We start from the raw sequence: 230,686 nt of genomic DNA, 5'->3' as shown, positions 1-230,686 counted from the left end.
TCAACTACCTGCTCACCAAGGCCGACCTGGTCGACGCCGCCCGCGCCACCCTGTGGATCACCGGGTCGCTCGGCGGGCGGGACTGGACCCACGTGTGGCCGCTGGTCGCGGTCTGCGCGGTGCTCGTGCCGCTGGTGCTGGCCTGCGGCCGGCCGCTGCGGATGATGGAGATGGGCGACGACACCGCGTACGCGCTGGGCGTCCCCGTCGAGCGGGTACGGCTCGTGGCGCTGCTGGCCGCCGTGCTGCTGACGGCCGCCGCCACCGCCGCCGCGGGGCCCGTCGCCTTCGTCGCCCTCACCGCGCCCCAGCTCGCCCGCCGGCTCACCCGGGCACCGGGTCCCAACCTGGCGCCCGCCGCGCTCATGGGGGCCACGCTGCTGATCGTCGCCGACTGGGCGGCGCAGCGCGCCTTCGGCGCCGACCAGGTGCCCGTCGGCGTCGTCACCGGCGTGCTCGGCGGCGTCTACCTCCTCTGGCTGCTCGCCGCGGAACGACGGGCGGGCCGGATATGACCGACCGTACGCCGGACAGGAGTCCCGAAGTGAGCCGTCTCGCCGCCGAGAACGTCACCCTCGCCTACGACAGCCGGGTCGTCGCGGAGCACCTGTCGGTGGCCGTGCCGGACGCCTCGTTCACCGTCGTCGTCGGGCCCAACGCCTGCGGCAAGTCGACGCTGCTGCGGGCGCTCGCGCGGATGCTGAAGCCGCGCACCGGCGCGGTGCTGCTGGACGGCGAGGCGATCGGCACGCTCCCGGCGCGCAAGGTGGCGCGGACACTCGGCCTGCTGCCCCAGTCGTCCGTGGCACCCGACGGCATCACGGTCGGCGACCTCGTCGCCCGCGGGCGCTACCCGCACCAGGGGCTGCTGCGGCAGTGGTCGCGGGAGGACGAGCGGGTCGTCCAGGAGTCGATGGCCGCCACCGGGGTCGGGGAGCTGGCGGATCGCTATGTCGACGAACTGTCCGGCGGGCAGCGGCAGCGCGTGTGGATCGCGATGGCGCTCGCGCAGCAGACGCCGCTGCTGCTGCTCGACGAGCCGACGACGTACCTCGACATCCAGCACCAGATCGACGTCCTGGACCTGTGCGCCGAACTCCACGAGACGCAGGGGCGCACGCTGGTCGCCGTGCTCCACGACCTCAACCACGCCGCACGCTACGCCACGCACCTGATCGCCATGCGCGACGGACGGATCGTCGCGGAGGGGGCGCCGAACGACATCGTGGACGCGGAACTCGTCGAGCGCGTCTTCGGGCTCAAGTGCCAGGTGATCGCTGACCCGGAGACCGGCACGCCGCTGGTCGTCCCGGCGGCGCGCAAGACGCGGGCGGGCGCGGACGGCAGGGTCTGACCGGGGTCCTGACAGTGGTTCGGGGTACGGTCTGTGGCATGAGCGAGCCGACGCCGATGCCCGCAGCGCAGCCCGAGACCACGACCGCGCCGCCGTACGTGCGGCAGCCGGCGGCGCGGTGGCCGGAGCCGGGCGGCGGGGACGTGGCGGAGGCCGCGGAATCGGCCGGCCCGCCCGCGCGGACCGCAACTGAACCGGAGGGGGAGAGACGGCCGGAAGCGGAACCGGAACCGGAACCCGATGCGGTCGAGGCTGAGCCCGTCGAGCCTGAGCCCGCCGAGGCCGGGCCCGTGCCGCTCGGTATCGCGCGCACCCCCACCGGCAACCCCGACGTCGACGCCGCGCTCGACCGCCTCGCGGACGCCGACGAGCTGCCGACCGGCAGCCACCTGGAGGTGTACGAGGACGCCCACGGCCGGATGCGCGAGGCGCTGGAGGAGCTGGACCGCGCCCAGGGCCCGCCCCCGCCGCCCGTGCAGGCACCCGCCGGCCCCGCGCCGTACGCCCAGCAGCATCGCCCCGGCCCGCCGCAGCCCGCGCCGCACGGCCCCCCACCGCCCCGCCCCGGCGTGCACCCGTACCGGCCGGGGAACCCGTGAGCGGTGCCCGGCGGCGCCGGCTCGACGCCGAGCTGGTGAGCCGCGAGCTGGCCCGCTCGCGCGAGCACGCCGGGCGGCTCATCGCCGCGGGCCGGGTCACGGTCGGCGGCCTGGTCGCCAGCAAGCCCGCCACCCAGGTCGAGACGTCCGCCGCCGTCGTCGTCGTCCCCGACGACGCCGACCCCGACTACGTCTCCCGCGGCGGCCACAAGCTCGCCGGCGCACTCGCGGCGTTCGAGCCCCGGGGGCTGCGCGTCGCCGGCCGCCGCGCCCTGGACGCCGGCGCCTCCACCGGCGGCTTCACCGACGTGCTGCTGCGCGCCGGCGCCGCGCACGTCGTCGCTGTGGACGTCGGCTACGGGCAGCTCGCGTGGAAGCTGCAGAGCGATGAGCGGGTCACCGTCCGGGACCGTACGAACGTCCGCGAGCTCACCCTCGACCAGCTCGGCGGCGAGCCCGCCGAACTCGTCGTCGGCGACCTGTCGTTCATCCCGCTCGGGCTCGTACTGCCCGCGCTGGTGCGCTGCGCCACGTCCGACGCGGACCTCGTGCTGATGGTCAAGCCGCAGTTCGAGGTCGGCAAGGAGCGCCTGGGCAGCGGCGGCGTGGTGCGCAGCGCGGAACTGCGCGCCCAGGCCGTGCGCGGGGTCGCGGAGCGGGGGGCGGCGCTCGGGCTGGGGGTGCTCGGTGTGACGGCCAGCCCGTTGCCCGGGCCGAAGGGAAACGTCGAGTATTTTCTGTGGCTGCGCGCCGGGGCGCCCGCGCTGGACCCCGAGGACGTGGCACGTGCCGTGGCGGAGGGGCCCCGATGACAGACCGCACCGTGTTCCTGCTCGCCCATACCGGCCGGCCGGCGGCGATCCGCAGCGCCGAGCTGGTCGTGCGCGGCCTGCTGCGCTGCGGCGTCGGCGTGCGCGTCCTTGCCGGCGAGGCGGCCGACCTGCCGCTGCCGCCGGAGGCGGAGCTGGTGGAGGCGGGCCCCGGGGTGATGGACGACTGCGAGCTGCTGATCGTGCTCGGCGGCGACGGCACGCTGCTGCGCGGCGCCGCCTTCGCCCGCAAGTCCGGCGTGCCGATGCTCGGCGTCAACCTCGGCCGGGTCGGCTTCCTCGCCGAGGCCGAGCGGGACGACCTCGACAAGGTCGTGGACCGCGTGGTGACCAGGGAGTACGAGGTCGAGGAGCGGATGACGCTCGACGTCCTCGTACGGAACGAGGGCAGGACCGTGCACGCCGACTGGGCGCTCAACGAGGCGTCCGTCGAGAAGGCCGCCCGCGAGCGGATGCTCGAGGTCGTCACCGAGGTCGACGGCCGGCCCGTCTCCCGCTTCGGCTGCGACGGCGTCGTCTGCGCGACGCCGACGGGATCGACCGCGTACGCCTTCTCGGCCGGCGGACCCGTCGTCTGGCCCGAGGTGGAGGCGCTGCTGATGGTCCCGATCAGCGCGCACGCGCTCTTCGCCAAGCCGCTCGTGACGTCGCCGGACTCCATCCTGGCGGTGGAGGTGCAGCCGAACAACCAGCACGGCGTGCTGTGGTGCGACGGCCGCCGCACGGTCGACCTGCCCTCCGGGGCGCGCGTCGAGGTGCGCCGCGGCGCGGTTCCGGTGCGGCTGGCGCGGCTGCACCACGCGTCGTTCACGGACCGGCTGGTGGCCAAGTTCGCGCTGCCGGTGGCGGGCTGGCGCGGGGCGCCGAACTGACGCGCGGCCCGTCCCACGCGCGGTCGTTCCGCCCGCCGCCGCGGCCCGGCGGCACGGCCCGGTCGCGCCGCCGGCCCGGACCCTGATCACGACGCCCCTCGCGACCCGGTGCCGGAACCTCGTATGGTCGTACCGTGTTGGAGGAGATGCGGATCCAGTCCCTGGGCGTCATCGACGACGCGGTCGTCGAGCTGTCGCCCGGCTTCACGGCCGTGACGGGCGAGACCGGCGCCGGCAAGACCATGGTCGTCACCAGCCTCGGGCTGCTGCTCGGCGGGCGCGCGGACGCCGCGCTCGTACGCATCGGCGCCAAGTCCGCCGTCGTGGAGGGCCGGGTCGCCGTGGCCGAAGGCTCGCCCGCGGCGGTACGGGCCGAGGACGCCGGCGCCGAGCTGGACGACGGCGCCCTGCTCATCAGCCGTACGGTCTCGGCCGAAGGCCGCTCCCGGGCGCACCTGGGCGGCCGCGGCGTCCCCGTGGGGCTCCTCGGCGAGCTGGCCGAGGACCTCGTCGCCGTGCACGGCCAGACCGACCAGCAGGGGCTGCTGAAGCCCGCGCGGCAGCGGCAGGCCCTCGACAGGTACGCGGGTGACGCGGTCGCCGCGCCGCTGGCCAAGTACTCGGCGGCGTACCGCAGGCTGCGCGCCGTCAGCGCCGAGCTGGACGAGATCACCACCCGCGCGCGTGAGCGGTTGCAGGAGGCGGATCTGCTGCGCTTCGGGCTCGACGAGGTCGCCGCCGCGGAGCCGCGGGCCGGCGAGGACGTCGAGCTGGCCGCCGAGGCCGAACGGCTGGGCCACGCGGAGGCGCTGGCCGCCGCCTCCGCCGCCGCACACGCCGCGCTCGCGGGCGACCCGGCGGACCCCGAGGCCGTCGACGCCGGCACGCTCGTCGCGGGCGCACAGCGCGCCCTGGCGGCCGTACGGGCCCACGACCCGGCGCTCGCCGGGCTCGCCGACCGGCTCACCGAGGTCGGCATCCTCCTCGGCGACGTCGCGCAGGAGCTGGCCGCGTACGGCGACGGCATCGACGCCGACCCGCTGCGGCTGGCCGCGGTGGAGGAGCGCCGCTCGGTCCTCACCCACCTCACCCGCAAGTACGGCCACGAGCCCGCCGCCGCCGGGGGAGAGGCCGGCGACGGCAGCGTCTCCGCGGTCCTCGCCTGGGCCGAGGCGGGCGCCGCCCGGCTCGCCGAGCTCGACGGCGACGACGAGCGCATCGGGGAGCTGACCGCCGAGCGCGACGCCCTGCGCGGCGAGCTGGCGCTGCTGGCGGAGGCGCTGACCGAGGCGCGCGGCGACGCGGCGGAACGCTTCGGCGCCGCCGTCACCGCGGAGCTGACCGAGCTGGCGATGCCGCACGCCCGGGTGACGGTCGACCTGCGCCGCACCGAGGTCGCCGCCGACGCCGACGGGCTGGAGATCGGCGGCAGGAACGTCGCGTACGGCCCCACGGGCGTCGACGAGGCCGAGCTGCTGCTCGCCCCGCACCCCGGCGCACCGCCGCGGCCGATCGCCAAGGGCGCCTCGGGCGGCGAGCTGTCGCGCGTGATGCTGGCGGTCGAGGTGGTCTTCGCGGGCTCCGACCCCGTGCCCACGTACCTCTTCGACGAGGTCGACGCGGGCGTCGGCGGCAAGGCGGCCGTCGAGGTGGGCCGCCGCCTCGCGCGGCTGGCCCGCGGCGCGCAGGTCGTCGTGGTGACGCACCTGCCGCAGGTCGCGGCCTTCGCCGACCGGCAGTTGCTGGTGGAGAAGACCAGCGACGGCTCGGTCACGCGCAGCGGCGTGACCGTCCTGGACGGCGAGGCGCGGGTGCGGGAGCTGTCGCGCATGCTGGCGGGCCAGGAGGACTCCGAGACGGCGCGCGCGCACGCGGAAGAGCTGCTTGCCGCCGCCCGCGCGGGGGCGGAGTAGCGCGCGGCCGTCCGAAGGCGCCGATGTGACCCGGGTTGCGCACGGGTCGGCAGGCCACGTGTGGGCCGAACGGGTGCCGTGGGGCAACCCGGCGCGTACGGGATGCGTCTATCGGGGTGGTTGGGCGGAATGCACCCTGCCGTCCGCCCCCTTCGCGGGTCGTACCGGCGCACGACGGACGTGCGGGGCATCGCCCGGAAGGGTGGTGCATGTCTGACCTGTACGCCCGTACAGAGCGGTTGACGGCGCCGAGCCGGGTCCGGCCCCTCCTCGGGAGTGGCATCCTGGGCAGGCCCTGCGACGCCACGGACAGGAGTTCCGGCCCAGTGAGCAGCACCCCCACACCGCCCCACGGCCCGACCGCGCTGCATGCCGTGCAGCTCGTCGGCCGCGGCGAGGGCGGCAGCGGGGTCCATGTGCGCTCGCTGGCGGCCGGGCTGGTGGCCCGCGGCATCCGGGTCACGGTGGTCGCGACGCCCGCCGCCGCCGAGCGCTACGGCTTCGCCGCCGCCGGCGCCCTCGTCGCGCGGCTCCCCGAGCGCGGCGGGCTGGCCACCGCGCCGCTCTGCACGGCCACCACCCTGCGCGCGGCCTGCGCCGGTGCGGACCTCGTCCACGCGCACGGCCTGCAGTGCGGGCTGATGGCGTGCTCGACGATCCTGGGCCAGCGCAGGCCGCTGGTCGTCACCTGGCACACCCGGAGCGACCCGGACGGGGTACGGGGCCGGATGATGCCGCTCCTCGAACGACGGGTGTCCCGCACCGCCCGCGTCGTCCTCGGCGCCACCACCGACCTCGTCGACGGCGCCCGCCGCCGCGGCGCCCGCGACGCGCGGCTCGCGCCCATCGCCGTCCCCGCGCCCCGCCACCCGCACCCGGGCGGCGACGGCGCCGCGCTCCGCAAGCAGCAGGTGCGCGCGGAACTCGGCGCCCAGGACCGGCCCCTGGTGCTCACCGCCGCCCCGCTCGACGCGTCCGCCACCCACGAACCGCTGCTGGAGGCCGCCCGCATGTGGCGGGCGCTGCCGGAGCAGCCGCTGCTCGCCGTCGCCGGCGAGGGCCCCGCCCGCGGCAGGCTCCAGCGCCGTATCGACGCCGAGAAGCTGCCCGTACGGCTCCTGGGCCGCCGCGACGACCTGCCCCGGCTGCTGGCCGCCGCGGACGTCGCGGTGCTCTCCAGCCCGTGGGAGGCGCGCCCGGTGCTGGCGCAGGAGGCGCTGCACGCGGGCGCCCCGCTGGTGGCCACGGCGGTCGGCGGCGTCCCCGAACTCGTCGGCGACGCGGCGGAGCTGGTGCCGTACGGGGACGCCCGCGCGCTCGCCGACGCGGTGGCGGCCCTGCTCCACGACCCGGCCCGCCGCGCGGCCCTGTCCGCCGCGGGCCGCGCCCAGGCCGGCACCTGGCCGACGGAGGACGACACCGTCACCCAGGTCCTGTCGATCTACGACGAGTTGATGACGTACGGCGAGGTCTGATGGGCGCGGACCGGGCGGTCATGCGAACGACGGGAGCGGCGACCACGCTCCCGCGCAAAGCGCTACCCGTACGCCCCCGACGCGCTCAGCCGCAGCGCCGTGTCGATGAGCGGCACGTGGCTGAACGCCTGCGGGAAGTTGCCCACTTGGCGCTGCAACCGCGGGTCCCACTCCTCCGCGAGCAGCCCCAGGTCGTTCCGGAGCGCCAGCAGCTTCTCGAACAACTGCCGCGCCTCCTGCACCCGGCCGATCATCGCCAGGTCGTCCGCCATCCAGAACGAGCAGGCGAGGAACGCCCCCTCGTCGCCCGGCAGCCCGTCGCTGCCGGTCTCGTCGCCCGCGGTCGGGTAGCGGCGGATGAAGCCGTCGGGGGTGCCCAGCTCGCGCTGGATCGCCTCGATGGTGCCGATGACGCGCTTGTCGTCCGGCGGCAGGAAGCCGACCTGCGGGATCAGCAGCAGCGATGCGTCCAGCTCCTGCGAGCCGTAGGACTGCGTGAAGGTGTTGCGCTGCCGGTCGTAGCCCTTCTCGCACACGTCCCGGTGGATGTCGTCGCGCAGCCGCTGCCAGCGCTCCAGCGGGCCGTCCGCCTCGCCGGACTCGATGAGCTTGATCGTGCGGTCGACGGCCACCCAGGTCATCACCTTGGAGTGGACGAAGTGCCGCCGCGGGCCGCGGACCTCCCACAGCCCCTCGTCGGGGCGGTCCCAGTTGTCCTCGACCCAGCGGATCATCTTCAGTTGCAGCAGCGAGGCGTAGTCGTTGCGGGTGAGGCCCGTCATGTGGGCGAGGTGCAGCGCCTCGACGACCTCGCCGTAGACGTCGAGCTGCAACTGCCCCGCCGCGCCGTTGCCGGCGCGCACCGGGCGGGACCCCTCGTACCCGGGCAGCCAGTCCAGCTCCGACTCGCCCAGCTCGCGCTCGCCGGCGATGCCGTACATGATCTGCAGGTTCTCCGGGTCGCCCGCGACCGCCCGCAGCAGCCACTCGCGCCAGGCGCGGGCCTCCTCGTGGTACCCGGTGCGCAGCAGGGACGACAGCGTGATGGCCGCGTCGCGGAGCCAGGTGAAGCGGTAGTCCCAGTTGCGCACGCCGCCGATGTCCTCGGGCAGCGAGGTGGTGGGCGCGGCGACGATGCCGCCGGTCGGCTCGTACGTCAGGGCCTTGAGCGTGATCAGCGAGCGGATCACCGCGTGCCGGTAGGGGCCGTGGTACGTACAGTGCTCGGTCCACTCCTGCCAGAAGTCCTCGGTGGCGGTGAGCGACGCCTCGGGGTCGGCGGGCTGCGGCGGCTCGCGGTGCGAGGGCTGCCAACTGATCGTGAACGCAAGACGGTCGCCGGGGCCGACGGTGAAGTCGGAGTACGTCGTGAGGTCGCGGCCGTACGTCGGCACCGGGGCGTCGAGCCACACCGAGTCGGGACCGGCGACGCCGACGGTGCGGCCGTCCTCGGTCTGGTGCACCCACGGCACGATCCGGCCGTAGGAGAAGCGCATCCGCAGCGCGGAGCGCATCGGCACCCGGCCCGTGACGCCCTCCACGATGCGGATGAGCTGCGGCGAGGCGCTGTCGCGCGGGGGCATGAAGTCGATCAGCCGGACCGTGCCGCGCGGGGTGTCCCACTCGGACTCCAGCACCAGCGAGTCGCCCCGGTAGCGCCGCCGGGTGGCGGGCGGCGGGGTGGACTCCGGGGCGTACGCGGGACCGAGGCGCCAGAAGCCGTGCTCCTCGGTCCCCAATAGGGCGGCGAACACCGCATGGGAGTCGAACCGGGGCAGGCAGAGCCAGTCGGCCGTGCCGTCGCGACGGACGAGCGCTGCCGTCTGCATGTCGCCCAGAAGTGCGTAATCCTCGATCCGCCCGGCCACGTGCCTCTCCAGCTAGAAGTGCGTTCCGCAGAGGATAAAGCCTTCGCGTGCGCGCGTGCGCCACGGTCGCGGATTCCGCCTCGCCCGATCGGGTCGGGCACAGGGACGGTGGTCGGCCGCGGGCGGTGACCAGGGGATCACTGATACCCTGGTAGCCCGTGGAGCGGAGGGCCGGCCGGGCATGTGGCGGCGGCGCTCGCCGAGCGACCCACCTCGATCTGGGGCACCCCGCCACGCACCTCATCAGCGACCACGGGAGCCCCTCTTGGCCATGCCATCCACGACGTCAAAGCACATCTTCGTCACGGGAGGCGTCGCCTCCTCGCTCGGCAAGGGGCTCACCGCCTCCAGTCTGGGCGCTCTGCTCAAGGCGCGCGGGCTGCGGGTCACGATGCAGAAGCTCGACCCGTATCTGAACGTCGACCCGGGCACGATGAACCCCTTCCAGCACGGCGAGGTCTTCGTCACCAACGACGGCGCCGAGACCGACCTCGACATCGGGCACTACGAGCGCTTCCTCGACGTCGACCTCGACGGCTCGGCGAACGTCACCACCGGCCAGGTCTACTCCTCGGTGATCGCCAAGGAGCGCCGCGGCGAGTACCTGGGCGACACGGTGCAGGTGATCCCGCACATCACCAACGAGATCAAGTCCCGGATCCGGCGCATGTCCTCCGACGACGTGGACGTGGTGATCACGGAAGTCGGCGGCACCGTCGGCGACATCGAGTCGCTGCCGTTCCTGGAGGCCGTCCGCCAGGTGCGGCACGAGGTCGGCCGGGACAACGTGTTCGTCGTCCACATCTCGCTGCTGCCGTACATCGGCCCGTCCGGCGAGCTGAAGACCAAGCCGACCCAGCACTCGGTCGCCGCGCTGCGCAGCATCGGCATCCAGCCGGACGCGATCGTGCTGCGCGCGGACCGCGAGGTGCCGGCGGCGATCAAGCGGAAGATCTCGCTCATGTGCGACGTCGACGAGGCCGCCGTCGTCGCCGCCATCGACGCCAAGTCGATCTACGACATCCCCAAGGTGCTGCACGCGGAGGGCCTGGACGCGTACGTCGTCCGCAAGCTGGACCTGCCGTTCCGGGACGTGGACTGGACCGAGTGGGACGACCTGTTGCGCCGCGTGCACGAGCCGGCGCACGAGGTGACGATCGCCCTCGTCGGCAAGTACATCGACCTGCCCGACGCCTATCTGTCGGTCACCGAGGCGATCCGCGCGGGCGGCTTCGCCAACAACGCCCGCGCCAAGATCAAATGGGTCACGTCCGACGACTGCCGCACGCCCCAGGGTGCCCGCGAGCAGCTCGCGGACGTGGACGGCATCGTCATCCCCGGCGGCTTCGGCGAGCGCGGCGTGGAGGGCAAGATCGGCGCGATCACCTACGCCAGGGAGAACCGGGTGCCGCTGCTCGGCATCTGTCTCGGCCTGCACTGCATCGTCATCGAGGCGGCGCGGAACCTCGCGGGCATCTCGGGCGCGAACTCCACGGAGTTCGACCAGGCCGCGACCGACCCGGTGATCTCCACCATGGAGGAGCAGCTCGACATCGTCGCCGGCGAGGGCGACATGGGCGGCACGATGCGCCTGGGCCTCTATCCGGCCAAGCTGGCGGAGGGTTCGGTGGTACGGGAGGCGTACGCGGACCAGCCGTACGTCGAGGAGCGCCACCGGCACCGCTACGAGGTCAACAACTCCTACCGCAGCGAGCTGGAGAAGAAGGCGGGTCTCTCGTTCTCCGGCACCTCGCCGGACAACAAGCTGGTGGAGTACGTGGAGTACCCGCGCGAGGTCCACCCGTACCTGGTCTCCACCCAGGCCCACCCCGAGCTGCGCTCGCGGCCCACCCGGCCGCACCCGCTCTTCGCCGGGCTGCTGAAGGCCGCCGTCGCCAGGCACGAGGCGGCGAGGGGAACGGGAGCACAGCAGCAGGGCGGCGTGCGGCAGCAGGCCGGCCCGCACGGCGCGCACGCGGGTGCGCAGAAGCCGGTGGCCGCCGTGCGCGAGGGGGGCAAGTGATGGCGGAGCAGTTGAAGGACGCGGCGGCGGAGTGGAAGATCCTCGCCTCCGAGACGCCGTTCAAGGGCGCCAAGACCTCCGTGCGCACGGACGACGTGGTGATGCCCGACGGCACCGTGGCCCGCCGCGACTACCAGGTCCACCCCGGCTCGGTCGCCATCCTCGCCCTCGACGACGACGACCGGGTGCTGGTGCTCAACCAGTACCGCCACCCCGTACGGCACAAGCTCTGGGAGATCCCCGCGGGGCTTCTCGACGTGCCCGGCGAGAACCCGCTGAGCGCCGCGCAGCGTGAGTTGTACGAGGAGGCGCACCTCAGGGCCGAGGACTGGCGCGTGCTGGTCGACGTGTACACCACGCCCGGCGGCTGCGACGAGGCGGTGCGCGTCTTCCTCGCCCGCGGGGTGACCGAGGCGGACGGGGAGCGCTACGCCGCCCACGGCGAGGAACTGGACCTCATGATCGACCGCGTCCCGGTGGCCGATCTGGTGCGCGGCGCCCTCGCCGGGGACCTGCACAACAACTGCCTGATGCTGGGCGTGCTGGCGCTCCAGGCGGCCCGCGCGGACGGCGGTCTCGACGCGCTGCGCCCCGCGAACGCCCCCTGGCCGGCCCGCCCGTTCACGCCCTGAACAGCGCAGGTGGGGGGTTGCCGGGCGGTTGATCCGATGCGGTGATTTTCGTTCCGGCGTTCGGCCATGTGCCGTCACGTGACACGGCCTTCACGCTGGGTGAATTACGCTCACCGGCGTGACGGAACAGGCCGCCCCCCACCGGTTCGTCGGCAGGACCCGCGAGCTCGACTCCCTGCGCGCCGACATCGCCCGCGCCGGGCTCGACACCCTCGCCGGCCGCCCCGCCCCGCGCGGCCGGGTGCTGCTCATCGCCGGGCGGCCCGGCTCCGGGCGCAGCGCGCTCGCCGCCGAGCTGGCCCGCGGCGTCGCCGGCGACTACCCGGGCGGCGTGCACACCGCGCGGCTCTCGGGGCCGGGCGGTGTGGCGGTCCCGCTGGAGCGGGCCGTACGCGGCCTCCTCGACGCCCTGGGCGTCCCGCCGGTCGCCGGGGCGGGCCCCGACCACCTCGCCGCGGAGCTGCGCGCCGCGCTGGCCGAGCGCTCCGCGGTGCTCGTCCTCGACGACGTCACCGCCCCCGAGCAGTTGCTCGAACTGGTCCCCGAGTCCCGTGACTGCCTCGTCGTGGCCGTCGCCGAGGGCCCGCTGAAGGGCGTGCCCGACGTCCGGCCGTGCACCCTGGGCGGGCTGGAGCCCGCGGCGGCGCTGGCGCTGATCGCCTCGTACGCGGGGGAGACGCGCATCGCCTGCGACCCCGAGGCCACGCACGTGCTGGCCGAGGAGTGCGCGGGCCACCCCGCGGCGCTGGTGCTCGCCGGCGGCTGGCTCGCCGGGCACCCGCAGGCGTGCGTCGCCGACGCCGTACGGGAGCTGCGCCGCAAGGGCGACAGCACCGAGGGGTCCGCCGGGCGGCCGTCCGGGCCGAAGGCGCTGGCGCGGGCGTTCCGGCTCGTATACGAATCGCTGCCGCCGTCCGTCGCGCACCTGCTGCGGCTGCTGCCGCTGGCGCCCGCCGGCGTCGTCGACGCCCACTCCGCCTCGGCGCTCGCCGGGTGCACCGTCGCCGCGGCCCGCACCACGCTCGCCGACTGCGCGGGCCAGGGCCTGCTGCGCGAGGTGCCGGAACCGGACCGGGCGAACCTCACGCAGTACGAGGTGCCCGGCTGTCTGCAGCCACTGCTGCGCGGGGTGCTGGAGGCCGGTGTGGGCCGGGAGGAGCTGCTCTTCGCGCGGGCGCGGATGCTGGAGCGCTATGTACGCCTGCTGCAGTCCTGCCGCGCCACCGCGGAGCCCCCGGGCTCCGCGGTGCACACCCGGCTCGCCGGGCTGCCGCGGGCGCTGCGCTTCCCGTCGCCGGAGGCCGCCGCCGCGTGGCTGGGCAGCCGGCTGCCCTCGCTGCTGGCGGCGGCCCGGATCGCGGTCGCCGACGGGGAGCTGGACACGCTGGCGCGGCGGCTGGTGGCCGCGCTGTCGCGGGCGCTGGCGGCGCACCGGAGCGAGGCGGAGGCGGCGCCCGAGCAGTACCGGCTGCACGAGCTGGTGCTGGGCGTCGCCGAGCGGCGCGGGCTGGTGTGGGAGAAGGCGGCGGCGCTGCTCAACCTGGGCGACCTGGACCTGCGCGCGGAGCGGCCGCACGAGGCGCTGGGCCGGTACCGGGGGGCGCTGGCGGTGGCGCGCGAGGTGCGGGACCCGCAGCCGGTGGGGCGGGCGCTGGAGTCGGTGGGGGCGGCGTACCAGGAGCTGCGGGACTGGGGCCGGGCGGCGGACTGGTTCGGGCGGGCGCTGGCGCTGCGGCAGACGCGGGGCGAGCTGGCCGACGAGGCCCGGCTGCGGGCCCGGCTGGGCGCGGTGCACACGTACGCCGGGGCCTGGGGCTGGGCGCTGCGCGAGTGGCGCGCGGCGGTGGCGGCCCACCGCAGGCTCGGGGACGTCGGCGGGCACGCGCGGGCGCTGGGCGAGGTGGCACGGGTGCAGCAGTACGCGGGGTATCCGCGGGAGGCCATCAGGACGTGCACGCGCGCGGTGGACGTGGCGCGGCTCTCGGGCGACACCGCCCTGCGGGCGGCGGTGCAGTTGCGGCTGGCGGACCTCGTCGACGGCGTGGGCGACCCGGAGGCCGCGGAGCTGCACCGGGCGGCGGCGGGACGGCTGGCGGAGCAGGTGCCGGAGGCGGCCGCGGTGCGGGCCGCCGCCGTGGCCGTAGCGGAGGCGGAAGCGGAATGCACGGACGACCCCGGGCCCGCGTCCGCGGCCGGGTCCGCCGCGGAGCCCGTACCGGAGCCCGCCGCCGGGCCGCCGAGCGCGGACGGCGACGCTCCGGGGGACGGGGAGCGCGGGACGTGCCCCGCGGCCGTTCCGGAGGACCCCGCGGAACCCGTGCCGCAGCCCGTGGAGGCCGCCGCCGGGACCGTCCCGGCGGAGGGGCCCGAGCCCGCTGCCGGGGAGGGCCCGAAGGCGGGGCCGGCGCCCCGACCTGCCGCCGCGGACCTGTGAATCCATCGACACATCGCAGAAATCTGCCTGTTTCAAAGGCTGGACTCGGAGGATTCCTTCATTAAGAATGGCCAAGCCGCGGCGGGCACCCCCACCGGGGCCTGACGAGTTCCCTCACCCCAAGGACCGTGATCCATCGTGAAGGTCGGCATTCCACGCGAGGTCAAGAACAACGAGTTCCGGGTGGCCATCACGCCCGCCGGAGTCCACGAGCTGGTCCGCCACCGCCACGAGGTCGTCGTGGAGCAGGGCGCGGGCGTCGGCTCGTCCATCCCGGACGAGGAGTACGTCGCGGCCGGGGCGGAGATCCTGCCCACGGCCGATGCCGTGTGGGCCGCGGCGGACCTGCTGCTGAAGGTCAAGGAGCCGATCGCGGAGGAGTACCAGCGCCTCCGCAAGGGCCAGGTGCTCTTCACCTACCTCCACCTCGCCGCCTCCCGCCCGTGCACCGACGCACTGCTGGAGTCCGGCACCACCGCCATCGCGTACGAGACGGTGGAGACGGCCGACCGGCAACTGCCGCTGCTCGCCCCGATGTCGGAGGTCGCCGGCCGGCTCGCGCCCCAGGTCGGCGCGTACCACCTGATGCGCTCGCAGGGCGGCCGCGGCGTGCTGCCGGGCGGCGTGCCCGGCGTGGTGCCGGGGCAGGCGGTCGTGATCGGCGGCGGCGTCTCCGGCTGGAACGCCACGCAGATCGCCGTCGGCATGGGCTTCCACGTCACGCTCCTCGACACGGACGTGCGCAAGCTGCGCGAGGCGGACAAGGTCTTCGGCACGAAGGTGCGCACCCTCGCCTCCAACGCCTACGCCCTCGGGCAGGCGGTGGTGGAGGCCGATCTGGTGATCGGCGCGGTGCTCATCCCGGGCGCGAAGGCCCCCAAGCTCGTCGACAACGAGCTGGTGTCGCGGATGAAGCCGGGGAGTGTCCTTGTCGACATCGCGATCGATCAGGGCGGCTGCTTCGCCGATTCGCGTCCGACCACGCACGCGGAACCGACTTTCCGGGTGCACGAATCGGTCTTCTACTGCGTCGCCAACATGCCCGGCGCGGTGCCCAACACGTCGACGTACGCGCTGACCAACGCCACGCTCCCGTACATCGTCAAGCTCGCGAACCTCGGCTGGCGGGGCGCGCTGCGCGCCGATCCGGCGCTCGCGCTCGGCCTCAACACCCACGAAGGCCAGGTCGTTTACGGTCCCGTGGCGGAAGCGCACGGTCTTCCGGCGACCGAACTCGCGCGCGTACTTGGCTGATTTCGCGCAGGTGCCCGGCACGTCGACCACATCGGCGACACTGTCAACTCCGGTTCACCGGCCGAACCTTGTCACCAGCGGTTCGGCCGGCCGCCGTACCGCCGCAAAGGGCGCCCGAAGTGTTGTTCCACACCCGACACATCGTGCTCTGTCTGCGGGATTGTGTTGCTGCGGGACCCCGACACGCCATAGAGTCGCCAATCGTCGGCATGGTGCCACGCTGACCAATCGAGAAGTGCCCTGGTCACCAAGGAGGTAGGACGACTTGTGAATGAGTCGACATTTGCTCCCGGGGGTGGTCGTCCAGGCACGCCTGCGCGGGGCCACGGACCCTCGGGGGTGGAGGCGCCTGTCGGCTCCGTCGCCGTCCACACCTTCTCGGCACACGCACACCAGGGCGGAAACGTATACCAGAGCATGGACGGTCATCACGTGAACGCCATGACCGGCAGCCAGAGCGGCGGCGAGGACAGCACACGTCTCGCCGCATCCGCCACCTCCGACTTCGAGGACCTGTCAGAAGGTCACTTCTACGATCCGGACGCGGACTACGAGCCGGATCCCGAGTACGCCGCGACGCTCGCCCCGGACGCCGCCCGGCAGCGCCGGGAGCGCATCGGTCCCACGGGCCGCCCGCTGCCGTACTTCCCCATCCCGGGCCCGGTCACCGACCACGGCCCGGCGAAGGTCATCGCCATGTGCAACCAGAAGGGCGGCGTCGGCAAGACCACGTCGGCCATCAACCTGGGCGCGGCGCTGGCCGAGTACGGCCGCCGCGTGCTGCTCGTGGACTTCGACCCGCAGGGCGCGCTCTCCGTGGGCCTCGGGGTCAACCCGATGGAGCTGGACCTCACGGTCTACAACCTGCTCATGGAGCGGGGCATGTCCGCCGACGAGGTGCTGCTCAAGACGGCCGTGCCCAACATGGACCTGCTGCCCAGCAACATCGATCTCTCCGCCGCCGAGGTGCAGTTGGTGAGCGAGGTGGCGCGGGAGCAGACGCTGCAGCGCGCGCTGAAGCCGCTGCTGCCCGAGTACGACTACGTCGTCATCGACTGCCAGCCGTCGCTGGGTCTGCTCACGGTCAACGCGCTCACCGCGGCGCACAAGGTGATCGTGCCGCTGGAGTGCGAGTTCTTCGCGCTGCGCGGCGTCGCGCTGCTCACCGAGACGATCGAGAAGGTCCAGGAGCGGCTCAACCCCGAGCTGGAGCTGGACGGCATCCTCGCGACGATGTACGACTCGCGGACGGTGCACAGCCGCGAGGTGCTGGCGCGTGTCGTCGAGGCCTTCGACGACCACGTCTACCACACGGTCATCGGGCGCACCGTCCGGTTCCCCGAGACCACCGTGGCCGGCGAGCCCATCACCTCGTACGCCTCGAACTCCGTGGGCGCGGCCGCCTACCGTCAGCTCGCCAGGGAGGTGCTCGCCCGGTGCCACGCCGAGTGAGCCTGCCCGGGGCCGACGAGCTTTTCCGCACCACCGGGGGGACCGCGCTCCAGTCGTCCACGCCGCAGCCGGACCGGCAGCGGGCCAACGGCGAGGCGCCCGGCGGCAGTCCGCGCGTACCCGCGCCGAGCCGCGAGGGCGACGCGGAGGCGGCGGGCCGGGAGGCCGAGGCCGGCGCCGGCGGCGAGGAGGAGGCGGGCCCGGACGACGCGGGCCACTCCGGCGGTACGGGCGAGGACCCGCGGGCCCGCACGGGCACCGGCGGCAAGGCCGGCCCGGCGGCTCCGGGACCCAAGCGCACCACGGCCCCCGCGGCCCGGCGGGACCCCGAGGCGACCGAGCACGGCGGCCGGGAGGCCGGCACCGAGGCCGCCCCCGGCGGCAGGGCCCGGCAGGGCGAGCGGGAGCCCGCGGCCCAGGCGCGGGCGAAGTCCGCGCGGCAGAGCGGCGGTTCGGCCGCGGCGGCCCAGCCCAGGCGCGGCCGGGGCCGCGGCGCGGCGCGCCGGCCCAGCGGCCGGGAGCGGCACGACGAGAAGATCACGGTCTACGTCTCCGCCGAGGAGCTGATGGACCTGGAGCACGCCAGGCTCGTGCTCCGCGGCGACCACGGCCTCGCGGTGGACCGCGGCCGGATCGTCCGCGAGGCCGTCGCGGTGGTGCTGGCCGACCTGGAGTCGCGCGGCGACGCGAGCATCCTCGTACGCCGCCTGCGCGGCCGCTGACGCCCCCGCCGTACGTTCCGGCCGGAGCAGGTCCCGGCGGCCCGTACCGGACGTCCTGGGCGCCGCCCCGACGTCCACGGCAACCGGGCGGGCACCGCTCCGGGCGATACGCTGCGAGCGATGGACGACAGGCACGACGACCCGCAGCGCCCGGCGCGTACCGCCCGGCGCTCCCTCGGTCGCGGCCCCGGGGTCGCCGCGACGCCCACCAAGCCCGCACCGCGGCCCGTGGAACCGGATCCGGTACGCGAGCCGTACCCCGAGCCGATGCCCCTGCCCCAGCCGGAACCGGCTCCCGTGCCGGGGCCGCCGGTGCCCATCCCGGGCCCCGCCCCGCGGCCCGACGAGCCGGGCCCGGCGCCGGGCCGGCCGGACCCCGAGCCGGAGACCGAGCCCGCACCGGTGGGACCCGGGGGCGCGGACCCGGCGGAGGAGCCGGCCCCCGACCCCGAACCCGACCCCGAGCCCGCACCCGATCGCGAGCCCGCGCCCGGTCCCGTACCGGAACCGGACAGCGCTCCGGAGCCCGCCGCTGAGTCCCGCCCCGCGACCGGCCCCGAGAACGCCCCGGAACCCGGCACCGAACCCGGCACCGAGCCCGGCGGCGACGACCCCGACGACGGTGCCTTCCGGGTCCGGCTCGCCAACTTCGAGGGCCCCTTCGACCTCCTCCTCCAGCTCATCTCCAAGCACAAGCTGGACGTCACCGAGGTCTCCCTGCACCGCGTCACCGACGACTTCATGGCCCACATCCGCGCCATGGGCCCCGACTGGGACCTCGACCAGACCACCGAGTTCCTCGTCGTCGCCGCCACCCTCCTCGACCTCAAGGCCGCCCGCCTGCTGCCGGCCGCCGAGGTCGAGGACGAGGAGGACCTCGCGCTCCTGGAGGCCCGCGACCTGCTCTTCGCACGGCTGCTGCAGTACCGCGCGTACAAGGAGATAGCGGGCATCTTCCACCGTCGGCTGGAGGAGGAGTCGCAGCTCCACCCCCGTACCGTCGGACTGGAGCCGCACCATGCGGAGCTGCTGCCCGAGGTGGTCATCAGCATCGGCCCGGAGGGCTTCGCCCGGCTCGCGGTCAAGGCGATGCAGCCCAAGCCCGTGCCCCAGGTCTACGTCGACCACATCCACGCCCCGCTCGTCAGCGTGCAGGAACAGGCGCAGGTCGTCGTCTCCCGGCTGCGCGAGCACGGCTCGGTCAGCTTCCAGGAGCTGATCGCCGACGCCCCCGACCCGCTGACCGTCGTCGCCCGGTTCCTGGCGCTGCTGGAGCTGTACCGGGAGCGGGCGGTGGCCCTCGACCAGGAGGGCGCGCTGGAGCCGCTGACGGTGCGGTGGACGGGGCGGGAGGATGTGGTGCCGGTGGTCACCGACGAGTTCGACACGGCGCCCGGCGACGCGGACGCGGCCGGCGGGAACCAAGGCGAAGGCGAGGACGAGCGATGAGCGACGCAGTGGCGAACGTGTCCGGCGCGGCCGGCGTGCCGGAGACGGCAGCCGCGGCCGGGCACCCGGAGACGGAGCCGGAGAACGAGCCGGAGGCGGAGAAGGAGGCGGAGGCGAGCCCCACCGCCGGGCTCCCGCTGCGTCCGGCCCTCGAAGCCGTCCTCATGGTCGTCGACGAGCCGGTCACCGCCGAGCACCTGGCCAAGGTCCTCGACCGCCGCCCCCGCGAGATCTCCGACGCCCTGCGCGAGCTGTCCGACGAGTACACCGTCCAGGGCCGCGGCTTCGACCTGCGTCACGTCGCCGGCGGCTGGCGGTTCTACACCCGCGCCGCGTACGCGCCCGCCGTCGAGGGCTTCGTCCTCGACGGCCAGCAGTCCCGCCTCACCCAGGCCGCGCTGGAGACCCTCGCGGTCGTCGCCTACCGCCAGCCGGTCTCCCGCTCCCGCGTCTCCGCCGTCCGCGGCGTCAACTGCGACGGTGTCATGCGCACGCTGCTCCAGCGCGGGCTTATCGCGGAGGCGGGCACGGAAGACGGAACAGGTGCGATCCTGTACAGGACGACGAATTACTTCCTGGAGCGGATGGGCCTGCGCGGTCTGGACGAGCTCCCCGAGCTCGCCCCGTTCCTCCCGGATGCGGACGCGGTGGAGGGCGAGTCCCAGGAGGGCGTCCCATCGTTCGACGTGGACGACGAGACCTGACCAACCAACGGACTGACGGTAGATGCGAAGCAGCGGCGGCAGGAACAGCAGGAAGCCCTCGGGCTCCGACCCCCGGGGGGCGGGCGGCAAGCGCGACGCGCAACAGCGCCGGCAGGGCCGTCCCCGCTCCGAGGAGCGGGGACGGCCCCGCCCGGAGGAGCGGCGGTACGAGAAGTCCGGCGTCCCTCAGGGCGAGCGCCCGGGCGGCCCGGGGAAGGGGGGCCGCGGGCGCGGCGGCGCGCCTGCCAGGCCCGCGCGCTCCCGCGAGTACGACGCGCAGTTGGAGGAGCGGGCCAGGGCCCGGCACACCAAGCCGCAGCGCGCGCTGCCGAAGACGTTCGGCGAGCCCGAGGGCGAGCGGCTGCAGAAGGTGCTGGCGCGGGCCGGCATGGGGTCGCGGCGCGCCTGCGAGGAGCTGATCGACCAAGCGCGGGTCGAGGTCAACGGGCGCATCGTCACCGAGCAGGGGCTGCGTGTCGACCCGGAGAAGGACGAGATCAAGGTCGACGGGCTGACCGTGGCCACGCAGTCGTATCTCTTCTTCGCCCTCAACAAGCCCGTCGGCGTGGTCTCCTCCATGGACGACCCGGAGGGGCGGCAGAACCTCGGCGACTACGTGGACAACCGGGAGACCCGGCTCTTCCATGTCGGCCGCCTGGACACCGAGACCGAGGGCATCATCCTGCTCACCAACCACGGCGAGCTGGCCCACCGCCTCACCCACCCCCGCTACGGCGTGAAGAAGACCTACCTCGCCGCGATCCAGGGCCCGCTCCCGCGCGACCTGGGCAAGCGGCTGAAGAACGGCATCCGGCTCGACGACGGCTACGCCAAGGCGGACGACTTCCGGGTGGTGGAGAACACCGGCAAGAACTACCTCGTCGAGGTGGTGCTGCACGAGGGGCGCAAGCACATCGTGCGGCGGATGCTCGCCGAGTCGGGCTTCCCCGTCGACAAGCTGGTGCGGACCCGCTTCGGCCCGATCGCGCTGGGCGACCAGAAGTCGGGCTGGCTGCGCCGGCTGACCAACACCGAGGTCGGGATGCTGATGAAGGAGGTCGGGCTCTGACGGCCGGGCCCGCCCGGCCCGTACGCCCGTAGCACCGGCCGCCCCCGGTCCCGTACGGCCGTGGCGCTGCGCCCGGGCGGCCTCCCCGCGCCCCGCGGGGCGGCCGCCGCGTATCCTTGCGCCGTGCGTACCGCCCTCGTCATCGGCACCGGCCTCATCGGCACCTCCGCCGCCCTGGCGCTGTCCCGCAGAGGTGTCGCGGTCCATCTCCAGGACGAGGACGCCGACCAGGCCCGTACCGCCGCCTCCCTCGGGGCCGGCACCGACCAGCCGCCCGCCGCGCCCGTGGACCTCGCCGTCGTCGCCGTACCGCCCGCGCTCACCGGCCGCACGCTCGCCGACGCCCAGCGCCGCGGCGCCGCCCGCGGCTACCTCGACGTCGCCAGCGTCAAGGGCGGCCCCCGCCGCACCCTCGAGGAACTGGGCGGCGACCTCACCAGCTACATCGGCAGCCACCCCATGGCCGGCAGCGAGCGCTCGGGGCCGCTGGCCGCCTCCGCGGAGCTCTTCGAGGGCCGCCCCTGGGTGCTCAGCCCGGCGGAGAGCACCGACACCGAGGTGCTGAACCTCGCGCTCGAACTGGTCGCGCTCTGCCGCGCCGTGCCCGTGGTGATGGACGCCGACGCCCACGACCGCGCGGTCGCCCTCGTCTCGCACACCCCGCAGCTCGTCTCCAGCATGGTCGCCGCCCGGCTCCGGGACGCCGAGGAGGCCGCGGTCCGGCTCTGCGGGCAGGGCATCAGGGACGTCACGCGCATCGCGGCCTCGGACCCGGCGATGTGGATCGACATCCTCTCCGCCAACCCGGGCCCGGTCGCCGAGGTGCTGGCCGAGGTTGCCGCCGACCTCGACGAGACGGTACGGGCGCTGCGCGCGCTCCAGGCCGCGGACGACGCCAAGCGCCGCACCGGCGCGGCCGGCATCGAGGACGTGCTGCGCCGCGGCAGCGCGGGCCGCGAGCGGGTGCCGGGCAAGCACGGCGCCGCCCCCGCGGACTACGAGACCGTCACCGTGCTCATCGGCGACCGGCCGGGCGAGCTGGCCCGGATCTTCGCCGACGCGGGCGCCGCCGGGGTCAACATCGAGGACGTCCGCATCGAGCACGCCACCGGCCAGCAGGCCGGGCGGGTGCAGCTCATGGTCGAGCCCCCGGCCGCGCACGCGCTCACCGCCGCGCTGCGGGAGCGCGGGTGGCCCTTGAGGCAGTGACCAAGGCCCGTTCAGGTAGCAGTAACCTAGTGCCGCACAAAGTTCGGCTTCACCTCGTCGTCGACCGCAGGAAGGGTGTCGTACGCCCCGTGGACAGCGCTGCCAGGGCCCAGCGGGCCCCCGTGATCGTCGCCATCGACGGCCCCGCCGGTACGGGCAAGTCGAGCACGTCCCGGGCCGTCGCCGCCCGGCTCGGGCTGCGCTACCTCGACACCGGCGCCCAGTACCGGGCCGCCGCGTGGTGGATGCTGACCAACGGGGTGGACGTGGCCGACGCCGCCGCGATCGCCGCCGCCGCGGAGAAGCCGCAGATCGTCTCCGGTACGGACCCGGGGACGCCCACCATCACCGTCGACGGCGCGGACGCCTCGGGCCCGATCCGTACCCAGGAGGTCACCGCCGCGGTGAGCGCCGTCAGTGCGGTCCCGGAGGTGCGGACGCGGATCACCGCGCTGCAGCGGTCGATCGCCGCCGAGTCCGTGAAGAACGGCGGGATCGTGGTCGAGGGCCGGGACATCGGCACGACGGTGCTGCCGGACGCGGACGTGAAGATCTTCCTCACCGCGTCCGAGGAGGTACGGGCCGCGCGCCGCAGCGGCGAGCTGAAGGGCAAGGAGGCCCGCGACCTGGCCGCCACGCAGGCGTCGCTGGCCCGGCGCGACGCCGCGGACTCCGGCCGCAAGGTCTCGCCGCTCGCCAAGGCCGCGGACGCCACCGAGGTGGACACGACGGAGCTGACCCTGGAGCAGGTCATCCAGTGCGTCGTGACCCTCGTCGAAGAGAAGCAGCAGGGTCGGTGACAGAACCGGCCGGCGCGGTGCCGGAGACACGGGGTGCGCTCGTCGGGCGGCGGATGTCCGCCCCCGTCATGCACGGCTACTTCAAGCCGCGGATACTGGGCGCCTGGCGGATGCCCGCGAGCGGGCCCGTGATCCTGGCCGGGAACCACTCCCACAACGTCGACGGCCCGCTGCTCATGGGCACCTCGCCGCGTCCGGTGCACTTCCTGATCAAGCAGGAGGCGTTCGTCGGGATCGTCGGCTGGTACCTGCGCAACATCGGCCAGGTGGCCATCGACCGCACCACGGTCGACCGGGGCGCGATCACCCGCGCGCTGGGTGTGCTGGACGAGGGCGGGGTGCTCGGGATCTTCCCGGAGGGCAGCAGGGGAGAGGGCGACTTCTCCTCGATCCGCGCGGGCCTCGCGTACTTCGCGGTGCGCTCCGGCGCCCCGGTGGTGCCGGTCGCGGTGCTCGGCACGGCGGAGCGGCGCAGCCGCGTGGTCAAGGCGCTGCCGCCGGTCCGCTCCCACGTGGACATCGTCTTCGGCGAGCCCTTCCAGGCCGGGTCGCCGGACGGGCGGCGTACCCGCAAGGCGATGGACGAGGCGACGCTGCGCATCCAGGACCGGCTGACCGCGCACCTGGCCGCCGCCAGGCGCGACACTGGGCGCTAGGGCCTGTGCCCGAGAAGCAGACTTGACGGCCGCTGCCCGGCCGACCGGGCCGTACGCGGCCGAGAACGCAAGGACGAGGAACGTGATGAGCGAGACCGGCATCTCCCCGGAGGAGGGCCCGGACGGCGCGGCCCACGGCGACGAGCACGGGGAGCTGGGCGACGCCGAGTACGCCGAGTTCATGGAGCTGGCCGCCGAGGAGGGCTTCGACCTCGACGAGGTCGAGGGCGACCTGGCGCGGGCCGGGCACGGCCCGCTGCCCGTGGTGGCCGTCGTGGGCCGGCCGAACGTCGGCAAGTCGACTCTGGTGAACCGCATCATCGGCCGCCGCGAGGCCGTCGTGGAGGACCGTCCCGGCGTCACCCGCGACCGGGTGTCGTACGAGGCCGAGTGGGCGGGCCGGCAGTTCAAGGTGGTCGACACCGGCGGCTGGGAGCAGGACGTCCTCGGCATCCACGCCTCCGTCGCGGCGCAGGCCGAGTACGCGGTGGAGACCGCGGACGCGGTGGTCTTCGTCGTGGACACGCAGACGGGCGCCACGGACACCGACGAGGCCGTCGTGAAGATGCTGCGCCGGGCCGGCAAGCCGGTGGTGCTCTGCGCCAACAAGGTCGACGGGCAGTCGGGCGAGTCGGAGGCGGCGTACCTGTGGTCGCTCGGCCTCGGCGAGCCCCACCCGGTCTCCGCGCTGCACGGCCGCGGCACCGGCGACATGCTCGACGCCGTGCTCGACGTGCTGCCGGACGCGCCCGCGCAGTCGTTCGCCGGCGGGCTCGGCGGCCCGCGCCGGGTGGCGCTCATCGGGCGGCCGAACGTCGGCAAGTCGTCGATGCTCAACAAGCTCGCCAAGGAGGACCGCGTCGTCGTGGACGACGTCGCGGGCACCACTCGGGACCCGGTGGACGAGCTGATCGAGCTGGGCGGGAAGACCTGGCGCTTCGTCGACACCGCGGGCATCCGGCGGCGCGTCCACCTCCAGGAGGGGGCCGACTACTACGCCTCGCTGCGCACCGCCGCCGCGCTGGAGAAGGCGGAGGTCGCGGTCGTCCTCGTGGACGCGGGCGAGACGCTGACCGTGCAGGACACCCGGATCATCTCCATGGCCGTCGAGGCCGGGCGGGCGCTGGTCATCGCGTACAACAAGTGGGACCTGCTGGACGAGGAGCGCCGCTTCTACCTGGAGCGCGAGATCGAGCGCGACCTGGTGCAGGTGCAGTGGGCGCCGCGGGTCAACGTCTCGGCCCGTACCGGACGGCACATGGAGAAGCTCGTGCCGGGGCTGGAGACGGCGCTGGCGGGCTGGGAGACGCGGGTGCCGACGGGCAGGCTCAACGCCTTCCTCGGCGAGCTGGTGGCCGGGCAGCCGCATCCGGTGCGCGGCGGCAAGCAGCCGCGGATCCTCTTCGGCACCCAGGCGGGCACCCGGCCGCCGCGGTTCGTCCTCTTCGCCTCGGGGTTCATCGAGGCGAACTACCGGCGCTTCATCGAGCGGCGGCTGCGCGAGGAGTTCGGCTTCGAGGGCAGCCCGATCCGGATCTCGGTGCGGGTGCGGGAGAAGCGGGGCCGCAAGAAGTAGCGGCCCCGGCTCCCGTGGGCTGCGGGTGCCGCGGACGCGTACGGCGGCGTACGCGGCAGGGGACGGCGGGGCGGCGGCTCGGGCCCGCCGACCGGCCGTGGAGGCTAGTCGTCCGCCGCGCGGTGGCGGTGCACGTGGACGTGCGGTCGCAGGCGCCCCGTGGACGGCAGTGACGGGCGGGAGTTCATGATCGCGTCGAAGCGGAGCTGCTCTTCGCCGGAGCGGTCCCCGGGCAGCGCCCGGAAGAGCCGGCGGTACTCGGCGAAGAGGGCGTCGTAGATCGGCGTCCCCGACGGGCGGGCGGCCGCGTGGGGCTCGTGGGCGGGGCGCATGCCGGGAATCGCGTGGTATCGGTGCACACTTTGTGCAACGAAGGCGCGGTACGGAGGGATGCGGGTACGCGTTGCTCCGATCAGGTACCGGTGCTCCGTTCGGGTTTGGGGATCAGGTCCCGGTGAGGGGCATCGCCGCGCCGACGAGCAGCCCGCGCGCGGCGGCCTGCGCCAGCGCCTCGCCGAGCAGGTCCTCCCGCGGCTGCCGCCCGATCGCCCCGGCGGGCGCGGCGTACACCAGCACTTCCTGCTCCTTCGCCGCGGCGGCCCGCCAGCCGTCCGAGACGTGCAGCGGCTGGTGCGCCTGCCACCAGGCGGTCGGCGGCTGACCCGCGGTGCCGGGCTGCATCACGGCGTGCAGGTGGCCGGCGACGAGCAGCACGGACCACCCGGTCACCGGCGCCGGGGGCTTGACCATGTCCATCACGGGCAGGAAGCCGCTCTCGATGAGCAGCGGCAGGAAGTCGTCCCCCGGGCCCTCGGAGCCGGGCCGGACGACGGGCGCGGTGGGCTCGACGACCAGCGCGGGGCGGGCGTCCTCGCCGCACATCACCAGCCCGCAGGTGACGCCGAGGACGGCCTGCGCCTCGGCGTGGTCGCCGCCGGACGCCGCCGGGGCGGCGGGTGCCTCGGGTGCCGCGGGGGGCGCGACGGCGGCGGGGGAGGCGGCGGCGTCCGCGGGCACGGGGACCGGGGGTGCGGGGGAGACCGCGGGCGCGAGGGCCGCGGGGGCGTGCGCCTCCACGGGCGCGGGCGCGGGGGCGTGCGCCGGCGCCGGGCCCTCGTCCGCGGTGATCGAGCGTACGGCGCCCTGCAGTTGGTCCTCGGAGACCGGGACGACCTGCGAGGGGATGCAGGTGGCGTGGGCGAAGGCGAGCACCGCCGTCTCCTCGCCCACGAAGAGCACGGTGCTCGTCTGCTCCTGCGCGGAGTCGCCGGGGGCGCGGCAGGAGGTGCAGTCGTACGTGCCGGGGGCGGACTCGCCGGCGACGAGCCGGTCCGCCTCCTCGTCGCCGATCTCGGCGCGTACGGCGTCGCTCACTTCGAGCATGCGGGGCACGAGTCGCTCCTCGTCGTCGTGGTGCGTGTTCATCTGGGCACAACGGACGACCTGTGTGCGGAGTCACGCCCCGGGCGGCGATTGCCGAAACGGGGTCTACGGACCGTAGGGAGAAGACCGGAAATTCTCACTGTGAGTCAACTGATGTGCGAATCACGCGCGTTGGTGCCGTGAGGCGAGCCACAGTGCGACCGAAGATTTGCCAGACAAAGCCTGATTTGACCGGCGCGGCGACCTGTCCGGTATTGATCGATACCCGCGGTAACCGGCAACTGGCCTCGAATGACGGGGTCTTGGTTGATTACGCCCGACAAGCGTGCCTAGATTCGGCCGCCGCGTGCACCGAGCACCGCCCGGGCAGGGGACCCGGGTCCACCGAGAGGAACGAATGCCTTTCCCGAAGGGCGACATACGCGCCACCCGCAGTGACCGTACGACCAGTGAGGCAGGCACCACCATCAGCGCCAGCAGGACACGCAGCACGCGCGGCACCCGCCGGAACGCCGCCGTCGTCACCGGAGCCGCCGCGCTCCTCACCCCCCTCGCCCTCCTCGCCGCCGCCGCGCCCGCGGGCGCCGCGGACAGCGGGGTGTGGGACCGTATCGCGCAGTGCGAGAGCGGCGGCGACTGGGCGATCAACACCGGCAACGGGTACTACGGCGGGCTGCAGTTCGCCGCCTCCACCTGGGAGGCGTACGGCGGCACCGCCTACGCGGCCACCGCGGACGGAGCCAGCCGGGAGCAGCAGATCGCCGTCGCCACCAAGGTGCAGGCCGCGCAGGGCTGGGGCGCCTGGCCGCACTGCTCCGTCCAGGCCGGCGCATCGGGCGGGGCACCCGCGGTCGCGCAGCCGGAGCAGCAGGAGCAGCCCCGCACGCAGCCGCGCGCCGAGAAGCGGGCGGACCGCGGCGGGGAGCAGCGGCAGCCGGTGAAGCGCGGCGACGGCAACTACACCGTCAAGTCCGGCGACACGCTCAGCCGCATCGCCGCCGCGCACGGCACGCCGTGGCGCGAGGTCTACGAGGCCAACCGCGACGTCATCGGCGCCGACCCGGACGTCATCCTGCCGGGCCAGCGACTGCACGTCTGACGCATCCCTCAGCGGGCCGCCGTGTGCCACAGCGCCCCGGCTTCGGCGGGCTCGCCGCTGAACACCACGTTGCCGCGACGGAGTTCGTGCACCACCGTCGCCGCGGCCGCAAGGCCGGGCGGCAGGCTCTGCTCCGCGACGACGACGGTGGCGGCGAGCCCGCCGAGCAGTTCGTGCGTACGGGCCGCCACCGCGGCCGACATCCCCTGGCCCGGCTCGTCGAGCAGGACGAGCCGGGCGGGGGAGAGCAGCGCGCGGGCGACGGCCAGCATCCGCTGCTCGCCGCCCGAGAGGGTGCCGGCGCGGCGCGCCAGCAGGCGCGCCAGCTCCGGGTACGCGGCGAGCGCGGGCCCGGTGTCGCCGCCGGGGGCGGCGAGCCGCAGGTTCTCCGCGACGGTCAGCGAGCCGAAGACGGCGCGTACCTCGGGGGTCAGCGACAGGCCGCGACGGGCACGGGCGTACGCGGGCATCCGCGTGACGTCCTCGCCGCGCCACACCACCCGGCCCGCGGCCAGCGGCACCGTACCGGCGAGGGCGCGCAGCGCGGTCGTCCGGCCGGAGCCGTTGCGGCCGAGCAGGACGGTGAGCCGGCCGGCGGGCACGGGGAGGTCGACGCCGTGCAGGGCCTCCAGCGGGCCGTAGCGGACGCGGGCGCGGTGGAGGGCGATCTCGACGGTCACGGGGCCTCCGCGGGTGCGTCCCGGCCGGGGACAGGTCCTGCGCCGGACGCCGCGAGCACGTCGGCGGCGGTGCCGGAGGCGACGATGCGTCCTGCGGCCATCGCGTAGACGGTGTCGGCGAGTTCGCCGACGAGGCCGAGGTCGTGCTCGACGACGAGCAGCGCCATGCCGTCGGCGGCGAGCGCGCGCAGGAGGCGGACGAGCGCGGCGGTCTCGGCGAGGTCGAGTCCCGCGGCGGGCTCGTCGAGGAGCAGCACGTGGGGACCGCCGGCGAGGGCGCGGCCGAGTTCCACCCGGCGCAGGGTGCCGGTGGGCAGATCCGTGGCGGGCATGTCGCGCAGCGGCCCGTCGAGGCCGAGGAGCCGCAGCACGCGGTCTACGGCGGCGGGGTCGCGGACAGGGCCCTGTTCGGCGCCGACGGCGACGTTCTCGGCGACGGTGAGGGAGGAGAAGACGGCGGGCTGCTGAAAGGTCCGCGCAAGACCGAGCCGCGACCGCACGTGCGCGCTGCGCCGCGTCACGTCCCGCCCCCGCAGCACCACCCGCCCGGCCCGCGGCCGCAGCGTCCCGGCCAGGGTGTGGAAGAGGGTGGACTTCCCGGCCCCGTTGGGCCCGACGAGCGCCGTGACCCGCCCGGCCTCGACCCGCAGACCGACCCCGGAGAGCACGGCGAAGTCCCCGTACGAAACGGAGATCCCCCGGGCGGCGAGCACGTCTTCGCCCGCGGCGGGCGCACCGGATACGACGGCGGGGTGCCGGTCGGGCGGGGGAGGGCCGTGCTGCGCGCGCCGGCGCGGGGTGAGGCTCCGGTCCCCCGTGCCGGGCGGCTCGCGGCCGGCAGCGGACCGGCGCAGAGGGTGCGGTGGCTGCGGGGCTTCGCTCGTACGGGGCCCGGGTACGTCCCCACGGCCGGGGGCCGGCGCTGCGCCCGCGGGTGCGTCCGCGGCTCCTGGCGGACGTGACCCGGAGTTCGTGCTGCCGCCCGTACGTGCCCGTGGTGGCCCGGCGGAGACGGTGTCCGCCGGTGCCGTGCCCGCGTATCCCGCCGGAGGCGGTGCCGCGCCGGACAGACTCGTGCGTACGCGCAGCCCCAGCGGGGTCAGCCGCGGGGGCCGTAGCCGGCGGGCCGCCGCCGTGCGGAGGGCCTCGTAGAGGCCGCCGGGGAAGCGGCCCAGGAGGACCGCCAGGATGCCGATCACCGCCGCCGCCATGCCGCCGCGAGTGCCCGCGTCCAGGCCGACCAGGAGGGCCGAGGCCAGGAGCGCGCCCAGCATGCTGTCCGCGCCCAGCACGACCACCGCCGCGAACCACAGCAGGCCCCGCACCGGGTCGAAGGCGTTGGGGTCGAAGGCGCGGGCGCCCATGGCCAGCATGCCGCCGCCCAGGGCGGCCAGGGCCGCGCCCGCCGCGAAGGCGGTGACCTTCAGCGCCGGCACCGCGACGCCCGCCGCCGCGGCGCCGGACTCGTGGTCCCGGATCGCCGCCAGCGCGCGGCCCTGGCGGCCGCGGCGCAGGGCCCCGGCCGCCGCCACCGCGGCGGCGAGCAGCAGGAGTTCGAGCACGTAGTACGCCCGGTCCCCGGTGAAGCCCGCGGGGCGGCCCAGGGTCAGGCCCGACGTCGCGTACGGCTGCGCGAAGACGAAGCGGCTCACCGCCACCCCCACCGCCAGCGTGACCAGCGCCAGCGCCAGGCCCCGCCGCCGGATCGCCGGGTACCCGGTGAGCAGCCCCACCGGCGCCACCAGCAGCACCGCGACGCCGAGCGCCACCAGCTCCGGCAGTGCGGGCAGCCCCGGGAACCGCCCCGCCGCCAGCAGCGCCGTGAACAGCGCCCCCAGCCCCGCGTACGCCGCCTGCCCCAGCGAGACCTGGCCCCCTCGCCCCGTGACGACCACCAGCGACAGCAGCACCACCGCCAGCGCCGGCACCTGGACCGACGTGGTGAGGTCCGGGCCCGCGAAGCCCAGCGGCAGCAGGAACAGCACCCCGGCGACCAGCCACGTCCGCCCGTCGCCCGCCGAGTCCAGGGTGTCGGCCGGCACCCGCAGGAAGCCGTCGCCCGAACCGGCCCGTAGCCGCGGCAGCGCCAGCGCCGCGACCAGCAGCAGCACCGCGAAGAGGTTCGCGCCCAGCGCCTGCACCAACTGCTCGCTCCAGCCCGGCGGATGGAGCCGGGTCAGTTGCGCCTGCGCCACGCCGACCGCCAGCGCCACCCCCACGACCGCCGGCAGGCTCCGCAGCCCGGCCGCCACCGCGACCCCGATCACGGCCATCACCAGCAGCGGCAGCCCGTACGGGTCCAGCCGGTACTCCGGCGCCAGCAGCACGCCCGTGACGCCCGCCGTGAACGTGCCGAACGCCCAGCCGGCGTCCGCGACCCGGTCGGCGTCGATGCCGCTGAGCGCGGCGAGCCGTCGGTTGTCGACCACCGCGCGCAGCTCCCGCCCGAACCGGGTCCACCGGGTGACCGCCGCGACCGCGCCCGCCAGCGCCACCGCCGTGCCGAGCTGCACCCATGGGTCGGACGGCAGCAGTTCGGGCGCGTCGGTGCGCGCACCCGTACCCCACAGCAGCCCCGCCGCGCCCATGAGCAGCACGAACACCCCGAGCGACGCCACCAGCGCCTGCGCGCCGCCCGCGCCCGCCGCGCCCGACTGCAGCACCGACAGCGGCCGGAAGACGAACCGCCCCATGAGCAGCCCGATGCCGGGCGCGACGACGAGCAGGCTGACGGCCGCCGCCGCCCACAGCGGCCAGTTCCAGCCGACGGCGAGCTGGCGCATGACGTACGCGGTGACCATCGCGACCGCGCCGTGTGCCAGGTTGAGCACGCCGGTGGCGCGGTACGTGACGACGACGCCGATGCCCGAGAGCGCCGCGGCGCTGCCCACCGCGAGCCCGGCGAGCGTCAGTTCGTACGTGAGCGACACCTCACGCCTCCGGCGCGGCGGCGCCCCCGGGGCCCGGCTCGCAGACCGGGCACGGCGTCAGCGCCCGTTCCTCACCCCCGGCTTCCGCCGGATCCGCGACCGGTACGGCGCCGGGCTTGCCGTCGACGAGGGGGCAGCCTGGCCGGTGGTAGAGCGTCCCGCCGGGCACCGCCAGATACGGGCCGGCCGCGCCCGGCTCCGCGAGAGCCGGCTCGGGTCCCGCCGAGGCGCCCGCGTCGTCTCCGTCCGCCGCCACCAGCAGCCCGTACAACTCCTCGACCCGCGCCGCCGCGAGCCCCTGGTCGCCGCGCGACAGCAGCACCGCCCCGGCGACGATCAGCGCCGCCCCCGGGATCGTGCACGACGCCAGATACGGGATCTGCCGCTCGGCGAACCGCTCTCCCGACACCCCGTACCAGCCGACGGCGCAGAGCACGGCCCCCGCGGCGAGCGCGGCCCAACTGCCCCACTGCAGGGCCATGGCCTTCAGCGAGTGCCCGCGCGCCGGGCCGGTTTGCCGCATTCTGCCCCCTGTGCATCGCCGCCGCTTGGGATGCACTATGCCGTGTGTGGTTCTACTGCGCAGTAGAGCCGACCGAACGGCGGGACACTCGACGCATGACGACGTTCAGGGGTGAGGACGGATGACCCGAGGAGCACGCACGCGCAGCGCCGCGTGGCTGGCCGCGGCGGTACTGCTCACGGGGCTGGGCGCGGCCGGCTGCGGGGACGACGGCGGTGGCGCCGGCACACCGGACAAGACGCCGAGCGCGCAGGAGCCGGAGAGCAGCCCGGCGGCGGAGGCGAGCGAGGACGCGGACGACGGCGCGGGCGGCGCGGAGCCGGCCGATCCGGCGGCGGCGAAGAAGGAGATCGAGGAGAACTGGACGACGTTCTTCTCCCCGGACTCCGACGCCGACGCGAAGCTGGCGGTGCTGGAGGACGGCGAGGCGATGCGGCCGCTGATGACGGCGTTCTCCGACGACAAGCGGTGGAAGCAGGTCGGCGCCGAGGTCACGGGGGTGGAGTTCGACTCCGCGGAGGAGGCGGAGGTGACGTACGACATCGCGCTCAAGGGCGAGACGGTCGTGCCAGGCGCCACGGGCATCTCGGTGCTCCAGGACGGCTCGTGGAAGGTGTCGAAGCGGGCCATCTGCACCCTGGTCGAGATGAGCGGATCGCCGGGCCCCGGATGCTGAGCTGAGGAGGCCGGGGTGAGGAGGCCGGGGGGCGCCGCCCTGGCGGCGGCCGCGCTGGTGCTGCTGGCCGCGGCGTGCGGCAGCAGGGTGCCCGAGAGCGAGTTCACCGAGCGGCCCGCGGAGCGGGGCGGCGGTGCCGCGCCGTCGGGCGAGGCGCGCGGGGAGCCGGTGAGGGTCGGCGTCATCGCCAGCGAGACGAGCCCGGTGGGCGACGCGTTCAGCGGGCCGCAGGACGGCGCGCTGGCGTACTTCGAGGCGCTGAACGCGCGCGGGGGCGTGGGCGGCCGCCCGATCGAGGCCGTCACGTGCGACGACGGGGGCAGCGGCCTGGGCAACAGCGACTGCGTACGCGAACTGGTGCTGAAGGAGAAGGTGTTCGCGCTCGTCGCCACCACCTCGCTGAACTACGCCGGCGCCCCGCAGGTCAGCGACGCCGGCGTGCCGGACATCGGCGGCCAGCCGATCGGCGCCGCCTACGAGACGTATCCGCACCTGTACGGCATCTACGGCAGCCGCGCCCCGCGCACCGGCGGCAAGCCCGGCTGGGGCGGCGACCTGTACGGCGGCACCGAGGTCTACCGCTACTTCAAGCGGGAGCACGGCGCCCGCACCGCGGCGGTCGTCTCGTACAACCAGGCGGCCTCGGCCTCGTACGCCCGCAGCGTGACCAGCGGTCTGGAGGCCGAGGGCTACGACGTCGTCACCGAGCAGGTCGACTTCTCGCTGCCGAACTTCGACGCGGTCGCCGCCGACCTGCGCGCCCGCGGTGTCGACCTCGTCTTCGATGCCGTCGACACCGGCGGCAACGCCAAGCTGTGCCGGGCGCTCGACGAGGCCGGCGTGGAGCTGACCGCGAAGGTCACCAACGTGCAGAACTGGAACTCAAGCGTCCGGGAGGACTACGCGGACGCCGAGCGCTGCCGCAACTCCCTCTGGGTCACCGGCTCCAGCCGCAACTACGAGGACACGGAAGAACCGGCGGTCAAGGCGTTCCGCGACGGCATGGACCGCTACGCCGACACCGGCACTCGCTCGCAGTGGCAACTGGAGGGCTGGGCCGCCGCGATGTGGTTCGCGGACGCGGCGAAGTCGTGCGGCAAGGATCTGACGCGCGCGTGCGTCGAGGACTTCATGAACCGCGCCGAGCCCTACGACGCCGGCGGGCTGCTGCTGCCCGCCCGCTTCGAGCAGGTGCCGGAGCCGCCGAAGACCCGGCCCACGTGCGTGTCGGCGGCCCGCTGGCAGGACGACGCGGACGGCGGCGACGGCGGGTGGGTCACCCAGGGCGAGATGACGGAGAACTGCTTCACGGTGCCGCAGCTCCCGTACCGGCCATGATCGGCCGTACCACCCGCCCATACCGGCTCTGACCTGCCGTGATGCCGGGCGGCCGCGGCTGTGCGACGCTGATTCAGGGGACTGCCCGCACCCGTCCCGAGGTACACCATGCGGATCTCCTTTCTGATCAGCAACGCGTACGCCGTCGGGGGCACCGTGCGCACCACCTTCACTCTCGCCCGCGCGCTCGCCGAGCAGCACGACGTGGAGATCGTCTCGGTCTTCCGCCACAAGGATGAGCCGGTCTTCGACGCCGGGCCGCACGTGCCCGTACGCGCTCTCGTCGACGAGCGCCCCGACAGCCCCGGCTACGCGGGCGGGCATCCCGACTACGCCCGCCCCGCGCGCCACTACCCGCGCGCGGACGGCCGCTACCACCAGTACAGCGCGCTCACCGACCGGCTGCTGGCCGGGCATCTGCGGCACCTCGACGCCGACGCGGTCATCGGCACCCGCCCCGGGCTCAACGTCGTCGTCGCCCGCCACACCCGCCGCGGGGTGCTCCGCGTCGGCCAGGAGCACCTGACGTTCACCACCCACCCCCGGGAGCTGCGGGTGGCGCTGAGCGCCGCGTACCCGCGGCTGCACGCCGTCGTCACCATGACGGAGGCCGATGCCCGCGCGTACCGCGAGCACCTGCGGCTCCCGGGCGTGGTGGTGACCGCCATCCCCAACGGCGTCCCGGCGCCGGCGGTGGCGCCGTCCGACAACACCGCCCGGTGCGTCATGGCCGCCGGCCGGCTGGCGCCCCTCAAGCACTTCAACCACCTCGTCAAGGCGTTCGCCCGGGTCGTCAAGGCGCGCCCCGACTGGCAGTTGCGCATCTACGGCAACGGCCCCCGCCACGACGCGCTGCGCGCCCAGATCGACCGGCTCGGCCTCTACAACCACGTCCTCCTCATGGGCACCGTGCACCCGCTGGAGCCGGAGTGGCCGAAGGGTTCGATCGCCGCGCACACCTCGACGCTGGAGTCGTTCGGGCTGACCATCGCCGAGGCCATGCGCGGCGGCCTGCCGGTCGTCGCGGCGGACTGCCCGCTCGGCCCGCGGGAGATCATCCAGGACGGCGAGGACGGCCTGCTCGTGCCGCCGGGCGAGCCGGCGGCCGTCGCCCGCGGGCTGCTGCGGCTCATCGGCGACGAGGACCTGCGCCAGGAGATGGGCACCGCGGCGCTGGCGAACGCCGCGCGCTTCGACCCGGCGCGCGCCGCCGAGCGCTACGACCACCTCTTCGCCCGCCTGCACGCCCACCGCCCGACGCTGCCGCTGACCGGCACGGTGCTCGGCGGTCTGTACGCCCACCGCACCCGTGAGGAGGCGGCGGCGGCCTGAGGGCCGCCCGCCGGAGCCCGTCCGCCCTCGCCCGCGCTACGGCTCCCGCGCCCCCCGCTCGTCCCGCCGGTTCCGCTGCTCCGTCTCGTCCCGGCGCTCCGTGGCGAGGGCGTAGGGGTGGTGCAGGTCGAAGGCCGGGGACTCGGAGCGGATCGGCGGCAGGGTCTTGAAGTTGTGCCGCGGGGGCGGGCACGAGGTGGCCCACTCCAGGGAGCGGCCGAAGCCCCACGGGTCGTCCACGTCGACCTTCTCGCCCTCCTTGGCCGTGTGCCACAGGTTGTACAGGAACGGCAGCGTGGAGGCACCGAGCAGGAAGGCGCCGATCGTGGAGATCGTGTTGAGCGTGGTGAAGCCGTCGGCGTCGAGGTAGTCCGCGTACCGCCGCGGCATGCCCTCCACGCCCAGCCAGTGGTGCACGAGGAACGTCGCGTGGAAGCCGACGAACAGGGTCCAGAAGTGGATCCTGCCCAGCCGCTCGTCCAGCATCTTCCCGGTGAACTTCGGCCACCAGAAGTAGAAGCCCGCGAAGGTCGCGAACACCACCGTCCCGAAGACCACGTAGTGGAAGTGGCCGACGACGAAGTACGTGTCCGTCACGTGGAAGTCCAGCGGCGGCGAGGCCAGCAGGACGCCCGTGAGACCGCCGAAGAGGAAGCTGACCAGGAACCCGATCGACCACAGCATCGGGGTCTCGAACGACAGCGAGCCGTTGACCATCGTGCCGATCCAGTTGAAGAACTTCACCCCCGTCGGCACCGCGATCAGGAACGACGCGAGGGAGAAGTACGGCAGCAGCACCGCCCCGGTGGCGAACATGTGGTGTGCCCAGACCATGATCGACAGACCCGTGATCGCGACGGTGGCGGCGACCAGCATCACGTAGCCGAAGATCGGCTTGCGGGAGAAGACCGGGATGATCTCGCTGATGATGCCGAAGAACGGCAGCGCGATGATGTAGACCTCCGGGTGGCCGAAGAACCAGAACAGGTGCTGCCACAGCAGCGCTCCGCCCACGGACCCGTCGAAGACGACCGAGCCGAACCTCCGGTCCGACTCCAGCACCAGCAGCGCCGCGGCCAGCACCGGGAACGCCTGTAGCACGAGGATCGAGGTGAACAGGGTGTTCCAGGTGAAGATCGGCATCCGGAAGATCGTCATGCCGGGCGCGCGCATCGTGATGATGGTGGTGAGGAAGTTGACCGCGCCGAGGATGGTGCCGAAGCCCGCCAGGGCCAGCCCCATGATCCACAGGTCCGCGCCCACGCCGGGGGAGTGCACCGGGCCGTTCAGCGGCGCGTACGCGAACCAGCCGAAGTCCGCGGGCCCGCTGGGCGTCAGATAGCTGCTCAGCACGATCAGGCCGCCGAAGAGGAACAGCCAGTACGACAGCATGTTCAGCCGCGGGAACGCCACGTCGGGCGCGCCGATCTGCAGCGGCATGATCTCGTTGGCGAACCCGGCGAACGTCGGGGTGGCGAAGAGCAGCAGCATGATCGTGCCGTGGATCGTGAACGACTGGTTGAACTGCTCGTGGCTGAGGATCTGCATCCCCGGCCTGGCCAGCTCCGCCCGCATCACCATCGCGAGCAGGCCGGCGAAGAGGAAGAAGGCGAACGAGGTGATGAGGTAGAGGTGCCCGATCTTCTTGTGGTCCGTGGTGGTCAGCCAGTCCACGACCACCGAGCCGTGCCGTCGTGCGCGCGGGGGAGCAGGTGCCGGTGCCGGTGCCGCCTCTGTCGTCCCCATCGTCTCTGTACCTTCCGCTCGTAGGTCACGTCTGACGACGCCGCGTCCACGGCACGACGGTGCCACCGGTGTACGGATCCGGCGTGCTACGCGCGTTCGCCCGGTGTGTCGCGAAGGGGCCATCCGAGGGTTTATGCGGAGCTGACACCGGACGCCGCCATCCGGGGGAAATTCGATGAATTCCAGGGGGTCCGGCTGGTAAACAGCAGGTGCGATTAGCGGCCCTGACAGCAATTCCCGATAGCCCGTCAGGAGGGGCCTCTCGGACGCCTGTACGGGCCTTCTTCCGGGCCTCCCGGCGGGCCGCGGGCGCTGTGACAGAAGTGTGACCCGCGGTGAACAGGGCCGGGACATCCCCGTGGTCCGCCGCCCTACCGCGGCCGTGACCAGGGGCATAGCGTGGGCGCCATGGCGACTCCACCGAACCTGCCGACACCGTCCCCGAACCCCGACGACGACCCCGAGAGCTACGTCGGCCTGGCCGCCGCCGACGCCGAGGAGCGGGCCAGGGACCGTGGCTGGACCACCGTCCGCTCGCTACCCCCGGGGGCCATCATCACCATGGAGTTCATGGGCGGACGGCTCAACTTCACCGTCCAGGACGGCCGGGTCACGCGCTCCTGGGTCGGCTAGGGCGGGTCAGCCGCCCGCGCGTGCCTGCGGCCGGCCGCCGGGGCGGTCCGACTGCGGCGGGCGGCGGTGGCCCGCCGGGGTGACGGGAGGGCGCTCGTGCCGCGTGGTGTGCGGGCGCGGCGCCAGGTGCGGCCAGGTGTCGGGGCGGGCGGCGGTGCCGGAGCCCGAGCTGACCCGGGCCATCTCCCTGGTGCTCGGCGCACCGGTGCCCGTGGGGCGCTGCGAGACGATCGACACCCGCGTGGCCAGCGGCGACAGCGACGCGGGCGCGGGCGGCCCGGCGGCCGGGGAGCCGCGCAGCCGGTCGCGCAGGTGGAGCAGCCACGCCTCCGCGCGGGCCACGCCGGGCTCGAACCACGGCAGGGCCAGCAGCACGAGCAGGCCGGCGACCCAGCCGAGGAGCACGTCGCTCAGCCAGTGCGTACCGAGGTAGACGGTCGTGCCGCCGACGCCCAGCGCCACCATCGCGCAGACCACGGAGGCGGTCCTGCGGGCGCCCGGCGTCGTCGCCAGATAGGCCACGACACCCCAGGTCACGACGGCGTTCGCGGTGTGACCCGAAGGGAATATATCGCCGCCCGCCCACATCTCGTTCGAGCCGATCTGGGTGGCGTAGTGCGGGCCGAGGCGGCCCATGCCGATCTTCGCAGCGCCGACCGTGACGTTCAGCAGGAGCAGCGAGCCGGCCAGCATGAACAGCGGGCGCAGGGTGTGCTGCCGCCAGGCGCGCCAGCCGAGCCAGGCCAGCACGGCGACGGCGGTGGGGGCGCGCTGCCCGAGCACCACGAAGTAGTCCAGGAAGGCGTGGAACTCCGGCCACTGCTTGTACGGCCGGAAGAGCATCAGCTGCCAGTCGAGGTGCACCAGCCACGACGTGGTCACGACGGCCGCGACGATCCCCGCGTAGACGGCCAGCGACGACCAGAACAGCCACAGCCGGGTCCTGGTCATACGCGGCTGCCAGCCGCCGTGTGTGGTCGGACGCTCCGCTCCCTGCGGAGGTCTCTCTTCGGTTCGCACGGAATCGACGCTACATCGCCGACTGCGGTGGATTGACCAATCCCCCGGATTTGTAACGCCTATGTGATGTGGGCTGTGTCGTCAACGGCGGTTACCCCACTGCCATTTCAGGACTCATGTCTTCCGCTTTCTGGGAATATCTGAGTGCGGCCAATCGGTCAATTGTTTTTCGCGCTCCTCCGTTTATCGGAGATTCGCCGTGCCGTTGCGGACCGTTCGCCTGGCGGCCGGCCCGGCCGTGGTGTGACGGGCGTCACGCATCGTGCGCAATGCCCTCAACCAGTGACTTCCCGGACCGGGGGCGCGCAATCATGGCACGTCAGGGGAGCCGCTGCGGCGCGCGGGGGGACCGGACCCGGCGCGCGGGGACCGGAGGGGACAGCGCGGGGCGGGAAGGCGCCGGGCCCGGGGAGGGGCTTCCTCCGCCGCGACCCGGGGCGCCGTCACCTCAACGGGTAGTGCCGCCGCCTGCAACCGGAGGACTCGCGTACGCTGTCGACTCGCGCGAGTCCGGGAGGTGCGTAGATGTCAGGGACGGCCACGGCCACGAGCCCGCCGCGGGACGCTCCCGGCGCCCACGGCGGCGGCGCCGGACGCTGGACCGTGCTGGCCGTCCTCTGCTCCAGCCTGCTGCTCGTCGCCCTCGACGCGACCGTCCTGCACGTCGCCGTCCCCGCGCTCACGGAAGACCTCAAGCCCGGCGCCGTGGACCTGCTGTGGATCGTCGACGCCTACCCCCTCGTCGCCGCCTCCCTGCTGATCCTCTTCGGCACCCTCGGCGACCGCGTCGGCCGCCGCCGCGTGCTCCTCCTCGGCTACGCGATCTTCGGCCTGGCCTCCGCGCTCGCCGCCGCGGCGAGCGACCCGCACGTGCTGATCGCCGCCCGCGCCCTCCTCGGCGTCGGCGGCGCCATGATCATGCCCGCCACGCTCTCGATCCTGCGCCAGGTCTTCCCCGACCGCCGCGAGCGCGCCGCGGCCATCGGGCTGTGGAGCGCCACCGCGGCCGTGGGCGCGGCCATCGGGCCGCTGCTCGGCGGCTTCCTGCTGGAGCACTTCTGGTGGGGCTCGGTCTTCCTGATCAACATCCCGCTGATGGTGATCGCCGTGCCCGTGGGCCGCTGGCTGCTGCCGGAGTCCACCGCCGACCGGACGGGCCCCTGGGACGTCCTCGGCGCGCTGATCGCCGCCGTCGGCCTCTTCGGCGTCGTCCTCGCGCTCAAGCAGGCGGGCGCGGGCGACGGGCCGCTGCACCCGGCCGTCGTCGCGCCGCTGCTCCTCGGCGGCGCCCTGCTCGTCCTCTTCGTCCGCAGGCAGCGCCGCCGCGCCCACCCCCTCGTCGACTTCGACGTCATCTCCTGCCGGTCCTTCGGCACCGCCGTCGGCTGCATCGTGCTCGCGCTCCTGGCCCTCGTGGGACTGCAGCTCGTCGCCGTGCAGTACATGCAGCTCGTCCTCGGCCTCAGCCCGCTGGAGACCGGGCTGCGGCTGATCCCGCTCACCGTCGCCGCCGTGGCCGCGGGCCTCGCCGGCTCCCGGATGGTCGCCAGGCTCGGCCCGCGCGCCATGGTCGCCCTCGGCTTCCTGGTCACCGCCGTCGCCGTCACCGGCCTGATCAGCCTGGGCGAGGAGGACCGGCCGCTGGTGCTCTGCGCGGGCTTCGTGCTGCTGGGGTACGGGCTGGAGACGACCATCTTCGGCGCGTACGAGTCGATGCTCAGCGAGACGCCCGCGGAGCAGGCCGGCGGGGTCGCGGCCATCGGCGAGACCTCGTACCAGCTCGGTGCGGGCATCGGCATAGCGCTCCTCGGCAGCGTCATGAACGCCGTCTACCGGCCCGCGCTCGGCACCGTGCCCGGCGTGCCGTCGAGCGCCACCGACGCGGCCGGCAACTCGCTCGGCGAGGCGTACGAGACCGCGGCCGGGCTGGGCGGCGCGGCGGGGGCCACGCTGCGGGACGCCGCGCGGGACGCGTTCGTGCAGGGCATGCACGTCACGCTGGCCGTCAGCGCCGGGCTGCTGCTGCTCGGCGCGCTCACGGCGCTGCGGCTGCCGCGGTCGATGGAGTGCGGCGAGCCCGGCGAGGCGGGCGGCGGCCCGGCGAAGGACGCAGGCGAGGCGAAGGACGCCGGTTCCGCGGCCCCGGCCGGGGTGCGCCGGGAGCGGGGTGCGGCGGACGGCGTGCGGGACGGCGGCGCCCGCCCGTGGGGGCGGGGTGCGCGGCCACCGCGCGTACGGCGTGTGCAAGAGGTCACGCCGCGTGCGGCGAGGCTGGACGACGCCGAATACGCGCAAGTAGCGTCGGGCCGTGACCCCGAGGGACCGCCGGAGGACGACAGCCATGGGCTCAAGCACTACGCCGCCGTTCAACCCCGCCGATCCGCTGGGAGTTGACGACCTCCTCGGCCCCGAGGACATCGCCGTCCGCGACACCGTGCGCGGCTGGGCCGCCGACCGCGTGCTGCCGCACATCGCCGACTGGTACGAGCGCGGCGAGCTGCCCGGCATCCGCGAACTGGCCCGCGAGCTGGGCGCGATGGGCGCCCTGGGCATGTCGCTCACGGGCTACGGCTGCGCCGGCGCCTCCGCCGTGCAGTACGGGCTGGCCTGCCTGGAGCTGGAGGCCGCCGACTCCGGCATCCGCTCGCTGGTCTCCGTGCAGGGCTCGCTCGCGATGTACGCCATCTGGCGGTTCGGCTCCGAGGAGCAGAAGCAGCGGTGGCTGCCGTGGATGGCCACCGGCGAGGTCATCGGCTGCTTCGGCCTGACCGAGCCGGACCACGGCTCCGACCCGGCCGGGATGCGCACGTACGCGAAGCGCGACGGCTCGGACTGGGTGCTGACCGGACGCAAGATGTGGATCACCAACGGCTCGGTGGCCGGCGTCGCCGTCGTGTGGGCCCGTACCGACGACGGCATCCGCGGCTTCGCCGTGCCGACGGACGCGCCCGGCTTCAGCGCGCCCGAGATCAGGCACAAGTGGTCGCTGCGCGCCTCGGTCACCGCGGAGCTGGTCCTCGACGAGGTGCGGCTGCCCGCCGACGCGGTGCTGCCGGAGGCCACCGGGCTGCGCGGCCCGCTGAGCTGCCTGACGCACGCCCGCTACGGGATCGTCTGGGGCGCCATGGGCGCGGCGCGCGCCTCCTTCGACGCGGCGCTCGACTACGCCCGTACCCGCGAGCAGTTCGGCAAGCCCATCGGCGGCTTCCAGCTCACCCAGGCCAAACTCGCCGACATGGCCGTGGAACTGCACAAGGGCGTGCTGCTCGCGCACCACCTCGGCACGCGGATGGACGCCGGCACGCTGCGGCCGGAACAGGTCAGCTTCGGCAAGCTCAACAACGTCCGCGAGGCGATCGAGATCTGCCGGACGGCCCGCACGATCCTCGGGGCGAACGGCATCTCGCTGGAGTACCCGGTGATGCGGCACGCCACGAACCTGGAGTCGGTGCTGACGTACGAGGGCACGGTGGAGATGCACCAGCTCGTGCTGGGCAAGGCGCTGACGGGGCTGGACGCGTTCCGGGGCTGAGCCGTACGGCCCAGCCCCGGTCTTCCGCCGTCTTCTTCCGCGGCCCTCCGCAACGGCCGTCGCGTCAGCTCTGGTTGAAGAACCCGCCCTGCGTGGAGCGGGGCACCTCGCCCGGGACGATCGCGTACTCCGCGGGGGTGAGCAGGAACACCCGCGTCGCCACCCGCTCGATCGAGCCGCGCAGCCCGAAGGTCAGCCCCGCCGCGAAGTCGACGACCCGCTTGGCGTCGGCGGCCTCCAGCATCGTGAGGTTCACGATGACGGGGACGCCCTCGCGGAAGAGCTCGCCGATTCCGCGCGCGTCGCGGAACCCGTCCGGCGACACGGTGGCGATACGGCGCCCCTTCTCCTGGGCGACCTGGGACGCCACGCGCACGCGCGGGTCCGTCGTCCAGGCGGCGTCTTGCTGGGGGGTGTCCGAGCTGTCGTCTTCGTACCCGTCGTAGTAGCGCTCGTCTTCGTTGTCGTCGACGAGGCCGAGCCAGGCACTAGCCCTGCGTACCGATCCCATGACGCCTCCTCTCTCTCCCGCGGCGTGGGCTGTCCCCGGAGTCCGGGGATGTCTGTCCGCTCACCTATGGTCATCCATGATGCGGATGATGTGCCAATCAGATAGAGGGCACGGGCCGGGTTCGTGACAGTACTGGCACAGAAACGGCTGTCGGTTCGTCAGAGTTCCCCCAGCGCAGGGGGCCTGACGGGGTGACAGGAGATTTCCGCGGGGCCGGACGGGTGTTTCGGCCTCCGCTCGGGTGGTTTCCTCGCTGATCGAGTGGTAGGCGGCCCGGCCTGGCCGGTCGGACGGGGCCGGGGGCGCGTTTACGCAAACATGTGCCAGTGCCTACTTGTGCACACCTGTCATCGTCTGAATACTCTCAGCAGCGCTTGTCAGGGGCACGACGAAAATAAGGGGCCGCACCCCCACGGCCGGCGCACATGCCGGCCGGGCGAGCCCTTCCGTGTTTTCTCCGCCCCGTGGCTGCGCCTCACGGACCTGCCCGCCGGCGGGTCCCCGAGCACACTCGGAGGATTGAGTGAGGATCAAGCGCACACCCCCACTGAGCGGCACCAAGAAGCGACTGCGGCTGGTCGCCGCGCTGACCGCCGCCCTGGCCGGCGCCGCGCTCGCGGTACCGGCGTCGGGCGCCGCCCAGCCCCCGAGGGCTTCAGTGCCGCGACCCTGGCCAGAGCCGACGACGCGGTGCTCGCGGCCGACGTCGGCGGCACCGCCTGGGGCGTCGACAAGAAGACCGGCACCCTCGTCGTCAGCATCGACGAGACCGTGACCAACGCCGAGGTGGCCCGCATCAAGCGGACCGCGGGCGCCGACGCCAGCGCGCTGCGGATCGAGCGCATGAAGGGCAAGCTCCAGCGCTACATCAACGGCGGCCAGGCCATCTACGCCTCCGGCTGGCGCTGCTCGCTCGGCTTCAACGTCCGCAGCGGCAGCACGTACTACTTCGTCACCGCCGGCCACTGCACCGACGGCGCGGGCACCTGGTGGAGCAACTCCGGCCGCACCACCACCATCGGCCCGACCGCCGGGTCGAGCTTCCCGACGAACGACTACGGGCTGGTCAGGTACAGCAACACGGCGCAGACCCACCCCGGCACCGTCGACCTGTACAACGGCACCACGCAGGACATCACCAGCGCGGCCAACGCGACCGTCGGCCAGTCCGTGCGGCGCAGCGGCTCCACCACCGGCGTCCACAGCGGCAGCGTCACGGCGCTGAACCAGACCGTGAACTACGGCGGCGGCGACGTCGTCTACGGCATGGTCCGCACCAACGTGTGCGCCGAGCCCGGCGACTCCGGCGGCCCGCTGTTCTCCGGCACGACGGCCCTCGGCCTCACCTCCGGCGGCAGCGGCAACTGCTCGAGCGGCGGCACGACGTTCTTCCAGCCGGTCGTGGAGGCGCTGAACGCCTACGGGGTGAGCGTCTACTGACCCCCGGGCATCTGCCGAACCCGACGCACGGGGCCTGAGCGCCCCGGCCGCCGCCCCCGCCCGGACCCCCACCGGGCGGGGGCGGTGCCGTCTTCCGGGCCTGACGGGCGCGCCCGGCCGCGGATACCCGGAGGGTGCCTCCGAAAACTGTCTCCGGCGCGGCGGCGGGGCTACCGTTGACGGAGATCGGCCGACTCGCACGCAACGCAGGGAGCCGTGATGATCGAGGCACTGATCGCAGCGGCGGTGACCATCGTCTGCCTCGGGGTTATCTACTTGATGGCGGGATCCCGGGTGGTGAAGCAGTACGAGCGCGGGCTCGTCTTCCGCCTGGGGCGGCTCAGACCCGGGCTGCGCGGCCCGGGCTTCGTGATGATCATCCCGTTCGTCGACCGGATGCGTAAGGTCAGCATGCAGATCGTGACCCTGCCCATCCCCGCCCAGGAGGGCATCACCCGCGACAACGTGACGGTCCGGGTCGACGCGGTCGTCTACTTCAAGGTCGTGGCCCCGGCCGACGCCGTCATCCAGGTCGAGGACTACCGCTTCGCGGTCTCCCAGATGGCGCAGACCTCGCTGCGGTCGATCATCGGCAAGAGCGAGCTGGACGACCTGCTCTCCAACCGCGAGAAGCTCAACCAGGGCCTGGAGCTGATGATCGACAGCCCGGCCGTGGAGTGGGGCGTGACCATCGACCGGGTCGAGATCAAGGACGTGTCGCTGCCCGAGACCATGAAGCGCTCCATGGCCCGGCAGGCGGAGGCGGCGCGCGATCGGCGCGCGCGGGTCATCAACGCCGACGCGGAGCTGCAGGCGTCCCGGAAGCTGGCGCAGGCGGCGGAGCAGATGGCGGACCACCCGTCTGCGCTGCAGCTCCGGCTGCTGCAGACGGTGGGCGCCGTGGCGGCGGAGAAGAACTCGACCCTGGTGCTGCCGTTCCCGGTGGAGCTGCTGCGGTTCCTGGAGCGGGCGCAGTCCGGCCTGGCCGGGCAGGGGACGGCAGGCGCCCCGGCCGCCGGCGGGCCGCCTGCGGCGGCGGACGGCGCGGGGGCCGGGGCGGAGGAAGGCGAGAACGAGGACGTGCCGGCGCCGGTGGACCCGATCGACCCGCTGGGCATGGTCGAGAAGAGGGAGCTGGGGAGCCCCGGGGACGCGGTGACGGCCGAGGAACTGGAGCCGCCACAGCAGGACCGGGAGGACGGGGAGGACCGGGAGGACTGAACGGGCGCGGTCGCGGTTCGTACGGTCCCGGGACCGGGTGTACGGGGCCGGACCCTGCGGGGTGCCGGCCCGACGCGGCCTGCGGGCGGCGTTCGGCGGTCCGCGCTGCGCGGTCAGTCACCGAACGCCGCGAGTGCGTCCTCCGCGGAGTTGCGTGCCCACACGTATGCGTCCGCCCACGCCGCCGCCTCCGCGTAGCCGGACTCCGCCGCGATGCGGGCGCAGGCCGCCCCGTAGTCGTACGCCGTCCGCCGCAGCGCCGCGCCGCCCCGGCCGAGCAGCGCCCAGTGGGCGCCGGGGCGGCCGTACGGCATGCCGACGCTGCCCGGGTTGACCACGAGCCGGCCGTGGGTGAGCCGGGCGAACGGCATGTGCGTGTGCCCGAGCACCACGGTCTCCACCTCGGGCCCGAGGCCGCCCAGCACCTCCGCCCAGCGTCCCGCCGCCGAGTCCACGAGGACACGTTCGTCGTCGGCGCGCGGGGTGGCGTGGCAGAAGTACACCTGCCCGAGGCCGCCGACCGGCAGCGTCGCGCTCGCCGGCAGCGCGGCCAGCAGCTCGACCTGCTCCCCGCGCAACTGCTCCGCCGCCCACGGGGCGATCGGATCGGGGATGCCGGCGCGGGATCCGCGGCGGTACTCGACCAGCTCCCGGTCGGCGTTGCCGCCGACCCACACGGCGCGGTCGCCGAGCGCGGTCAGGGCGTCGAGGGTGCGGTCGGGGAGCGGTCCCGCGGCGAGGTCGCCGGTGAGCACGACGGCGTCCGCGGCGCGTACGTCGGGTTCGGCGAGCACGGCTTCGAGGGCCGGCAGCACGCCGTGGATGTCGGAGAGTACGGCGACGGTCTCGGGCATGCGACCAGGGTGCCGGGCGGCGCGGCGGCGCGCGGGGGGATTCGCTGAGAGCAGGGCGGCGCGGCAGCCGGGGGAGGGGCGCCCGTACGGCAGGTGCCGGCGCGGGGCGCGTCAGCGCTCGACGCGGGCCTCCTGCCAGGCGCGGGCCAGGATCTCGTCCGCCGTCTCCGCAGGCGTCTGGTCCGAGGTGTCCAGCCACAGCCCGAGGCGCGGGGTCTCGTCGCGCAGCACGCCGTCCAGCTCCCGTACGCCCCACGCGGGCCCGTACGCCGTCTTCGCCCGTCCCGCCTCGCGGGCCGCCACCGCCGCCGGGCGCGGTGCCAGGACGACGACGAGCAGCGGGTCCGTACGGAAGAGCGCCGCGGTCCGCGGCAGCTCGGCGCCCAGCACCACGTCCTGGGCCACCGACGTGAACCCCGCCGCCGCGTACGCGTCCGCGGTACGGGCCATCAGCCCGTACCGCAGCCGCAACTGCCGCAGCGCCTCCGGCGCCCCCTCCGGCGTCATCTCGGCGCGTCCGCCGACGACCATCCGGCGGAAGACGTCGCCGCGGACGTGCGCCGAGCGCGGCAGCCGTTCGGCGATCAACTGGGCGACGGTGGACTTGCCGGCGGCCTGGACGCCGGTCAGCAGCAGGACCGCCGGGGTGTCGGGGAAAATGGCGGCTCCTCGGAATGCGGCGGGGATGTCCGGCGTTGACCTTCGCGTCAACGTCGCGACTATCCGTACCACAGCAGGGAGATGGCCCATGGCGGCTGCCGCCGGTGAAAAGCCCAAGGTCGACTTCTACTTCGACCCCGCCTGTCCGTTCGCGTGGATCACCTCGCGCTGGATCATCGAAGTGGAACGGCAGCGGGACATCGACCTGCGCTTCCGGGTGATGAGCCTGTCCGTGCTCAACGAGGGCCGCGACCTGCCGGAGTGGTACCGGGAGCTGCTCGACAAGGCGTGGGGCCCGGTGCGGGTCTGTATCGCCGCCGCCCAGCAGCACGGCGAGGACGTCCTGCGCGACCTCTACACCGCGCTCGGCACCCGCATCCACAACGGGGGCGAGAAGGACTACGAGACCGTCGTCAAGGACGCCCTGGCCGAGGTGGGCCTGCCGGCCGAGCTGGCCGAGGCGGCGGAGAGCGACAAGTACGACGAGGCGCTGCGCAAGAGCCACCACGAGGGCATGGACCCGGTCGGCGAGGACGTCGGCACGCCGACCATCCACATCGACGGCGTGGCGTTCTTCGGGCCCGTGATGACCTCCATCCCGCGGGGCGAGGAAGCGGTGCGGATCTTCGACGGGGCGGTGGCCATGGCGTCGTTCCCGAACTTCTTCGAGCTGAAGCGGACGCGCACCGGCGACCTGAACTTCGACTGAGCAGCCCGCGGCTGGACGGTCGCCGCCGAGCGGTCGGCGATCGAGCGAACGTGCCGGTAAGGACCGGGTGCCAAGGGCACCCGGTCCTTACCCGTGTGCCGACGGACCGGCCCCCGTCGCCGGCCGGCGGCGTCTTGTGTACAGCCAGGCCCCCGCCGTCACCGCCAGCGGCCACAGCAGGTACGGACCCGAGGCCACCAGCAGCGCCCCGACCGCGACCAGCGCGGGCACCGCCGCCTTCCGCCCGGCGCTGCCGCGCGGCAGCAGCCGGAACGCGGCCGCCACCCCCACCGCGTACACCGTGGTGAACGAGCCCGTGGTGAAGAGCACCAGCGGCTTCGTGCCGGTGTCCGTCAGCGTCACCGCCGCCAGCGCCGCGAACGCCGGCGCCGAGATCACCGCCAGGCTGCGCCGCGGCACCTCCCCGGCCTCGCTGCCCCGCGCCAGCTTCGCCGGCAGCGCACCGTCGCGGCCGAGGGCGGCGCCGAGCTTGGCGGCGCCCGCGTAGTAGACGTTCATGACGCCGAGGGTGAGGAGCAGCGCGGCGCCCGCCGCCAGATGACGGGCCGGGCCGCCGAGGCCGCGGGCCATGAGGTCGCCCAGCGGCGCGTCCGAGTCCGCCGCGGCCGGGCCGAGCACCGCCACGACGGCGAAGGCGACGGACAGATACAGCACGCCGACCAGCGCGACCGCCGCACCCGTCGCACGCGGCAGGTCGCGGGCCGGCCGGCGGAACTCGCCCGCCAGGTGCGTGATCGCCTCCCAGCCCGCGAAGCTCCACACCAGCAGCGCCGCGGCCGGCGCGACGGCGGTCCAGCCGTGCGGCGCGAAGGGGCGCAGATTGTCCGTACGGGCATGGGGGAGCGACAGCAGCACCGCGGTCAGCAGCAGGACGACGAGCAGCACCGCGAGCGCCAGTTGCAGCCGTCCCGTCACCTTCAGCCCCGCGGCGTTGGCGGCCGTGACGGCGGCCATCAGCCCGGCCGCGGTGGCGGTGGTCGTCGCCGTGCCGCCGCCCAGGGCGGCGGAGACGTACGCGCCGCCGAAGAGCGCGGCGGCCGCGGCGCCCGGCGGTATCGCGAGGAAGAAGCACCAGCCGACGACCGTCGCGGCGCGCTCGCCGAAGGCGAGCCTGGCGTACGTCGAGACGCCGCCGGAATCCGGGTGGCGGGCGCCGAGGGCGGCGAAGGTGGCGGCCAGCGGCACGGAGACGAGGACGAGCGCGGCCCACGCGACGAGGGAGGCGGGGCCGGCGGTGTCGGCGGCGAGCGCGGGCAGGGTGATGACGCCGGTGCCGAGGACGGCGCCGACGTACATCGCGGTGCCCTGCGCCGCGGTGAGGCCGCCGGGGGAGTGCGCGCGGCCCGGAGAGGCGGGCTCCGGGCCGCGGCCCCCGGGCGTCCCGGGGTACGCCCCGGGCGTACCGGGGCCGCGGCGTGCGGCGGCTCGGCGCCGGCCGCCGGGGCGGCGCCGCTGGTCGTGTCGGCCATGACCGGAGCCTCGCCCGTCCGCACCCCGCGCGGCCATGGGCAGAAATGCCTCCCTGCGCTAAATTCCTGCCATGTCTCCGCCGCCTCCGAAGCCCCCGACGGTGCCCCGCCACGTCGTCGGGGTCGCCGTCACGGACGGCACCCCCGCCTACGAACTCGCCGTCCCCTGCGAGGTCTTCGGCCTCGACCGGAGCGACCTCGCCGATCCCTGGTACGAGCTGCGCCTGTGCGCCGCCCAGCCGGGGCCGCTGGCCACCGCGCCCGGGCTGCTCCTGCAGAGCCCGTACGGCCTCGCCGACCTGGCGGAGGCCGACACCGTGCTCATCCCCGGGCTGACCCGCAGCCTCCAGCTCGACCCGCCGCCCGGCCTCGTCGCCGCGGTGCGGAAGGCGTACGAGGCGGGCAAGCGGATCGTCACTTTGTGCGCGGGCGCGTACGTACCGGCGGCGGCCGGCGTGCTGGACGGGCGCCGCGCGACGACCCACTGGATGAACGCCGCCGACTTCGCCCACCGCTTCCCCGGCGTCCGCGTCGAAGCCGACGCCCTGTACTGCGAGGACGGCCCCGTCTTCACCTCCGCGGGCACCGGCGCCGCCGTCGACCTCTGCCTCCACCTCGTCCGTCGCGACCACGGCGCCGCCGTCGCCAACGAGGTCGCCCGGCGTATGGTCGTACCCCCGCACCGCGAGGGCGGCCAGGCCCAGTACGCCAAGCTGCCGCCGGCCCCGGCCCGCCCCGCGGCGGCCGGCCACGGGCTGGCACCCGTGCTCGACTGGGCCCGCGCCCGGCTCCACGAGCCGCTGACCGTGGCCGCGCTCGCCCGCACCGCGCACCTCGCCGAGCGGACCTTCGCCCGCCGGTTCCGCGACACCCTCGGCGTCACGCCGCTGCAGTGGCTGCTGCAGGAGCGCGTCCGGCTGGCGCAGGAGCTGCTGGAGACCACGGACGTGCCGGTGGAGGCGGTGGCACGGCGCGCGGGGCTGGGGAGCGCGGCGAACCTGCGGCACCAGTTCGCCCGGCGGACGGGGGTGTCGCCGCGCACGTACCGGCACGTGTTCCGGGATCGGGCGCGGTGACGCAAGCGCGGCGCCCGGGAGCGCGGTGACCGGCCCGGCCCGCGGCCCGTCAGGAGGCCCCGGTCACCGCCAGGTGCGTACGGCTGTGGCGGGGCGACTCCGCCTCGTCCAGCAGGGCGACAGCGAAGTCCGGGTACGAGATGCGCTCCCCCGCGTCGCCGTGGGGGTGGACGCGGTAGCCGGCCTCCGTGCGGCCGGCGTCGTGATCGAAGTCGCCGGCGGGACTGACGTAGAGCCAGTCCAGCTCGGGCGGCGCCGTACGGAGGAGGTCCAGACCCGCCGCGTGCGCCTCGCAGAAGGGGCGGAACTCCGCCGGGAACGCCGGGTCGTCCAGCATCCGGCGGCCCGTCGCGTCCGGCAGCAGCGACGCCAGACCGACCAGCACCAGCCGCGGCACCTCCGCCCGGCCGAGACCGGCCACCAGCGCCTTCGCCGAGGCGCGGAAGAAGGCGTCCGGGTCCGTGCCCTCCCCGTAGACCGCCGCCGCGGCGATCGCCGCGGTGCAGCCGGCCGCCGTGGCGGCCACCGCCTCCACGTCCGCCGCGTCGCCGGCCACCAGCCGTATGCCTTCGCCCGCGACGCCCTCGTGCTTCGCCGGGTCCCGCACCACGGCCACCACCTCGTGCCCGCGCCGCCACGCCTCCGCCACCGCCCGGCGACCGGCCCTGCCGCCCGCCCCGTACACCACGATCCTGCCCATCCGCTGCCTCCCGCCGCTCGGCCGTCGTCGTCCGCCGCACGCTAACCGGGCACCCGGTTTCCTCCGGGATACCGGGGGCGCCGCCTACGCTGGCGGGATGAGCGAGCCGCTGCGCCCCGACATGTTCGACGAGCTGTGCCCGTCGTCGGTACTGCCGTTCCGCTTCGGCGACAAGTGGGGCGGCCTGATCCTCGCGTGCCTGGAGGGCGGGCCGCGCCGCTACTCGGAACTCCGTGTCCCGCTGCGGCGGGTGACGCCCAAGATGATGACGCGGTCGCTGCGGTCCCTGGAGCGGGACGGGCTGGTGGCGCGGACGGTGTACGAGGGGCCGCCGCAGCGGGTGGAGTACGCGCTGACGCCGCTGGGGCGGAGCATGCTGGAGCCGCTGCGGGCGGCGTGCGCGTGGGCGGCGGAGCACTGGGACGAACTGCTGGACGCCAGGGAGGCGTACGAGCGGCGTTCGGGGACCGCGGAGGCCGCGGGCGCCGCGGGGGCCTGAGCTCCGGGCGGTCCCGTACGTCCCCGGCGTACGCCCCTATCCGCCGTGCCCCGGCTCCCGGCCGCCCAGCGGGAAGCGCAGCCACTCCCGCCACCGCCGCCCGTCGTACGCCACCAGGTCCACCGCCCGTACCCGCGCCGCCACCGGCAGCCGGGGCGCGAGGTCCGCCTCGATCGCCGCGTGCACCGCGTCGCCGCCGCCGTTGGCGACCGTGAGGTGCGGGTCGAGGTCGCCGAAGAGGCCGCCGTACGGCGGGTGCTCCGGCCACTGCTCGACGACCGCCTTCGTCAGCGCCCGCAGCGGGTCGTCCGGCTCGGGGACGAGGTACAGCACCCCGGGGAAGCGGGCGCAGCGCGCGAACGTCACCTCGAACGGCTCGTGGGCGGCGAACAGCCGCCGCAGCGCGGTGCGTACGGGCGCGTCGACGCGGTCGCGGTGGAGGAACGGGTAGAGGACGGTGACGTGGGCGGTGCCGCCGTGGGCGGCGGCGGTGTCGTAGCGGGCGCGCCAGTTCCGTACGACGGGGTCCACCTCGGGCAGCGACACGCTGAGCGCCGTCGTGCCGGGCGCGGTGGGCCAGCCCTCGGCGTCCGCGTCCGCCTCGGCGTCCGCTGCGGGTTCGGTGCGCGCGCGTGGCATGGGGGGATCGTACGGCGGTGGCGCCCGGGGCTCCCAGGGCGGTTCCCGTGCCCGGCGGCTCGTGGAAAACGTCTCTCCGGCGTCTTCGCGCACCGCGTACCGTACCGATCATGACTACGGACCACGAGCTGCACCGGCGGCGCGCCTCCTCCTTCGGCGGCCAGGCCGCGGCCTACGCCGAGTTCCGCCCCGACTACCCGGCGGCCGCGGTCCGTTGGGCCCTGGCACCGGTGGCGGACCGCGAAGGACCGCACGTCCTGGACCTCGCGGCCGGCACCGGCAAGCTGACCGCCGCGCTGGTCGCGGAGGGCGTGCCGGCCACGGCCGTCGAGCCGGACGCGGCGATGCGGGCGGAGTTGCGGCGCGCGCTGCCGGACGTGCCGGTGCACGAGGGGACGGCGGAGCGGATCCCGCTGCCGGCCGCCTCGGTGGACGCGGTGCTGGTCGGGCAGGCGTTCCACTGGTTCGACCCGGAGCGGGCGCTGCCGGAGATCGCCCGCGTGCTGCGGCCGGGCGGTGTGGTCGCCGGGCTGTGGAACGGGGGCGACCGCGACGTGGACTGGATCATCGGCCTCGACGAGGTCACGCGCGGCGAGGCGTCCTTCGCCGACCTGGCGGACGAGGTGGAGGTGCCGGCCCACGAGCGGTACGAGCCGGTGCAGCGGCAGCGGTTCCCCAACCGGCTGCGGTACACGCGCGATTCGCTGACCGCGATGGTCGCCACCCACTCGCGGCTGCTGCTGCTCCCGGAGGACGAGCGGGCGCAGTTGCTCGCGCGGGTACGGGGCTACCTGGCGGCGCGGCCCGAGACGCAGCGCGCGGAGTTCGAGGTGCCGCTGGTCACGCTGGTCGACCGGGCCGTGCTGCGGGACTGAGCGGGGGCGGCGGCGCGCCGCCCGTACCCGTCATACCTGAGAGCTACCCGCCGGGTGGGCTCTCCGGCGGGACGCCGGCGAGGCCCGCCGGTTCCTAGCTTTCTCACCGGAACACACCCGGTGAGAGGACCCGCTATGGCACGCCCCCGACCCTGCGAACCGGACGTGCGCGGGGGACGGCCGCGGGACGCGGGCGACCGGGGCGCGGAGCGGCCGGAGGTCCGGCCGCGGGCCTGGGAGCGTGCGGGCGCCCGGTTCCGCGGCTCCCGGTTCCGCGGAGGCGGTGCTTCCGACGCCGGGTCCCCGCGCACCGCGGGCCGCACCCGCGGTGCGCGGTTGCGGCGGGGGGTGCTGGCCGCGGTGGTCGCGGCCTCCGTGGCGCTGCCCGTGGCCGCCGCGGCGCGGCCCGCCGCCGTACCGGCGCCGGTGCCCGGCGTGCCGTTCGAGGTGGGGGCCGCGAGCCCCGCCGCCCTCGCGCAGCGGTACGCCGCCAACCGCGACGGCATCCGCGCCGCCGCGCGGATGGCCGCCGCCCACGGCGACCGGCGGCGCGCCGACTCGCTGCGTGCCATGGCGGCGCCCGGGCGGCGGTTCGTCTCGTTCGACGGCCGCGACGGCGGGCGCAGCGCCGAGGTGTTCGGCGATCTGGCCCGCGCCAAGCGGATCGCCGTCCTCGTCCCGGGTTCCGGCACCGGCCTCGATGCGTACGGGCGCTTCCGCGCGGGCGCCGAGGCGCTCCACGGCGAACTGCGCGCGGACCCGGCCGGCGGCGGACCTGACGCCGTCGTCGCCTGGCTCGGCTACGCGACGCCGAGCACGGTCAGCCCCGAGTCGCTCACCGCCGACCGCGCCGAGGCCGCCGCACCCCGGCTCCGCGCCTTCGTCCGCTCGCTGGCCGCCGCCCGTCCGGGCGTCCGGATCTCGCTCCTCTGCCACTCGTACGGCTCGGTGGTCTGCGGCCGCGCGGCCGCCGGGCTGCGGGTCGCGGACATCGTGCTGTACGGCAGCCCGGGGGTCGGCGCGGACACCGCCGCCGGCCTGCGCACGCCCGCCGCGGTGTGGGCGGGGCGGGGCGCGGACGACTGGGTGGGCAAGGTGCCGCACGTACGGATCCCGCTGCTCGTGACGGTCCTCGGCTTCGGCCGGGACCCGGTCTCACCGGCCTTCGGCGCCTGCCCCTTCCCCGCGGGCGCGGGCGGCCACAGCGACTACCTCACCCCCGGCTCGGTACCGCTGCGGAGCATGGCCGGGATCGTGCGGGGGGAGGCAGCCTGCGTACGGCCCGGCGCGCCGGGAGAGGACGCCGGGCCGTACGCGGCGGTGACCGCGGCTCTCCCGTGCCCGTACGCCCACGGACCCGGCCCGGCCGCCCGGCACCATCCCGCGACCGCGCTCCCGCCGACGCCGCGCCCGCCCTCCCCGTACACCCCGGCCCCCGCTCTCCAGACCCGCGGCCGCGCCCATGCGTGACCTCCTCCTCCGTGCCGGCGCCGCCACCCCCGCCACCCGCGACCGCGGGATCGACGCCCTCCGGGCGCTCGCCATCCTCGGCGTCGTGCTCGGGCACTGGCTGGTCACCGCCCTCGTCGTCGACAGCGGCACCGTGCGCGCCGCCAGCCCGCTGCACTACATGCCCGCGCTGGCGCCCGTCTCCTGGGCCCTGCAGACCCTCGCCGTCTTCTTCTTCGTCGGCGGCTACGTCGCCGCCCGCGGCCACGCCTCCGCCCGCGCCGCCGGCATCCCCTACGCCCGCTGGCTCCGCGCCCGGCTCGACCGGCTCTTCCGGCCCGTCGCCGCCGTGCTCGCGGTGTGGGGGGCGGTCCTCGGCGTGCTGCTGGCGTCGGGCGCCGGGTACGCGACCGTACGGGCCCTCGGCAAGCTGGCGCTGTCGCCGCTGTGGTTCCTGCTGGTGTTCGCCGTGCTGACCGCCGCGACCCCGCAGGCCGCACGGCTGCACCCGCTGTGGCCGCTGGCCGTGACCGGCTGTGTCGACCTGTGGCGGCTGGGCTTCGACGGGCCCGCCGCGCTGGGGTGGGTGAACGTCGCCGCGGGGTGGCTCGTCCCGTACGCGCTGGGCGCGCGCGGCGCCCGCCGCGGGCTGCCGGGACGGCGGACGGCGTGCGCCCTGCTCGGCGGCGGCGCCGCGGCGACCGCGGGGCTGGTGCTGGCCGCCGGTTACCCCGCCGCCATGGTCGGCGTGCCCGGCGCCGCGGTCTCCAACCTCGATCCGCCGACCCTCGCCGCCGTGACCTTCGGCCTCGCCCAGTGCGGCGGCGCGCTGCTGCTGCTCGGGCCGCTGCGCCGGGCGCTGCGGCGGCCGGCCGCGTGGGCGGCGGTGGCGCTGCTCAATCTGTCGGCGATGACGGTCTTCCTCTGGCACCAGACGGCGATGATGGCGGTCTCGGCTCTCGGCCTGCTCGCCGGCGGGGCGCTGCCGGGGCTGCACACGCTGCCGGACGGGGGCGGCTGGGTGGCGGCCCGGCTGCCGTGGCTGCCGCTGTTCGCGGCGGTGCTGCTGGTGTGCCGGGCCGCCTTCCACCCGTACGAGAGGGGCGGACCCGGCAGGCGAGGTACCTAGGGTGGGGCGAGTGAAGGAGGGGACGATGGCAGAGCGAGTCGCCGCGTGGCTTCGTACGGCCCTGCGGGTGCTGCGCGCGGACCTGTGGACGACGGCCGTCAGCCCGCCGCCGCGTACGGAACCGGCTGCCGCGGCCGAGCGCTCCCGGCTCCGCGAGTGGCTGCCGGCGCTGGTCGTGCCGGTCGTGCTGGGGCTGGCGGCGCTGCAGATCGCCGCCACCAACCAGTACGCCTTCGGCTACGGCATGGGCATGCGCATCGCCGCCCTGCTCACCGCGCTGCAGACGGCGGCGTTCCTGATCGCGCTGGTCCGGCCGGTGCTCGCATGGTGGATCATGACGGTGGCCATGGTGGTGGTCGCGCGGTACGCGATCGTCTCCTCCGGCTCGGACACGGGCGCGATGTTCCCGTGGACCGGCACCGGACTCGTGCTCCAGGCCACGGTGCTCTTCGCGGTGGCGCTGCGGTGCCGGCCGCGGATCGCCGTCGAGACGCTGGTGATCAGCGTGCTGGTGGGCCTCGGCTACGGCTTCCTCGGCGACACCGAGGGCGTGCCGTTCGCCGTCCTGGTTCTCACCCTCCCCGTCGGTGCCGGCGTCGCGCTGCGCGGGCGCCGGGTGGCCCGTACCGAACTGGCGGCGCAGGAGGAGCTGACCGCGGAGGAACGGGCCCGGCGCGTGCTGCTCCAGGAGCGCACCAGGATCGCGCGCGAACTGCACGACGTCGTCGCGCACCACATGTCGGTGATCTCCATCCAGGCGCAGGTCGCGCCGCACCTCGTGCGGGACCCGCCGGCGGAGCTGAAGGAGAACCTGGCGGGGATCCGCGCCAGCGCCGTCGAGGCACTGACCGAACTGCGCCGGGTGCTGGGCGTGCTCCGCGCCGACGACCCGTCGCCGGGCGCGGCCGCCCTGCACCCCCACGACGTACGCCACGCCCCGCAGCCCACCCTCGACCGCCTCGGCGAACTCGCCGCCGCCGTACGCCGCGCGGGGGTGGACGCCGGCATCCGGACCGCCGGCGAGCCGTACCCGCTGCCGCCGGGCATCGAGCTGTCCGCGTACCGCATCGTGCAGGAAGCGCTCAGCAACGTGGCCCGGCACGCGCCCGGGGCCCGCGCCCTGGTCGAGATCGGCTACCACCCGGCGGGGCTCACGGTCCGCGTCACCAACACCGCGCCCGAGCGCGCCGCGCCGCCCTGGGCGGGGGCGGGGCACGGGCTGCTCGGGATGCGGGAGCGCGCCGCGATGCTGGGCGGCGAACTGGCCACCGGCACCACCCCCGACGGCGGCTACGAGGTCACCGCGATACTGCCCGTGGCGGCGCCCGTACCCGCCGCCCCCGCCAGCCCCGCCATCCCGGACGGTGAGGACACCCCGTGACGAACATCCGCGTGCTGATCGCCGACGACCAGGTCATGGTGCGCCAGGGCTTCACCGTGCTGCTCGACGCCGAGCCCGGCATCGAGGTCGTCGGCCAGGCGGTGGACGGCGCCGACGCCGTCGCGAAGACCGCGGAACTGCGCCCGGACGTCGTCCTGATGGACATCCGGATGCCCGGCCTCGGCGGCATCGAGGCCACCCGCCGCCTCACCGAGCCGCCGTCCGCGGCCGTCCGGGTGCTGATCCTGACCACCTTCGACCTCGACGAGTACGTGTACGAGGCGCTGCGCGCGGGCGCGTCCGGCTTCCTCCTGAAGGACGCCTCGGCCGCGGAACTGGCCCACGCCGTACGGGTCGTCGCCACCGGCGACGCCCTGCTCGCCCCGGCGGTCACCCGCCGCCTCATCACCGAGTTCGCCCGCCTGACCCGTACCCCGCGCACCCCGCTCAAGGACCGCGTCGGCGGTCTGACGGAACGCGAGACGGAGGTCCTGAGCCTGATCGCGCAGGGCCTGTCGAACGCGGAGATCGCCGAGCGGCTGGTGGTGGCGGAGCAGACGGTGAAGACCCACGTGGGCCGCATCCTGACCAAACTGTCCCTGCGCGACCGCACCCAGGCGGCGGTCTTCGCCTACGAAACGGGCCTCATCCGCCCGACGGGCCACTAGGACCGCACCCTGCCGGAAACCCGGGTGGGCCCCGGAGTCGGGGCGGACCCGGATGGAGAGGGTGCTGGTCGCGGCCCGCAACCGGTGGGAGCCGGTGTTCTGCGCGCGGGCCATCGAGCGCCTGGGTGAGGTCGGGGTGGCCCGGCTGCTGGCGCTGCTCAAGCGTGACCCGGGCGCGGTCGGCTCGGACTCCCTGCTGACCGAGGTCAACAAGCTGAACGACGTGCGCAGACTCGGGCTGCCCGAGGAGTTGTTCGCCGCCTGCTCGGAGAAGCTGGTGGCCGCGTGGCGGGCTCGCTGACTAGGGCGATCCGATGGGACCTGATCGCCCGGCAGTACGACCAAATGGTCAAGTACGCGACCGCCCTGCGAGCACGCCGAAACCTCGATGCTCGCCCTGCACCTCCTTCAGTCGAGCCTCGTGCACATCAATACCCTGCTGCTCCAGCAGGTTCTCGCTGAGCCCGCCTGGGCGAAGAAGCTGAGCGACGAGGACCGGCGCGGGCTGACCGCGCTGTTCTGGTTGAACATCAACCCGTACGGCACGTTCCGGCTCGATATGAATAAGCGGCTCGGCACGGGCGGCGCGATCCACCCCGTGAGAATGAGAGGAGTCCGCTACGGGGTCTTTCCGGCGTCGGCCTTCGCGATGCGTTCGGCAAGTATGGCCGACAGACCGAGGATACGGGTGCTCCGCTGCTCGGTCGGATCGTCCAGCTGGTGCGCTACACCGATGAAGGCGCCTTGACGGAGAATCAGCCCTCGATTGACGTACAACGGCGCCGGGTTGCTCTTGGTATCCGTGCCGTCCGCATCGAAGCCCTGACTCTCCTCGCCTCTTTGCTCCAGCACTACCTTTCGGAAGTTGTTGAGCCCGCGGTCGGCCTCTTCAAGGTCCTGCACGATGTCGCTGTATGCCCGGTGGGCGGCAGCAGCGTCCGGGAACGCCAGCACCAAGAACTCAGCCCGGTTCTCCCCCTCGTTCTCGCCCCGGCCGAACTCCACCGCGCCGACCGCGGTGGCATTCCTCTCGCATTCGGGTGCTGCCCGGCAGAGGGCGATACCAGCCGCTGACGTCCTCACCTCTGGTGTCCCAACCCAGGGATACTCCTGGGCATCCATACTGCTTCGACCCGGCAGGATCCGGCGGACCGTATCGGTCGTGGGCGGGAGAGCAGCGGCGCGGCCGGCAGAGGGCATAGTGTCGGGTCCCGACGGCGCGTTGAGTGGTGAGTCGTCGGTGTTGTCGAACAGCCGCACACCTCCGTAGGCGGCAAGCGCGACGATCAGCACCACCAGGAAGACGCCAGCAGCGAGGGAGAGCTGCCCGGCACGGGTGTTGTTGATGGTCAGCGGGCCAAGTGCTATCTGGCTGCGTGTCACCTTGCTGCCTGTCATGACGACGCTGCCGGTGTGCTGTTGTGAGGGTGCATGGAGCAGCACTGCGAGCCGTCCGGCGAACTCGGCATCGCTGCTGATCTCGTCCGCAAGGGTGGCTTGCAAGTTACTGCTCGTCTCGGGATCACTTGGTGCGTTGGCCAACTCGTCCAGGGCGGCCTGCCCGCGAGCGGAACGGCTGAGCCTGTCGCGTACGAGATCCGATACCGCCGTATTCGCGGCGCCTGATGCTGCGGCGGAGAGAGCTTGCGCAGCCATCGCCGCCAGGTCAGGTGCATCCACGTCGGTCCCCCCCCATGCCATCCCCTGTCCCGCCATTATGGGCATGCTCGCGACAGCGCGGGCTCTTTCGGGAGTACGCGTCCTCTGGGAACAGAGGTACCGCCGTGATCGTTCGCGGCGCCCTCCGATCTCCAGCCTTCCGGGCAGGCTGCCGAGCGGGGTCGTCAGACGATCGAATGACGACAGGCGCGGCGGACGTCCAATGAACCCGGACTTCCCAGGGCATCGCGGCGGCCCGGATCCAATCAGATCCGATGACGGATGATGACAGGATTTGCTGACAGCCAGGGTCGAATGCGACCACCGAGAGCGGGGAGCGGGATCGAGGACCCGGTCGTCTTCGAGGAGCAGGCCGGCACCTCCAGCCGCCTCCACCCGCTTGAGCGCCGGAAGTTCGGCGAGCTGCTGTCCACGGTGAAATTCATGGTGCAGACCCTCGCCGCCGCCGGCGAGCTCCAGCGTGATCTCCAGCGCGAGCTGACCTACGACGGGCTGCGGGCCGCCGAGACCAAGGGCAACAAGGGCGGGCGCCGGGCCGGGTGGGGGAGTGACGTCCCCGCTGCGATACTGCTCCGGTGACCAACCTGCCTGCCGCCGTGCTGGATTCGCTGCACGGGCTCGCCTTCGGTGATGCCTTCGGCGACCGCTGGTTCGGCATCCTGCGCCGGGAGGGACCGGCGGCCCTGGAGGCGCGGACGCTGCCCCGGGAAGAGGTGTGGCGGTGGAGCGACGACACCGCCCAGGCACTCGTTCTCGTACGGGAACTCGCCGAGGGCGGCGGTGCCGTCGACCAGGACCGTCTCGCGCTGCGCCTGGCGGCCGCGTACGCCGACGACATGCACCGCGGCTACGGTGCCTCGATGCACGACGTGCTCCGCCGGATCGGCGCGGGCGAGCCCTGGCGGGAAGTGGTCGCCGGGCAGTTCGGCGGCCTGGGTTCCTGGGGGAACGGCGCGGCCATGCGCGCCGCCCCGCTCGGCGCCTGGCACGCCGCCGACCTCGACGCGGCCGCCGGGCAGGCCGCCCGCCAGGGTGCGGTCTCGCACCACCACCCGGAGGCGGTCGCGGGGGCGGTGGCGGTCGCCCTCGCCGCGGCGCTGGCGACCCGCAGCCGGGGCGGGCCGGCCCCGGCCCGGCCGGACTTCCTCTCGGCGGTCGCGGAACGGCTCCCGGACGGCGACGTGCGATCCGGGGTGCGGATCGCGGCCCGGATGCCGGAGCGCACCTCGGTCCGGCATGCCGCGGAGGTCCTGGGCTCCGGCTACCGGATGTCCGGGCCCGACACCGTCCCCTACGCCCTGTGGTGCGCGGCGGGGCACCTCGACGACCTGCACGAGGGCCTGTGGTTCACGGTCGCCGGGCGCGGCGACATCGACACCACCTGCGCCATGGCGGGCGGCGTGATCGCCGCCCGTACGGGCGTCGCCACCCTCCCCTCCGCCTGGCACGCGGCCCGTGAACCGCTGCCCCCGCTCGTGCCGGAGTAGCACCCCTTCCGGGGCGGGGCGAGGGATCTCCACCGCCTCCGCGCCCCGGTCCCGGCGGGCGATCACCGGTCCCGAGTCGTTGGTGGGGCAGGGTGGTCACGGTCCGCCGGCGCCCCGCTGGGCGCCGGCGGGTCCCGGGGGCGGCGTCAGCCGTGGGTGGCGGTGAAGCGGGCGGTCGTCTTGCCGGTCGGGGTGGTGAGGTGGACGGTGCCCCGGTAGGTGCCGCGGCGGGCGTAGCGGTGGCCGGCCTCGATGCGGTAGACGCCGTTGATCTGGCGGTCGCCCGGGGCGTCGCCCGTGACCGTGGCCGGACCCGTGGTGCCGTCGCCCCACTCGACCGTCGCCGTGACCCCGGCCGGCGCCACCCCCGGCAGCGCCAGCCGCGCCACCGCGCCGCTCACGGTGCCGTCCCGGTCGGCGCGCAGATCGGCGCCGACGGCCGCGGGCTCCCAGCGCACCCCCGGGTCCGCCCAGAAGTTCCGGCCGGCGAAGAGCCAGCGCGCGCCCTGCACTCCGGTCCTGGCCACCACGCCCTCGGCGTCCTCGGTGACCTCGGCGGGAGACCACGCCTTCTCCAGGATCGCCGGCAGCCTGGGGAACACCTGGTACTGCACGTCGGGCAGGCCGCGCAGCATCCGCTCGCCCCAGATCGGCGCCTCGATGCCGATGATGTCCTCGTTGTTGAGCCCGAAGTCGCGCTGCACCTTGGCGCCCGTCCAGCCGTCGGTGAGGTCGGACGGGTTCCACGAGTACGCGCGCCGGGTGTCGTACGTCGGGTAGGGGTAGTCCAGGTACGTCTGCTGGGTCGGGGAGAGCAGCACCGGGCGGCGCGGGTCGAACCACTCCCGTGACATCTCCCGGCTCTGGTCCTGCCAGTAGTGGTGGACCGTCTCGGTGTCCAGGCCGACCCCGCAGCTCGGCGACCAGCCGATCATGGTCTTCCCGTGGCCGCGGGCGATGCCCTCGACCCGGCGCAGGAACCGTACGTACTGGTCGTGCGGCATGTCCGACTCGTCGGCGCCCAGGTGGACGTACCGGGAGGGGAAGAGCGCGGCGACCTCGCGGAGCACGTCGTCGACGAACGCGTAGGTGGTCTCCAGGTCCGCCAGGTAGCCGCCGGCGCCGCTCAGTTGCGGGTACGCGGTCCTGGCCGCCGTCGTGTGCGAGGGCATCTCGATCTCGGGGATGACCTGCACGTGCCGCTCCGCGGCGTACCGTACGACGTCCCGGATCTGGTCCTTGGTGTAGAAACCGGTCCGCCCGCCGGGCATGGACATCCCGCCGCCGACCCCGGTGAGCCGGGGCCAGGAGTCGATCTCGACCCGCCAGCCCTGGTCGTCGGTGAGGTGCCAGTGCAGCACGTTCCCCTTGGACTGGACGAGCCCGTCGATGAGTTCCTTGACCTCGCGGACCTCCAGGAAGTTGCGGGCCGGATCGATCATCAGCCCGCGGTGCGCGAACCGGGGGTGGTCACGGATCTCGGTCGCCTCGACGGTCCACGGGCCGGGCCCTGCCGTGTCGCTCTCGATCCACGGGGGCAGCAGTTGCCGGAGCGTCTGCACGCCGTTGAGCAGTCCGTGCGGGGTCGCCGCCGCGATCCGCACCCCGCGCTCGCCGGCGGCCAGGGTGTAGCCCTCGGCGACGGCCAGCCGCGCCCGGGACGGGGCGTGGGCGCGGCCGAGCAGCAGCGTGATGTCGCCGTCCCGGGCCGGGCCGGCGACCACGGGCAGCGGGTAGCCGGTCGCCGGGCGCAGGTAGCCGGCGAGGAGCCCGGCCACGGCCCGTGCCTTCGGGTCGGCGGCGACGATCCGGCTGCGGCGGTCCAGTACGAAGGGGCGGGCGTCCGGCAGCGAGGTCTGCGCGACCGGGACCGGGATCACCCGGCCCGCGGGGAGGCCGACGCCGGGGCGCGGGCCGTTCCAGACCTCCATGGCGAAGATCGAGTAGCCCCAGCCGGTGGCCACGGCGACGCCCTGCATGCGCACGTAGCGGACGGCGGTGGTGAGGCCGAGTTCGAGGACTTCCCGGCCGCCCGGGGCGTCGGGGACGTCGCGGGCGGTACGCCAGGTCTCGCCGTCGTCGGAGACGTGGATCTGGTAGTGCGCGGCGCGCGCGGTCTCCCAGTGGATCACCACGTGGTGCACCGGGCTCGGCTCGGCGAGTTCGATCTGCACCCATTCGCGGCTGGGGTCGGGATAGCCGTTCTCGGGCGAGTTGGAGCCCCACCGGGTGCTCAGGTCGCCGTCGTTGACGTGCGCGGCGGCGAACCTCGCCGGGTCGCGGTCGTAGACGCTGGACGCGGTCGCGGTGCCGTCCCTGGCGACGTCGCGCGCGGGGTCGGGCCAGGCGGCGTCGGCGGCAGGTCCGTCGGCGGCGGCCGGGGCGGCCGCGGATGCCGGTGCGGACAGGGCCGGGGTGGCGGAGGCCGCGACGAGGGCGGCGGACCCGGCGGCGGCGAGGACGGTTCTGCGGCGGACGGTCTGCTCTTCGGACGGTGCGGACATCGTCTACTCCCGGAGATGGGTGGGTGGGCAGCGGTCGGTCCTTGGCATGGCGGTGCACGGCGGCCGGCTGTGGGGTCCGGGGGCGGGGGGATCGACCGGAACGTAGGTGCGCGCGCACTCAAGGGTCAAGAGGTCTACACCAATTAAATCGAAAATGCCTGGTGAGAGGGGGCGAAGGGGAGCTTGAAACGTTCCTATTGGTCTAGTCCAATCCGGATGGCGCCGGATGGAGGCGGGGTGGTGGCCGCGCCGGGCGAGTGACGCATCTCATGTGCGGGCCCGTGTGCGCCCAACTGGCCCGCCCCGCCGCGGAGATGGCGGAAAGCGCGGCGCCGGCGGCCTTCGCGGCGCCTCCGAGCTGGGAGATTGCGCGATCCGGAGCGTTCGCCGGGCGGACTCAGGAGAGCTAGGGTATTCGAACGGACGTACGAGAGAACCGATCGGGATAAAAGTCCGAAATGGGGTGGAGTGATGGAGGTGCGGCATGGTGGGCTTCGCCCACGTGCACGTCGCGTCCGGTTACTCCGCCCGCTACGGCGCCGCCCATCCCGAACACCTCGTCCGGCGCGCCGCCGAGCGCGGCATGGGAGCCCTCGCGCTGACCGACAGGGACACCGTCACCGGTGCCGTCCGGTTCGTACGGGCCTGCGCCGAGGCCGGGGTCAGGCCGGTGCTGGGGGTCGATCTGGCGGTGGCAGGCGCCCCGCACCGGGCCGCACCGCCGCCGCCCGCGCTGCGGCCGCGTACCCCGGCGCGTGGCGGTGGCCACGTGGTCGAGCCGCCGCTGCGGTTCGTGCTGCTCGCGCGGGACGGGGCGGGGTGGGCGCGGCTGTGCCGCATCGTGTCCGCCGCCCACGCGGGCGCGACCGGCGGCAGCCCGCCGGTGGTGCCGTGGCAGGCGCTGCGCGAGCACGGCGGCCCCGGCCTGGTCGCCCTGCTCGGGCCGCTCTCCGAGCCGGTGCGGGCGCTGGCGGTGGGGCGGGAGGACGTCGCGGCGAGGCTGCTGGCGCCGTGGCGGGAGGTCTTCGGGGCCGGGCTCCGGCTGGAGGCCGTCGCCCACAAGCGCGCGGGTCTCGGGCCCGGGTCGCTGCGCCTCGCCGCCCGCACCCTGGCGCTGGGCGACCGCACGGGCACCACCGTCGTGCTCTCCAACGCCGTCCGCTACGCCGACCCCGGCCAGCACCGGCTCGCGGACGTCCTGGACGCCGCGCGGCTGCTGCGGCCGATCGACTGGCGCCGGCTGGACAGCGGGCAGCGCTGGCTCAAGGACGAGCGGGCGATGGCGGCGGTCGCGCGGCTGGTCGCCGAGTGCGCGGGAGAGGATGTACGGCGCGCACGCCGCCTGATGGCGGACACCGCCGCGACGGCCGCCGCGTGCACGATCGACCCCGGGGCGGACCTCGGGCTGGGGCGGCCGCACTTCCCGGAGCCTGCGCTCTTCGGCGCCGGGCCCGGGGCGGACGGCGCCGCGCGGCTGCTGCGCCGGCGGTGCGAGGAAGGCATGGCCCGGCGCGGCCTCGACCGCGACGCCGAGGCCCGTACCCGACTGGACGAGGAGCTGAAAGCGATCTCCACGCTCCGCTACGACTCGTACTTCCTCGCCGTCGGTCAGGTCGTGGCCGACATCCGGGCCAAGGGCATCCGGGTCGCGGCCCGCGGCTCCGGCGCCGGTTCGCTGGTCTGCCACGTCCTGGACATCGCCACGGCCAACCCCCTCGACCACCGGCTGCTGTTCGAGCGCTTCCTGAGCGTGCGGCGCAGGTCGCTGCCCGACATCGACATCGACGTGGAGTCGGCCCGCCGGCTGGAGTGCTACGACGTGATCTTCGACCGGTTCGGCAAGGAAAGGGTGGCGGTCACCGCGATGCCCGAGACCTACCGGGCCCGCAGGGCGCTGCGGGACGCCGGTCTCGCCCTCGGCATCGCGCCCGCCGACGTCGACCGGATCGCCAAGAGCTTCCCGCACCTGCGGGCCGCCGACATCACCGGCGCCCTCGCCGAACTGCCCGAACTGCGGCAACTGGCCGCCGAGGCGCACCGGTACGGCCCGCTGTGGGAACTCGCGGAAGGTCTCGACGCCCTCGTCCACGGCATGGCCATGCACCCCTGCGGCGTGGTCATCAGCGACGCCACCCTCCTGGACCGGCTGCCGGTGCAGCCCACCCCGCAGGGCGACTACCCCATGGCCATGGCCGCGAAGGAGGAGATCGAGGACCTCGGCAACATCAAACTCGACGTCCTGGGCGTACGCATGCAGTCCGCGATGGCCCACGCCGTCGCCGAGATCGCCCGGGCCACGGGCGACCACATCGACCTGGACGACCCCGGGCAGGTGCCGCTCGACGACGTCTTCGCGTTCAAGCTCATCCAGAACAGCGAGACCCTGGGCCTGTTCCAGCTCGAGTCCCCCGGCCAGCAGGACCTGCTCTCCCGGCTCAAGCCCCGCGACCCGCAGGACGTCATCGCGGACATCAGCCTCTTCCGCCCGGGCCCTGTCGCCGGCGGCATGCCCGAGCGCTACGTCGCCGCCCGCCACGGCGGCGCGCCCGAGTACGCCCATCCGGACCTCGAACCGGTGCTCTCCGACACGTACGGCGTGACCATCTGGCACGAGCAGATCATCGAGACCTTCCGGGTGATGACCGGATGCGACCGGGCCCTGGGGGAGATCGCCCGGCGCGCGCTCGGGGACGAGGACCGGCTCCCCCGGATCAGGGACTGGTTCCACCGGCGGGCGCGGGCGCGCGGCTACACCACGGCCGTACGGGACGAGGTCTGGAAGACCGTCGCGGCCTTCGGCGCCTACGGCTTCTGCCGGGCCCACGCGGTCGCCTTCGCCGTCCCCGCGCTGCAGAGCGCCTGGCTCAAGGCGCACTACCCGGCGTTCCTCCTGGCCGGCCTCCTCGAACACGACCCCGGCATGTGGCCCAAGCGCGTCCTCGTCTCCGACGCCCGCCGGCGCGGCGTCCCCCTCCTGCCCGTCGACGTCAACCGCTCCACGGTGAAGCACACCGTGGAGAAGACCGACACGGACCGGTGGGGGGTGCGGCTCGCGCTGGCCGCGGTGCACGGCATCAGCGAGGACGAGGGCGTACGGATCGAGGAGGGGCAGCCCTACGCGTCGCTGTCGGACTTCTGGCAGCGGGCCCGGCCCAGCAGGCCGGTCGCCGAGCGCCTGGCCCGGATCGGCGCCCTCGACGGCCTCGGCGGTCCCGGCGGCCCCGATGACGGCCGCTCCACCCGCCGCGACCTCCTCCTCCAGATCGACGAGCTGCACCGGCAGTCCCGGGCCCGCTTCGCGGCCGACGGCCAACTGCCCCTCGGCCGCGAAGCGGTCGGCGGCACGGAGCCGAGCGGACTGCCGGAGATGACCGGCCGCGAGACCCTGAGCGCCGAACTCGACACCCTCGGCATCGACGTCTCCAAGCACCTGATGGAACACCACCACCGGCTGCTGCGCGAGATCGGCGCGACCGACGCGGCCCACCTCGCCGGCCTGCGCCCCGGGCAGCAGGTGCTCGTCGCCGGCGTGCGGGCCTCCACCCAGACCCCGCCGATCGCCAGCGGCAAGCGCATCATCTTCGTCACGCTGGAGGACGGCTCCGGCCTGGTCGACCTGGCGTTCTTCGAGGACTCCCACCCGGCCTGCGCGCACACCGTCTTCCACAGCGGCCTGCTGCTGGTCCGCGGCACGGTCCAGGTGCGCGGCACCCGCCGCACCGTCGTCGGCACCATGGCCTGGGACCTGGACCGGATCGCCGCCGCCCGCCGCGACGACGGACCCGAGGCCGCGCTCGCCCTCCTGGGCGAGGACCGGCCGCACCCGACGCCCGCCCAGCCCGGCCGCACCCTGACCGACGGCACCGCGGGCGCCCGCCTGCACCCGTACGCCGACCTGCAGCCCGCCGGCAGCCGGTCGGCCGACCTGAAGAAGCTCGGCCACCGCAGCCCGGGGAGCGCGGGATGACCGCCCGCCGACGGCACATCGCGCACCTCCATCTGCACGCCTCGCCGAGCGAGGAGCAGTACGCGGACATCGTCGAGCTGATGGGCGGCGTCACGCCCCACGTCCAGGAGATGCCGCCGGACGCCGTCCAGCTCGATCTGACGTCCGCGCTCCGGTACTTCGACCTGTCGGCCTACGACGCGGTCCAGCTCGTGAAGATGAGACTGAAGGCCCTCTACGGCATCGACAGCAGCGCCGGACTCGCGGGCAACCGCATGCTCGCGGCCATGGCGGCCGACGCGTCCGCGCCCGGGGAGACCACCACCGTGCCCACGGGGCGGGCGGCGGAGTGGCTGTACCCGCGCCCGGTCGCCGCCCTGCCCGGGGTCGGCCGCGCGACCGCGGAGAAGCTCGGCCGGTACGGCCTGCACACCGTCGGGCAGATCGCCGACCTGCCCGCGGTGACCCTGCAGCGGCTCCTCGGCGTCAGCCAGGCCCGCCTGCTCGGCGACCGCGCCCGCGGCTACGACCCGCGCCCGGTCACCCCCGCGGAACCGGCGGCGTCCCTCTCGGCGGAGCTGGTGCTGGACGCCGACTGCCTCGATCCCGTACGGCACCACAGGGCCGTCCTGGGGCTCGCCGAGCGGATCGGCCAGCGGCTGCGCGGGGAGGGGCAGGTCGCCGGCCGCGTCACCCTCGTGGTGAGGTACGCCGACCGCAGCTCCACCACGCGGACCCGGGCCATCGCCGAACCCACCGACCACTCGCCCGTACTCGCCGCCACCGCCCTCGGCCTGCTGGCCGCCCTCGGGCTGCAGCGGGCCCGGGTACGGGCGTACGCGCTCAGCGCCGACCACCTGCTGCCGGCGGCCGGCGCGTACCGCCAGCTCTCGCTGGACCCCGGCGACGTCCGCGCCCGCCGCGCCGAGGCGGCCGCGGACCGCGCCCGCCGGCGCTTCGGCCCCGAGGCCGTCAGGCCCGCGACCCTGGCGGCGGCGGAGCCGCCGGCGGCGGGGTGGAAGGAGCGGGGGCGGGGCGGTTGACGGGCGCGGTCAGCCGCCCAGGGCGCGCTTGAGGACTTTGCCCATGTCGTTGCGGGGGAGGGCGTCGAGGAAGTGGATCTTGCGGGGGCGCTTGTGCGGGGCCAGGTGGTCGGCCACGTACGACGACAGCTCCGCGGCGGGCGGCGCCGCACCGTCCGGGACCACCCAGGCGACGATGCGCTCGCCCAGGTCCGGGTCGGGCTCGGCGGTGACCGCCGCCTCGGCGACGGCCGGGTGTTCGAGCAGTGCGTTCTCGATCTCCCCGGCGCCGATCTTGTAGCCGCCGGACTTGATGAGGTCGGTGGCGCGGCGGCCGACGATGCGGAAGCGGCCGGCCGCGTCCCGTACGGCCATGTCGCCGGTGCGGAACCAGCCGTCGCGGAACGCCGCCGCCGTCGCCTCGGGGCGGTTGAGGTAGCCGGTGAAGAGGTTCGGGCCGCGGACCTCGATCTCGCCGACCGTCTCCCCGTCGTACGCGGTGAGTTCGGCCCCCGCGTCGTCGACGAGCCGGGCGGCGACGGACGGCAGGGGCACGCCGACGCTGCCGGTGGCGTCCGGGTCGCCGGGGCTGACGCTGGTGTTCATCAGCGTCTCCGTCATGCCGTAGCGCTCCACGACCCGGCGGCCGGTCGCGGCGGTCAGCCGGCGGTGGTCGGCGACCGGCAGCGCGGCGGAGCCGGAGACCAGCAGCCGGGCGCCGGCGAGGGCGGCGGCCAGGGACGTACCGGACGGTGCCCCGGGGGCGGCCGCCTGCTCGGCGTCGAGGGCGTCGGCCAGCCGGTGGTACATCGTCGGCACCCCGAAGAGCATCGTGCCGCCCGCGGCCAGCGCCGCCGCGACCGTCTCCGGGGCGAACCGCCCCACGTGGTGCACGGCGCCGCCGCGGCGCAGCGGGCCCAGCACGCCGAGGACCAGCCCGTGCACGTGGAACAGCGGCAGCGCGTGCACGACCGTGTCCCGTCCGGTCCAGCCCCAGACCTCCGCGAGGTCGTCGAGGGTCGCGGCCAGCGCCCGCTGCGGCAGGACGACGCCCTTGGGCGGCCCGGTCGTGCCGGAGGTGTAGACGACGAGTCCGGGGGTGCCGGGGCCGGGCGGCGCGGGGGTGGTCGTGGGCCGCGGGGCCGCGGACCGGGGTTCGGAACCGGGGGCCGGGGTCACGTCCACCCGCGCCACCCCCGCCAGCGCCCCGGGCAGCTCCGCCCCGGGCGCCGCGAGCACCAGCTCCGGTTCGCTGTCGGTCACGATGTGCGCCAGTTCCCGCACCCCGGTACGGGGGTTGAGCGGCACCACCGCGATGCCCGCCACCAGCGCCGCCGTCACCGCCACCGCCGTCGCGGGCTCCGGTGTCGCCCAGACCGCCACCCGCCGGGCACCGCCGAGCCGCCGGGCGACGCCGTCCGCCGCCGCGGCCAGCTCGCCGTACGTCAGGACGGTGCCGCCGAAGCGCAGCGCGACCCGCTCCGGCGCGGTGCGCAGCGCCGGGAACAGCTCCCAGGACGTCTGCGCCCCGGCCACCGGCCGGGCCGCCCCGGACTCCCGCGACTCTTCCGTCTCCCGCATCTCCACGACGCCTTCCTCCCCCTCAGCCCCGCGCCGCACCCTGCTGCCGCGTCCGCGGAGGGCACCGTACCCCGTCGCCGCGGGCGCGACCCGCGGCTCGGGCACGAGCGTATGCCGCGGGGGCGGCCGTGCTCGCCGGGGCGGCGGCCGGCACCTCCGGCCGTCCGCAGGCCACGCGCAAACGCCGCGCCGCCCGTACGGGCCGTATCGGCCCGTCGGGCGGCGCGGCGTCACCGGTCCCCGGTGCGGCGGCTCTCAGCCCAGCGGCCGGAAGCGCCGCAGCCGGAGGCTGTTGGCGACCACCGAGACGGAGGAGAAGGCCATCGCCGCGCCCGCGAGCATCGGGTTGAGCAGGCCCGCGGCGGCCAGGGGGAGGGCGGCGGTGTTGTAGCCGAACGCCCAGCCGAGGTTGGTCTTGATGGTGGACAGGGTGGAGCGGGCGAGCCGGATGGCGTCCGGTGCGGCCCGCAGGTCGCCGGTGACCAGGGTGAGGTCGGCGGCCTCGATCGCGGCGTCGGTGCCGGTGCCGATGGCCAGGCCCAGGTCGGCCTGGGCGAGGGCGGCGGCGTCGTTGACGCCGTCCCCGACCATCGCGACCGTACGGCCCTCGGCCTGCAGCCGCTTGACCGCCTCGACCTTGTCCTCGGGGAGGACCTCCGCGATGACCTCGTCGATGCCGACCTCGGCGGCGACGGTCTTCGCGACGGCCGTGTTGTCGCCGGTGAGCAGGATCGGGGTCAGCCCCAGGTCCCGCAGCCGCTTGATGGCCTGCGCGCTGGTGGGCTTCACCGCGTCGGCGACTTCGAGCAGGGCGCGGGCCTCGCCGTCCCAGGCGACCGCGATCGCGGTGCGCCCGGCCTCCTCGGACCGCTCCTTGGCCGCGGCGAGTCCGGCGGGCAGCGTGATCGCCCACTCCGCGAGGAGCTGCTGCCGCCCGACGAGGACCGCGTGGCCCTCGACGATGCCCTGGACGCCGAGCCCGGGCACGTTGGCGAAGTCCTCGGGCACCGGCAGCGTACCGAGGCGGTCGGTCGCCGCCGCGGCCACCGCCTGGGCGATCGGGTGCTCGGAGGCGTGCTCCAGCGCGCCCGCAAGGCGCAGCACCGTCTCCTCGTCCTCGCCGCCCGCGGTGTGCAGGGCGTGCAGGGTCATGGTGCCGGTGGTCACGGTGCCGGTCTTGTCCAGGACGACGGTGTCGACCTTGCGGGTCGACTCCAGCACCTCGGGGCCCTTGATGAGGATGCCGAGCTGTGCGCCGCGTCCGGTGCCGACCATGAGGGCGGTCGGGGTGGCCAGGCCGAGGGCGCAGGGGCAGGCGATGATCAGCACGGCGACCGCGGCGGTGAACGCGGCGGCGATCCCGTCGCCCGTACCCAGCCAGAAGCCCAGCGTCCCGAGGGACAGGGCGATGACGACGGGCACGAAGATGCCGGAGATCCGGTCCGCGAGCCGCTGCACGGCGGCCTTGCCGTTCTGGGCGTCCTCGACCAGGCGGGCCATCCGCGCCAGTTGGGTGTCCGAGCCGACCCGGGTGGCCTCCACGACCAGCCTGCCGCCGGCGTTGACGGTGGCGCCGGTGACGGCGTCGCCCACGGTGACCTCCACCGGCACGGACTCGCCGGTGAGCATGGAGGCGTCGACGGCGGAGGAGCCCTCGACGACGGTGCCGTCGGTGGCGATCTTCTCGCCCGGCCGGACCACGAAGCGGTCACCGACCGCGAGCCGGTCCACGGGCACCCGCTCCTCGCGGCCGTCCCGCACCACCGCGACCTCCTTGGCGCCCAGCTCCATCAGCGCGCGCAGCGCCGCGCCCGCCTTCCGCTTCGACTTCGCCTCGAAGTACCGCCCGGCGAGGATGAACGTCGTCACGCCGGCCGCGGCTTCGAGGTAGATGTTGCCGGAGCCGTCGCCGCGGGCGATGGTCAGCTCGAAGGGATGGGTCATGCCGGGCTCGCCCGCGGTGCCGAAGAACAGCGCCCACAGCGACCAGAGGAACGCCGCGGTCGTACCGACCGAGATCAGCGTGTCCATGGTGGCCGCGCCGTGCCGCGCGTTGGTCCAGGCGGCCTTGTGGAACGGCCAGGCGCCCCAGACCACCACCGGCGCGGCCAGCGTGAGCGAGAGCCACTGCCAGTACTCGAACTGCAGGGCCGGGGCCATGGCCATCGCGATCACCGGCACCGACAGCGCCAGGGAGCCGAAGAGCCGCTGGCGCAGCGTCCGCAGTTCGTCCGGCGGCCCCTGCCCGCCGGTGCCGTCCGCCGTGCCGTCGCCGGCGTCCGGGCCGGCGGGGGCGGGCGGTGCGGCGGTGTAACCGGTACGTTCGACGGTGGCGATCAGGTCGTCGACCGCCACGTCGTCGGCGAAGGTGACCTTGGCCTTCTCGGTGGCGTAGTTGACGGTGGCCTCGACGCCCTCCATGCGGTTGAGCTTCTTCTCGATCCGTGCGGCGCAGGAGGCGCAGGTCATGCCGCCGATCGCGAGTTCGACCTCGGCCGTCCTGCCAGGCGTGGTGGTGGTCATCACTGCTCCTCGTGGCTCGCTATACCCCCAGGGGGTATTAGATCCTTCGACACCATGTATACCCCTGACCCGTATCCGATGCAAGCGGTGCCCTCGCTTGACTTTATACCCCTAGGGGGTATCGTCGCCAGTATCGAGGGCCGGTCGCAGCGACGGGCCGACCGAGAGGAGCGAGCGATGAACACCGCAGCCAGGGCCGGACTCTTCGCAGGTGCGCTGGCCGTCGCGTTCGCCGGGGCGTACGGGGTCGGCAGCGCCGTGGGGCCCGTCACCGACGAGGACACCGCCCCGGCCCACGGCGGACACGCCGCGGACACGGGCGCGGGCGCCAAGGAAGAAGCGGGAAAGGACGCGGGAGAGAAGGGGGACGGGCACGGCGGCGGCCACGGCGAGGACGCGGGACCCGCCGCGGGCGGCCTCCAGCTCTCCGAGTCCGGCTACACGCTCGACCTGGACACCCGGCGGATCGACGCCCGCAGCCCCGCAGAACTGCGCTTCGCGGTGCGCGGCGCGGACGGCGAGCCCGTGACCTCGTACGAGCGGGAGCACGGCAAGGAACTGCACCTGATCGTCGCCTCCCGCGACCTCGGTACGTACCGGCACCTCCACCCCGTCCGCGACGCCGCCGGCACCTGGAGCACGCCTGTCGAGCTGCCCAAGGCCGGTGACTACCGCGTCTTCGCCGACTTCGTGCCCACCGGCGGCCCCGAGAACGGCCTGACCCTGGGCGGCGACCTCGCCGTCGCCGGCGACTACCGCCCGGCGGCGCTCGCCGGGCCGGAGCGGACGGCGACCGTCGACGGGTACGAGGTGACGCTGGACGGCGCCCTGACGCCGGGCTCCGCCCGCGAGGTGGAGTTCTCCGTCGAGAAGGACGGAAAGCCGGTCACCGACCTCCAGCCGTACCTCGGCGCGTACGGGCACCTCGTCGCGCTCCGCGCCGGCGACCTGGCGTACCTGCACGTCCACCCCAACGGCGAGCCCGGCGACGGCAGCACGGAGCCCGGCCCCGAGGTGGCCTTCTCCGCGACGGCGCCCAGCACCGGTTCGTACCGCCTGTTCCTCGACTTCAAGCACGACGGCGAGGTGCGCACCGCGGCCTTCACGGTCACCGCGGGCGGGGGCGCGGACGGCGAGCAGGACGCGGAGAGCGGGCAGGACGAGGCGGACGGCGGCGGTCACAGCCACTGAAAGGCGTGGTAGACCTGCTCCATGCGCAGCAGGAAAGCTCTCGTACGCCGTCCCGGACCCCGTCTCGCCGAGGGCCTGGTCACGCACATCGACCGCACGCCGGTCGACGCGGACCGGGCCCTCGCCCAGTGGCGGTCCTACGTCGCCGCCCTCGAACTGCACGGCTGGGAGACCGCCGAGGTCGAGCCCGCGGACGACTGCCCTGACGCGGTCTTCGTCGAGGACACGGTGGTGATGTACAAGAACGTCGCCCTCGTCACCCGCCCCGGTGCCGACTCCCGCAAGCCGGAGACCCGCGGCGTCGAGGCCGCGGTGAGCCTCATGCGCTGCTCCGTGAACCGGGTCCACGCGCCCGGCACGCTCGACGGCGGCGACGTGCTCAAGGTCGGCAACACCATCTACGTGGGCCTCGGCGGGCGCACCAACACCGACGGCGTCCGGCAGCTCCGCGCCTGCTTCGAACCGCTCGGCGCCCGCGTCGTCACCGTTCCGGTCACCAAGGTGCTGCACCTGAAGTCCGGCATCACCGCCCTGCCCGACGGCACCTTCGCCACCCACGCCGGGCTGATCGACACACCGGACCTCTTCCCGGGCCGTATCGAGGTGCCGGAGGCGGCCGGGGCGCACGTCATCCTCCTGGGCGGCGGCGCGCTGCTGATGGCGGCGAGCGCGCCGCAGACGGCCGCGCTGTACGAGGAACTGGGCTACACGCCGGTGCCGGTGGACATCAGCGAGTTCGAGAAGCTCGAGGGCTCGGTGACCTGTCTGTCGGTACGCATGCGCGGCCTGTACGCCTGACGCCGCCGCGGGCGGCGGCGGGGCGCTCCCGCCCCCGCCCGCGGGCTCAGCGGCTCTCCGCCGCCACCCGCAGCGGGTCGCGCGGGGTGCGGAAGGACGGGGGCGGCTCCGGGGGCGGGGTGAGGTGGCCGCCGAGGCGGCGGCCTGCGGCGACGGGGGCCCGGAGGGCCGCGGGCAGGCCGACTGACGCGCGTAGAGCCGAGGCCTGACGACGTACCCTGGCGGCCGCCACCTCACCCCCCGCACCGCCCGCCGCCGCGTGCGCGGCGGCGAGCACGTCGAGCGTGCGCGACGTCCAGTACGGGGTGTCGAGGTGCCGCCAGATCGACAGCGCCTGCCGCGCCGTCGCCTTGGCCTCCGCCGGCCGGTGCGCGTGCAGCAGCAGGTCCGCCTGCGCGCGCAGCGTCAGGGCCTCGCCGAACCGCTCGCCGAACCGCCGGTACGCCGCCAGGCTCTCGTCGAGCATCCGCTCCGCGCGCGCCGGTTCGCCGGCCACGTCCGTCAGATGCCCGAGCCACTGCAGCGCGTGCACCTCGCCCACCCGGTCGCCGCTCTCCACCGCCAGCTCGCAGCTCCGCAGCATCCGCGCCGCCGCGGCGTGCACGCGGCCGACGGCGAGGTCCGCGAGGCCGAGGTTGCGCTCGGCGGACGCCTCGCCGTGCCGGTAGCCGTCCTGCTGCGCGAGGGCCAGCGCCAAGTCGAACTCGCGCCGGGCGGCGCCCGGTTCGCCGCACTCCAGATGGACGGTGCCGAGGCCGCAGCGCGCGTACGCCTCGGACCGCACGTTGCCGCCCGCCCTGGCCCGCTCGATGCCGCGCCGCAGACAGGCGGCGGCCTGCGCGTACTGCCCGCGCAGCCGCAGCAGCACGCCGAGGCCCGCCGCCGCGGCGGACTCGGCGGGGTGGTGGCCGCCGGTCTCCGGACGGCCGTCGCGGGCCGGGCCGCGCGCCGGGTCGCGGGGGCGGTCGCCCGGCTTCGCGCGGGGGAGCGCGCGCGGGCGGTCCAGCGCCGCGAACTCCTTCAGCGACCGCTTGAACGCCAGCACCGCCTCGCCGTAATGGTCCTGCACGGTCTCCAGCTCGCCCAGGTTGCGGTGGAGGACGGCGACGCCGAGCCGGTCGCCGGCCGCGGTCGCGGCCGCCAGCGCCGTCCGGTGCGTCTCGCGCCAGTCGTCGAAGTGCGCGGACGTCTCGAAGAACGCCGCCAGCGCCGCCGCCAGCCGCCACGCGGTGCCCGCCTCGCCGGCGTCGGCCGCCTGGCGGACCAGCGCGCGCAGCGTGGTCCGTTCGGCCTCCAGCCAGGCCAGCGGCTCCGCCGCGACCCGGGCCGCCTCGGCCGCCGGGGGGCTGTGGCCGGGCGCCGGCGCCTGGACGCGGCCGGAGAAGCCGGAGGACAGGGCGTCGTCGGCGCGGCGGGCGAGGTCGAGGTAGGCGGTGTGGACGCGGCCGAGCGCGGCGGCGCGTTCGGCGGGCGGCTCCTGGGCGTGGGCGCGCTCGCGGGCGTAGAGGCGCAGGAGGTCGTGGAGGCGGTAGCGGGGTTCCGCGGCGGGTTCCGCGGTGTGGACCTCGACGAGGTGGTTGTCGACGAGGGCGTCGAGGGACCGCTCGGCGAGGGCCGCGGGATCGGCCGCGGGCCGCCCGCCCCGCGCCGTGTCGCCCCGGGCCGTACCGTCTCCGCCTGCGCCGTCTCCGCCTGCGCCGTCTCCGGCCCTGCCGCCTTCGCCCGTACCGCCCGGCGCGTCGCCGAGGAGCGCCGCCACCACCCAGCCCGGCACCGTCGGCACGTCCAGCAGGCCCAGGAGCCGGAACGCCCGCTGCGCCGCAGGGTCGAGGGCCGCGTAGCCCAGCGTGACGCTGGCCCGTACCTCCAGGTCGCCCGCGACCAGCTCGTCCAGCCGCCGCCGCTCGTCGGCCAGCGCGTCCGCCAGCCGGGGCAGCGACAGGTGCCGCCGGGTCGCCAGCCGGGCGCCCGCGATGCGGAGCGCGAGCGGCAGGTTGCCGCACTGCGCCGCGATCCGCGTGGCGACCGCGGGGTCGCGGCGGGTTCGGTCGTCGCCGGCCGCCCGCGCCAGCAGCTCCAGCGCCTCCGCGTCGCTGAGCAGGCCCAGTTCCACGCGGAGCGCGCCTTCGAGGCCGGCGAGGGCGGCGCGGCTGGTGACGAGCACGGCGCTGTCGCCGGTGCCGGGCAGCAGGGGGCGGATCTGCCGCTCGCAGCCCGCGTTGTCGAGGACGACGAGCACGCGGCGGTCGGCGAGTTCCGCGCGGTAGCGCCGGGCCCGCTCCTCCAGGCTCTCGGGGATGCCGGCGCCGGTCATGCCGAGGGTCTTGAGCAGGGAGGCCAGCACGTCGCCGGTGTCGGCCGGGTGGCCCGCCGCGGTCCGCAGGTCGGCGTGCAACTGGCCGTCGGGGAAGGCGTCGCGGAGCAGATGCGCCGCGTGCACCGCGAACGTGGACTTGCCGGCGCCCGCGACGCCGGTGACGAGGACCGTGCGCGGCGCGGGGTGACGCGCGTCGACCTGCCACGCGTCGAGGCCGGGGGCCTCGCGGTCCGCCGCCCCCTCCGGCCGCCCCAGCCACCGCAGCACCTGCACCAACTGCTCCCGCCGTCCCACGAAGTCCGGGATGCGCGCGGGCAGTTGGCAGTACGCAGGCCGCTCCGCGGCCTCGGGCCGCGGCGCCGGCTCGGGGCCGCCCGCCAGCACCGCCGCGTGCACCTCCTGCAACTGCGCCCCTGGCTCCACGCCCAGCTCGTCCGCGAGTATCCGGCGGGCCCGCGCGTACGTCCGCAGCGCGTCCGAGCGCCGCCCGGCGCGGTGCAGCGCCAGCATCAGCCGGCCCCACAGCGGCTCCCGCAGCGGATGCTGCGCGAGCAGCGCGCCCAGCTCCGCGGCCAGTTCCGGGTGCCGGCCGACGGCCAGCTTCGCGTCGGCCAGATCCTCCCAGGCCGTCAGCCGGTTCTCCTCGAGCCGCGCGGCCTCGGCCCGTACGGCATCGGTGGCCGGCACGTCGGCGAACGCCGGGCCGCGCCACAGCCCCAGCGCCTCGGTGAGCGTCTCCACGGCGGCGGCGGGGCGCCGGTCGGCCAGCTCCGCGCGCCCGGCGGCGGCCAGGGTGGCGAACCGGGCGGCGTCGGTGCCGTCGGGCTCGACGCCCAGCTCGTAGCCGCCGGGACGGGTGTGCAGCGTCTCCGGGTCACCGCCCAGGGCGCGGCGCAGCCGGTGCACGTAGACCTGGAGGGACTTGGCGGCCGAATCCGGTACGTCGTCGCCCCACAGCTCGGCGATGAGCGCGTCGGCGGGGACGAACCGGCCCGCGTTGATGAGCAGATGGGCGAGGAGCGCACGCTGCTTCGCGGCGTTCAGCGTGATCCACCGCGTGCCGTTGCAGACGTCGAGCCTGCCGAGGACCCGATAGCGCATCACACCGTCCCCTGGTCACGGTCGTCGTGAGCTGCTTCGGCGTCACCATCCTTGTACTGGGCGGTACATGTCAAGGTCGCGTGGCCCCGGCGCGGAGCCAACGGCCTTGAGCTGCGGTGATGTGAACCACTTGAACGGAAGCACGGGCGCCAGGGACTTCTCGGGGACTTTTTGCCCCACGCCGCCGGTCAGGGTGGCGCGTTTCCGACGGTGCGGATGCCGGAGTCTACGCGCGGTGCGCCCGAGCCATTCCCCGGTCCCGACGTGCGTGGCATGCTCATGTTCCCCCCCCACAGGTTAAGGACACCTCATGCGGAGAAGAGCTTTCGCCGGCGCGCTCGCACTCACCGCCACGGGCGCCCTGCTGTCCACCGGCACCGCCCACGCCCGCCGCGCCCCCGGTCAAGTGGCACCGATACCGCCACGTCCCGCGAACCCCAACGGTATTCAGGTCGCCACCGAGGTCGTCCGCGGGCAGAGTTCCGCCTTCCCGGTGCTGCGCACCAAGGAGGTGCACACCAAGGGCGAACACGTCATCTCGGTGGAGTACCAGGTCCAGGAGACCGGCTACTGGTGCGGCCCGGCCGCCACCCGCTGTGCCCTCTCCGCCCGGGTCGCTCCGCCCAGCCAGGCCACCTTGGCCGTGGAACTCGGCACCCACGAGGGCGGCACCGACCACATCAGCCAGATCGCGACGGTACTCAACGCCCGCATCGACGCCGGTGAGTACTTCATTCGCGAGATGCCCGACGATCCGCCCACTCAGGGCCAGATCGACCAGCTCTGGGCGGACGTCGTCGATGACATCGACAACAACTACGCCGTCGTCGCCAACATCGTCGCGCCGCCCGGAAACCAGCCGCCCGGGTACCCGGCGGACCAGACCGTGTACCACTACTTCACCGTGATCGGGTACGACACCGACTACCACACGGTGCTGATCGCAGACTCGGCCTCGTTCAACGGCTACCAGATCTACTGGCTCAACTTCTCTCAACTGGCGACCCTCATCCCGCCGAAGGGCTACGCCGCCTGACGCCGCGCGACCGTGCCCGGCGCCCCGGGCACGATCCGTGCCGAGCCTGCACCGCAGAGGGTCGGCACGGATCGCGTTCCGGCTGCGGCCGGACCGTTCCGGCGCATCGCTTGCCCGACCGGCTTGGTCGGTCGCTGCCGAGGCAACCGCAACGACTGCCGGGCCTAGTCCTCGTGGCGGGCGATGTGTTCGTCGTTGAGGGCGTTCACGGCGCCGCGTGCGTCGCCGATGTTGGCGTAGTCGACGGCGACCAGGTTCACCGGCCGGCCGCGGGTCCGTTCGCACGCGCGGGCGCGGTCGAGGACGTAGTCGCGGGTGTTGATGTGGCCGGCGTCCAGGCGGCTGCCGCCGCTGTTGGTGACGAAATGGTTCATGAGGAAGAGCCGCTTGTCCTCGCCGCCGCGGTACGGCTCGCACGTCATCTCGGCCGGAGTGCGGAAGGAGAACGGGGTCTCCATGCCGTAGCGGTAGAAGTTGCGGTACCAGGGCGCGGGGCCGTCGGCCTTCTCCGCGAACACCACCAGGCGGCGGTCCGCGTCGATCATCTCCCCGAGCGTGGGCCAGGGCTTGTCCGGGTCGTCGTCGGGTGTGAAGACCACGTCCTCCAGTCCCGCCTTGCGCATCGCGGCGGCGGTGTCGGTGCCGCTGATGCCGTCCTGGATCACCAGCGTGACGATGTCGGAAGGGTTCTGCTCCAGCCAGTCGCCGATGTTCTCCAGCTCCGGGACCAGCGGGAGAGCGCCGCCGCGGCAGACGGCGTGGCAGAGCCAGGTGCCTTTGCGGGGCGGGTCGACGGTGTTGAGGACGGAGCGGATCTGCCGTTGCATGGTCGGGGTGAAGTCAGAGTCGACGAGCCGTTCGGTGATCTCCGGCGGGGTCTCCCAGCGGTGGGTGTCGATGAGCAGGGCGCGGACGCCCCCGTTGAGCTGGCCGGTGATCGACGGGTCCTGCAGCGGGGCGATGAAGCGGTCCTGGGAGGTGGCCATCGCGTTGTGCGAGGCGAGCTGGGCCACTTCGTCGTAGCGCAGCTCGCACAGTTCCTCGCGTCCGTTGCAGCGGCGGTCGGATTCGCCGCCGAAGGCGCTGGGGACGAAGACGGCGCCGGCCAGCGCGGCGGCGACGACGCCGACCGCGCCCCAGCGGTAGCGCGGCGGCATCGGCGGAGCCGGTACGGGCCCGCCGGGTTCCCCCGGTTCCGGCTGCTCCGCGCCCGGTTCGCCGGTCTCCGGCTCCCCGGTCCGCGGCGTCTCGCGCTCCCCGGCCGCGGACCCGGCGGTCGCGCTCTTCCCGCTCTCCGCCCCGGCGCCCTCCGGGGTTCCGGCGTCCCGTTCGGCCGCTGCGGCCCGCGCGGCGGCGATAGCGGTCGCTCTGCGGTGCCACAGCCAGCCGCCGGCGGCCAGCAGCACTCCCGCTGTCAGCGGTACCGCCGCGGTCGTCAGGGCGACCGTGTAGAGCCGGTCGAGGGCCGTGCGCTGTACGTCGTCGAGGAGCCGGGCGGCGGAGTCCGGCCAGTTTCCCGGCGCGGCGGCGATGCTGCCGCCGACCATCCCGCGCACCACCAGCGCCGGCACAAAGGTCAGCGCCCCGCCGCATGCCAGTGCCCCGCCGATGCGCACCAGCCGGCGGCCCGGGGCGCGTGGCCCGTACCGCCACAGCACGCCCAGCGAGGCCAGCCCCAGCAGGATCGCGCCGGTCTGCACCCAGCCGAGGCCCAGCTTGGTGAAGGCGCGGGCCTCCCGCGCCGGGCCCAGCTCGTCGCCGTCGCCGGAGCCGAACTCCGAGGCCAGGTCCCACGACACCCCGTCCGCCGTGTTCCGCAACGCCCACGCGGCCCGGTACTCCCGCCCGGCGAAAAGTGCGGGTCCGACCTCAGCGAGGGCCGTGGCCAGGTCACCGCTGCGCAGTGCGGTAAGCAGCCGCGGGCGCAACTCCGCCCGCTCGCCCGCGGGTACGGCCCGCAGCACCGTGTCGGTGGCGGTCCTCACCTGCTCCTCGGTGAGGTCCAGGGTCGGCAGGCCCTCAGGGCGTTCGCCACCCGCGATCCGGCTCACGGCCTCGCCCAGGTCGGACTGGAAGGCGGCGTAGTCGGGGGCGGGCTTGTCCTGGAGGTTCGCGACGACGTCGGCGAAGTGGACGTTGCCCACCGCGCCCAGGTTGTCGAGCACCGGCCGCAGGTCGACCTCCAGCGTCAGCTCGTCCCCATCCCCGCGCAGATACGCCACCGCGTCTCCGATGACGCCATCGGCCAGGGCCCGCGCGGTGGTCGGCGGCAGGACGGTCTTGAGGTTCGAGGTGACGACGGACTCGGGTACGGGCAGCCGGGCGAGCAGGTCGCGGGTGACGCCCGATGCCTCGGGGTCGACGAGCACCTGGTCGTAGAGCCGGTCGTAGGCGTGCTCCCGGTCGAGCGCGGCCCGGTAGAAGCCCGCGTCGGCGACGGTGGAGCGGGCCGTACCCGCGATGACCAGCACCGCGGTGGCGAGCGCCGCGACCACGAAGGCGAGCCACCGCAGGACGACGGCGTCCCGCGGCGGCGCGGCCTGTCCGACCCGCCGCACGATGCGGGCGAGCCGGACTCTGAGCTTGTCGAACGGGGTCATACGTGGTTCCTGCCTGCTGGTGCCGCACGAGCCACTGTCGGGTCGGCTCTGGCCGCCGCGAGCATACGGCTCCTTGAGGAGCACGATCCGCGCCGCAAGCCCGGCGATGGTTGACGGGGCGGACTCGGCGAGGGTCTTTTCATGCCGGGCCCGGGGTGGTCACACTGCTGCTTTCCGGAGATCGGTGATCTCATCCCCACCCCCCACGGAGGAAAAGGGAATGTTAGTCCGCTGCCGCAACGTGATCCGCGGCACCTTCGCAGCGCTGGCGGCCGGTGGCATCACCGTGGCGCTCGGCCCGGTTCAGTCAGCCGAGGCCGGCACCGTCAACCCCTCGCCCCGCGAACTGGTGGTCTACAACAACAACATCGAGAACCTGGTGCCGCCGTCCTGCGCCAACGGCCAGGACTACGACCGGTTCATCAGCTACCTGAAAAGCCGTCCGCTGAGCCCCGACATCTTCACCGTCCAGCAGATCTCCCACTCGAATCAGCTGGCCGCCTTCACCCGGCGCCTGAGCGACGAACTGCCCGGGACGTACGCCGGCCGGATCGCCCTCGCAAGCCCCGGTTCCATGGGCTATACCAGCCCCTGCGGGAAGCTGAAGAACCAGCAGACCAACGCGGTCATCTACCGCTCCGACCGGCTGACGTTCGAGGACGAGACCCGCTGGCGCTCCGACGCTCCGTCCGACTACGACGCGGGCACCGGCCCCTGCCGCAACCTCACCCCGACGAGGTCGAGTCAGGACCGCGTGCACAACATCGCGGTCCGGTTGCACGACAACGTCGCCGACAAGGACGTCACAATGGCCTCGATCCACTGGCCGACCAACACGTGGCACGGCCCGGAGTGCGCGGCCGAGAACATCAACGAGGCCGACGATGCCGTCAACCGCCTCGGCGGCTCACTGCGGATCGTCGCCGGGGACATGAACACCACCCCCGGCAAGAAGAACTGGTGGAACCAGGCCCGTTCGTACGGCTTCCGCGACCCGATCGCCGAACTGTGCGGGGCCAGGGACTGCTCGTCGGCCCACGACACCAACGGCAGTCGTCGTATCGACTTCCTCCTGGCCAGGGGCAGTAGCGGGTTCAGCAATGCCGCGACCCTCACCGAGGGGATGACCGGCGGCGCCTACTCGGACCACCGGGCTGTCACCGCGCACATCAAGTACTGAGTGTTGGAACGGCGGTCGGCTTTCTCGATACATCCGGGTGCCCACCGACCGCGGAACTCAGGGGCGTGACCGGCCGGTCAGGGTGAGAGCGGGCTCAGTCGCAGAGCTTCCGGTAGGGGGTGTCCGGGATGTTCTGCCGCCATTCCGCTCGGGTGAGGTTCTTCGGGCGGTTCAGGCGGGTGCAGATCCTGGTCGTGAGGGTGTCCGGATCGAGGGGCATGGCGTACGAGCGGATGTTCCGGCCGGCGAGGTGGAGGTTTCCCCGGTCGTCGAAGGCCACGTCGTGGAGGATGTCTCCGCTTCCTGGCAGGGCCGCGCCCAGCGGTCGGCGGGACGGTACGTCCCAGAGCCGGAGCTGCTCCCAGTCTTCGACGCCGGCGAGTGAGTGTCCGTCCGGTGAGAACCGCAGGGGCGTGACCGCGCGGCCGGGCATGCGGCCCAGGCGTTGGGTGGCGTCCGCATTCCAGAGGGCGACGCCGGTGGGGTCGCTGACGGCCAGGGTCTTTCCGTCGGGGCTGAACGTGACGGCGTACAGGTCGGTGTTTCCCAGGGCGTTGCGCGTGGCCCGGCCCGTGCGCAGGTCGACCCTGTCGCTCGATGTCGTGACGAGGACGAAGTCGTCGCCGGATCCGCCGAGTGCCGTTCCGGATCCGCCGACGTCGGTGAGGGTGCGGGATATGCGGCCCGTTGCGGTGTCGATGATGTCGGTGGACCAGTCGGGGTGGTCCTCGGATGCGTTTCTGCTCGCGGCGAGGGTCCGGCCGTCCTTGCTGAACGCGAGCGCGGCGACCGGCCCGCGGTCCGGGGCGTCCAGGACGACGGAACGGCGGATTCTTCCGGAGTGTGTGTCCTGGAGGACCAGGCGGTACGGCTTTCCGGTTCGTGGTTCCGGGCCGGAGTAGGCCAGTGTCGTGCCGTCGGGGCTGAGTGCGGACTGCATGGTCTCCCCGCCGGTTGCCCCCCGGTGTCCGTAGGGCGCGGTGGGGAAATCGTGCGTCTGCCTCGGCACCGCCCCCCTTGCCGGGGGTGCGGCGGGGTCTGCGGCGTCCGTGCCGGCGGGCACTGCCCAGGTCCGTATGCGGGAGGCCCCGTTCACGGTGTTGAGGGTGAGGAGACTTGCGGCTTTCGGGCCGTAGTGGCCGACGTCGTTCGTGGCCTGCCGGGGAAGGTCCGGCAGGCTCAGGTCCAGCGTGTGGACCACATTGCCGTCGAGGTAGCGCAGCGCGCGTGCTTCGGAGTCGATGGCGAGCGGCCGGAGGGCGCCCTCCAGCAGGCTCCCGAGGCTTTGCTCCGGGTGCAGGAGCAGCGTGTCACCCAGGTCGTCGCTCCCGCTGACGTCGATCGCACCGTTTCCCATGACGGCCACGAACTTCCCGTCCGGGCTCATGCGCATGATCGTTCGCTCGGTCGGCTCGTCCTTGCCTTCCTCCGCCAGCGACGACCAGGTGGTGGAGAGCAGCTTCCCGGTCGAGGTGTCCCATGTGGACAGATATCTGCCGGTGAAGATCGCCAGTCTGCTGCTGTCCGCGCTGGAGGACACCATGGCCGTCGCGCCGCATCTGGCACCGTCCTTCATGCCCCGCAGCGGCTGCGAGCCGCCGGAGCCGATGTCGTACAGGACCGGATCCCGCCCCTGGGGGCAGGACACGAGGTAGCGCCCGTCATGGGTGAGGCTCGCGTCCTGTGCGTCGGGGACCTGGAGCAACGGGTCGCCGGTGCGGGTGTCGATGACGGTGAACCCGGTGTCCTGCGAGCCCATGCCGCTGGTGAGTGCCCGCTCGCCGCCGGACGCGAGGGCGTCGACGAACCTGTCGCCGGGGTCGCCGGGGACACCGGCACCCGGTACTTTCCCGACGGACCTGCCGGTGCCGAGGTCCCGGACCGCATCGCCCCCCGTCGCGAACCGGCCGTCGGGTGCCAGTGTGCCGATCCGGATCCCGGACGCCGCGGGGAGCGGTCTTCCCGTACGCGCATCGAAACGGTGCAGTTCCCAGGTCTCCGACTCGCGTACCTCCGTCACGAGGACGCGGCCGTCCTCGGAGAGCGAGCGGAACATGTCCGCCGTGCTGCCCTGCGGTGACTTCGTCGGATCCTGGAAGACGGCGGTCTCCTGCTGCCAGGCCGACTGGTACAGGGCACCCCGTGCCTCCTCTGCGGGGGCGATGCGCCATGCGGCGATGCTCAGCAGGGCGGCGGTCTCAGGGTCGGAGGCACGCATGCCGTCGGCGACCGATGCCACGTTCCGGGCGGTCGCGAGGGCCTGTTGTTCGGCGTTGGTCCGCTGGAGCTGCCAGGCGATGCCGCCGGCGGTCAGTGCCAGCGCCAGGAGTACGGCGATGCCGCCGCGCAGCCGGTTGCGCTGGCGCTTCCTGCGGGACTCGTGGGCACGGGAGGCCGCCAGGAACGCCCGTTCCAGGTGGCTCGGGCGGAGTGCGGCCGGGGCGGTCGCGGCCTGGTCCAGGGCGGTGCGCAGGATGCCGCCGTGCTGGAGGCGGTCCGGGCTCCGCCCGGCCCGGTCCCAGGCGCGGGCGTCGTCGCCCGTCCTGCGCAGCACGCGGAGGCCGTCGCGGTGCTCGGCGGTGAGGGCCCGCAGCCGGGGCCATGCCCGGTGGAGTGCCGCGCCGACCGGGCGGACCGAGGCGACGGCAGAGGCCAGGTCCGGGTCCAGGTCGGTGCCGGCCGGGGCCGGGGGGAGGGTGGCGTTGCCGGAGGCGGAGGCAGAGAGGGGAAGGGTGGTGGTGTCGGGGGCGGGGGTGCGGATCAGGATGCCTGCGGCGGCGAAGGCGTCCAGGGCCTGCTGGAGAGCGGCTTTCTCGTGGGCGGGGCGGCCGTCGAGCAGTTCGGCGTACGAGGCGGTGCGCACCCCGTCCTGGGAGCCGTCCGGGGCGTCGCCGGGTACGACAAGCCGGAGGAACAGTTCCTCGGCGGCGGCCTGGACGGCGGGCGCCAGCGCGGTGAAGACGCGCTCGGCCACGGCGCCCCACTCGGGCAGTGCGCCGGTGCCGGCGGCACCGGTGCCGTCCGGGGCCGCCGGGTACGCTGCCGCGCGGGCGCCCCGGGCGAGCAACTCCGCGGCTGGGAGCGCCGTCGCCGCGGTCTGCGGTGCCGGGGGCCAGTACTGAGTGTCCGGCTCGTGGATGCCCGGGTCCTGGGGTGCCGATGCCCCGGACACGGTGGCCTGGGCCTGGCCCCGCGCCAGACTCTCCGCCGGGTGCTCCGCTTGGCCCTGCGGCCCTCCGGTCAGCAGCCCCAGCAGCAGCTCCGACGACGTCGGCCGGGCTGTCGGGCCCTTGGACAGCGCGGCGCCCACGAGGGGGCGTATCCGCTCCGGCAGCGGGCCCAGGTCCGGCTCCAGCTCCGCGACGCGGAAGACGATCTCGCCGAGGTTCTCGCCGTGGAACGGCGCCCGGCCGGTAGCCGCGAAGAGCACCACGGCGCCCCACGCGAACACGTCGCTCTTCCCGTCCGCCCTGCTGCCCCGCAGCACCTCGGGTGCCATGTAGCCGGGCGTGCCCATCAGCTTGCCGGTCTCGGTCAGCGACATGTCCTGCGTACGGGCGATCCCGAAGTCGATGACGCGGGGCCCGTCCGGACCGAGGAGCACATTGGCCGGCTTCAGGTCCCGGTGCACCACGGACGCCGCGTGGATGGCGGTCAGCGCCGTGGCGATACCGGTGGCCAGGCGTACGAGTGCGTCCCCGCCGACGGGACCGTCGTCCCGTACCGCGGTCTCCAGGTCACGCCCGTTGATGAGTTCGCTGACGAGGTACGGCGGGTCCGCTTCCGCGTCGGCGTCCAGCACCCGGGCCGTGCAGAAGGAGTCCACCCGCTGCGCTGCCGCAGCCTCCTTGCGGAACCGGGACCGGGCGAAGCCGTCGGCTGCGGACCCCGTCCGCAGGACCTTCACGACGCAGCGTGCCCCGGCGCCGTCGTACGCCTCGTAGACGACCCCCTGACCGCCGGCGCCGAGGCGTGAGGCCAGCCAGTAGGGGCCGACGCGCTGCGGGTCGTCAGATGTCAATAGTTCCCGGCTCAATGCTTCCTCGTCTGCTGCGTCTGCGACCGTTGCGGGTGTGGGATCCGCTGGGTTCCCAACGGCTCAGACACCCATCAGCCCGGCGGGGGACGCCGGCGCCGCGGGCCGTGCCCGGTTACCGGGAGGCGGGCCAGGGATCCACCCGGACGACCGCGTCGGCGGGGATCGGGCCGTAGACGTGCGGGAACTCCTCGCCGCCGGGCTCCGCCGCCTCGAAACGCACCGGCGCGGACAGCCGGCCGGCGTCGATGACCAGCACCACTGGGTCCTCCTCCGGGCGCGTGCCGTAGAGCGCCTGTGCCACCGGCGCGAGTTGGTGCGGCAGTGAGCAGTGGATATAGCCCTCCTCGGCCAGGGTGCGGCCGCGGGTCGACTGCTCGTACACCCCGGTCCGCCGTGCGGCTTCCCAGCGCGCCCGCTCGGTGATGTGCCACAGCTCCGTCGTCATCCCTCCATCGTAGGGACGGCGGCACAGTCGGGGCAGAGCCCGCCTGCCGCACCCTTCGCTCTACGATGATCCGATGCGCCGGTCAGCAGATCCGTACTGGAACACCAACGTGGCCCGGCACCCGTGCATCCTGCGGTCGGTTCCCGAGGGTTGCGGCGATGCCCTGGACGTCGGCTGCGGGGACGGACTGCTGGCCCGGAAACTGTCCGGGCGGGCGAAGCACGTCACCGGGATCGACAAGTCGCCGGACATGATCGCCGCCGCACAGGAGTCGGCCGCCGGCCACCCGCAGCTCACGTTCGTCGAGGGAGACTTCCTCACGGCCGAACTCCCCTGTGCGCAGTACGACTTCGTCTGCTCGGTGACCACGATCCACCACATGGACTTCGACGCCGCCCTCGTCCGCATGCGCGACCTGCTGCGGCCCGGCGGAACACTGGTGGTCGTCGGCCTCGCCCGCGAGGCGACCGCGGCCGAATGGGCAGCGCTGATCGCGGCCGCCCCGATCGTACGGATCACGAAGACGCTCCGTCGCGCCCACGGACCACAGGGCATGCCGGTCGCCGACCCGCAGATGAGCTACGGACAGGTGCGGGCCGCCGCCCGGCGTCTGCTGCCCGGCGTTCGATACCGCCGGCACATACTGCGCCGGTACTCACTGACCTGGGACAAACCCGTGCACTGAGCCGTCATCGGTGCGCCGCCGCGGCCGGTGCGAGTTCGGCGCGGCCGAACAACAGGGCGTAGCCGGCGGGGAGCTGACGGAGGATGCGGGTTATCAGGTCGGGGCGCGCGTAGGCGGCCACGACGGAGAAGACGGAGCCGGCGTCCCAGCGCGTGGTCGCCAGGGAAGCGCCGGTGCCGGCGGCGAGGTCCTCGACGAAGTCCCAGCCGGTCAGCGGCTGGACGTCGGGGATCTGCGCGGTCAGCACGCGCGCTGCTTCCACGGGCAGGCAGCCGGCCAGGTCGACACGTTCCTCGCCGGTCAGCTGGCGCCCCAGTCCGGCCAGAACGAGGCGGACGGCTTCGTCGGCCCTCTCACGGGTGGGGTAGGCGCCCTCGTAGCGGACCTTCTCCAGCATCTGCTCGTACGCCGTCCCGTACGGTCGCTGGGGCGGTACGTGCCGGTCGGAGATCACTGGGGTGATTCGCCTTTCTCTTCGTGTGGCCGGTGTTCTGGCACCGGGCGTGCGGGATGGTCACGTGGCTCGGGAGGGCCGCAGGGCGGGTCCTGGCCGGCGGGAGCAGGAGCAGGAGCGCGCCCCTGAGGTCCGCGCCGGCAGCAGGGAGCCGCCCTCGTCCGGCCGCGGACTGCTCAGGGAGGTGCGGAGGGCGGGGAGTTCCGCCCTCCGCACCTCTCCGGACGGTGATCAGCCGGGGATCTCCTTGCGGCCCGAGCCGATAGTGATCTTGCGGGGCTTGGCGCGCTCCGCGATCGGGATGCGCAGGGTGAGCACGCCCGCGTCGTAGTCGGCCTGGATGTGCTCGGTGTCGAGGGTGTCGGCGAGCATGATCTGGCGGGAGAAGACACCCAGCGGCCGCTCGGAGAGCTCCATCTGCACGTCGCCGGACTTCGCCGCCGGGCGCCGCTCGGCCCTGACGGTGAGCATGTTCCGCTCGACGTCGATGTCGATCGCGTCCGCGGTGACGCCCGGGATGTCGAAGGCCACCACATACTCGTCGCCGTCGCGGTAGGCGTCCATCGGCATCGGCGAGGGGCGGGACCAGGTGCCCGGGCCCATGAGCTGCTGCGCCAGGCGGTCCAGCTCACGGAAGGGGTCAGTGCGCATCAACATCGTGAAAACACCTCCAGCAGGTTCAGGCAGTTGCTGCCAATGCGCCTCACTGACACCGTTGTACCATGTCATCCAATGGATGACAAACATGGTGTCGTCCATCTGATGACGAGGAGAGGAGTGTCCGTGACCGCAGCCGACAAGCCGTCTCTGGCCAGCGCGAACGCGCAGAGCCCGGCGTCGTTCCTCGCCGCCGCGGCAGCTCTGCATGCCATCGACGACGCCGTGCGGGGCGCCCAGCGCGAGTCCCCGGACGCCCCTGACGCGCCCGGTCCCGGGCCGGAGCAGGCGCTCGCCTCCCTGGTGCTGCTGCGGCAGGTGCGCGAGCAGCTCGCCGGATGGGAGACCGGCCTCATCGAAACCGCCCGCGACGCCGGGGCGAGCTGGGCCGACCTGGCCCATCCGCTCGGTGTCGCCAGCCGCCAGGCCGCCGAGCGGCGCTACCTCCGCGGCCGCCCCGGGCCCGCCGGCACCACCGGTGAGCAGCGGGTCCAGGCCACCCGCGAACGCCGTGCCGCGGAACGCACCGTCGCCGCGTGGGCCCGCGACCACGCGGCCGACCTGCGCCGTATCGCCGGGCAGATCGCCGCCCTGACCGACCTGCCCGCCACGGCCCGCCTCCCGCTCAGCCGGCTGCACGCGGCGCTGGCCCAGGACGACCCCGCCGAACTCGTCCGCCCTCTCGCCGCCACCCGCCCCCACCTGACCGGCCACCCCGGCCTCACCGCACAACTCGACGACCTCACACCGCCTTGAGGCGTGCGGAGGTGGCCGCCGCGCCGCCGGGTCAGCGGAGCGGCAGCCCGTGCAGGATGCCGGTCACGGGGGCGGGATCGGCCGGGCCGAGGTGGCCGGCGTCCGGGAAGTCGTGGACCGTGAAGGGGTTGTGCGGGGTGAGGGCGTCGGCCTCCGCGATCATGCGGTCCTGGAGCGCGGTGGCCACGGTCCTGTCCTTGCCGAACCGCAGATACGTGCGGGGAATCCGCCCCCACGTGTGCCTGCGTCCCACCGCCCGCCCGGCGTACGCCGTCAGCGACTCGTCCGTCTGCATGCCCTCCAGCACCCGCAGGAACGCGCCGTCCGTGTAGTTCGCGCAGATCATCTCCTTGAAGACCGCGAGGTCACGGGGGTTCGCGCTGCGCCAGTTCAGCCGCAGTGCGCCCAGCTTCTCCGGATCGCCGACGACCTACTCCACCGGGCTGATGGCGTCCTGCCCCTCGGGTGAGGCCGCGCAGGCGTCCAGCGACGGCATGGTGCTGCTCGGGCAGAAGGCGGCCATGTAGCAGATGTGGTCGAGGAGTTCGGGCACGGCGTCCCCGACGCGGCTCACCGACAGGCCGCCCATGCTGTGCCCGACCAGCACCACGGGCCCGCCGAGGCGCGCGGCCCGGCGTACGGCGCCGGTGACACGCGCCTCGAAGTCGTCCAGGCTCAGCGCGGCGACCGGGGAGGGCTCCGTCGCGAGAGCCGCCAGGTCCTGCGTCTGGTACGCCTCCGGTACGAACCGCTCGGTGCCGTGCAGCGGCTGGTCCACGGCCACGACGCGGTGCCCGCGCAGCGCCAGCTCCCGCCCGATCTCCGTCCAGAACGCGCCGGCGCTGTGCGTCCCGTGGACGAGGACGTACGTGCGCACTCCGTCGCGCCCCCGCCCGGCACCGGCCGCTCGCGCGGTCCCCGTACCCACCCCCGCGGCGAGCGCCGCGCCGCCCGCCGAGGCCGCGAGCCCTCGCAGGGCGAACCGCCGCGAGGGGCTGCGACGGCCGGACGTGTCCGTACCGCCCGTGGGCCTGGTGCCGAGCTGTTCTCCGTTGTCAGCCATCTCTTCCATGCCGGCAACGCTAGAAACCGCCGGGACGCCCCACCATGGCCCTGCCCGCCCGGCCGGCGGTGTACCTACCGACACCACCGGCCCGCGCCCCTGCCGTGAACTTGGCGGCCCAGCCGCCCGCACACACCACGTAGTGATCACGCCACGCGCGCTTGCCGGCCGTGCCGGGATCCTCACCCGCCGCCGTACGCGGGAGGCGCCCGAGGACGCTCATGTAGTCGTCGAAGGCGGCGTGCAGACAGACCCCGGAGAAAGCGGGCTGCGGGTCGATCCCCACGCAGTGCTCTTTGACGAAGCGTGACGCGTACCCGATGTCGACCGTGGTCGCCACCTGGCCAAGACCTTCTGCGCGGCGTTGTGTGAGTTCCTTGAGTGTCAGCCGGTTCATGGTGGCGTCCTCCCAGCCCAGCTTGACCATGTTGTCCGGACCCCACGGAACCGAGGGGAAGCCGTAGAACAGATTGGACCGGCCGGTCTCCTTGTCCTCCGTGGCGAACTGGACCCACATTTTCGGGAACTGCTCCGGCGGGACCGTATCGGGGTCGGTCGCGAAGTATTCGTAGACCATCTCTTAGACCTCGTAGTCGAGTTCGAGGCCGAGATTCTTCAGGATGTCGTTGGTCCACACGCCACAGGTGATGATGCACTTGTCGGCCGTCAGCTCCTGGCCGCCCTTGGGCACCCCGGACCCGCGGACCTTCACCCGCACCGCGGGGTCGCTCTTCTTCTTCGGCGGGTGCACCTCGTACACCTCGGCGTTGTCGAGGAAGAGCGAGCCGTGCCTGCCGTCGGCGAGCCGCCGCAGCGCGCGCAGCGTCTCCGGCACGTTGATGACCCCGCAGTCGTCGTTCTCGTACCCGATCCACCGGTCTCCCGGGATGCCCTCGTCCACCGCGTCGCCCCCACGGCAACCGCCCTGCCCGGCACCGCAGTCGCCGCGGGAAGCGGCCGCGCAACCGTCGCGCAACCGCCGCGCTCCGGTCGTCGCGTAGACACGTGCCGCAGTGCCGTCCCGCGACCGGAGCCCGCACGGAGTTCCCCGGAACCCCCACCGCAGTAGGAGAGCGATTCGCGATGTCACCCAGCCGTACGGGGTCCTGGCGCCCCCTGCTCGCCGGCCTGGCGGCCCTCGTCACCCTCGGCGGGCTCACCGCCGCGGGCCCGGCCGCCGCCGCGCCCCCGCCCGACACCGGCAGAACCGTCGACTACCGCGGTTACGAGGTCACCGTCCCGGCCGGCTGGCGGGTCGTCGACCTCGCCGCCGACCCGGGCGCGTGCATCCGCTTCGACCGCCCCGCCGTCTACCTCGGCGAGCCCGGCGACCAGAGTTCCTGCCCGCCCGGGCTCAAGGGCCGTACCGCCGGTCTCGTCGTGGAGCCGATCGACGCCGGGGCCGCGCGGCAGACCACCGCGGCCACCGCCGTCGCCCCGCGCGGCAGCGCGACGGCGCCCGCGGCGAAGTCCCGCGACGGCGCGATCCAGGTGGCCGTCGAGGACGCGGGCGTCCTGGTCACCGCCGCGCACGGCCCCGCGACCGAGGACCTGGTACGCGACGTCCTCGCCGGCGCCGAACTGACGGCCGCCGCGGAGCGCACCGAACTGCCCGCCGCCGGCGCCGCGTCCGGGGGCGCCGCCGCGCCGACGGCCGCCGCGGGGCCGCAGCCCGGCGACTTCCGCGGCCAGGGCTTCGACGCCTGCGCCGCGCCGTCGCAGACCGCGATGGACGCCTGGCTCGCCGGCTCCCCGTACCGCGCCGTGGGCGTCTACATCTCCGGCGCCACCCGCGCCTGCGCGCAGCCCAACCTCACCGCGAGCTGGGTGACGAACCAGACGAACAAGGGCTGGCACCTCATCCCCATCGACGTCGGCCGCCAGGCGCCGTGCAGCAACTTCTCCAACAAGATGTCGTCCGACCCCGTCACCGCCCGCGCCCAGGGCGTCAGCGCCGCCAACGCCTCGGTGACCGCCGCCCAGAGCCTCGGCATCCCGGCCGGCAGCGCGCTCTACTCCGACATCGAGGGCTACACCTCCACCGCCTCCTGCAAGGCCGCGGTCATGAGCTACGTCTCCGGCTGGACCGAGGGCCTGCACGCCAAGGGCTACCTCTCCGGCCTGTACTCCAGCGCCTCCTCCGGCATCCGCGACGCGGCCAGCGTCTACGACGACGCCCGCTACCTGCGCGTGGACCACCTGTGGTTCGCGTGGTGGAACGGCGTCGCCGACACCGACGCCGGATCGTACGTCCCGGACTCCTACTGGGCCGGTCACCAGCGCATCCACCAGTACGTCGGCGAGGTCTACGAGACGTACGGCGGCCAGCGCCTGCACATCGACCGCAACTACCTCGACGTCGGCAAGGGCACCCCGCCGCCCGTCACCTGCACCACCGCCAACCTGAGCTTCAACGCCTACGGAACCATCCGCTCCGGCTCGACGGGCGCCCTGGTCGACGCCGCCCAGTGCCTCCTGGAGGCCGCGGGACACGACCCCGGCGGCGCCACCCCGACCGGCACCTTCGACGCCGGCACCGTCACCGCCACGAAGGCGTTCCAGACCGCCAGGGGCCTCACCGCGGACGGCATCATCGGCCCCCGCACCTGGACCGCGCTGCTGGCCCGCGGCACCACGCCCACCCTGCAGAACGGCTCCACCGGCGACGCCGTCACCCGGCTCCAGCGCGCCCTGACCGCCGCGCTCGGCCGCACCGTCGGCATCGACGGCATCTTCGGCTCCGGCACGCAGACGGCCGTACGCGACTACCAGACCAGCCGCGGGCTCGGCGTGGACGGCATCGTGGGACCCGCGACCTGGGGCGCGCTGCAGGCAGGCAAGTGACCGGCGATTCCGCGGAGGAGAACGTGATGAAGAAGACGAAGAATACGAAGAAGACGAAGAAACGGAAGAACAGACCGCTGTTCCGGCTGGCCGCCCTGGTCGCCACCGTGGCCGCCCTGCTCCTGGGCCTCGGCTCCCCGGCGTACGCGTACCCCCAGGCCGCCTTCCCGACGCAGAGCAGCGGCAACAGGGGCACCGACGTCCTCGCGCTGCAGCACCTGCTGACCGCGCAGGGCATCTCGGTCTCGCCCGACGGGGTGTTCGGCCCCGCCACGAACACCGCGGTGCGCCAGTTCCAGAGCGCCAAGGGCCTCGGCGTCGACGGCATCGTGGGACCGCAGACCTGGGGCGCGCTGACCCCGACGATCCGCCAGGGCGACACCGGCGGGGCCGTCAGGGCCCTCCAGGCCGCGCTCAACGCCAAGCGCGGCGCCGGGCTCGCGGTCAGCGGCACCTTCGACGCCGCCACGACCGCGGCCGTACGCACCTTCCAGGGCCACGCGGGCATCGGCGTGGACGGCATCGTGGGCCCCGTCACCTGGAAGAACCTGCTCTGGCACTACGAGAACACCAGCTTCGGCAGCACGATGTGCGGCCAGAGCCCCGACGGCAACGCGAACGCCCACTGGGGCACCTCCGCCGCCGTCGCCCAACTGGAGGCCGCCGCGGCCTCCTTCGCGGGCACCGGCAACGGCAAGCTGCCGGTCGGCGACAGCGGGTTCGAGCACGGCGGCGACATCCCGGGCCACGCCAGCCACGAGCTGGGGCTCGACTTCGACGTCTGGCCGATCCGCACGGACTCGGCCCAGTGCACCGCCGGGCGGATCACCTGGCAGTCGGCCGCGTACGACCGCGCGGCGACCCGCGACCTGGTCAAGGCCATCCGCGCCTCGGCCCCCGGGCACATCAAGCTGATCTTCTTCAACGATCCGCAGCTCATCTCCGAGGGCCTGGTCACCCAGTACGCCAACCACGACAACCACCTGCACGTGCGCTACTGCGAGGCGGTCCACGGGAACGCGCTCTACGACTGCTGAGCGCCAAGCCGGTGTCCAGTGGCGGCTGCGACGATCGGCGCATGAGAGCAGAAGTGACCGACGGCGCACCGCGAGAGCGCGTGGCCCGGCTGGAGAGCCCCGACCGCCACCGGGGGATCGTGGACGTGCACCTGCTGCTCCTCCGGCGCGCCCCCGCGCCGGAGGTGCTGCTCGCCCGCCGGGCGGGCACGGGCTATGCGGACGGCCTGCTGAACATGCCCAGCGGCCATCTGGAGGACGGCGAGGACGTACGGTCCGGGGTGCTGCGCGAGGCCGCCGAGGAGATCGGTCTCGTGCTCGCCCCGGAGCAGGTCGCGGTGGCGCTCGTCATGCAGCACAGGCCGCCGGCGGGCCGGTCGAGGATAGGATGGTTCTTCGCCGCGGAACTGCCGCCCGGTGCCCGGGTGGTGAACGCGGAGCCGGACAAGTGCGCCGAGATCGGCTGGTATCCGCTGGACGCCCTTCCCGACGACCTGGTGGCGTCGTGCCGGGTGGGGCTCGAGGCGTACCGGGCGGGGGAGCGGTTCGTCGTGCACTTGCACGAGGCGGACGACCCCCTGACGTACGACCCGCGGATACCGGACCGGGCCGTGGTGCTGCCGCAGACGGCGGGCCCGCCGTGACGCCGGGCGCGGCCCTCAGAGGTCCTTGATGCAGCGCAGCTCGGTGAGGAACGGCTCGTAGCCGAACCAGCGGTTGATCGCGAGCATCGGCTCGTTGCCGCTGTCGTTGCCCGTGAACGCGTCGGTGTACCCGGCCGCCCGCGCCCGCCGCAGCGACTCGTGCTTGGCGAGCTTCGCCAGCCCCCGGCCGCGGAACGCCCGGCGGCTGCCGGTCATCCCGGACAGATAGCGCGTGTGCCCGTCGGTCTCCGCCAGGCTGAACGCCGCCACCTCGCCGTCGACCAGGGCGGCGATCGTCAGGTCGCGGTCGAGCAGCGGCTCGCGCCAGGTGTGGTCGAGCCAGTGCTCGTACGACATGGCGTCGGCCGGCGTGTCGCTCGGCTCGTCCAGCGCCGCCTCCGCGTCCGCCTCGTACAGCGGCCGGGGATCGTCGAAGTCCGCGAAGGCGCGCAGCTCCACGTCCGCGGCCGGCTCGCGCCGCGGCGGGAGCGGGGCGCGCAGGTCGAGGTGGAGGATCCGGCCGGTACGCCCCCGGCGGTAGCCGCGCCGCCCGGCGAAGCCGAGGTCGCGCTCCGTGTCGTACACCCAGGTGTAGACGGTGGTCACGCCGTGCGCCGCGAGATGCGCCTCGGCCGCCGCGACGAGCGCGGAACCGGCGCCGCGGCCGGTGTGCCCGGGGTGCACGTGCGGCTGCGCGATGCCCTGCCCCGGGGTGCTGCTGTCGTACTGAACGAACGCCTCGCACTCGCCGACGACCTCCCCGCCGGCCTCGGCGACCAGCGCCCGCAGCCGCTTCTCCGGCGGCGCGGACGCCACGTTCCAGCGGACCGACTCGGGAGTGGTGACGATAAAAGGCACCGCCGCGCGCTGCACCTCGGCGACGGCGTCGGCGTCCTCGGGACGGAAGTCGCGTACGAGCACACTCATGGCGCCGCACCGTACGGCGACGGGGGTGCCGCTGTCGTGCGAATTTCGCCCCGCGGACCACAATGAGTCCGTGACCATCCAGATTTTCGTCGACCAGCAGGCGCCCGAGGCACCGTACGAGCAGGTGCGCGCCCAGATCTCCGCCCAGGCCCGCGGTGGCGTCCTCCCGGCCGGCACCAAGCTGCCCACCGTCCGGGGCCTCGCCGAGCAGTTGGGCCTCGCCCCGAACACCGTCGCCAAGGCGTACCGCGCGCTGGAGAGCGACGGAGTGATCGAGACCCGCGGCCGGCACGGCAGCTACGTGGCCGCCGCGGGCGACGCCGCGCAGCGCGAGGCGGCCGCTGCGGCACAGGTGTACGCGCAGCGGGCGCAGCGCCTCGGACTCGACCACGGAACCGCGCTGACCGCGGTGGAAGAGGCGCTGCGCGCCGCCTACGCCGGCGCGTAGGACCCCACCGGGCTCGGGACCCGGTCCGGGTCCTCGGGGGTACACGCCGAACCTGGGGCCTCGTCACCCGGGCCGGGCCGTTGTGCTCGCGGGTACGGCGCCGGGCGGACGGTCGGCGCGCAGCGGCCCGGCCGACGAGGCCCACCAAGGGCCGAGCCGACGACGTACGCAGACCGCACCCGGAGCCGCCCGCGAACCGACCCGGCCCGGGAGGCCGTCGCGCGGCGCCGAGCGGATACCCCCGTACTCCGCCCGGCGCCGCGCCGCTTAGGTGCTGGGGCTTGGCTTGGTGCTGGTGACAAGCCTGCGGACCCGGGGGAACCGGCCGCAAGCGATCGCGGTGGAAACGGGAAGCTGGAACGGGAATCCGGCCACCGACCAGCGCGGACAGCACTAGGGTGGAACGCGTCGGAACGGGGGCGGGACGTGAAAGACGCGGCGACGGAGAAATTCGCGGCGCTGTTGCGCGAGTTGAAGCAGCGCTCGGGGCGCAGTTACGGGTCGCTTGCGGCGCGCCTCCACGTGAGTACGTCGACCCTCCACCGCTACTGCAACGGCGACGCTGTCCCGTCGAGTTATGCCCCGGCGGAACGCTTCGCACGCCTGTGTGGCGCGACCCCGGAAGAACTGGTGGAGCTCCACCGCCGCTGGCACCGCGCCAACGGCACGCGCCGCGGGTCGACTCCGTCGTGGGCGGCGGGGGAGCCGCCGGCGGGCACGGGCGGTGGCCGGAGCAGTGGTGCGCCTGCGCCGGGCATGGGCGAGGGAGAAGCGGGCCGCCGGTCGCGTGGAGCAAGGCGGGGCAGTGGCGCGGCGGGGCGTGGCGGAGTCGGCGACCGGTCCGGCGCGGCAGCGGAGGCCGCACGTGGCGGTGCCACCGGCGAGGTGAACGAGGCGGAGCCCCCGGCGGCGGGCCCCGCCGCGAACGACGCAACAGCAACGGTGCCTTCGCCGCCGGGCGCCGCGCAGGGGCGCGGCTCCGCCGCGGCCGGGGCGGCTTCAGCCGTACCGCCCTCCGCCTCCGGCGGCGCGGACGGACCGGACGCCGGCGCCGGTGACGCGTCGTCGTCCGCGCCCCTCGGCTCTCCCGCCTCCGAGGCCCGTGGCGGCGCAAGCGGCTCCGGCTCCGGCGAAATCCGTCGCCTTGCCGGCAAGTTGCGCCCTGGTCGCCCCTCCGCCCGTGGCGGCTCCGCGTCCTCGCCCGACCGCCGCGGGCCGCGGTGGGCGCGGCGGTGGCGGCGTGTGGGGGTGCCCGGGGTGGGGGTGGCGGCCGCCGCGCTCGTGGCGTTCGTGGCCGCCTCCAGCGGGTCCACCGGCGAAGGCCGCGCCGACGGCGACACCGGGCCCGCGAGCGGGGTCCTGGCCGACGGGAGCCGCGGTGGCGGGGGTGCGCAGGGGGGCGAGAGCGCGGAGAAGGAGCGGTCCGCCGAGCCTTCCGAGCGGCGCAAGCCCGCGCCCGCCGGCGGCGGTGAGGATGCGGAGGCGGACGCGCCCCCCGGTGCCACGCCCCGCAGGGGCGGGGCCGGAAGCGCGGGCAGGGACACGCCCGCCGTGCGGACCCCCCTCGCCTGGTCCGTCCGTTCCCACGTCTGGTCGAACGGCTGCGACCACCGCTACCTCATCGACAAGTCGCCCGACGACGTGCCGCCCCCGCCCATGGCGCAGGACGCCGAGGCGTGGGCCTCCAGCCAGGGCGCCGTCCACGGCGGGACCACGAACATCGAGACCGCCATCGAGCCCCGCGGCGACGAGCCGGTGACCATCAACGCCGTCCACGTGCGCAAGACCTCGACCGGCACCCCGCTGCCGTGGAACGCGTTCGCGATGTCCAGCGGCTGCGGCGGCGAGGTCACCCAGGCGGCGTACCGCGTCGATCTCGACAAGCCCCGCCCCGTACTCAAGCCCCAGCAGGGCGGCGACTCCACGCACACATGGGACCCTCCGGCGCTGCCGTTCCGCGTCACCGACGACGAGCCGCTGTCCCTCCTCATCCACGCCGGCACCGAGGACTACGACGTCCGCTGGTATCTGGAGGTCGAGTGGAGCAGCGGTGACGAGTCCGGGGCCGTACGCATCGACGACGAGGGCGCCCCGTTCCGTACCAGTTCCCTCAAGGACCGTCCGCTCTACGACTACGACACCCTCGAAGGCTCCTGGTACTCCTGGCCGGTCGACGCGCCGGCGGACGAGTCCGCGTCCTCGGCGCCGTAGGGCAGGAGCCGTAGGGCAGGAGGAACCGGAAGAAGCGGAACGGGATCCACCGTCGAGGGGCGTATTCCAGCCAGATGAAACGGTTCTCCAGGTCAAGACCGCGTTCTGGGCCGGGAATTGGGGATGATTCCCTTGTGGGGGATGCGCATGTGACGCAGGCAGACGATAGGGTTAGCCTGCCCGGGCCGGGAGCCCTCGTCAGGGTGGGGAGTGTCATGGATCAGATAGCAATGCGCGGCAAGGCGCGAGTTCCTGCGATCAACTGCGGGAGCACCGCGTCGCGGGCACGCGTCGACCGGCATCTCGCCGTGCTCGGCGGACCCGCCGCCCCCCAGGGGGACACGGACAGCGCCACCATGCTGATGCGTGAGCTGACCGCGCGCGAGGAGAGGGCCGCGAAGCCGGGCCGTATGGCGCGCGTTTCCCTCTTCGCCCCGCTGCGGAAGCTGCGGCGCACCCTCTTCGGCAACCGCCGGAGCTGACAGACAGCCCGTATCGGGGCGGGCGCGGCGACCCGGCATGCCGCGCCCGCCCCGATCGCTGCCCGCGTCCGTTCGCCCCCCACCCGAGCGGACCCGAAGCGGTGCGTCTCAGCCCCGTCCCCGCGCGCTGCGCCGCACCGCCAGCGGTACGAACACGGCCAGCAGCACCACCGACCAGACCAGCGCCGCCGCCACCGGATGCGTCATCGGCCATGCCGCGCCCGGCGCGTCGTCCAGCCCCGGCGGCGCGCTGCCCGTCAGGTCCCGTACGGCGGTGACGTACGCGCTGAGCGGATTCCACTCCACCACCGCCCGCAGCCACCCCGGCATGCCGTGGGTCGGTACGTACGCGTTGGAGAGCAACTGCAGCATGAACGTCGTGCTCGCCAACTGCCCCGCCGCCTCCTCGTTGCCCACCGCCATGCCGAGGTGGATCCCGATCCACGCCGAGGTGAACCGCAGCAGGAGGAGCAGCCCCAGCGCCCCCGCCGTCGCCGCCGCGGAGCCGTCGTTCCGCCAGCCGACGGCGTAGCCCACCGCGACCAGCGGCACCAGCCCGGCGGCGAACAGCAGCACGTCCGCCACCGCGTGCCCCAGCGGCACCGCCGCCCGGCTGATCGGCAGCGCCCGGAAGCGCTCCGTCACCCCGCGGCCGGTGTCGGCGGCGGCCTGGAGCATGCCGGTGACCAGGCCGCCGGCGGCGGTGGTGGCGAAGAGGCCCGGGACGATGTACGTGCGGTAGTCGGCGTCGCCGGGGAGTGAGACCGAGTTGCCGAAGACGTAGCCGAAGAAGAGCAGCAGCGTCAGCGGCATCACCTGGGTGATGACGAGCAGCGCCGGGTTGCGCCGGGCGCGCTGCAACTGGCGGCCGACGATGGCCATGCCGTCGTACGCGAGGTCGCTCATGCCGCCGCCTCCTTCGCGTCCCGCGCGGTCCCGGAGCCGTCCTTCGCCGTTCCGGCGGCGTCCGCCCCGGTGAGCCGGAGGAACACCTCGTCCAGCGTCGGCCGGCGCAGAGTCGCGTCGACCACCGGCACCCCGGCCGCGTCCAGCTCCCGCACCACGCGCGGCAGCGTCAGCCCCGGGTCGTACGCGGCCGCCCCCACCGCGCGCCGCTCCGCGTCCAGCCGCGGCTCGCCGCCGGTGAGCGGCCCGAGCACCACGGCCGCCGCCGCGAGCGCCGCGTCGTCGGCCACGACCACCTCCGCGTACGCGCCCACGCGCTGCTTCAGCTCGTCCGGCGTGCCGGTGACGGCCGCCCGGCCGTGGTCGACGACCACCACCGAGTCGGCCAGCCGGTCCGCCTCCTCCAGGTACTGCGTCGTCAGCAGCACCGTCGTGCCCGCCGCCGCCAGCTCCCGTACCGCCGCCCAGATCTGCTCGCGGCTGGCCGGGTCGAGCCCGGTGGTCGGCTCGTCGAGGAAGAGCACCCGCGGCCGGGAGAGCAGGCTCGCGGCCAGGTCGAGCCGCCGCCGCATGCCGCCGGAGTACGTGCGGGCCGGCCGGTCGGCGGCCTCGGCGAGGCCGAACCGCTCCAGCAGCTCGTCCGCCCGCTCCCGCCCCGCGGGCCCGCGCAGGCGCAGCAGCCGGGCGAAGAGGCGCAGGTTCTCGCGCCCGGACAGGTCGTCGTCCACGGACGCGGCCTGCCCGGTGACCCCTATGGCCCGGCGCACGGCCGCCGGCTCGGCGGCGACGTCGTGCCCGGCGACCCGCGCGGTGCCGCCGTCCGGCGCGACGAGCGTGGTCAGCACGCGTACGGCGGTGGTCTTGCCGGCGCCGTTCGGACCGAGGAGGCCGCAGACGGTGCCCTCGGGGATGGCGAGGTCGAGGCCGCGGAGGGCGTGGACGTCGCCGTAGCGCTTCTCCAGCGCCTTACTAAGTACAGCGTACGTAGTTGTCATGCGGCCGAGCATAGCCGACTCAGTACGCTGTACGTAAACCGGCACCCGACGGCCCCGAGGAAGGCAGCGATGGCAGCGAGCGGACGAGCCGCCGACGGGACTTCGCGCGGCGCCACGCCCGAGGTGATCTGGACCCGCCCGGAGCGCGCGGGCCGCGGCCCGCGCCCGGCGCACAGCCGCGCCGCGATCGCCGCCGCCGCGGTCCGCATCGCCGACGCGGACGGGCTCGACGCCGTCTCGATGCGCCGCGTCGCCGCCGAGATCGGCAGCGGCACCATGTCGCTCTACAACTACGTGCCGCGCAAGGAGGACCTGCACGAGCTGATGGTCGACGCGGTCAGCGCCGAGTACGACCTGTCGGTGCCCCTCACCGGCGACTGGCGCGCCGACGTGCTGGCGCTGGCGGAGCAGTCGCGGGACCTGATGCGCCGGCACCCCTGGCTGCCGCGGCTCACCTCGACCACCGCGTACGGGTTCACGCCCCACGCGCTGCGCTACCTCGACCGGTTCCTCGCCGCCCTGGCGGGCCTGGACGTGCCGCCGGGCACCAAGATGGAGCTGGTCGCGATGGTCACGGCGTCGGTGACCAGCTACGTCACGTTCGAGATCGCGCTTGCGGAACGGGCCCGCGCGCTGCCCTGGACCGAGGCGGAGGAAGAGGCGGTCCGGGGGGCGTATCTGGCGGGGCAGTTGGCGACGGGCGAGTATCCCCACCTGGCCGCGGTCCTCGCCCAGGCGCCGCAACCGGGGGACCACGAGGCGGCGTTCCGGCGGTTGCTGGGACGGGTGCTGGACGGCTTCGAGACCTCCGGCGGGCCGGAGTGACAGGGTTCTGCCAGGGCGGCCGGCGGTGTCCGACGCCCTCTTGATGGGCGTCCCGCCCGGGATTACGTTCCTCTGCCATGTATCTCTCCCGGCGTCTGCTCGCCCTGCCGCTCGGCCTCGCCGCGACCGCCGCGATCGGACTCGCGCCCGGCGCCGCCGCGACGGGCGGCCCGCCGGGTCCGGCCGCGGCGCCGGGCGACCCGCTGTCGTACGTGGTCAACAGCGCGACCGACGCCGCCACTCTGGACCGGGTCGAGTCCGCGACCGCCGACGCCGGCGGCACCGTCGTGGCCACGTACCCGGAGATCGGCGTGACCGTCGCGCACGCCGCGGACGCGGACTTCGGCAGCAGGCTGCGCGCCGTGCCCGGCGTCCGGTCCGCGGGCGCCACGCGCACCGCGCCGCTGCGGAGCGCGGCGGCGCCGGCGGAGGGCCGGTTCCGGGCGTACGAGGACCGCGGGGCCGCCGGCGCGGCGGTCGCGGGGGCCGGAAGCCGCGTCCGTGCCGTGCCGCCGGAGCCGCTGGAGGCCGAGCAGTGGTCCCTGCGCGTCGTCCGCGCCGACCGGGCGCACGCCCTCTCCACCGGCAGCCCGGACGTCACCGTCGGCGTCATCGACAACGGCGTCGACGACACCCACCCCGACCTCGCCGCCCACTTCTCCGCCGGGCAGTCCGCCGACTGCGTCGGCGGCGCCGCCGACACCACGCCGGGCGCCTGGCGCCCGTACCCGGAAGGGGACTTCGCCGGCCACGGCACCTGGGTCGCAGGACAGATCGCCGCCCCGCGCAACGGCGTCGGCGTCGCCGGGGTCGCCCCGGACGTGACGATCGCGGCCATCAAGGCGGCCGGCCCGGGCGACGGCTTCGTCTACGCCGAGTCCGTCGTCTGCGCGCTCGTCTTCGCCGCCGACCACGGCGTGGCCATCGCCAACAGCAGCTTCTCGATCGACCCGTGGCACCTCGTCTGCGCCGACGACCCCGACCAGCGGGCCATCCTCGACGCCGTCTCCCGCGCCCAGCGCTACGCCACCGGCAAGGGCCTGCTCCAGATCGCCGCCGCGGGCAACGGCAGCCGCGACCTCGCCGACCCGGAGTTCACCGACGCCGAGAGCCCCAGCGACGGCACACCGGTCGAGCGCACCGTCGACCCCGCCGCGTGCCCCGTGCTGCCGCACATGCTGCCCGGCGTCGTCAGCGCCGCGTCGGTCGGCGCGGAGAACCTCAAGTCCGACCACTCCGACTACGGCCTCGGCGTCATCGACATCGCCGCCCCCGGCGGCGACGACTACCAGATCCCCGAGACCCCCTCGCGGGATCCCTACGTCCTGTCCACCTGGCCCGGCGGCGAGTACGCCTCGGGTCCCGGCACCTCCGCCGCTTCCGCGCAGGTCTCCGGCGTCGCCGCCCTCCTGAAGAGCGCGCACCCGGGCGCCTCTCCCGCGAAGCTGCGCGCCCTCCTGGCCGCCGACGCCGACAACCCCGGCTGCCCCGACCGCTACGACCCGGACGGCGACGGCGCCGAGAACGCGGTCTGCGAGGGCGACGACCGCCGCAACGGCTTCTACGGCGCGGGCGTCGCCGACGCCCTCGACGCGGTACGCCGCTAGCCGCCCCCGCCCCGCCCCGCGCTCAGATCAGGGCGAACTGCCCCTCCGGGCCTTCCTCGTGGTGGTCCAGCACCGACGCGGGGCGGCGGGCCGAGGCCGGGGCGGGAAGGATGCCCGCCTCGTGCAGTTCGGCCGCGGTGATCTCCGCGCTGATCTCCCCGGTGTACGAGCCGTCCGTGCCCCGCGCCTCGTCCGCCCCCGGCTCGGCCGCCTCCGCGAGCAGCGCCAGCACGGTGATGAGCTCCAGCAGCTCCGAGGTCCACTCCTGCGGCCACGCCGCGGGCCGTATCGCCGCCAGGGTCCCGGGCTCGGCGGGCTCCAGGCGTGCGGCGATCCACTGCTCCAGCACGGGGACGCCGCCCGCCGTGAACTCCCACGCGTCGCGCGGCACCGGCGAGATGCGGCCCTCGCCGAGGAGCAGCACCTCCTCCTCCGGGTCGTACGACACCTCCGCGGGCCTGGCCGGCAGCGCCGCTCGCACGTACGGCCGCCGGCCGCCCGGGAGCCGGGGCCTTCCGCCGCCGCGGGCGCCGCGGAGCTGCACCTCCAGCAGCCGCCGCCCGCGCGCCACGCCGGCCCGCCACACCTCCGGGTCCGCGGTCAGCGGCACCGCGCACCCGCGCGGGGTGGCCCGCCCGGCGGCCAGCACCCAGGCGAACACGTCCTCGGCACCGACCTTGCCGCCCAGCCGCCTGCCCAGCCAGCGCAGCAGCCGCGGCGGGAGGTTGGGCTCCCGGCCGCGGGGGCGCCGGTAGAGCGGCCGGATCCGGCCCGGCCGCCCGGCGGGCGACCGCCCGTCCGGCAGCAGCGCGGACGCGACCACGGCGAGCCCGCGGGACCCGCCGGGTCCCGGCGTGACGTACCCCGCCTCGACGGCGAACAACTGCCGGTCGTCCGCGACCCGCCACAACTCGGGGCGGGCCGCGTCGAGCAGCCGGTTGTCGGGGATCAGCCACTGCCGGTCGTACGCCCCGTGCAGCACCCGCACCGGCTCGGGACACGGCCCCGCCTCCCGCGCCAGCCGCCCGGTCCCGGCGGCCCGGCCGGGCAACTGCGCCACGGCACTGTGCGTCGTCCGCGCCCGGGTCGCCCGGAAGAGTGCGTCCCGCTCGTCGCCTTCGGCCCGTACGAGCGCATCCCACCGCCGCCGCAGCGAGGCGGCGTCGGGCGCCATGACCCACCCCCGCCCGAGCCGCAGCGGGGCGACGCCCCAGGGCATGAGATCGGCGAGCAGCGGGGCGGAGTCGCCTTCGGCGGGCTCGCGGGAAGGGGCGGGCGACGCGCCGCCCTCCACAGACGCCCGCGGCTTGACGACGGACCGCCGCGCCGCCGCGGCCGCGTCCGCGACCGCCGCGGACTCCCCGTGCCCGGCCCGCTCCTCCGCCGGCGGCTCCTCCGCGGACGCGGCGGGCTCCGCCACGGCGGGACCGCCGTCCGCCGAACCACCCATCCCGCGACCTCCCCTCGACTCCCGAGCCCCCGCAGGGCGCTTCGCATCCTACGATCCCGGTGCGACACCCCGGGCGCCGTCACCGTCCCGCCGCGCGCTGCTGAACGCCGCCTGGAGCTGCAACCAGCCCGGACCCTCCGGGGCCGCGGTGGTCATGGCCGCCAGGCCATTCGGCTCCCAGGCGCGGGTCCCGTCGGACAGGACCAGGTGCGTCTCCGGCTCGCCGTCGTCCGGGAATCGGCGGCCAGCGGCAGGCGCGGGTGGCCGGTCAACCGCTCGACGGGACGCCCGCAGCCGACGCGCGTACGTGCCGCAACCTCAACGATCGTCACCCGCACCACCGTAGTTCCCGCTGGGGGACGGCTCGCGGGCCGTTGCGGAGTTACGGCGCCTCCAGGGTCACGCTGAACGAGAACCGGTCGCCCCGGTAGCGGATCCTGGCGACGTCCACCACCCTGCCGGCATCGTCGTACGAGACGCCCGTGTAGTGCAGGATCGGGCTCAGCAGCGGGACGCCGAGCAGTTCGACCGTCTCCGGTTCCGCCAGTGTGGCGGTGACCGTGTCCGTGATGCGGGCGATGCGGATGCCGGCGCGGTCGCGGAGGACCTTCGTCATCGGCCAGCGCTCCAGGTCCGCCGGGTCGATGCGGGCCGCCGCGTCCGGACGGACGGTGTTGTCGGCCCAGTTGGTGGCCTCGCCGGTGGCGCCGTCGTGGCGCAGTCTGCGGTACGTCATGGCCTCGGCGAGGTCGGGGAAGTACCCGGCGAGGTCCGCGGGGACCGGGGCGGGGCCGTGCGCCAGGAGGGTCGTGCGGTCGCCGGACTGCTGGGCGACGATCGCGTCGACCGAGCCCAGCAGCCGGACCGGGGCGGTGTGCCGGGCGGTGGCCTCGATGAACGTGCCGTGCCGCCGGTGGCGCGTGATCAGGCCCTCCTCCTCCAGCTCCTTGAGGGCCTGGCGGAGCGTGAGCACGCTGACGCCGTAGTGCCCGGCGAGCTGTTCCTCCGTCGGCAGCCGCAGCGGCGCGTCCGGGGGGCGGCCGAGGATGGAGGCGCGCAGGGACTGCGACACCTGGTACCAGAGCGGCAGCTTGCGGTTGAGCTGGAGGGAGTCGGGGGCGAAGAGGCCGGTCATGGCCTGAATTCTCGCCGCAGTCCCCGCCATACGTCGTCGTAGCCCTGCTGGAGGTGCTCGGCGTCCCGCGCCTGCGGCGTGAGCGTGACCGGCCAGCGGGTCTCGAACATGAACGCCAGCCCGTCGTCGATCTTCTGCGGCTTCAGCTCGGCGGCCGAGGCGCGGTCGAAGGTCTCCTGGTCGGGGCCGTGCGCGGACATCATGTTGTGCAGCGAGCCGCCGCCGGGCACGAAACCTCCCGGCCCGGCCGTCTTCGCGTCGTACGCGCCCTCGACGAGGCCCATGTACTCGCTCATCACGTTCCGGTGGAAGTACGGCGGGCGGAAGGTGTCCTCCCCGACGAGCCAGCGCGGCGCGAAGACGACGAAGTCGACCCCCGCGAGCCCCGGGGTGTCGGAAGGCGAGGTGAGGACGGTGAAGATGGACGGGTCGGGGTGGTCGTAGCTGATGGTGCCGATGACGTTGAAGCGGTGCAGGTCGTAGACGTACGGGACGTGGTTGCCGTGCCAGGCGACGACGTCGAGCGGGGAGTGGTCGTACGTGGCCGTCCACAGGTTGCCGCAGAACTTGCTGACGACCTCGACCGGGCCCTCCGTCTCCTCGTACGCCGCGACGGGCGCGAGGAAGTCGCGGGGGTTGGCCAGGCCGTTGGCGCCGATGGGGCCGAGTTCGGGGAGGACGAAGGGGCTGCCGTAGTTCTCGCAGACGTAGCCGCGCACGGTGGCGCCCGCGGTCAGCGGCTCGACGCGGAAGCGGACGCCGCGGGGCACGAGGGCGACGTGTCCCGGCTCGGCGCGCAGCAGGCCGAGTTCGGTGCGCAGCAGCAGGCCGCCGCGCTCGGGGACGACGAGGAGTTCGCCGTCGGCGTCGGAGAAGACGCGGTCCATGGGGGCGTTGGCGGCGTAGAGGTGGATCGCCATGCCGGTGCGCTGCGCGGCGTCGCCGTTGCCGCCGAGGGTCCACAGGCCGGCCAGGAAGTCGGTGCCTGCCGGGGGCTCGGGCAGCGGGTTCCAGCGGAGCCGGTTGGGGTCGGGGACCGCCTCGGTGAACGGGGCGGTGCGCAGGGCGCCGTTGTCCGCGCGGACGAAGCGGGGGTGGGCGGCGGAGGGGCGGATGCGGTAGAGCCAGGAGCGCCGGTTGCGGGCGCGGGGCTCGGTGAACGCGGAGCCGGACAACTGCTCGGCGTAGAGCCCGAGAGGGGCGCGCTGGGGGGAGTTGCGCCCGGTGGGCAGGGCGCCGGGGATCGCCTCGCTGCTGTGCTGGTTGCCGAAGCCGGAGAGGTACGTCAGCCCCTCGGCGGTCTTGCGCGCCCGCTCGGCGCGCTCCTGCTCTGCGCTGCTGGTCATGGGTACCGCCCGTCTTCCCGTCACCATTCCTATGGGGAACCATAGGAATGGTCTCAGGTGCACGCGGGCGGCGCCACCCGGCGCGCGTGACCCACCGCACGCCCGGACGGCCTGGGCGCCGAAAACTACCGGCGCTAGTTTGGTGCCGTACGCACACCGCCGACCCACCGGGAGACGTACCGATGCAGGCTCACGACGGCATGTTCATCGACGGCCGCTGGCAGCCCGCCGCCGGCGACGGTGTCATCGAGGTCGTCGACCCCGCCGACGAGCAGGTCATCGCCACCGTCCCGGCCGGGACCGCGGCCGACGTGGACGCCGCCGTCGCCGCCGCCCGCGCCGCGTTCCCCCGCTGGGCGGCGACGCCGCCCGCCGACCGGGCCGCGCGCGTCGGGGCGCTCGGCGACGTGCTGGCCGCCCGGGCGGAGGACATCGCCGCGACGGTCACCGCGGAACTGGGCGCGCCGCTGACGTTCAGCCGGAAGGTGCACGCCGCGGTGCCGGTCGCCGTCTCCGCCTCGTACGCGCGGATCGGCGCCTCGTACCCGTACGAGGAGAAGGCCGGGACCGCCACCGTCCTGCACGAGCCCGTGGGCGTCGTCGGCGCGATCACGCCGTGGAACTACCCGCTGCACCAGATCGTCGCCAAGGCCGCCCCCGCGCTCGCCGCCGGCTGCACCGTGGTCCTCAAGCCCGCGGAGAACACCCCGCTGGTGGCCCGGATCTTCGCCGAGGCCGTCGCCGCGGCCGGCTTCCCGCCCGGCGTCCTCAACGTCGTCACCGGGTACGGCGCCGAGGCCGGCCGGGCGCTGGTGGAGCACCCCGGCACCGACTTCCTGTCGTTCACCGGATCCACCGCCGTCGGCCGGACCGTCGCCGCGGCGGCGGGCGCGGCCGTCAAGCCGGTGGCGCTGGAGCTGGGCGGCAAGTCCGCGAACGTCATCCTGCCGGGCGCCGACCTCGCCAGGGCCGTGAGCGCCGGTGTCGCCAACGTCATGGCCAACTCCGGCCAGACCTGCACCGCCTGGACCCGGATGCTCGTCCACAGGGACGCGTACGACCAGGCGCTCACCCTCGCCACCACCGCCCTCACCAAGTACGCGCCCGGCGACCCCCGCGACCCCGCCACCCGCCTCGGGCCCGTCGTCAGCGCCGTACAGCGCGAGCGCGTTCGCGGCTACATCGAGCGCGGCACCGCAGAAGGCGCCGTACTCCTCGCCGGCGGGGCCGGGGCGCCCGAGGGCCGTGAGCGCGGCTACTACGTCCAGCCCACCGTCTTCGCCGACGTCACCCCCGGCATGACCATCGCGCAGGAGGAGATCTTCGGCCCGGTGCTGGCGATCATGCCGTACGAGGACGAGGACGACGCCCTGCGCATCGCCAACGGCACGGTCTACGGCCTGGCCGGCGCCGTGTGGGCGGCCAGTGATGCGGAGGCGGCGGCGTTCGCGCGGCGGATGGAGACCGGCACGGTCGTCGTCAACGGCGGGAAGTTCGACCCGCTGGCGCCGTTCGGCGGCCACAAGCAGTCGGGCATCGGCCGCGAGCTGGGGGTGGCGGGGCTCGCGGAGTTCCTGCACACCAAGTCGCTGCAGTTCTGACGCACGGACCCCACCGCCACCCGGAGATACGGAGACCCCGATGCCCCGCGCCGCCGTCCTGCCCGCGATCGGCTCCCCGCTCGAACTCGCCGACATCGACCTCCCCGCCCCGGGCGCCGGACACGTGCGTGTCCGGCTCGCCGCCGCCGGCGTCTGCCACTCCGACCTCTCCCTCGCCAACGGCACGCTGCGCCAGCCCGTACCCGCGGTCCTCGGCCACGAGGGCGCCGGCACCGTCGTCGCGGTCGGCGAGGGCGTCACCGGCGTGGCCGTGGGCGACGAGGTGGTGCTCAACTGGGCGCCGTCCTGCGGCGCGTGCCACTACTGCGGGCTCGGCGAGCCGTGGCTCTGCGCCGTCGCGGGCGCCGCCGCGGCCGAGCCGTACGCCACCCGCGACGGCGCCGGCCTCTACCCGGGCCTGGGCACCGCCGCCTTCGCCGAGGAGACCGTCGTGCCCGCGCGCGCCGTGCTGCCCCTGCCCGCCGGGGTACCGCTGGCCGACGCCGCGCTCCTCGGCTGCGCCGTCCTCACCGGCTGGGGCGCCGTGCACCACGCCGCCGCGGTACGGGCCGGGGAGTCGGTCGCCGTCTTCGGCGCCGGCGGCGTGGGGCTCGCGGTGCTCCAGGCCGCCCGGATCGCGGGCGCCGGGCCGCTCGTCGCGGTGGACGTCTCGCCCGCGAAGGAGGAGCTGGCGCGCGCCGCCGGGGCCACCGACTTCGTCCTCGCCGCGCCGGGCGGGGAGCGCGACACCGCGAAGCGGATCCGCACGCTGACCGCCGGGATCGGCACCGACGTGGCGATCGAGTGCGCCGGCCGGGCGGAGTCGATACGCACCGCCTGGGCCGGCACGCGGCGCGGCGGGCGGACGACGGTCGTCGGCATCGGCGGCCAGGAGGAGCGGGTGTCGTTCTCGGCGCTGGAGCTCTTCTACTTCGGCCGCACGCTTTCCGGTTGCGTCTACGGCAACAGCGACCCGGCCCGCGACCTGCCGGCCATCGCCGCGCACGTACGCACCGGGGAACTGGACCTGGGCGGGCTCGTCACCGCCCGCATCGGGCTCGACGGCATCCCGGCGGCGTTCGACGCGATGCTGGCGGGGCGCGGGGGCCGGGCGCTCGTGGTGTTCTGAACGCCGTCAGCCGGATTACTTGACGGGCCGTCGCGGCGGCGGAAAGAAAGTGCCCTGACGATCAAGCTGGGACAACGCCCCTGTCTTCACTTCTTGGAGGCGCAGGGCGCCCGGATGCGCTTTCCCGCAACTCTCCCCGCCCTTTGGGCTCTTGGTGGATAAAGTTTGTTTGCGGTGGAGTCGAAGCAGTTCCCAGGGTGACGAAAAGAAGTTAACTTGATGCGGACCGGTCAGACCGGGGCGTCGTCGTCACCCCCCTCCCGAGGACGACGCGCCCCGTGGCGCGACGGCGCGCGCCTGTGCAACCCCCCACCGACCTCTCCACGGAGGAAGCGCGTGCACAGGAAACTGAGAAAGGTCATGGCCGCATTGTCAGGCGGCCTGCTCGTGACGTCGGGCGTGGTCGCGCTCACCGTCACGCAGACGGCCACGGCCGCCCCGCCGCGGGCCGCGGCGGCGGAGTTCCGGCAGGTCGAACTCGCCAAGGGCGTAGCCGACATGGGCGAGCCCATGTCGCTGGCCGTGCTCCCCGACCGGTCGGTGCTGCACACCGCGCGCGACGGCACGCTGCGCCTGACCAACGCCGACGGCGACACCAGCGTCGCGGGCAAGCTCCCCGTCTACACCAACGACGAGGAGGGCCTGCAAGGCGTCGCCGCCGACCCTGGCTTCGCGTCCAACCGCTTCGTCTACCTCTACTACGCCCCGCCCCTGGACACCCCCGGCGGCGGCGCCCCCGAGACCGGCAGCCCCGCCGACTTCGCGCGCTTCGACGGCGTGAACCGGCTCTCGCGGTTCGTGCTGAGCGCGAACGGCACCCTGGACATGGGCAGCGAGGTCACCGTGCTGGAGGTCCCGGCCTCCCGCGGCCAGTGCTGCCACGTCGGCGGCGACATCGACTTCGACGCCCAGGGCAACCTGTACCTCTCCACCGGGGACGACACCAACCCGTTCGCCTCCGACGGGTACACGCCCATCGACGAACGCGCCGACCGGAACCCGGCGTTCGACGCCCAGCGCTCCGCGGGCAACACCAATGACCTGCGCGGCAAGGTCCTGCGGATCAAGGTCGACGCGGACGGCTCGTACGACATCCCGGACGGCAACCTCTTCGCGCCCGGCACGGAGAAGACCAGGCCCGAGATCTACGCCATGGGCTTCCGCAACCCGTTCCGCATGAGCGTCGACAAAGCCACCGGCACCGTCTACCTCGGCGACTACGGCCCCGACGCCGGCACCGCGAGCGCCACCCGCGGCCCCGGCGGCCAGGTCGAGTTCAACCGCATCACCGAGCCGGGCAACTTCGGCTGGCCCTACTGCACCGGCGACAACGACGCCTATGTCGAATACGACTTCGGCAACGGCTCCTCCGGCGGCGCCTACGACTGCGGCGCGCCCGTGAACGACTCGCCGCACAACACCGGCCTGACCGAACTGCCGCCGGCCCGGGCGGCGTGGATTCCGTACGACGGCAATTCCGTCCCCGAGTTCGGCAACGGCTCGGAATCCCCGATGGGCGGCCCCGTCTACGACTACGACGCCGGTCTGGACTCGGCCGTGAAGTTCCCCGAGGAGTTCGACGGTGACTACTTCGCCGGCGAGTTCGGCCGCCGCTGGATCAAGAACATCAAGGTCGACGGTTCCGGCGGGGTCGAGTCCATCAACGCGTTCCCCTGGTCCGGCACGCAGGTGATGGACATGGCCTTCGGGCCCGACGGGGCGCTGTACGTCCTGGACTACGGCACCGGCTTCGGCAGCGGCGACGCCTCAAGCGCGCTCTACCGCATCGAGCACGTACCGGCCGGGCAGGCGGCCGGAGCCGGGGGAGCCGGGGCCGGTGCGGGCGGGAAGCCGGAGGTGGTGAAGGCCGGCGGCGCGCGGAGCGACGGCGCGCGGGCCGGAAGCGCCGCCTCCGTGGAGCTGCGGCTGCCGGGCGACGGGCAGCTCTTCGAGTTCGGCGACGCCGTGCCGTTCGAGATCGAGGTGACCGACCCCGAGGGCGGCGAGGCCGACTGCTCGAAGGTGACCCTCGACTACCTGCTGGGCCACGATTCGCACGCCCACCACCTCGCGTCCGCCTCGGGCTGCTCCGGCACCCTGCAGACGCCCGCGGACGGCGGGCACGACGTGAGCGCCAACATCTTCGGCGTCTTCACCGCCACGTACACGGACGCGGACGGCACGACCGTCACCGACCAGCACCTCGCGCAGCCCCGGCACCGGCAGGCGGAGCACTTCAAGACCGCCGAGGGCGCCGTGGCCGAGCAGGCCGCGTCGGCGGAGGGCGGGACGCGCGTCGGCGGCATCGACGACGGCGGCTGGATCGCGTTCAGCCCGTACCTGGTCGAGGACGGCGAGTTCACCGCCCGCGTGGCCGCGGCGGCGGCGGGCGGTGCGATCGAGGTTCGCGCCGGGGCGCCGGACGGCGCGCTGCTCGGCACCGTCGACGTGCCGGCGACCGGCGGCGCGGACACGTACGAGGACGTGACCACCACGCTGGCCGGCGCGCCGGCGGAGACCACGACGCTGCACCTGGTCTTCAGGGGCGCGGGCGACGCGCCCTTCACCGTCGATTCCTTCACCCTCGGCTCCGGAGGCGAACAGTGACCGACGACAAGAAGCGGCGGGCCGGCCGGCTCGCCATCCCGGCCGCGGCCTGCGCGCTGCTGTGCGCGGCGGCGGCCGTACCGGCGGGCGGCGCGACGGCGGCCCCGGCGCCCGCGCCCGTATCGCCCGCCGCCGATCAGGCGGCTGCCTTCGACGTGCTGGTCTTCTCCAAGACGGCCGGATTCCGGCACGACTCGATCGACGAGGGCGTCGCGGCGCTCACCGAGCTGGGCACCGGGAACGACTTCTCGGTCACGGCCACGGAGGACGCCGGGGCGTTCACGGCGGCGAACCTCGCCCAGTACGAGTCGGTCGTCTTCCTGCACACGACGGGCGACGTGCTCGACGGGACCCAGCAGGCGGCGTTCGAGGGCTACATCAGGGGAGGCGGCGGCTACATGGGCATCCACGCCGCCGCCGACACCGAGTACGGCTGGCCGTTCTACGGCGAGCTGGTCGGCGCCTGGTTCGCCTCCCACCCGGCGATCCAGCAGGCCACGGTGAACGTGGAGGACCACGCGCACGACGCCACCGCGCACCTGGACGACCAGTGGGTCCGCACCGACGAGTGGTACGACTACCGGGCCGGCGCGCGCGACACCGCGCACGTGCTTGCCACGCTCGACGAGTCGACCTACGACGGCGGGCAGATGGGCGAGGACCACCCCATCGCCTGGTGCCAGGAGTACGAGGGCGGCCGCTCGTTCTACACCGGCGGCGGCCACACCGCCGAGTCGTACGCGGAGCCGGACTTCGTCCGCCACCTCCTCGGCGGCGTCCGCTGGTCGGCGGGCGCGGTCGAGGCCGACTGCGGCTGAGCCCGCCCCGAGATCCGTCGTCGCCGCGAGGGGCGGCGGCGACGGCCCGGCCCCCGGGCCGGCCGGCGCGGGGCGGAACGCCGATCCACCCCCGCCGAACCCAGGTGCCCGGCCACCCGGCCGGGCACCTGGTCCGTGAGCGGGCCGGGGCCGGTACCCGTTCCGGTGCTACGGCCTGTCGTCCGGCAGTTCGCCCTCCAGCAGCCCCATCGTGAACTGGTCGTACCAGCGCCCGTCCCGCCGGAAGACGGACCGCAGCCGGCCCTCCTCCGCGAAGCCCACCTTCTTGTAGACGCTGATCGCCGCGTGGTTCTCGGTCACCACCGTCAGCGAGATCTTGTGCAGCCGCATGTCCTCGAAGCCGAAGCGGCATATCGCGCGCACCGCGTCGGTGGCGTAGCCGCGGCCCCAGTACTCCTTCTCACCGAGGTAGACGTCCAGCTCGGCCAGACCCGTCTCCGGCTCGGCGTCGCGCAGCCGGACGAGGCCGATCAGCGCGCCGTCGGCCAGCACTTCGACCGCGTACAGCACGTCTCCGTACGCGTTCGGGGCGCGGTCCTCCAGGTTCCGGCGGACCCGCGCCAGCGACGCGGCGTAGCCGTCGTCCATCCAGCGCATCACGTCGGGGTCGTGGTTCCACCGCCACAGGGCGTCCGCCTCAGCGGGCTCGAACGCCCGCAGCTTCACCAGCTTTCCGAAGACCATCCGGCTTTCCTCGTTCTCTCAGGCGTCCTGGATGCGGCGCCAGGGCAGGTCGGCCTCCAGGGCGAAGGCCAGTTCCAGCAGGGTGCGTTCGTCGCCGTGGGCCGCCGAGAGCATCACGCCCACCGGCAGGCCGTCCGCCGGTGCCGGTTCGGTGGTGGGGGCGGGGAGGGAGATCGCGGGGCCGCCGTTGATGTTGTTGATGGGGGTGAACGCCACGTACGCGCGGAGGCGGTTCAGCAGTTCCTCGTACGGAACGTTCGGCGACAGGTGGCCCAGGCGCGGGGTCGTGTGCGCCAGGACCGGGGAGAGCAGCACGTCGTAGCGCGTGAGCGCCGCGTCGTACGCCTCGTCCGCCGCGCGGCGCAGGCGGCGCAGGAACGCCGGGGTGGTGTGCATCCGGCGCACGTACGTCGACCGCAGGCCCTTGCTCAGGCCGTCCATCCGGCGCGCGTCGAAGTGCCGGTCGTACACGAACCGGCCGCCCGCGCCGGCGAGGAACGCGAGCATCCCCCAGTACGCGATGAAGTCCTGCTCGAAGCGGCCGTCGAGCGGCAGCGCGTAGGTCTCGACCGTGTGCCCCTGCCCCGTCAGCGCGGTGGCGACCGCCGCCACGGCCGCGCGCGTGGCCGCGTCCGTCGGCGCGCCGGTCGGCGACTCGGCCACCAAGCCGATCCGCAGGCGGCGCGTCCCCGGGCCCTCGACGAGGCCCAGCGGGGGCATGCGCGGGTTGCGCCAGTGCCGTTCGGCCGCGGCGAGGAACGCCGCGGTGTCGCGCACGGAGCGGCTCAGCACCCCGTCGCCCACCATGTCGATGGGCAGCCTGCGGCCCGTCTCGTTGGCCACGACCCGGCCCCGGGTGGGCTTGAGGCCGACCAGCCCGCAGCATGCGGCGGGGATGCGGATGGAGCCGCCGCCGTCGTTGGCGTGCGCGATCGGCACGGCGCCGGAGGCGACGAGCGCGGCGCTGCCGCCGGAGGATCCGCCGGGGGAGTACGAGGTGTGCCAGGGGTTGCGGACCGGCTCGTCGTCCTCGTACTCCGTGCTGGCGTTGAAGCCGAACTCCGGCAGCCGGGTCTTGCCGAGGAACGTCATGCCGGTGCTGAGGAACTGGCGCGTGAACGGCGCGTGCCGCGGCGCGGGGTGCGGGGTGAAGGCCGCGCTGCCGTGGCCGGTGGGGAGACCGCCGTAGTCGGTGTTGTCCTTGAGCAGCGTGGGCACGCCCGCGAGCGGTCCCGTGGCCGCGCCGTCCGTCTCGTACGTGTCGAAGGCCGGGACGGCGACGGCGTGCAACTCGGCGTCGACGAGCCGGATCCGCTCCACCGCGGCCCGGGCCAGCTCCGCGGCACCGACCTCGCCGTCGCGGACGAGCGCGGCGAGGGCGACGGCGTCGTGCGCGCCGAGGGCGTCGTCCCGGAAGGCGTGCACGGGCGGGCGGGCCGCGGGCGTCGCCGCCGTGCCCGCACGCGCTCCCGCGTCCGGATCGCCGCCCCGCGCCCCGCGGCCGCGCTCGCCGGCCGCCTTGCCGTCCCGCCGGTGCGCCGTCGTGTCGTCGGTCATGGCCTGCCTCCCGGCTGGGGTGAGGTTTCCACCGCGGTGGCCATCCGGTCCACCGCCTCGGTCAGCACCTCGGGCGAGGTGGCGAAGTTGAGCCGCGCGTGCCCCGCGCCGCCCGTGCCGAACGGGATGCCCGACGCCAGCGCCACCCGTCCGTGCTCCAGGAACACCGCCGCGGGGTCGTCCCCGAGCCTCAGCGCGCGGCAGTCGAGCCAGGCCAGGAACGTACCGTCCGGAACGCGGTACTCCACTCCCGGCAGCCGCTCCGCCAGCAGCCGTCCGAGCAGCCGCCGGTTCTCGTCGAGACCGGCGAGCAGCGCGTCCAGCCACGGGCCGCCGTGGCGGAAGGCGGCCACGTGCGCGAGGGCACCGAGGTGGCTCGCTCCGTGCGACATCTCCTGCGGCAGCAGCGCCAGCTCGCCCGCCGACTCCTCGCCCGCGACGGCGACCGCGGACTTCAGCCCCGCGAGGTTCCACGCCTTGGACGCCGACAGCAGCGCGAAGCCGCGCTCCGCGCCGGGCACGGTCAGATACGGGACGTGCCGCGCGCCGGGCGGCACCAGCGGGGCATGTATCTCGTCGGCGACGACCCGCACCCCGTGCTCCCCGGCGAGCGCGGCGACCCGCGCCAGTTCGGCGGCGGTGTGCACGGTGCCGGTCGGGTTGTGCGGGCTGCACAGCAGGTACGCCGCGCGGTGGCCGCCGGCGCGCGCGGAGGCGAACGCCTCCGCCAGGGCGGCGAAGCCGATGCGCCCGTCCTCGCCCAGCGGCGCCTCGACCACGCGCAGGCCCAGGTGCTCGGTGTAGGCGTAGAACGGCGGGTAGACCGGGGAGTTGACGACGACGGCGTCGTCCGGGGCCGTGACCAGCCTCAGCACCTCGGCGATACCGCGCATCACGTCCGGCACGAGGGCGATCCGCTCCGTCGGCACCCGCCAGTCCCAGCGGCGCCCGGCGAACTCCGCCACCGCCTCCGCGTACGGCTCGACGGTCGCGTACCCCGTGTCGCCCAGGTCGACCGCCGTGCGCACCGCCTCGGCGACGGGCGCGGCGAGCCGGGTGTCCATCTCGGCGACCCAGAGCGGCAGCACGTCGGGCGGATACGCCCGCCACTTCACCGACGTCCGCCTCCGCAGCTCCGCGAGCGTCGGCCCGCGCAGCGGATCGGCCACCGGGGCGTCCGGCGTCCCGGCGCTCATCGGCGCCCGCAGGGGCGTGGCGGACGGGGGCGTACGAAGGTGTTCGACTGGGCCATGCCCGCCATGGTAGGTCGGCCGACCTCCACCGGACCTGCGAATTCACGCCTCCCGACGCGCCGGTGACCCGCCGGCCGGCCCGCATGGTCCGTCCTAGCCCTCCACCACCTGTTCGAGCCAGGGCAGGTACGCCCCGGCGAACGGCTCCGTGCCCGCCGCCACCGCGGCCATCAGCCACTCGGCCGACGCCGTCGCCCGCGCGACAGTCTCCTCGGAGTAGCCGTAGCGCATCCGGTGGTCGGCGAACTCGTCCTCGTCCAGCAGCCGCGGCTCGCGCTCCCCGCGCCGCCGGGCGACGTCGAGGTCCAGGTCGACCATCGTGACCTCCGCGGCCGAGCGCCACCGCGGCGGCGTGGTGATGTCCGCGTAGAGGTCGGTGCGCCGCGGCGGGGCGTTGAACTCGGCGGTCCACCAGGCGTCGCGGGGGAAGAGGGCCACGTGCGCGCACTCGAAGACCACGGGCGGGCCGGTGCCCTTGCGCGTCGTGCCGCCCGCGGGCTGGCCGAGCCACACGCCGTGCTCGTCCTCGCCGAGGCGGCGCATGGTCGAGTTCCAGTGGAGGGTGCCGTCGTACTTGCGGTAGATCACGCGTACCAGGTCGGCCATTGCGGGATCATAGCCCCGCCCACGGCCCGCCGGGCGGCACCCCCGCGCCGAGCCCGCATCACGCCGACGGTTCCCCGCTGAGCTGGGCGAACTGCAATTTCAGCCCGTCCACGAGCGCCCGCAACCCGGTCTCGAACGCGCCCTCGTCCACCTCGTGGCGGTGCTCCGGCAGCAGATGCGCCCGGCCGAGGTGCGGGTAGTCCGCCGGGTCGTACGCCGCCGGGTCGGCGACGAAGCCGCCCGCGAACGAGCCGAGCGCGGATCCGGCCACGTAGTAGCGCATCAGCGCGCCGACCCGGGTGGCCTGCGCCGGCGGCCAGCCGGCGTCGATCATGCCGCCGAAGACGGCGTCCGCCAGCCGCAGCGCCGCCGGCCTGCGGCCGGGGCCCTGGGCGAGCACGGGCACGATGTTGGGGTGCGCGGCCAGCGCCGCCCGGTACGACCTCGCCCAGGCCAGCAGCGCCTCGGGCCACGGCAGGCCGTCCGCGAACATCGACAGGTCGACTTCGGCGACCACGGCGTCGACGGCGGCGTCCAGCAGTTCGTCCTTCGTCGTGAAGTGGTTGTAGAGCGAGGGGCCGCTCACCCCCAGCTCGGCCGCGAGCCGCCGGGTGGACACGGCCTGCAGCCCCTCGGCGTCGACGAGGGCGAGCGCCGCCGTGACGATGCGCTCGCGGCTCAGCAGGGGCTTGCGGGGGCGGGCCATGCGGCACATTTTAGAGCGGGCGCCGCGGAAACTAGCAGCGCTAACCGCGAGGTCACGGGCCGGGTCCGCGGGGCCGCCGCGGCCGGGCGCGGGGTGTCGCACCCGGCGCGTACGGTCCTAAGCGCTTGCTCAGCGTCGGGGGTAAGGTGTTCTCCGCTGCACCCGGGAGAGCGGAGAGCGAGCATGCAGGACGTCCAGGACCCCGCGGCCTGGGGCGGCGTCGAGCCGGAGGCGGCGCAGCGGCTGCTCACCGCGGGCGTCGAGGCCTTCGCGGAGCGCGGCTACCACGCGACCACCACCCGCGACATCGCCGGCCGCGCCGGGATGAGCCCTGCCGCGCTGTACATCCACTTCAAGACCAAGGAAGAGCTGCTCTTCCGGATCAGCCGGGTCGGCCACGAGCGGGCGCGGGCGATCATCGCCGCGGCGGCGGAGTCGGAGGGCACGGCGGGGGAGCGGCTGGCGCGCGCCGTACGGGCCTTCGCGCGCTGGCACGCGGAGCACCACACGACGGCGCGCGTGGTGCAGTACGAACTGGCCGCGCTCGGCGAGGAGCACTACGCGGAGATCGTCGCGCTGCGGCGGGACATCGACAGGCTGGTGCGGGGGATCATCGAGGACGGCGTACGGGACGGCGAGTTCGCGGTGGCCGACGTGCCGGGGACGGCGCTGGCCGTGCTGTCGCTGTGCGTGGACGTGGCCCGGTGGTTCAGCGCGTCGGGCAGCAGGCCGCCGGACGAGCTGGCGGCGCTCTACGCGGACCTGGTCGGCCGGATGGTCGCGGCACCGGCCGCGCCGAAGCGGAGCGCCCGGAAGTAGCCGGCCGGGGGAGGCCGGAGCGGGTCGGCCGGAGGAGCGGGTCAGAAGGAGTAGCGGACCACCGACTCCGCGACGCACACGGGCTTCCCGCCGCCCTCGCGCTCGACCGTGTACCGCACGGTGAGCTGCACGCCGTCCGTGACCTCGGCCACCTCCGTGATCGTCGCGGACGCCCGCAGCCAGGAGCCCACGGGCACGGGCGCGGGGAAACGCACCTTGTTCGTGCCGTAGTTGACGCCCATGCGCACGCCCGTGACGTCGATGAGCTGCGGGCCGAAGAGCGGCAGCAGCGAGAGCGTGAGGTAGCCGTGCGCGATGGTCCCGCCGAACGGGCCCGCCGCCGCCCGTTCCGGGTCGACGTGGATCCACTGGTGGTCCCCGGTCGCCTCGGCGAACAGGTCGACGCGCCGCTGGTCGATCTCCACCCAGTCCGTGTACCCCAAGTCCTCGCCCACCGCGCCCTTCAGCTCGTCGACCGAAGTGAACGTGCGGGGCTCTGCCATGGCGTGCCTCCCGGGGCGGGCGCGGGTGCGTCGGGATCGTCTAAGCGACTGCTTAGCATTGTCGCGGTACGGGGTCGTGTCAACGGCCCCGCGCCGGGGAGCGGCGCGCGCCCGTGACCTTCCCCCCGGCATACCGACCGGTTAGTCTGCGCGGTACCGGCAACCGTGGGGAGGCGGGCACCGTGGGCAGCGTGCGGGACGCGCGGGCAGTGGTCACCGGAGGCGCCGCCGGCATCGGCGCCGCACTGGCGCGGCGGCTCGCCGCCGAGGGCGCCCGCGTCGCCGTCAACGACCTGGACGAGGCCGGGGCCCGCGCCGTCGCCGCCGAGATCGGCGGTGTCGCGCTCCCCGGCGACGCCTCCGGCGCCGTACCCGCCGCCCGCGAGGCGCTCGGCGGCATCGACCTCTTCTGCGCCAACGCCGGCCTCGCCACCGGCGGCGGCCCCGAGACCCCGGACGACGAGTGGTCCGCCGCCTGGGACGTCAACGTCATGGCCCACGTGCGCGCCGCACGCGAACTGGTGCCGGAGTGGCTGGAGCGCGGCGGGGGCCGGTTCGTCGCCACCGTCTCGGCCGCCGGCCTGCTCTCGATGGTCGCCGCCGCCCCGTACGCCGTCACCAAGCACGCCGCGCTCGCCTTCGCCGAGTGGCTCTCGCTGACGTACCGCCACCGCGGCATCTCCGTGCACGCGGTCTGCCCCCAGGGCGTACGCACCGACATGCTCCGCGCCACCGGCGCGGCGGGCGACCTCGTGCTCGCCCCCGGCGCGATCGAGCCGGAGCAGGTCGCCGACGCCGTGCTGGCCGGCATCGCCGAGGACCGCTTCCTCATCCTGCCGCACCCCGAGGTCGCCGGTTACAGCGCGCTGCGCGCCACCGACCCGGACCGCTGGCTGGGCGGCATGAACAAGCTGCAGCGGACACTGGAGGAGGGCCGGGACTGACCCGGGCGGGCCGGGGACCTTCCGGGAGGCCGGGACGGGCCGGGGTGCCGGGACCGACACTGGAGGCCGGGACGACGAAGGGCGAGGACATGGCGACGACGACGGGCGGGAACAGCGGGACGGTGCCGGAGCGGCTGCTCGCCGCCGCCACGAGGCTCTTCGCGGAGCGAGGGTTCGACCGCACCTCCGTGCAGGAGCTCGTCGAGGCCGCGGGCGTCACCAAGGGCGCCCTCTACCACTACTTCGGCTCCAAGGACGATCTCCTGCACGAGATCTACGGCCGCCTCCTGCGGCTCCAGCAGCAGCGCCTCGACCACTTCGCGGCGATGGACGCCCCGGTCGAGCAGCGGCTGCGGGAGGCGGCGGCGGACGTGGTCGTCACGACCGTCGACCACCACGAGGACGCCCTCATCTTCTTCCGCTCGATGCACATGCTGAGCCCGGAGAAGTACAAGGAGGTACGGGCCGAGCGGCGCCGCTACCACGAGCGCTTCCGCGGCCTGATCGAGGAGGGCCAGGCCGGCGGCGTGTTCTCCACCGCCACTCCGGCCGACCTGGTGGTCGACTACCACTTCGGCGCGCTGCACCACCTGGGCAGTTGGTACCGCCCGGACGGGCCGATGTCGGCCCGGGAGATCGGCGACCGGATGGCGGAACTGCTCATGCGCGCCCTGCGGCCGTAGCGCCGGAGCCCCGGAAGGCCGCGGCCGTACGGAGCCGCGCTCCCCCGCCCGTACGGCGCACGCTCACCCGCCCCGCGCGTACTTCCGCAGCTCGCGCAGGGCCAGCGACCGCTGGTGCACCTCGTCGGGCCCGTCCGCCAGCCGCAGCGTGCGCGCCGACGCCCACAGCTCGGCCAGCGGCGTGTCCTGGCTGACGCCCGCCGCGCCGTGCAACTGGACGGCGCGGTCCAGGATGCCGGTGACCTCCCGCGGCACGGCGATCTTGATGGCCTGGATCTCGGTGTGCGCGCCGCGGTTGCCGACCGTGTCCATCAGCCACGCGGTCTTCAGCACCAGCAGCCGCAACTGCTCCACCGCCACCCGCGCGTCCGCGATCCACGTCTGCACCACGCCCTGCCGCGCCAGCTCCTTGCCGAACGCCGAACGCTCCACCGCCCGCCGGCACATCAGCTCGATCGCCCGCTCCGCCATGCCGATCAGCCGCATGCAGTGGTGGATGCGGCCGGGGCCCAGCCGCGCCTGCGCGATGGCGAAGCCGCCGCCCTCCTCGCCGACGAGGTTCGCCGCCGGGACCCGTACGCCGTCGAGCACGATCTCGGCGTGGCCGCCGTGCAGACGGTCCTCGAAGCCGTAGACGCGCATGGCCCGGCGGACGGTGAGGCCCGGGGTGTCGCGCGGGACGAGGACCATGGACTGCTGGCGGCGGAGATCGGTGCCGTGCGGGTCGGTCTTGCCCATGACGATGAACACGGCGCAATCCGGGTTCATCGCCCCGGAGATGTACCACTTGCGGCCGTCGATGACGTACGAGTCGCCGTCCCGCTCGATCCTGGTCTCGATGTTCGTGGCGTCGGAGGAGGCGACGGCCGGCTCGGTCATCGCGAACGCCGACCGGATACGCCCCTCCAGCAGCGGCTCCAGCCACCGCGCGCGCTGCTCCGGGGTGGCGAACTGGGCCAGCAGCTCCATGTTCCCGGTGTCCGGCGCGCTGCAGTTGAGCGCCAGCGGCGCCAGGTGCGGGCTGCGGCCGGTGATCTCCGCGAGCGGCGCGTACTGCAGGTTCGTCAGGCCCGCCCCGTACACGGTGTCGGGGAGGAAGAGGTTCCACAGCCCGCGCCTGCGCGCCTCGGCGCGCAGCTCGGCCACGACGGGCGGGTGCGCCCACGGGTCGTCTGCCCCGGCGAGCTGCGCGGCGGCGACGGGCTCGGCGGGGAAGACGTGCTCGGTCATGAACGCGAGCAGGCGCTCGCGCAGTTCCTCGGTGCGCGCGTCGGGTGCGAAGTCCATGGCCGGTCAGCCTTCCTGCAGAGTGGTGCGGCCGCCCGCGATGAAGCGGGGCACGAGTTCGCCGATGCGGTCGAAGCCGGCGCCGACGGTCTGGCCGAGCGTGAAGCGGTAGTGGATGCCCTCCAGGATCACGGCGAGCTTGAAGTACGCGAAGGCCGTGTACCACGCGACGCGGGAGACGTCGCGGCCGGACCGCTCGGCGTAGCGGGCGACGATCTCGGCGGCGGCCGGGTGCCCCGGGGCGTCCGCGGTGGTGGCGATGGGGGAGTCGGCGCCGGCGGGGGTGCTGTACATGGCGAGCAGGCCGAGGTCCGTGAGCGGGTCGCCGAGCGTCGACATCTCCCAGTCCAGGACGGCGGTCACGGTGCCGGCGGCGTCGACGAGGACGTTGTCGAGGCGGTAGTCGCCGTGGACGACGGCGGGCGCGGCGGCGGGCGGCAGGTCGCGGGCGAGGGCGTCGTGCAGCTCGTCGATGCCGGGCAGCTCGCGGCTGCGGGAGGCGTCGAGCTGCTTGCCCCAGCGGCGGAGCTGGCGTTCCAGGAAGCCGTCGGGACGGCCGAAGCCGGCCAGGCCGGCTTCGGCCGGGTCGACCTCGTGGAGGCGGACCAGGGTGTCGACGAGTCCTTCGACCACGGCGCGGGTGCGCGCGGGGCCGAGCGGCGCGAGCTGCCCCGCGGTGCGGTAGACGGTGCCGGGGACGTACTCCATGACGTAGAAGGGGGCGCCGAGCACCGTCTCGTCGGTACAGAGCAGCAGGGTCCGCGGTACGGGGACGGGGGTGGGGTGCAGGGCGGTGAGCACGCGGTGCTCGCGGGCCATGTCGTGGGCGGTGGCGAGGACATGGCCGAGCGGGGGGCGGCGGACGACCCAGCGGCCGGTGCCGTCGGTGACGTCGTACGTGAGATTGGACCTGCCGCCCTCGACGAGCCGGGCGCGGAGCCCGCCGCGGACGAGCCCGGGGAGGTGCGCGTCGAGGTGCCGGCGCAGGGCGTGGGGGTCGAGGCCGGGCGGGTGGTCGTCGCTCATGCGGGGTCCCTCCGGGGGCGGCGGTCGACGGCGGACCCGGCGGCGCGGACCCGGCCCCCCATAATGCCGACCGGTCGGTATGGCGTCCAGGCCCGGCGAACGGGCCGTGGGCGCTACGCGTGACAGGGCATCATCGTGCCGCCGTTCAGCGCCGCCATGTCCGCGAAGTACGCCGCCGCGTCCAGCGGGCGGCCCTCCGGTTCGCCCGCCAGCTCGCTGTACGCCCGGTGCAGGTTCGCCACCAGCCGCTCCGGCTCCCGCAGTTCCGCGAACGCCTCCGGGTCCGCGGCCCGCGCCGTCTCCAGCGGCGTCCGGCCCGCCGCGCGGCCCTGCGCGGCAAGCTCGCCGACGTACCGCAGATACCGCTCCACCGCGTCGAACACGCCCGCGTCCGTCACCGGACCGTGCCCTGGCACCACCGTCTCCGCGCCCAGCGACCGCAGATCCTCCAGCGCCCGCAGCGAACCCCCGAGCGAGCCGAACGCGACGAACGGCGTACCGCCGCAGAGCGCTATGTCCCCGGCGAACACGACCCGCTGCTCCGGCAGCCACACCACCGTGTCGCCGACCGTGTGCGCGGGGCCCGGGTGCAGCAGCCGGACCTCCGCGCCGCCCGCCGTCAGCGTCATCGACTCCGTGTACGTCATCCCCGGCGCCGTCAGCCGCACGTCCCCGTACTCCACCTCCGGCCACAGCAGCTCCAGATGGCGCCCCGCCGCGAGCACCTGCTGCCGGCACGCGGCGTGGCCGACGACCGTGGCGGGGGCGAAGACGCTGTTGCCGTACGTATGGTCGCCGTGGTGGTGGGTGTTGACCACCAGCGCCGGGTCGGGCGCCCCGCTGGCCAGGACCGCCTCGCGCAGCAGCTTCGCCCGGGGCTCGGTGGCGGCGGTGTCGACGAGCAGCGTCGTCGTGCCGTCGCTGACGAAGCCCGCGTTGCTCAGGCACCAGCCGCCGTCCGGCTGGATGTAGGCGTGCACGCCGGTGGCGAGCTGCACGCAGTACGGCGTGCGCGCGGCGTCGACCGCGCGGTCCACGATCTGCGCCGGGGTGCCCTCGATGCCGACCGCCGCCCCGTGCTCGTCGGGCGCCAGTGGTTCGAGCGCGGCGAACTGGGCGTCCAGCACGTCGTGCGGCACGAACAGCTCCTTGCGCTCGGCCAGCCGGGCGCCGACGAGGCGCCGCGAGCCGTCCAGATGGAGGAAGTACAGCCCCGGCACGGCCGCCGCGAGCCGGTCGCGGTCGCGGCGGCGCAGCGCGGGCCTGCTGACGACGCCGCCGCTCGCGGCCCGTCTGCGGAGCCAGCCGGTGACGGCCTCGTCGGGCGGCTCGCCGAGGGCGGGGGAGAGGCCGGCCTCCCGGGCGATGTCGGCGCCGTCCGCGTACGGCACGTTCAGCCGCTCGGCCAGTTCCCGGCCCACCGTGGTCTTGCCGCAGCCGGACACCCCCATCACGACGATCAGCGGCACGGTGACGCCCATGCGCATGCCCCCCCCTCACGACGACTCCTGCCCGCACCGCGGTGCTGCCTGCGAGCTTAGGACCAGGCGCGGGCAGGGACGGCGGCCCGTCGGCGACCCGGAAGCGGACGCGGGGCGTACGGACGGGAGCGTGCGGACGGCGGCCACGGCGGCGTCAGATGAGCAGCACGGCCGCGGAGGTCGCGGACGCCACCAGGCACAGGCCCGCGCCCAGCGCGAGGCCCGGCGCCATCGCCGCCGGTGCGGCGGCGGCCAGTTGGTTTATCCGCCGCTGGCCCACCGCCAGGAACACCAGCCACGTGCACAGCGCCAGCGACAGCCCCGCGTACCCGCCCGCGGAGCCCCCCTCGACGACCACCCGCCGCAGCTCCAGCACCACCACGACCGCGAACGCCAGCGTCGTACGCCGCCACGCGAGCCGCGTCCGCTCCGGCTGCGCCCCGGGGTCCCGGGCGCGGCTCACCGCCCGGCCCCGACCAGCACCACGACGATCAGCACCGCCGCCGCCACCGCCGTGCCCACGGCGAGCAGTCCGGGGAAGCGGGACTCCGGCAGGTCCTCGCCGCGCCGCATCGCGCGCTCGCAGCGGATCCAGTGGTTGACGGCGCGTACCGCGCACACCGCCCCGCCCGCGAGCAGCACGGCGGCGATGGCCGTACGGAAGGGGCGGGACATCTCGGTGAGGAACTGGTCCGCGGCGATGCCGCCGCCGACGAGCGCCAGCGCCGTTCGCACCCAGGCGAGGAACGTCCGCTCGTTGGCGAGCGAGAAGCGGTAGTCCGGCGTGCGGCCCTCGGCCCGCAGCCGCCGGGGCGAGAACCACAGCCGCACGGCGGACGGACGTTCCGGGTCGCTCACGGCCTCGACCCTAACCGAACGCCCCCGCGCACCCCGCGGCCGACCCGCCCCGCCCGCGGGCGGGGAAAGTGGCCGGTGTCCGGCGGTTGACGGGCGGGCGCCCAGTCAACAGGATCTGAACCGACCGGTAACCTTCGGAGGGGCGGCAGCCATGGTCTACGACGCCGACGTCATCGTGATCGGAGCGGGGCTCGCAGGACTCGCCGCGACCGCGGAGCTGGCCGACGCCGGACGCAAGGTCATCCTGCTGGACCAGGAGCCGGAACAGGCGCTCGGCGGCCAGGCGCACTGGTCCTTCGGCGGCCTCTTCTTCGTCGGCTCGCCCGAGCAGCGCCGGCTGCGCATCCGCGACAGCCGCGAGCTGGCCTGGCAGGACTGGCTCGGCACCGCGGGCTTCGACCGCGCCGAGGACCACTGGCCGCGCAAGTGGGCCGAGGCGTACGTCGACTTCGCCAGCGGCGAGAAGCGCGCCTGGCTGCGCGCCCAGGGCATGTCGTTCTTCCCGGTCGTCGGCTGGGCCGAGCGCGGCGGCTACGACGCGGAGGGCCACGGCAACTCCGTACCCCGCTTCCACATCACCTGGGGCACGGGGCCGGGCGTCGTCGCCCCCTTCGAGCGGCGGGTGCGCGAGGCCGCGGAACTCGGCCGCGTCGACATGCGCTTCCGGCACCGCGTCACCGGGCTGGCCCGCAGCGGCGGCGCCGTCGACACCGTCACCGGCGAGATCCTCGAACCCAGCGACGCCCCGCGCGGCACCGCCAGCGGCCGGGAGGTGGCCGACACCTTCGAGCTGCGCGCCCAGGCGGTGATCATCACCTCCGGCGGCATCGGCGGCAACCACGACCTCGTCCGCGCCCACTGGCCGGAGCGGCTCGGCACCCCGCCGGAGAAGCTGCTCTCCGGCGTCCCCGCGCACGTCGACGGGCTGCTGCTCGACATCGCCGGGGCGGCGGGCGGCCGGCTCATCAACCGCGACCGGATGTGGCACTACACCGAGGGCATCGAGAACTGGAACCCCATCTGGGCCCGGCACGGCATCCGGATCCTGCCGGGACCCTCGTCACTGTGGCTGGACGCGACCGGCCGCCGGCTGCCGGTGCCGCTCTTCCCGGGCTTCGACACGCTCGGCACGCTGGAGCACATCATGAAGTCGGGCCACGGCTACACCTGGTTCGTCCTCAGCCAGAAGGTCATCGAGAAGGAGTTCACGCTCTCCGGCAGCGAGCAGAACCCGGACCTGACCGGCAAGAGCGTCCGCGACGTCCTGGGCCGGGCCGGCTCCGGGGCGCCCGCGCCCGTGCAGGCGTTCATGGACAACGGCGTCGACTTCATCGTCGAACGCGACCTCGCCACCCTGGTCCGCAGGATGAACGAGCTGACCGGCGACAAGCTCATCGACGAGGAGGCGCTGCGCCGCACGCTCACCGCCCGCGACCGCGAGATCGACAACGCCTACACGAAGGACATGCAGATCACCGCCCTGCGCGGCGCCCGCAACTTCCTCGGCGACAAGCTCATCCGCGCCGCCTCCCCGCACCGCTTCCTCGACCCGAAGAACGGCCCGCTCATCGCCGTACGGCTGAACATCCTCACCCGCAAGTCCCTCGGCGGGCTGGAGACGGACCTGTCCTCGCGGGTGCTCGCCGAGGGCGGGGAGCCGCTGCCGGGCGTGTACGCGGCCGGGGAGGCCGCCGGCTTCGGCGGCGGCGGCGTCCACGGATACCGCGCGCTGGAGGGCACGTTCCTCGGCGGGTGCCTCTTCTCCGGCCGGGCCGCGGGCCGCGCGGCGGCGAAGGCGGTGGGCTGAGGGGGCGGGTGGCTGTGGCTGTGGGCCCGTACGGGCTCGGCCACCCCCTTACGTGTCCGTGCCCGGCGCGGGCGCCGGATCCGGTACGGCGCCGGGCGCCGTGGCCCGCGTCTCCGAGCGCCGCCCGCGCAGCAGCCCCGCGCCCGCGATGAGCCCGGTGGCCAGCACGGTCACCAGCCCGAACGACACGGTCAGCGACGTCGCGTCGGCGACCTGCCCGATCGCCGCCGGGGCGATGAGCCCGGAGGCGTACATGATCGTCGCCACCCCCGCGATCGCCTGGCTCGGCGCGTGGGCGGACCGGGCCGCCGCCGCGAAGACCACCGGCACGACGACCGCGATGCCCAGCCCCAGCAGCCCGAACCCGGCCATCGCCTGCGCCGCGGCGGACGAGGTGACGATGAGCACCCCGCCGAGCGTCGCCAGCATCCCGCCGGCGCGCACCGTGCGCACCGGGCCGAGACGTTCGACGACCGCGTCGCCCACCAGCCGGGCCACCGCCATCGTCAGCGCGAAGCCCGTGGTGCACGCGGCGGCGAGGCCGGGGGAGGAGCCCATCTCGTCGCGCAGGTAGACCGCCGACCAGTCCAGGCTGGCGCCCTCGGCGAACACCGCGCAGAATCCGACCGCGCCGATGAGCAGCGCCGCGCGCGGCGGCAGCGCGAAGTGCGGCGGCGGCTCCTCGTCGGCGTGCGCGACGGGCTCCAGCACCCAGCGGCAGGCGACGGCCGAGACCGCGGTGAGGACGGCGGCGGCGAGCGCGAAGTGCACCCGGCCGTCCAGCTCGGTGTGCGCGGCGACGGTGCCGGCCGCCGAGCCCGCGAGCGCGCCGCCGCTCCACATGCCGTGCAGCCCGGACATGATCGAGCGGCCGAGCCGCTGTTCCACGTCGACGCCGAGGGCGTTCATCGCGACGTCCGCCATGCCGGCGGTCGCGCCGTACACGAACAGGCCCGCGCAGAGCGTCGCGAGCCCGGGCGCGAGGGCCGGCAGCACCAGCGCGAGACACCACATGACCATCAGCCCGCGCAGCGCGCGGCGGGCGCCGAAGGTGTGGCTGATCCGGCCGGCGAGCGGCATCGCGCTGGCGGCGCCGAGGGCGGGCATGGCGAGCGCGAGACCGAGCTGCCCCGCGCTGATCCCGGCGTGGTCCTGCACCCAGGGGACCCGGGTGGCGAAGCTGCCGGTGACCGCGCCGTGCGCGGCGAACACCGCCGCGACGGCGTACCGCGCCCGCCGTATCTCGCCCGTGCTCGCCACCCGGCCTCCTCCGCCTGTCCGTTCCGCCCGCCCGGTGCCCGCGCCCCCGGGGCCCGTGTCCCCCGTCCAACCAGCTCGATTCCCGCTCACGATCGCACACGAACACCTGGACTCCCGTGCGTTGGTGCGATCTTTCCCGGCGTCCGGGGTCTTGCCTCGGGCCGCCGCGCCCTCTACGTTTTGCGATCGGACATCCCACCTCCTACGTCCCATGACTTCGGAGTCGCCGCATGCGCACCTCGACAAGCCTCCTCTTCCTCTCCGCGACCGCCCTGCTCGGCACCCTGGCCGCGGGCCCCGGCACGGCGGCGGCCGACGCCGGGGCCACGGCGTCCGGCCAGGCCCGCTGCACCTCCTCCGTCCCCTACAGATCCGGCGAGGGCGGCTACGCCACGTACCGCATCCCCGCCACCGTGAAGACCCGCGGCGGCTCCCTCCTCGCCTTCGCCGAGGGCCGTGTCGGCGGCGCCGGGGACACCGGCAACATCGACGTCGTCGTCCGCCGCTCCGAGGACGGCGGCTGCACCTGGGGCCCGATGTCCGTCGTTGCCGCGGGCGGCGGCGACACCCGTGGCAACCCGGCGCCCGTCGTCGACCCGGAGACCGGCGACCTGGTGCTCGTCACCTCGTACAACAGCGGCAAGGTCACCGAGGCGCAGATCATGCGCGGCGAGGTCACCGCCGAGCAGAGCCGGCGGGTCTTCGTGCAGCGCTCCACCGACGACGGCCGCACGTTCGACGCGCCGCGGGAGATCACCGCCGACGTCAAGCTGCCGCAGTGGCGCTGGTACGCGACCGGCCCCGGCCACGCCGTCGCCCTCCAGCACGGGCCGAACCGCGGCCGGCTCGTCATCCCCTCGAACCACTCCACCGCCCCGCCGGCCGGCTCCGCGGACACCGGGCAGGAGGCCCGGTACTACGGCGCCCACGCCATCTACAGCGACGACGGCGGCCGCTCCTGGAAGAGGGGCTTCGTCGACGACGAGTACGAGGGCGAGATCAACAGCAACGAGAACATCGCGGCCGAACTGCCCGACGGCCGCCTGTACTTCAGCACCCGCGACCAGAACGGCACCGCTCCCGGCAACCGTCTCGACGCCTACTCCAGCGACGGCGGCGCGACCCTCGACCGGCCGTACCGGGTGCAGCCGGACCTCGGCGAGGTGCCGGTCGTCCAGGCGAGCGTGCTCCAGCCCGTGGGCCGGCACGCGCCGCTGCTCTTCTCCGGGCCCTCGAACCCCGCCAAGCGCGAGAAGCTGGCGGTCTGGCGCAGCGACGACGCGGGGCGCCACTTCACCAAGGTGACGACGCTGTCGCAGCAGCCGGCGGCGTACTCGGACCTGGTGCAGGTGAACGGCCAGACGATCGGGGTCCTGTACGAGACGGGCGCGGCCGGGTCGTACGAGACGATCGAGTTCCGCCGCCTGGACCTGCGGAACCTCGGCGGCTGACGCCCCCGGCGGCGACCGGCGGTGCCTGGCGGCCGGCCGGTCGCCGCCGGCGGGAGCAGAGAACCGGCGGGAGGGCGCCGGGCCATCCCCCTGGCCCGCCCCTCCCGCCGGCGTACGGCACCGGAGCCCCGTCAGCGCAGCCCCGCCGCGGCGAGGTGCTTCTCCACCCGCCGTACCTCCTCGGTGTCCAGCGGGATCTGCGGCAGCATCGTCGCCGGGCAGTCGATGACGCCGCGCAGATGCAGGGCCGCCTTGAACGCCCCGAGCGCCGACGAGCTCATGCCCATCCGCGCCGGGTCGCCGCTCCTCACCATCCCGAAGAGGGCGAGCAGCCGCTCCTGTTCGGTCCTGGCCGACTCCCAGTCGCCCTCCCGCGCGCTGCGGTACAGCCGCACGTAGCCGTGCGGGTCGACGTTGCCCAGGCCCGGGACGACGCCGTGGGCGCCCATCGCCAGCGCGCTGTCCACCATCGTCTCGGAGCCCGTCAGGGCGGAGAAGCCCGCGACCTCGTCCCGGACGCCGACGATGACGCGGCGCAGCCCCGTCTCGTCGCCGCTGGAGTCCTTCAGCCCGGCCAGCACCCCGTCGGCGGCGAGCCGGAGCACCAGGTCGTGGCCGAGCTTGGTGTGCACGGACACGGGCAGGTCGTAGGCGTAGACCGGCGCGCCGGTGCGGCCGGCGACCTCGCGGAAGTGCCGGTCGATCTCCGCCGGGTGGGTGCGGGTGTAGAACGGGGCGGTGACGACGAGCGCGTCCGCGCCGGCGTCGAGCGCGCTGCGGGCGTGGTCGAGCACGCGCGGCGTCGTCATGTCGATCGCGCCGGCGAGCACGGGCAGTTGGCCGCCGACGTGCCGTACCACCGTGTCCACCACGGCCCTGCGCTGCTCGTCCCTGAGGTAGGCGGCCTCCGAGGACGAGCCGAGCACGAAGAGCCCGTCGACGCCCCCCGCCACGAGGAAGTCCACCAGCCTGATCAGCGAGGCGGTGTCCACCTCGGCGTCCGGCGTCAGGGGGGTGCAGACGGGCGGTACGACGCCGGTCAGGTGGGTGGGACGGGTCATGCGCTCTCCTTCGCTTGGATCACGAGATCACGGGTGCTCTCCCCGGCGGCCACCGGATGGTGGCAGCGGAACCGGTGGGACTGCGCCGCCTGCGTGACCTCCGGCATGGCCGCGGCGCACTCCGCCGTGGCCTTCCAGCACCGGGTACGGAACGGGCAGCCGCTCGGCGGCCGGGTCGCCGACGGCACGGGGCCGACGAGCGGGATCGGGTCGATGGGGTCGAGGAGCCCCGGCGTCGCCGAGAACAGTGCCCGCGTGTAGGGGTGCCGGGCGGTGTCCGTGCTGTGCTCCGCCGGGGAGTCGCCGCCGGAGCCCAGCGCGACGGCCGGCGCCTCCTCCACGATCCTGCCCAGGTACATGGTGATGACGCGGTCGCTCATCCGCCGCACCGTCTGGATGTCGTGCGAGACGAAGACCAGCGCCAGGTTCAGCCGCTCCTTCAGGTCCAGCAGCAGGTTGAGGATCTGCGCCCGTACGGACACGTCCAGCGCGGACGTCGGCTCGTCCGCCACCACCAGGTCCGGCTCCAGCGCCAGGGCCCGGGCGATCGCCACCCGCTGCCGCTGGCCGCCGGACAACTGGCCCGGCAGCGCGTCAGCGAGCACCGGCGGCAGGCCGACGAGGGCCATCAGCTCCCGGACCCGCTCGGTGCGCTGGGCGGCCGTGCCGCGGCGGTGCACGTCGAGCGGATCGCGGAGGATCTGCCGGATCGGCAGCCGCCGGTTGAGGGCGGTCGACGGGTCCTGGAAGATCATGCCCGTGCCGGTGCCGATGGCCGCACGCCGCTCGCCGCCGTCCATCTTCCAGATGTCGCGGCCCCGGAACTCCACCGTGCCCGCCGTCGGTTCCTCCACCCCGACCAGCACCTTCGCCAGCGTCGACTTGCCGCAGCCGGACTCGCCGACCACGCCGACCGTCTCGCCCGCGGCGATCGTCAGGTCCGCACCGGTGAGCGCGTACACCCGGTCGCGGGCGAACAGGCCCCCGGTGCGCGCCCGGTGCACCACGTGCGCGTCCCGTACGGTGATGAGCGGCGGCGGCGCACCGCCGCCCTCGACCAGCCCCTCGCCCCCGACCAGGGACTCGCTCGCCAGCTCGCCGACCGGCCCCGGCCCGCCGCTGTCCTTCGCGCTCATCGCAGCGCCTCCTTCTCCGCCTCGCCCGCGGCGGCGACCGCCGGTTCGACCGCCGGGTGGTGGCACGCCACCTCGTGCTTGCGTTCCTCGCCGACCAGTTCCGGCGCGGTGTCCCGACACGCGGCGCTCGCCATCGGGCAGCGGTCGGCGAACCGGCAGCCGGCCGGGAAGTCGGCCGGGGAGGGCACGACGCCGCGGATCTGCGTCAGCCGCTCCTGGGCCGACTCCAGCGACAGCACCGAGCCCAGCAGCCCGCGGGTGTAATGGTGGGAGGGCGCCTCGACGAGGTCGGCGGTGACGCCGGTCTCGACGATCTGCCCGCCGTACATGACGACCACCCGGTCGGTGACGTCGGAGATCAGCGCCAGATCGTGGCTGACCAGGATGAGCGCGAAGCCCAGCTCCTCGCGCAGCCGCAGCAGCAGCTCGATGACCTGCGCCTGGACCGTGACGTCGAGCGCGGTCGTCGGCTCGTCGGCGACGATGAGCTTCGGGTTGCGCGACAGCGCCATGGCGATGAGCACCCGCTGCCGCTGCCCGCCGGACAGCTCGTGCGGATAGCTGCGCAGCGTCCGGCCCGGGTCGAGGCCCACCAGCTCCAGCAGTTCGGTCGCGGTACGCGTACCGCCGCGCCGGATCAACTGCTTGAGCTGGGCGTGGATCGTCATCGCCGGGTTGAGCGAGCTGAGCGCGTCCTGGTAGATCATCGCCATCTCGTGGCCGAGCAGCTTGCGGCGTACCCGCATCGGCAGGCCGACCAGCTCCCGGCCGTCGAAGACGACGCTGCCGCGCACCCGCGCGCCCGCCGGCTCCAGGCCCATCACCGTCAGCGCGGTGAGCGACTTGCCGCAGCCCGACTCGCCGACGAGGCCGAGGACTTCGCCGGGCCTGACGTCGAAGCTGATGCCGTCGACGATGTCCACGCCCGCGTGCCGCTGGTCGAAGCCGATGGCCAGGTCCCTCACCGCCAGCACCGGCTCGCCGCCGGGCAACGGCCGGGCCCGTTCGCGCAGCCTGCGCGCGGCCTCGGCGAGACCCGGCAGCTCCAGCACCTTGCCGGTGCCGGGCGCGGCGGCCTCGATCCGGTCCTCGGCGCCGGCCTCCTTCACCGCCACGCTCTCGGACCGCCGGGAGGCGGGCGCCGCCCAGGCGTCCGAGATGCCCTCGGAGAGGATGTTGAGCGCCAGCACGGTCAGCAGCATCAGCAGGCCCGGGAAGACCGTGGCCCACCAGCCGCCGAGCAGCACCATGTTCTTGCCGTCCGCGATGACGCTGCCCCAGGACGGGTCCGGCGGGCGGACGCCCGCGCCGATGAAGGACAGCGACGCCTCGAAGACGATCGCCTCGGCGACCTGCACGGTGCAGAACACCAGGATCGGCGCGGCGCAGTTGATGGCGACGTGCTTGACGATGATGTGCGGCGTACGGGCCCCGATGACCCGTTCCGCGGTCACGTAGTCCTCGCCGTACTGATCCAGCACGTTGGCCCGGACGACGCGCGCGATCGGCGGCACGTACAGGAACGCGATGGCGCACACCAGCACCGGGATGCTGCCGCCGAAGACGGCCACGAGCACCGCGGCCAGCGCGATCCCCGGGAACGCCATGACGATGTCCAGGCAGCGCATGACGAACTCGTCCACCGCCTTGCGGGAGGTGGCGGCGATCGCCCCGAGCACCGCCCCGGCGACCAGCGCGAGCAGCGTGGCGCCCAGCCCGATGATCAGCGACCACCGGGCCCCGTACATCAGCCGGCTGAGGATGTCGCGGCCGAGGCTGTCCTGCCCCATCCAGTGGCCGGCGGACGGGTGTCCGGTGCCGCCGGCCTGCGCCTGCTGGTCCAGCGGGTCGTGCGGGGCGAGCAGCGGCGCGAAGACCGCGACCAGCACCACCAGGGTGAGCAGGCCCAGCGAGATCCGGGACGTCCAGGGCAGCCGGCCGAGCCCGCGGAGCCGCAGGCCGGGCCGGGACAGCCGCTCCGCGAGCTTCTGGCGGCCCCCGAGGGTGGCGAGCATCAGGCGGCACTCCTCAGTCGGGGGTTGACCAGCAGGTAGAGGATGTCGATGACGAGGTTGACGACGACGAAGGCGACGGCGACGGTCAGCACCACGCCCTGCACCACCGCGGGGTCGCCGTTCTTCACCGCGTTGATCATCAACGTGCCCATGCCGGGCAGCGAGAAGATCGTCTCGATCACGACGGCGCCGCCGAGCAGATAGCCCACCCGGAGGCCGAGCACGGTCAGCGGGTTGACCAGGGCGTTGCGCAGCACGTTGCGGCCGACCACGACGACCGGCGGCAGCCCGCTGCCGATCGCCGTGCGCACGTAGTCCTTGTCCAGCTCCTCCACCACCGCGGTGCGGACGATGCGGGTGAGCTGCGCGGCGACGTGCAGCGACAGCGCGACGGCCGGCAGCGTCATGGTCTTGAGCCAGCCCGTGAAGGAGTCGCCCGGATTGACGTACCCCCCGGAGGGGAACCACCCCCAGTCCACCGCCAGGTACTGGATCAGCAGCAGCGCCACCCAGAAGGCGGGCGCGGCGACGCCGATCAGCGAGACGATGCGGATCACCTGGTCCGGGATGCGGTCGCGGTAGATCGCGGCCGTGACCCCGAAGAGCACCGACAGCACTATCGCGAGGGCGAGCCCGAGGAAGGTGAGCTGCATGGTCAGGGGCAGCGCGGTGGTCACCTGGTCGATGACCGGCCGGCCGTTGAGCGCGCTGAGCCCCATGTCGCCCTTGAGCAGGTCGCCGACGAAGGCGGCGTAGCGGACGGGCAGGGGGTCGTTGAGCCCGTGCTCCTCGCGGTACTCCTCAAGCTGCTGCTCGGTGGGGTTGGCACCCTGGAAGTTCGCCACCGCCGGGTCGATGTCCGAGAAGCGCATGACGAGGAAGACGAACAGCACGATCCCGAGCATCAGCGGGACGAGCAGGGCGATGCGGCGTAGCAGCATCCTGGCGATCTGGGCCACGTACGTGAGCTCCTAGCCTTGACTGACCGTGACGGCCCCGCCCTACGCGGGCTTGGCCTTGAGGAGGTTGATGCCGGGGTAGGGCTGCGGCTGGATCCCGGTGATCTTGCCGTCGTCCCAGGCGGTGACCAGCTCGGTGTGGACCACGGGGTAGATGACCGCGTTCTCCGCGATGACGTCCAGGTACTCCTGCGTCATCTGCTTCTTCTTCTCCTGGTCCGGCTCGCGCGTGGCCGCGTCCATGAGCCGGAACAACTGCTTGGCCTCGGAGGCCTGGGACCAGCGGGCGTAGTCCATCCAGACGTTCTCGGCCGTGTAGTTGTAGCGGAGGATGAGATCCGCGTCGATGCCGAGCTGGTTGGGGTTCGAGGCGGAGGCGACGACCTGGTAGTTCGCCTTCTGGTCCAGCTTGGTGAAGAGGGCGGAGGTCTCCTGCGGTTCGAGCGTGGTCTCCACGCCGATGGCGTCCCAGGACTCCTTGATGGTCGGGATGCAGTCCGCGATCCAGCTCACGGTCGACGCCATGAGCGTCACCTTCAGCCCGCTGACCCCGGCGTCCTCCAGCAGCGCCCTGGCCTTGTCCGGGTCGTAGCCGTAGACGGTCTTGGCCTTGCGGTACGTGGGGTTGCCCTCGTCGAGGAAGGAGCTGGCGGCCTTGCCGTAGCCCTTCAGGCCCGCCTCGATCATCTTGTCGGTGTCGATGGCGTAGTGCAGCGCCTGGCGCACGCGTACGTCGTCGAAGGGCGCCCGCTCGGTGTTGAAGAGCAGGAACATGTGGTTCATGCCGGCCCCGCCCTCGACGGTGAGGCCGTCCTGCTCCAACTGCTTCACGTTGGCGTACGGGATGTTGTCGGAGATCTGCGCGCCGGCGCTCTCGCCGGAGATCTTCGCGACCCGGGGGGCGGCGTCCACGATGGAGAGCCAGTTCATCTTCTTGAAGTTCGCCTTGCGCGGGCCGTTGTAGTCCGCGTACGCCTCGAAGGAGGTGTTCGACAGCGGCTGGTTGGCCGTCATCCTGTACGGGCCCGAGCCCACGGTGACCTCGGGCAGGCCGGTGTCGAGGTCTTTCCAGGCGCCGGACTTGCCGAGGATGTGCTTGGGGAGGATCTTCGCCAGGGTGAGCCGGGACAGCCCGTCCGGGAAGGGGAAGGCGAGTACCAGGTCGACGGTGTCGTCCCCGGTCTTCTTCACCTCCTTCAGCCAGCCGGCGAAGAATCCGTGGGCGAGGGTCTGGGTCTTGGTGTCGAGTATCCGGTCGAAGGTGAACACCACGTCGTCGGCGGTGACCGGCTTGCCGTCGTGCCAGGTGGCCCCGGAGCGCAGGGTGAACGACCAGGTCTCGGCGCCGGTGTCGGCGGGCAGTTCGGTCGCCAGCGCGGGGTAGGGCTCGCGGGTGATGGGGTCGGTGTCGAGCAGCCCCTCGAAGATGTGGTGGTTGGCCGCCACGGAGAACGCGGACGCGGTCAGCGTGGGGTCCCAGCTCTGGTCGTTGCCGTACCCGATGACGGCGGTGACGGAGTCCCCGCCGCCGCCCCCGCCGGTGTCCGAGGTCGAGTCCGGACCTCCCGAGCAGGCGGCCAGCGCCGGCGCCATGACGCCGAAGGCGCTCAGCGCCCCGCCGTACTGCAGCACTCGCCGGCGGTCGACGCCCGGCTCTGGTGATACGTCGCTCACGGTGCCTCCAGGAGGGGAAAACAAGGAGATGGCGCCGCGCCTGTCCCTGTCCCGGGGAAAGGCGGGGTCGTGGGAGGTCCTACGTTCTACCTCTTGGCGGTGAACATAGAAGTTGGCCGGGAGGAAGGTCAAGAGGTCGGCGGCAAGCGTTATCCGGTGTCAACCACGACCGAGCCGGGCGTCGACGACGATCTCCCCCGGCTCCGCGCGCCCTTCCGGCGCGTCGTCCAGGGCACGGTGCAGCGCGAGTACGTCCGCCTCCGGCCGTCCTGCGCCGGGAGCGCCGGCCGTGGCGCCCGACGGGCCGGGGGTCATGGAGTGGGGAGGTTGCGGTGGCGGACCGAGGTGCGCCAGGACTCGACGCGGGGCTGGTCCGGGGACTCCGGGAGGGGGCTCGCGGGCAGGGCACTGTCGAGGCGGGTGGCCGGCTCCGCGGTCCACGCGGTCACGTGGTCCCAGGTCGGCTCGCCGCGGCCGAACGTGCGGTGGACCTGCCGGGAGAGGAACGCCGGGCGGATCTCACGCGGTTCCGCGCCGCGCGGCGTGCGGGGCTCGACCGGTGGGGAGGGGAGCACTTCGAGCAGGTCCGGATTCCCGTCGAGCGCGAGCGCGCGGCAGCGCTCCACCTCCCGGCCGAACTGCTCGGGCAGCGGCCCCTCCCAGTGGGCCGGCGGCTTCTCCAGCCGCCGGAACCACTCCGTCGCCGCGACGTACACCCCGCACCGGCTGGTGCCGGATGCCGGCGTCGCCAGGCCGAAGGCGCGCGAACCCGCCACCACCGCGAGGATGGTGTGCTTCCCGACCAGCGGTCCGCCGCGCTCCACCCGGCCATCCTCGCCGGGCCCCGCCGCCGCCCGCCAGGGGTTTTACGGTCCTGGCCGCCGCCCCCGGGTCACGACACCTGCGCCAGCACCTCGGCGGCGATCAGCTCCAGGTGGTCCAGGTCGGACAGGTCGAGGATCTGGAGGTAGAAGCGCTGCGAGCCGGCCGCGGCGTAGCGGCCGAGCTTCTCGACCACCTCCGCCGGGGTGCCGGCCAGGCCGTTCTCCTTCAGCTCCGGCACCTGCCTGCCGATGGCCGCCGCCCGGCGCGCCACCTCCGCGTCGTCCTTGCCGACGCAGGCGACGAGCGCGTTGGAGTAGACCAGGTCGGACGGCGTCCGGCCGGCGGCCTCGGCCGCCTCGCGGACCCGGGCGAACTGCCGCTCGGTGTCCGCCGCCGAGCTGAACGGCACGTTGAACTCCGCCGCGTAGCGGGCGGCCAGCGCCGGGGTGCGCTTCGGGCCCATGCCGCCGATCAGCACCGGCAGTGGCGCCTGCACCGGCTTCGGCAGCGCGGGGGAGTCCCGCAGCTCGTAGTGCGTGCCGGAGTAGCTGAAGGTCTCGCCGGTCGGCGTGCCCCACAGCCCCGTCACGATCGCGAGCTGCTCCTCCAGCCGGGCGAACTTCTCCTTCGGGAACGGGATCCCGTACGCGGTGTGCTCGTCCTCGAACCACCCCGCCCCGATACCCATCTCGACCCGCCCGCCGGACATCTGGTCCACCTGCGCCACCTGGATGGCCAGCGGCCCCGGCAGCCGGAACGTGGCGGCGGTCATCAGCGTGCCGAGCCGGATCCGGCGGGTCTCGCGGGCCAGGCCCGCCAGCGTCACCCAGGCGTCCGTCGGCCCGGGCAGGCCGCTCACGTCGCCCATCTTCAGATAGTGGTCGGAGCGGAAGAAGGCGTCGAAGCCGAGGTCCTCGGTGGCGCGGGCCACGGTCAGGAGGGTGTCGTACGAGGCGCCCTGCTGTGGTTCTGTGAAGATGCGGAGATCCATGGGAGCCATTGTGCGTCAGCCGTGCCCTGCGGCTTCCCGGGGCACGTCGGCGGTGCATAGAGTGCAGTCACCGCACTGCCCGGGCATGCCGCTAGGGGGTCAGGATGACGGTCGTCTACCGCGCGCCGGAAGGGGACGACGGACTGGAGTTCACGGTCCGGCTGACTCCCGAGGAGACCAGGGTGCTCACCCGCGAGGTGCGGCTGCTGGCGGAGATCGTCGACAGTTGCCTGTGGGCCCTCGGCATGCTCCGTACGGGCGTCAACTCCCGCGACGCCGGCCGCCCCGCGCCCATCCCGGGCGACTGGTACTCCGCCCTGCGCGACCTGGAGCGCATCGCGCCCCGGGTCGAGGGCACGCGGGACGCGGTGATCCGCGCGCTCGCCGAGTCGGGGGAGGGCACCGGCCGGCTGGCGCACGCGCTGCACACCGACGAGGAGGCGGCGTCACGGCGCCGGGCGGCCGTGCTCGGGAACCCGCCGTCGGACTGGGAGACCTGGGCGGCCAAGGGCGTGGCGGAGTAGCGCCCCGCGCGGCGCCGGGCCGGGTCTCAGGCCCGTTCCACCAGCACCGCCGAGCCCTGCCCCACCCCGACGCACATCGTCGCCAGCCCCCGCCGCGCGCCCGTACGCGCCATCCGGTGCAGCAGCGTCGTCAGGATCCGCGCACCCGAACAGCCCAGCGGGTGGCCCAGCGCGATGGCCCCGCCGTCCGGGTTGACCGCCTCCGGGTCCAGTCCCAGCTCGTCCACGCACGCCAGCGACTGCGCCGCGAACGCCTCGTTCAGCTCGGCCGTCTCCACGTCCGCCACCGACCAGCCCAGCCGGTCGAGCGCCTTGCGGGTCGCCGGCACCGGGCCGATGCCCATGACGTCGGGGTGGACGCCGGCCGAGGCGCCGGCCGCGTACCGGCCGAGGGATTCCAGGCCCAGTTCCGCCAGCGCCTCCTCGCTCACCAGCAGCAGCGCCGCGGCCCCGTCGTTCATCGGGGAGGAGTTGCCCGCGGTCACGCTGCCGCCCTCCCGGAACACCGGCTTCAGCTTCGCCAGTTGCGCGGCCGAGGTGTCCTCCCGGATGCACTCGTCCGCCGTCACCGGAGCGGCACCTTCGGGCCGTGCGACCGGCAGCAGCTCCGCGTCGAAGTGGCCCGCCGCCCGCGCCGCCGCGGCCCGCCGGTGGCTGCGCAGCGCGAACTCGTCCTGCCGGGCCCGCCCCACCCCGTACTTCCCGGCGACCTCCTCCGCGGTCTCGCCCATCGCGAGCAGCCCGTGCAGGTCCCGCATCCGCGGGTTGACCAGCCGCCAGCCCAGCCGGGTGTCGGCCGTCGCCATCGCCCGCGGCAGCGCCTCGTCCGGCCGGGGCAGCACGAACGGCGCGCGGCTCATCGACTCCGAGCCGCCGGCCAGCACCACGTCCGCCTCGCCCGCGGCGATGGCGCGGGCCGCGGTGGTGACGGCCTCCAGGCCGGAGGCGCAGAGCCGGTTGAGGGTGGCGCCGGGGACGGACTCGGGCAGGCCGGCCAGGAGGGCGGCCATGCGGGCGACGTTGCGGTTGTCCTCGCCCGCCTGGTTGGCGGCGCCCCAGTAGACGTCGTCGATACGGGCCGGGTCGAGCGCGGGAACGCCGTCGAGGAGCCCGCGGATCACCCCCGCGGCGAGGTCGTCGGGGCGTACGGCGGAGAGCGAGCCGCGCAGCTTCCCGATCGGCGTGCGGCGGGCGGCGGCGAAGTGGACGGTGCGCACGGCGGGCCTCCCCATCGAAACTAGCGGTGCTAGTTTCGGACTATAGCCCGCGCGCCCGCTCCGCGGCCAGGATGCCCCGCGACGTACCATCCGCCCACTTCCACGGTGATCGCTTACGATCGAACACGTTGTCCCGGACGACGCGAAGCCGACGCGAGGAGAGCGCGATGAGCAGTGCCAAGGTTGCCGACCAGCTCGTGGAGGTCCTGCTCCAGTACGGGGTGAAGCGCATCTACGGCGTCGTCGGCGACAGCCTCAACCCGCTCGTCGACGCCATCCGCCGCAGCGGCGGCGCCATCGAGTGGATCCACGTGCAGAACGAGGAGGCCGGCGCCTTCGCCACCGCCGCCGAGGCGCAGGTCACCGGGGAACTCGCCGCCTGCGCCGGCTCCTGCGGCCCCGGCAACACCCACCTCATCCAGGGCCTGTTCGACGCCCAGCGCAGCGGCGCCCCCGTCCTCGCCATCGCCTCGCACATCCCGTCCACCCAGATCGGCAGCGGCTACTTCCAGGAGACCCACCCGGAGAAGCTCTTCGACCAGGCGTCCGGCTACTGCCAGTTGATCTCCCAGCCCGAGCAGATGCCCCGCATCGCCCGGATCGCCGCCCAGCACGCCGTCGGCGCCAACGAGGTCGCGGTGCTCGTCCTCCCCGGCGACATCGCCGACAAGCCGGCCGCCAACCCCACGGGGCACACCGTCCCCTGCGCCCGCCCGGCCGCCATCGTCCCCGACCCGCAGACCGTGCGCGAGCTCGCGGACGCCCTCAACGGCGCCGACCGCGTCGCCCTCTTCGCCGGCGCGGGCGTCCGCGGGGCGCACGCGAAGGTGATGCGGCTCGCCGAGACCGTCAAGGCGCCCGTCGGGCACACACTGCGCGGCAAGGAGTGGATCCAGTACGACAACCCGTACGACGTCGGCATGATCGGCCTCCTCGGCTACGGCGCCTGCTACGACGCGCTCCAGGACGCCGACCTCGTCGTGATGCTCGGCACCGACTTCCCGTACGACGCCTTCCTGCCGCAGGCCAAGACCGTCCAGATCGACATCGACGCCACCCGCCTCGGCCGCCGTACGCCGCTGGAGGTCGCCGTCCACGGCGACGTCGCCTCCACCCTGGACGCGGTGCAGCCGCTGCTGCGCGAGAAGCGCGAGCGGCGCTTCCTCGACGCCACGCTGCGCAAGCACGAGCGGTCGCTCACCAAGGTCGTCGAGGCGTACACCTCGAACGTCGACAAGCACGTCCCGATCCACCCCGAGTACGCCGCCCGGCTGCTGGACACGCTCGCCGCGGACGACGCCGTCTTCACCGTCGACACCGGCATGAACAACGTCTGGGCCGCCCGCTACCTCACGCCCAACGGCCGCCGCCGCGTCATCGGTTCCTTCACCCACGGCTCCATGGCCAACGCCCTGCCGCACGCCATCGGCGCCGCCAGCGCCGATCGCGACCGCCAGGTCATCTCGCTCTCCGGCGACGGCGGCCTCGGCATGCTGCTCGGCGAGCTGATCACCGTCAAGCAGCACGACCTGCCCGTCAAGACCGTGTTGTTCAACAACTCCTCGCTCGGCATGGTCAAGCTGGAGATGCTGGTCGACGGCCTGCCCGCGTACGGCACCGACCACAGCAAGGTCGACTTCTCCGCGATCGCCCGCGGCGTCGGCATCCCCGCCTGGCGGGTGGAGAAGCCCGGCGAGATCGAGGGCGCGCTGCGGGAGGCGCTGGCGGCGAAGGGCCCCGCACTGGTCGAGCTCATCACCGACTCCAACGCGCTCTCGATCCCGTCGCGGATCACGCTGGAGCAGGTACGCGGCTTCGCGCTGGCCGCCGGGCGCACGGTGCTGGAGGGCGGCGTCGGCACGATGCTCGACCTGGCCCGCTCCAACCTCCGCAACATCCCCCGCCCCTGACCGCGCGGCCCTTCGTGCCGTACGCGCCGGGCGCCGCCCGGTCCGTACGGCACGGGCCCCTCAGGTCAGCCAGGGCAGGTCGCCGAAGTAGCCGCCCTTCGCCGGCGGGGTGAGCAGCGCCTGCCGCGTGCGGTACGTCAGCGGCGCGCCCGCGCACCGCGCGGCGGCCCGCGCGCGCAGCTCCCAGCGGCCCGCGGGGGCGCCCTTCGGCGGCGTCACCCGCCAGCGGGTGACCACCTCGGCGCCCGGCGCAAGCCGGCCGCGCGGCCTGCGGGTCGCGGCGCGCACCTTCCAGCCCTCGGGGACCTGCAACTGCACCCGCGGCTCGGTCCACGGGCTGCCCGACCCGTTGTGCAGGGTGGCGGTGACGGTCAGCACCCGGCCCGGCTCGGCGTAGGGCGGGGCGGCGATGCGTACGCCGAAGGGCTCGCGGTCGTACGTGTCGCGCCACTCCCGCCGCATGACCTGCACCAGCCGGGCGGCGATGTCCGGCCGGTCCGCGACCCGGTCGACGGACTCGGCGGGATCGTCCGCCAGGTTGTACAGCTCCACCTGCCAGCGGTCGTCCGGGGCCCTGCGGTCCTTGCCGGGCGCGAAGCGCACCGCCTTCCAGTCTCCGGCGCGCACCGCCTCGGAGATCCGGCCGATCCGGTCGTGGTCGGCGGCGCGAGCCAGGGGCGTGGAGGCCCGCTCGTTGCGGTACCAGTACAGGAACTCGTGCCGGGGCGCGGGCCCGGTGCCGGTGAGCAGCGGGGCGAGGGAGAGCCCGTCGACGTCCCGGGGCGCGGGGGCGCCGCCCAGCTCGGCGAGGGTGGGCAGCAGGTCTATGTGGGGCGTCGGCCGGTTCACGACGCCCCGCCGGATGCGGTACGGGGACCAGGCGATGAGCGGCACCCGGATGCCGCCCTCGTACAGGTTCCGCTTGTAGCCGCGCAGCCCCTGCTCGCGCTGGAAGAGCGCCGGCGTCACGCCGCCCTCCTCGTGCCGGCCGTTGTCGCTGGTGACGATCACCACGGTGTCCTCGGCGATGCGGCGCGCGTACAGCTCCTCGATCACCTGGCCGACCATCCGGTCGAAGTTGGCGACCTGCGCGGCGTGTCCCTTGTCCTCCGGCTTCCAGTCCGTGTCGCTGTACTCGCCGGTGTCCGGCACGGTGCTCGGGGCGTGCGGCACGTTGGGGGAGAGGTAGAGGAAGAACGGCTCCTCGGCGTGGCTGCGGATGAACTGCAGGGCGCGCCGGGAGAACTGCTCGGGCGCGTACGTGCCGCGCCCGCCGTCCCCGTTGCCCGCGAGCGGGACGCGGCGGCTGTTGTGCCAGAGGTACTGCGGGAAGTAGTAGTGCGCGTGCCGGTGCGTCAGATAGCCGTAGAACTCCTCGAAGCCCCGGTAGTTGGGGTGGCTGTGCTGGTCCGGCTCCTCGGGGCCGAAGCCCCACTTCCCGATGCACGCCGTGCGGTAGCCGCGGGCCTGCAGCAGCTCGGCGACCGTGGTGTCGGCGTCGCCGATGGAGGGCTGGATGCCGCGCATCGGGTTCTCCCGCACCCGGGCCCGGCCGCTGTGCAGGCCGGTCAGCAGCGAGGCGCGCGACGGCGCGCAGACCGGCGCGGAGGCGTACGCGGCGGTGAACCGCAGTCCCTCGTCCGCGAGCCGGTCCAGGTGGGGGGTGCGGATGAGCCGCTGGCCGTACGAGCCCAGCTCGCCGTAGCCGAGGTCGTCGGCGACGATCAGCACGATGTTGGGGCGGTCGCCGCGCGGGCTGCCCGGCGCGGCGGCGAGCGGGGCGGGGGTCAGGGCCGCGCCGCCGACGCCCGCGGCCGCGGCCGCGAGGAACTGCCGTCGGGTGGTCAACCGGCTCCCCCCTCTCGGACGACTGGTGCCGATGAACAGCGCCGTCCGGAGGCGGTGGCGGGGCGGGCACGCAGTGTCCCGGGGCCGCGTCACCCGGGGGTGAACGGGTCCGGCTGCCGGGTCCGCCGTGGCGGAATCCGGGCCGGAAGCGGTGCGAGACGCCCGTGTCCGGGTATGGCCGGGCGTCCGACTGCCGCGCCGTCTGGTCGGGACGGCGAATGGCCGCGCAGGGGTGACCTACGGATCAGTTCCCCCCGGACTGCGTCTACCCCGTGCGCTTGCGTACGGCTTGACGTTTCGAGGGGGACCCTACCACCAACGATCGACGCTCCCGCGCGCGTTGGGGGCTCGCGGAGGCCCAGCCTCCGGTCGCTCGGGAGGCGCTATTTGCGTCCCTCGCGTCCCTCACGCCACTCCCGCACCAGCGTGTCGGCGTCCAGCGGGGCGAGCTTCAGCGGCGGGCCGACGGCGGGGGCGCGGTGCGCCGCGCGGATCTTCTCGTTGACCTCCGCGACGATCTCGCGCACCTCCCGCTCGCTCCGCGCCCTGGTCACGGCGGCGAGCGCGGCCTCGGCCTCCTTGCGGACGGCGAGGGAGGGCGGCAGCGCGGACAACTGCTCGCGCGCCATCTTCGCCTTGACCCACCACAGCTCGTCGTACGGCCGGTCGAGATCCGCGAGCGGCTTGCCCTTGCCCGGGAGGTCGTCGAACTCGCCGCGCTCCGCCGCCTCCCGGATCTGCCGGTCGATCCAGGACTCGAAGCTCACACCCGGCGGCTTGCGTTCGGTCATGCGCGGTGCTCCCTTCCGCTCGCGGCGGTCGCCGATCGGCCGTTCTCCCACCTCAACGGTACCGGCGGCGTCCCGGCCCGCGGCGCGCGGGCGGCGTCGCGCCGATGGCGGCTCTCAGCTTGCGCACACCTTGGTAACAATTCAGACAATGGCCTCGGAAGGTGTCCATCCGGCCCCCCGAGAGGGAGACCCACGTGCCCCGTCTGCGTTCCGCGCGCCGTGCACCGCTGCCGCCGCGCCGTGCCCCGCGCCCCGCGCGCCCCACGCCGCGGCTCTCGCGGCTGCCGCGCTCCGCGCACCTCGCCGGCGCCGCGGCAGCCGTCCTCGCCCTCTCGGTCACCGCCGCGTCCTGCGCCCTGCCCGGGCAGGGCGGCAGCGCCTCCGCCGCCGACGCGGCGGCCGAGCTGGTGCTGCAGCCCGTCGCCGACCGCGGGCACGACCCGTTCACCCCGAGCACCGCGACGCCCGACGGTGCCGCGCCGTCGCCCTCCCGCACCGCCGCGCCGCCCGACAGCCCGCCGCCGGCGGAGCCGAGCAGGCACCAGTCGGTGCCGGGCGGGAAGGCCGGGCTGTACGGCGGCGTACGGAACGTCGCGAGCTGCGACGTCGACAAGCAGATCGCTTTCCTCGGCCGCGACGCCGACAAGCAGGCGGCGTTCGCCCGCACCCTGCGGGTCGACGAGGGGGACCTGCCGGGCTTCCTGCGCGAACTCACCTCCGTCCTGCTGCGCTCCGACACCCGCCTCACCGGCCACGGCTTCGCGCACCGCGAGGCGAGCCCGTTCCAGTCGGTGCTCCAGGCAGGCACCGCGGTGATGGTCGACGACAAGGGCGTACCGCGGGTGCGGTGCGCGAGCGGCAGCCCGCTGACGGCGCCGGAGAAGCTGAGCGGCAACGACCGCTACGGCGGCACGGGCTGGCGCGGCTACCGGCCCTCGCGGACCGTCGTGGTCACCCCGGCGCAGCAGGCACTGTCCAGGCTCGTCATCGTGGACGTCAACACCGACCTCTGGTTCGAGCGGCCCGTCGGCGCGCGCCCCGGCGAGGACCGGAAGCTGCCGCAGCCGCCGCGGGACCACTTCAACCCGCCGTCGCCCAGCGGCTCCCACAGCCCCAGCACCGAGCCCACGGGCAGTCCCGGGCCGACCACCGAGGGCCCGTCCGAGGGACCCGGCACCGAGTCCGGGGAGCCGAGCACCGCCCCGCCGCTGCCCGGCGGCATCGACGAGGAAGAGGACCACGAGCGCGTCTCCGCGGGCGAGTCGTCGGGCGCGTCAGCCCGGTGACCCCGCCGGCTCCGCCGCGGTGCCCGGCGCCGTCCGGGGCGCGGCGGGCCGGCGCCGCACCGGCGCCAGCGTGAACCCGCGCGGCATCAGCGTCAGCCGCTCGGCTATGTCCAGCCGGTAGCCGGGGTCGGCGCGCAGTTCGTACCTGCGCAGCAGCAGCCCCAGCACGAGGGTCGCCTCGTGCAGCGCGAACTGCCGCCCGATGCACGCCCGTTCGCCGGTGCCGAAGGGCTTGAAGACGTGACCGGGCCGGGCCCGTACCCGCTCCGGCAGGAAGCGGTCCGGGTCGAAGCGGTCGGCGTCCTCGCCCCAGACAGCCGGGTCACGGTGCAGGGCCGGGATGAGCACCAGGGCCCACGCGCCGGCCCGCATCGGGTGGACGCCGCCCAGCATCGTGTCCGTACGGGCGGCGCGGGTGAACGCGGGCGCCGTGGGCCACATCCGCAGCGACTCGTCCAGCACCCGGCGCACGTAGCGCAGCTTGCTCACCTGCCGGTACGACGGATCCCCGGCCGGCCCCCACACCCGGTCCACCTCGGCGCGGGCGCGGGCCGTCACCTCGGGGTGGCGGGAGAGGTAGTACAGCGCGAAGGAGAGCGCGCCCGAGGTCGTCTCGTGCCCGGCGACCAGGAACGTCAGTATCTGGTGCCGGATGTTCTCCGGCGACAGCCGCTCCCCGGTGCGCGGATGGCGGGTGTGGAGCATGAGCCCGAGCAGGTCCTGCGCCTCCGGCTCCGCGCGCGCGGTGCGCTCCCGTACGACCCTGTCGACGACGGAGGTGAGATACGCGGCGTCGGCGCTGCCGCGGCGGCCGGGAACGCGGTTCCTCACCGGGCTGAACGGCCGGGGCACGTCGGCGCCCTGGGCGTGGCGCAGGGAGCGGACCATGGCGGCGACGAAGGGGTGCTGCTCGGTGCGCTCGAAGGAGCCGAAGTCGTAGCCGAAGCCGGTGTGGGCGATGGTCTCCAGGGTCAGCTTGGTCATGTCGGCGGAGACGTCGGCCGCGGTGCCCGCGGCGGCGTGCGCGTCCCAGGCGGCGGTGAGCCGGGAGGCCATCGCGAGCATCACCGGGTGGTAGCGCTCCATCGCCTCGCGGGTGAAGGCGGGCGCCAGGATGTCGTGGCCGAGCTGCCAGTTGGGCTCGTGGCCGTGCGCGGTGAAGAGGCCGTCGCCGCCCACCTCGCGCAGGTTGTAGACCGCGAGCACGACGCGCTTGGTGAACCGCGACTCGTCCGCCAGCTCGGCGACCAGGTCCGCGCCGGAGACCACCACGATCTCCAGCCCGAAGATCTTGCGCCGGAAGATCGGCCCCAGCTCCCGGGCCAGCCGCAGCGAGTCCTGTACGGGCGTGCCGGGGTCGAGGCCGAAGACGTCGCCCACCACCGGCAGCCGGTGGCGGGGGCGGGGGATGCGGCTCAGCTCCGGCCAGGGTGCGGGACGGGTGCGTAAGAACGGCGTCGCCATCGTGCCCTCCCTTATTGAACTCGATTCAGTAAGCAGCGTGCGGCAGTGCTGAACCGGTGTCAAGTAAGGTGGCGCGATGGCTCGTTCCGGCGCTCGGGGTACGCGGACGGGGCGCCCGCGCACCCGCATGGGCACCGAGGAACGGCGCCGGCAGTTGCTGCGGATCGGCGCCGAACTCTTCGCCGAGCGGCCCTTCGACGACGTGTGGATCGAGGCGGTCGCCGAGCGCGCCGGCGTCTCGCGCGGGCTGCTGTACCACTATTTCCCGACCAAGCGGCAGTTCTACGCGGCCGTCATCCGGCACGAAGGCGAGCACCTGCTGCGCATGACGGAGCCGGACCCGGACACCCCCGTAGGCCGGCAGGTCCAGCAGGGCCTGGAGGCGTACCTGCGCTACGCCGAGGAGCACGCGCGCGGCCTGCGCGCCTTCCACCGCGCCTCGGCCACCGGGGACCGGGAGATCCACGAGATCCACGAGCAGCTCCTCGCCGAGCAGGAGCGCCGGATCGTCGCGGTGCTCGACGCCCAGGCCGCCGCCGGGCTGATCGACGGGCCCGCGCCCGCGGCGCTGCGGCTGGCGGTGCACGGCTGGCTGGCGTTCGTCACGGCGGCGGTCCTGGACTGGCTGGAGCGCGGGGAGCCGTCGCGGGCGGAGGTCCGGGAGGTGTGCACCCGGGCGCTGCTCGGGGCGCTGGAGGGCGCGCGGGGGGACTAGGCGCCGCGGCCCGCCGGGGCCGCCCGCCGCACGGCGGCCGCGGACCGGGCCGGCGCGGACCTCGCCCCCGCGGATCCTGGCGCCGCCCACGTGGGCCGCCGGGCGGTACCCGCGGGCCCGCCGCCGCTCGACTCGTGAGCCGCGGGCAGCGGCCCTACGCTGGTGAGCATGGCCGCGCGAGCACTGGACGCCACCGGGGCCGCGGAACTCGTACACGCCGCGACCGCCGCGCCCTCCATGCACAACGCACAGCCGTGGCACTTCCGCTGCCACCTCGGCCACCGCACCGTCGAGATGCGCGCCGACATGGAGCGCGCCATGCCCGCCGCCGACCCCGAGCATCGCTCCCTCCACGTCGGCTGCGGCGCGGCCCTGTGCAACCTGCGGGCCGCCGCGGCCGCCGCCGGCTGGCGGACCAGGACCGAGCTGCTCCCGGCCGAGCACGAGCCGCTGCTGCTCGCCTCCGTCCGGCTCACCGGCGCGGAGCCCGGCGAGGAGACCGACGCGGCGCTCGCCGGGCTGGCGGAGCAGATCCCCAGCCGGCACTCCAGCCGCTGGCCGTTCGCGGAGAGGCCCGTACCGCCCGCCGACCTGGCGGACCTCGTCGAGGCGGCGCGTACCGAGGGCGCGAAGCTGGTGTTCCCCGACGCCTGGCACGCGGCGTCCCTGCTGGAGCTGGTGCAGGACGCCGAGGTGCGCGACGCCGAGACGCCCGACCGCGCCGAGGAGCTGGCCCGCTGGACGCACCCGTGGCCGGACACCGCGGACGAGGGCGTCCCCGGCTACGCCTACGGCCCCCGGCGCCGCGGCGGCACCGCCCCGATGCGCGACTTCGGCGGCCGCACCGAGCCGCCCGGCCGGACCAGCGCCCCCTTCGAGAGCGTGCCGAACATCGCCCTGCTCGGCACCGCGCACGACAGCCCGCCCGAGTGGCTGCGCGCGGGCCAGGCACTGGAGCGCGTGCTGCTCACGGCCACCCGCGCCGGGCTCGCGGTCTCGCTGACGAGCGAGGCGCTGGAGTGGTCCGACCTGCGCGCGCTCGTCCGCGACCCGCTGACCGACGTCGGCCAGGTCCAGATGGTGCTGCGCATCGGCTACGGGCCCCGCGGCCCGACGACGCCGCGCCGGCCGCTCTCGGAGGTCATGGAGATCATCTGAGCGCCGGCCGCCGCCGCCCGGCACGTACGCGAAGGCGCCGGAAACGGCGAACGGCAAGGAGCACCGCGCTCCTTGCCACTCTCAACGTATAGCGCACCCCGGGGCTTGCGGCAAGACCCACGGTTTGTTGCAGAATCTCCCGCCGAAGCCAGGACCTGCGGAAACGGGAGATTCATGAGTGACGTGATCATCGCCGGGGGCGGCCCGACCGGGCTGATGCTGGCGGCCGAACTGCGGCTGCACGGCGTGCGCGTGGTGGTGCTGGAGAAGGAGCAGGAGCCGACGAAGGTCGTGCGGGCGCTGGGGCTGCACGCGCGCAGCATCGAGGTGCTGGACCAGCGCGGCCTGCTGGAGAAGTTCCTCGCGCTGGGCACGCGCTACCCGCTGGGCGGGTTCTTCGCTGGCATCACCAAGCCGGTGCCGGAGCACCTGGGCACCGCCCACGGCTACGTCCTCGGCATTCCGCAGCCCCAGATCGAGCGGCTGCTGTACGAGCACGCCCGCGCGCTCGGCGCCGAGATCCGCCGCGGCACCGCGCTCACCGGGCTGAGCCAGGACGCGCACGGCGTGACCGTGCAGACGGCCGCGGGCGAGCTGACCGCCCGCTGGCTCGTCGGCTGCGACGGCGGCCAGAGCACCGTGCGCAAGCTCCTCGGCGTCCGCTTCCCCGGCGAGCCCGCCCGCATTGAGACGCTCATCGCCGACGTCCGGCTGACCGCGCCGCGGGCGGAGGTCATGGCGGCGGTGGCCGACGTCCGCAGGACCCAGCTCAGGTTCGGCATCGCGCCGTTCCCCGACGGTACATACCGCGTCATCGTGCCCGCCGCAGGACTGGCCGCCGACCGCGCCGTCCCGCCCACCTTCGACGAGCTCCGCGCCCGGCTGCGGGCCGTCGCGGGCTCCGACTTCGGTGCGTACGAGGCGAGTTGGCTCTCCCGCTTCGGCGACGCCACCCGGCAGGCCGAGAGCTACCGCACCGGCCGCGTCCTCCTCGCCGGCGACGCGGCGCACGTGCACCCGCCGGTGGGCGGGCAGGGGCTCAACCTCGGCGTCCAGGACGCGTTCAACCTCGGCTGGAAACTGGCCGCGGAGGTCGCCGGCCGGGCGCCCGCCGGGCTGCTCGACACGTACCACGCCGAACGCCACCCCGTGGCCGCCGACGTGCTGGACAACACCCGCGCGCAGACGCTGCTGATGTCCACCGAGCCGGGACCGCGGTCCGTACGCCGGCTGCTGGAGGAGCTGATGGACATCGAGGAGGTCAACCTCCGGGTCATCGAGAAGATCATGGCGACGGCCGTCCGCTACGACCTCGGCGACGGCCACGCCCTGCTCGGGCGCCGGCTGCGCGATCTGCGGCTCAAACGGAACGGCCGGCTCTACGAGTTGACGCGGGCCGGCCGCGGGCTCCTGCTCGACAGGACCGGCCGTCTCTCCGCCGGGGGATGGGCGGACCGCGTGGACCACGTCGTCGACGAAGCGGCGGAACTGGACGTCCCCGCCGTGCTGCTCCGCCCCGACGGACACGTCGCCTGGGCCGGTGAGGACCAGGCCGGCCTCCTCGACCACCTGCCGCGGTGGTTCGGCGCGCCCGCCGCCTGATCCCCGGGCGCCGGCGTCAGTACTCGGCGAGCAACTGCTCCAGCATCTCCTGGCTCGACTCCTGCTTCTCCGCCGCCGCGCACAGCCCGTCCATCGTCAGCAGATACCGCTCGACGTCGTTGCGCTTGTCGAGGTAGAGGGCGCTGGTCAGTTGCTCGATGTACGCCACGTCCGGCAGGTCCGGCTCCGCGAAGCGCAGGATCGTCAGCGGGCTGACCACGGCCGCGAAGCGGCCGGTGGCGAGGCGGGCGACCTGGACCGTGATGTTCGACAGCTCCAGGATCCCCAGCAGGTGCTTGATCTGCGCGCGCATCACCGTGCGCCCGCCGAGCGGGCGGCGCAGGGCCGCCTCGTCGAGGACCACCCAGTAGCGCGCCGGCTGGTCGGCGTGGCCCAGGATCTGCTGCCTGCGCAGCCGCAGGTCGACGTGGCGCTCTATGGCCGCCTCGTCCGCGTTCGGGTACGCGACCTGGGCGAACGCCCGCGCGTAGTCGGCGGTCTGCAGCAGGCCCGGGATCCGCTGGGCCTGGTAGGAGCGGATCAGCGAGGCGGCTTCCTCCAGGCCGAGGAACGTCTCCATCCAGGCGGGCGTCACGTCGCTGTACTGGTGCCACCAGCCGGTGGTGTTGGCGCCGCGGGCCAGCGCGAGGTAGTGCTCGCGCTCGGCCTCGTCCTCCACCCCGTACAGCGTCAGCAGGGCGGCGATGTCGTGTTCCTTGCAGCCGCCGCGGCCCAGCTCCAGCCGGCTCAGCTTGGGCTGCGAGGCGCCGATGGTGCGCGCCGCGGCCTGGAAGGTGATGCCGCGCTGCTCGCGCAGCCGTCGCAGGTTGTTGCCGAGGATGATGCGGCGGACGGTGGGGCCGCCTCGGGACGGGGCCGGCAGAGAGTTCGTCTCCGACATGCTTGGCGCGTGCATCGGGCTCCCAAGGATGATCAGGTCGCGCCCTTCAGTCTCGCATCGAAGGAGTCAACGTGTATAGGGAAAGCGATTGTCAAAGTTGAATATGCCTCTGGAACACGGCCGTTACTCCCGTCCGGCCGGTCGGGCCGTACGAGCCGTCCGGACGGGTCAGGGCCGCCGCGCGAAGACCGCGCGGGCGCGCGGACTGCCGTCCGGCCGCCGCCCCAGCTCCTCCAGCGCGGCCGTCGCCACGGTGAACCCGGTGCGCTCCAGGTCCGCCAGCACGTCCGGCAGGCGGAACGTGCGGTAATACATGATGAACCGCGGGCGCCACAGCGCGTTCCGGATCCGCATCGCGGTGTCGAACCCCCACAGCGCCCAGTATCCCCGGGACCCGACCGGCTGCGGCGCGGGGACGGGGAAGGCGAAGTACCCGCCGGGGCGCAGCGACCGGAAGACCTGCGAGAAGAGCGCCGGGCGCTCGCGGGGCAGGAAGTGGCCGAAGGCGCCGAAGCTCACGGCGAGGTCGAAGGCGGGCGCGAAGGGCAGCGCCAGGGTGTCCGCACGCACCCAGCGCATCGAGGGCGGGTCCGCGGCGTCCGCGTACGCGCGCCGCGCCTCGGCGAGCATTCCGGCGCTGAAGTCGACGCCGACGACCCGCTCCTTGCACAGCCGCCGCAGCGTCCCGGCGCCCGCGCCCGTCCCGGTGCAGACGTCGAGGCCGTGCGCGAACGGCCCCAGCGGCTCGACGGCGGCGGCGAACGCGTCCAGCACGCGGTCGGGGGTGCGGAACGGGGAGCTGTCGAACTTCGGCGCCAGCAGGTCGTAGCCGCGTTCCGTGGAGGACATCGCCTGCACGGTCAGCTCGAGAAGGGTCGGGCCCTCGGGACTGAACATCGTCGATCAGCGTAGTGGCGCCGCGCGCCCGCACACGCCGCGCGGGCCCCGGGTGCCGGGCCGTTGACATGCGCGGACGGCCGGTCCCAGACTCGGACCCGGTGTTGACGAACGCTCGTGCGCAGGACGAACACCCGGGAAGGCTACTCCGTGCGCGACAACGCCTACTACCGCGACTGGGAAGCGCTCTCCCGCGACCGCGCCAGGTTCGCCGCCTGGCAGCTCGACCGCCACGCGAACATCAACACCACCGCCATCCGCACCGCCCCCGGCCGCCCCGACCTGCGCCTGGCGGGCGCGGGCGGCGCCCCGGAGATCGCGGCCCACTGCGGCGAGGTCTTCATCGTGCTCCGCCACACCCGCCGCAGCCTCGTCCGCACCGTGGACTTCGTCACCACGGTCGGCCACGGCACGGGCCCCGGCTCCCGCGCCCGCCTCGGCCTGACCGGCCGCGGCCCGACGGCGGTCATCACCGACCTGGGCATCCTGCGCCCCTCCCCGGACACGCGGGAGCTGACGCTGACCGACCTCCACCCGGGCGTGACCCCGGCGCGGGTCCGCGCGGCCACAGGCTGGGACCTGCGTGCGGTGCCGTCGCCGCGCACCACCCCGGAGCCGACGCCGGAGGAACTGGCCGCGCTGCGCGCCCTGAAGTCCGCGGGGGCGGCCTGACGAGGCCGAACCGCGGTGCCAGGTGGCGGACTTGCCCCTGGAAGGGGTAGTGCGCGTGCCGGGTCGCGAGGGTGACCCAGCGGGTGTTGCTGAACGCCTCCAGCCCCAGCGGCCGCCGAAGCCGCTGGCGCCGACGCCGCCGAACGGGGCCGTGGGCTCGTCGGCGATGGACTGGTCGCCGACGTGCACCATCTGCCCCGAGTTGTGGAACGCCCCGAACGCGGCCGCGTTCACCGCGTGGTCCACGTCCGCGTCGGCCAGCACCACGATCGCGTTCTTCCCGCCCAGCTCCAGCAGCGCCGGCTTCAGATGCCGGGCGGCCGGCGCCCCGACGGTGCGGCCGGTCTCCGTGGAGCCGGTGAAGTTCACGGCCCGTACCCGCTCGTCCGCGATGAGCGCGGAGCCGACGGCGGCGGCGTCCTCGGGGTCGTTGGTGAGCACGTTGACCGCCCCGCCCGGCAGCCCTCCGCGGCGAGCCCGACGTTGAACCGCGCCCACGGCTCCGTCGCCCCCACCTCGCGCGCCATCAGCGCCACCGCCTCGTCCGCGCGCGACTCCAGCAGGTCCGCCGCCCGCCGGAACACCCGCCGGCGCGCGGCGGGCCCGGTCGCGGCCCAGCCGGCGAAGGCCGCCTCCGCGGCGCCCACGGCGCGCACCACGTCGGCCGCGCCGGCGGCGGCCACCGTCGCGCACACCTCGCCGGTGTACGGGTCAAAGTCCTCGGTCGTACGCTCCGAAGCGGCCGGCACGCCCTTGCCGCCGATCCGGAGGTCGCGGTGCACGATCACGGCTGCCCCTCCGCTGCCCCACCCTCGTGTGCGCGAGGCGAACGACAATTCTCATAAGGAACTTAAGTGCGACGCGAGCGGCGAGGCAAGATATGAACATGCAGGGCCGGGAACCCCATTTCGTCCAGTCCTTCGACCGCGGGCTCGCGGTCATCCGCGCCTTCGACGCGGACCACCCCGAGCTGACCCTCAGCGACGTCGCCCGCGCCTGCGACCTCACCCGGGCCGCGGCCCGCCGCTTCCTCCTCACGCTGCTGGACCTCGGCTACGTGCGGAGCGACGGCCGCCTCTTCCGCCTCACCCCGCGCGTGCTGGAGCTGGGCTACGCCTACCTGTCGAGCTTCTCGCTGCCGGAGATCGCGGAACCGCACCTCGAACGGCTGGTCGCGGAGGTGCGCGAGTCGTCCTCGCTCTGCGTGCTGGACGGCGAGGACATCGTCTACGTCGCCCGCGTACCCACCAGCCGCATCATGACCGCCTCGATCACCGTCGGCACCCGCTTCCCCGCGTACGTGACGTCCGTCGGCCGCGTCATCGTCGCCCACCTCCCGCAGCAGGAGATCGACGCCCGCCTCGCCCGCGCCCGCCTCGACCCGCTGACCCCGCGCACGGTCACCTCGGCGGACACGCTGCGCGCGGAGCTGACCCGGGTGCGCAGACAGGGCTACGCGATCGTGGACCAGGAGCTGGAGGAGGGCCTGCGCTCGGTCGCGGCCCCGGTCCGCGACCGCGACGGCACGGTGGTCGCGGCGGTCAACATCCCCGTACCGGCGAGCCGCAACTCGGTCGAGTCGGTCCGCCGCGACCTGCTGCCGCACCTGCTGGCGGCGGTCGCGAGAATCGAGGCGGACCTGAGGGTGACGCGCACGCGACCGTGAAGGGCGTCGAACGCGTCCCCGCGCGAGGGCCCCGGAGCGCTACGCCGTCCCCGCCCCCGCCGCCTCGCCCTCCGCGCCGGGCAGCCGGCGCATGCCCGGCACCGGCGAGGGCAGCAGCCAGAGCACCGCCAGCGCCGCCCCGACGGTCGCCACCCACAGCGTCGGCCGCAACCCGAGCGCGCTGCCCAGCGCCCCGCCCGCGAGCGCCCCGAGCGGCCGGACGCCGAAGTTGACGGTCTGGAAGGCGCCGAGGACGCGGGAGCGCAGCTCGTCGGGGATGGCGGCGGCGAAGTAGGCGTTGGCCGAGATGTCGAGGATCATCACCCCGAACGCGGAGGCGAACTCCGCGGCCAGCAGCATCCCGGCGACCACGGGCGTCGGTCCGTCCGCCAGCGGTATGAGCGTGAGCGGCACGCTGAAACCGGCGAACCCCGCGGTCATCGCGGGCCCCACCCCGTACCGCGCCACGACCCTGTGCGCGAGGACCGCCCCGGCCAGGCCGCCGACGCCGCCGGCGCCGAGCACGAGGCCGAGGAGTCCGGGGCCGAGGCCCAGTTCCCCGGTCGCGTAGAGCACGAACAGCGCCTGGAAGATGAAGTTGAAGAAGTTGAGCGTCGCCGTCGCCGCGGCGCAGGCGCGCACCGCGGGAGTCCGCAGGATCCACCGGATGCCGGCGGTGGCCCGGCTCTTCTCCCGCGCGGCGGGCGGGGGTTCGGCGGGGGAGATGCGGCCGAGGAAGAGCGCGGAGACGAGGTAGCTGAGCGCGTCGAGCAGGAGGGCGAACGGCGCCGTGGCCACCTGCACGAGACCGCCGCCGACTCCCGGCCCGGCCGTGAACGCCAGCGCCCGGCTGCCGTTGAGCAGCGAGCTGCCCTGGACGTAGCGCTCGACGGGCAGCAGGGCGACGTACACGGTGCCGGCGCAGACGTTGAAGAGTGCGCCGAGCGTGCCGACGGCGAAGGCCGCCGCGTACAGATGCGTGAGCGTGAGCGCGTCGAGGGCGTACGCCACGGGGACGGAGGCGACGGCCAGCATCCGGCCGAGGTCGGCGGCGATCATCGCCCGGCGGCGGCTGCGCCGCCGGTCGGCCCAGGCGCCGGCGGGGATGGAGAAGAGGAGTGCGGGCAGCAGCGCGGCGGCGGTGAGGAGGCCCATGTCGCCCGCGCCGGCGCCGAGGAGCAGCACGGCGGCGAGGGGGAGGGCGATGCGGTGGACCTCGTCGCCGAGGAGGGAGACGCTCTGGGCGGCCCAGTAGCGGCGGAAGGGGCGGTCGCGGAGGAGTTCGGGGAGGGCGGGGCGGCTCACGACGAGGGCTGCGGGGGCCCGGGGCGGTGCTCCGGGGCGGTCGGGGGAGGCGCGTCAGCCGGGTCTGCCGTGTCCTCTATACCCTCCGTGTCCTCCGTGTCCGGCCCGGTTGGCGGGTCGACGAAGGCCAGGCGCAGCAGGCTCACCAGCCTCGCCCCCTCCGGGCGCCGCGCCGGGTCCTCGAAGCGGTCGTCGTAGCGCGACAGCAGCCGGGTCATCTCCTCCGTCAGCCCGGCCAGCTCCTCGGGCGTGAGGTAGAGGCTCCAGTCCCCGGAGTACTCCGCCGCCTGCCACGCGCGCGGCAGCCGGTGGCGGACGGCGAGTGCGGCGCCCAGCTTCCGCACGTACGCGTCGACCTGCGCCATCGTCAGGTCCCCGACGGCCTCGGTCGCGGCCGGGTCGTCGTACGCGGCCTCCCAGTGCGTCGTACGCGCCGTGGCCCGCCACGGCTTCTCCCGCCCCCGCCCGCCGCCGCTCTGCTCGACGAGCCCGTACTTGGCGAGCATCCGCAGGTGGTACGAGCACCCGGCGACGGATTCGCCCGTCAGCTCCGCGGCCCGGGTGGCGGTGAGCGGCCCGTGCCGGCGGAGCAGGCCGACCAGCTCCATCCGGGTGGGGTGGGCGTAGGCGCGCAGGGCGCGGGCGTCGGTGAGGTCGATGCGGTCCGGCATGCATCTAAAGGTACCTTTAGAAAGGTTTCTTTAGAAGCCTCGCAGGCCAACCGGGAGGAGAATGGGACCGATGGACCTGGAGAGCGTCGCGGACGAGCTGTACGGGCTGCCGCCGGGCGAGTTCGTCGCCGCCCGCGGCCGGCACGTCGCCGCGGCGCGTACGGCCCAGGATCCGGAGCTCGCCAGGCAGATCGCCGCCCTGCGCAAGCCGACGCTCGCCGCCTGGGCCGGCAACCTGCTGGTCCGCTCCGCGCCGGACCAGGTCGACGCGTTGCAGCGGCTCGGCGAGGGGCTGCGCGCGGCCCAGGACCGGCTCGCGGGGGACCAACTGCGCGAACTGACCCGGCAGCGCAACGCGCTGGTCGCCGAACTCGCCCGCGAGGCCCGCCGGCTCGCGGCCGAGGCCGGCCAGCCGGTCGGCGACGCCGTCCAGCACGAGGTGGAGACGACTCTCCACGCCGTCCTCGCCGACCCGGATGCGGCCCGCGAGTGGGCCGCGGGCCACCTCGCCAAACCCCTCACCACCCGCCCGGGCTTCCCGGGCACCGCGGCCACCGCCCCCGCGCCCGCCCCCTCCCGCCGCCCGGCCCGCAAGCGCCACCTCAAGCTCGTCGAGGACCCGGCGAAGGCCCGCGCCGAGGAGCTGACCCGGGCCCGTAAGGAAGCGAAGGCCGCCGAGCGGGAGGCCCGCGATCAGGACAAGGCCCTGCGCCGTGACGAATCCCAGCGGGACAGGGCGGAATCCCGCCTCGAAGAGGCCACCGCCCGCGTCGCCGACCTGACGGAGCAACTGCGCAGCGCCGAGAAGGCCGAATCCGAGGCCCGCGAAGCCCTCACCCACGCCCGCCGCACCCTGACCGCCACCACCCGGGCCACCCGCGAATCCCGCAGAGCGGCCGACAGGGCGGCGGCGAAGGTGACGGACCTGGAATCCGAACCGGACCCCTGAGCCCTGTCACGCTCAGGAGGTGGGCGGTGTCTGGATGGGGACCGGAGTGTTTGAGTGAGGAGAGATCGTGACGTTGCGTGTTCCCAGGGCGGAGCTTCCCGGCGAGATGCGGGAGGCCATGGTGAAGCAGTTCGGCGCGTCGCCCGAGCCCGTGGAGGTGCTGTTCAACCACCCCGACGTGGCCGTCGCCAATCTGGAGTTCGCCGCGAAGGCGGCCTCCTGGCGCGCCGTCGACGCGAGCCTGAAGTCGTTCGCCCACATGGCGGTCGCCGCCCTCGTCGGGTGCAGCTGGTGCCTCGACGTCGGCTACTTCCAGGCGCGGAACGAGGATCTGGATCTGGCCAAGGCCAGCCAGGTGCCGCGGTGGCGGGACTCGGACGTGTTCTCGCCGCTGGAGCGCGAGGTGATGGCGTACGCGGAGGCGATGTCGGTGACGCCGGCCGCCGTCACCGACGCGCAGGCCGCGAGCCTGCTGGCGCAGCTCGGCTCCGCGGGGCTGGTGGAGCTGACCGCGTTCGTCGGGTTCGTCAATCTGTCGACACGGGCGAACACCGCCCACGGCGTCACCTCGCAGGGCTTCTCCGAGTCGTGCGAGATCCCGCTGGCCGGCCGCGCGGAAGCCGCCGGCCGGGCATGACCACGGCGCCCGACGACCCGTTCGTCACCCACCGCAGCCTGCTCTTCACCGTCGCCTACGAGATCCTCGGCTCCGCGGCGGACGCGGAGGACGTCCTCCAGGAGTCCTGGCTGCGGTGGGCCGCCGCCGACCGGTCGGAGGTGCGGGACGCGCGGGCGTACCTCGTACGGACCGTCACCCGGCAGTCCCTCAACCGGCTGCGGACGCTGGCGCGGCGGCGCGAGGACTACGTCGGCGAGTGGCTGCCGGAGCCGCTGCTGACCACGCACGACGTGGCCGAGGACGTCGTGCTCGCGGAGAGCGTGTCGATGGCGATGCTCACCGTGCTGGAGACGCTCGGACCCACCGAGCGGGCGGTGTTCGTGCTCCGCGAGGTCTTCGACATGCCGTACGCCGAGATCGCCGAGGCCGTCGGGAAGCCGGCGGCCACCGTGCGGCAGATCGCCCGGCGGGCCCGCGGGCACGTGGCGGCCCGCCGGCCGCGGGTGCGGGTCAGCCCGTCCGAGCAGCGGGAGGTGGTGGAGCGCTTCCTGGCCGCGCTGCACACCGGCGAACTGCAGGAGCTGCTGGCGGTCATGGCGCCCGACGTGGTCCTGGTCGCGGACGGCGGCGGGATCGTAGCCGCGGCGCTGACGCCCATCCGGGGCGCGCACACGGTGGCGAAGCTGCTCGCGACCGCGAACCGGGCGGCGCTGGCGACGGCCGCCGTCTGGTTCAACGGCGCCCCCGCGGGCCGGGTCGAGTTCGACGGGGAGCCGGCGGCGGTGAGCCTGGAGCTGGCGGACGGGAAGATCACCCGGATCTACGTCGTACGCAACCCGCACAAGCTCACCCGCATCGACCACCCCGCCCGCCTCACCAGGTGACGCGCGGACGCCGCGCGGTGCGCCGGACGGCCGGGTTCGCGCCGGATCCGGCTTCCTGGACCGAGTGCCGGACGGGGACCGGCTTCCACGGCACACTGGTGCGGGTCCGGCCCGAATTCGAACGCACGAGGAGCGCCGATCATGTCCGAGCAGCACTTACCCGACGGAACCAGGTCACTGGACCAGCAGCGGCCGCACTCGGCGCGCGTCTGGGACTACTGGCTGGGCGGCAAGAACAACTACGAGGTCGACCGTGAAGTCGGCGATCAGATGGCGGAGGTCGTGACCGACGTCGTGGAGGCCGCGCGGGCCGACCGCGGCTTTCTGATGCGGTCGGTGCGCCACTTCGCCGCCGACGCCGGGATCCGCCAGTTCCTCGACCTCGGCGCCGGACTTCCCACCAACCACAACACCCACGAGGTCGCGCAGGGCGTGGCGCCGGAGTCCCGCGTCGTCTACGTCGACAACGACCCGCTCGTGCTGCGGTACGCCGAGGCGCTGCTCACCAGCGGCCCGGAGGGCGCCACCAACTACGTCGACGCCGACGTGCGCGACGTGACGGCCATCCTCGAACAGGCGGCGAAGACGCTCGACTTCAGCCGGCCCGTCGCCGTGATGATGCTGGGGATCGTGCAGTTCATCGTCGACGACGCGGAGGCACGCGAGGTCGTGCGCCGGTTCGTCGCGGCCGTCCCCTCCGGCAGCTATCTGGCGCTCGCCCACCCCGTCAGGGGCGTGAGCAGCGAGGTGGACGGCGTTCTGCAGATGTGGAACGAGGCGAGCGTGGACCCGCAGACGCTCCGCACCCACGCCGACGTCGCCGGCTACTTCGACGGCCTGGAGCTCCTCGAACCGGGCGTCGTCCCCTGCGCCCAGTGGCGTCCCGAGGACGCGGCCGTCGGCCAGAACCGCCCGGTCGCGCCCTGGCGGGTCTGCGCGGTGGGCCGCAAGCCCTGACCCGCCGGGGCGGCGCCTGAGGCCTGCCCGAGGACGGTGACGAGGATCAGTCGTCGTCGGCGACCCGGATGATCGTCTTCCCGGGGATACGACGGCCGGAGGTGAACGCGGCCGGCGCCTCGGCGAGCGGCCGTACGCTCCCGACCAGCGGCTTGAGCCGGCCGTCCCGCAGCCGCACCGCCAGGTCCGCGAGGCGCTGACGGTCCGGTTCGACGACGAAGAAGACCGCCCGGCCGTCGCCCGGCCGGACCGTCACCGGCTCGGCGATGGTCACCAGCGTGCCGCCGGGGCGGACGAGCGCGGCGGAGCGGGCGAGGATCTCGCCGCCGATGACGTCGAAGACCACGTCGCACTCGCCGGCGTCCTCCAGCCGCTCCGCGTCCAGGTCGACGAACGCGGCGGCGCCCAGCTCCAGGGCGGTGGCCCGGTCGGCGGCGCGGCCGGTGCCGACCACCCGGGCGCCCGCCTCGCGGGCCAGTTGCACGGCGATCGAGCCGACGCCGCCGGCCGCGCCGTGGATGAGCACCGTCTGCCCGGTGGTGAGCCGGCCGTGGTCGAACAGCCCCTGCCAGGCGGTGAGTCCGGAGATCGGCAGGGCGGCCGCGGTGACGTGGTCGACGTCGGCGGGCAGCGGCGCGAGGTTGCGGGCCTCGACGGCGGTGTACTGGGCGAGGGCCCCGTCGCGGGTCCAGTCGGCGAGCCCGTAGACCCGCTGCCCGACGGTGAGTCCCGTGGTGCCGTAGCCGAGTTCGGTGACCACGCCGGACAGCTCGTGACCGGGCACGCTCGGCGTCCGGTCGCGGCCGGCGCGGTCGGTCCAGGTGCCGGGCCAGGTCAGCTCGCCGGGGGTGAACCCGGCCGCGTACACCTTCACGATGACGTCGTTCTCGGCGGCGTGCGGAGGGGGCAGGTCGGTCAGGGTCATCCCTGCCGGACCGGCGTCACGGTCGCGGACGGTGATGGCTTGCACGGGTTTCCGGCTCCTTCCGGGCAGCCGGGGGTGACTGCCGCTCTGAACGGGTGGGTGCTCTCCCGGGGAGGCGAGCAGTCTCTCAGCGGCCGCCGCGGTCCGCGTAGCCGGTGAGCAGCGCGGAGAGGATGTCGGTCAGCCGCGGCTGCACCTCCACGACGGAGTGGGAGAGCTCGGGGTCGGTCTGGTAGAAGACGCGCAGTCGCGTGCCGGGGGCGGCCATCTGCCAGAGGGCTCCCGCCATGGCGGTGGCCGTGGTCACGACGCTGCGTGCCTGGTCGGCGTCGAGCGGGGTGACGGCGCTGAGTGCGGTGCCTATGGAGTCCACTTCGGCGACGGCCTGCCGCTTGAAGGACCGTACGGCGTCGTGCGAGACGTTGCGCTCCAGGTTCAGCGGGGTGTGCGCGAGCAGGTCGCAGAAGAGCGGGCGGTCGACCAGGGACCGGGCCATCAGCCCGGCGATCGTACGGGCCCTGTCGCCCCACTCCGGGTCGTCCGCGGCGGCGGCCGGGAGGTCCGCGAGGCCGGCGCGGACGTCCTGCGACCAGGCGTGCCAGGCGTCGGCGGCCAGCCGCAGGAAGATCTGCTCGCGCGTCTCGAAGTAGCGCAGCATCGCCGACTTGTGCATCCCGACGGCGTCCGCGATCGCGGTGACGGTCACCTCCCGGACTCCGTGCTCCGTGGCCAGGCGGGCGGCCGCGGCGAGGATCGCGTCCTCGCGGGCGCGCTTGGCCTCGGGGCTGCGGGCGCGGACGAACTCGGTTCCGGTCACGGTCCTCAGCGTAACGCAACGTGGTTGCGATACCCGGGTGAAGATAACGAAACGGTGTTGCAGTATTAGCGCAACCGTGTTTCGCTAGGCCCATGGAGACGACACAGCCCCACACCTGGTTCATCACCGGTTCCTCGCGCGGCTTCGGCCGTTCCCTGGCCGTCGCCGCATTGGAGGCCGGTGACCGGGTCGTCGCCACGGCCCGCAGACCGGGGCAACTGGCCGACCTGGTCGAGAAGTACGGCGACCGCGCCCTCCCCGTGCCCCTCGACGTCACGGACTCCGCGGCCGTCCGGGCGGCGTTCCGGTCGGGCCTGGAGCGCTTCGGCCGTATCGACGTCGTCGTCAACAACGCCGGATATGCCAACGCCTCGGCGGTCGAGACGACGCCCGAGGACGACTTCCGCAAGCAGTTCGAGACCAACTTCTGGGGCGTCTACCACGTCTCCACCGCGGCCGTTCCTCTCCTCCGTGCGCAGGGCGGCGGCGTGATCGTGCAGTTCTCCTCGATCGGCGGCCGGGTCGGCGGCAATCCCGGCCTCGGGTCGTACCAGGCGGCGAAGTTCGCCGTCGACGGCTTCACCCGCGTGCTGGCCGCCGAGACGGCGCCGTTCGGGATCCGCTGCCTGGTCGTGGAGCCCGGCGGCTTCGCGACCGACTGGGCCGGCTCATCGATGCACATCCCCGACGTCACGCCGGAGTACGAGGCGACGGTCGGCGAGATGGTGCGCCTGTTCTCCGGAGTCACCGCGCCGGGCGACCCGGACCGCGCCGGCGGGATCCTGGTGCGTCTGGTCAAGGAGCCCGAGTTGCCCTCGCACCTCATCCTCGGCGCGAGTGCGGTGGAGATGGCCCAGGACTATTCGCGCGGCCAGCTCGCGGAGGCCGCCGCCTGGGAGGCGGTGAGCCGGTCGGCCGACGCGGGCGAGGACTACCCGGTCGCCTTCCCTCCGCCCGGCGGCGGGAAGGAGGCGCGGTGAGGAGGTGATCGACCGTCCGTACGTGACCGGGGCCGCCGCACCCCGCGTCCCCCCGCCACCCCGGCCGGGCGGTGCTACGCGGCGGTGGCGGAGCCGAGCGGATCCGGGGCGGGCGTCCGGCCCGCGGCCGCCTGGTCGGCCTCCACGCGCTCGCAGACGCGCGCGCACGAGTGGCTGATCAGCCGGGAGACATGCATCTGCGAGATGCCGAGGTGTTCGGCGATGCCGCGCTGCGTCATGTCGCAGAAGAAGCGCAGATAGAGGATCTCGCGCTCGCGCTCCGGCAGCCGGCTCAGGTGCGGTCGCACGGCCTCGCGGTCCACGGCCCGGTCGAAGCCGGGCTCGGTGCTGCCGAACGTGTCCAGGAGCGAGTAGCCGTCCTCGGTGCCGGGCAGGGCGGCGTCGAGGGAGAGCGTGGCGTAGCACTCCCACGCCTCCAGGCCCGTACGCACCTCCTCCTCGGTCAGCTCCGCCGCCTCGGCGATGTCCGCGATCGCCGGGAACCGGTCGTCTGCCGTGACGGCCAGCGCCAGCCCCGCGCTGCGGACGCGGTTGCGCAGCTCCTGGACCCGGCGGGGCACGTGGACGCCCCACATGTGGTCGCGGAAGTGGCGCTTCAGTTCACCGACGATCGTCGGCACGGCGAAGCTCTCGAAGGCGCTGCTGCGTCCCGCGTCGTACCGCCTCACCGCCTTCACCAGGCCGAGGTGCGCGACCTGCTCCAGGTCCTCCAGCGCCTCCCCGCGGTTGCTGAACTGGCGGGCCAGTCGCGCGGCCATCGGCATCCACGCGCGGACGACCTCCTGCCGCAGGGCCTTCTTGTCCGGCCCCTCGGGCATTCCGGCCAGCCGGCGGAACTGCGCGGAGGTGTCGGGTGCGTCGTGGTGCGGGTGCTTTCTCCTTGCCCGGACGTGTGCCACGGGGGCCTCCCTCGGGCGGGTCGTGCGCGTTCGATTGAGGGGAGGACGACGGCGGCGGCAGGGTGGCCGTGAACTCCTGCGGCGTGCCCCTGAGCCGAGGCACGCGGGCCGCCTGCCCGACGCCGTCTGATGCAAACAGGGCTCCTACGGCCTGTTCCAGAATACGCCGGTACGGCACACCGCACGAACGGTCGCCGGCCCCGCCCGGAGCCCCGCCGCCGGATCGCGCTCGGCGACCCCACCGCCACCCACGGTGGCCCGTCCGGCGCCGCGCGAGGTCGGCCGTTACGACCCGCCGCGGCGTGGTACCCGGAATGTCCGACCCGGGCACGGCGCGTACGTGACCGGACAGGCGCGCCGCCGTGCCCGCGGGCCGGGACAGCACACACCGCTCGGACAAGGAGCACGACATGACCTCCGTCGATGTGGATCCGGACCTCTCCCTCGCACTCGGTCGCCAGTTGCGCGTGGACGCGATACGGGCCGCTGCCGCCGCCGGATCCGGCCACCCGACCTCGTCGATGTCCGCGGCCGACCTGATGGCCGTGCTGCTCGCGAGGCATCTCCGCTACGACGTCGACCGCCCGGACCACCCCGGAGCGGACCGCCTGGTCCTGTCCAAGGGGCACGCCTCGCCGCTGCTGTACGCGGCGTTCAAGGCGGTCGGCGCCCTCGACGACGAGGAACTGCTGACGTTCAGGAAGCTGGGCAGCCGGCTGGAGGGGCATCCGACGCCCATGCTGCCGTGGGTCGACGTGGCCACCGGATCGCTCGGGCAGGGACCGCCCATCGGCGTCGGCATGGCGCTGGCGGGCAAGCGGCTCGCGCACCTGCCGTACCGGGTGTGGGTGCTGTGCGGCGACAGCGAGCTGGCCGAGGGCTCGGTCTGGGAGGCGTTCGAGCACGCCGGATACGAGCATCTGGGCAACCTCACCGTGATCGTCGACGTGAACCGGCTCGGCCAGCGCGGTCCCACCCGGCACGGCTGGGACCTCGACGCGTACGCCCGCCGGGCGCGGGCGTTCGGCTGGCACACCATCGAGGTCGACGGGCACGACGTCGCCGCCGTGGACGCCGCGTACAGCGAGGCCGCGGACGTGGCCGACCGGCCGACGGTCGTACTCGCCCGTACGGTGAAGGGCAGCGGGGTCGCCTCCGTGGCGAACCGGGAGGGCATGCACGGCAAGCCCCTGCCGGACCCCGAGGCGGCGATCGCCGAACTGGGCGGCACCAGCGACCTGCGCGTCGAGCCGCACACCCCGCCGCCCGCCGTCGCGCCGCCGCGCGCGGCAGCGCCGCACCCGTTGCTGCCGCGGTACGACGTGGGGGACCCGGTGGCCACACGCGACGCGTACGGGCAGGCGCTGGCGGCGCTCGGCACGGCGCGGCCGGACGTCGTCGCCCTGGACGGCGAGGTCGGGGACTCCACCCGCACCGAGCTCTTCGCCAAGGAGCACCCCGACCGGTACTTCGAGTGCTACATCGCCGAGCAGCAGCTCGTCGCGGCGGGCGTCGGCATGCAGGCGTGCGGCTGGGTGCCGTTCGCCGCGACCTTCGCCGCGTTCTTCACCCGCGCCCACGACTTCGTGCGCATGGCGGCGGTCAGCCGGGCGAACCTCAGCCTGGTCGGCTCGCACGCCGGCGTCGCCATCGGCGAGGACGGCCCGTCGCAGATGGGCCTGGAGGACCTGGCGATGTTCCGCGCCGTGCACGGCAGCACGGTGCTGCACCCCTGCGACGCCAACCAGACCGCGCGGCTCGTCGCCGCCATGGCGGGCGAGGAGCTGACCGGCGTGCGCTACCTGCGCACCATGCGCGGTGCCCGGCCCGTCCTCTACGGACCCGACGAGGACTTCCCGATCGGCGGCAGCAAGCTGCTGCGCGCCACGCCCGGCGACAGCGTGACCATCGCCGCGGCCGGGGTCACCGTGCACGAGGCGCTGGTCGCCGCCGAGTTGCTGGCCGCGGAGGGCATCGGGGCGCACGTGCTCGACCTGTACTCCGTCAAGCCGATCGACGTCGTCGCCCTGCGCGCGGCGGCGGAGCTCACCGGCCGGATCCTCACCGCCGAGGACCACCGCCCGGAGGGCGGCCTGGGCGACGCGGTGGCCGAGGCGTTCGCCGACGGCCGCGCCGTCCCGCGGCTCGCCCGGCTGGCCGTACGGACCATGCCCGGCTCGGCGACGGGAACGCAGCAGCTCTCGGCGGCCGGCATCGACGCGGAGGCGATCGCGGCGGCGGCCCGCAACCTCGTCGACGCGGAGGCCGCCCGGCCCGTGTGACGGGGGAGCGGCAGCGCATCGGCGGCGAGCGGAACGGCCCGGCCCCGCCCCTCGGCCGAGGGGCGGGGCCGGGCCGTGTGCCGCGCCCGCGCACGATGCCGGCGCTGACGGCCCGTAGACGAAGCTGGACGAAGCGGAACGGGTGGCCCGCCGGATCGGCGTACACGCGGAAGTCGCGCCTGCCCCCGTCGTCATCGGTGTCCGGCGGCCGTGCGCCCGGTTCCGGCGCTCCAGCGCGTGCCGCTCGGCCGCCTCGATGACGACGTGACCCATGCCGAATGCCCGCGGGGCACGTGCTCAATCCGGTGCCCCACGGGTGGCGTCGCCGAAGTCCCCGGTCAGGCCTTGCCCAGCAGCTCCCGCACACCCTCGGCGGTCAGGGCCATCTCTTCCGGCGTGCCCGCGTCGACGACCAGCGACGGGCCGTCCGCGGGCCAGCCGCGGGCGAGGTCGCCGAGCTCGACCGCGTTGTAGCGCTCGATCTCGGGGAAGACCTGCTCCAGGCGGTCGGGGGAGGTGAAGACCGGCACCAGCCGGGTGCCGTCGCCCTGCTCCACCACCGGCAGGCTCAGCGCCTGCGCCTGCCCTGGGGGCTCCTCGGCGGGTTCCGGGTCGGGCAGCAGCACCCGGCTCTCGGCGAGCGTGTGCAGCGCTTCCTGGTCCGGACCGTTCTCGACGACGGTGTGCAGCGCCTGCTGCGCGGCGGAGCGCTGACCGTTCGGGTGGTACGTCATGGGTGTCCCTTCGCTGTGCGGTGCCGGAGGCCGGTCTCGGCCCGGGTTCCCCGGAAGGGCTCCCTGAAACCGGAGCGCACTACTGACCCCTTTGTCCTTTTGTTGACAGATCCCAGCGGACGCGCCGTGCTCCATCTCAGGGCTGAGCGAGGAGACCGGGACCGTCCTGCCGGCCGGCCGCGGGCCGTTGCGGTGGCGTGCGCTCACGCTCCGATGCCGTAGAGGGAGTGGGTCCAGAAGAAGCAGCCGTTGTCGACGTAATAGTGGTACGTGGCCCGGTTATAGCGGCCGCTCGACGGCCACGGAACGCCCCAGTACGCCCAGTTCTTGCTGACGTAGTAGCCGTAGACGGTCAGCATGTGACCCGGGTGCGGATCGAACCGCTGGACAACTGCCGCCTCGGCCGGGTGCGGAGCGGCCCGGCGGCGTCCCTTCGCGGCGGAACTCGTCTTCGACCGGCCCCTGGGTCTCGGGGAGACCCAGCCGTTCCGCCACCGGATCACCGACGGCACGGGCGGCGAGTGCACCGAGTACGTCCGCAGGCTTCCGCTACCCGGTGAGCCACAATCCGCTCCGGGTCTCCTTCGCCTCGCCGGCGCTCCCGGTCCGCTGCTACCGGTTCGCCCGGCACGCCTCCGGCGCGCCCCCCGTCGCCGGGTGGTGCGGGTCCCGCTCAACGGCTGCGACAGCGCCCGTCTGGCGGAGCAGGAACCCGGCCCGGGAATCGTGGGCCTCGGGTGGGAGTGGGACTGAGCCCGGCGATAAGCCGAAGCACCGGAAACCGAGGTGGACGGGCACGGAGATCCGCCGAGGTTCGCCGCCGGCGGTGTAAGCGACTATCCGCGGCGGCCGGATTCGGGTGGCCTGAATACGCGTACTCGGCGGTGACGCACGTGCACAGTCCTGAATTCGCCGCAACCGGGGGAAGATTACCCGGTCCGTATAGCACGTGGACTTTGTCCGTGAAAAGGGCCGCCCGGCCACTGGCCGTCGTCCGGAGACGTGGCGCAGGCTGAACCCCGGTCGCACCGGCGGATGTATCCGCCGATGTCGATCTATTCGGTCCCGCGCTGCCCACGGCAGTCGCACCCGGAGCCAGACGTGGAGGTGATCAGTACATGGGCCCGGAAACGGCCTTCGGTGCGGGGAGTACCTGAGGGTTGAACCGGTTCTCGTGGAACTCCGGGAGTCCGGCGGGACACGTGTGCCCGCTGCCCGGTGAGTTGTTCAAGTAACGCTGAAATACCGGGATGTCCTTCGTGGGGAGCGAAGGCTCCCGTGGGGAGAACCATCGCGGGGGGCGAGAGCCTCCCCGGGGGGTATCAGTGTTGAACGAACACATGGAACCCGCCGGCGATCTGGGAGGATCCGGCCGGCGGGTGGAATTCGTCAGCCCGTTTCCGGCGGCGCGCGGGCGTGCGCCGGACGAAGAGGCCGGCCGGCCCGTGGCCGGCTGGGAGCAGCGGTACCGCCGTACCGTGATGATCAGCGACACCCTCGCCACCGCCTTGGTGGTGGCGGCGATCGGGGGCCTGTTCGGGGTCCGGGACGCGGCCGACTGGCACGAGAAGTGGGTCGTGCTCGCCTTCGGCACCGAACTGCTGGTGCTGGGGGCACTCGCGCTGGGGCGGTCGTGGGCTCCGGGTGTGCTCGGGCAGGGAGCCGAGGAGTTCCGCCGGCTGGGGCGCTCGCTCTCCACGGCGGTGGTCGTGCTCGCGCTGGGGGGATCGCGCTCACCTCGCGCAACATCAAGCTCTGGATCTTCGTCGCGATCCCGGCGATCGCCGTCGCCACCCTGACCGAGCGCTATCTGCTGCGCCTCTGGCTGCACGGGCGCCGTAAGGAAGGGCGCTGTCTGCGACCGGTGCTCGCCGCCGGGAGCCCGGAGACCGTGCGCGACCTGATCCTCCGGGTCCGCAAGTTCCCGCACCTCGGCTGGCGGGTGGACGCGGTGTGCACCGCGGGCGGTCCCGGGGCCGACGGTGACCACCTGGAAGGAGTGCCGGTCGTCGGCCGGCTGGACGACGTCGCCGAGCACGTACGCCGCGGCGGCTACCGGGTCGTCGCGGTCACCCCGGACCCGTACTGGTCACCGGACCGCCTACAGCGGCTGGCCTGGAACCTCGAAGGCAGCGACGCCGAGATGGTCGTGGCCCCCGTGCTGATGGAGGTCGCCGGACCGCGGCTGCACGTCGACGCGGTGCTCGGGATCCCGCTGCTGCGGGTCAGCATGCCGGCCTTCACCGGCGGCCGCCGGGCGGTCAAGGAGGTCGGCGACCGGCTGGGCGCGGTGGTCCTGCTGATGCTGCTGGCGCCGCTCATGCTGCTCGTCGCGCTGCTCGTGCTGGTGGACAGCCCGGGCGGGGTGTTCTACCGCCAGCGCCGCGTCGGCAAGGACGGCCGCGAGTTCACGCTCGTCAAGTTCCGTTCCATGGTGGCCGGAGCCGACCGGGCCCGCGCCGCGCTCGCCGACCGCAACGAGGGCGCCGGCCTGCTCTTCAAGCTCCGCAGGGATCCGCGCGTGACCCGGATGGGAGCGGTGCTGCGCCGGTACTCGATCGACGAACTCCCGCAGCTCTTCAACGTGCTCACCGGCTCGATGTCGCTCGTCGGCCCGCGCCCCGGGCTGCCGGAGGAGTTCGCCGCGTACGGCCCGGACATCCGCCGGCGGCTCCTGGTCAAGCCCGGTCTCACCGGCCTGTGGCAGATCAGCGGACGCAGTGACCTGCCCTGGGAGGAGGCGGTGCGGCTGGACCTGCGGTACGTGGAGGACTGGTCGCTCGCGCTGGACACGGTGATCTTGTGGAAGACGCTGCGTGCGGTGCTCCAAGGGCAGGGGGCCTACTGATGCGCGGGGCGCACCGTCCGGTCGGTGCACGGACCGCAGGCCGGCGCGGCCTGCCCGGGGAGGGGAACGGGTCATGAGGGTGAGCGTCTTAGGGCTCGGCTACGTGGGCTGCGTGTCGGCCGCGTGCCTGGCCGGCCGGGGCCACGACGTCATCGGGGTGGACGTGAACCAGGCGAAGGTCGACCTGGTCAACGACGGCAAGGCCCCCGTCGTCGAGGAACGGATCGGCGAGCTCACCGCCGACGTCGTACGGGCCGGTGCGCTGCGCGCCACCGGCGACGTACGCGAGGCGGTCATGGAGAGCGACGTGTCGCTGGTCTGCGTGGGCACGCCGTCGGAGCCCAACGGCAGCCTGTGCACGACCTATCTGGAGCGGGTCACCGAGCAGATCGGCGCCGCGCTCGCGGAGCGGGGCGGGCGGGGGCGGCGGCACACCGTCGTCTTCCGCAGCACCATGCTCCCGGGCACCTGTCTGAACCTGCTGGTGCCGATCCTGGAGAAGTACGTCGGCGGCACCGCCGGGGTGGACTTCGGGGTCGCGGTCAACCCGGAGTTCCTCCGCGAGGGCACGAGTGTGCGGGACTTCTACGACCCGCCCAAGACCGTCATCGGCGAACTCGACCCGGCGAGCGGCGACATCGTGGCGGCGCTCTACGACGGCCTGCCCGGCGAGGTGTTCCGGGTGCAGATCCCGACCGCCGAGGCGATCAAGTACGCGGACAACGCCTTCCACGGCCTGAAGATCGGATTCGCGAACGAGCTGGGCGCGGTGTGCCAGGCCCTCGGAGTGGATTCGCACCAGGTGATGGACGTGTTCCTGGCCGACCGCAAGCTCAACATCAGCCCCGCCTACCTGCGGCCCGGCTTCGCCTTCGGCGGTTCCTGCCTGCCCAAGGATCTCCGCAGTCTCGTCCACGCGGCGCAGCGGGCCGATGTCTCGGTGCCCATCCTCGCCCACGTGCTGCCCTCCAACTCCGACCATCTGCAGCGCGCGGTGGAGCTGGTCGAGCGCACCGGCAAACGCCGGGCGGGCCTCTTCGGGCTCTCCTTCAAACCCGGCACCGACGACCTCCGGGAGAGCCCGCTCGTCGAACTGGCGGAAAGGCTCTTCGGCAAGGGCTACGACCTGCGGATCTACGACGCCAACGTGAACCTCTCCCGGCTGCTCGGCGCCAACCGTGCGTACATCGAGACCCGGCTGCCGCACCTCGCCCAACTCCTCGCGGGCTCCGTGAGCGAGGTTCTGGACCACGCCGAGGTGTGCCTGGTCGGGACCCGGGACCCGGCCGTGCTGTCGGCGCTGCCCCGCGGTGCCGGGCCGGTGCTCATCGACCTCGTCCGCCTTCCCGACGCCGAGGAGCGCCGGGCCGAACCGGAGTACATGGGCCTTGCCTGGTGACGCGGTCGGCGGCGGCGGCACGGCCCGGCGCGCGCTGATCCTGGTGGAGAACCTGTCGGTGCCGTTCGACCGGCGGGTGTGGCAGGAGTGCACGACGCTCCGCGAGGCGGGCTGGACGGTGGACGTCATCTGTCCCCGCGGGGAGAAGCGGGACACCGAGCCGGAGACGGAGATCGACGGGATACGGATCCACCGCTACCCGCTGCGCGCGGCCACCGGAGGCCCGTCCGGCTATCTGCGGGAGTACGGCTCGGCGCTCTGGCACACGCTCCGGCTGGCCCGCAAGGTCGGCCCGGTCGACGTGGTGCACGCCTGCAACCCGCCCGACCTGCTCTTCCTGCCCGCGCTGTGGCTGAAGCGGCGCGGCGCGCGGTTCGTCTTCGACCAGCACGACCTCGTACCCGAGCTGTACCTCTCCCGGTTCGGCCGCGGCGAGGACCTGCTCTACCGCGCCGTGTGCGCGCTGGAGCGGCGCACCTACCGCGCCGCGGACGTGGTGATCGCCACGAACGAGAGCTACCGCGACACCGCGCTGCGGCGCGGCGGCCGGCGGCCGGAGGACGTCTTCGTCGTCCGCAGCGCCCCCGACGTCCACCGCTTCCAGCCCGTACCGCCCGAGCCGGAGCTGAAGCGCGGCAAGCCCCATCTGCTCTGCTACCTCGGCGTCATGGGGCCGCAGGACGGGGTCGACTACGCCCTGCGGTCCCTGGCGAGGCTGCGCGACGAGCTCGGACGGAGTGACTGGCACGCGGTGTTCGTCGGCGCCGGCGACACCTTCGACGCCATGGTGGAGCTGTCCCGGGCGCTCGGGCTGGCGGAGCAGGTGCAGTTCACCGGGCGCATCCCGGACGCCGACCTGGTGCGCTACCTCTCCACCGCCGACGTGTGCCTCTCTCCCGATCCGCGCAATCCGCTCAACGACGTGTCGACGATGAACAAGGTCCTGGAATACATGGTGATGGGCCGGCCGATCGTCTCGTTCGACCTCCGGGAGGCGCGCGTCTCCGCCGGGGACGCCGCCGTCTACGCGCCCGCCAACGACGAAGCCGAGTTCGCCGCCCTCGTCGCGCTCCTCCTGGACGACCCGGAGAGACGGGCCCGCATGGGCAAGACCGGCCGGGAGCGGATCGAAGGGCGGCTCTCCTGGCGCAACTCCCAGCAGTCGCTCCTCGCCGCCTACGAAGCCGCCTGCGGCGACCGCGCTCCGGCCCGTACGGGTGGCCCGGCGTGGGCACGGAGGAGGGGACGCCGTTGAGCGACGACACCATCCGCCTCTCCACCGTCGGACGGATCGTCCGCCGCCGGTGGCGGCTCCTCGCGGTCGTCGTCGTAGCGGGCGCGCTCGCCGGCTACGGCGCCTCCGTGCTGTTCCCGCCGCGCTACACGACCTCGGCATCGGTCCTGCTGCCGGGGTCCTGGGAGGAGCGCGAGCTGCTCACCCAGGCGGAGATCGCCACCAGTTCCGTGGTGGTCGACCGCGCGGCCGAGGCGCTGGGCAGGACCGGGTCCGGCGCGGCGGAGCTGCGGGACCGGGTGAGCGCCAAGACCGCGGACGGCAGCATCATCAAGATCTCCGGCACCGCGGCGACGCCGGAGGGCGCGCAGCGGCTCGCTGACCAGATGGCCGAGCAGTACGTCGCGTTCGCCTCGCGCGTCGTCGGCGACAACACGGATCCCGACGCCGCGGCACAGACCGAGGCCCTGCGGGATCTGGTGGAGCAGACCGGCCGCCGTATCACCGCGCTGGCGGACGCGGCCGATCCGGGGCGGACCGTGGAGAGCGTGCAGGCCAGAACCGAGCTGGAGAAGCTGCGTACCTCGATGGAAGAGGCCATGGAGAAGCTGGACCGGACGGACCCGGCGACCAGCAGGGCCGACATGGTCGTCATGGGACCGGCCGCCCTGCCGGCCGGCGAGGCACCGCCGACCAGGAGGCAACTGGTCCTCGCCGGGGCGCTCTTGTCCTTCCTCCTCACGGTCGTCGGGCACCTCGCCGCCGCGCGGGTGAGCCGCCGGCTCCGTACCGGGGCCGAGATCGCGGCGGCGCTGGGCGCGACGCTGCTGGGCACCGTGGACGTACCCGGCGGACAGGCCGCGCAGCGGCCACGGGACGGCGGCCGGCTGGCCGGGCTCCGCCGGCTGCTGGGCGTCGACACCCGGTGGGACCTGCCGACGCTGCAGGCGTCAGGCGACGAGGAGAGCAGGAGGATCCGCTACCGGCGGGTCTGCGCGCGCCTGCGGGACCGGCCGCCGGCCGGCCGCAGGCTGCTGGCCGTCGTCCCGGACGGCGACGAGATCGCCCGCCGGGCCGCGGTGCGACTCGCCGCCGAGGGCGGGAGCGAGCCCTCCGCGAACTCCCCGGGCGGGGGAGGCCCCGTGCTGCGGGTGGTGGCCGTCGCGACGTCCCACCCGCTGGTTCCCGACCGCGACGCCGAGTCCGGCGCCGTCGTCGTGCTCAGCGCGGGCCGGTGGACCGCGGCGGAGATCGCCGGCATCGGCGGGGCGTGCGCGGACGCCGGACACGACATCGCCGGTGTCGTCGTCGCCGGTACGGTCCGGGGCCGCCCGGACCGCCCCGCCGGCGGACCCGCGGACGGCGCCGAGCCGGTGGTCGCGGTCGGTGCCGACGTGACGGGAGGTTCCGTGTGACGACGGGTACGGCCCCGGAGCCGGCGTCCGCCGCGCCGCTGCTCGACCTCCAGTCGCTGGTGGTGGCGGTGCGCAGGCGCCGCAGGCTCTGGGGCTCCGTGGGGCTCGTGGGACTGCTCGCGGGCCTGGCCGTGGCCGTCCTGCTGCCCACGCCGCCGACCGCGGTGACCACCGTGCTGGTCGCCCACCAGGCGGACCAGCCGAACGACCCCGGCACGCTCATCCGCACCGATGTCGCGCTGCTGGAGACCACGCGGATCGCCGGCAAGGCGCTCAAGACCCTCGACTCCCCGCAGCGCCCGGAGGACTTCACGAACGACTACCAGGGCGTCGGTCTCACCAACAACCTGCTGCAGATCACGGTGACGGGCGGGGACGACGCCGAAGCGAAGGCGCGGGCCCGGGCGCTGGCCGACGCGTTCGTCGCGGACCACGTACGGCGGATCCGGCAGGTCGCCGACGCCGAGTCCGAGACGCTGCTCGACCAGCGCGACCGGATGCGGGACGAACTCGCCGAGGTCAACGAGGCGATCGGGGAGGGTGCGCCGGAGAGCGGGCCGACGGCCTCGGCGGACCTGGAGTCGCTCTTCACCCGCCGCGCCGAACTCACCTCGCGGATCGCCGACTTCGAGCAGCGGGCCGCGGAGGCGCGCATCGGCACGCCCCAGCTCATCGCCGGTACGCAGATCGTCGACGCGCCGCGCGCCGTGCGGCAGTCCCTGCCCAGGGCCGCCGCCACCGACGCCGGGATCGGGCTGGTGCTCGGCCTGGTGGTCGGGCTCGCCGTCGCCGCGGTCGGCACGGTGGTCGCGGACCGCCCCGTGCTGCGCCGGGAGATCGCGGCGCACCTGGGCGCCTCGGTCATCGCGGAGCTGCGCCGCACGCCCCGCCGGTGGACCGGCCGGTTGCAGAGCCGGCGGGCCCGGGCGGCGCGGACCCGGCTCACCAGGACGCTGGCGCGCACCGTGCGCGGCGCGGCAGGACCGGTGTCGCTGCTGGAGCTGGGCTGTGCACGCAGTACGAGCGTGATCGCCCTGGACCTCGCGAGGTCACTCGCGGACGAGGGGCCCGTGGTGATCGTCGACGGTCTGCCGGGCGCGCACCTCGCCAAGGCCCCCCGGCAGCCCGGAGATCCGCCCGTCGTGGCCGGCGAGGCTCCCGCCGCCGAGCCGCACCCGGAACGCAGGCTCGGCGTCGGCTCGGTCGTGCCCGGCACCGCGTGGACCGACCTGCGGTACCTGGGCAGCCGCAGCGTGCTGGTCGTACGCGCCGGGCACAGCAGCGCCGCCTGGCTGCACACCGTGGCGAGGCAGCTCGCGGACCTGCACATTCCGGTGCTCGGCGTGGTGGTGATCGACCCCGATCCGCGGGATCGGACCGACGGCACGCTGTGGGACGGGCCGCACACCGCGCTGCGCGGCGCGTATGCGCCCCAGGCCCCGCGGAACGGGGCGGGCAGGCGGCGGTCGACGCCGGCCGCCCGGGTTCCCGACGGCGATCAGGAGGCGCGGTAGGACATGTGTGGCATCGCGGGTACGTACCGATGGCCGGACGGGAAGGCCGTGACCGCCCGGCTCACCGACACCCTCGCCCACCGCGGCCCCGACGGGTCCGGCGGCTACGGCCACCCCGCCGGTGACGGCGAGGTGCACCTCGGGCACCGCCGGCTGGCCGTCGTCGACCTCTCCGGGACCGGCGCCCAGCCGATGCTCTCGGACGGCCTCGTCCTGACGTACAACGGCGAGTTGTACAACGCGCCGGAGCTGCGGGGCGAACTGGCCGCCGCCGGCGTGCGCTTCCGCGGCACCTCCGACACCGAGGTGCTTCTCGAAGCCTGGCGGCGCTGGGGCACGGACTGCCTTCCCCGGTTGCGCGGCATGTTCGCGTTCGGGATCTTCGACGAGCGCACCGGCGACCTGGTGCTCGCCCGCGACCAGCTCGGCATCAAGCCGCTGTTCCTGCTCCGCCGCGGTACGGGCCTGGTGTTCGCCTCCGAGCTGAAGGCGCTCGCGGCCGTGACCGGCGGATCGCTCCAGGTGGACCCCGCCGCGCTGGTGGCCTCGCTGCTGTACTACTGGGTGCCGGACTCGCGCTGCGCCTTCCGCGAGGCGGAGAAGCTGCCGCCGGGAAGCTGGCTCCGCTGCCGGCCCGACGGCCGCGTGGAGCGCGGCAGGTTCTGGCATCTGAAGGACGTCGCCGCCGAGGGGCGGGAGCGGGCCCGCAGCGGCGAGCGCCCCGACCTGGCCGCCATCGTCGAGGAGTCCACCCGGCGGCACCTGCTCTCCGACGTGCCCGTGGCGACCTTCCTCTCCGGCGGCCTCGACTCCAGCTACCTGACGGCGCTGGCGGCCCGCCACCGGCCCGGGATCTCCGCGTACACGATCGGGTTCCGCCCCGAGGACGCCAGGTTCGAGGCGATGCCGGACGACCTGCGCCACGCCCGGCGGGTGGCCGGGGAGTTCGGCGTCGAGCTGCACGAGATCGAGATCGCCCCGCAGGTACGCGACCTGCTGCCGCGGATGACGTACCACCTCGACGAGCCGATCGGCGATCCCGCCGCGATCAACACCTTCCTGATCTGCTCGGCCGCCCGGGACGCCGGGGTCAAGGTGATGCTCTCGGGGATGGGCGCCGACGAGTTGTTCGCCGGCTACCGCAAGCACCTCGCCAACCTGCTGGCGCTGCGCTACCAGCGCGTCCCGCGCCCGCTGCGGCGCGGGGTGTCCGCGGCCGTCGGCCGGCTGCCGGTCGCCACGGCCCGGCGGGGGTTCCGGTCGGTGCGCTTCGCGAAGCGGTTCCTGTCCTTCGCCGAGCTGCCGGAGGAGACCGCGTTCCGGCGCAGCTACACCATGTACGACCGGGACGAACTGCTCGCCCTCATCGACCCGGACCTGGCCGGGACCGTCGAGGACGTGCTCACCGAGCACGCGGACGTCTACCGGGACAACGACCTCGACGACTTCGTCAACCGGATGTGCCTGGGCGACGCCCGGATGTTCCTGCCGGGCCTGAACCTCGCGTACACGGACCGCTCCAGCATGGCCGCCTCGACCGAGGTGCGGGTGCCGTACGTGGACGTGGACGTGGTCAGGGCGGCGTTCACCGTGCCGGGCGACCGCAAGATCGTCGGGCGGCAGGGCAAGGCCGTGCTGAAGGAGGCGGCCGTTCCGGTCCTGCCCCGGGAGATCGTGTACCGGCCCAAGGGCCTGTTCAGCGCGCCGCTGCGGGCCTGGATGAGCCGGGACCTGGCACCGCTGGTGCGCGAGGTGGTGCACGACGGCGTGCTCGTCCGCTCCGGGTTCCTGCGCCGCGACGCGCTGGCGCGGCTCGTCGCCGAGGACGCCGCCGGGCGGCGGGATTTCTCCAAGCATCTGTGGCACGTGCTGACCCTCGAGTACTGGTATCGCGGCGCGACCTCTGGGGAGTTCGGGTGAAACAGGTAGTTCAGAACTACAAGAGCGGTGAGCTGGCGCTGCTGGACGTGCCGGCGCCCGGATGCGGACCGGGCGGGGTGCTGGTGCGGAGCGCGTACTCGCTGATCTCCACCGGGACCGAGCTGATGAAGGTCTCCGAGGCCGGCATGTCGATGCTGGGCAAGGCCCGCTCCCGGCCGGACCAGGTGGCCAAGGTCGTGCAGAGCGTGGCCACCAACGGGGTGCCCGCCACCTACCGCAAGGTGATGGGCAAGCTGGACTCCTACACGCCGCTGGGCTACTCGCTGTGCGGGGTGGTCGAGGAGGTCGGCGCCGGGATCGACGACGTGAAGACCGGCGACCTCGTGGCCTGCGCCGGCAACGAGCACGCACTCCACGCCGAGCTGAACTGGGTGCCGAAGAACCTCTACGCGCCGGTCCCGGACGGACTCGCGCCGCGGTCCGCGGCCTTCGGCACGGTCGGGTCGATCGCGCTGCAGGGCGTCCGCCGCGGCGAGCCGCAGCTCGGCGACGTGGCGCTGGTCGTCGGCCTCGGCCTGATCGGGCAGTTGGTGGTGCAGCTCCTGGCCGCCTCCGGCGTGCGCGTCGTCGGAGCCGATCCCGACCCCGGGCGCTGCGCGCTCGCCGTGCGCCTGGGCGCCGTGGACTGCGGCGAGCCCGCCTCCGCGGCCCTGGAGGCCGCCGTCGCCGAGCTGACCGGCGGCCACGGCGTCGACCAGGTGTACCTGGCCGCCGGCGGCGGCAGCAACGAGCCCGTCGAACTGGCCGCGCGGCTGAGCCGGGACCGCGGCAGGGTCGTCGATATCGGCAAGTGCCGCCTGGACCTGCCGTGGAACGCGTACTACGAGAAGGAGCTGGACGTCCGCTTCTCCCGCTCGTACGGGCCCGGGCGTTACGACCCGGCGTACGAGCTGGAGGGGCGGGACTACCCGATCGGCTACGTGCGCTGGACCGAGCGCCGCAATCTGGCCTGCTTCCTCGATCTCCTCGCCCGCGGCCGCGTCGACGTGGAGCCCCTGGTCTCCCACACGGCCGACTTCGCCGACGCCGTCGCGACGTACCGGCGGCTGAAGGAGGGCGACCTCAAGGCCGTGGCCGTGCTGTTCCGCTACCCCCGGCAGACCGGGGAGACGGAACCGCCGGCGGTGGCCGTGCCCGCGGTGGAGCCGGTACGTACCGGCGTGGTGCGCGCCCCGGTCCGGTCGGCCAAGGCACCGGTGCGGGTGGCGTTCGTCGGCGCCGGCACGTACGCGACGTCGATGCTCCTGCCGCACCTCTCGCCCCTCGACGGCGTCGAGCTGGGCACGGTCGTCACCACCACGGCGCTGTCCGCGGCCAACGCGCGGCGGAAGTTCGGCTTCGCCCAGGCGACCACGGATCTCGACGCCGTGCTCGGCGACCCGTCCGTGGACGCGGTGTTCGTGGTCACCCGGCACAGCTCGCACGCCGAGCTGACCCGCAGGGCGCTGCTGGCCGGCAAGGCGGTGTTCGTGGAAAAGCCCCTGGCCCTCACCGAGGACGAACTGGCCGGGGTGCTCGCGGCGGTGGCGGAGTCGGGCAACGACCGGCTCCAGGTGGGCTTCAACCGCCGGTTCGCGCCGCTGCTCCGGGAGGCCGGGAAGCAGTTCGGCGCCAGAAGGGGCCCGGCGAGCCTCCGCTACCTGGTCAACGCGGGCCGGCTGGAGAACGGAAGCTGGTACCTCCGCCAGGACACCGAGGGCACGCGGTTCACCGGCGAGGGCGGGCACTTCGTCGACACGGCGAGCTGGCTGCTGGGCGCCGATCCGGTCTCGGTGTACGCCGCCGGCCCGCCCGGTGGCGAACACCTCCAGGTCGTGCTCCGCTACCCGGACGCCTCCACCGCCACCCTCTCCTACGCCACCACAGGCCCGCCCGGTTTCCCCAAGGAGACCCTGGACCTGGTCGCGGACGGCAAGGTGCTGCGGCTCGACGACTTCGTCCGCGCCGCCGTGTACGACGGCCGCCGCAGGCGCTGGGTCGGCTCGCGGCTGCCGAGGGCCCGGGACAAGGGCCAGCGCGCCGAACTGGACGCGTTCCTCACGGCGGTACGGACCGGAGGGCCGATGCCGGTGCCGCTCCAGTCGCTCGTCGCCACCACGGCGGCCACCCTCGCCGTGCGGACCGCTCTGGCCGGCGGCGCCCCGGTGACGTTGGCGAGGCCGCGATGACCATGAGCGCGGGCTGGTACCTGCGCCGGCTGTCCCGGATGGGGCCAAGGGAGGTCGGCGGCCGGGTGGGCGACGGGTTACGCAGACGGCGCTGGCGGTCGGCACCGCCGGACTGCCCGGAGGTGACCGGGGCGCGGTTCACCGCGGTGCTGCCGGCCGGGACCCTCGACGCGGTGCCGCCGGACGCCGCGAAACGCCTCGTCGCGGAGGCGGACCGGCTGATGGACGGGCACGGCGGGTACTTCGGAGTGGCCCGCGACGATCTGGTGGAGCCCGACTGGTCGTACGACCCGAAGACCGGGCGCAGGGCCGTGCCCCGATACGCCTTCGACGTGCCGTACCGCGACGAGGACGAGGTCGGGGACGTCAAGCAGCTCTGGGAGCTGTCCCGGCACCAGTACCTGACCGTGCTCGCCGCCGCCTGCGCCCTCACCGGCGACGACCGGTACGCGACGCGGGTCGCCGCGCACCTGCGGTCGTGGTGGGCGGCCAACCCGCCGCTGGTCGGCGTGCACTGGACCAGCGGCATCGAGCTGGGCATCCGGCTGCTGTCCTGGGTGTGGATACGCCGGCTGCTCGACGGCTGGCCGGGCGCGGCCGGGCTCTTCGAGGAGAACCCGGTGGCGCGGCGCCAGATCTGGTACCACCAGCGCTGGCTGGCCGCCTTCCCCAGCCGGGGTTCCTCGGCGAACAACCACGTCATCGCCGAGGCCGCCGGACAGTTCGCCGCCGCCTGCGCGTTCGGCTGGTTCCCCTCCTCGGCGCGCTGGCGGACGAGCGCACGCACGTCGCTGGCGCGGCATCTGCGCGGCAACACCTTCGACTCCGGCCTCAACCGGGAGCTGGCCACCGAGTACCACGGGCTGGTGCTGGAACTCGGCCTGGCCGCGGTGGCCGAGGGGGATGCCGCGGGCGTGCCCGTGCCCGCGTCGGTGAGGCAGGTGCTCCTGCGGATGACCGACGCGCTCGCGGCCGTCGTGGACAGCCGGCTGCGGCCGCCGCGCCAGGGGGACGCCGACGACGGGCACGGCCTGGTCGTGGACGGAGCGGGCACCGACCGCTGGGCCTCGCTGCTGACCACCGGGGACGCCGTCTTCGGCCGGCTCGCCTGGTGGCCGGCGGTGCCCGCGGCCGACGTACGGACCCCGCTGCTCGCCGCCCTCCTCCGGCCGTACGCGGCGAAGGCCGCCGGTCCGGCCCCGGCCCGCCCGGCAAGCAGGCCCGGCCACTTCGCCGACGCGGGGCTCACCATCCTGCGCGGCCCCGGCGAGATCTGGTGCCGCTGCGACGGCGGCCCGCACGGCTTCCTCTCCATCGCCGCGCACGCCCACGCCGACGCGCTCTCCGTCGAGGTGCGGCACGACGGGGTCGACGTGCTCGCCGACCCGGGGACGTTCTGCTACCACGGGCAGCCCGAGTGGCGGCAGTACTTCCGGTCGACCCTGGCCCACAACACCCTGCGGCTGGACGGCGCCGACCAGTCCGTCTCCGGCGGCCCGTTCCTGTGGACCCGGCACGCCCGCAGCCGCGTCCTGGCCGCGGACACCACCGGGGCGGACGTGGCCCACTGGTGCGCCGAGCACCACGGCTACCGCCGGTCCGTACACCGCCGCCGGGTCGAGCTGACCGCCGCGAGCAGGGAGTTGCGCGTCGTCGACGAAGTGCGCGGGCCGCGCCGGGCCGTGCACCTGGCGTTCCACCTCGGCCCGGCGATCGCCGCGGACCTGGTGGGGAGCCGGGCCGTGCTCACCTGGACCCGGGACGGCCAGGACCGCTCCGCGGTGCTCGACCTGCCCGGACGGCTGCGCTGGCGGGTGCATCGCGGCGAGAGCGACCCGCCGCTGGGCTGGTACTCCGCCGGCTTCGGGCGCAAGGAACCCGCCATCACGCTCGTCGGCTCCGGCACCACCGACGGCGCGGCCCCGGCGGGGGAGTTCACCACCGTACTCGGATTCCGCGGCTAGGGAGGAAGCGTGGTGATCAAGCGGCGGGCCGGGGCGTGGCCGGCGGCGCTGCTGGCGCTGGCCCTGTCGGCGACCGGCTGTGAGGACGAGGCGGACGCCCGGAAGGAACCGGGCGCCGTGCCGTCCGCGACAACGGTGGCCCGGGTGTGCGCCGAGCCCGTGACCGGTCCCGCGAAGCCGCCGGCGGGCGCGGTGACCGTCGACCCCGCGGTGGTCGGCGACCTGGCGGAGAAGACGCGGAAGAGCCCGCCGGACACCACGTTCTGGCTGCGGCCGGGCAAGCACCGGCTCGAGCCGGACCGCTACGCCCAGGTCGTCCCCAAGGAGGGCAACAGCTATCTCGGCGCGCCCGGCGCCGTGCTCGACGGCCGGAAGACCAACCAGTACGCGTTCGGCGGTACGGCCCCCGACGTCACCATCCGCCACCTGACCGTGCAGCGTTTCGTCGCGCCGCACAACGAGGGCGTGGTCAACCACGACTCGGCCGACGGGTGGGTGATCGAGCACGCGCGGATCCAGGACAACGCGGGCGCCGGGCTGATGGCCGGGGCCGGCCAGCAGGTCCGCGGCAGTTGCCTGCGCGACAACGGCCAGTACGGCATGAACGCCTACCAGGCCGGCGACTCCCTCCGCGACCTGGTGGTCGAAGGGAACGAGATCACCGGCAACAACACCGACGACTGGGAGCGGCGCAGGCCGGGCTGCGGCTGCACCGGAGGGGTCAAGTTCTGGGCCGTGGACGGCGCCGACATCCGCGGCAACTGGGTCCACGACAACCGCGGAACCGGGTTGTGGGCGGACAACAACAACAACGACTTCCGCGTCGAGGACAACGTGCTCGAAGCCAACGACGGTGCCGCGCTGATGTACGAGACCAGCTACAACGCCGTCATCCGCGACAACACGATCCGGCGGAACAACTGGGTCGAGGGCCGCGCGTCCGCCGACCGCGGCGACGACTTCCCGTACGCGACGATCTACGTCTCCGAGTCCGGCGGCGAGCCACGGATCCCGGCCCGTACCGACAAGATCGAGATCTACCGGAACGTGCTGGAGGACAACTGGTCCGGGATCACCCTGTGGGAGAACGCCGACCGGTTCTGCAACAGCCCGGCCAACACCTCGACCGGCGAATGCACCCTGCTGGTGCCGGACACCGACCGCTGCGAACGGCCGGCGATCACCAGCGCACCGCTCTACGACGACTGCCGGTGGAAGACCCAGCGGGTGGACATCCATGACAACCGCTTCGTGCTGGACACCTCCGTCGTCATGTGCACGGTGGAATGCGGGCGCATGGCGGTCCTGGCCAACTACGGCACGTACCCGGACTGGTCGCCCTACAAGGGCGAGCGGGTGGCCGAGGCGATCACCGGCGGCCAGCGCAACCGCTGGCACCACAACACCTACCGCGGACCGTGGAGCTTCGTGGCCCGGGACCAGAGCAGGGTGCTCGACGTCTCGCAGTGGCAGAGCATCCCGTACGCCCAGGACAAGGGCAGCACCTTCGCCCCGCGGGCCGGTGGCTGAGATGAGCGGGGACACGGCGCACGGCGTGCCGCCCGGCGGACCGGACACGACGGGCCCGCCGCCCGCCGCCGCACCGGGTACCGCCGGCACCCCGCGGACCGTCGGGATCGTCTGGGGGCTGCTGGGCCTCAACACGCTCGGCTCCGCCGGGGCGCAGACCATCGTCCCGCTGCCCCGCTCCCTCATCCAGATGGTCACCATGGGCGCGCTGGTCGCGGCGTTCGCGCTGGCGCTGGCGGTCAACCTCCGGCTGCGCATCAGGCCCAGCGCCTTCGTCTTCCTGCTCACCCTGCTGCTGGTGCCGAGCGTGATCTCCAGCGTGAACCTGGAGTCGGGGTTCGGGGCGCTCTTCCGGTGCACCCGGCTGGCCCTCTTCGTCGGCACGCTCTGGCTGCTCACCCGCTGGTGGGACGGCGGTCTCGCGTTCGTCCGGAGCCACATCCGGATGTACTACGCGGTGCTCGGGTCGGTCGCCGCCGGGCTGGCCGTCTCGCCGGGGACGGCCATGCCGGAGCTGTACGGCGGCCGGCTGGTCGGCGCGTTGTGGCCGCTCACGCCGCCGCAGATCGGACAGTACGCCGCGGTGATCACGGGACTGACCGTGCTGCTCCTGCTGGGCCGGCACACCACCGGGGCGAGCGCGGCCGTGGTCATCGTGCCCGCGCTCGTCCTGCTCGCGCTCAGCCACACCCGCACGGCGACCGTCGGCCTGCTCCTCGGGCTGGCGCTGGCGATCGGCTCGCTCATCCTGACCAGCGCCCCCGCCCGCCGGTTCTTCGCCTGGGCGGTGCTCTGCGCCGCGGTGGCCGCGGTGTGGTTCGCCCCCATGGTGCGGGCGTGGTTCCTGCGCGGGCAGAGCCGGGAGAACTTCTCCAGCCTCACCGGCCGGGCCAAGGTCTGGGACGCGCTGCTGGCGGCACCCCGGACGACCTCGGAGCGCCTGTTCGGTGTGGGTCTCGGCGACAAGTCGTACGACGGGCTGCCGATCGACAACAGCTGGCTCGCCGTCTACCACGAGCAGGGGCTCACCGGCGCCGCCCTCGTGGCGGCGCTCCTCGTCGTGCTGGGCGGCGTCGCGCTGCTGCGGCCGCCGTCGGTGCCACGGGCCTGCGCGATCTTCCTCATCGCCTACTGCGCGATCTCGTCGTACACCGAGGCCGGTCTCGGCGACGCCTCGCCGTACCTGCTGCATCTGGCCGTCGCCGCCTCGCTGCTGGCCGCGCCCGCGCCGGCCGCGCCGCCGGCTGTGCCCGCGGCCGCCCGGCGACGTGTCCCGCGCTGGGCCAGGGATCGGAGATGACCTGACATGCATGTCTTCGTGGTGCACAACCGCTACGTCTCGGCGCAGCCGAGCGGCGAGAACCGGGTGGTCGACCAGGAGGTGGGGCTGCTGCGCGCGGGCGGTCACCGGGTCGAGGTGTTCGAACGGCGCAGCGACGACATCGCCGCCCGGTCCCTGCTGGGCAAGGCCGCGGTGCCGCTGCTGGTGCCGTGGAACCCGGCGGTCCGCGCGGAGCTGGCCGCCCGGCTGCGTACCGAGCGGCCGGACGTGGTGCACGTCCACAACGTCTTCCCGCTGCTGTCGCCCGCGGTGCTGGCCGCCTGCGCCGACGCCGGCGTGCCCGCCGTCGCCACACTCCACAACTACATGCAGATCTGCCCGCCCGGCACCCTCCGGCGCGACGGCCGGCAGTGCACCGAGTGCGTCGGATCCGCGCCGCTGCCCGCCGTCCGGCACGGCTGCTACCGCAACTCCCGGCTGGCCACGGTGCCGCTCGCGGTCAGCCTGTCGGTCAACCGGCGCCGGTGGTGGTCCGGCGTGGCGCGGTTCTTCTGCATCTCCGCGGCGCAGCGCGACGTCCTGGTGCGCTCCGGCATGCCGCCCGAGCGGCTGGCGGTGAAGCACAACTTCGTACCCGACCCGGGCGTCCGCCGGGCGGGGGCAGGCGAGCATCTGCTCTTCCTCGGCCGGCTCGCCGAGGCCAAGGGCGTGCGGCTCCTCATGACGGCGTGGGACGAGATCGCCGCCGGCGGCGGCGTGGGCGTGCCGCTCGTGCTCGCCGGCGCGGGGCCGCTGGCGCCCGACGTGACCGCCTGGGCGGCGGGCCGGGACGACGTGCGGTTCGTCGGCCTGTACGACCCGGAGGAGTGCAGGCACGCCGTCGCGCGGGCGGTCGCCGTGGTGGCTCCCTCGATGGCCCTGGAGACGTTCGGCCTGGTGGTCGTGGAGGCGATGGCGGCCGGGGTCCCGGCGGTCGCCGCCGGGCACGCCGCGTTCGTCGAACTCGTCGAGGACGGGGTGACCGGCCTGCTGCACCGCCCGGGCGACCCCGCCTCGCTCGCGTCCTGCCTGCGCCGGATCACCGCGGACCCGGCCCGCGGCCGGGAGATGGGCCGGGCGGCCCGGCGCCGGTACGAGCGGGGCTTCAGCCCGGCGGTCGGGCTGGAGCGCCTGGTGGAGGAGTACGGCACCGCGATCGCGGGCCGGTCAGCGCTGACTCGTGGCGGGGACACCCGCCCCGGCAGGGGGGATGGGGACAGTAGATGACACGATGCCGACTCTGCGGCTCGGAAGCGATGGAGAGCGTCGTCGATCTCGGGGCGACACCACCGTGCGAGAGCTTCCTCGCCGCGGACCGACTCGACCTGCCGGAGCCGGCGTACCCGCTGCACCTGCGGGTCTGCACCGACTGCTGGCTGGCGCAGATTCCGCCGCTGATCACGCCCGAGGAGACGTTCGAGGAGTACGCGTACTTCTCCTCGTACTCGACCTCCTGGGTGGAGCACGCGCGTACGTTCGTCGCCGGCGCCGTCCGGCGGCTCGGTCTCGGCGCGGAGGGCCGCGACGCCTTCGTGGTCGAGGTCGCGAGCAACGACGGGTACCTGCTGAAGCACGTGGTGGACCGCGGCATCCGCTGCCTGGGCATCGAGCCGTCGGTGAACGTCGGCGCCGCGGCGCGGGAGGCCGGCGTGCCCACGCTCACGGCGTTCCTCGATCCCGCCACGGGTGCCGCCGTCCGCGCCGAGCACGGCCCGGCCGACCTGGTCACGGCCAACAACGTGTACGCGCACATCCCCGACGTCGTCGGGTTCACCCGGGGGCTGCGCTCCCTGGTCGCCGACGACGGCTGGGTCACCCTCGAGGTGCAGCATCTGCTCACCCTCATCGAGCAGAACCAGTACGACACGATCTACCACGAGCACTTCCAGTACTACACGGTCGCGTCCGCGATCCGGGCGCTGGCCGGCGGCGGACTCGCGCTCGTGGACGTCGAGTTGCTGCCCACGCACGGCGGCTCGCTGCGGCTGTGGGCCCGCCCCGTCGAGGCGGCCGGCGAGCCGACCCGCCGGGTGGCCGACGTCCTGGCCCGGGAGAAGGCCGCCGGGCTGCAGGAACTCTCCGGGTACACCGACTTCTCCGCCCGGGTGGCCAAGGTCCGCCGGGACCTGCTGCGATTCCTCATCGACGCGGCGGAGCGCGGTGAGACGGTGATCGGCTACGGGGCCCCCGGCAAGGGCAACACCCTGCTCAACCACTGCGGCATCCGGCCCGACCTGCTCCCGTACACGGTCGACCGCAATCCCTACAAACACGGCAGGTTCACCCCCGGCACCCGCATCCCCATCCTGCCGCCCGACCGGATCGCCGCCGACAGGCCGGACTACGTGCTCGTCCTCCCGTGGAACCTGCGGACGGAGCTGACGGAGCAACTGTCCTTCGTGGGGTCCTGGGGCGGCCGGCTGGTCTTTCCCATCCCGGAACTGAGCGTTGTCGAGGTCAAGTCATGAAGGTCGTACTCTTCTGCGGCGGCTACGGGCTGCGTATGCGCAGCGGCGCCGCCGACGACATGCCCAAGCCGATGGCGATGGTCGGCCCCCGCCCGCTGATCTGGCACGTCATGCGCTACTACGCGCACTTCGGGCACACGGAGTTCATCCTCTGCCTCGGCTACGGGGCGCACCACATCAAGGACTTCTTCCTCCACTACGAGGAGACGACGTCCAACGACTTCGTGCTGCGCAACGGGCGGACGGAGCTGCTCTCCACCGACATCGCCTCCTGGACGATCACCTTCGCGCAGACCGGCATCGAGTCGCCCATCGGGGAGCGGCTGCGCCGGGTGCGCCACCACCTCGACGGCGACGAGATGTTCCTCGCCAACTACGCCGACGTGCTCACCGACGCCCCGCTGCCGGAGATGATCGACACGTTCTCCCGGCGCGACGCCGGTGCGTCGATGCTGGTGGTGCCGCCGCAGTCCTCGTTCCACTGCGTGGACCTGGCCGAGGACGGCCTGGTCGGCGGCATCACCGCGGTGAGCGAACTGCCGCTGTGGGAGAACGGCGGCTACTTCGTACTCCGCCAGGAGATCTTCGACCACATCCCGGAGAACGGCGACCTGGTCGCGGACGGCTGCGCCCGGCTGGCCAAGCGCGGCCGGCTGGTGGCGCACAGGCACCGCGGCTTCTGGAAACCGACCGACACCGTGAAGGAGCGGGCCGCCCTCGACGCCGCCTACGCCCGCGGCGACCGCTCGTGGGCCGTGTGGGAACGGGACGACGCCGGCGCGGCAGGCACGGTCGGCAGCGTCGGCTCCGGCGCGTGGACCGCGTGATCCGGCTCGGGACCGGGCCCGTGGACCGGATCGTCGCCCTGGGCGCGCACTGCGACGACATCGCCATCGGCGCGGGCGGCACCCTGCTGACGATGTGCCAGGCGCGACCGGGTCTCCGCGTCGACGCCCTGGTGCTCACCGGCGGCGGCAGCGAACGGGAGCAGGAGGAGCGGGCCGCGCTCGCCGCCTTCTGCCCGGGCGCCGACCTGCGTCCGGTCGTGCACGGGCTGCCGGACGGCCGGCTGCCCGCGCACTGGGCGGAGGCCAAGGCCGCGGTGGAGGAACTCCGCGGCCGGACCGAGCCCGAGGTGGTGCTCGCCCCGCGCACCGACGACGCGCACCAGGACCACCGCGGCCTGGCGAAGCTGGTCACCACCGCGTTCCGCGACCACCTCGTGCTCGGCTACGAGATCGTCAAGTGGGACGGCGACCTCGGCCGCCCGGCCGCGTACCAGCCGCTGCCGCCCGAGACCGCCGAGCGCAAAGTGCGGCTGCTACAGGAGCACTACCCCTCGCAGCGGCACCGCCCCTGGTACGACCGGGAAGCCTTCCTCGGCCTCGCGCGGATCCGCGGCATCGAATGCCACGCGCGCTACGCCGAGGCGTTCGCCGTCACCAAACTCACTCTCAACCTGGGGGGTTGAACCGTGCGCGTACTGCTCACCGGGCACCAGGGATATCTGGGCACCGTCATGGCACCGGCGCTCCGCGCCGCCGGGCACGAGGTCGTCGGTCTCGACGCCGGGCTCTTCGCCGACTGCGTGCTGGGCCCGCCGCCCGCCGACCCCCCGGGCCGCCGGGTGGACCTGCGCGACGTCACCGCCGGGCACGTGGCCGGGGTGGACGCCGTGATCCATCTGGCCGCGCTCTCCAACGACCCGCTCGGATCGCTGGCGCCGGAGCTTACCTACGACATCAACCACCACGCCTCCGTACGACTCGCGCGGCTGGCCCGCGACGCCGGAGTGCGGCGCTTCCTCTACGCCTCGACCTGCTCGGTCTACGGCGCCGCGGGCGGCGGCGGACTGGTCGCCGAGGACGCGCCGCTGCGCCCCGTGACCCCGTACGCGGAGTCCAAGGTGCGGGTGGAGGACGACCTGCACGCGCTGGCCGACGGCGACTTCAGCCCGGTGTACATGCGCAACGCCACCGCCTTCGGTTATTCGCCCCGGCTGCGCGCCGACATCGTGCTGAACAACCTCGTGGGGCACGCGCTGCTGTCCGGAGAGGTGCGGGTGCTCTCCGACGGCACCCCCTGGCGCCCGCTGGTGCACGCGGCCGACATCGCGCGGGCGTTCACGGCCGCGCTGACCGCGCCCCGGGAGGCGGTACACGACCGGGCGTTCAACATCGGCAGCGAGACCAACAACGTCACCGTCGCCGAGATCGCCGAGCAGGTCGCCGCGGCGGTCTCCGGCTCGCGGGTGGTGATCACGGGCGAGACCGGCGCCGACCCGCGCTCGTACCGGGTGGACTTCTCCCGGTTCCGCGCCGCCGTACCCGGCTTCGCGTGCGAGTGGACGGTCAAGCAGGGGGCGCTCGAACTCGCCGACGCCTACCGCACGCACGGGCTCACCCGGGAGGACTTCGAGCGGCGCTTCACCCGGCTCGCCGTGCTGCGCGAGGCGTCCGCCGCCGGGGCCGTGGACGACACCCTGCGGTGGCGCGGGTGACCGCGGCAGGCGCGGGCGAGGCGATGTACGCGCTGGTGGAGCGGCTGTACCCGCTCTGCCGGAGCATCACGGGCGACGGCGTGCGGGCGACCCTGGGGATCGTCGGCGAGTACGTCCCGCTGCGGGTGCACGAGGTGCCGACGGGCACCCGGGTGCTCGACTGGACGGTGCCGCAGGAGTGGAACGTCCGGGACGCCTACGTCGCCGACGCCGCGGGCCGCCGGGTCGTCGACTTCGCCGCGTCGAACCTGCACGTGCTCGGCTACAGCGTGCCGGTGTCGGCGACCCTCCCGCTGGCCGAACTCCGCGCCCACCTGCACACCCTGCCGGACCAGCCGTCCCTGGTGCCGTACCGCACCAGTTACTACGAGCCGCAGTGGGGATTCTGCCTCGCCCAGGACACCCTGGACGCGCTGCCGGACGGCGAGTACGAGGTGCGTATCGACTCCACGCTCGCCGACGGCCACCTCACGTACGCCGAGCACGTGGTCCCCGGGCAGGTCGCCGACGAGGTGATCGTCTCCTGCCACGTCTGCCACCCGTCGCTGGCCAACGACAACCTGGCCGGCATCGCCGTGGCGACGTTCCTGGCCCGCGCGCTGGGGGAGGGGACGCCGTACTACACCTACCGGTTCCTGTACGCGCCCGGCACCATCGGGGCGATCACCTGGCTGGCCCGCAACGCGGAGCGGGTGGGGCGCGTCAAGCACGGCCTCGTGCTGGCCTGCGCCGGCGACCGGGGTCCGCTGACGTACAAGCAGAGCAGACGCGGCGACGCGGAGATCGACCGGGTGCTGCGGCACGTGCTGGCCGCGTCCGGACGCCCCCACCGCGTCACCGAGTTCACCCCGTACGGCTACGACGAGCGGCAGTTCTGCTCGCCCGGCTTCGACCTCGGTGTCGGCTCGCTCACCCGGACCCCGTACGCCGGCTATCCCGAATACCACACCTCGGCGGACGACCTGGACCTCGTCTCCCCGGAGGCGATGGCGGACACCCTCGCCGTCTGCCGCGAAGCCCTCGGCGTGCTGGACCGCAACCGGCGGTACCTCAACCTCAGCCCGTACGGCGAACCGCAGTTGGGCCGGCGCGGGCTCTACGACTCGCTCGGCGGCCGCAGCGACGCGCGGCAGGCCCAGATGGCGATGCTCTGGGTGCTCAGCCTCTCCGACGGCGAGCACAGTCTGCTGGACGTCGCCGGGCGCTCCGGACTGCACTTCGACACCGTCGCCGCCGCGGCCCGCGCGCTGGAGGGCGCGGGGCTGATCAAGGCGTGACGGCGATGACCACCGGGGAGGAGCGGACACCGGCGACGGCCGGACGCGGCGGAGACGTCCGGTCGCACGCCCGGCGGGCCCTGGCCGGCCGGCTGTCCTGGGGACTGGCCGACCAGGCGGCCTCCAGCGCGTCCAACTTCCTGGTGGGGATGTACGTGGCGCGCTCGCTCGGGCCGGCCGCGTTCGGCGTGTTCAGCCTGGCCTGGGTGACGTACGGCGTGGTGCTCGGCGTCTCCCGCGGGCTGGCCACCGATCCGCTCGTGGTGCGCTTCAGCGGTGCGATGGACCCCTCCTGGCGCGAGGCGACGGCGCGGGCGTCCGGCACCGCGCTCGGTGCCGGTGCCGCCCTCGGCGTGCCGTGCCTGGTGGGCGGGCTGGCCGCCGGCGGCGAGGTGGGCACCGCCTTCGCCTGCCTCGGCGTCGTGCTGCCGGGCCTGCTGCTCCAGGACGCCTGGCGGTTCGCGTTCTTCGCCGCCGGCACCGGGCGGAAGGCGTTCGTCAACGACGTCGTCTGGGGCGTCGGGTGCGTCCCGGCCCTGGTGGTGGCGGCCCGCGCGGGCGGCGTCGCCGGCTTCGTGCTCGCCTGGGGCGGCTCGGCCGCGGTGGCGGCGGCGTACGGCTGCCTCCAGTCCGGCATCCGGCCCCGCCCCGCCGGGGCGCGTGCCTGGCTGCGCGACCACCGCGACCTGGGCTACCGGTACCTCGTCGAGAACGTGGGCGTCAGCGGCGCGGCCCAACTGCGGATGTACGGGCTCGGCGCGATCGTCGGGGTCGGCGCGGTGGGTGTGGTGAGAGGCGCCGAACTCCTCCTCGGCCCGTTCCTGGCGGTGCTGATGGGGCTGTCGCTCGTCACCGTCGCGGAGGCGGCGCGGGTGCTGCGGCAGGCGCCGCACCGGCTGGCCCGGTTCTGTCTCCTGCTCGGCGCCGGACAGGCCGCCGCCGCGCTGCTCTGGGGCGGGGCGCTGCTGCTGGTCCCCGACCACCTCGGCGAACACGTCCTCGGCACGGTCTGGTACCCGGCCTCCGAGCTGATCGTCCCGGCCGCTCTCGGCGTCGCCGGCGCGGGACTCGGCGCCGGCGCGGCGGCCGGGCTGCGCGCGCTCGCCGCGGCCCGGCGCAGCCTGCGCTGCCAGATGTTCGCCTCCGCCTGCTACGCCGGCGGCGGGCTCGGCGGGGCGGCCGCGGCCGGTGCGGTCGGCTCGGCCTGGGGCGTCGCCGCCGCAACCGTCAGCGGCTCGGCCGTGTGGTGGCTGCAGCTCCGCTCCGCCCTGCGCGAACGCCGCCGCGACCCGATCCCCGAAGTGAGGACACCATGACCACCCGACCCCGGCTGAGCATCGGCCTGCCCGTCTACAACGGCGAGGAATACCTCGCCGAAGCGCTCGACGCCCTGCTCGGCCAGACCTACGAGGACTTCGAACTGGTCGTCTCCGACAACGCCTCGACCGACGGCACCCGGGACATCTGCCGCCGGTACGCGGCGCGGGACTCGCGCATCCGCTACCTGCGGCTGCCCCGGAACATCGGCGCCGCGCCGAACCACAACCACGTGTTCACCGAATGCCGCGGCGAGCTGTTCAAGTGGGCCTCCCACGACGACCTGTACGCCCGGGACCTGCTGCGCCGCTGCGTGGCGGCACTGGACGAACGTCCCGACGTGATCCTGGCGCACGCCGACCAGGCGGTCGTCGACGGCGCCGGCCAGGTGAAGGTCCCGTACGAGTACACCCTCGCCACCGCCTCGCCGCACCCGCCGGAGCGCTTCCGCAGCATGCTGTTCGAGCCCGGCGGCGACGACTTCTACGGGGTGATGCGCGCCGACGTGCTGCGCCGGGTGAAGCCGCACGGCAGTTACCACCACGCGGACCGCACGTTCGTCGCCGAGATCGGCCTGCACGGGCCCTTCCACCAGGTGCCGGAGCTGCTGTACTTCCGCCGCGACCACCCCGGCCGCGCCGAGCGGGCGAACCCGTCCAAGCGCTCCCGCTGCGTCAACCTGGACCCGCGCAGGGCGGGCCCGCTGCACCCGACGCCCCGGCTGCTCGCCGAGTACGTCTGGGGCTTCACCGCGGCGATCAGGAGGGCGCCGCTCTCCCCGGCCGACCGGCGCGCGTGCTACCGCCACCTGGCCGCCTGGCTGGCCAGCCGGGCCCGGCCCGGTGCCGGCGAACGGGTCGAGGACCGTGCGCCGGTCGACCCGGCCCGGCTCACCGTCTCCGTCGACGCCCTCGTCGCCGGCCGGGAGGGGAGGCAGGGGTGACAGAGGTACGCGTCGGGGTCTTCGGCCTGCTCGGCTCCGGAAACTCCGGCAACGACGGATCGCTGGAGGCCGTGCTCCGCTACCTCCGCGGCGCGCACCCGGAGGCGGTCGTGGACGCGCTCTGCGGCGGCCCCGAGGCCGTCACGGCCCGGTACGGGATCCCCGCGAGGCGGCTGCACTGGTACCGCGGCGAGTACCGGACCGCGTCCGGCGCCCGCGCCCTCGCGAGCAAGGGGCTCGGCAAGCTCGTCGACGCCGTCCGCACCGCCGCCTGGGTGCGCGGGCACGACGTGGTGATCGTGCCGGGCATGGGCGTTCTGGAGGCCACCCTGCCGCTACGGCCGTGGGGCTTCCCGTACTCGCTCTTCCTGCTCTGCGCGAGCGGCCGGCTGCTCGGCACCAAGGTCGCACTCGTCGGAGTCGGCGCCGCCCCGATCCGGGACCGGCCGACGCGGGCCCTGGTGCGCTGGTCGGCGAAGCTCGCCGCCTACCGCTCGTACCGGGACGGCTTGTCCCGCGACGCCATGCGGGCGACCGGTGTGGACACCACCCGCGACGACGTCCACCCGGACCTCGCGTTCGCCCTGCCGACACCTCCCGCCGGCACGCCGTCGGGCACGGTCTGCGTCGGCGTGATGGACTTCCACGGCGGCAATGACGACCGCCCGCGGGCCGGGGAGATCCACCGGCGCTACGTCGACGGCATGACCCGGTTCGTCCGCACCCTCGCCGAGGAGGGCAGGCCGGTCCGCCTGCTCACCGGCGACGCCTGCGACAGGACGGTGGTCGCCGCCATTCTCGACGCGGTCGGCCTCCCGCTGGTCACCGCCGCGGAAACGACGTCGCTCGCCGGTCTGATGAAGGAGGCGGCGGCCGCCGACACCGTGGTGGCGACCCGCTACCACAACCTGGTCTGCGCACTGAAAGCCGGCACGCCCACGCTCGCCCTCAGCTACGCGGCGAAGAGCGACGCGCTGATGGACCGGATGGGGCTCGGCGCGTACTGCCACCCGGCGCGCGAGATCGACGCCGACCGGCTGCTCGAACAGTTCCGGGAGGTGGAGAAGCGCTCGGCCGAGCTGCGCCGGACCCTCGGCGAGCGGAACCGGGACGCGGCCAGGCAACTTCGCGACCAGTTCACCGTGTTCACCTCGGCCCTCTTCCCGGCGGCCGACCGAGCCCACGCCCCCGCCACCAGGAAGGCCCCATGAAAGCGACCGAAGTCCCGGAGATCGCCGGCGCGTTCCTCTTCGAGCCCACGCCGTACGCCGACGAGCGCGGCTTCTTCTGCCGTACCTTCGACGCCGACGTGATCCGGTCGGTGGGCCTCGACCCGCACGCCTTCGTCCAGGACAGCGTGTCCCGTTCGGCCCGGGGCGTGCTGCGCGGCCTGCACCTGCGCTCCGGCGCCGGCGAGGCCAAGCTGGTGCGCTGCTCGTACGGGAGGATCTTCGACGCCGTCGTCGATCTGAGGCCGGACTCGCCGACCTACCTGGGCCGGGGCTTCTTCGAGTTGTCCGGCGAGACCCAGGCGAGCCTGTACGTTCCCGCGGGGTGCGCGCACGGCTTCCAGGCGCTGTCCGCGGTCGCCGACACCGCGTACCGGATCGACCGGCCGCACGATCCGGCCGAGGACGTGACGATCGCCTTCGACGACCCGGAACTCGCCATCCCCTGGCCGCTGCCGGCGACGTCGATGTCCCGGCGCGACCGGGAGGCGCCGAGCCTCGCCGCGGTCCTGAACCGGCGGGGGAGGTGAGGCCGGCGTGGAGACCGCAGAGACCGGCGAACCCTTCCTGCCCCGGTCACGGCAGGCCAACGAGCGGCTGCACGCCGTGATCCCCGGCGGCGCGCACACGTACGCCAAGGGCGACGACCAGTACCCCGAGAGCCTGGCCCCGGTCATCTCCCACGGCAGCGGCGCGCACGTCTGGGACGTCGACGGCAACCGCTACCTCGAATACGGCTCCGGCCTGCGCTCGGTCAGCCTCGGCCACGCCCACCCGCGGGTGCTCGAAGCGGTGCGGCGGGAACTCGGCCGCGGCAGCAACTTCGTCCGGCCGTCCCTCGTGGAGGCGGAGGCCGCGGAGCGCTTCCTGGCCACGGTGCCGACCGCCGAGATGGTCAAGTTCGCGAAGAACGGCTCCGACGCCACCACCGCCGCCGTGCGCCTCGCCCGCGCCGTCACCGGGCGCCCGCGGGTGGCCGTCTGCGCCGACCACCCGTTCTTCTCCGTCGACGACTGGTTCATCGCCACCACTCCGATGTCCGCGGGCATCCCCGCGGCGACCGCGGAGCTCACCGTGGCGTTCCCGTACGGGGACCTCGCCGCGACCGAGGCACTGCTCACCCGGTACGAGGACGAGGTCGCCTGCCTGATCCTCGAACCGGCCGGCCCTACGGAACCGCCGCCCGGCTACCTCGCGGGCCTGCGGGACCTGGCCGACCGGCACGGCTGCGTGCTGGTCTTCGACGAGATGATCACCGGCTTCCGCTGGTCCGAGGCGGGCGCCCAGGGCCTGTACGGCGTCGTCCCCGACCTCTCCACCTTCGGCAAGGCGCTGGGCAACGGATTCGCCGTCTCCGCGCTGGCCGGGCGCCGCGAGCTGATGGAGCGCGGCGGGCTGCGGCACCCGGAGGACCGGGTGTTCCTGCTCTCCACGACGCACGGGGCGGAAACGCACTCGCTGGCCGCCGCGATGGCCGTGCAGACCACCTACGCCGAGGAGGGTGTGACGGCGCAACTGCACGCCCTCGGCGAGCGGCTGGCCGCCGGGGTCCGCGCCGCGGCGGGCGGGGCGGGCGTCGGCGACCACCTCGTCGTCCGGGGCCGGGCCAGCAATCTGGTCTTCGCCACCCTCGACGAGAACCGGCGGCCGTCGCAGCGATACCGCACGTTGTTCCTGCGCCGGCTCCTCGAAGGCGGGGTGCTCGCCCCGTCGTTCGTGGTGAGCAGCGCGCTCACGGACGCGGACGTCGATCGCACGGTGGACGTGGTCGCCGAGGCGTGCGCGGTGTACCGGAAGGCGCTGGACGCCGGCGACCCCGGCCCCTGGCTGGGCGGGCGACCGGTACGGCCCGTGTTCCGCCGCCGGGCGTGACGGGACGTCAGCGGCGCCCGCGGCGCAGGACGTCGGCCGCCCGGTCGATCAGCCACGCGGTCGCGGGTACCACCGCCAGCGCGGTGAACCAGCCGCCGAGGACGTCCGTCGGATAGTGCGCGTCGAGGGCGACCTGCGCCCAGCCCATGACCCCGCCGGCGGCCAGCGCCGCGGCGAGGACGAGCGCGGTGCCGGCCGCCCCGCCGAGGCCGAGCCGGCGCGTCGCCAGCATCGCCGCCACCAGGGCGAGGGCGGTGGCGAAGGCGGTGTGCCCGCTCGGGTAGGAGAGGTGCCCGCCGTGAATGGTGCGTCCCACCAGCGGCTTGAGCAGCATCGTCGCGCCCACGGCGACACCGGCGCCGGTGACGGCGAGCACCGCCGCGCGAGGCCGCCGGAGCACCAGGCAGCCGGCCACGGCGACCAGCACCAGCGCCGCGGCCCCGGCCGGCTCGCCCCAGAAGTCCGTGGCCAGCGCCACGTCCCGCCACGGCGGCCCGACGACGTGCTCCGCAGGCCGCAGCCACCCGTCCACCCTGCCGGGCTTGCTCTCACCGGCGGCGAGCACCCCGAGCACGGCGACCGCCAGCGCCGCGAGGACCGCCACCGCCCCGAGCCCCGCGCGCAGCGAGGTGTGCAACACCCCGGACCCACCCCGGCCCGCCCACCCCTCACGTAACCGAATGATCCGCCCCCACTCCACGCCGCCACCCCTCCAGCGACCCTAGCCGCCCCCCACCGCACGGTCGACGCCGCAGACCCGGGTACCGGCCACCCGGCGCCGCGGCCGGAGACCGAAAGCGGCCCTGCCACAGGCAGACGCACTGTTCCAGGTACGGGGCCTTGCCCTAGCCGGCCGGCTCTCAGGGCGTCGGGTGAGGCTGGTCGTCCGCGGTTCGTTCTTCCTCGCGTGGCGCACGGAGGATACGGGTGCTGGTCCCCTCAAGGGCGAGATCGAGCATCGGCGCGAAGGTTCCGCCGAAACCTGCCCGTGCTTCGTCGGGCCCCGCTTGGGCAGGGTTCTCGCCGTCGGCGGACCGGTAGTTCAGGAAGCTTGTCACCCGGAGCGAGGAGAGGACGAGCCAGGCGTAGGCCTGGTCGGGGTGTGCGGGAGGGTTCTGGATGACCAGACCGGACCGGTTGAGAGGTTCGTAAGGACCCCACAGTGTGGGAGCGACGAAGCCGTAGAGACCTGTCGGCGCGGAGTCCGGGGGGTGGAACGACCGGCGGGTGGTGCAGAAGAAGAGGTAGTACCGCGACCGGTGGGCCACGACGTGGGGGCGTTCGATCTCGTGATTGACGCCGTCGGCGACCAGCAGGGGCGGGAGCAGGACCCAGCCACCGGAGGCTGCTCGGGCGATGGCGACCGCACCCATGAAGCCCTCGGGCCCGGGGACGGAGGCGGCGACGAGGAGATATTCGCGCCCGTCTGCGGGGTCGCGGAACCAACTGGGGTCGCGGAAGGCCCTGATCCGCCCCGGACCGCCGTCGAGCTCGTCCGCCGGCTCGTAGGAGCGGCCGTCGGAACGCAGGACTTCGCGATGCTCGACGCCCTGCTCGAGTTCGATGGCCTGTCCGCCGGTGAGCAGTTCCGGCCGTGCTTCGACGATTCGCTGGCGGAAGGTCGGGCGGGATTCTCCGGCCCGGCCCGCCGCGGTGTAGAAGACCGACACCGTGCCGTCGGGCCGGATGACCGCGGAGCCCGACCATTCGCGGCTGCCGAGGGACGTGCCGGCGGCGAACACGTGGCCGAGGTCTTCCCAGCGCTCATCCGACCTGGCCAGGAGCCGGATGCGGGCGCGGTCGTGGCGATGCTCCGGATGTCCCGCGGCCGGCGCGGAGAGCGCCATCCAGAGCCCGGCGCCGTGGACGACGGCCGGAGCGCCGTCGGATTGCTGCAGCGGCCACGCGTCCCAGATGTCGTGGTGCGGCAACACGCGGGGCCGCGCCGCCGCGGGGGCAGGTGGTGCGGTGGTCGCCGGAGACTCGACGAGCGCGTCGAGATGGCGGCGGGTCCATCGGGTGGGCCGGGTCCCGCTCACCTCTCACCCACCCCGGCAGCCGGGGCCTGCGCCGCAGCCGGTTCGCGCGGCTCCGCGGTCGCGTTCGTCTCCATGATGCTCACCACTGGCTGGTTCAACCCTTCACCGAGCCCTGCAGCAGGGCTGCTACGAAACGACGCTGGAAGATCAGAAAGATGATCAGTGTGGGTGCCAGGATGAGCAGCGATCCCGCGCACAGGAGTGGGATGTTGGTCCCCCACTGGCCCTGGAAGGCTCCGAGCGCGCCCGCCATGGTCCGGCTGGTCGGATCGTCCACCAGCACGATGGCGAGCAGGAACTGGTTCCAGGTCCACAGGAACAGCAGGATCGCGAGCGATGAGATCGCCGGCATGGCCAGGGGGACATGGATGCGCCAGAACGACTGCCACACGTTGGCGCCGTCGATCTCGGCCGCCTCGGAGAGCTCGTCGGGGACGTTGATGAAGTGCGCCCGCATCCAGAAGATCGCGAACGGCATGAAGAGGCCGATGAGCGGCAGGATGATCGCCCACCTGGTGTTGAGCATGCCCATGTCGCGGACCAGGTAGTACAGCGGGGTGATGATGCCCTCGTAGGGGAGGGTGAGGCCGAACACGAACAGTAGGAAGACCGCGCGGGCTCCCACCATCCTGAGGTGGCCGATGGCGAAGCCCGCCATCGTCGCCAGCACCACGGCGACAGGCACCACACCGACCACGATGAGCGCGCTCGACTTCAGCAGCTCGCCCATGTTCGAGAGCCGGAACGCCTCCGCGAAGTTGCCCCACTGCGGGTCGCTCGGCCACTGCAGTCCCTGCGGGTAACTCCCGGCGGGGTGCAGGGCGGTGACAAAGAGGCTGATGAACGGGACGACGGTCACCGTCATCAGCAGGACGAGGAACAGCCTTCCGGTCCAGACCTCGCGACGCCCGACGATCACCGGGCCTCCCGTGTGAGTCGCTGGATGGGCAGCACACACGCCAGCACCAGCACCATCAGCACCACGGCCAGGGCGGAGGCCAGGCCCACCTCCCGGCTGAAGAACGCCAGCCGGTAGATCTGCAGGCCGGGAACCATCGTCGAGTTGCCCGGGCCGCCCTGCGTGGAGATGTAGATGATGTCGAAGCTGGCCAGGGCCGCGATGACCGTGACGGTGACGCAGACGCCGATCTCCTGCCGGAGGCTCGGTACGGTGATCGAGAAGAACTCCCGCAGCGGTCCCGCGCCGTCGATCCGCGCGGCTTCGTACAGCGTCGGGTCGATCTTGCTCATTCCGGCGAGGAGCAGCAGCGTGCAGAGACCCAGCAGGACCCAGGCACCGATCACGCCCACCGCTGGGAGCGCGGTGCCGAAGTCGCCCAGCCACGCACGGGTGACGCCGTCGAGCCCCACCGCGGACAGCACCTGGTTGACCAGACCGTCCGAGGCCAGCAGCCAGCTCCAGGTGATGCCCGCGGCTACCAGCGGGATGACCTGGGGGACGAAGACCACGGTCCTGGCGGCAAGCGCGAGGCGTGTCGTCGCGATGCCGCGGATGGTGTTCGCGATCGCCAGACCCAAGACCACCGGAACCGCGCAGAAGTAGAGGATCAACTCGAATGCGTGGAAAATCGTGTCGAGCAGCTCGGGATCGGTGAAGACCTGCGCGTAGTTGTCGAGCCCGACCCAGGTGGACGGTCCGACGCCGTCCCAGTCGTACAGCGAGTACTGAATCGTCAGGCCCATCGGGTACAGGACGAAGACCGCGTAGGCCAGCAGGGCCGGCGCGGTGAACAGCCACGCGGCCTTCTGCCGGGAGCGGTGCCGCTGCCGGCGGACGGCCCTGCCGTTCGTCTTCGCCGCCGTCGCGGTCTTCGCCATCCCGACCGTACGGGCGGGGATCGCGCGTGCCATCGGCGTCAGTCCTCGACCTGTCGCTCGTAGTCGCTCTGGACGGCTTCCAGCAACTGCCGGGAGGTCGCCTCACCCGCGGCGAGCTTCTGCAACTGCGGGGTCCAGCTCTCGGCGTAGATGGAGCCTGTGGCGTTGGCGATGAAGTCCATCGCACCGTCGGCTGCGGCGATCTCAGCCCCCGCCGCCAGGGTCTGCGCGGTGACCGTCCCCTTCTCCGTCTCCGGCATGGAGGCATCGGGCAGGCCCATCGGGTGCGAACCGCCGACGTCCACCGCGATGGCGCGGGCCTTGTCGTCGGTCGCCACCCAGTCGAGGAAGAACGCCGCGCAGTCGGCGTTCTTCGCGTTCTTCCCGATGCCGAAGGTCAGCGGCGCCGACATCGTGGCAGGTTTCCCGCCCTCGGCCGCCGGCGGGAAGAGGAAGAAGCCCGCGTCGCCCTTCATCTGCTTGTCCAGGTTGCCGGACTCCCAGTCGCCGTTGAACATGAACAGTCCGTCACCGGCGATGAACTTGCTCATCATCTTCGCGTAGTCCATCGCGTTGCCGTCGGGGTCGAAATAGCCTGCCTCAACCCATTTCTCCAGGTGCCGTGCCGCATCGCGGTTCGGCGGCGTATCGATCGTGGCGCCTTCCTTCTGGAAGATCCATTCGTTGATGGGGCCGGGATCGCCGTAGGCCGCCATCAGGTTCTGGAGGGGGAACGCGAACCCGCCGGTGGCGCCGCCGTTGAACTGCACGATCGGTGTCACGCCGGCCTTCTCGGCCTTCTCGAGCGCAGCGTCGAACTCGGCGAGCGAGGTCGGCGGGGACGTCATCCCGATCCGCTCGGCCAGCTTCTCGTTGTAGAACACCCCGGTCATGCTGAAGTTGAGGCCCATCCCGTAGAGCGGCCCCTCTCCGCGCGGGCGACCGCCGGGGCCCAGGCGCAGTTGCTCCAACTGGCCCTCGGGCCACTTGTCCCAGCCGAAGGCTTTCGCATACCCGTCGAGGTCCTTCAGCAGGTCGTCCTTTACCAGCTCGGAAAGCTGCGGGAGCCGCATCAGGTCCGGCGGGTTCTCGGCGAGGAGCCGCGGCGCGTTCTGCGTGATCACCGCGAACTGGTCCTCGCGGATGTTCCACTTGACGTTCGGATACTGCTTCGTGAACTCGTCGGTGAGCGCCTTCGGCATCGGGAATCCGGTCTCGAAGTAGCCCTGCATCGTGATCGGTTCGTCGCCGCAGGAGGGGGCACCCGCCGCGGCGTCTTTGGTTTCGGTCTGCTCGGGACCGCTGTCGTCTCCCGGCCCGCTGCAGGCGGCAGCGAGCAGGGCGCCCGTCAGCGCGATCAGTCCAAGTGCGGTGTGACTGCGGCTCGTACGACGCGACATGGCGTCTCCCTCGTAGAAGGGTGGAGGTGCCTCCGGCTCTGGACAGGGGGACGCCCCGGAGGCGGGCGGGATGTGGGGAGGATCGAAGGCGATCGGCGTCTCGCGGCTGGTTGCTAAATCGGATTAGCGCGGTTAGTGTCACGGCGTGCGCCGTCCCGTGTCAAGCTTCTGTACCGGGTCAATGCGGGGGAGGTCTCTCGGTGAGTCCAGGACGCGTCACGCTGGCCGATGTCGCCAGGCGGGCCGGTGTATCGCCCACCACTGCGTCGCTCGTCCTCTCCGGGCGGGGCCGCGAATTGCGCATCTCCGAGGGGGTCGAGCAGAAGGTCCTCAAGGCCGCCGACGAACTGCGGTACCGGCCCAACATCGTCTCCGTCGGCCTGCGTACCGGTAAGAGCCGGACGATCGGCTTCGTCTCCGACACCGTCGCGACCTCACGGCTCGCCGGCGACATGATCAAGGGGGCGCTCGAAGCCGCGCGGGAGCGCGGCGTGATGCTGTTCATCGGTGAGACCGAGGGCGAGACCGACCTCGAAGGCGGGCTGCTCCAGGCGATGCAGGACCGCCAGGTGGACGGCATCATCCTGGCCTCGATGTTCACGCGGGCCGTGCAGGTCCCCGAGGGGCTTGCCAGCAGTCCGGCGGTCCTGCTCAACGCCGTCGCAGAAGAGGCGTCCACGCTGCCGTCGGTCCTGCCGGACGAGGTCGAGGCCGGCCGCGCCGCCGCGCGAGTCCTGCTCGACGCCGGTCACCGCGACGGAATACACGTCATCGGTGCGGGTCCCCGGGTGCGCGACGTACCGCCGGAAGCGCTCGCCGGCGTCGAACGGCTCACCGGTATCCGCGAGGTCTTCAGCCGGGCGGAGGTCGAGCTCGCCAGCGGTCGGGTCTGCGCCGACTGGCAGCCCGAGCACGGCTACGAAGCCACCAGGGAACTCCTCGGCCAGGTACATCCGCGTGCCCTGATCTGCCTCAACGACCGGATCGCGCTCGGTGCGTACCAGGCCCTGGACGACCACGGCCTGAAGGTGCCCGCAGACGTCTCCGTGGTCTCCTTCGACGACCATCCCATCGCCACATGGATCCGGCCCAAACTCACCACGGTGGCACTGCAGCACTACGAACTCGGCCGAAAGGCCGTCGACGTTCTCTTCACCGAGATCGAGCGGCACCACAAGGGGGTCGGCCCGGACCAACGGACCCACCGCGTGCCCATGCCGGTACGGATGCGCGAATCCGTCGCGCCGCCCGGTGCGTGACGCCAGGGGCCCCGACACCGCGTGGAGGAGTCACACACCGGTCGGCCCGCCGGTGTCGGGGGTGCCGATTCCGGGCCCCGTCAGCGGCAGGGCCGGGTGGCCTCAGTGCAACGCCTGAGCGAAGCCGGGCAGGTGGCCCGACGAGGACCTACCCGCCCACGCAAAGCGCCGAGCGGCGTGCCGGCGGCCGGGGGTTCCTCCTGCGGTCGGCGTCCCCTCGACCGTTCCCAGGGCTTCGTGCCTGCTGGATGAGAGGCGCAGTGGTCGTGCCGACGGCGGTCAGTCGTTCGGGCCGGCGTCATCCAGCAGCGTGGGGGACTGGTCTTTGACACGGCGTTCGTGCTCGATGCCGCCGGTGCGGTCGTGATCCGCATCAACGCGAACAACTACCGTCGGGGTCGGCGCGTAGAGTCGGGCCGATGAACGCTCCGGAGCCCACTGATCCGCAGGCCGAAGCCGCACGAGGTCGTCTTCCTCTCTGGCTCGATCCGCAGGATCTGAGCTGGCTGGCCCGGCACTGCTGCTGCGGCGACGGCGCTACGGATGAGGACAGGGACCGTTGCGGAAGACTTCGGTTCCGTGCCAGTGCGGCCTTGCACAAGCACGAATCCTCTGGCTGAGCCACCGCTTGTGGGCCCGCAACGCGGCCGGGATCGCTTATGGCGGGATCTGCCACCTGCCTAGTGCCGCATCAGGCAAGGTTTGCCCTGCGGTGACGTGGGCGGGATCCGTCCCACTGTTCGCGAGGTCAGTCAGGTGTGTCCCGGTGGCGCTTCAGTCGAAGTCGCTGGAGGAAGAGAGGCCCTCGACGAAGGACCCGAAGTCCGGGGCGAGGGCCAACTCCACGCTGAAATCAGCGTCGAACCACGCGACTGAAGGTTCTCCGTGTCGGCCGCACGCACGGTAGTCCAGCGCGATCCAGTAGTGTCCGTCGCCCGAGAGGAGTACGAGAGGCGAGGGCAGATCCCATTCCTCGACCAGGTAGGGGCTGTCGAGCAACGAAACTGCGCGTTCGCGGTGGCCGATGCCCATCAGATGGTCGAACGGGATGTGGTCCTCGCTCCAGGAGGTCGGCTTGTCTGTCCGGAACGCGTTCCGAGTGCCTGTCACCTGGCCACCGTTCTGAGCGCGCAACAGATCAAGCAGCGAGGTTGGGAGCGTGACGTCGAGCAGTTGCTCGGCCTCCTGCACATCCTGGTCAGTCAGCGGCCGCTGCACGCCGTAGTTGCTGGAGGTGTCCCAGAACGCGGGCTGCACATCGTCAGAACCAGCCATGACACGAATCGTAGGACTTCGGGATGCGGTTGACCGCCGGAAGCGGCTCCGGCGTCCAGAATGATCACGTGGCTGAACGTGTGCGGGTGCGGGAAATCGATGACGGCGAGGGGCGCCGGTTGCTGCGGATCGTTCGCCGCGGGACCGGGTCCGTGGTGACCTGGCGGCGGGCGCAGATGGTGCTGCTGTCCGCGCAGGACATGCCGGTGGACAAGATCGCTGCGGTGACGTTCACCAGCGCGGACCGGGTCCGCGACGTGATCCACAACTTCAACACGGACGGCTTCGACTCGCTCTACCCGAAGTACAAGGGCGGACGGCCCAGGACCTTCACGCTGCCTGAGCGACGCGAGATCAAGAAGATCGCCAAATCCAAGCCGGCCGAGCACGGCCTGCCGTTCTCGGCCTGGAGCCTGGTCAAGCTGGCCGACTTCTTGGTCGCCGAGGGGGTGGTCGACGACATCAGCCACGAGGGCCTGCGGGTCCTGCTCCGCGAGGAGGGCGTCTCCTTTCAACGCGTGAAGACTTGGAAGACCTCCAAGGATCCCGACTACGAGGCGAAGAAGGCTCGGGTCGAGCACCTCTACGCCATCGCCGACGGCGAGGTGATACCCGAGATGGGCGAGCCCGAAGTCATCTTCTGCATAGACGAGTTCGGTCCGCTGAACCTGCAACCCCATCCCGGGCGCCAGTGGGCCGAGCGCGGCGGCAAGGGCAAGGACCCCGACCGCCAGCCGCGGCCGCGCCGCCGCGCGACCTACACCCGCCCGCACGGGGTCCGGCAGCTGTTCGCGGCCTACGACCTGGGCAAGGACCAGCTCTACGGCCACATTAAGAAGAACAAGAACCGCTCGAAGTTCTTGGAGTTCTGCCGCTACGTGCGCTCCCTCCACCAGTCCGACGTGCGTATTGCCATCGTGTGCGACAACTACTCGCCGCACCTGGCTACCAAGCGGTGCCGCCGGGTGGCGAACTGGGCCGAGGCCAACAACGTTGAGATCGCCTAGACCCCGACCAACTCCTCGTGGCTGAACCGGATCGAGGCCCAGTTCACGGCACTGCGCTACTTCACCCTCGACGGCACCGACCACCCCAGCCACAAGGCCCAGGGCAGCATGATCCGCCGCTACATCATCTGGCGGAACAAGCACGCCCAAGACGAGCGCCTTCGCGACGTCGTGAACAAGGCGAACGTTGCCTGATGCGGCACTAGTACGGCGTGGCCGCGCGGGCCTCGCCGAGTGCGGCGACGGCGATCTCGATGTCGTGGGCGCGCGTGCGGTGGCTGGTGACGCACAGCCGGATCGCGGGTCGGCCGTCGAGTCGTACGCGGCTGATCCACGCCCGCCCGCCGCGTACGACGTGGGCGACCACCGCCGCGTGCCACGCGTCGCTGCGGTCGGGGCCGTGCGCCTCGGCGCCGGGATCGGCGACGCAGATCACCGGCAGCGGGGAGTCGTTGATCCGTGGCCAGCCGTCCTCCGCCAGCCGCCGGGCGAGCAGGATCCCCAGCTCGGTGTCGCGTTCCACCTGCCGGGCGAAGGCCCCCCGGCCCGCCGCGGCCAGGGCGAGGAACACTTTCAGCCCCGCGAACCGGCGCGACCACTGCACACCGGTGCGGTACGGGTCCGGCGCCGTGTCGCTGTCCGGGGGCATGTACCCGGTGCTCACCCGGAAGCTCTCGGCCAGGGCGCCGGGGTGCGCGGTGAGGAAGATGCCCGCGCCCATGGGAGCGGAGAGCCACTTGTGCGCGTCGACGGTGACGCTGTCGGCCCGCTCCACGCCCGCGAGCAGCGGACGCAGCCGGTCGGAGAGCGCCGCCGCCCCGGCCCAGGCCGCGTCCACGTGGAAGTGCAGCCCCCAGGCGGCGGCGAGCCGTGCCAGTTCCGGCAGCGGGTCCACGGCGCCGCCGCCGGTGGTGCCGGCGGTGCCGACGAGCAGGAACGGTGTTCGTCCTGCCGCGACGTCCCCGTCGTAGAGGTCGCGGAGCCGGGCGATGTCCATCCGGCCCGCGGAGTCGACAGGGACGAGTCGCACAGCGCGCCGGCCGAGGCCGGTCATCTGCGCGATCTTCAGCCAGGCGAGGTGGCTCTCGGCTGAGGCGTAGAGCACCGGCTGACCTCGCAGGGCGGTGAGCCCGGCGTCCGGGTAGGCGGGGAAGTGCCGGGTCAGGGCGACGACGACGGCGGTGAGGTTGGCTTCGGCGCCGCCCGTGGTGAAGTTGCCGTCCGCGGCGGGCGGAAGGCCCAGGCGGCCGGCGAGGAAGCGCAGGACGTGCCGTTCGATCTCGACGGCGGCCGGGGCGTGTTCGTATGCGGCGAGCTGCGGGTTGACGCCGGCGGCGACCAGCTCGCCGGCGATGCCCCACCACGTGGGCGTGGGGACGAACAGGCCCAGATAGCGCGGATGCGTGGCGTGCACTCCCCAGCGTCGCAGCGCGGCGGTCACCTCCGCGAGCACCTCACCCGCCGGGCGCGGTCCGCTGAAGTCGTGGCCGGCGAGCCAGTCGCGGATCCGTCCGCTCTCCGGCTCCGCGGGCGCCACCGGTCCCTCGGCGACCGCCTCGGCGTGATGCGCGACCAGCTCGACGGCTTCGATGAGGAGCCGGGCACCCGCCCGGGTGCCGATGTCCAGCGGTCCCGGCTTCCCGAGTACGCCGGACGTGGCTTCGACCGCGTCTTTCATGAGCCCACCTTGGAACGCTCCGCAGCGAGCCCTCCAGGACCAAAGACGACGCAATCCACCGGACCAAATGACGCACCGGGGAGACCCGCCGCGCCACCGTCGTACGGTAGCGGGGTGACCTCCGTGAAGCCGCCCCGGACCGCCCCGGGAGCGGCTACACTCCAGCCCTTTCTGTGAAACGCCAGGCCAGGCAACCAGACCACTGCCGAAGGCCGGATCGCCATGAGACCACGTTGGTGACTTCTTGCCCTCCCACACCTGCCCGGTCAGATCGACATCCATTGAGGAGACGATCGTGTCCTCTGTGATCGTGCGCGGCGCCGAAGGCACCGGAGGCCCCGCCCACCCGACCGCCCCGGAAGGGACTGACGGCGCCTCTCCCCGGCATCACCGGGGTGGCTTCTTGCGGTTCGTACGGGGAGCGCCCGACAGGCGCGCTGCCGTAGCCCGACGAGCGGTAGCAGAGCAACCGAGGAGCGACGAAGTGACCGAACTGCGACTGCTGGGCCCGGTGGAACTGCGCGGGCGGACGGCCGGCAGTACGCGCTGGGGCACCGCAGCCTGCGGACAGTACCCCCGCGCAACTACCGCCGGATGTGGCCGGGTTCAACGGGCGGGAGGAGTATCTGAGCCGCCTGGAGAGGCTGTCGCCGACGGCGGGCGAAGACTCGCCCGGTGCGACGATCTGCGCGGTGGTCGGTACTGCCGGGGTGGGGAAGACCGCGCTGGCGGTGCACTGGGCCCACCGTGCCGCGGAGCGTTTCCCGGACGGACAGTTGTACGTGTACCTGCGCGGGTTCGCGGCGGCGGACAGTCCCACCGACCCAGCCGAGGCTCTGCGCGGCTTCCTGCAGGCGTTGCGGGTCCCGGACAGCCAGATCCCCGAGGGCACCGACGCACGCACCGGGCTCTTCCGCGGCCTGCTGGCGGGCCGGCGGATGCTGGTGGTGCTCGACAACGCCCGCGACGCCGGGCAGATTCGCCATGCACGACCTGCTGCGTGACTACGCCGCCGAGTTGGCGCGCGAAGAGGAGGAGGAAGAGCGGCGCGAGGCAGCCGTGGGGCGGGTGCTCGATTACTATCTGCATTCGGCGCATGGCGCGTGCCGGACCCTGTGGGCGCACCGTGACCGGTTCCCGGACCTCGGCCCTGCCCCGTCCGGTGTCACTCCCGAGGTGTTCGCCGAGGCGGGTCCGGCCTTCGCCTGGTTCGCCGCCGAACGGCGCACGCTCACCGACGCCGTGCGACTCGCCGCGAGGGCCGGGCTCGACGGTCACGTCGTCCGCCTGGGCCGCAGGCTGGGCACCTACCTCGACCGTGACGGGCGCTGGATCGAGCAGGGCCGGCTGTTGCGGACGGTCCTCGCGACGGCCCGCCGGACGGGCGGCGACCCCGCGGGCGACGCCGAGCTGGCCGCCGTCCTGTGCGACCAGGCCCGCTCCGCCTTCCGCCTGGGCGACCTCGATCAGGCCCGCGAGCATCTGGACAGCGACGCGCAGGCCGACATCGGCGACATCGGCGCCGCCCGGGCCTCCTGGACACGAGCCCTGCGCATCTTCGAAGACCTCCGCCACCCGGCCGCCGCCGAATCCCGCTCCCGCCTGCAAGCCGCGTAGGCGACCTCTCTGCTGTGCCGGCCACCCGGTTGCGTCCCGCTCCGTCAAGACGCCGCCGTCAGACTTTCGTTACAAGGGGGGCTCGTACCAGCAGCGGTCGCTGAAGGCGCCGCTAACGTGTGATCTGGCCGTGTGGGATTGACTCACGACGAGGGGATCGGATCATGGCGGGGAGTCTCGAGACCGACACTGCTCGTGTGCGGGCCGCTGCTTCGCGAACCGCGGCAGCCGGTTCTGCGCGGTTGTCGTATGGGTTGCATCTCGGTGCGCCGCCACTCGAGGCGCGGGAGCAACTCAGCGAGGGCGTGGTCGATTTCGCGGCCCGCGTGGCGCAGGTGTTCCGGTTGCTCTTGCCCGGGCACATCCGGGATGGCCTGCGGAACGTGCCAGAGGCACTCACCAGACCGCACGAGATGCTCTACGTCGGAGCGACCGAGTTGTTGCGTTCGGGTGATTCCTGGTTCGCCGCCCCCACCGGCCGTGACCCGGACGGCCCACGCGGCCATCTGGATCCGCTCTGGCCACTGGATGCTCTGTTCGGTGCCGGTGGCGACATCATCGAGGCCGGTACGGACACCATCCGTGACGCCGCCACCACTCACTATCGGCTCACCGTCGACATCGCGGCGGCGGACCAGCTTCTGCCCACAGGAATCGAAGTGCCGGAGGCGCCCGTCCGTCGCTTGCGCGAGCTGCCGGCGGAGGTGTGGCTGGACGACGCGGGCCGAGCGCGCCGAATCGCGATCCAGAACGCCGCCGGCAACCGTCAGGCCTGGAAGGTCACCGAGTTCTGGGACTTCGGCGTCGCGGTGGCGATCACCCCTCCCGATGCCGACCAGATCACGACCGCAGACCCCGCCGACTTGCAGCGGATCTTCATGGGAGACAGCTGGGCCTCATCTCCTCCGCCACCGCGGCCGACTACGTGACCTGGCGCCGCGACGACATCCGGCACGAGGCCGGTCGAGAACCAGTGCGGGTGTTCATCGCGCAAACGCACCGCCCCGCTGAGAACGATAGCTACGCCAAGTGGGAGACGGGCCAGCACACCGGTCCCGCCTACACGTGCGGCCGGTCCTTGCCGGTGAGCCGTTCGAGTGTTGATTGACGGCCGGGCCTTCGCTTTCGACGGCCGGAATGCTCTGGCGGATAGCGTTGATGCGCCCCAGGTGTGGGTGTACCTCACGGGCCCCAGAACGGCCGTTCGAGGGCTTCCAGCGGTTTCCGGCGCGCAGACAATGTAAGGGCCTGACATGTCCAACCACTTCACCGGCCTCAGCCTCGGGCCACCACTCGGCGACCAGCGCCTCGATCTGTGCGACCTCTACGCCTTCGGGGCACCCGGCGATCCGACGAGGACTGTTCTCATCCTCAACGCCAATCCCAACGCAGACGCCATGCACCCCGACGCTGTGTACCGCCTGAACATTGACAACGACGGCGATTACCTGACCGACCACGCTTTCAGCTGGGTCTTCAGCCCGCCGGCATCCGACGGCTCGCAGACGTACAGCGTCTTCATGGCAACCGGTGCGGAGTCCCGCAGGCCCGAGGCGGTCGGCACCAAGATCGTGTCGGACGCCGCCGTCTCCTTCGGCCCTCAGGCCAACGTGGTCAGCAGCGGCGACTACAAGGTGGCTGCCGGTAGCCGCAGTGACGCCTTCTTCTTCGACTTCGATGGAATCAAGAACCTGTTCGACACCAGCGGCAAACGGAATTTCACCGAGCCGCATCCGGGCGGAAAATCCCCGTGGACCGGCGTCGACTCCAACAGCAGGGCCAACGTCTTCTCCATGGCCATCGAACTGCCGACCGCACAACTGGCTCCCAATCACGAGCTGCACATCTGGGGCCGGTGCAGCGTCATGCGCGACGGCGAACTCGTTCACGTGGACCGCGCCGGACACCCGTCAATGAGCAGCTTCTTCAACACCGACGACACGAAGGAGGAGTACAACGCAAGCGAGCCGGTCAACGACCGGGCCAGGTGGACGGACCAGTTCGTCCACCTGCTTGGCCACACCGGCGGCTACTCGCGCGAGGAGGCGATCGTCGCGCTCGACGAGCACGGCCTGCTGCCCGACGTGCTGCACTTCAACCCCGCCATGCCCGCTGCGTATCCCAATGGCCGGACATTCACGGAAGACGTCATCGATATCCGCGTCGCGTTCCTCACCAAGAACGAGGCGCCGCCCACCGGCCTGACGCCGCACACCGACACCCTGGACCGGTTCCCCTACCTCGGCGACCCGCACCCGGCAACCACCTCCTGACGGTCCCCGTGAGGGTGTGCCGCGGCCGCGGAGCCCCACGACCTCATCGGGCACCAACGCGCTCGCGATCCGCGGCGTCTGCCGGTGTTGGCCTGCCATGCGAAGAATGATCTCTCGTCGGTCGCGGCCGCCGTCGCCGGCGCGTGCTGTCCTGTCTCGCGCCCGCCGACCATGTCGTGGTCGTCACCGCCACCGCGGAGAAAGAACTCCGGCGAACGAGGACGAGGGCGCGGACGGCCCCTCGATCGAGAAGAAGCTGAGGGGCTGGTCCGCGACCGATCTCGCCGCCGCGCTCGACGCCGCGAAGCCCGTCGAGAGGCGGTAGGGGGACGGCCCCGCGGACCCCGACGGCACACGGGCCGCCGCGCAGTGCCCGGCGGCTACTCCGTCCCCGGCGTGGCCTGGCCGCGCGGGCTCTCGGGTCGTTCGGGCTGCTCTCCGGCGGACTCGTGGATCTTGGCCGCTACGGTCCGGAACACCCGGCCGATCGTCTCCAGGTCGGCCGGGCTGAGCAGGTCGACGAAGTGCTCGCGCACCGTCTCGACGTTGTCCTTGGCGGCCTCGACCAGCAGCGCCTGCCCGGCTCCGGTGAGCGAGGCGACCACGCCGCGCTTGTCGTCCGCGTCGTCGCCTCGGCGGACGAGCCCGCGGGCCTCCAGCCGGGAGACCGTGTGTGAGAGCCGGCTGCGCGAGTAGTACGAGAGCTCGGCGAGTTCGGCCATGCGCATACGGCCCCCGGGGGCTTCGGAGAGCCGCATCAGGATCTCGAAGTCGGCCAGCGAGAGGTGGTGACGGCTGCGCAGCCGCCGGTCGCGCACGTCCACCAGGAGCGCCGATCCTTCCACGTAGGAGCGCCAGGAGCGCTGCTGATCGTCGTCCAGCCACCGTGTGCCACTCATGGCCTGAAGAGTAACAGTTGAAGATTTCAACAAGTCGGGTAGGCTGGCGAGGTAGTTGAACAATTCAACTGTCCTGGCGGTGGTCACCGGCTGTGCCGGCGAGGAGGTCCCGTGAACGCGAAGTTGTTGGTGCTCGCCTCCGGCAACTTCGTTGTCGGGGTCTCGACGTTCGTGATCGCGCCTCTGCTCGGGCGCATCGGCCCGGACCTGGACGTCAGCCGGACGGCCGCCGCGCAGCTCGTCGTGGTGTACGCGCTCGCCTACGCGCTCGGCGGCCCGGTGCTCACCGCGCTGGCCGGGCATCGGCCGTCACGGCAACTGCTGTGCGTGGCGCTGGCCGTGTTCGGCGCCGGCAACGGCCTGACCGCGGTCGCGGCGAACTTCCCGGGTGCGGTCGCGGCACGCGCGCTCGCCGGCGTGGGCGCCGGAGTGTACACCGCCAACGCGCTCGCGGTCGCACGCCGCCTGGCTCCCGGCGACCGGCAAGGACGTGCCGTGGCCGTGGTGGTGGGCGGGCTGACGACAGCGATCGTGCTCGGCCTTCCGCTCGGCGCATGGTTGGGCGGCGCGACCGGCTGGCGGCTCGTGCTCGGCCTTCTCTCCCTGGTCACCTTGCTGCCCATGGCCGCGATCCGGCTGCTGCCGGCATTCGGAGGTTCCCCCGCGGTACCGCTCGCCGCGCGCGTCGCACCGCTGCGCGACCGGCGGGTGCTGGCCACGCTGCTGGCGACCTGGCTGTGCCTGACGGCGAGTTGGACGGTCTTCAACTTCATCGACGAGGTGCTGCTGGAGGCCACCGGAGGCGACCCGGATCGCCAGTTCCCGGCGCTGCTCGTCTTCGGCGCCGGCGCCGTGGCCGGCAACCTGCTCGCCGGGCGGCTGGCTGACCGCTTCGGCCCTGACCGGACGATCGCGGTGGTGGCTCCAGGACTGGTCGTGGCGGTGCTGGTGGTCCCGCTGGCAGCGGTCGCCATGCCGCCGGCGCTGCTCGGCATCGGCGCCTGGGCGATGCTGCACTGGATGGTGAACGTTCCGCAGCAGATGCGGGTCGTCGCCGCCGCGCCAGAGGCGGCCCCCGTCGTTCTCGGTCTGCACCAGAGCACCATCTACCTGGGCATCAGCGCCGGCGGCTTCGTCGGCTCGCTCGGCTACGGACTGGCGGGCCGAAGCGGCATCGGCTACGCCGCCTTCCTCACCGGACTCACGGCGCTCACCGCACTGTGGTGGTCCTTCCGCACGCGCCACCCCTCCAGACCATCCCCACCACCCGCCCCCACGCACACGCAAGCGCCGAGGCAGAAGAAGGTAAGAAGGTCATGACGGATCGAGTCACCATCACCGGCGTACGGGTCTTCGACGGCCGACGGCTGTCCGAACCACGCGATGTCGTCGTCGCCGACGGCGTGATCGGCACCGACGACGACACCGGCCCTTCCGGCGGCGACGTCGTGAGCGCCGACGGAGGCGTGCTGCTGCCCGGCCTGATCGATGCGCACGTCCACCTCGGTGGCCGCCAGACTCCGGAGAGGCTCTGCTCGTACGGCGTCACCACGGCGCTGGACATGTCGAGCTACCCCCCGCAACGGATGGCCGCCCTGCGGGACACGCCGCGCGGGGCCGACATCCGCAGCGCGGGCATCCCGGCGATCGGGCCCGGCGGTCTGCACGCACGTATCCCCGCGATGCCGGCCGACGCGGTGGTGACCCGCCCCGGCCAAGCCGAGCCGTTCGTCGCCGCGCGGCTGGCCGAGGGCAGCGACTACATCAAGATCATCGCCGACCCGGGCGACGGCGGCCCGGACCAGCCGACCGTCACGGCGCTCGTCCGCGCGGCGCACGCCCGCAACGTCCGGGTCGTAGTGCACGCGACGTCCCGGGATGCCGTCCTCCAGGCTCTCGACGCCCGCGCGGACATCGTCACCCACCTCCCGCTCGGCGCGCCGCTGGATCGCCCGGTCGTCGACCGCCTCGCGGCCGAGGGCTGCATCGTGGTGCCCACCCTCACCATGATGGAAGGCATCGCGGCGGGCACCGGCAGGCCGGGGGCCTTCGCGGGCACCTCCCGAAGCGTCGCTCTGCTCCAGCGGGCCGGGGTTCCCGTCGTCGCCGGCACCGATACCAACGACACCGCCGGCGTGCCGTTCCAGCCCGAGGGCGGCACCAGCCTCCACCACGAACTGGAACTGCTCGTCGACGCCGGGCTGAGTGCCGCCGAGGCGCTCCGCGCGGCGACGGGACTGGCGGCCCAGGCGTTCGGCCTGACCGACCGCGGTTCCGTCGAGGCGGGGCTACGGGCCGACTTGGTCCTCATCGACGGCGATCCGCTGGCCGACATCCGCGCCACCCGGAACATCCGCCGCATCTGGTGCGGTGGTGTGGAGCATCAGCCGGCCGGCCGGTACCCCGACTCCGAAGAGCGGGAACCGGAGCGACCGCCGGCCGAGGACCGCGGGACGCACGCCCGTGTGCGAGAAGAAGGCTGACCGGGGATGCCCGACCTGCGACTGCTGGGACCGGTCGAACTGCGTGGCGCCGACGACCGCCGCTACTCCCTCGGGCCGCCCCAGCAGCGATGCGTCATGGCCGTGCTCGCGATGACCCCGGGGCGGCTGGTGCCGGTGGAGACACTGATCGCGCGTGTGTGGCGCGACGAGCCCACGAGCGACATGCGCGACGCCGTCTACACCTACGTCTCGCGGCTGCGCCGCACGCTGCGGCAGGTGGAAGAGGGCAGCACACCGGTGCCGGAGATCCGCCGTGACAACGGCGGGTACGTGCTGACCCTCGACGACGCGCACGTGGATCTGCACCGCGCCCGGAGTCTGGTCCGCCAGGCCCGGCAGCAGCAGGCCGGCGACCCCGTGCGGTCGGCGGAACTGCTCGGCGAGGCCGCCGCGTTGTGGCGCGGTACCCCGCTGGCCGGGTTGCGCGGACTGTGGGCGGAGCAGATGCGTGTAGGACTGCAGCGCGAACTGGTGACGCTGCTGACCGAGCGCTACGACCTGGAGCTGCGGCTGGGCCGCCATGCACAGTCCGTGGTGGCGCTCTCGGCCGAGGTGGTCGACCATCCGCTGGCGGAGCCGCTGACCGGGCTGCTGATGCTGGCGCTGTACCGGTCCGGCCGGCAGGCCGACGCGTTGCAGGCGTACTCCCGAACCCGGGACATGCTCGTCCAGCGGATCGGCGAGGAACCCGGCCCGGAGCTGCGCCGGCTGCATGAGCAGGTGCTGCGCCGAGACCCCGCGCTGGAGCAGGCCCCAGACCTCCGGCGCCGGCCGGTGGACCGGCGGGATCGGATCGGAGAGCCTCACCCCGCCATCCGCACCTCCGTCCGGGGCGGCTCGCCCGACGCCCCCGCGACCGGGTGTCCTGCGCAACTTCCTCCCGATGACGCCGGGTTCGTCGGGCGCGGGGCGTACGCGGAACGCCTGGACCGGATGGGGGAGCAAGCCGCCGGCCCGTCGCGCGGCGCGGCGGTCTGTGTCATCACCGGCAGCGCCGGGGTGGGCAAGACCGCCCTGGCCCTGCACTGGGCACACCGGGTGGCCGGGGCCTTCCCGGCCGGGCAGCTGTACGTCAACCTGCGCGGCTACGCGGCCGCTGACTCCCCGATGGAGCCGGCCGAGGCGCTCCACGGCTTCCTGCAGGCACTCGGGGTCGCCGACGACGGGATACCGCAGAGCACAGACGCCCGTACGGCGCTGTTCCGCAGCCTCCTGGCCGGACGGCGGTTCCTCGTCGTGCTGGACAACGCCCGCGACACCGACCAGGTGGTGCCGCTGCTGCCCGGAGCTTCCGGCTGCGCCACCGTGGTCACCAGCCGCCGGCAGATGCCCTACCTCGTCGCCACCACCGGCGCGGACCAGATCATCCTCCCGCCGTTCAGCCCTGAGGAGGCGCGGAGCATGCTCTTCCGGCTGACGGGGGAGGAGCGTGCGGAAAACCGGGAACAGGCGGTGGCCGAGGTCGTCGCCGGGGGTGTCCGCTTGCCGCTGGCTCTCCGCCTTATCGCCCCGCGTCTCACCGCCGCACCAGGGCATGCGCGCGGGGCACCGCAGATGTCCGGCAGCGCTCCCTTCGTCGACGTGCGAGCGGTGTTCACCTGGTCCTACGGTCACCTCAGCCCTGCGGCCGCCCGGCTCTTCCGCCTGCTCGGGCTGCATCCGGGACCTGAGCTGAGCACCGGTGCCGCCGCCGGTCTGGCGGGCCTGGACCCCCGGCGGGCCAGGCCGCTGCTCTCCGAACTCACCCGCGCCGGCCTGCTCACCGAACCGGCCCCCGACTGGTTCACCGTGCACGACCTGCTGCGCGACTACGCCGCCGAACTGGCCCGTACGCACGACACCGCGGCCGACCGCCAGGACGCCGTGCAACGAGCCCTGGACCACTACGTGCACTCGGCCCACGCCGCGTGCCGCCCGCCTGCCCTGCCCGACCCGGCCCGGCGACCCCGGTGCCTCGCCGGCTGGCGCCACCCCTAGGACCAGGACCGGTTTGGTCAAGGTCTGGGCAGAGGATCCGTCAAGGTGCGGCGGGAACGATATGCGTGAGGACGAGACTGCTGGGGCTGAGTGTGCTGCGGGCCACGTGCGCCGATCTTCTCGGGCACGCCGTCGGCCGCCCGCGGGGGCGGCGACCCGGCAGCGCTCCGTCACGTGCCGTCCCCGCACACCGCTTGCTCATCCAAGGAGCGGTCGCACCGCATCGTGTACCGGCTAGGTTCGGACCCACGTGCGAAGCGCATGCACCGCATTCCGCAGGGTGGAGGCAGGGATGAAGGGGATCACCTTCCCGGCGTGGCAGGGGAGTCGCTATGTGACCCTCGCGGAACTGGTGGTCTGCCTTGGCGACTTCGCGTTGGACCTGACATGGCGGGTCGAGTGCGAAGAGATCGTCGACACCCGTTGCGTCGAGATGCAGAAACGGTCCGCAGAGGGCGACTTGGACACGTTGACGTTGTTGTCGCTGACGACTCCCGGCTTTCAGATGATCGACGCCCAGGCCAGGGGATTCGCCGGTGAGGCAGCCGTGGTCGTGCTCACCGAAGTGGACAGCTCGTCCTGGGAGATCAGTGCCGTCGACCCGGCCGTGCTCCGCCCGTTCCGGGGCCGCTACCGGGGTGTGAGGGCGCTCTGAAGCTCCGCGACCCTCCACGGGGGGCCTGCTCAGCCCAGGGTGCGGCGGGCCAGGCGGCGGTGCTTGAGTGCGAGGTGGAGGTCCAGCCGGACGAGCCCGTCGGTGAGGTCGGCGCCGAGTAGCTCGCTGATGCGGCCGAGCCGGTAGTACAGGCTGGTGCGGTGCAGGTGCAGGTGGGTGGCCGTGCGGCCCGCGTCACCGCCGAGGTCGAGGTAGGTCTCCAGGGTGTGCAGGAGCATCGGCGCGGAGGCGCCGGCCCGGTCGAGCGGGGCGAGGCCGTCGTCCGAGGGCGGCGGGCCCGAGTGCAGGAGCCTGCGGTACGGGCCGAGGTCGCGCCAGGCCAGCGGGGTGGGCAGGGCCGGGTCCAGCGCGGCGAGTTCCGCGGCGGCCAGCGCCTGGGCGTGCGCGGTGCGGGCCGCGTCGACGGTGAACGGCGCCGGGTCACCCGCCCCGATGACGGCCGCAGGACCGTTGCGGCCCAGGTCCGAGGCGGACGGGCCCGCGCAACCAGCGGGGCTGACCGCCGTGTTGGCGATCCGGTCGAGCGCGTCGGCGAGGCCCTCGTCCGCCCCGTGCCGCGCCAGCACCACCGCGTGGCTCTCGCCGACGAACGAACCGACGTAGCCCGCGTACGCGCGCAATCCGGCCGGCAGCGCGGCGACCAGGCGCCGGAACTCGCCCTCGCCGAACGGCGTCGTTCCCCCGCGCCCAGGGGCCGCGGGCACCGCGGCGTAGACCCGGATCCTCGCCCCGAGCAGGCTCGGCGCCGCCGCGGCGAGGCGATCAAGGACGTCCCGGGGCGGTGACTCACCGAGCAGGGCGCGGAGCAACTCGCCGACGTCCCGGCGCTCCGTCGGGGCGGCCTCCGGCGGATGCGGGTCGAGCACCGGGGCCATGGCGCGCGCGGCGCGCAGGGCCGCGGCCCGCGCCACGTCGTCCAGCACCGCGCCCGCGTCGAGCACCCAGAGGTAGCCGAGGCAACCGCGGCCTCGCCGGATCGGCACGCACAGCCGGGCGGCCATGCCGAGCCCGGCGTTGGCCGGCACGTGGACGGGCCCGGTCGCTTCCGCGATGCCGTGCCGCAGCTCCCACTCCAGCACCGCAGGATCCACCTGCCGGGAGAGGATGGCCGCGATCCGCACCTGGTCGGCGTCGGCTCCCTGGGCGCTGTACGCGATGAGCCGGCCGTCCGGGGCGTCGACGGACAGGCTGTGGCCGAGCTCGTCCGCGAGCCTGTCGAGCTCTTGTTGAAGGCTTCCGGCGTCAGCCACGGGACCGTCCTCCGCGTGCCGGGCGACCGGTCCGCTGGGCGCCGGTCGGGATCCGCTGGATGCGGCTGGATTCCGACAAGTGTAGGAGAGCACGCCCGCAGGTCCCGTCCACTGTCCGATGCCCCCGCGACCGGCCCCGGCCTAGCGTGGTGCTCCGCCCCCTTCCGGCCGTCGGCACCGGGCCGGGAGCCCCCGTCCCACCTCAGCGAGGAGAGCGCGGATGAGACATGCCCTGGCGGCCCGCCCGTGGGTGCCCGAACCCGGCGAGCAGTTGATGCGCACGGTCGCCGGGGCCGTGGCCGCCCGGCCCGTACGCGCCACGCTCGCCGAGATCGACCGGTTGGTGGAGGAGAACCGGCGCATCCACGAGCGCGACACGCTCAACCTCGACCCGGCCTCGAACGTCATGAACCCGCGGGCCGAGGCGCTGCTGTCGGCCGGACTGGGCACCCGGCCGTCGCTGGGCCACCCCGGTGCCAAGTACGAGACGGGCCTGGAGGCCATCGAGCGGATCGAGGTCATCGCCGCGGAACTGGCCGCGGAGGTGTTCTCGGCGCGCTACGCCGAGGTCCGCGTCGGCTCCGGGGCACTTGCCAACCTGTATGCCTTCATGGCGACCTGCCGCCCCGGTGACACGGTCATCGCGCCGCCCGCCGCCGTGGGCGGGCATGTCACCCACCATGCCGCGGGCGCCGCCGGCCGCTACGGGCTGCGCACCGTACCCGCGCCCGTCGACGCGCGCGGCTGCACCGTCGACCCCGTCGCCCTGCGCGCCCTGGCCCGCCGGGAGCGGCCGGCGCTGATCACCGTCGGCGGCAGCCTGAACCTGTTTCCGCATCCGGTCACCGCGCTACGGGAGATCGCCGACGAGGTGGGCGCCCGGGTGCTCTTCGACGCCGCGCACCTGTGCGGTCCCATCGCCGCGCGGGTGTGGCCGCAGCCGCTGGCCGAGGGCGCGCACCTGATGTCCATGAGCACGTACAAGAGTCTCGGTGGCCCGGCCGGCGGGCTCGTCGTCACCGACGACGCCGAGCTCGCGGAGCGTATCGACGCCATCGCCCACCCGGGGCTGACCGCCAACTTCGACGCGGCCAGGACCGCCGCGCTGGCCGTCACCCTGCTCGACTGGAAGGCCGCCGGGCGCGCGTACGGGAAGGCCATGACCGCCACGGCGCGGCGGCTGGCCGCCGAGCTGGCGGCGCTGGGCGTGCCGGTTTTCGCGGCTCGGCGGGGCGGTACGCGCTCGCACCAGTTCGCCGTCGAGGCGCACCGCTACGGCGGCGGGCAGCGGGCCGCCCGCAGGCTGCGCGCGGCGGGGCTGCTGGCGTGCGGGATCGGGTTGCCCTCCGGGCCGACCGCCGGGGGCGAGCCGGACGGGCTGCGCCTCGGCACCCCGGAGGTCGCGCGGCTCGGGATGGGGGAGCGGGACATGCCCACCCTGGCGCGCCTGATCGCCCGCGGGCTCGACGAGGACGTCGCCCCGGCGGCCGTCGCGGCCGAGGTGGCGGGCTGGCGCGCGGCGTTCTCCGGCGTGCACTTCACCGTGGACAACCCCACCGCAGGAGAGGCGGACACCCATGGCTGACCGTACGCACCACCCCGCAGCACGGCCCCGGCACACCGGGGCGGCCCCGGACTTGATGGAGCTGACCTGGCTGGGCGGCAATCCCGGCGACGGCTGGTACGAGATGACCGAGGGGCTGATCCGCCTCCTCGACGGCCGGGATCCGGCCCTGCGCCTCTCGCTGGCCGCCGGCGGCGGCCGGGAGAATCTGGCCCGGATCCGGGACGGCGAGGGGCATGTGGGCATGAGTACGGACGTCGTGGTGGCCGCGGCGTACAACGGTGGCCCGCCCTTCGGCACTCCGATGAGCACACTGCGTGTCCTCGGTACGGGCTGGTCGCCGCTGCCGTACAACCTGCTGCGGGCGGCCGACGCCGCAGCCGGACCCGGGGAGGTGATCGCCGGGGGCGGGGCGCGGTTCGGCGCACCGCCGGAGGACACCACGGACGAGCTGATGTTCCGCAACGTCGTCGGCCACTACGGCGCCACGTACGACGCCATCCGGGCCCGCGGCGGCCGGGTGCTGCTCGACGGCTACGACGCGCTGGTCCGCGCGCTGCACGCGGGGGAGATCGACTACGTCTTCGGGGCCACGACGCTGCCCGCGCCGAGCATCGCCGCCGCGGCCGGCGGCGTCCGCACGCTCGAACTCGCCCCGCTGCCCGCGGACCTCGTCGACCACCTCGCGCGGCGCTACGGGTGCTCCCGGGGCGTCATCCCGGCCGGCACCTACCCGGGCCTGCACACCGGGGACGTGGCCACCTGCTTCGCCGAGACGGTCCTCGTCGTCGCCGCCGACCTGGCTCCCGGCACGGCGTACGCCCTCACCCGCCTGCTCCTCGGCGCCCGCGACCACCTGCCCGCGGCACACCCCTCGCTGGCCCTCTTCAACCCCGCCACCGCCTGGCGCAACGTCCCGGCCCCGCTCCACCCCGGCGCGGCACGCGCGTACCGGGAGGCGGGATTCATGACCTGAGAACGACGCCGCGGCCGGTGCCACCCCAGAACCATGACGGGAGCCGTCAAGGTTTGGGCAGAGGGCCCGTCAAGATGCGGCGGGCACGATGGGCGGTGAAGACCGTGACATCGTCGTTTCGTCGGACGACGGCCCCCAGGTTCCGTACGGGGGCGGCTCCCGGCAACCGGAAATGAGAAGGTCTCCACCGCCGATGGGCCGCTCATCGGCCATGTCAGATTTCATCAAGGTTCTGTCCGGCGATGCTTACTACGCTTGCCGGCCTTGGCCGCGGCCGACCAGCCGTCTCGGCGCCGTGGCACGAGCACGTATGAGGGAGAGACGAACCCCCATGAGCACACGTACGGCAATCTCCTTCCGTGCCCTGGCCGCTGTCGCGCTGTTGTCCCTGATAGCAGCCGGATGCGGTGGTGGTGGCGACGGGGACGGCCACGAGCGCCGCAACCCCCCGCAGTCGTCCGGTACCCCCGGCGAAGCCGAGGAGCCGCCCCCCGCCACGGCGTTCGCGACCGAGGCCGCCTTCTCCCTCGGAACCGGACCGGTGCGGCACCCGCCCGTCGCGCTGCACCGGCAGAACGCCTGGGTCGCGGGGGAAACGGGCCTGACCATGGTCGACCTGGCCACCGGGGAGGAAACCACGCGCCTGGAACCTCGGCGCCGGCCGCTGCACGAGGCGTGGCAGGAGTCGGCCGGGCGACGGGACGAGGCCCGGGCAGCAGAGCTGGAGAAGCATGGTGCCCAGCGCAGGCTTCCGCGACCGCTGCTCACCCGCATAGGCGGTACCCGGGCGGTCGTGGCCGCGGTCCCTGTCAAGGGGGAGCGGCAGGACCTGGCGGTGGAGATCCTGGCGGCGAACGCCGAGACGGGCGAGCGGTTGTGGGGCCTCCTCATCGAGCCGGGCGTCCTGGCGGGAGGGAACGCCGAGGGGCTCTCTGCTCCGGTGCTCCACGGCCATGACGGCACGGCCGTCGTCCAGGTGGCGAAGGCGGATCGCATGCTGGGCTCGCTGGGCATCGACCTCGACAGGCCGGAACTCGTCTGGGAGGAGGACGAATTCCTGGCCATGGCGGGCTCCGGCGACGACCTGGCGGGCATGTCGTTCCCGGACGGCGGCGGGATACGCCTGCTGGGGGCGGTGCTGACCGACGGCGAGCACACGTGGAGCGAGGACATCTCGAAGTACGCCTCGATCGCCCCCTGCGGCCCGTGGCTGGCCGTCGAGGACTTCGACGACGACCGGGGTCCGCTCCTGATCGACATGGACAGCGGCGACGTCACCCACACCCGTGACGACGGCCTGGTCAGCGGCATGTCCTGCTGGGAGGGCGAAGGCGGTACGACGGTGGTGCTCGCTTCGAACGGCGAGGGGGACGAAGGAGACAAGGAGCGAGGCGGGGCGATCGGCCTGGACGCCACCAGTGGAGAGGTTCTGTGGCGGCTCCGGCACGGGAAGTGGGAGGGCAGGGTCTCGGCCTCGTACGAGGACCGCCTGTACCTCAAGGCGGGGGAGGGGCTGGTGGTGCGGGACGCCCGCACCGGTCGGGTCCTCGGCAACGCGCCGGGCATCGCTCCGCAGCAAGTCAACGGCTACGCGGGGCTGATCGCCGCGGGGGACGGTGTCGACGTCCACCCGGCCGAGCGGTGAGCAGCGCTCGTTCGCCCCCGCCGGACTCACCCCCGCCCCGATCCGCCGGTCCCAGGGTGCACCGGAGCGCCTGCGGTGATCCACCGCAGGCGTCGGTGCGTGCCGTCCGAGACTGACCGGCGCTGTCCTCGGCACCCGATCTGAAGCACCGCTACGACCTCGCCCCAGACGGACATTGACATACCCGCGAAGGCAAAATAGCTTTGCAATCAAAGCTACTTTGTCTTCAAAGGTGATGTGAGGAGTGCCCTCGTGACGGTTGGCAGCGAAGCAGACGATGGTGACCTGGACGGTTACAGCCCACGGCGCTGGGCCGCCCTGCTGGTGACGTTGGTCGCCGTGCTCATCGACATGGTCGACAGCACCGTGCTCAACGTGGCCCTGCCCTCGGTGCAGGCAGATCTCGACGCGACGTCGACCGAGTTGGAGTGGGCGGTCGCGGGCTACACGCTGGCGTTCGCCGCGGCCATGATCACCGGAGCCCGGCTGGGGGACCGGTTCGGCAGGCGGCGTCTTTTCCTGACCGGACTGGCCGGCTTCGTGGTCACCTCCACCCTCGCGGGTCTGTCCGTGAACCCCGAGATGCTCATCGCCTCACGCGTCTTCCAGGGTGCCGCGGCCGCGATGATGGTGCCCCAGGTGCTGGCCATGCTGCAGGTCGACTTTCCGCGAGCGGAGCAGCCGAAGGCCATGTCGGTCTACGGGATGACCTTCGCCGTCGGCGGCATCGGCGGCCCGGTACTCGGCGGGGTGCTGCTGGAGGCCGACCTGTTCGGCCTGGACTGGCGGCCCATCTTCTTCATCAACGTGCCCCTGGGAATCGCCGCCTTCGTGGCGGCGGCGTTCCTGACCCGTGAGTCGCGCGGTGCGCAGCGTGAGAGCTTCGACGTGCCCGGCAGCCTGATCGCGACCCTTGGCCTGCTCTTGCTGCTCTTCCCCCTGGTGCAGGGGCGGGAGCTGGACTGGCCGTGGTGGGTCTTCGTCCTGATGGCCGCGTCGCCGCCGGTGCTGTGGCTGTTCGTCCGCTACGAGGGCCGGGTCAAGCGGCGTGGTGGCTCGCCGGTCATCGACCCCGAGTTGTTCCGGCACCGCGGCGCGGTCGGCGGACTCCTGGTGGCCGTGCTGTTCTTCTCCGGCATGGCCTACCAACTCGTGCTCACCGTCCATCTGCAGCAGGGTGAGGGATACTCTCCGCTGCGTACGGCGGTCGCCCTGGCGACGTTCACCGTCGGCGTCGGCATCGGTTCGGCCGTGGCGCCGAAGCTGATGGTCCTCGGCCGGCTGGTCGTGCTGCTCGGCTGCACGGTGATCACCGTCGGCATGGCGCTCACCGCAGCGGCCGTGGACCGCTACGCCGGCTCGCTGGAGTGGTGGCACCTGGCACCCGGCATGGTCGTGGCGGGTCTGGGCCTCGCGATGGTCGCCGGCACGCTCATGACCATCGTGCTCGCCAAGATCCCGAAGTCGGCCTCGGGGGCGGCCTCATCGATGATCAACACCTCCATCCAGGTCGGCGTCGCCACCGGCATCGCGATCGTCGCGACCGTCTACTTCGCCATGCTCGAGGGAGGCGAGCCGCCGACCGACGCGGCCATCGGGGGCCTGCTCACCGTGATCGGACTCTACGTACTCGCCGCGCTGGTCGCCTTGGTCCTCCCCGGAGGCCGGGTCTCGGCGGACGACGTGCCGGACGCCGACTCCCACCCCCCGGCTGCGGCGACGGATCAGCCCTTCGCCCCGGAGCACGGCTCTGCGGACGCCAGGACACCGGTGACGAGTTGACGACGACGCGCCGATCACCACCGGGTGTTGCCGACCGTCTTCTGGAGGGGCCCCTCGGGGTACGGCGATCCGCCGCCGGCGCGGATGCCAACTCCGGATCGCGAACGAGGTGGCCCCCGGCGCTGGTCCCGCTCGATAGGCGGCAGGAACGCCACGCCCGCCACCAGTGCGAGCGTCGTCCGCCATCTGCCCCGTCCCCTAGCCATGGTGCCCCTCGCTTCTTCCTAGTGCGGCCATCTGGGAGGCCGGCAGCGGTGACATCACCGGGGCGGGCGCCGCCGACGGCCCGGCCGCCGCAGGAAAGGCCGGTGCCGTCCGGGCGTTCCAGGAGAGCTTCCCCGGGGTGAGCGACGAGGAGGCATGGCGTCGCATCCGGGCCGAGGACGGGCGGGTCGCCCTCATCACCCGGCTGGCCAAGGACAACGCCCGTACGTTCGGAGGCTCCTGGTACGACGGGGCGACCGACACCCAGCACCTGCAGGCGACCACGGCCGAGGCGGCCGACCGCTTCGCCGCGCTCGCTGCGGACAGCGGCGTCAAGGCAGAGGTGCACCAGGTGGATTACAGCTACGCGCGGCTCACCGCCGAGGCCGAGGAGGCGCGCGCCGGTGAGCACCGCGCGCTGGGGGAGGCCGCCAAGGGCGACGCGGCCGTGGACGTGGAGGCGAACCGGGTGGTGGCCGGCCTGGCACCCGCCGATCTCAAGGCCGCACGCAACGACACCATGGCGGTGCCGGACACCTTTCAGATCAGGCCGCGCAGCACCACCGATCCGTCAGGGCTTCCGATCGTCGACGAGGTCTGCGATTCGCGGGCCGACTGCAGCAAGCCGCTGCGCGGCGGCATCTCGGTGAAGAGTCCCGACGTGGGTTGCTCGCTGGGTTTCACGGCCTACGAGAACGATCACCCGAAGCGGAAGTTGGCGATCACCGCGGGTCACTGCGGCGAGAAGGGTGAGCGGCTCAAGCACAGCAACTGGACGATCGGGGCCTTCGACCGGGTGGTCTTCGACAATGACTCCGGGACCGACGTGGCCAGGGCCCGGGTGGAGAACACCCACTGGCTGAGTTCGCCGCTGGGCTGGCTCTACAATCCCGGCGACCACGACGATCCGGCCCCGGTGACCGGCCGGCTGACGAGCGAGTCCGGCATCCAGAACGGGCAGATCGTGTGCCTGTCCGCCCAGCACAACCCGGAGAACGGCAGCGACTGCGGCACGATCGACGGCGTCGTCGGCAACGGCTACATACGCGTCGCAGGCCACGACGCCTGCCCGGGTGACAGCGGCGGCGGGTGGTACCGGCCGAGCGGTGGCAAGCGGATCGCCTACGGCATACACAAGGGCGGCGCCGAAAGCTGCCACGGTGACCAGGGCGGCGACTACGACTACTTCACCAGTCTCCCGAGGACGGAGGACCGCCTCGACGTGACGATCCACACCCGCTGACTGCCGCCGCAGGCACCGCCCCACCTACGGCGCCGGCAGGGGGCCGGTGCGCGATCCGTTCGCCGGGTCTGTCGTGGGGTGCGGTGCCGTGGTCACACGGGGCAGAGGGCGTCGCGTAGCGGCTTCAGCGCCCGTGGCCCGGCAGCCGGCTCGCTCGGCATCGCGGGGCGGGTGGGCTCCTGCCGCTTGGCGGACATCTCCTCGAAGGCTCGTCGAACAGGTCGCGCCGTGCGTCAGAAGTCCTTCTCGTAGCGGGCTCGACGGTAGGACAGCCCGGACGCCGTTGACGCTCGAGAGGAATTAGTGGTTGACTACTCACATGCAGAGGGGAAGCGTTCGCCAACTGTCCACCGCCGACGAGCGTCGCCAGACGGTGTTGCGTACCGCGTTGAGCGCCTTCGCGGCGCGCGGCTACTGGGGTACCACCACGACCGAGGTCGCCAAGGCCGCCGGTATCTCCCAGGCGTACGTCTACCGGCTCTTCCCCAGCAAGGAAGCGCTGTTCGTCGCCGTCGTCGAGCACTGCTTCGTGCAGGTGCGGGCCAGCCTGGAGCGGGGCGTCGCCCAGGCGGGCGGGAGTGATCCGGAGGTCGTGCTGTCCGTCATGGGCGACGCGTATTCCCGGCTGATCAGCGACAACGACCTGATGTTGATCCAGTTGCACGCCCAGGCCGCCGCGGTGTCAGAACCCGCTGTGCGCGAGGCCGTCCGGCAGGGCTATGCCCGGCTGGTCGAGTACGTGCGCGGTGCCTCCGGCGGCACCGAGGAGCAGGTGCAGGAGTTCTTCGCCCGCGGCATGCTGTGCCACCTGATCGTCTCCGCCGGGGCCGACGCGGTGGACGCGCCGTGGACGCGCACGCTGGCGAAGGGCATCAGGCATCACTGAGGGCTTCCCGCTCCTTCGACCTCGGCGGGCCGCTCCGCGCAGCCCGCCTTTCCTTTTGAGCATCGAGTGAGTGGTTAACCACACATGGATATTTCACAGCACCCCGCCGTGCGCAAAACGCCCGGAACCGCGACACGACCGGGCGCCGCGCTCGCGGTCCTGGCGGGGGCGCAGTTCACCGTCATGCTCGCCACGTCGATCGTGAACGTGGCGCTACCCCAGATCCGCACCGGCGTCGGGCTGTCCGACAGCGGGACGACCTGGGTGGTCAACGCCTATGGGCTGGCCTTCGGCGTGCTGCTGCTGGCAGGCGGGCGTGCGGCGGATCTGTGGGGCTGCCGCCGGGTCCTGCTGGGAGGCGTGGCGGTGTTCGCCCTCTCGTCACTCACGGCGGGTCTTGCCACCTCGCCCGCCGTGCTGATCGCCGCGCGGGCGGTACAGGGGTGGGGAGCCGCCGCGATCGCGCCCTCCGCGCTGGCGCTGGTGATGAGCCTCTTTCCGCCCGGCCCCGCCCGTGGCAGGGCCTTGGGCATATGGGGCGCCGTCTCGGGAGCGGGAGCCGCGGCCGGCGTGCTGCTCGGCGGCGCCCTCACCCAGGCATGGGGCTGGCCGTGGATCTTCTACGCCACCGCGGCGGGCGCGTTCCTGGTGCTGATCGCCGGCGCCATCCACCTGCCGTGGGTGCCCGCCGTGGACCGTGGGCGGTTCGACCTGGCCGGCACGGTCACGGTCACGCTCTCCCTCACCGCCGTGGTGTGGGGGCTGACCACCGCCCGTGGCTCGGGCTGGACGGACACCCGGGTGCTGGGCGCCTTCGCCCTCTTCGCCGTCCTCCTCGCGGCGTTCGCCCTCATCGAGCGCCGCCACCCCGATCCGCTCATTCCCCCGAGGCTGTTCGCCGGGGGACAGGTCGTGGCCGGAAACGGCCTCATGGCGTTGCTCGGCTCGATGTGGATCGCGCTGTTCTTCTTCCTCCCCCTCTACCAGCAGCAGGTGCTCGGCGCCGGGCCGCTGGCCACAGGACTGGGCCAGCTCCCGCTCGCCGCCGCGAACATGCTCGGGTCCACGCTGTCCTCGCGCGTCGCCCGCCGGGTCGGCGCCAAGGCCGCGGTGACGGGCGCTCTGCTCATCGAAGCGGCCGGGCTGCTGTGGCTGTCGCGGATCAGCTCGGACGGCAGCTACCTCGCCGACGTCCTCGGCCCCAGCGTGGTGGTCGGCCTCGGCCTCGGTGCCGCCTTCGTCCTGCTCACCGCGCTGTCGGCCGGAGACGTCCCCCCGGCGGACGCTGGACTGGCAGGCGGTCTGGTGAACACGACCCGGCAGGTCGGCGGCGCGGTCGGCCTCGCCGTCCTGGCCACCCTCGCCGGCTCGCGCGCCGCCGACGCGGCAACGCACGGACCGCACTGGGAAGCCCTGACCGCCGGCTACCGCCTGGCCTTCGGCATCTCCGCGGCGGTGATGACCACCGCCGCACTCCTGGCCCTCGCCGTCGTCCGGCCCATCGCCGAGGCCGACCCGCACGATCACACACACAGAAACGAGGCATCCTCATGACCGGCAAGCCCTACCTGACCGGCCACTACGAGCCCGCCGTCGACGAGATCTCCGCCACCGAACTCTCCGTCGAGGGGGCACTCCCCCCGGAACTGACCGGTCGGCTGGTCCGCAACGGCCACAACCCCAAGCCGGGTGTCACGCCCACCCACTGGTTCAAGGGCAGCGGCATGGTGCACGGCATCCGCCTGCGCGACGGGCGAGCCGAGTGGTACCGCAACCGCTGGGTCCGTACCCCGGCCCTCGACGGCGCCCCCTACATGACCGAGAACGGGCCGGACCTGACCGCCAGCACCGCCGGCACCCACGTCGTCGAGCACGCCGGCCGCCTGTTCGCGCTGTGCGAGGCGAACCTCCCCTTCGAACTCACCCCGGACCTGGACACCGTCGGTGCCCACGACTTCGACGGCAAGCTGCGCAGCGCGATGACCGCCCATCCCAAGACCGACCCGGCCAGTGGCGAGCTGCACTTCTTCGGCTCCTCGCCCTTCCCGCCGTATCTGGTCTACTACGTCGCCGACGCCAACGGCCGGGTCACCCACTGCGCCGAGGTGCCCGGCGCCACGGCCTCCCTCAAGCACGACTTCGCCCTCACCGCCCACCACGTGGTGTTCATCGAGGGCACCGTCACCTTCGACGCGACCGAACACTCCGGCATCCCCTACGGCTGGGACGACCACCAGCCCGCCCGCATCGGCATCATGCCCCGGGGCCGCGACGGCGCCGCGCGCATCCGCTGGTTCCCCATCGAGCCAGGCAGCGCACTGCACGCCGTCAACGCCTACGAGGACGCCCGGGGCCGCGTCGTCCTGGAGGCGCCCACCGTGGACCGGGAGGGTTTCCGCCTCTCCTGGAACTGGTGGGTCGGCGCGCCCGGCAGGGGCGCCGAGCCCGTCGTCCGCGCCTTCACCCGCCGCTGGATGGTGGACCTGGCAGCGGGGACGGTCGGAGAGGAGACGGTGGACGACCTCGCGATCGAGTTCCCCACCCTCAACGACGCCTTCCTCGGCACCGAGAACCGCCACCAGTACGCCGTCTCCTTCCCCGACGCGCGCGGTTTCGGCGGCTACGGCATCGTCAAGTACGACCGGGTGACCGGCGCGCGGCTCATCCACGAGGCAGGAGACGCGAGGCTGCCCAGTGAGGCGGTCTTCGTGCCGGCCGCCGGCGCGACCGGAGAGGACGACGGTTACCTGCTCACCGTCATCTCCGACCTCAAGCAGAACGCCTCCCAACTGCTCGTCCTCGACGCCTCATGCCTCGACCGGATAGCCACCGTCCACCTGCCGCGCCGGGTCACGGCCGGAATCCACGGTTCATGGATTCCTGACACCGCCCTGGACGGCGGCACCTCCGACTGAACCCGCGAACACCCGGGGCCGTCCCGGAAGGGACGGCCCCCGTTCCGGGCCGCGGCTCGTTCCTGAGGTGGGCGCCGGCGCGGGTCCGCGTGGTCGAGAGCGGAGGTGACGTCGGGGTGGCTCGATGGTCGGCTCCCTCACGCCGCCGGTCGCGCCGAGGCCAGCGGCACGGTCGAGAGGGTGAAGGGGAGCGACTCCGGGGGGAGTCCGGCGCTCCAGCGGTTGTACTGGCTGTTGACCACCAGGGCCCGGTCGCCCGGGAGGGTGATGGAGCTGGGGTGCAGGAAGCCGCCGGGCGGGAGGAGGCGGCCCGCGAGGCGGCCGCGGGCGAGGTCGGGGGAGAGCCGGATGACGGTCACCTGCGGGGTGAGTCCGGGAAGGTCGTTGAGGTTGCCCTGGACGACGTAGAGGTGGCCGTCGCGGAAGGCCAGTCCGTCGCCGTTGGGCAGCAGATCACCGCCGAGATCGACTTCGTGCGACTGCCGGGTGTGCCGGTCGATGCGCCAGAGTCGGCCGGTGGCGCTGTTGACGGTGAGCAGGTGGTCGTCGATGCAGATGATGCCGTTGAGGTTGTGGCGTCCTTCGACCCAGTCGATGGGGGTCGTGGTGACGTCCAGCCAGCGCTCCAGCCGCCACGAGGTCCCGGTGTGCGTGAGCCGGTAGATCATCGGCCGGAAGGAATCGGTGACATAGGAGGTGCCCTCGGGCGCCGCGGCGATCTCGTTCAGGAATCCGCCCTCGACGCCGTGCAGCAGAGCGAGCAGGGTGACGTCGGCCGGGTCGTACACGCGCAGCGTGCCCGTGTCCGCGCCGCCGACGAGGAGGCGCCCGGCGGCATCGACGGTCATGCCGGAGGTACCGGCGCGGCCGTCGGTTCCATGCGGCGACCAGGGGCGCAGGGTGGGCACCGTGAGGTGGCCGCGGAAGATCGTGCCGTCCTCGGCGCTGCCCACGTAGATGTGGCCCGTGCGCGGATCGTACGCGTGGCCGGTGGGGAAGGCCCGGTCTCCGGGGACCACGTACGTCTCGGGCAGCCCGGCGGGGCCCGGAGCGGCGGTCGCCGGCCTGCTCCCACCCGCGGTGGCCACCGTCGCGGCGGTGACAGCGGTAGCGGCCAGCACGGTCCGCCGGGACATGGGCTGCTGTCCCATGACAGCTCCTTTTCGTCATCGTGCTCGGGGCGTTGTCCGGTCATCGTGACCCGGCGCGCGGCGCGTTCCGGCGCCCGGCTGTTCCAGGGGACCGCCAGTACCACCCAGGTGCCGGACGGTTCGGCGATGATGAACTGATGACCCGGCGCAGCGACCTCCGAGAGTTCCTTTCCTCCCGCCGCGCCCGGCTGCGCCCGGAGGACGTCGGCCTCGCCCCGGGCGGCGGGCTGCGGAGGGTGCCCGGAC

At 73.9% G+C, this 230,686-nt stretch carries 189 protein-coding genes and 9 pseudogenes (2 of these 198 running past the window's edge); 121 read left to right on the top strand and 77 right to left on the bottom strand.

The window, feature by feature from the left end:
* The 7 genes from DMB38_RS05180 to DMB38_RS05150 form a co-directional block, all read left to right on the top strand.
* A protein-coding gene (locus tag DMB38_RS05180; RefSeq protein ID WP_125934151.1) for an iron chelate uptake ABC transporter family permease subunit crosses the window boundary here: on the top strand, window positions 1-515 show its final stretch. Its footprint begins 523 nt before the window's first position; only the last 515 of its 1,038 coding nucleotides appear in the window; its start codon lies off the left edge, out of view; the stop codon is at window positions 513-515.
* Window positions 512-1,354 carry an ABC transporter ATP-binding protein gene (locus tag DMB38_RS05175; RefSeq protein ID WP_125934150.1) on the top strand — a complete coding sequence of 281 codons (843 nt, stop codon included), beginning with the start codon at window positions 512-514 and terminating at the stop codon, window positions 1,352-1,354. Before DMB38_RS05180 ends, DMB38_RS05175 begins: the two co-directional genes overlap by 4 nt.
* 38 nt (window positions 1,355-1,392) lie before the next feature.
* Complete coding sequence (locus DMB38_RS05170) at window positions 1,393-1,953, top strand: hypothetical protein (RefSeq protein ID WP_125934149.1); 561 nt, start codon at window positions 1,393-1,395, stop codon at window positions 1,951-1,953.
* Window positions 1,950-2,765 (top strand): TlyA family RNA methyltransferase, encoded by an 816-nt coding sequence (locus DMB38_RS05165; protein WP_125934148.1) that lies wholly within the window; start codon window positions 1,950-1,952, stop codon window positions 2,763-2,765. Before DMB38_RS05170 ends, DMB38_RS05165 begins: the two co-directional genes overlap by 4 nt.
* Window positions 2,762-3,655 (top strand): NAD kinase, encoded by an 894-nt coding sequence (locus tag DMB38_RS05160; RefSeq protein WP_125934147.1) that lies wholly within the window; start codon window positions 2,762-2,764, stop codon window positions 3,653-3,655. The genes DMB38_RS05165 and DMB38_RS05160 overlap by 4 nt, the downstream gene beginning before the upstream one ends.
* A 146-nt stretch (window positions 3,656-3,801) precedes the next feature.
* Entirely contained in the window at window positions 3,802-5,568 is a 1,767-nt protein-coding gene (recN, locus tag DMB38_RS05155) for a DNA repair protein RecN (RefSeq protein WP_125938821.1), read from the top strand.
* Window positions 5,569-5,894: 326 nt separating this feature from the next.
* A complete protein-coding gene (locus DMB38_RS05150; protein WP_125934146.1) occupies window positions 5,895-7,043 on the top strand; it encodes a glycosyltransferase family 4 protein in 1,149 nt (382 codons plus the stop codon).
* Window positions 7,044-7,105: 62 nt separating this feature from the next.
* Here the strand turns inward: DMB38_RS05150 and DMB38_RS05145 are convergent, their stop codons facing one another.
* Complete coding sequence (locus tag DMB38_RS05145) at window positions 7,106-8,911, bottom strand: glycoside hydrolase family 15 protein (protein ID WP_125934145.1); 1,806 nt, start codon at window positions 8,909-8,911, stop codon at window positions 7,106-7,108.
* A 271-nt stretch (window positions 8,912-9,182) separates the two neighbouring features.
* Here DMB38_RS05145 and DMB38_RS05140 point away from each other — a divergent pair, with 271 nt between their 5' ends.
* The 13 genes from DMB38_RS05140 (at window position 9,183) to der (ending at window position 24,891) form a co-directional block, all read left to right on the top strand.
* Window positions 9,183-10,934 (top strand): CTP synthase, encoded by a 1,752-nt coding sequence (locus DMB38_RS05140; protein WP_125938820.1) that lies wholly within the window; start codon window positions 9,183-9,185, stop codon window positions 10,932-10,934.
* Complete coding sequence (locus DMB38_RS05135; RefSeq protein WP_125934144.1) at window positions 10,934-11,566, top strand: NUDIX hydrolase; 633 nt, start codon at window positions 10,934-10,936, stop codon at window positions 11,564-11,566. The genes DMB38_RS05140 and DMB38_RS05135 overlap by 1 nt, the downstream gene beginning before the upstream one ends.
* Before the next feature lie 118 nt (window positions 11,567-11,684).
* Window positions 11,685-14,000 carry a tetratricopeptide repeat protein gene (locus tag DMB38_RS05130; RefSeq protein WP_125934143.1) on the top strand — a complete coding sequence of 772 codons (2,316 nt, stop codon included), beginning with the start codon at window positions 11,685-11,687 and terminating at the stop codon, window positions 13,998-14,000.
* Between the two features lie 138 nt (window positions 14,001-14,138).
* Window positions 14,139-15,254, top strand: a complete 1,116-nt coding sequence (ald, locus tag DMB38_RS05125) for an alanine dehydrogenase (RefSeq protein ID WP_125934142.1) — start codon at window positions 14,139-14,141, stop codon at window positions 15,252-15,254.
* Window positions 15,255-15,521: 267 nt separating this feature from the next.
* Window positions 15,522-16,706: a ParA family protein gene (locus tag DMB38_RS05120; RefSeq protein WP_078898162.1), complete on the top strand. Its 1,185-nt coding sequence runs from the start codon at window positions 15,522-15,524 to the stop codon at window positions 16,704-16,706.
* Window positions 16,703-17,428: a hypothetical protein gene (locus DMB38_RS05115; protein ID WP_125938819.1), complete on the top strand. Its 726-nt coding sequence runs from the start codon at window positions 16,703-16,705 to the stop codon at window positions 17,426-17,428. The genes DMB38_RS05120 and DMB38_RS05115 overlap by 4 nt, the downstream gene beginning before the upstream one ends.
* A gap of 120 nt (window positions 17,429-17,548) precedes the next feature.
* Window positions 17,549-18,877 carry a segregation/condensation protein A gene (locus tag DMB38_RS05110; protein WP_125934141.1) on the top strand — a complete coding sequence of 443 codons (1,329 nt, stop codon included), beginning with the start codon at window positions 17,549-17,551 and terminating at the stop codon, window positions 18,875-18,877.
* Window positions 18,874-19,581 carry an SMC-Scp complex subunit ScpB gene (gene scpB, locus DMB38_RS05105; protein WP_240661984.1) on the top strand — a complete coding sequence of 236 codons (708 nt, stop codon included), beginning with the start codon at window positions 18,874-18,876 and terminating at the stop codon, window positions 19,579-19,581. The genes DMB38_RS05110 and scpB overlap by 4 nt, the downstream gene beginning before the upstream one ends.
* Before the next feature lie 22 nt (window positions 19,582-19,603).
* Entirely contained in the window at window positions 19,604-20,650 is a 1,047-nt protein-coding gene (locus DMB38_RS05100; protein WP_047014999.1) for a pseudouridine synthase, read from the top strand.
* A gap of 123 nt (window positions 20,651-20,773) precedes the next feature.
* A complete protein-coding gene (locus DMB38_RS05095; protein WP_125934140.1) occupies window positions 20,774-21,859 on the top strand; it encodes a prephenate dehydrogenase in 1,086 nt (361 codons plus the stop codon).
* Between the two features lie 89 nt (window positions 21,860-21,948).
* Entirely contained in the window at window positions 21,949-22,659 is a 711-nt protein-coding gene (gene cmk, locus DMB38_RS05090) for a (d)CMP kinase (RefSeq protein WP_125934139.1), read from the top strand.
* Between the two features lie 53 nt (window positions 22,660-22,712).
* Window positions 22,713-23,315 (top strand): lysophospholipid acyltransferase family protein, encoded by a 603-nt coding sequence (locus tag DMB38_RS05085; protein ID WP_047019788.1) that lies wholly within the window; start codon window positions 22,713-22,715, stop codon window positions 23,313-23,315.
* 85 nt (window positions 23,316-23,400) lie between these two features.
* Window positions 23,401-24,891 (top strand): ribosome biogenesis GTPase Der, encoded by a 1,491-nt coding sequence (gene der / locus DMB38_RS05080; protein ID WP_125934138.1) that lies wholly within the window; start codon window positions 23,401-23,403, stop codon window positions 24,889-24,891.
* Between the two features lie 104 nt (window positions 24,892-24,995).
* Here the strand turns inward: der and DMB38_RS05075 are convergent, their stop codons facing one another.
* Window positions 24,996-25,223 carry a hypothetical protein gene (locus tag DMB38_RS05075; RefSeq protein ID WP_047014994.1) on the bottom strand — a complete coding sequence of 76 codons (228 nt, stop codon included), beginning with the start codon at window positions 25,221-25,223 and terminating at the stop codon, window positions 24,996-24,998.
* Between the two features lie 112 nt (window positions 25,224-25,335).
* Window positions 25,336-26,316, bottom strand: coding sequence for a hypothetical protein (locus DMB38_RS05070; protein WP_125934137.1), 981 nt, complete (start codon window positions 26,314-26,316; stop codon window positions 25,336-25,338).
* Between the two features lie 355 nt (window positions 26,317-26,671).
* Here DMB38_RS05070 and DMB38_RS05065 point away from each other — a divergent pair, with 355 nt between their 5' ends.
* A complete protein-coding gene (locus DMB38_RS05065; RefSeq protein WP_125934136.1) occupies window positions 26,672-27,373 on the top strand; it encodes a transglycosylase family protein in 702 nt (233 codons plus the stop codon).
* 8 nt (window positions 27,374-27,381) lie between these two features.
* On the opposite strand, the gene DMB38_RS05060 is transcribed toward DMB38_RS05065, so the two are convergent.
* Genes DMB38_RS05060 through DMB38_RS05050 form a run of 3 tightly spaced genes read right to left on the bottom strand, consistent with a single transcriptional unit; the run spans window position 27,382 to window position 31,464 of the window.
* Window positions 27,382-28,053: an ATP-binding cassette domain-containing protein gene (locus DMB38_RS05060; protein WP_125934135.1), complete on the bottom strand. Its 672-nt coding sequence runs from the start codon at window positions 28,051-28,053 to the stop codon at window positions 27,382-27,384.
* Window positions 28,050-30,983 (bottom strand): ATP-binding cassette domain-containing protein, encoded by a 2,934-nt coding sequence (locus DMB38_RS05055; RefSeq protein ID WP_125934134.1) that lies wholly within the window; start codon window positions 30,981-30,983, stop codon window positions 28,050-28,052. Before DMB38_RS05055 ends, DMB38_RS05060 begins: the two co-directional genes overlap by 4 nt.
* 1 nt (window position 30,984) lies before the next feature.
* Window positions 30,985-31,464 carry a hypothetical protein gene (locus DMB38_RS05050; protein ID WP_125938817.1) on the bottom strand — a complete coding sequence of 160 codons (480 nt, stop codon included), beginning with the start codon at window positions 31,462-31,464 and terminating at the stop codon, window positions 30,985-30,987.
* A gap of 163 nt (window positions 31,465-31,627) precedes the next feature.
* Between DMB38_RS05050 and DMB38_RS05045 the strand changes: the two genes are divergently transcribed.
* The 3 genes from DMB38_RS05045 (at window position 31,628) to DMB38_RS05035 (ending at window position 34,852) form a co-directional block, all read left to right on the top strand.
* Window positions 31,628-32,182 carry a hypothetical protein gene (locus DMB38_RS05045; protein WP_125934133.1) on the top strand — a complete coding sequence of 185 codons (555 nt, stop codon included), beginning with the start codon at window positions 31,628-31,630 and terminating at the stop codon, window positions 32,180-32,182.
* Window positions 32,183-32,197: 15 nt separating this feature from the next.
* A complete protein-coding gene (locus tag DMB38_RS05040; protein WP_125934132.1) occupies window positions 32,198-33,520 on the top strand; it encodes an ABC transporter substrate-binding protein in 1,323 nt (440 codons plus the stop codon).
* 108 nt (window positions 33,521-33,628) lie between these two features.
* The gene (locus DMB38_RS05035) at window positions 33,629-34,852 is read left to right on the top strand and encodes a glycosyltransferase family 4 protein (RefSeq protein WP_125934131.1); all 1,224 of its coding nucleotides are present in this window, start codon (window positions 33,629-33,631) and stop codon (window positions 34,850-34,852) included.
* 36 nt (window positions 34,853-34,888) lie between these two features.
* Here DMB38_RS05035 and ctaD read toward each other — a convergent pair whose 3' ends face one another.
* Window positions 34,889-36,598, bottom strand: a complete 1,710-nt coding sequence (ctaD, locus tag DMB38_RS05030) for a cytochrome c oxidase subunit I (protein WP_206337650.1) — start codon at window positions 36,596-36,598, stop codon at window positions 34,889-34,891.
* A gap of 408 nt (window positions 36,599-37,006) precedes the next feature.
* Here ctaD and DMB38_RS05025 point away from each other — a divergent pair, with 408 nt between their 5' ends.
* Window positions 37,007-37,231 carry an I78 family peptidase inhibitor gene (locus DMB38_RS05025; protein WP_047019786.1) on the top strand — a complete coding sequence of 75 codons (225 nt, stop codon included), beginning with the start codon at window positions 37,007-37,009 and terminating at the stop codon, window positions 37,229-37,231.
* Between the two features lie 6 nt (window positions 37,232-37,237).
* On the opposite strand, the gene DMB38_RS05020 is transcribed toward DMB38_RS05025, so the two are convergent.
* Entirely contained in the window at window positions 37,238-38,251 is a 1,014-nt protein-coding gene (locus tag DMB38_RS05020; RefSeq protein WP_240661981.1) for a phosphatase PAP2 family protein, read from the bottom strand.
* Window positions 38,252-38,776: 525 nt separating this feature from the next.
* Between DMB38_RS05020 and DMB38_RS05015 the strand changes: the two genes are divergently transcribed.
* Both DMB38_RS05015 and DMB38_RS05010 read left to right on the top strand, forming a co-directional pair.
* Window positions 38,777-40,645, top strand: a complete 1,869-nt coding sequence (locus tag DMB38_RS05015) for an MFS transporter (protein WP_125934129.1) — start codon at window positions 38,777-38,779, stop codon at window positions 40,643-40,645.
* Window positions 40,593-41,783 carry an acyl-CoA dehydrogenase family protein gene (locus DMB38_RS05010; RefSeq protein ID WP_125934128.1) on the top strand — a complete coding sequence of 397 codons (1,191 nt, stop codon included), beginning with the start codon at window positions 40,593-40,595 and terminating at the stop codon, window positions 41,781-41,783. Before DMB38_RS05015 ends, DMB38_RS05010 begins: the two co-directional genes overlap by 53 nt.
* Window positions 41,784-41,847: 64 nt before the next feature.
* Here the strand turns inward: DMB38_RS05010 and sepF are convergent, their stop codons facing one another.
* Window positions 41,848-42,294: a cell division protein SepF gene (gene sepF / locus DMB38_RS05005; RefSeq protein ID WP_125934127.1), complete on the bottom strand. Its 447-nt coding sequence runs from the start codon at window positions 42,292-42,294 to the stop codon at window positions 41,848-41,850.
* A 523-nt stretch (window positions 42,295-42,817) separates the two neighbouring features.
* Between sepF and DMB38_RS05000 the strand changes: the two are divergent.
* Window positions 42,818-43,734, top strand: a pseudogene (locus DMB38_RS05000) (S1 family peptidase).
* A gap of 219 nt (window positions 43,735-43,953) precedes the next feature.
* Entirely contained in the window at window positions 43,954-44,955 is a 1,002-nt protein-coding gene (locus DMB38_RS04995) for a slipin family protein (RefSeq protein WP_125934126.1), read from the top strand.
* A 113-nt stretch (window positions 44,956-45,068) separates the two neighbouring features.
* Here DMB38_RS04995 and DMB38_RS04990 read toward each other — a convergent pair whose 3' ends face one another.
* Window positions 45,069-45,809 (bottom strand): metallophosphoesterase family protein, encoded by a 741-nt coding sequence (locus tag DMB38_RS04990; protein WP_125934125.1) that lies wholly within the window; start codon window positions 45,807-45,809, stop codon window positions 45,069-45,071.
* Between the two features lie 111 nt (window positions 45,810-45,920).
* Window positions 45,921-46,445, bottom strand: coding sequence for an AAA family ATPase (locus DMB38_RS04985; RefSeq protein WP_206337798.1), 525 nt, complete (start codon window positions 46,443-46,445; stop codon window positions 45,921-45,923).
* Between the two features lie 112 nt (window positions 46,446-46,557).
* Between DMB38_RS04985 and DMB38_RS04980 the strand changes: the two genes are divergently transcribed.
* Entirely contained in the window at window positions 46,558-47,178 is a 621-nt protein-coding gene (locus DMB38_RS04980; RefSeq protein ID WP_125934124.1) for a DsbA family protein, read from the top strand.
* Window positions 47,179-47,265: 87 nt separating this feature from the next.
* Here the strand turns inward: DMB38_RS04980 and DMB38_RS04975 are convergent, their stop codons facing one another.
* The gene (locus DMB38_RS04975; RefSeq protein ID WP_240661979.1) at window positions 47,266-48,705 is read right to left on the bottom strand and encodes an amino acid permease; all 1,440 of its coding nucleotides are present in this window, start codon (window positions 48,703-48,705) and stop codon (window positions 47,266-47,268) included.
* Between the two features lie 34 nt (window positions 48,706-48,739).
* On the opposite strand from DMB38_RS04975, the gene DMB38_RS04970 reads away from it, so the two are divergent.
* Window positions 48,740-49,744 (top strand): helix-turn-helix domain-containing protein, encoded by a 1,005-nt coding sequence (locus DMB38_RS04970; RefSeq protein WP_125934123.1) that lies wholly within the window; start codon window positions 48,740-48,742, stop codon window positions 49,742-49,744.
* 49 nt (window positions 49,745-49,793) lie between these two features.
* On the opposite strand, the gene DMB38_RS04965 is transcribed toward DMB38_RS04970, so the two are convergent.
* Window positions 49,794-50,444, bottom strand: coding sequence for an NAD(P)H-binding protein (locus DMB38_RS04965; protein WP_125934122.1), 651 nt, complete (start codon window positions 50,442-50,444; stop codon window positions 49,794-49,796).
* 97 nt (window positions 50,445-50,541) lie between these two features.
* On the opposite strand from DMB38_RS04965, the gene DMB38_RS04960 reads away from it, so the two are divergent.
* Entirely contained in the window at window positions 50,542-50,943 is a 402-nt protein-coding gene (locus DMB38_RS04960) for a helix-turn-helix domain-containing protein (RefSeq protein WP_047014976.1), read from the top strand.
* 36 nt (window positions 50,944-50,979) lie between these two features.
* Here DMB38_RS04960 and DMB38_RS04955 read toward each other — a convergent pair whose 3' ends face one another.
* Window positions 50,980-51,582 carry a 2'-5' RNA ligase family protein gene (locus tag DMB38_RS04955; protein ID WP_125934121.1) on the bottom strand — a complete coding sequence of 201 codons (603 nt, stop codon included), beginning with the start codon at window positions 51,580-51,582 and terminating at the stop codon, window positions 50,980-50,982.
* A 110-nt stretch (window positions 51,583-51,692) separates the two neighbouring features.
* Here DMB38_RS04955 and DMB38_RS04950 point away from each other — a divergent pair, with 110 nt between their 5' ends.
* The 7 genes and pseudogenes from DMB38_RS04950 to DMB38_RS36630 all read left to right on the top strand — a co-directional run.
* Window positions 51,693-52,457, top strand: a complete 765-nt coding sequence (locus tag DMB38_RS04950) for a class I SAM-dependent methyltransferase (RefSeq protein ID WP_125934120.1) — start codon at window positions 51,693-51,695, stop codon at window positions 52,455-52,457.
* 348 nt (window positions 52,458-52,805) lie between these two features.
* Window positions 52,806-53,726: pseudogene (locus DMB38_RS04945) on the top strand (alpha/beta hydrolase); the annotation flags it as partial.
* A 193-nt stretch (window positions 53,727-53,919) separates the two neighbouring features.
* Entirely contained in the window at window positions 53,920-55,035 is a 1,116-nt protein-coding gene (locus tag DMB38_RS04940; RefSeq protein WP_125934119.1) for an acyltransferase, read from the top strand.
* A 25-nt stretch (window positions 55,036-55,060) separates the two neighbouring features.
* Window positions 55,061-56,416 (top strand): histidine kinase, encoded by a 1,356-nt coding sequence (locus DMB38_RS04935; protein ID WP_125934118.1) that lies wholly within the window; start codon window positions 55,061-55,063, stop codon window positions 56,414-56,416.
* Window positions 56,413-57,084, top strand: a complete 672-nt coding sequence (locus DMB38_RS04930) for a response regulator transcription factor (protein ID WP_047014971.1) — start codon at window positions 56,413-56,415, stop codon at window positions 57,082-57,084. The genes DMB38_RS04935 and DMB38_RS04930 overlap by 4 nt, the downstream gene beginning before the upstream one ends.
* 52 nt (window positions 57,085-57,136) lie before the next feature.
* Window positions 57,137-57,385, top strand: a complete 249-nt coding sequence (locus tag DMB38_RS04925) for a hypothetical protein (RefSeq protein WP_206337649.1) — start codon at window positions 57,137-57,139, stop codon at window positions 57,383-57,385.
* Between the two features lie 87 nt (window positions 57,386-57,472).
* Window positions 57,473-57,574 (top strand): annotated as a pseudogene (locus tag DMB38_RS36630) (hypothetical protein); the annotation flags it as partial.
* Between the two features lie 128 nt (window positions 57,575-57,702).
* Here DMB38_RS36630 and DMB38_RS36625 read toward each other — a convergent pair.
* Entirely contained in the window at window positions 57,703-58,764 is a 1,062-nt protein-coding gene (locus DMB38_RS36625) for a hypothetical protein (protein WP_125934117.1), read from the bottom strand.
* A gap of 294 nt (window positions 58,765-59,058) precedes the next feature.
* Here DMB38_RS36625 and DMB38_RS04910 point away from each other — a divergent pair, with 294 nt between their 5' ends.
* Both DMB38_RS04910 and DMB38_RS04905 read left to right on the top strand, forming a co-directional pair.
* A complete protein-coding gene (locus DMB38_RS04910; RefSeq protein WP_125934116.1) occupies window positions 59,059-59,343 on the top strand; it encodes a hypothetical protein in 285 nt (94 codons plus the stop codon).
* Entirely contained in the window at window positions 59,340-60,251 is a 912-nt protein-coding gene (locus tag DMB38_RS04905) for an ADP-ribosylglycohydrolase family protein (RefSeq protein ID WP_125934115.1), read from the top strand. Before DMB38_RS04910 ends, DMB38_RS04905 begins: the two co-directional genes overlap by 4 nt.
* Before the next feature lie 146 nt (window positions 60,252-60,397).
* Here DMB38_RS04905 and DMB38_RS04900 read toward each other — a convergent pair whose 3' ends face one another.
* A complete protein-coding gene (locus DMB38_RS04900; protein ID WP_125934114.1) occupies window positions 60,398-62,755 on the bottom strand; it encodes a family 20 glycosylhydrolase in 2,358 nt (785 codons plus the stop codon).
* Between the two features lie 484 nt (window positions 62,756-63,239).
* On the opposite strand from DMB38_RS04900, the gene dnaE reads away from it, so the two are divergent.
* Window positions 63,240-66,722 carry a DNA polymerase III subunit alpha gene (gene dnaE, locus DMB38_RS04895; protein WP_125934113.1) on the top strand — a complete coding sequence of 1,161 codons (3,483 nt, stop codon included), beginning with the start codon at window positions 63,240-63,242 and terminating at the stop codon, window positions 66,720-66,722.
* On the top strand, window positions 66,719-67,744 hold the full coding sequence (locus DMB38_RS04890) for an ImpB/MucB/SamB family protein (protein ID WP_125934112.1): 1,026 nt from the start codon (window positions 66,719-66,721) through the stop codon (window positions 67,742-67,744). Before dnaE ends, DMB38_RS04890 begins: the two co-directional genes overlap by 4 nt.
* A gap of 9 nt (window positions 67,745-67,753) precedes the next feature.
* Here the strand turns inward: DMB38_RS04890 and DMB38_RS04885 are convergent, their stop codons facing one another.
* Both DMB38_RS04885 and DMB38_RS04880 read right to left on the bottom strand, forming a co-directional pair.
* Window positions 67,754-69,304, bottom strand: a complete 1,551-nt coding sequence (locus DMB38_RS04885) for an AMP-binding protein (protein WP_240661977.1) — start codon at window positions 69,302-69,304, stop codon at window positions 67,754-67,756.
* Window positions 69,305-69,559: 255 nt separating this feature from the next.
* A complete protein-coding gene (locus DMB38_RS04880) occupies window positions 69,560-71,827 on the bottom strand; it encodes a heavy metal translocating P-type ATPase (protein ID WP_125934111.1) in 2,268 nt (755 codons plus the stop codon).
* Between the two features lie 177 nt (window positions 71,828-72,004).
* Between DMB38_RS04880 and DMB38_RS04875 the strand changes: the two genes are divergently transcribed.
* Complete coding sequence (locus DMB38_RS04875; protein WP_125934110.1) at window positions 72,005-73,018, top strand: hypothetical protein; 1,014 nt, start codon at window positions 72,005-72,007, stop codon at window positions 73,016-73,018.
* Window positions 73,019-73,039: 21 nt separating this feature from the next.
* Window positions 73,040-73,816, top strand: coding sequence for a dimethylargininase (gene ddaH / locus DMB38_RS04870; RefSeq protein WP_125934109.1), 777 nt, complete (start codon window positions 73,040-73,042; stop codon window positions 73,814-73,816).
* Window positions 73,817-73,862: 46 nt separating this feature from the next.
* Here ddaH and DMB38_RS04865 read toward each other — a convergent pair whose 3' ends face one another.
* Complete coding sequence (locus tag DMB38_RS04865) at window positions 73,863-77,234, bottom strand: BTAD domain-containing putative transcriptional regulator (RefSeq protein WP_125934108.1); 3,372 nt, start codon at window positions 77,232-77,234, stop codon at window positions 73,863-73,865.
* A gap of 310 nt (window positions 77,235-77,544) precedes the next feature.
* Here DMB38_RS04865 and DMB38_RS04860 point away from each other — a divergent pair, with 310 nt between their 5' ends.
* Window positions 77,545-78,270, top strand: a complete 726-nt coding sequence (locus DMB38_RS04860) for a C39 family peptidase (RefSeq protein WP_125934107.1) — start codon at window positions 77,545-77,547, stop codon at window positions 78,268-78,270.
* A gap of 164 nt (window positions 78,271-78,434) precedes the next feature.
* Here DMB38_RS04860 and DMB38_RS04855 read toward each other — a convergent pair whose 3' ends face one another.
* Window positions 78,435-80,870 carry a hypothetical protein gene (locus DMB38_RS04855; RefSeq protein ID WP_125934106.1) on the bottom strand — a complete coding sequence of 812 codons (2,436 nt, stop codon included), beginning with the start codon at window positions 80,868-80,870 and terminating at the stop codon, window positions 78,435-78,437.
* A 220-nt stretch (window positions 80,871-81,090) separates the two neighbouring features.
* Here DMB38_RS04855 and DMB38_RS04850 point away from each other — a divergent pair, with 220 nt between their 5' ends.
* On the top strand, window positions 81,091-82,050 hold the full coding sequence (locus tag DMB38_RS04850) for a hypothetical protein (RefSeq protein ID WP_125934105.1): 960 nt from the start codon (window positions 81,091-81,093) through the stop codon (window positions 82,048-82,050).
* Window positions 82,051-82,144: 94 nt separating this feature from the next.
* On the opposite strand, the gene DMB38_RS37430 is transcribed toward DMB38_RS04850, so the two are convergent.
* Together DMB38_RS37430 and DMB38_RS04840 are read right to left on the bottom strand one after the other, a co-directional pair.
* Window positions 82,145-86,071, bottom strand: a complete 3,927-nt coding sequence (locus tag DMB38_RS37430; protein WP_164715925.1) for a serine/threonine-protein kinase — start codon at window positions 86,069-86,071, stop codon at window positions 82,145-82,147.
* Window positions 86,072-86,201: 130 nt separating this feature from the next.
* On the bottom strand, window positions 86,202-86,534 hold the full coding sequence (locus DMB38_RS04840) for a DUF952 domain-containing protein (protein WP_125934103.1): 333 nt from the start codon (window positions 86,532-86,534) through the stop codon (window positions 86,202-86,204).
* 73 nt (window positions 86,535-86,607) lie between these two features.
* Here DMB38_RS04840 and DMB38_RS04835 point away from each other — a divergent pair, with 73 nt between their 5' ends.
* Complete coding sequence (locus tag DMB38_RS04835; RefSeq protein ID WP_125934102.1) at window positions 86,608-87,219, top strand: class I SAM-dependent methyltransferase; 612 nt, start codon at window positions 86,608-86,610, stop codon at window positions 87,217-87,219.
* A gap of 4 nt (window positions 87,220-87,223) precedes the next feature.
* On the opposite strand, the gene DMB38_RS04830 is transcribed toward DMB38_RS04835, so the two are convergent.
* Together DMB38_RS04830 and DMB38_RS04825 are read right to left on the bottom strand one after the other, a co-directional pair.
* Window positions 87,224-87,673: a DUF2267 domain-containing protein gene (locus DMB38_RS04830; RefSeq protein ID WP_125934101.1), complete on the bottom strand. Its 450-nt coding sequence runs from the start codon at window positions 87,671-87,673 to the stop codon at window positions 87,224-87,226.
* Window positions 87,674-87,904: 231 nt separating this feature from the next.
* Window positions 87,905-88,330, bottom strand: coding sequence for an Hsp20/alpha crystallin family protein (locus DMB38_RS04825; RefSeq protein ID WP_125934100.1), 426 nt, complete (start codon window positions 88,328-88,330; stop codon window positions 87,905-87,907).
* A gap of 126 nt (window positions 88,331-88,456) precedes the next feature.
* Here DMB38_RS04825 and DMB38_RS04820 point away from each other — a divergent pair, with 126 nt between their 5' ends.
* The gene (locus DMB38_RS04820) at window positions 88,457-89,086 is read left to right on the top strand and encodes a type III effector protein (protein ID WP_125934099.1); all 630 of its coding nucleotides are present in this window, start codon (window positions 88,457-88,459) and stop codon (window positions 89,084-89,086) included.
* Window positions 89,087-89,117: 31 nt separating this feature from the next.
* On the opposite strand, the pseudogene DMB38_RS04815 reads toward DMB38_RS04820, so the two are convergent.
* The 3 genes and pseudogenes from DMB38_RS04815 to DMB38_RS04805 form a co-directional block, all read right to left on the bottom strand.
* Window positions 89,118-90,149: pseudogene (locus DMB38_RS04815) on the bottom strand (alpha/beta fold hydrolase).
* 19 nt (window positions 90,150-90,168) lie between these two features.
* Window positions 90,169-90,726: a hypothetical protein gene (locus tag DMB38_RS04810; protein ID WP_125934098.1), complete on the bottom strand. Its 558-nt coding sequence runs from the start codon at window positions 90,724-90,726 to the stop codon at window positions 90,169-90,171.
* A 3-nt stretch (window positions 90,727-90,729) separates the two neighbouring features.
* The gene (locus DMB38_RS04805) at window positions 90,730-91,050 is read right to left on the bottom strand and encodes a hypothetical protein (RefSeq protein WP_125934097.1); all 321 of its coding nucleotides are present in this window, start codon (window positions 91,048-91,050) and stop codon (window positions 90,730-90,732) included.
* 182 nt (window positions 91,051-91,232) lie between these two features.
* On the opposite strand from DMB38_RS04805, the gene DMB38_RS04800 reads away from it, so the two are divergent.
* The 3 genes and pseudogenes from DMB38_RS04800 to DMB38_RS04790 form a co-directional block, all read left to right on the top strand.
* A complete protein-coding gene (locus DMB38_RS04800) occupies window positions 91,233-92,993 on the top strand; it encodes a glycoside hydrolase domain-containing protein (RefSeq protein WP_125934096.1) in 1,761 nt (586 codons plus the stop codon).
* A gap of 26 nt (window positions 92,994-93,019) precedes the next feature.
* A complete protein-coding gene (locus DMB38_RS04795) occupies window positions 93,020-94,030 on the top strand; it encodes a penicillin-insensitive murein endopeptidase (RefSeq protein WP_276314942.1) in 1,011 nt (336 codons plus the stop codon).
* Between the two features lie 80 nt (window positions 94,031-94,110).
* Window positions 94,111-94,653: pseudogene (locus DMB38_RS04790) on the top strand (NUDIX domain-containing protein); the annotation flags it as partial.
* 15 nt (window positions 94,654-94,668) lie between these two features.
* Here DMB38_RS04790 and DMB38_RS04785 read toward each other — a convergent pair.
* Complete coding sequence (locus tag DMB38_RS04785; protein WP_125938812.1) at window positions 94,669-95,574, bottom strand: GNAT family N-acetyltransferase; 906 nt, start codon at window positions 95,572-95,574, stop codon at window positions 94,669-94,671.
* 76 nt (window positions 95,575-95,650) lie between these two features.
* On the opposite strand from DMB38_RS04785, the gene DMB38_RS04780 reads away from it, so the two are divergent.
* From DMB38_RS04780 to DMB38_RS04770, 4 genes and pseudogenes are all read left to right on the top strand, one after another.
* Window positions 95,651-96,028, top strand: coding sequence for a GntR family transcriptional regulator (locus DMB38_RS04780; RefSeq protein WP_101425325.1), 378 nt, complete (start codon window positions 95,651-95,653; stop codon window positions 96,026-96,028).
* 426 nt (window positions 96,029-96,454) lie between these two features.
* Window positions 96,455-96,655 (top strand): annotated as a pseudogene (locus DMB38_RS36605) (helix-turn-helix transcriptional regulator); the annotation flags it as partial.
* A gap of 615 nt (window positions 96,656-97,270) precedes the next feature.
* Window positions 97,271-98,239 (top strand): hypothetical protein, encoded by a 969-nt coding sequence (locus tag DMB38_RS36600; protein ID WP_240662808.1) that lies wholly within the window; start codon window positions 97,271-97,273, stop codon window positions 98,237-98,239.
* Between the two features lie 215 nt (window positions 98,240-98,454).
* A complete protein-coding gene (locus tag DMB38_RS04770; protein WP_078898157.1) occupies window positions 98,455-98,721 on the top strand; it encodes a hypothetical protein in 267 nt (88 codons plus the stop codon).
* 108 nt (window positions 98,722-98,829) lie between these two features.
* Here the strand turns inward: DMB38_RS04770 and DMB38_RS04765 are convergent, their stop codons facing one another.
* Both DMB38_RS04765 and DMB38_RS04760 read right to left on the bottom strand, forming a co-directional pair.
* Entirely contained in the window at window positions 98,830-99,627 is a 798-nt protein-coding gene (locus tag DMB38_RS04765) for an ABC transporter permease (RefSeq protein ID WP_125934092.1), read from the bottom strand.
* Window positions 99,624-100,622, bottom strand: a complete 999-nt coding sequence (locus DMB38_RS04760; protein ID WP_206337645.1) for an ATP-binding cassette domain-containing protein — start codon at window positions 100,620-100,622, stop codon at window positions 99,624-99,626. The genes DMB38_RS04765 and DMB38_RS04760 overlap by 4 nt, the downstream gene beginning before the upstream one ends.
* A gap of 69 nt (window positions 100,623-100,691) precedes the next feature.
* On the opposite strand from DMB38_RS04760, the gene DMB38_RS04755 reads away from it, so the two are divergent.
* On the top strand, window positions 100,692-101,447 hold the full coding sequence (locus DMB38_RS04755; RefSeq protein WP_125934090.1) for a TetR/AcrR family transcriptional regulator C-terminal domain-containing protein: 756 nt from the start codon (window positions 100,692-100,694) through the stop codon (window positions 101,445-101,447).
* Window positions 101,448-101,524: 77 nt separating this feature from the next.
* Window positions 101,525-103,054, top strand: a complete 1,530-nt coding sequence (locus DMB38_RS04750) for a S8 family serine peptidase (RefSeq protein ID WP_125934089.1) — start codon at window positions 101,525-101,527, stop codon at window positions 103,052-103,054.
* Between the two features lie 22 nt (window positions 103,055-103,076).
* Here the strand turns inward: DMB38_RS04750 and DMB38_RS04745 are convergent, their stop codons facing one another.
* The 3 genes from DMB38_RS04745 to hmgA all read right to left on the bottom strand — a co-directional run bounded on the left by DMB38_RS04745 (window position 103,077) and on the right by hmgA (window position 106,985).
* On the bottom strand, window positions 103,077-104,504 hold the full coding sequence (locus DMB38_RS04745; protein ID WP_125934088.1) for a type ISP restriction/modification enzyme: 1,428 nt from the start codon (window positions 104,502-104,504) through the stop codon (window positions 103,077-103,079).
* Between the two features lie 382 nt (window positions 104,505-104,886).
* Window positions 104,887-105,639, bottom strand: a complete 753-nt coding sequence (locus DMB38_RS04740) for a GntR family transcriptional regulator (protein ID WP_125934087.1) — start codon at window positions 105,637-105,639, stop codon at window positions 104,887-104,889.
* Window positions 105,636-106,985, bottom strand: coding sequence for a homogentisate 1,2-dioxygenase (gene hmgA / locus DMB38_RS04735; RefSeq protein ID WP_125934086.1), 1,350 nt, complete (start codon window positions 106,983-106,985; stop codon window positions 105,636-105,638). Before hmgA ends, DMB38_RS04740 begins: the two co-directional genes overlap by 4 nt.
* 182 nt (window positions 106,986-107,167) lie before the next feature.
* On the opposite strand from hmgA, the gene DMB38_RS04730 reads away from it, so the two are divergent.
* From DMB38_RS04730 to DMB38_RS04715, 4 genes are all read left to right on the top strand, one after another.
* Complete coding sequence (locus tag DMB38_RS04730; RefSeq protein ID WP_125934085.1) at window positions 107,168-108,586, top strand: aldehyde dehydrogenase family protein; 1,419 nt, start codon at window positions 107,168-107,170, stop codon at window positions 108,584-108,586.
* A 40-nt stretch (window positions 108,587-108,626) separates the two neighbouring features.
* A complete protein-coding gene (locus DMB38_RS04725) occupies window positions 108,627-109,715 on the top strand; it encodes a Zn-dependent alcohol dehydrogenase (protein ID WP_125934084.1) in 1,089 nt (362 codons plus the stop codon).
* Window positions 109,716-110,075: 360 nt separating this feature from the next.
* Window positions 110,076-112,322, top strand: coding sequence for a PQQ-dependent sugar dehydrogenase (locus DMB38_RS04720; RefSeq protein ID WP_240661973.1), 2,247 nt, complete (start codon window positions 110,076-110,078; stop codon window positions 112,320-112,322).
* The gene (locus DMB38_RS04715) at window positions 112,319-113,140 is read left to right on the top strand and encodes a ThuA domain-containing protein (protein WP_125934083.1); all 822 of its coding nucleotides are present in this window, start codon (window positions 112,319-112,321) and stop codon (window positions 113,138-113,140) included. The genes DMB38_RS04720 and DMB38_RS04715 overlap by 4 nt, the downstream gene beginning before the upstream one ends.
* Window positions 113,141-113,308: 168 nt before the next feature.
* On the opposite strand, the gene DMB38_RS04710 is transcribed toward DMB38_RS04715, so the two are convergent.
* The 5 genes from DMB38_RS04710 to DMB38_RS04690 form a co-directional block, all read right to left on the bottom strand.
* Window positions 113,309-113,845: a GNAT family N-acetyltransferase gene (locus tag DMB38_RS04710; protein ID WP_125934082.1), complete on the bottom strand. Its 537-nt coding sequence runs from the start codon at window positions 113,843-113,845 to the stop codon at window positions 113,309-113,311.
* A gap of 18 nt (window positions 113,846-113,863) precedes the next feature.
* The gene (locus DMB38_RS04705; RefSeq protein WP_125934081.1) at window positions 113,864-115,402 is read right to left on the bottom strand and encodes an amidase; all 1,539 of its coding nucleotides are present in this window, start codon (window positions 115,400-115,402) and stop codon (window positions 113,864-113,866) included.
* Complete coding sequence (locus DMB38_RS04700) at window positions 115,399-116,598, bottom strand: aminotransferase class I/II-fold pyridoxal phosphate-dependent enzyme (protein ID WP_125934080.1); 1,200 nt, start codon at window positions 116,596-116,598, stop codon at window positions 115,399-115,401. Before DMB38_RS04700 ends, DMB38_RS04705 begins: the two co-directional genes overlap by 4 nt.
* 150 nt (window positions 116,599-116,748) lie before the next feature.
* Window positions 116,749-117,261, bottom strand: coding sequence for a DUF402 domain-containing protein (locus tag DMB38_RS04695; protein ID WP_125934079.1), 513 nt, complete (start codon window positions 117,259-117,261; stop codon window positions 116,749-116,751).
* A gap of 58 nt (window positions 117,262-117,319) precedes the next feature.
* Window positions 117,320-117,967, bottom strand: a complete 648-nt coding sequence (locus DMB38_RS04690; RefSeq protein WP_125934078.1) for a TetR/AcrR family transcriptional regulator — start codon at window positions 117,965-117,967, stop codon at window positions 117,320-117,322.
* Between the two features lie 183 nt (window positions 117,968-118,150).
* Here DMB38_RS04690 and DMB38_RS04685 point away from each other — a divergent pair, with 183 nt between their 5' ends.
* Complete coding sequence (locus DMB38_RS04685) at window positions 118,151-118,786, top strand: TetR/AcrR family transcriptional regulator (protein ID WP_125934077.1); 636 nt, start codon at window positions 118,151-118,153, stop codon at window positions 118,784-118,786.
* Between the two features lie 41 nt (window positions 118,787-118,827).
* Here DMB38_RS04685 and DMB38_RS04680 read toward each other — a convergent pair whose 3' ends face one another.
* Window positions 118,828-119,289, bottom strand: a complete 462-nt coding sequence (locus tag DMB38_RS04680; protein ID WP_125934076.1) for a MaoC family dehydratase — start codon at window positions 119,287-119,289, stop codon at window positions 118,828-118,830.
* 182 nt (window positions 119,290-119,471) lie between these two features.
* On the opposite strand from DMB38_RS04680, the gene DMB38_RS04675 reads away from it, so the two are divergent.
* Both DMB38_RS04675 and DMB38_RS04670 read left to right on the top strand, forming a co-directional pair.
* On the top strand, window positions 119,472-120,233 hold the full coding sequence (locus DMB38_RS04675) for an SDR family oxidoreductase (RefSeq protein ID WP_125934075.1): 762 nt from the start codon (window positions 119,472-119,474) through the stop codon (window positions 120,231-120,233).
* A gap of 89 nt (window positions 120,234-120,322) precedes the next feature.
* Entirely contained in the window at window positions 120,323-120,916 is a 594-nt protein-coding gene (locus tag DMB38_RS04670) for a TetR/AcrR family transcriptional regulator (protein ID WP_125938810.1), read from the top strand.
* A 63-nt stretch (window positions 120,917-120,979) separates the two neighbouring features.
* On the opposite strand, the gene DMB38_RS04665 is transcribed toward DMB38_RS04670, so the two are convergent.
* The 5 genes from DMB38_RS04665 to DMB38_RS04645 all read right to left on the bottom strand — a co-directional run bounded on the left by DMB38_RS04665 (window position 120,980) and on the right by DMB38_RS04645 (window position 125,568).
* Window positions 120,980-122,203, bottom strand: coding sequence for an acyl-CoA dehydrogenase family protein (locus DMB38_RS04665; RefSeq protein WP_125934074.1), 1,224 nt, complete (start codon window positions 122,201-122,203; stop codon window positions 120,980-120,982).
* Between the two features lie 6 nt (window positions 122,204-122,209).
* Complete coding sequence (locus DMB38_RS04660; RefSeq protein WP_125934073.1) at window positions 122,210-123,229, bottom strand: phosphotransferase family protein; 1,020 nt, start codon at window positions 123,227-123,229, stop codon at window positions 122,210-122,212.
* Between the two features lie 113 nt (window positions 123,230-123,342).
* Window positions 123,343-124,266 (bottom strand): MBL fold metallo-hydrolase, encoded by a 924-nt coding sequence (locus tag DMB38_RS04655; protein ID WP_240662667.1) that lies wholly within the window; start codon window positions 124,264-124,266, stop codon window positions 123,343-123,345.
* Between the two features lie 598 nt (window positions 124,267-124,864).
* A complete protein-coding gene (locus tag DMB38_RS04650; RefSeq protein WP_125934072.1) occupies window positions 124,865-125,173 on the bottom strand; it encodes a DUF202 domain-containing protein in 309 nt (102 codons plus the stop codon).
* Complete coding sequence (locus DMB38_RS04645) at window positions 125,170-125,568, bottom strand: DUF202 domain-containing protein (RefSeq protein ID WP_047014931.1); 399 nt, start codon at window positions 125,566-125,568, stop codon at window positions 125,170-125,172. The genes DMB38_RS04650 and DMB38_RS04645 overlap by 4 nt, the downstream gene beginning before the upstream one ends.
* Window positions 125,569-125,719: 151 nt before the next feature.
* Here DMB38_RS04645 and DMB38_RS04640 point away from each other — a divergent pair, with 151 nt between their 5' ends.
* Entirely contained in the window at window positions 125,720-127,375 is a 1,656-nt protein-coding gene (locus tag DMB38_RS04640) for an FAD-binding dehydrogenase (RefSeq protein WP_125934071.1), read from the top strand.
* Window positions 127,376-127,423: 48 nt separating this feature from the next.
* On the opposite strand, the gene DMB38_RS04635 is transcribed toward DMB38_RS04640, so the two are convergent.
* The gene (locus DMB38_RS04635; protein ID WP_125934070.1) at window positions 127,424-128,635 is read right to left on the bottom strand and encodes an MFS transporter; all 1,212 of its coding nucleotides are present in this window, start codon (window positions 128,633-128,635) and stop codon (window positions 127,424-127,426) included.
* Between the two features lie 230 nt (window positions 128,636-128,865).
* Between DMB38_RS04635 and DMB38_RS04630 the strand changes: the two genes are divergently transcribed.
* Window positions 128,866-130,086, top strand: coding sequence for a sialidase family protein (locus DMB38_RS04630; protein WP_125934069.1), 1,221 nt, complete (start codon window positions 128,866-128,868; stop codon window positions 130,084-130,086).
* A gap of 131 nt (window positions 130,087-130,217) precedes the next feature.
* Here the strand turns inward: DMB38_RS04630 and DMB38_RS04625 are convergent, their stop codons facing one another.
* The 8 genes from DMB38_RS04625 to DMB38_RS04590 all read right to left on the bottom strand — a co-directional run bounded on the left by DMB38_RS04625 (window position 130,218) and on the right by DMB38_RS04590 (window position 138,747).
* The gene (locus tag DMB38_RS04625; RefSeq protein ID WP_125934068.1) at window positions 130,218-131,147 is read right to left on the bottom strand and encodes a dihydrodipicolinate synthase family protein; all 930 of its coding nucleotides are present in this window, start codon (window positions 131,145-131,147) and stop codon (window positions 130,218-130,220) included.
* Window positions 131,144-132,283, bottom strand: a complete 1,140-nt coding sequence (locus DMB38_RS04620) for an ABC transporter ATP-binding protein (protein WP_125934067.1) — start codon at window positions 132,281-132,283, stop codon at window positions 131,144-131,146. The genes DMB38_RS04625 and DMB38_RS04620 overlap by 4 nt, the downstream gene beginning before the upstream one ends.
* Entirely contained in the window at window positions 132,280-134,298 is a 2,019-nt protein-coding gene (locus tag DMB38_RS04615; protein ID WP_125934066.1) for a dipeptide/oligopeptide/nickel ABC transporter permease/ATP-binding protein, read from the bottom strand. The genes DMB38_RS04620 and DMB38_RS04615 overlap by 4 nt, the downstream gene beginning before the upstream one ends.
* Window positions 134,298-135,257 (bottom strand): ABC transporter permease, encoded by a 960-nt coding sequence (locus DMB38_RS04610; protein WP_125934065.1) that lies wholly within the window; start codon window positions 135,255-135,257, stop codon window positions 134,298-134,300. The genes DMB38_RS04615 and DMB38_RS04610 overlap by 1 nt, the downstream gene beginning before the upstream one ends.
* A 42-nt stretch (window positions 135,258-135,299) precedes the next feature.
* Window positions 135,300-136,931, bottom strand: a complete 1,632-nt coding sequence (locus DMB38_RS04605; RefSeq protein ID WP_164715924.1) for an ABC transporter substrate-binding protein — start codon at window positions 136,929-136,931, stop codon at window positions 135,300-135,302.
* 159 nt (window positions 136,932-137,090) lie between these two features.
* Window positions 137,091-137,246 (bottom strand): hypothetical protein, encoded by a 156-nt coding sequence (locus tag DMB38_RS04600; protein WP_240661971.1) that lies wholly within the window; start codon window positions 137,244-137,246, stop codon window positions 137,091-137,093.
* Window positions 137,243-137,755 carry a nucleotidyltransferase domain-containing protein gene (locus DMB38_RS04595; RefSeq protein ID WP_125934064.1) on the bottom strand — a complete coding sequence of 171 codons (513 nt, stop codon included), beginning with the start codon at window positions 137,753-137,755 and terminating at the stop codon, window positions 137,243-137,245. Before DMB38_RS04595 ends, DMB38_RS04600 begins: the two co-directional genes overlap by 4 nt.
* Window positions 137,756-137,823: 68 nt before the next feature.
* On the bottom strand, window positions 137,824-138,747 hold the full coding sequence (locus DMB38_RS04590; protein ID WP_125934063.1) for an LLM class F420-dependent oxidoreductase: 924 nt from the start codon (window positions 138,745-138,747) through the stop codon (window positions 137,824-137,826).
* A gap of 104 nt (window positions 138,748-138,851) precedes the next feature.
* Here DMB38_RS04590 and DMB38_RS04585 point away from each other — a divergent pair, with 104 nt between their 5' ends.
* A complete protein-coding gene (locus DMB38_RS04585) occupies window positions 138,852-139,271 on the top strand; it encodes a hypothetical protein (RefSeq protein WP_125934062.1) in 420 nt (139 codons plus the stop codon).
* 26 nt (window positions 139,272-139,297) lie between these two features.
* Here DMB38_RS04585 and DMB38_RS04580 read toward each other — a convergent pair whose 3' ends face one another.
* Entirely contained in the window at window positions 139,298-140,488 is a 1,191-nt protein-coding gene (locus tag DMB38_RS04580; RefSeq protein ID WP_125934061.1) for a thiolase family protein, read from the bottom strand.
* A 167-nt stretch (window positions 140,489-140,655) separates the two neighbouring features.
* Here DMB38_RS04580 and DMB38_RS04575 point away from each other — a divergent pair, with 167 nt between their 5' ends.
* A complete protein-coding gene (locus DMB38_RS04575) occupies window positions 140,656-142,398 on the top strand; it encodes a pyruvate dehydrogenase (protein WP_125934060.1) in 1,743 nt (580 codons plus the stop codon).
* Between the two features lie 60 nt (window positions 142,399-142,458).
* Here the strand turns inward: DMB38_RS04575 and DMB38_RS04570 are convergent, their stop codons facing one another.
* Together DMB38_RS04570 and DMB38_RS04565 are read right to left on the bottom strand one after the other, a co-directional pair.
* Entirely contained in the window at window positions 142,459-144,246 is a 1,788-nt protein-coding gene (locus tag DMB38_RS04570; RefSeq protein ID WP_125934059.1) for a sulfatase-like hydrolase/transferase, read from the bottom strand.
* 383 nt (window positions 144,247-144,629) lie between these two features.
* Window positions 144,630-145,037: a DUF1992 domain-containing protein gene (locus DMB38_RS04565; RefSeq protein WP_125934058.1), complete on the bottom strand. Its 408-nt coding sequence runs from the start codon at window positions 145,035-145,037 to the stop codon at window positions 144,630-144,632.
* A gap of 194 nt (window positions 145,038-145,231) precedes the next feature.
* On the opposite strand from DMB38_RS04565, the gene DMB38_RS04560 reads away from it, so the two are divergent.
* Window positions 145,232-146,323, top strand: coding sequence for a DUF6777 domain-containing protein (locus DMB38_RS04560; protein WP_125934057.1), 1,092 nt, complete (start codon window positions 145,232-145,234; stop codon window positions 146,321-146,323).
* Here DMB38_RS04560 and DMB38_RS04555 read toward each other — a convergent pair.
* Window positions 146,312-147,787: a cytochrome P450 gene (locus tag DMB38_RS04555; RefSeq protein ID WP_125934056.1), complete on the bottom strand. Its 1,476-nt coding sequence runs from the start codon at window positions 147,785-147,787 to the stop codon at window positions 146,312-146,314. The genes DMB38_RS04560 and DMB38_RS04555 overlap by 12 nt on opposite strands.
* 76 nt (window positions 147,788-147,863) lie before the next feature.
* Between DMB38_RS04555 and DMB38_RS04550 the strand changes: the two genes are divergently transcribed.
* From DMB38_RS04550 to rox, 3 genes are all read left to right on the top strand, one after another.
* A complete protein-coding gene (locus DMB38_RS04550; protein ID WP_206337643.1) occupies window positions 147,864-148,502 on the top strand; it encodes a TetR/AcrR family transcriptional regulator in 639 nt (212 codons plus the stop codon).
* 168 nt (window positions 148,503-148,670) lie between these two features.
* Window positions 148,671-149,660, top strand: coding sequence for a nitroreductase family protein (locus DMB38_RS04545; RefSeq protein ID WP_125934055.1), 990 nt, complete (start codon window positions 148,671-148,673; stop codon window positions 149,658-149,660).
* Between the two features lie 174 nt (window positions 149,661-149,834).
* Window positions 149,835-151,262, top strand: coding sequence for a rifampin monooxygenase (rox, locus tag DMB38_RS04540; RefSeq protein WP_125934054.1), 1,428 nt, complete (start codon window positions 149,835-149,837; stop codon window positions 151,260-151,262).
* A gap of 16 nt (window positions 151,263-151,278) precedes the next feature.
* Here rox and DMB38_RS04535 read toward each other — a convergent pair whose 3' ends face one another.
* Together DMB38_RS04535 and DMB38_RS04530 are read right to left on the bottom strand one after the other, a co-directional pair.
* Window positions 151,279-152,163, bottom strand: a complete 885-nt coding sequence (locus tag DMB38_RS04535; RefSeq protein ID WP_125934053.1) for a helix-turn-helix transcriptional regulator — start codon at window positions 152,161-152,163, stop codon at window positions 151,279-151,281.
* Window positions 152,164-152,331: 168 nt separating this feature from the next.
* Entirely contained in the window at window positions 152,332-153,060 is a 729-nt protein-coding gene (locus DMB38_RS04530) for a class I SAM-dependent methyltransferase (protein ID WP_125934052.1), read from the bottom strand.
* Window positions 153,061-153,177: 117 nt separating this feature from the next.
* On the opposite strand from DMB38_RS04530, the gene DMB38_RS04525 reads away from it, so the two are divergent.
* Complete coding sequence (locus DMB38_RS04525; protein WP_346429491.1) at window positions 153,178-153,732, top strand: CoA-transferase; 555 nt, start codon at window positions 153,178-153,180, stop codon at window positions 153,730-153,732.
* Between the two features lie 40 nt (window positions 153,733-153,772).
* Here the strand turns inward: DMB38_RS04525 and DMB38_RS04520 are convergent.
* Window positions 153,773-154,520, bottom strand: a pseudogene (locus DMB38_RS04520) (aldehyde dehydrogenase family protein); the annotation flags it as partial.
* A gap of 92 nt (window positions 154,521-154,612) precedes the next feature.
* Here DMB38_RS04520 and DMB38_RS04515 point away from each other — a divergent pair.
* Window positions 154,613-155,398 carry an IclR family transcriptional regulator C-terminal domain-containing protein gene (locus DMB38_RS04515; protein ID WP_125934051.1) on the top strand — a complete coding sequence of 262 codons (786 nt, stop codon included), beginning with the start codon at window positions 154,613-154,615 and terminating at the stop codon, window positions 155,396-155,398.
* A 39-nt stretch (window positions 155,399-155,437) separates the two neighbouring features.
* Here DMB38_RS04515 and DMB38_RS04510 read toward each other — a convergent pair whose 3' ends face one another.
* Both DMB38_RS04510 and DMB38_RS04505 read right to left on the bottom strand, forming a co-directional pair.
* Window positions 155,438-156,703, bottom strand: a complete 1,266-nt coding sequence (locus DMB38_RS04510) for an MFS transporter (protein ID WP_125934050.1) — start codon at window positions 156,701-156,703, stop codon at window positions 155,438-155,440.
* Window positions 156,700-157,374 carry a helix-turn-helix domain-containing protein gene (locus tag DMB38_RS04505; protein ID WP_240661970.1) on the bottom strand — a complete coding sequence of 225 codons (675 nt, stop codon included), beginning with the start codon at window positions 157,372-157,374 and terminating at the stop codon, window positions 156,700-156,702. The genes DMB38_RS04510 and DMB38_RS04505 overlap by 4 nt, the downstream gene beginning before the upstream one ends.
* A 70-nt stretch (window positions 157,375-157,444) precedes the next feature.
* Between DMB38_RS04505 and DMB38_RS04500 the strand changes: the two genes are divergently transcribed.
* The 4 genes from DMB38_RS04500 to DMB38_RS04485 all read left to right on the top strand — a co-directional run bounded on the left by DMB38_RS04500 (window position 157,445) and on the right by DMB38_RS04485 (window position 160,783).
* Entirely contained in the window at window positions 157,445-158,323 is an 879-nt protein-coding gene (locus DMB38_RS04500) for a hypothetical protein (protein WP_125934049.1), read from the top strand.
* A 67-nt stretch (window positions 158,324-158,390) separates the two neighbouring features.
* Window positions 158,391-158,960, top strand: coding sequence for a carboxymuconolactone decarboxylase family protein (locus tag DMB38_RS04495; RefSeq protein ID WP_125934048.1), 570 nt, complete (start codon window positions 158,391-158,393; stop codon window positions 158,958-158,960).
* A complete protein-coding gene (locus DMB38_RS04490; RefSeq protein ID WP_125934047.1) occupies window positions 158,957-159,826 on the top strand; it encodes an RNA polymerase sigma-70 factor in 870 nt (289 codons plus the stop codon). Before DMB38_RS04495 ends, DMB38_RS04490 begins: the two co-directional genes overlap by 4 nt.
* 141 nt (window positions 159,827-159,967) lie before the next feature.
* The gene (locus DMB38_RS04485; protein WP_125934046.1) at window positions 159,968-160,783 is read left to right on the top strand and encodes an SAM-dependent methyltransferase; all 816 of its coding nucleotides are present in this window, start codon (window positions 159,968-159,970) and stop codon (window positions 160,781-160,783) included.
* Between the two features lie 46 nt (window positions 160,784-160,829).
* Here DMB38_RS04485 and DMB38_RS04480 read toward each other — a convergent pair whose 3' ends face one another.
* Window positions 160,830-161,753, bottom strand: coding sequence for an NADP-dependent oxidoreductase (locus tag DMB38_RS04480; RefSeq protein ID WP_206337640.1), 924 nt, complete (start codon window positions 161,751-161,753; stop codon window positions 160,830-160,832).
* 82 nt (window positions 161,754-161,835) lie between these two features.
* A complete protein-coding gene (locus tag DMB38_RS04475) occupies window positions 161,836-162,525 on the bottom strand; it encodes a TetR/AcrR family transcriptional regulator (RefSeq protein WP_125934045.1) in 690 nt (229 codons plus the stop codon).
* Between the two features lie 92 nt (window positions 162,526-162,617).
* Here DMB38_RS04475 and DMB38_RS04470 point away from each other — a divergent pair, with 92 nt between their 5' ends.
* Window positions 162,618-163,505 (top strand): SDR family NAD(P)-dependent oxidoreductase, encoded by an 888-nt coding sequence (locus DMB38_RS04470; RefSeq protein WP_125934044.1) that lies wholly within the window; start codon window positions 162,618-162,620, stop codon window positions 163,503-163,505.
* A gap of 74 nt (window positions 163,506-163,579) precedes the next feature.
* Here the strand turns inward: DMB38_RS04470 and DMB38_RS04465 are convergent, their stop codons facing one another.
* Window positions 163,580-164,425 carry a SigB/SigF/SigG family RNA polymerase sigma factor gene (locus DMB38_RS04465; RefSeq protein WP_125934043.1) on the bottom strand — a complete coding sequence of 282 codons (846 nt, stop codon included), beginning with the start codon at window positions 164,423-164,425 and terminating at the stop codon, window positions 163,580-163,582.
* 410 nt (window positions 164,426-164,835) lie between these two features.
* On the opposite strand from DMB38_RS04465, the gene DMB38_RS04460 reads away from it, so the two are divergent.
* Entirely contained in the window at window positions 164,836-166,707 is a 1,872-nt protein-coding gene (locus DMB38_RS04460) for a transketolase (protein WP_125934042.1), read from the top strand.
* 338 nt (window positions 166,708-167,045) lie between these two features.
* Here the strand turns inward: DMB38_RS04460 and DMB38_RS04450 are convergent, their stop codons facing one another.
* Window positions 167,046-167,441: an SseB family protein gene (locus tag DMB38_RS04450; protein WP_125934041.1), complete on the bottom strand. Its 396-nt coding sequence runs from the start codon at window positions 167,439-167,441 to the stop codon at window positions 167,046-167,048.
* A 203-nt stretch (window positions 167,442-167,644) separates the two neighbouring features.
* A complete protein-coding gene (locus DMB38_RS36030) occupies window positions 167,645-167,800 on the bottom strand; it encodes a hypothetical protein (RefSeq protein ID WP_164715889.1) in 156 nt (51 codons plus the stop codon).
* Between the two features lie 981 nt (window positions 167,801-168,781).
* Here DMB38_RS36030 and DMB38_RS04440 point away from each other — a divergent pair.
* The 21 genes and pseudogenes from DMB38_RS04440 (at window position 168,782) to DMB38_RS04340 (ending at window position 196,381) form a co-directional block, all read left to right on the top strand.
* A pseudogene (locus DMB38_RS04440) lies at window positions 168,782-170,289 on the top strand (sugar transferase).
* 73 nt (window positions 170,290-170,362) lie between these two features.
* Window positions 170,363-171,688, top strand: coding sequence for a nucleotide sugar dehydrogenase (locus tag DMB38_RS04435; RefSeq protein ID WP_125934040.1), 1,326 nt, complete (start codon window positions 170,363-170,365; stop codon window positions 171,686-171,688).
* Entirely contained in the window at window positions 171,678-172,943 is a 1,266-nt protein-coding gene (locus DMB38_RS04430) for a glycosyltransferase family 4 protein (protein ID WP_125934039.1), read from the top strand. The genes DMB38_RS04435 and DMB38_RS04430 overlap by 11 nt, the downstream gene beginning before the upstream one ends.
* Window positions 172,940-174,337 (top strand): Wzz/FepE/Etk N-terminal domain-containing protein, encoded by a 1,398-nt coding sequence (locus tag DMB38_RS04425; RefSeq protein WP_125934038.1) that lies wholly within the window; start codon window positions 172,940-172,942, stop codon window positions 174,335-174,337. The genes DMB38_RS04430 and DMB38_RS04425 overlap by 4 nt, the downstream gene beginning before the upstream one ends.
* Window positions 174,334-175,851 carry a Wzz/FepE/Etk N-terminal domain-containing protein gene (locus DMB38_RS04420; RefSeq protein ID WP_125934037.1) on the top strand — a complete coding sequence of 506 codons (1,518 nt, stop codon included), beginning with the start codon at window positions 174,334-174,336 and terminating at the stop codon, window positions 175,849-175,851. The genes DMB38_RS04425 and DMB38_RS04420 overlap by 4 nt, the downstream gene beginning before the upstream one ends.
* A gap of 3 nt (window positions 175,852-175,854) precedes the next feature.
* Window positions 175,855-177,771, top strand: coding sequence for an asparagine synthase (glutamine-hydrolyzing) (asnB, locus tag DMB38_RS04415; protein WP_125934036.1), 1,917 nt, complete (start codon window positions 175,855-175,857; stop codon window positions 177,769-177,771).
* Window positions 177,768-179,960 carry a bi-domain-containing oxidoreductase gene (locus DMB38_RS04410; protein WP_125934035.1) on the top strand — a complete coding sequence of 731 codons (2,193 nt, stop codon included), beginning with the start codon at window positions 177,768-177,770 and terminating at the stop codon, window positions 179,958-179,960. Before asnB ends, DMB38_RS04410 begins: the two co-directional genes overlap by 4 nt.
* Window positions 179,957-181,924: an alginate lyase family protein gene (locus tag DMB38_RS04405; RefSeq protein ID WP_125934034.1), complete on the top strand. Its 1,968-nt coding sequence runs from the start codon at window positions 179,957-179,959 to the stop codon at window positions 181,922-181,924. The genes DMB38_RS04410 and DMB38_RS04405 overlap by 4 nt, the downstream gene beginning before the upstream one ends.
* Before the next feature lie 12 nt (window positions 181,925-181,936).
* Window positions 181,937-183,454, top strand: coding sequence for a right-handed parallel beta-helix repeat-containing protein (locus DMB38_RS04400; protein ID WP_125938806.1), 1,518 nt, complete (start codon window positions 181,937-181,939; stop codon window positions 183,452-183,454).
* Window position 183,455: 1 nt separating this feature from the next.
* Window positions 183,456-184,754: an O-antigen ligase domain-containing protein gene (locus DMB38_RS04395; RefSeq protein ID WP_206337638.1), complete on the top strand. Its 1,299-nt coding sequence runs from the start codon at window positions 183,456-183,458 to the stop codon at window positions 184,752-184,754.
* A gap of 6 nt (window positions 184,755-184,760) precedes the next feature.
* Complete coding sequence (locus DMB38_RS04390; protein WP_125934032.1) at window positions 184,761-186,002, top strand: glycosyltransferase; 1,242 nt, start codon at window positions 184,761-184,763, stop codon at window positions 186,000-186,002.
* On the top strand, window positions 185,999-187,243 hold the full coding sequence (locus DMB38_RS04385) for a class I SAM-dependent methyltransferase (RefSeq protein ID WP_125934031.1): 1,245 nt from the start codon (window positions 185,999-186,001) through the stop codon (window positions 187,241-187,243). Before DMB38_RS04390 ends, DMB38_RS04385 begins: the two co-directional genes overlap by 4 nt.
* Window positions 187,240-188,070 (top strand): glucose-1-phosphate cytidylyltransferase, encoded by an 831-nt coding sequence (locus DMB38_RS04380; RefSeq protein WP_125934030.1) that lies wholly within the window; start codon window positions 187,240-187,242, stop codon window positions 188,068-188,070. Before DMB38_RS04385 ends, DMB38_RS04380 begins: the two co-directional genes overlap by 4 nt.
* Window positions 188,067-188,714 carry a PIG-L deacetylase family protein gene (locus DMB38_RS04375; RefSeq protein WP_125938805.1) on the top strand — a complete coding sequence of 216 codons (648 nt, stop codon included), beginning with the start codon at window positions 188,067-188,069 and terminating at the stop codon, window positions 188,712-188,714. Before DMB38_RS04380 ends, DMB38_RS04375 begins: the two co-directional genes overlap by 4 nt.
* Before the next feature lie 3 nt (window positions 188,715-188,717).
* On the top strand, window positions 188,718-189,743 hold the full coding sequence (locus tag DMB38_RS04370) for an SDR family oxidoreductase (protein ID WP_125934029.1): 1,026 nt from the start codon (window positions 188,718-188,720) through the stop codon (window positions 189,741-189,743).
* Entirely contained in the window at window positions 189,731-191,020 is a 1,290-nt protein-coding gene (locus tag DMB38_RS04365; RefSeq protein ID WP_125934028.1) for a DUF4910 domain-containing protein, read from the top strand. The genes DMB38_RS04370 and DMB38_RS04365 overlap by 13 nt, the downstream gene beginning before the upstream one ends.
* Window positions 191,021-191,025: 5 nt before the next feature.
* Window positions 191,026-192,336, top strand: a complete 1,311-nt coding sequence (locus DMB38_RS04360; RefSeq protein WP_125934027.1) for a hypothetical protein — start codon at window positions 191,026-191,028, stop codon at window positions 192,334-192,336.
* Entirely contained in the window at window positions 192,333-193,280 is a 948-nt protein-coding gene (locus DMB38_RS04355; protein WP_125934026.1) for a glycosyltransferase family 2 protein, read from the top strand. Before DMB38_RS04360 ends, DMB38_RS04355 begins: the two co-directional genes overlap by 4 nt.
* A complete protein-coding gene (locus tag DMB38_RS04350; RefSeq protein WP_125934025.1) occupies window positions 193,277-194,491 on the top strand; it encodes a polysaccharide pyruvyl transferase family protein in 1,215 nt (404 codons plus the stop codon). The genes DMB38_RS04355 and DMB38_RS04350 overlap by 4 nt, the downstream gene beginning before the upstream one ends.
* Window positions 194,488-195,039, top strand: coding sequence for a dTDP-4-dehydrorhamnose 3,5-epimerase (gene rfbC, locus DMB38_RS04345; RefSeq protein ID WP_125934024.1), 552 nt, complete (start codon window positions 194,488-194,490; stop codon window positions 195,037-195,039). Before DMB38_RS04350 ends, rfbC begins: the two co-directional genes overlap by 4 nt.
* Before the next feature lie 7 nt (window positions 195,040-195,046).
* Entirely contained in the window at window positions 195,047-196,381 is a 1,335-nt protein-coding gene (locus DMB38_RS04340; protein ID WP_125934023.1) for a glutamate-1-semialdehyde 2,1-aminomutase, read from the top strand.
* 7 nt (window positions 196,382-196,388) lie between these two features.
* On the opposite strand, the gene DMB38_RS04335 is transcribed toward DMB38_RS04340, so the two are convergent.
* The 5 genes from DMB38_RS04335 to DMB38_RS04315 form a co-directional block, all read right to left on the bottom strand.
* On the bottom strand, window positions 196,389-197,021 hold the full coding sequence (locus DMB38_RS04335; RefSeq protein WP_125934022.1) for a phosphatase PAP2 family protein: 633 nt from the start codon (window positions 197,019-197,021) through the stop codon (window positions 196,389-196,391).
* Between the two features lie 220 nt (window positions 197,022-197,241).
* Window positions 197,242-198,420 (bottom strand): glycoside hydrolase family 68 protein, encoded by a 1,179-nt coding sequence (locus DMB38_RS04330; protein WP_125934021.1) that lies wholly within the window; start codon window positions 198,418-198,420, stop codon window positions 197,242-197,244.
* A gap of 94 nt (window positions 198,421-198,514) precedes the next feature.
* Complete coding sequence (locus DMB38_RS04325; protein WP_125934020.1) at window positions 198,515-199,339, bottom strand: carbohydrate ABC transporter permease; 825 nt, start codon at window positions 199,337-199,339, stop codon at window positions 198,515-198,517.
* Window positions 199,336-200,292, bottom strand: coding sequence for a sugar ABC transporter permease (locus DMB38_RS04320; RefSeq protein WP_240661969.1), 957 nt, complete (start codon window positions 200,290-200,292; stop codon window positions 199,336-199,338). The genes DMB38_RS04325 and DMB38_RS04320 overlap by 4 nt, the downstream gene beginning before the upstream one ends.
* A gap of 5 nt (window positions 200,293-200,297) precedes the next feature.
* The gene (locus DMB38_RS04315) at window positions 200,298-201,659 is read right to left on the bottom strand and encodes an extracellular solute-binding protein (protein WP_125934019.1); all 1,362 of its coding nucleotides are present in this window, start codon (window positions 201,657-201,659) and stop codon (window positions 200,298-200,300) included.
* A 200-nt stretch (window positions 201,660-201,859) separates the two neighbouring features.
* Between DMB38_RS04315 and DMB38_RS04310 the strand changes: the two genes are divergently transcribed.
* Window positions 201,860-202,918, top strand: coding sequence for a LacI family DNA-binding transcriptional regulator (locus tag DMB38_RS04310; protein ID WP_125934018.1), 1,059 nt, complete (start codon window positions 201,860-201,862; stop codon window positions 202,916-202,918).
* 774 nt (window positions 202,919-203,692) lie between these two features.
* On the opposite strand, the gene DMB38_RS04300 is transcribed toward DMB38_RS04310, so the two are convergent.
* The gene (locus DMB38_RS04300) at window positions 203,693-204,193 is read right to left on the bottom strand and encodes an SMI1/KNR4 family protein (RefSeq protein ID WP_052770170.1); all 501 of its coding nucleotides are present in this window, start codon (window positions 204,191-204,193) and stop codon (window positions 203,693-203,695) included.
* Between the two features lie 68 nt (window positions 204,194-204,261).
* On the opposite strand from DMB38_RS04300, the pseudogene DMB38_RS04290 reads away from it, so the two are divergent.
* Window positions 204,262-205,395: pseudogene (locus DMB38_RS04290) on the top strand (IS630 family transposase).
* A 7-nt stretch (window positions 205,396-205,402) separates the two neighbouring features.
* Here the strand turns inward: DMB38_RS04290 and DMB38_RS04285 are convergent.
* On the bottom strand, window positions 205,403-206,878 hold the full coding sequence (locus DMB38_RS04285; protein ID WP_164715923.1) for a pyridoxal-dependent decarboxylase: 1,476 nt from the start codon (window positions 206,876-206,878) through the stop codon (window positions 205,403-205,405).
* A gap of 692 nt (window positions 206,879-207,570) precedes the next feature.
* Here DMB38_RS04285 and DMB38_RS04280 point away from each other — a divergent pair.
* From DMB38_RS04280 to DMB38_RS04265, 4 genes are all read left to right on the top strand, one after another.
* Window positions 207,571-207,882 (top strand): hypothetical protein, encoded by a 312-nt coding sequence (locus tag DMB38_RS04280; protein ID WP_125934014.1) that lies wholly within the window; start codon window positions 207,571-207,573, stop codon window positions 207,880-207,882.
* A complete protein-coding gene (locus DMB38_RS04275) occupies window positions 207,863-208,495 on the top strand; it encodes a hypothetical protein (RefSeq protein ID WP_125934013.1) in 633 nt (210 codons plus the stop codon). The genes DMB38_RS04280 and DMB38_RS04275 overlap by 20 nt, the downstream gene beginning before the upstream one ends.
* A gap of 164 nt (window positions 208,496-208,659) precedes the next feature.
* The gene (locus DMB38_RS04270; protein ID WP_125934012.1) at window positions 208,660-209,424 is read left to right on the top strand and encodes a hypothetical protein; all 765 of its coding nucleotides are present in this window, start codon (window positions 208,660-208,662) and stop codon (window positions 209,422-209,424) included.
* A 324-nt stretch (window positions 209,425-209,748) separates the two neighbouring features.
* On the top strand, window positions 209,749-210,768 hold the full coding sequence (locus DMB38_RS04265; RefSeq protein WP_125934011.1) for a DUF4331 family protein: 1,020 nt from the start codon (window positions 209,749-209,751) through the stop codon (window positions 210,766-210,768).
* Window positions 210,769-211,148: 380 nt separating this feature from the next.
* Here the strand turns inward: DMB38_RS04265 and DMB38_RS04260 are convergent, their stop codons facing one another.
* A complete protein-coding gene (locus DMB38_RS04260) occupies window positions 211,149-211,667 on the bottom strand; it encodes a MarR family transcriptional regulator (protein WP_125934010.1) in 519 nt (172 codons plus the stop codon).
* A 111-nt stretch (window positions 211,668-211,778) separates the two neighbouring features.
* Between DMB38_RS04260 and DMB38_RS04255 the strand changes: the two genes are divergently transcribed.
* From DMB38_RS04255 to DMB38_RS04240, 4 genes are all read left to right on the top strand, one after another.
* Entirely contained in the window at window positions 211,779-212,987 is a 1,209-nt protein-coding gene (locus DMB38_RS04255) for an MFS transporter (RefSeq protein WP_164715922.1), read from the top strand.
* The gene (locus DMB38_RS04250; RefSeq protein WP_125934008.1) at window positions 212,984-214,150 is read left to right on the top strand and encodes an amidohydrolase family protein; all 1,167 of its coding nucleotides are present in this window, start codon (window positions 212,984-212,986) and stop codon (window positions 214,148-214,150) included. Before DMB38_RS04255 ends, DMB38_RS04250 begins: the two co-directional genes overlap by 4 nt.
* 6 nt (window positions 214,151-214,156) lie before the next feature.
* A complete protein-coding gene (locus DMB38_RS04245; RefSeq protein ID WP_125934007.1) occupies window positions 214,157-216,148 on the top strand; it encodes an AfsR/SARP family transcriptional regulator in 1,992 nt (663 codons plus the stop codon).
* A gap of 292 nt (window positions 216,149-216,440) precedes the next feature.
* Entirely contained in the window at window positions 216,441-216,803 is a 363-nt protein-coding gene (locus DMB38_RS04240; RefSeq protein ID WP_125934006.1) for a hypothetical protein, read from the top strand.
* Between the two features lie 29 nt (window positions 216,804-216,832).
* On the opposite strand, the gene DMB38_RS04235 is transcribed toward DMB38_RS04240, so the two are convergent.
* Window positions 216,833-218,074, bottom strand: a complete 1,242-nt coding sequence (locus DMB38_RS04235) for a helix-turn-helix domain-containing protein (protein ID WP_125934005.1) — start codon at window positions 218,072-218,074, stop codon at window positions 216,833-216,835.
* Between the two features lie 220 nt (window positions 218,075-218,294).
* On the opposite strand from DMB38_RS04235, the gene DMB38_RS04230 reads away from it, so the two are divergent.
* The 8 genes from DMB38_RS04230 to DMB38_RS04190 all read left to right on the top strand — a co-directional run bounded on the left by DMB38_RS04230 (window position 218,295) and on the right by DMB38_RS04190 (window position 229,289).
* The gene (locus tag DMB38_RS04230) at window positions 218,295-219,659 is read left to right on the top strand and encodes an aminotransferase class I/II-fold pyridoxal phosphate-dependent enzyme (protein ID WP_125934004.1); all 1,365 of its coding nucleotides are present in this window, start codon (window positions 218,295-218,297) and stop codon (window positions 219,657-219,659) included.
* Complete coding sequence (locus DMB38_RS04225) at window positions 219,652-220,614, top strand: TAXI family TRAP transporter solute-binding subunit (protein ID WP_125934003.1); 963 nt, start codon at window positions 219,652-219,654, stop codon at window positions 220,612-220,614. The genes DMB38_RS04230 and DMB38_RS04225 overlap by 8 nt, the downstream gene beginning before the upstream one ends.
* A 331-nt stretch (window positions 220,615-220,945) precedes the next feature.
* Window positions 220,946-222,259: a hypothetical protein gene (locus DMB38_RS04220; protein ID WP_125934002.1), complete on the top strand. Its 1,314-nt coding sequence runs from the start codon at window positions 220,946-220,948 to the stop codon at window positions 222,257-222,259.
* Window positions 222,260-222,511: 252 nt separating this feature from the next.
* Window positions 222,512-224,041: an MFS transporter gene (locus DMB38_RS04215; protein WP_125934001.1), complete on the top strand. Its 1,530-nt coding sequence runs from the start codon at window positions 222,512-222,514 to the stop codon at window positions 224,039-224,041.
* A gap of 343 nt (window positions 224,042-224,384) precedes the next feature.
* Complete coding sequence (locus DMB38_RS04205) at window positions 224,385-225,488, top strand: S1 family peptidase (RefSeq protein WP_164715921.1); 1,104 nt, start codon at window positions 224,385-224,387, stop codon at window positions 225,486-225,488.
* A gap of 319 nt (window positions 225,489-225,807) precedes the next feature.
* A complete protein-coding gene (locus DMB38_RS04200; protein WP_125933999.1) occupies window positions 225,808-226,374 on the top strand; it encodes a TetR/AcrR family transcriptional regulator in 567 nt (188 codons plus the stop codon).
* Between the two features lie 84 nt (window positions 226,375-226,458).
* Window positions 226,459-227,928: an MFS transporter gene (locus tag DMB38_RS04195; protein WP_125933998.1), complete on the top strand. Its 1,470-nt coding sequence runs from the start codon at window positions 226,459-226,461 to the stop codon at window positions 227,926-227,928.
* A complete protein-coding gene (locus tag DMB38_RS04190) occupies window positions 227,925-229,289 on the top strand; it encodes a carotenoid oxygenase family protein (protein ID WP_125933997.1) in 1,365 nt (454 codons plus the stop codon). The genes DMB38_RS04195 and DMB38_RS04190 overlap by 4 nt, the downstream gene beginning before the upstream one ends.
* 137 nt (window positions 229,290-229,426) lie before the next feature.
* Here DMB38_RS04190 and DMB38_RS04185 read toward each other — a convergent pair whose 3' ends face one another.
* The gene (locus DMB38_RS04185; RefSeq protein WP_125933996.1) at window positions 229,427-230,440 is read right to left on the bottom strand and encodes a hypothetical protein; all 1,014 of its coding nucleotides are present in this window, start codon (window positions 230,438-230,440) and stop codon (window positions 229,427-229,429) included.
* A 137-nt stretch (window positions 230,441-230,577) separates the two neighbouring features.
* On the opposite strand from DMB38_RS04185, the gene DMB38_RS04180 reads away from it, so the two are divergent.
* Window positions 230,578-230,686 carry the beginning of a helix-turn-helix transcriptional regulator gene (locus tag DMB38_RS04180; RefSeq protein WP_125933995.1) on the top strand. 791 nt of this gene lie beyond the right edge of the window, so 109 of the gene's 900 nt are visible here — the first part of the coding sequence; it begins with the start codon at window positions 230,578-230,580; its stop codon lies beyond the right edge, outside the window.

This window comes from Streptomyces sp. WAC 06738 (assembly GCF_003945505.1).
Taxonomy (GTDB): domain Bacteria; phylum Actinomycetota; class Actinomycetes; order Streptomycetales; family Streptomycetaceae; genus Streptomyces.
This window is presented reverse-complemented; position numbering and strand designations above follow the sequence as displayed.

Excerpts from the sequence above, each read along its gene's own strand:
- DMB38_RS04315 (WP_125934019.1), bottom strand. The coding sequence starts at position 201,659 with ATGTCGCGTCGTACGAGCCGCAGTCACACCGCACTTGGACTGATCGCG.
- scpB (WP_240661984.1), top strand. The coding sequence starts at position 18,874 with ATGAGCGACGCAGTGGCGAACGTGTCCGGCGCGGCCGGCGTGCCGGAG.
- DMB38_RS04265 (WP_125934011.1), top strand. The coding sequence starts at position 209,749 with ATGTCCAACCACTTCACCGGCCTCAGCCTCGGGCCACCACTCGGCGAC.
- DMB38_RS04600 (WP_240661971.1), bottom strand. The coding sequence starts at position 137,246 with ATGACCCCCGGCCCGTCGGGCGCCACGGCCGGCGCTCCCGGCGCAGGA.
- DMB38_RS04835 (WP_125934102.1), top strand. The coding sequence starts at position 86,608 with ATGCGCCGGTCAGCAGATCCGTACTGGAACACCAACGTGGCCCGGCAC.
- DMB38_RS05065 (WP_125934136.1), top strand. The coding sequence starts at position 26,672 with ATGCCTTTCCCGAAGGGCGACATACGCGCCACCCGCAGTGACCGTACG.
- der (WP_125934138.1), top strand. The coding sequence starts at position 23,401 with ATGAGCGAGACCGGCATCTCCCCGGAGGAGGGCCCGGACGGCGCGGCC.
- DMB38_RS04535 (WP_125934053.1), bottom strand. The coding sequence starts at position 152,163 with ATGTCGGAGACGAACTCTCTGCCGGCCCCGTCCCGAGGCGGCCCCACC.
- DMB38_RS04745 (WP_125934088.1), bottom strand. The coding sequence starts at position 104,504 with ATGGGTGGTTCGGCGGACGGCGGTCCCGCCGTGGCGGAGCCCGCCGCG.
- DMB38_RS04710 (WP_125934082.1), bottom strand. The coding sequence starts at position 113,845 with ATGGTCTTCGGAAAGCTGGTGAAGCTGCGGGCGTTCGAGCCCGCTGAG.
- DMB38_RS04740 (WP_125934087.1), bottom strand. The coding sequence starts at position 105,639 with ATGACCGGCCTCTTCGCCCCCGACTCCCTCCAGCTCAACCGCAAGCTG.
- DMB38_RS05015 (WP_125934129.1), top strand. The coding sequence starts at position 38,777 with ATGTCAGGGACGGCCACGGCCACGAGCCCGCCGCGGGACGCTCCCGGC.
- hmgA (WP_125934086.1), bottom strand. The coding sequence starts at position 106,985 with ATGACCAGCAGCGCAGAGCAGGAGCGCGCCGAGCGGGCGCGCAAGACC.
- DMB38_RS04470 (WP_125934044.1), top strand. The coding sequence starts at position 162,618 with ATGGAGACGACACAGCCCCACACCTGGTTCATCACCGGTTCCTCGCGC.
- asnB (WP_125934036.1), top strand. The coding sequence starts at position 175,855 with ATGTGTGGCATCGCGGGTACGTACCGATGGCCGGACGGGAAGGCCGTG.
- DMB38_RS04405 (WP_125934034.1), top strand. The coding sequence starts at position 179,957 with ATGACCATGAGCGCGGGCTGGTACCTGCGCCGGCTGTCCCGGATGGGG.
- DMB38_RS04975 (WP_240661979.1), bottom strand. The coding sequence starts at position 48,705 with ATGGCCGCGCGGGGTGCGGACGGGCGAGGCTCCGGTCATGGCCGACAC.
- DMB38_RS04725 (WP_125934084.1), top strand. The coding sequence starts at position 108,627 with ATGCCCCGCGCCGCCGTCCTGCCCGCGATCGGCTCCCCGCTCGAACTC.
- DMB38_RS04515 (WP_125934051.1), top strand. The coding sequence starts at position 154,613 with ATGAACATGCAGGGCCGGGAACCCCATTTCGTCCAGTCCTTCGACCGC.
- DMB38_RS04250 (WP_125934008.1), top strand. The coding sequence starts at position 212,984 with ATGACGGATCGAGTCACCATCACCGGCGTACGGGTCTTCGACGGCCGA.
- DMB38_RS04755 (WP_125934090.1), top strand. The coding sequence starts at position 100,692 with ATGGCAGCGAGCGGACGAGCCGCCGACGGGACTTCGCGCGGCGCCACG.
- DMB38_RS05135 (WP_125934144.1), top strand. The coding sequence starts at position 10,934 with ATGGCGGAGCAGTTGAAGGACGCGGCGGCGGAGTGGAAGATCCTCGCC.
- ddaH (WP_125934109.1), top strand. The coding sequence starts at position 73,040 with ATGCGCAGCAGGAAAGCTCTCGTACGCCGTCCCGGACCCCGTCTCGCC.
- DMB38_RS04565 (WP_125934058.1), bottom strand. The coding sequence starts at position 145,037 with ATGACCGAACGCAAGCCGCCGGGTGTGAGCTTCGAGTCCTGGATCGAC.
- DMB38_RS04970 (WP_125934123.1), top strand. The coding sequence starts at position 48,740 with ATGTCTCCGCCGCCTCCGAAGCCCCCGACGGTGCCCCGCCACGTCGTC.
- DMB38_RS05170 (WP_125934149.1), top strand. The coding sequence starts at position 1,393 with ATGAGCGAGCCGACGCCGATGCCCGCAGCGCAGCCCGAGACCACGACC.
- DMB38_RS04575 (WP_125934060.1), top strand. The coding sequence starts at position 140,656 with ATGAGCAGTGCCAAGGTTGCCGACCAGCTCGTGGAGGTCCTGCTCCAG.
- DMB38_RS04705 (WP_125934081.1), bottom strand. The coding sequence starts at position 115,402 with ATGACCGACGACACGACGGCGCACCGGCGGGACGGCAAGGCGGCCGGC.
- DMB38_RS05050 (WP_125938817.1), bottom strand. The coding sequence starts at position 31,464 with ATGGCCCTGCAGTGGGGCAGTTGGGCCGCGCTCGCCGCGGGGGCCGTG.
- DMB38_RS04300 (WP_052770170.1), bottom strand. The coding sequence starts at position 204,193 with ATGGCTGGTTCTGACGATGTGCAGCCCGCGTTCTGGGACACCTCCAGC.
- DMB38_RS04450 (WP_125934041.1), bottom strand. The coding sequence starts at position 167,441 with ATGACGTACCACCCGAACGGTCAGCGCTCCGCCGCGCAGCAGGCGCTG.
- DMB38_RS04875 (WP_125934110.1), top strand. The coding sequence starts at position 72,005 with ATGAACACCGCAGCCAGGGCCGGACTCTTCGCAGGTGCGCTGGCCGTC.
- DMB38_RS04825 (WP_125934100.1), bottom strand. The coding sequence starts at position 88,330 with ATGTTGATGCGCACTGACCCCTTCCGTGAGCTGGACCGCCTGGCGCAG.
- DMB38_RS04880 (WP_125934111.1), bottom strand. The coding sequence starts at position 71,827 with ATGACCACCACCACGCCTGGCAGGACGGCCGAGGTCGAACTCGCGATC.
- DMB38_RS04940 (WP_125934119.1), top strand. The coding sequence starts at position 53,920 with ATGCGTGACCTCCTCCTCCGTGCCGGCGCCGCCACCCCCGCCACCCGC.
- DMB38_RS04195 (WP_125933998.1), top strand. The coding sequence starts at position 226,459 with ATGGATATTTCACAGCACCCCGCCGTGCGCAAAACGCCCGGAACCGCG.
- DMB38_RS04435 (WP_125934040.1), top strand. The coding sequence starts at position 170,363 with ATGAGGGTGAGCGTCTTAGGGCTCGGCTACGTGGGCTGCGTGTCGGCC.
- DMB38_RS04765 (WP_125934092.1), bottom strand. The coding sequence starts at position 99,627 with ATGAGCGACCTCGCGTACGACGGCATGGCCATCGTCGGCCGCCAGTTG.
- DMB38_RS04720 (WP_240661973.1), top strand. The coding sequence starts at position 110,076 with ATGGCCGCATTGTCAGGCGGCCTGCTCGTGACGTCGGGCGTGGTCGCG.
- DMB38_RS04590 (WP_125934063.1), bottom strand. The coding sequence starts at position 138,747 with ATGGATCTCCGCATCTTCACAGAACCACAGCAGGGCGCCTCGTACGAC.
- DMB38_RS04750 (WP_125934089.1), top strand. The coding sequence starts at position 101,525 with ATGTATCTCTCCCGGCGTCTGCTCGCCCTGCCGCTCGGCCTCGCCGCG.
- DMB38_RS04640 (WP_125934071.1), top strand. The coding sequence starts at position 125,720 with ATGGTCTACGACGCCGACGTCATCGTGATCGGAGCGGGGCTCGCAGGA.
- DMB38_RS04810 (WP_125934098.1), bottom strand. The coding sequence starts at position 90,726 with ATGGTCTACGAATACTTCGCGACCGACCCCGATACGGTCCCGCCGGAG.
- DMB38_RS04530 (WP_125934052.1), bottom strand. The coding sequence starts at position 153,060 with ATGTTCAGTCCCGAGGGCCCGACCCTTCTCGAGCTGACCGTGCAGGCG.
- rfbC (WP_125934024.1), top strand. The coding sequence starts at position 194,488 with ATGAAAGCGACCGAAGTCCCGGAGATCGCCGGCGCGTTCCTCTTCGAG.
- DMB38_RS04960 (WP_047014976.1), top strand. The coding sequence starts at position 50,542 with ATGAGCGAGCCGCTGCGCCCCGACATGTTCGACGAGCTGTGCCCGTCG.
- DMB38_RS04460 (WP_125934042.1), top strand. The coding sequence starts at position 164,836 with ATGACCTCCGTCGATGTGGATCCGGACCTCTCCCTCGCACTCGGTCGC.
- DMB38_RS04995 (WP_125934126.1), top strand. The coding sequence starts at position 43,954 with ATGATCGAGGCACTGATCGCAGCGGCGGTGACCATCGTCTGCCTCGGG.
- DMB38_RS05085 (WP_047019788.1), top strand. The coding sequence starts at position 22,713 with ATGTCCGCCCCCGTCATGCACGGCTACTTCAAGCCGCGGATACTGGGC.
- DMB38_RS04360 (WP_125934027.1), top strand. The coding sequence starts at position 191,026 with ATGACCACCGGGGAGGAGCGGACACCGGCGACGGCCGGACGCGGCGGA.
- DMB38_RS04770 (WP_078898157.1), top strand. The coding sequence starts at position 98,455 with ATGGATCAGATAGCAATGCGCGGCAAGGCGCGAGTTCCTGCGATCAAC.
- DMB38_RS04505 (WP_240661970.1), bottom strand. The coding sequence starts at position 157,374 with ATGCCGGACCGCATCGACCTCACCGACGCCCGCGCCCTGCGCGCCTAC.
- DMB38_RS05100 (WP_047014999.1), top strand. The coding sequence starts at position 19,604 with ATGCGAAGCAGCGGCGGCAGGAACAGCAGGAAGCCCTCGGGCTCCGAC.
- DMB38_RS04260 (WP_125934010.1), bottom strand. The coding sequence starts at position 211,667 with ATGAGTGGCACACGGTGGCTGGACGACGATCAGCAGCGCTCCTGGCGC.
- DMB38_RS04890 (WP_125934112.1), top strand. The coding sequence starts at position 66,719 with ATGACCGCCCGCCGACGGCACATCGCGCACCTCCATCTGCACGCCTCG.
- DMB38_RS04190 (WP_125933997.1), top strand. The coding sequence starts at position 227,925 with ATGACCGGCAAGCCCTACCTGACCGGCCACTACGAGCCCGCCGTCGAC.
- DMB38_RS04840 (WP_125934103.1), bottom strand. The coding sequence starts at position 86,534 with ATGACGACGGAGCTGTGGCACATCACCGAGCGGGCGCGCTGGGAAGCC.
- DMB38_RS04730 (WP_125934085.1), top strand. The coding sequence starts at position 107,168 with ATGCAGGCTCACGACGGCATGTTCATCGACGGCCGCTGGCAGCCCGCC.
- DMB38_RS04665 (WP_125934074.1), bottom strand. The coding sequence starts at position 122,203 with ATGGACTTCGCACCCGACGCGCGCACCGAGGAACTGCGCGAGCGCCTG.
- DMB38_RS04355 (WP_125934026.1), top strand. The coding sequence starts at position 192,333 with ATGACCACCCGACCCCGGCTGAGCATCGGCCTGCCCGTCTACAACGGC.
- DMB38_RS04285 (WP_164715923.1), bottom strand. The coding sequence starts at position 206,878 with ATGAAAGACGCGGTCGAAGCCACGTCCGGCGTACTCGGGAAGCCGGGA.
- DMB38_RS04660 (WP_125934073.1), bottom strand. The coding sequence starts at position 123,229 with ATGAGCGACGACCACCCGCCCGGCCTCGACCCCCACGCCCTGCGCCGG.
- DMB38_RS04935 (WP_125934118.1), top strand. The coding sequence starts at position 55,061 with ATGGCAGAGCGAGTCGCCGCGTGGCTTCGTACGGCCCTGCGGGTGCTG.
- DMB38_RS04910 (WP_125934116.1), top strand. The coding sequence starts at position 59,059 with ATGCGACCACCGAGAGCGGGGAGCGGGATCGAGGACCCGGTCGTCTTC.
- DMB38_RS05045 (WP_125934133.1), top strand. The coding sequence starts at position 31,628 with ATGACCCGAGGAGCACGCACGCGCAGCGCCGCGTGGCTGGCCGCGGCG.
- DMB38_RS04670 (WP_125938810.1), top strand. The coding sequence starts at position 120,323 with ATGGCGACGACGACGGGCGGGAACAGCGGGACGGTGCCGGAGCGGCTG.
- DMB38_RS04500 (WP_125934049.1), top strand. The coding sequence starts at position 157,445 with ATGGACCTGGAGAGCGTCGCGGACGAGCTGTACGGGCTGCCGCCGGGC.
- DMB38_RS04965 (WP_125934122.1), bottom strand. The coding sequence starts at position 50,444 with ATGGGCAGGATCGTGGTGTACGGGGCGGGCGGCAGGGCCGGTCGCCGG.
- DMB38_RS04900 (WP_125934114.1), bottom strand. The coding sequence starts at position 62,755 with ATGTCCGCACCGTCCGAAGAGCAGACCGTCCGCCGCAGAACCGTCCTC.
- DMB38_RS04685 (WP_125934077.1), top strand. The coding sequence starts at position 118,151 with ATGCAGGACGTCCAGGACCCCGCGGCCTGGGGCGGCGTCGAGCCGGAG.
- DMB38_RS04555 (WP_125934056.1), bottom strand. The coding sequence starts at position 147,787 with ATGGCGACGCCGTTCTTACGCACCCGTCCCGCACCCTGGCCGGAGCTG.
- DMB38_RS04395 (WP_206337638.1), top strand. The coding sequence starts at position 183,456 with ATGAGCGGGGACACGGCGCACGGCGTGCCGCCCGGCGGACCGGACACG.
- DMB38_RS04680 (WP_125934076.1), bottom strand. The coding sequence starts at position 119,289 with ATGGCAGAGCCCCGCACGTTCACTTCGGTCGACGAGCTGAAGGGCGCG.
- DMB38_RS04245 (WP_125934007.1), top strand. The coding sequence starts at position 214,157 with ATGCCCGACCTGCGACTGCTGGGACCGGTCGAACTGCGTGGCGCCGAC.
- DMB38_RS05035 (WP_125934131.1), top strand. The coding sequence starts at position 33,629 with ATGCGGATCTCCTTTCTGATCAGCAACGCGTACGCCGTCGGGGGCACC.
- DMB38_RS04630 (WP_125934069.1), top strand. The coding sequence starts at position 128,866 with ATGCGCACCTCGACAAGCCTCCTCTTCCTCTCCGCGACCGCCCTGCTC.
- DMB38_RS05110 (WP_125934141.1), top strand. The coding sequence starts at position 17,549 with ATGGACGACAGGCACGACGACCCGCAGCGCCCGGCGCGTACCGCCCGG.
- DMB38_RS04185 (WP_125933996.1), bottom strand. The coding sequence starts at position 230,440 with ATGGGACAGCAGCCCATGTCCCGGCGGACCGTGCTGGCCGCTACCGCT.
- DMB38_RS04200 (WP_125933999.1), top strand. The coding sequence starts at position 225,808 with ATGCAGAGGGGAAGCGTTCGCCAACTGTCCACCGCCGACGAGCGTCGC.
- DMB38_RS05160 (WP_125934147.1), top strand. The coding sequence starts at position 2,762 with ATGACAGACCGCACCGTGTTCCTGCTCGCCCATACCGGCCGGCCGGCG.
- recN (WP_125938821.1), top strand. The coding sequence starts at position 3,802 with ATGCGGATCCAGTCCCTGGGCGTCATCGACGACGCGGTCGTCGAGCTG.
- rox (WP_125934054.1), top strand. The coding sequence starts at position 149,835 with ATGAGTGACGTGATCATCGCCGGGGGCGGCCCGACCGGGCTGATGCTG.
- DMB38_RS04855 (WP_125934106.1), bottom strand. The coding sequence starts at position 80,870 with ATGACCCCGTTCGACAAGCTCAGAGTCCGGCTCGCCCGCATCGTGCGG.
- DMB38_RS04925 (WP_206337649.1), top strand. The coding sequence starts at position 57,137 with ATGGAGAGGGTGCTGGTCGCGGCCCGCAACCGGTGGGAGCCGGTGTTC.
- DMB38_RS04860 (WP_125934107.1), top strand. The coding sequence starts at position 77,545 with ATGCGGAGAAGAGCTTTCGCCGGCGCGCTCGCACTCACCGCCACGGGC.
- DMB38_RS04850 (WP_125934105.1), top strand. The coding sequence starts at position 81,091 with ATGTTAGTCCGCTGCCGCAACGTGATCCGCGGCACCTTCGCAGCGCTG.
- DMB38_RS04695 (WP_125934079.1), bottom strand. The coding sequence starts at position 117,261 with ATGGCCGACCTGGTACGCGTGATCTACCGCAAGTACGACGGCACCCTC.
- DMB38_RS05025 (WP_047019786.1), top strand. The coding sequence starts at position 37,007 with ATGGCGACTCCACCGAACCTGCCGACACCGTCCCCGAACCCCGACGAC.
- DMB38_RS04485 (WP_125934046.1), top strand. The coding sequence starts at position 159,968 with ATGTCCGAGCAGCACTTACCCGACGGAACCAGGTCACTGGACCAGCAG.
- DMB38_RS04865 (WP_125934108.1), bottom strand. The coding sequence starts at position 77,234 with ATGCGCTATCGGGTCCTCGGCAGGCTCGACGTCTGCAACGGCACGCGG.
- DMB38_RS04690 (WP_125934078.1), bottom strand. The coding sequence starts at position 117,967 with ATGGCCCGCCCCCGCAAGCCCCTGCTGAGCCGCGAGCGCATCGTCACG.
- DMB38_RS04240 (WP_125934006.1), top strand. The coding sequence starts at position 216,441 with ATGAAGGGGATCACCTTCCCGGCGTGGCAGGGGAGTCGCTATGTGACC.
- DMB38_RS04490 (WP_125934047.1), top strand. The coding sequence starts at position 158,957 with ATGACCACGGCGCCCGACGACCCGTTCGTCACCCACCGCAGCCTGCTC.
- DMB38_RS04950 (WP_125934120.1), top strand. The coding sequence starts at position 51,693 with ATGACTACGGACCACGAGCTGCACCGGCGGCGCGCCTCCTCCTTCGGC.
- DMB38_RS04545 (WP_125934055.1), top strand. The coding sequence starts at position 148,671 with ATGGCCGCGCGAGCACTGGACGCCACCGGGGCCGCGGAACTCGTACAC.
- DMB38_RS04615 (WP_125934066.1), bottom strand. The coding sequence starts at position 134,298 with ATGCTCGCCACCCTCGGGGGCCGCCAGAAGCTCGCGGAGCGGCTGTCC.
- DMB38_RS04225 (WP_125934003.1), top strand. The coding sequence starts at position 219,652 with ATGGCTGACCGTACGCACCACCCCGCAGCACGGCCCCGGCACACCGGG.
- DMB38_RS04885 (WP_240661977.1), bottom strand. The coding sequence starts at position 69,304 with ATGCGGGAGACGGAAGAGTCGCGGGAGTCCGGGGCGGCCCGGCCGGTG.
- DMB38_RS05010 (WP_125934128.1), top strand. The coding sequence starts at position 40,593 with ATGGGCTCAAGCACTACGCCGCCGTTCAACCCCGCCGATCCGCTGGGA.
- DMB38_RS04955 (WP_125934121.1), bottom strand. The coding sequence starts at position 51,582 with ATGCCACGCGCGCGCACCGAACCCGCAGCGGACGCCGAGGCGGACGCG.
- dnaE (WP_125934113.1), top strand. The coding sequence starts at position 63,240 with ATGGTGGGCTTCGCCCACGTGCACGTCGCGTCCGGTTACTCCGCCCGC.
- DMB38_RS36030 (WP_164715889.1), bottom strand. The coding sequence starts at position 167,800 with ATGCTGACCGTCTACGGCTACTACGTCAGCAAGAACTGGGCGTACTGG.
- DMB38_RS04800 (WP_125934096.1), top strand. The coding sequence starts at position 91,233 with ATGTCACCCAGCCGTACGGGGTCCTGGCGCCCCCTGCTCGCCGGCCTG.
- DMB38_RS04270 (WP_125934012.1), top strand. The coding sequence starts at position 208,660 with ATGGCGGGGAGTCTCGAGACCGACACTGCTCGTGTGCGGGCCGCTGCT.
- DMB38_RS04275 (WP_125934013.1), top strand. The coding sequence starts at position 207,863 with ATGCACGACCTGCTGCGTGACTACGCCGCCGAGTTGGCGCGCGAAGAG.
- DMB38_RS04385 (WP_125934031.1), top strand. The coding sequence starts at position 185,999 with ATGACACGATGCCGACTCTGCGGCTCGGAAGCGATGGAGAGCGTCGTC.
- DMB38_RS04220 (WP_125934002.1), top strand. The coding sequence starts at position 220,946 with ATGAGCACACGTACGGCAATCTCCTTCCGTGCCCTGGCCGCTGTCGCG.
- DMB38_RS04390 (WP_125934032.1), top strand. The coding sequence starts at position 184,761 with ATGCATGTCTTCGTGGTGCACAACCGCTACGTCTCGGCGCAGCCGAGC.
- DMB38_RS04620 (WP_125934067.1), bottom strand. The coding sequence starts at position 132,283 with ATGAGCGCGAAGGACAGCGGCGGGCCGGGGCCGGTCGGCGAGCTGGCG.
- DMB38_RS04380 (WP_125934030.1), top strand. The coding sequence starts at position 187,240 with ATGAAGGTCGTACTCTTCTGCGGCGGCTACGGGCTGCGTATGCGCAGC.
- ctaD (WP_206337650.1), bottom strand. The coding sequence starts at position 36,598 with ATGGGGACGACAGAGGCGGCACCGGCACCGGCACCTGCTCCCCCGCGC.
- DMB38_RS04230 (WP_125934004.1), top strand. The coding sequence starts at position 218,295 with ATGAGACATGCCCTGGCGGCCCGCCCGTGGGTGCCCGAACCCGGCGAG.
- DMB38_RS05140 (WP_125938820.1), top strand. The coding sequence starts at position 9,183 with ATGCCATCCACGACGTCAAAGCACATCTTCGTCACGGGAGGCGTCGCC.
- DMB38_RS05175 (WP_125934150.1), top strand. The coding sequence starts at position 512 with ATGACCGACCGTACGCCGGACAGGAGTCCCGAAGTGAGCCGTCTCGCC.
- DMB38_RS04980 (WP_125934124.1), top strand. The coding sequence starts at position 46,558 with ATGGCGGCTGCCGCCGGTGAAAAGCCCAAGGTCGACTTCTACTTCGAC.
- DMB38_RS04990 (WP_125934125.1), bottom strand. The coding sequence starts at position 45,809 with ATGCCCGAGACCGTCGCCGTACTCTCCGACATCCACGGCGTGCTGCCG.
- DMB38_RS04795 (WP_276314942.1), top strand. The coding sequence starts at position 93,020 with ATGAAGAAGACGAAGAATACGAAGAAGACGAAGAAACGGAAGAACAGA.
- DMB38_RS04550 (WP_206337643.1), top strand. The coding sequence starts at position 147,864 with ATGGCTCGTTCCGGCGCTCGGGGTACGCGGACGGGGCGCCCGCGCACC.
- DMB38_RS05070 (WP_125934137.1), bottom strand. The coding sequence starts at position 26,316 with ATGAACACGCACCACGACGACGAGGAGCGACTCGTGCCCCGCATGCTC.
- DMB38_RS04320 (WP_240661969.1), bottom strand. The coding sequence starts at position 200,292 with ATGGCACGCGCGATCCCCGCCCGTACGGTCGGGATGGCGAAGACCGCG.
- sepF (WP_125934127.1), bottom strand. The coding sequence starts at position 42,294 with ATGGGATCGGTACGCAGGGCTAGTGCCTGGCTCGGCCTCGTCGACGAC.
- DMB38_RS04760 (WP_206337645.1), bottom strand. The coding sequence starts at position 100,622 with ATGACAACTACGTACGCTGTACTTAGTAAGGCGCTGGAGAAGCGCTAC.
- DMB38_RS04700 (WP_125934080.1), bottom strand. The coding sequence starts at position 116,598 with ATGAGCGCCGGGACGCCGGACGCCCCGGTGGCCGATCCGCTGCGCGGG.
- DMB38_RS04585 (WP_125934062.1), top strand. The coding sequence starts at position 138,852 with ATGACGGTCGTCTACCGCGCGCCGGAAGGGGACGACGGACTGGAGTTC.
- DMB38_RS04625 (WP_125934068.1), bottom strand. The coding sequence starts at position 131,147 with ATGACCCGTCCCACCCACCTGACCGGCGTCGTACCGCCCGTCTGCACC.
- DMB38_RS05075 (WP_047014994.1), bottom strand. The coding sequence starts at position 25,223 with ATGCGCCCCGCCCACGAGCCCCACGCGGCCGCCCGCCCGTCGGGGACG.